At 58.2% G+C, this 230,686-nt stretch carries 205 protein-coding genes, 1 tRNA gene and 2 pseudogenes (2 of these 208 only partly in view); 74 read left to right on the top strand and 134 right to left on the bottom strand.

Annotated elements, in window-relative coordinates:
* The 12 genes from thrS to LG327_RS10130 form a co-directional block, all read right to left on the bottom strand.
* On the bottom strand, positions 1-210 hold the 5' end (the start) of the coding sequence (thrS, locus tag LG327_RS10185) for a threonine--tRNA ligase (RefSeq protein WP_404361703.1). 1,716 nt of this gene lie to the left of the window's left edge; 210 of the gene's 1,926 nt are visible here — the first part of the coding sequence; the start codon lies at positions 208-210; its stop codon lies off the left edge, out of view.
* A gap of 134 nt (positions 211-344) precedes the next feature.
* Positions 345-2,957: a TRAP transporter permease gene (locus LG327_RS10180; protein WP_404361702.1), complete on the bottom strand. Its 2,613-nt coding sequence runs from the start codon at positions 2,955-2,957 to the stop codon at positions 345-347.
* 76 nt (positions 2,958-3,033) lie between these two features.
* Entirely contained in the window at positions 3,034-4,014 is a 981-nt protein-coding gene (locus LG327_RS10175; RefSeq protein ID WP_404361701.1) for a TAXI family TRAP transporter solute-binding subunit, read from the bottom strand.
* Between the two features lie 178 nt (positions 4,015-4,192).
* On the bottom strand, positions 4,193-6,577 hold the full coding sequence (locus LG327_RS10170) for an RND family transporter (protein WP_404361700.1): 2,385 nt from the start codon (positions 6,575-6,577) through the stop codon (positions 4,193-4,195).
* A 46-nt stretch (positions 6,578-6,623) separates the two neighbouring features.
* Entirely contained in the window at positions 6,624-7,769 is a 1,146-nt protein-coding gene (locus LG327_RS10165) for a WD40/YVTN/BNR-like repeat-containing protein (protein ID WP_404361699.1), read from the bottom strand.
* A gap of 145 nt (positions 7,770-7,914) precedes the next feature.
* Positions 7,915-9,303 carry a DUF1329 domain-containing protein gene (locus LG327_RS10160; RefSeq protein WP_404361698.1) on the bottom strand — a complete coding sequence of 463 codons (1,389 nt, stop codon included), beginning with the start codon at positions 9,301-9,303 and terminating at the stop codon, positions 7,915-7,917.
* Positions 9,304-9,529: 226 nt separating this feature from the next.
* The gene (gene pepN, locus LG327_RS10155) at positions 9,530-12,172 is read right to left on the bottom strand and encodes an aminopeptidase N (protein WP_404361697.1); all 2,643 of its coding nucleotides are present in this window, start codon (positions 12,170-12,172) and stop codon (positions 9,530-9,532) included.
* Between the two features lie 45 nt (positions 12,173-12,217).
* Positions 12,218-13,024, bottom strand: coding sequence for a DUF2797 domain-containing protein (locus LG327_RS10150; protein ID WP_404369344.1), 807 nt, complete (start codon positions 13,022-13,024; stop codon positions 12,218-12,220).
* Between the two features lie 48 nt (positions 13,025-13,072).
* Positions 13,073-13,306 carry a YeaC family protein gene (locus LG327_RS10145; protein ID WP_404361696.1) on the bottom strand — a complete coding sequence of 78 codons (234 nt, stop codon included), beginning with the start codon at positions 13,304-13,306 and terminating at the stop codon, positions 13,073-13,075.
* Positions 13,307-13,436: 130 nt separating this feature from the next.
* Positions 13,437-14,282, bottom strand: coding sequence for a rhomboid family intramembrane serine protease (locus LG327_RS10140; protein WP_404369341.1), 846 nt, complete (start codon positions 14,280-14,282; stop codon positions 13,437-13,439).
* A gap of 22 nt (positions 14,283-14,304) precedes the next feature.
* Complete coding sequence (locus tag LG327_RS10135) at positions 14,305-15,315, bottom strand: metallophosphoesterase (protein ID WP_404361695.1); 1,011 nt, start codon at positions 15,313-15,315, stop codon at positions 14,305-14,307.
* Positions 15,316-15,317: 2 nt separating this feature from the next.
* Positions 15,318-16,202, bottom strand: a complete 885-nt coding sequence (locus LG327_RS10130) for an NAD(+) kinase (protein WP_404361694.1) — start codon at positions 16,200-16,202, stop codon at positions 15,318-15,320.
* A 143-nt stretch (positions 16,203-16,345) separates the two neighbouring features.
* Between LG327_RS10130 and LG327_RS10125 the strand changes: the two genes are divergently transcribed.
* Positions 16,346-17,275, top strand: coding sequence for a DUF1853 family protein (locus tag LG327_RS10125; protein WP_404361693.1), 930 nt, complete (start codon positions 16,346-16,348; stop codon positions 17,273-17,275).
* Here LG327_RS10125 and LG327_RS10120 read toward each other — a convergent pair.
* The gene (locus LG327_RS10120; RefSeq protein WP_404361692.1) at positions 17,259-18,518 is read right to left on the bottom strand and encodes a DNA repair protein; all 1,260 of its coding nucleotides are present in this window, start codon (positions 18,516-18,518) and stop codon (positions 17,259-17,261) included. The genes LG327_RS10125 and LG327_RS10120 overlap by 17 nt on opposite strands.
* 255 nt (positions 18,519-18,773) lie before the next feature.
* A complete protein-coding gene (locus LG327_RS10115) occupies positions 18,774-20,846 on the bottom strand; it encodes an FAD-dependent oxidoreductase (RefSeq protein ID WP_404361691.1) in 2,073 nt (690 codons plus the stop codon).
* Positions 20,847-21,012: 166 nt separating this feature from the next.
* On the opposite strand from LG327_RS10115, the gene LG327_RS10110 reads away from it, so the two are divergent.
* On the top strand, positions 21,013-22,080 hold the full coding sequence (locus LG327_RS10110; RefSeq protein ID WP_404361690.1) for an AraC family transcriptional regulator: 1,068 nt from the start codon (positions 21,013-21,015) through the stop codon (positions 22,078-22,080).
* Between the two features lie 101 nt (positions 22,081-22,181).
* Here LG327_RS10110 and LG327_RS10105 read toward each other — a convergent pair.
* Both LG327_RS10105 and LG327_RS10100 read right to left on the bottom strand, forming a co-directional pair.
* A tRNA-Asp gene (locus tag LG327_RS10105) sits at positions 22,182-22,258 on the bottom strand.
* Between the two features lie 132 nt (positions 22,259-22,390).
* Entirely contained in the window at positions 22,391-23,554 is a 1,164-nt protein-coding gene (locus tag LG327_RS10100) for an AraC family transcriptional regulator (RefSeq protein ID WP_404361689.1), read from the bottom strand.
* Between the two features lie 161 nt (positions 23,555-23,715).
* Here LG327_RS10100 and LG327_RS10095 point away from each other — a divergent pair, with 161 nt between their 5' ends.
* Positions 23,716-24,609, top strand: coding sequence for a MaoC family dehydratase (locus tag LG327_RS10095; RefSeq protein WP_404361688.1), 894 nt, complete (start codon positions 23,716-23,718; stop codon positions 24,607-24,609).
* Positions 24,610-24,616: 7 nt separating this feature from the next.
* Here the strand turns inward: LG327_RS10095 and LG327_RS10090 are convergent, their stop codons facing one another.
* From LG327_RS10090 to LG327_RS10075, 4 genes are all read right to left on the bottom strand, one after another.
* Positions 24,617-26,176, bottom strand: coding sequence for a response regulator (locus LG327_RS10090; protein WP_404361687.1), 1,560 nt, complete (start codon positions 26,174-26,176; stop codon positions 24,617-24,619).
* A 44-nt stretch (positions 26,177-26,220) separates the two neighbouring features.
* Positions 26,221-26,847, bottom strand: a complete 627-nt coding sequence (gene fixJ, locus LG327_RS10085) for a response regulator FixJ (protein ID WP_404361686.1) — start codon at positions 26,845-26,847, stop codon at positions 26,221-26,223.
* A 67-nt stretch (positions 26,848-26,914) separates the two neighbouring features.
* Positions 26,915-27,757: a M23 family metallopeptidase gene (locus LG327_RS10080; RefSeq protein WP_404361685.1), complete on the bottom strand. Its 843-nt coding sequence runs from the start codon at positions 27,755-27,757 to the stop codon at positions 26,915-26,917.
* A 38-nt stretch (positions 27,758-27,795) separates the two neighbouring features.
* Complete coding sequence (locus LG327_RS10075) at positions 27,796-30,213, bottom strand: Lon protease family protein (protein ID WP_404361684.1); 2,418 nt, start codon at positions 30,211-30,213, stop codon at positions 27,796-27,798.
* A 357-nt stretch (positions 30,214-30,570) separates the two neighbouring features.
* Between LG327_RS10075 and LG327_RS10070 the strand changes: the two genes are divergently transcribed.
* Positions 30,571-30,948 (top strand): PilZ domain-containing protein, encoded by a 378-nt coding sequence (locus LG327_RS10070; RefSeq protein WP_404361683.1) that lies wholly within the window; start codon positions 30,571-30,573, stop codon positions 30,946-30,948.
* A 62-nt stretch (positions 30,949-31,010) separates the two neighbouring features.
* Here the strand turns inward: LG327_RS10070 and LG327_RS10065 are convergent.
* Positions 31,011-31,253, bottom strand: a pseudogene (locus LG327_RS10065) (flavodoxin family protein); the annotation flags it as partial.
* A gap of 868 nt (positions 31,254-32,121) precedes the next feature.
* Between LG327_RS10065 and LG327_RS10060 the strand changes: the two are divergent.
* Both LG327_RS10060 and LG327_RS10055 read left to right on the top strand, forming a co-directional pair.
* Positions 32,122-33,159: a nucleoside monophosphate kinase gene (locus LG327_RS10060; protein WP_404361682.1), complete on the top strand. Its 1,038-nt coding sequence runs from the start codon at positions 32,122-32,124 to the stop codon at positions 33,157-33,159.
* The gene (locus LG327_RS10055; protein ID WP_404361681.1) at positions 33,156-33,686 is read left to right on the top strand and encodes an NUDIX hydrolase; all 531 of its coding nucleotides are present in this window, start codon (positions 33,156-33,158) and stop codon (positions 33,684-33,686) included. The genes LG327_RS10060 and LG327_RS10055 overlap by 4 nt, the downstream gene beginning before the upstream one ends.
* A 285-nt stretch (positions 33,687-33,971) precedes the next feature.
* Here LG327_RS10055 and LG327_RS10050 read toward each other — a convergent pair whose 3' ends face one another.
* Both LG327_RS10050 and LG327_RS10045 read right to left on the bottom strand, forming a co-directional pair.
* A complete protein-coding gene (locus LG327_RS10050; protein WP_189576310.1) occupies positions 33,972-34,307 on the bottom strand; it encodes a TraR/DksA family transcriptional regulator in 336 nt (111 codons plus the stop codon).
* 27 nt (positions 34,308-34,334) lie between these two features.
* Positions 34,335-35,519: a nitrate/nitrite transporter gene (locus tag LG327_RS10045; protein WP_404361680.1), complete on the bottom strand. Its 1,185-nt coding sequence runs from the start codon at positions 35,517-35,519 to the stop codon at positions 34,335-34,337.
* Positions 35,520-35,745: 226 nt separating this feature from the next.
* On the opposite strand from LG327_RS10045, the gene LG327_RS10040 reads away from it, so the two are divergent.
* The 6 genes from LG327_RS10040 (at position 35,746) to cfa (ending at position 45,030) form a co-directional block, all read left to right on the top strand.
* Positions 35,746-37,383 (top strand): peptide chain release factor 3, encoded by a 1,638-nt coding sequence (locus LG327_RS10040; RefSeq protein ID WP_404361679.1) that lies wholly within the window; start codon positions 35,746-35,748, stop codon positions 37,381-37,383.
* Between the two features lie 18 nt (positions 37,384-37,401).
* Positions 37,402-39,483 carry a HelD family protein gene (locus LG327_RS10035; protein ID WP_404361678.1) on the top strand — a complete coding sequence of 694 codons (2,082 nt, stop codon included), beginning with the start codon at positions 37,402-37,404 and terminating at the stop codon, positions 39,481-39,483.
* 294 nt (positions 39,484-39,777) lie between these two features.
* Positions 39,778-41,283, top strand: a complete 1,506-nt coding sequence (nhaB, locus tag LG327_RS10030; RefSeq protein WP_404361677.1) for a sodium/proton antiporter NhaB — start codon at positions 39,778-39,780, stop codon at positions 41,281-41,283.
* 87 nt (positions 41,284-41,370) lie between these two features.
* On the top strand, positions 41,371-42,858 hold the full coding sequence (locus LG327_RS10025) for a SulP family inorganic anion transporter (RefSeq protein ID WP_404361676.1): 1,488 nt from the start codon (positions 41,371-41,373) through the stop codon (positions 42,856-42,858).
* Between the two features lie 13 nt (positions 42,859-42,871).
* Positions 42,872-43,759: a universal stress protein gene (locus tag LG327_RS10020; RefSeq protein WP_404361675.1), complete on the top strand. Its 888-nt coding sequence runs from the start codon at positions 42,872-42,874 to the stop codon at positions 43,757-43,759.
* A 119-nt stretch (positions 43,760-43,878) separates the two neighbouring features.
* Positions 43,879-45,030 (top strand): cyclopropane fatty acyl phospholipid synthase, encoded by a 1,152-nt coding sequence (gene cfa, locus LG327_RS10015; protein ID WP_404361674.1) that lies wholly within the window; start codon positions 43,879-43,881, stop codon positions 45,028-45,030.
* A gap of 20 nt (positions 45,031-45,050) precedes the next feature.
* Here the strand turns inward: cfa and LG327_RS10010 are convergent, their stop codons facing one another.
* The 4 genes and pseudogenes from LG327_RS10010 to istA all read right to left on the bottom strand — a co-directional run bounded on the left by LG327_RS10010 (position 45,051) and on the right by istA (position 49,272).
* Positions 45,051-45,905, bottom strand: a complete 855-nt coding sequence (locus LG327_RS10010) for a patatin family protein (RefSeq protein ID WP_404361673.1) — start codon at positions 45,903-45,905, stop codon at positions 45,051-45,053.
* 123 nt (positions 45,906-46,028) lie between these two features.
* Positions 46,029-46,506: pseudogene (locus LG327_RS10005) on the bottom strand (arsenic resistance protein); the annotation flags it as partial.
* 521 nt (positions 46,507-47,027) lie between these two features.
* Complete coding sequence (gene istB, locus LG327_RS10000) at positions 47,028-47,783, bottom strand: IS21-like element helper ATPase IstB (protein WP_404361672.1); 756 nt, start codon at positions 47,781-47,783, stop codon at positions 47,028-47,030.
* A complete protein-coding gene (istA, locus tag LG327_RS09995) occupies positions 47,776-49,272 on the bottom strand; it encodes an IS21 family transposase (RefSeq protein ID WP_404361671.1) in 1,497 nt (498 codons plus the stop codon). Before istA ends, istB begins: the two co-directional genes overlap by 8 nt.
* A 78-nt stretch (positions 49,273-49,350) precedes the next feature.
* On the opposite strand from istA, the gene LG327_RS09990 reads away from it, so the two are divergent.
* Together LG327_RS09990 and LG327_RS09985 are read left to right on the top strand one after the other, a co-directional pair.
* Positions 49,351-49,971, top strand: a complete 621-nt coding sequence (locus LG327_RS09990) for a tyrosine-type recombinase/integrase (RefSeq protein WP_404369338.1) — start codon at positions 49,351-49,353, stop codon at positions 49,969-49,971.
* Positions 49,972-50,903: 932 nt separating this feature from the next.
* Entirely contained in the window at positions 50,904-51,794 is an 891-nt protein-coding gene (locus tag LG327_RS09985) for a LysR family transcriptional regulator (RefSeq protein WP_404361670.1), read from the top strand.
* On the opposite strand, the gene LG327_RS09980 is transcribed toward LG327_RS09985, so the two are convergent.
* From LG327_RS09980 to LG327_RS09950, 7 genes are all read right to left on the bottom strand, one after another.
* Complete coding sequence (locus tag LG327_RS09980; RefSeq protein WP_404361669.1) at positions 51,776-52,240, bottom strand: GNAT family N-acetyltransferase; 465 nt, start codon at positions 52,238-52,240, stop codon at positions 51,776-51,778. The two genes, LG327_RS09985 and LG327_RS09980, sit on opposite strands and share 19 nt — an antisense overlap.
* Complete coding sequence (locus LG327_RS09975) at positions 52,237-52,620, bottom strand: hypothetical protein (RefSeq protein ID WP_404361668.1); 384 nt, start codon at positions 52,618-52,620, stop codon at positions 52,237-52,239. Before LG327_RS09975 ends, LG327_RS09980 begins: the two co-directional genes overlap by 4 nt.
* A complete protein-coding gene (locus LG327_RS09970; RefSeq protein ID WP_404361667.1) occupies positions 52,617-53,597 on the bottom strand; it encodes an aspartate-semialdehyde dehydrogenase in 981 nt (326 codons plus the stop codon). The genes LG327_RS09975 and LG327_RS09970 overlap by 4 nt, the downstream gene beginning before the upstream one ends.
* Positions 53,594-54,514 (bottom strand): EamA family transporter RarD, encoded by a 921-nt coding sequence (gene rarD, locus LG327_RS09965; RefSeq protein ID WP_404361666.1) that lies wholly within the window; start codon positions 54,512-54,514, stop codon positions 53,594-53,596. The genes LG327_RS09970 and rarD overlap by 4 nt, the downstream gene beginning before the upstream one ends.
* A gap of 48 nt (positions 54,515-54,562) precedes the next feature.
* Positions 54,563-55,318, bottom strand: a complete 756-nt coding sequence (locus tag LG327_RS09960; RefSeq protein WP_404361665.1) for an iron-containing redox enzyme family protein — start codon at positions 55,316-55,318, stop codon at positions 54,563-54,565.
* Between the two features lie 17 nt (positions 55,319-55,335).
* The gene (locus LG327_RS09955; protein ID WP_404361664.1) at positions 55,336-56,070 is read right to left on the bottom strand and encodes an ArpA protein; all 735 of its coding nucleotides are present in this window, start codon (positions 56,068-56,070) and stop codon (positions 55,336-55,338) included.
* Positions 56,071-56,655: 585 nt separating this feature from the next.
* Complete coding sequence (locus tag LG327_RS09950; RefSeq protein WP_404361663.1) at positions 56,656-57,126, bottom strand: flavodoxin family protein; 471 nt, start codon at positions 57,124-57,126, stop codon at positions 56,656-56,658.
* A 270-nt stretch (positions 57,127-57,396) separates the two neighbouring features.
* Here LG327_RS09950 and LG327_RS09945 point away from each other — a divergent pair, with 270 nt between their 5' ends.
* The gene (locus tag LG327_RS09945; RefSeq protein ID WP_404369335.1) at positions 57,397-57,603 is read left to right on the top strand and encodes an MbcA/ParS/Xre antitoxin family protein; all 207 of its coding nucleotides are present in this window, start codon (positions 57,397-57,399) and stop codon (positions 57,601-57,603) included.
* Between the two features lie 861 nt (positions 57,604-58,464).
* Here the strand turns inward: LG327_RS09945 and LG327_RS09940 are convergent.
* The 3 genes from LG327_RS09940 to LG327_RS09930 all read right to left on the bottom strand — a co-directional run bounded on the left by LG327_RS09940 (position 58,465) and on the right by LG327_RS09930 (position 60,700).
* Entirely contained in the window at positions 58,465-58,848 is a 384-nt protein-coding gene (locus tag LG327_RS09940) for a hypothetical protein (RefSeq protein WP_404361662.1), read from the bottom strand.
* Positions 58,849-58,995: 147 nt separating this feature from the next.
* Entirely contained in the window at positions 58,996-60,048 is a 1,053-nt protein-coding gene (recA, locus tag LG327_RS09935) for a recombinase RecA (protein ID WP_404361661.1), read from the bottom strand.
* Between the two features lie 151 nt (positions 60,049-60,199).
* The gene (locus LG327_RS09930; protein ID WP_404361660.1) at positions 60,200-60,700 is read right to left on the bottom strand and encodes a nicotinamide-nucleotide amidohydrolase family protein; all 501 of its coding nucleotides are present in this window, start codon (positions 60,698-60,700) and stop codon (positions 60,200-60,202) included.
* A 226-nt stretch (positions 60,701-60,926) separates the two neighbouring features.
* Here LG327_RS09930 and mutS point away from each other — a divergent pair, with 226 nt between their 5' ends.
* Complete coding sequence (mutS, locus tag LG327_RS09925) at positions 60,927-63,521, top strand: DNA mismatch repair protein MutS (RefSeq protein ID WP_404361659.1); 2,595 nt, start codon at positions 60,927-60,929, stop codon at positions 63,519-63,521.
* 194 nt (positions 63,522-63,715) lie between these two features.
* Positions 63,716-64,039 (top strand): ferredoxin FdxA, encoded by a 324-nt coding sequence (fdxA, locus tag LG327_RS09920; protein WP_404361658.1) that lies wholly within the window; start codon positions 63,716-63,718, stop codon positions 64,037-64,039.
* A gap of 87 nt (positions 64,040-64,126) precedes the next feature.
* Here fdxA and LG327_RS09915 read toward each other — a convergent pair whose 3' ends face one another.
* From LG327_RS09915 to LG327_RS09905, 3 genes are all read right to left on the bottom strand, one after another.
* Positions 64,127-64,768: a LysE family translocator gene (locus LG327_RS09915; RefSeq protein WP_404361657.1), complete on the bottom strand. Its 642-nt coding sequence runs from the start codon at positions 64,766-64,768 to the stop codon at positions 64,127-64,129.
* Positions 64,769-64,803: 35 nt separating this feature from the next.
* Positions 64,804-65,829: a hypothetical protein gene (locus tag LG327_RS09910; protein WP_404361656.1), complete on the bottom strand. Its 1,026-nt coding sequence runs from the start codon at positions 65,827-65,829 to the stop codon at positions 64,804-64,806.
* A 177-nt stretch (positions 65,830-66,006) separates the two neighbouring features.
* Positions 66,007-66,843, bottom strand: coding sequence for a metal-dependent hydrolase (locus LG327_RS09905; protein ID WP_404369332.1), 837 nt, complete (start codon positions 66,841-66,843; stop codon positions 66,007-66,009).
* A 204-nt stretch (positions 66,844-67,047) separates the two neighbouring features.
* Between LG327_RS09905 and LG327_RS09900 the strand changes: the two genes are divergently transcribed.
* The 10 genes from LG327_RS09900 (at position 67,048) to LG327_RS09855 (ending at position 76,727) form a co-directional block, all read left to right on the top strand.
* Entirely contained in the window at positions 67,048-67,854 is an 807-nt protein-coding gene (locus LG327_RS09900; protein ID WP_404361655.1) for a PhzF family phenazine biosynthesis protein, read from the top strand.
* A gap of 57 nt (positions 67,855-67,911) precedes the next feature.
* Positions 67,912-69,093: an NAD(P)/FAD-dependent oxidoreductase gene (locus LG327_RS09895; protein ID WP_404361654.1), complete on the top strand. Its 1,182-nt coding sequence runs from the start codon at positions 67,912-67,914 to the stop codon at positions 69,091-69,093.
* A 99-nt stretch (positions 69,094-69,192) separates the two neighbouring features.
* Positions 69,193-70,845 carry a serine/threonine-protein kinase gene (locus LG327_RS09890; RefSeq protein ID WP_404361653.1) on the top strand — a complete coding sequence of 551 codons (1,653 nt, stop codon included), beginning with the start codon at positions 69,193-69,195 and terminating at the stop codon, positions 70,843-70,845.
* Entirely contained in the window at positions 70,845-71,603 is a 759-nt protein-coding gene (locus LG327_RS09885) for a PP2C family protein-serine/threonine phosphatase (RefSeq protein ID WP_404361652.1), read from the top strand. Before LG327_RS09890 ends, LG327_RS09885 begins: the two co-directional genes overlap by 1 nt.
* A 23-nt stretch (positions 71,604-71,626) precedes the next feature.
* On the top strand, positions 71,627-71,980 hold the full coding sequence (locus LG327_RS09880; protein WP_404361651.1) for an FHA domain-containing protein: 354 nt from the start codon (positions 71,627-71,629) through the stop codon (positions 71,978-71,980).
* 67 nt (positions 71,981-72,047) lie between these two features.
* Complete coding sequence (gene modA / locus LG327_RS09875; protein ID WP_404361650.1) at positions 72,048-72,743, top strand: molybdate ABC transporter substrate-binding protein; 696 nt, start codon at positions 72,048-72,050, stop codon at positions 72,741-72,743.
* Positions 72,744-72,779: 36 nt separating this feature from the next.
* Positions 72,780-73,457: a molybdate ABC transporter permease subunit gene (gene modB, locus LG327_RS09870; protein ID WP_404361649.1), complete on the top strand. Its 678-nt coding sequence runs from the start codon at positions 72,780-72,782 to the stop codon at positions 73,455-73,457.
* A complete protein-coding gene (gene modC, locus LG327_RS09865) occupies positions 73,454-74,533 on the top strand; it encodes a molybdenum ABC transporter ATP-binding protein (RefSeq protein WP_404361648.1) in 1,080 nt (359 codons plus the stop codon). Before modB ends, modC begins: the two co-directional genes overlap by 4 nt.
* A 73-nt stretch (positions 74,534-74,606) precedes the next feature.
* Positions 74,607-75,884 (top strand): MgtC/SapB family protein, encoded by a 1,278-nt coding sequence (locus LG327_RS09860; protein ID WP_404361647.1) that lies wholly within the window; start codon positions 74,607-74,609, stop codon positions 75,882-75,884.
* A 189-nt stretch (positions 75,885-76,073) separates the two neighbouring features.
* Positions 76,074-76,727, top strand: coding sequence for a NirD/YgiW/YdeI family stress tolerance protein (locus LG327_RS09855; RefSeq protein WP_404361646.1), 654 nt, complete (start codon positions 76,074-76,076; stop codon positions 76,725-76,727).
* 59 nt (positions 76,728-76,786) lie between these two features.
* On the opposite strand, the gene LG327_RS09850 is transcribed toward LG327_RS09855, so the two are convergent.
* Positions 76,787-77,158: a VOC family protein gene (locus tag LG327_RS09850; protein WP_404361645.1), complete on the bottom strand. Its 372-nt coding sequence runs from the start codon at positions 77,156-77,158 to the stop codon at positions 76,787-76,789.
* Positions 77,159-77,232: 74 nt separating this feature from the next.
* Between LG327_RS09850 and thpR the strand changes: the two genes are divergently transcribed.
* The gene (thpR, locus tag LG327_RS09845; protein ID WP_404361644.1) at positions 77,233-77,769 is read left to right on the top strand and encodes an RNA 2',3'-cyclic phosphodiesterase; all 537 of its coding nucleotides are present in this window, start codon (positions 77,233-77,235) and stop codon (positions 77,767-77,769) included.
* Positions 77,770-77,855: 86 nt separating this feature from the next.
* Positions 77,856-78,632 carry a co-chaperone DjlA gene (gene djlA / locus LG327_RS09840; RefSeq protein ID WP_404361643.1) on the top strand — a complete coding sequence of 259 codons (777 nt, stop codon included), beginning with the start codon at positions 77,856-77,858 and terminating at the stop codon, positions 78,630-78,632.
* Between the two features lie 32 nt (positions 78,633-78,664).
* Here djlA and LG327_RS09835 read toward each other — a convergent pair whose 3' ends face one another.
* Genes LG327_RS09835 through LG327_RS09825 form a run of 3 tightly spaced genes read right to left on the bottom strand, consistent with a single transcriptional unit; the run spans position 78,665 to position 80,345 of the window.
* Positions 78,665-78,976 carry an AzlD family protein gene (locus LG327_RS09835; protein ID WP_404361642.1) on the bottom strand — a complete coding sequence of 104 codons (312 nt, stop codon included), beginning with the start codon at positions 78,974-78,976 and terminating at the stop codon, positions 78,665-78,667.
* Positions 78,973-79,683, bottom strand: coding sequence for an AzlC family ABC transporter permease (locus tag LG327_RS09830; RefSeq protein ID WP_404369133.1), 711 nt, complete (start codon positions 79,681-79,683; stop codon positions 78,973-78,975). The genes LG327_RS09835 and LG327_RS09830 overlap by 4 nt, the downstream gene beginning before the upstream one ends.
* 56 nt (positions 79,684-79,739) lie before the next feature.
* Positions 79,740-80,345: a methyltransferase family protein gene (locus LG327_RS09825; RefSeq protein WP_404369131.1), complete on the bottom strand. Its 606-nt coding sequence runs from the start codon at positions 80,343-80,345 to the stop codon at positions 79,740-79,742.
* Between the two features lie 199 nt (positions 80,346-80,544).
* On the opposite strand from LG327_RS09825, the gene LG327_RS09820 reads away from it, so the two are divergent.
* Complete coding sequence (locus tag LG327_RS09820) at positions 80,545-81,969, top strand: amidase (RefSeq protein WP_404369128.1); 1,425 nt, start codon at positions 80,545-80,547, stop codon at positions 81,967-81,969.
* Here LG327_RS09820 and secD read toward each other — a convergent pair.
* The 9 genes from secD to LG327_RS09775 all read right to left on the bottom strand — a co-directional run bounded on the left by secD (position 81,966) and on the right by LG327_RS09775 (position 94,097).
* Positions 81,966-84,488, bottom strand: a complete 2,523-nt coding sequence (gene secD / locus LG327_RS09815; protein WP_404369125.1) for a protein translocase subunit SecD — start codon at positions 84,486-84,488, stop codon at positions 81,966-81,968. The genes LG327_RS09820 and secD overlap by 4 nt on opposite strands.
* Positions 84,489-85,248: 760 nt before the next feature.
* Positions 85,249-85,380 (bottom strand): hypothetical protein, encoded by a 132-nt coding sequence (locus LG327_RS09810; protein WP_404369122.1) that lies wholly within the window; start codon positions 85,378-85,380, stop codon positions 85,249-85,251.
* A 117-nt stretch (positions 85,381-85,497) separates the two neighbouring features.
* Positions 85,498-88,578, bottom strand: a complete 3,081-nt coding sequence (locus tag LG327_RS09805; RefSeq protein ID WP_404369119.1) for an efflux RND transporter permease subunit — start codon at positions 88,576-88,578, stop codon at positions 85,498-85,500.
* 3 nt (positions 88,579-88,581) lie between these two features.
* Positions 88,582-89,664, bottom strand: a complete 1,083-nt coding sequence (locus LG327_RS09800) for an efflux RND transporter periplasmic adaptor subunit (protein ID WP_404369116.1) — start codon at positions 89,662-89,664, stop codon at positions 88,582-88,584.
* Positions 89,661-90,410, bottom strand: a complete 750-nt coding sequence (locus LG327_RS09795; RefSeq protein ID WP_404369329.1) for a TetR/AcrR family transcriptional regulator — start codon at positions 90,408-90,410, stop codon at positions 89,661-89,663. Before LG327_RS09795 ends, LG327_RS09800 begins: the two co-directional genes overlap by 4 nt.
* Before the next feature lie 88 nt (positions 90,411-90,498).
* Positions 90,499-90,957 (bottom strand): lipocalin family protein, encoded by a 459-nt coding sequence (locus LG327_RS09790; protein WP_404369113.1) that lies wholly within the window; start codon positions 90,955-90,957, stop codon positions 90,499-90,501.
* A 98-nt stretch (positions 90,958-91,055) separates the two neighbouring features.
* The gene (locus LG327_RS09785) at positions 91,056-91,595 is read right to left on the bottom strand and encodes a hypothetical protein (RefSeq protein ID WP_404369110.1); all 540 of its coding nucleotides are present in this window, start codon (positions 91,593-91,595) and stop codon (positions 91,056-91,058) included.
* A 263-nt stretch (positions 91,596-91,858) separates the two neighbouring features.
* Positions 91,859-93,001 (bottom strand): proline racemase family protein, encoded by a 1,143-nt coding sequence (locus LG327_RS09780; RefSeq protein ID WP_404369107.1) that lies wholly within the window; start codon positions 92,999-93,001, stop codon positions 91,859-91,861.
* Positions 92,985-94,097: an alcohol dehydrogenase family protein gene (locus LG327_RS09775; RefSeq protein ID WP_404369104.1), complete on the bottom strand. Its 1,113-nt coding sequence runs from the start codon at positions 94,095-94,097 to the stop codon at positions 92,985-92,987. Before LG327_RS09775 ends, LG327_RS09780 begins: the two co-directional genes overlap by 17 nt.
* A 183-nt stretch (positions 94,098-94,280) precedes the next feature.
* Here LG327_RS09775 and LG327_RS09770 point away from each other — a divergent pair, with 183 nt between their 5' ends.
* From LG327_RS09770 to LG327_RS09760, 3 genes are all read left to right on the top strand, one after another.
* Complete coding sequence (locus LG327_RS09770; RefSeq protein WP_404369101.1) at positions 94,281-94,709, top strand: SRPBCC family protein; 429 nt, start codon at positions 94,281-94,283, stop codon at positions 94,707-94,709.
* Positions 94,710-94,734: 25 nt separating this feature from the next.
* Entirely contained in the window at positions 94,735-95,652 is a 918-nt protein-coding gene (locus LG327_RS09765) for a cation diffusion facilitator family transporter (RefSeq protein WP_404369098.1), read from the top strand.
* A 170-nt stretch (positions 95,653-95,822) separates the two neighbouring features.
* Positions 95,823-96,812 (top strand): haloalkane dehalogenase, encoded by a 990-nt coding sequence (locus LG327_RS09760; RefSeq protein WP_404369096.1) that lies wholly within the window; start codon positions 95,823-95,825, stop codon positions 96,810-96,812.
* 8 nt (positions 96,813-96,820) lie between these two features.
* Here the strand turns inward: LG327_RS09760 and LG327_RS09755 are convergent, their stop codons facing one another.
* Positions 96,821-97,342: a shikimate kinase gene (locus tag LG327_RS09755; protein ID WP_404369093.1), complete on the bottom strand. Its 522-nt coding sequence runs from the start codon at positions 97,340-97,342 to the stop codon at positions 96,821-96,823.
* Positions 97,343-97,602: 260 nt separating this feature from the next.
* Here LG327_RS09755 and LG327_RS09750 point away from each other — a divergent pair, with 260 nt between their 5' ends.
* The 3 genes from LG327_RS09750 to LG327_RS09740 all read left to right on the top strand — a co-directional run bounded on the left by LG327_RS09750 (position 97,603) and on the right by LG327_RS09740 (position 99,274).
* Entirely contained in the window at positions 97,603-97,875 is a 273-nt protein-coding gene (locus LG327_RS09750) for a hypothetical protein (protein WP_404369091.1), read from the top strand.
* 13 nt (positions 97,876-97,888) lie between these two features.
* On the top strand, positions 97,889-98,365 hold the full coding sequence (locus LG327_RS09745) for a hypothetical protein (RefSeq protein ID WP_404369088.1): 477 nt from the start codon (positions 97,889-97,891) through the stop codon (positions 98,363-98,365).
* 192 nt (positions 98,366-98,557) lie between these two features.
* Positions 98,558-99,274: a YebC/PmpR family DNA-binding transcriptional regulator gene (locus LG327_RS09740; protein WP_404369086.1), complete on the top strand. Its 717-nt coding sequence runs from the start codon at positions 98,558-98,560 to the stop codon at positions 99,272-99,274.
* A 57-nt stretch (positions 99,275-99,331) separates the two neighbouring features.
* Here LG327_RS09740 and LG327_RS09735 read toward each other — a convergent pair whose 3' ends face one another.
* On the bottom strand, positions 99,332-100,930 hold the full coding sequence (locus LG327_RS09735; RefSeq protein ID WP_404369083.1) for a GMC family oxidoreductase: 1,599 nt from the start codon (positions 100,928-100,930) through the stop codon (positions 99,332-99,334).
* 218 nt (positions 100,931-101,148) lie between these two features.
* Between LG327_RS09735 and LG327_RS09730 the strand changes: the two genes are divergently transcribed.
* Positions 101,149-101,724: an NnrU family protein gene (locus LG327_RS09730; protein WP_404369081.1), complete on the top strand. Its 576-nt coding sequence runs from the start codon at positions 101,149-101,151 to the stop codon at positions 101,722-101,724.
* A 131-nt stretch (positions 101,725-101,855) separates the two neighbouring features.
* Here the strand turns inward: LG327_RS09730 and pntB are convergent, their stop codons facing one another.
* Positions 101,856-103,253, bottom strand: a complete 1,398-nt coding sequence (gene pntB, locus LG327_RS09725; RefSeq protein WP_404369078.1) for a Re/Si-specific NAD(P)(+) transhydrogenase subunit beta — start codon at positions 103,251-103,253, stop codon at positions 101,856-101,858.
* 11 nt (positions 103,254-103,264) lie between these two features.
* Entirely contained in the window at positions 103,265-104,842 is a 1,578-nt protein-coding gene (locus tag LG327_RS09720; protein ID WP_404369071.1) for a Re/Si-specific NAD(P)(+) transhydrogenase subunit alpha, read from the bottom strand.
* A 218-nt stretch (positions 104,843-105,060) separates the two neighbouring features.
* On the opposite strand from LG327_RS09720, the gene LG327_RS09715 reads away from it, so the two are divergent.
* Complete coding sequence (locus tag LG327_RS09715; RefSeq protein WP_404369068.1) at positions 105,061-106,026, top strand: threonine/serine dehydratase; 966 nt, start codon at positions 105,061-105,063, stop codon at positions 106,024-106,026.
* A 56-nt stretch (positions 106,027-106,082) separates the two neighbouring features.
* Here the strand turns inward: LG327_RS09715 and LG327_RS09710 are convergent, their stop codons facing one another.
* Complete coding sequence (locus tag LG327_RS09710; protein WP_404369065.1) at positions 106,083-107,123, bottom strand: sodium:calcium antiporter; 1,041 nt, start codon at positions 107,121-107,123, stop codon at positions 106,083-106,085.
* A gap of 175 nt (positions 107,124-107,298) precedes the next feature.
* Between LG327_RS09710 and LG327_RS09705 the strand changes: the two genes are divergently transcribed.
* Positions 107,299-107,976 carry a glutathione S-transferase family protein gene (locus tag LG327_RS09705; RefSeq protein ID WP_404369062.1) on the top strand — a complete coding sequence of 226 codons (678 nt, stop codon included), beginning with the start codon at positions 107,299-107,301 and terminating at the stop codon, positions 107,974-107,976.
* 65 nt (positions 107,977-108,041) lie between these two features.
* Here LG327_RS09705 and LG327_RS09700 read toward each other — a convergent pair whose 3' ends face one another.
* The 7 genes from LG327_RS09700 to polX all read right to left on the bottom strand — a co-directional run bounded on the left by LG327_RS09700 (position 108,042) and on the right by polX (position 117,398).
* The gene (locus tag LG327_RS09700) at positions 108,042-108,407 is read right to left on the bottom strand and encodes an STAS/SEC14 domain-containing protein (RefSeq protein ID WP_404369059.1); all 366 of its coding nucleotides are present in this window, start codon (positions 108,405-108,407) and stop codon (positions 108,042-108,044) included.
* A 128-nt stretch (positions 108,408-108,535) separates the two neighbouring features.
* Positions 108,536-109,852, bottom strand: coding sequence for a PQQ-dependent sugar dehydrogenase (locus LG327_RS09695; RefSeq protein WP_404369057.1), 1,317 nt, complete (start codon positions 109,850-109,852; stop codon positions 108,536-108,538).
* A 114-nt stretch (positions 109,853-109,966) separates the two neighbouring features.
* Positions 109,967-112,246, bottom strand: a complete 2,280-nt coding sequence (locus LG327_RS09690) for an ATP-dependent DNA helicase (protein WP_404369054.1) — start codon at positions 112,244-112,246, stop codon at positions 109,967-109,969.
* Positions 112,246-113,841 (bottom strand): VRR-NUC domain-containing protein, encoded by a 1,596-nt coding sequence (locus tag LG327_RS09685; protein WP_404369052.1) that lies wholly within the window; start codon positions 113,839-113,841, stop codon positions 112,246-112,248. The genes LG327_RS09690 and LG327_RS09685 overlap by 1 nt, the downstream gene beginning before the upstream one ends.
* Positions 113,842-114,073: 232 nt before the next feature.
* Entirely contained in the window at positions 114,074-114,730 is a 657-nt protein-coding gene (locus LG327_RS09680) for a rhomboid family intramembrane serine protease (RefSeq protein WP_404369049.1), read from the bottom strand.
* Positions 114,731-114,808: 78 nt separating this feature from the next.
* On the bottom strand, positions 114,809-115,567 hold the full coding sequence (locus LG327_RS09675) for a TIGR01458 family HAD-type hydrolase (RefSeq protein ID WP_404369046.1): 759 nt from the start codon (positions 115,565-115,567) through the stop codon (positions 114,809-114,811).
* Positions 115,568-115,685: 118 nt separating this feature from the next.
* Positions 115,686-117,398, bottom strand: coding sequence for a DNA polymerase/3'-5' exonuclease PolX (polX, locus tag LG327_RS09670; RefSeq protein ID WP_404369043.1), 1,713 nt, complete (start codon positions 117,396-117,398; stop codon positions 115,686-115,688).
* 184 nt (positions 117,399-117,582) lie between these two features.
* Here polX and LG327_RS09665 point away from each other — a divergent pair, with 184 nt between their 5' ends.
* Positions 117,583-117,846 carry a YkoF family thiamine/hydroxymethylpyrimidine-binding protein gene (locus LG327_RS09665; protein WP_404369040.1) on the top strand — a complete coding sequence of 88 codons (264 nt, stop codon included), beginning with the start codon at positions 117,583-117,585 and terminating at the stop codon, positions 117,844-117,846.
* 12 nt (positions 117,847-117,858) lie between these two features.
* Here LG327_RS09665 and LG327_RS09660 read toward each other — a convergent pair whose 3' ends face one another.
* From LG327_RS09660 to LG327_RS09650, 3 genes are all read right to left on the bottom strand, one after another.
* Positions 117,859-118,512, bottom strand: a complete 654-nt coding sequence (locus LG327_RS09660; RefSeq protein ID WP_404369037.1) for a class I SAM-dependent methyltransferase — start codon at positions 118,510-118,512, stop codon at positions 117,859-117,861.
* A 19-nt stretch (positions 118,513-118,531) separates the two neighbouring features.
* The gene (locus LG327_RS09655; RefSeq protein ID WP_404369034.1) at positions 118,532-119,041 is read right to left on the bottom strand and encodes a copper chaperone PCu(A)C; all 510 of its coding nucleotides are present in this window, start codon (positions 119,039-119,041) and stop codon (positions 118,532-118,534) included.
* 127 nt (positions 119,042-119,168) lie between these two features.
* Positions 119,169-119,759: a histidine phosphatase family protein gene (locus tag LG327_RS09650; protein WP_404369031.1), complete on the bottom strand. Its 591-nt coding sequence runs from the start codon at positions 119,757-119,759 to the stop codon at positions 119,169-119,171.
* 99 nt (positions 119,760-119,858) lie between these two features.
* Here LG327_RS09650 and LG327_RS09645 point away from each other — a divergent pair, with 99 nt between their 5' ends.
* A complete protein-coding gene (locus LG327_RS09645; RefSeq protein WP_404369028.1) occupies positions 119,859-120,311 on the top strand; it encodes a YaiI/YqxD family protein in 453 nt (150 codons plus the stop codon).
* Between the two features lie 108 nt (positions 120,312-120,419).
* Here LG327_RS09645 and LG327_RS09640 read toward each other — a convergent pair whose 3' ends face one another.
* A complete protein-coding gene (locus LG327_RS09640; protein WP_404369025.1) occupies positions 120,420-120,629 on the bottom strand; it encodes a dodecin in 210 nt (69 codons plus the stop codon).
* A gap of 179 nt (positions 120,630-120,808) precedes the next feature.
* Here LG327_RS09640 and LG327_RS09635 point away from each other — a divergent pair, with 179 nt between their 5' ends.
* Positions 120,809-121,951 carry a PQQ-dependent sugar dehydrogenase gene (locus LG327_RS09635; protein ID WP_404369022.1) on the top strand — a complete coding sequence of 381 codons (1,143 nt, stop codon included), beginning with the start codon at positions 120,809-120,811 and terminating at the stop codon, positions 121,949-121,951.
* A gap of 22 nt (positions 121,952-121,973) precedes the next feature.
* Here LG327_RS09635 and LG327_RS09630 read toward each other — a convergent pair whose 3' ends face one another.
* The 5 genes from LG327_RS09630 to LG327_RS09610 form a co-directional block, all read right to left on the bottom strand.
* Positions 121,974-123,098, bottom strand: a complete 1,125-nt coding sequence (locus LG327_RS09630) for a lipocalin-like domain-containing protein (protein WP_404369019.1) — start codon at positions 123,096-123,098, stop codon at positions 121,974-121,976.
* A complete protein-coding gene (locus LG327_RS09625; protein WP_404369016.1) occupies positions 123,095-125,362 on the bottom strand; it encodes an ABC transporter permease in 2,268 nt (755 codons plus the stop codon). The genes LG327_RS09630 and LG327_RS09625 overlap by 4 nt, the downstream gene beginning before the upstream one ends.
* Positions 125,363-125,366: 4 nt before the next feature.
* The gene (locus tag LG327_RS09620) at positions 125,367-126,023 is read right to left on the bottom strand and encodes an ABC transporter ATP-binding protein (protein ID WP_404369013.1); all 657 of its coding nucleotides are present in this window, start codon (positions 126,021-126,023) and stop codon (positions 125,367-125,369) included.
* 62 nt (positions 126,024-126,085) lie between these two features.
* Complete coding sequence (locus LG327_RS09615; RefSeq protein WP_404369010.1) at positions 126,086-126,499, bottom strand: GFA family protein; 414 nt, start codon at positions 126,497-126,499, stop codon at positions 126,086-126,088.
* A 141-nt stretch (positions 126,500-126,640) separates the two neighbouring features.
* Positions 126,641-127,630 carry a zinc-dependent alcohol dehydrogenase family protein gene (locus tag LG327_RS09610; RefSeq protein WP_404369007.1) on the bottom strand — a complete coding sequence of 330 codons (990 nt, stop codon included), beginning with the start codon at positions 127,628-127,630 and terminating at the stop codon, positions 126,641-126,643.
* Between the two features lie 209 nt (positions 127,631-127,839).
* On the opposite strand from LG327_RS09610, the gene dkgB reads away from it, so the two are divergent.
* Entirely contained in the window at positions 127,840-128,649 is an 810-nt protein-coding gene (gene dkgB, locus LG327_RS09605) for a 2,5-didehydrogluconate reductase DkgB (protein WP_404369005.1), read from the top strand.
* A gap of 34 nt (positions 128,650-128,683) precedes the next feature.
* Here the strand turns inward: dkgB and LG327_RS09600 are convergent, their stop codons facing one another.
* The 3 genes from LG327_RS09600 to LG327_RS09590 form a co-directional block, all read right to left on the bottom strand.
* Complete coding sequence (locus LG327_RS09600; RefSeq protein WP_404369002.1) at positions 128,684-129,343, bottom strand: DUF6064 family protein; 660 nt, start codon at positions 129,341-129,343, stop codon at positions 128,684-128,686.
* A gap of 2 nt (positions 129,344-129,345) precedes the next feature.
* The gene (locus tag LG327_RS09595; RefSeq protein ID WP_404368999.1) at positions 129,346-130,272 is read right to left on the bottom strand and encodes an aldo/keto reductase; all 927 of its coding nucleotides are present in this window, start codon (positions 130,270-130,272) and stop codon (positions 129,346-129,348) included.
* A gap of 187 nt (positions 130,273-130,459) precedes the next feature.
* Positions 130,460-131,230, bottom strand: a complete 771-nt coding sequence (locus tag LG327_RS09590; protein WP_404368996.1) for a glutathione S-transferase N-terminal domain-containing protein — start codon at positions 131,228-131,230, stop codon at positions 130,460-130,462.
* Between the two features lie 248 nt (positions 131,231-131,478).
* Between LG327_RS09590 and dacB the strand changes: the two genes are divergently transcribed.
* A complete protein-coding gene (gene dacB, locus LG327_RS09585; RefSeq protein ID WP_404368993.1) occupies positions 131,479-132,978 on the top strand; it encodes a D-alanyl-D-alanine carboxypeptidase/D-alanyl-D-alanine-endopeptidase in 1,500 nt (499 codons plus the stop codon).
* A gap of 9 nt (positions 132,979-132,987) precedes the next feature.
* Here dacB and LG327_RS09580 read toward each other — a convergent pair whose 3' ends face one another.
* The 5 genes from LG327_RS09580 to LG327_RS09560 all read right to left on the bottom strand — a co-directional run bounded on the left by LG327_RS09580 (position 132,988) and on the right by LG327_RS09560 (position 137,661).
* Complete coding sequence (locus tag LG327_RS09580) at positions 132,988-133,758, bottom strand: SDR family oxidoreductase (protein ID WP_404368991.1); 771 nt, start codon at positions 133,756-133,758, stop codon at positions 132,988-132,990.
* Between the two features lie 65 nt (positions 133,759-133,823).
* Positions 133,824-134,513 (bottom strand): histidine phosphatase family protein, encoded by a 690-nt coding sequence (locus LG327_RS09575; protein WP_404368988.1) that lies wholly within the window; start codon positions 134,511-134,513, stop codon positions 133,824-133,826.
* On the bottom strand, positions 134,513-135,577 hold the full coding sequence (locus LG327_RS09570) for a phosphotransferase family protein (protein ID WP_404368985.1): 1,065 nt from the start codon (positions 135,575-135,577) through the stop codon (positions 134,513-134,515). The genes LG327_RS09575 and LG327_RS09570 overlap by 1 nt, the downstream gene beginning before the upstream one ends.
* Positions 135,578-135,611: 34 nt before the next feature.
* Positions 135,612-136,427 (bottom strand): SDR family oxidoreductase, encoded by an 816-nt coding sequence (locus LG327_RS09565; RefSeq protein WP_404368982.1) that lies wholly within the window; start codon positions 136,425-136,427, stop codon positions 135,612-135,614.
* A 22-nt stretch (positions 136,428-136,449) separates the two neighbouring features.
* Positions 136,450-137,661 carry an acyl-CoA dehydrogenase family protein gene (locus LG327_RS09560; RefSeq protein ID WP_404368978.1) on the bottom strand — a complete coding sequence of 404 codons (1,212 nt, stop codon included), beginning with the start codon at positions 137,659-137,661 and terminating at the stop codon, positions 136,450-136,452.
* Positions 137,662-137,817: 156 nt separating this feature from the next.
* Here LG327_RS09560 and LG327_RS09555 point away from each other — a divergent pair, with 156 nt between their 5' ends.
* Positions 137,818-138,723, top strand: coding sequence for a LysR family transcriptional regulator (locus LG327_RS09555; RefSeq protein WP_404368975.1), 906 nt, complete (start codon positions 137,818-137,820; stop codon positions 138,721-138,723).
* Between the two features lie 3 nt (positions 138,724-138,726).
* On the opposite strand, the gene LG327_RS09550 is transcribed toward LG327_RS09555, so the two are convergent.
* Together LG327_RS09550 and LG327_RS09545 are read right to left on the bottom strand one after the other, a co-directional pair.
* Positions 138,727-139,086, bottom strand: a complete 360-nt coding sequence (locus LG327_RS09550) for a hypothetical protein (RefSeq protein ID WP_404368973.1) — start codon at positions 139,084-139,086, stop codon at positions 138,727-138,729.
* A 27-nt stretch (positions 139,087-139,113) separates the two neighbouring features.
* Positions 139,114-139,884: an EAL domain-containing protein gene (locus tag LG327_RS09545; RefSeq protein ID WP_404368970.1), complete on the bottom strand. Its 771-nt coding sequence runs from the start codon at positions 139,882-139,884 to the stop codon at positions 139,114-139,116.
* Between the two features lie 186 nt (positions 139,885-140,070).
* Between LG327_RS09545 and LG327_RS09540 the strand changes: the two genes are divergently transcribed.
* From LG327_RS09540 to dcm, 3 genes are all read left to right on the top strand, one after another.
* Positions 140,071-141,222: an isocitrate/isopropylmalate dehydrogenase family protein gene (locus tag LG327_RS09540; RefSeq protein WP_404368967.1), complete on the top strand. Its 1,152-nt coding sequence runs from the start codon at positions 140,071-140,073 to the stop codon at positions 141,220-141,222.
* Positions 141,223-141,382: 160 nt separating this feature from the next.
* Positions 141,383-142,033 carry an START domain-containing protein gene (locus LG327_RS09535; protein ID WP_404368965.1) on the top strand — a complete coding sequence of 217 codons (651 nt, stop codon included), beginning with the start codon at positions 141,383-141,385 and terminating at the stop codon, positions 142,031-142,033.
* A 146-nt stretch (positions 142,034-142,179) separates the two neighbouring features.
* Positions 142,180-143,625 carry a DNA (cytosine-5-)-methyltransferase gene (dcm, locus tag LG327_RS09530; protein ID WP_404368962.1) on the top strand — a complete coding sequence of 482 codons (1,446 nt, stop codon included), beginning with the start codon at positions 142,180-142,182 and terminating at the stop codon, positions 143,623-143,625.
* 22 nt (positions 143,626-143,647) lie between these two features.
* Here dcm and LG327_RS09525 read toward each other — a convergent pair whose 3' ends face one another.
* A complete protein-coding gene (locus tag LG327_RS09525) occupies positions 143,648-144,631 on the bottom strand; it encodes a D-2-hydroxyacid dehydrogenase (protein ID WP_404368959.1) in 984 nt (327 codons plus the stop codon).
* 219 nt (positions 144,632-144,850) lie between these two features.
* On the opposite strand from LG327_RS09525, the gene LG327_RS09520 reads away from it, so the two are divergent.
* The 4 genes from LG327_RS09520 to LG327_RS09505 all read left to right on the top strand — a co-directional run bounded on the left by LG327_RS09520 (position 144,851) and on the right by LG327_RS09505 (position 147,615).
* On the top strand, positions 144,851-146,074 hold the full coding sequence (locus LG327_RS09520) for a pyridoxal phosphate-dependent aminotransferase (RefSeq protein ID WP_404368956.1): 1,224 nt from the start codon (positions 144,851-144,853) through the stop codon (positions 146,072-146,074).
* Between the two features lie 42 nt (positions 146,075-146,116).
* Positions 146,117-146,308, top strand: a complete 192-nt coding sequence (locus LG327_RS09515) for a CPXCG motif-containing cysteine-rich protein (protein WP_404368953.1) — start codon at positions 146,117-146,119, stop codon at positions 146,306-146,308.
* Positions 146,309-146,402: 94 nt separating this feature from the next.
* A complete protein-coding gene (locus LG327_RS09510; protein WP_404368950.1) occupies positions 146,403-146,963 on the top strand; it encodes a DUF1439 domain-containing protein in 561 nt (186 codons plus the stop codon).
* A gap of 106 nt (positions 146,964-147,069) precedes the next feature.
* Positions 147,070-147,615 (top strand): DUF1415 domain-containing protein, encoded by a 546-nt coding sequence (locus tag LG327_RS09505; protein WP_404368947.1) that lies wholly within the window; start codon positions 147,070-147,072, stop codon positions 147,613-147,615.
* On the opposite strand, the gene LG327_RS09500 is transcribed toward LG327_RS09505, so the two are convergent.
* The 4 genes from LG327_RS09500 to LG327_RS09485 form a co-directional block, all read right to left on the bottom strand.
* Positions 147,612-148,277 carry a response regulator gene (locus LG327_RS09500; RefSeq protein WP_404368944.1) on the bottom strand — a complete coding sequence of 222 codons (666 nt, stop codon included), beginning with the start codon at positions 148,275-148,277 and terminating at the stop codon, positions 147,612-147,614. The genes LG327_RS09505 and LG327_RS09500 overlap by 4 nt on opposite strands.
* Positions 148,278-148,315: 38 nt before the next feature.
* Positions 148,316-150,265, bottom strand: a complete 1,950-nt coding sequence (gene acs / locus LG327_RS09495) for an acetate--CoA ligase (protein WP_404368941.1) — start codon at positions 150,263-150,265, stop codon at positions 148,316-148,318.
* Positions 150,266-150,593: 328 nt separating this feature from the next.
* Positions 150,594-152,126, bottom strand: a complete 1,533-nt coding sequence (locus LG327_RS09490) for a fatty acyl-CoA reductase (RefSeq protein WP_404368938.1) — start codon at positions 152,124-152,126, stop codon at positions 150,594-150,596.
* Positions 152,127-152,511: 385 nt separating this feature from the next.
* Complete coding sequence (locus LG327_RS09485; protein ID WP_404368936.1) at positions 152,512-153,837, bottom strand: AAA family ATPase; 1,326 nt, start codon at positions 153,835-153,837, stop codon at positions 152,512-152,514.
* A 303-nt stretch (positions 153,838-154,140) separates the two neighbouring features.
* Here LG327_RS09485 and LG327_RS09480 point away from each other — a divergent pair, with 303 nt between their 5' ends.
* The 4 genes from LG327_RS09480 (at position 154,141) to LG327_RS09465 (ending at position 160,275) form a co-directional block, all read left to right on the top strand.
* The gene (locus LG327_RS09480; RefSeq protein ID WP_404368933.1) at positions 154,141-156,111 is read left to right on the top strand and encodes an HDOD domain-containing protein; all 1,971 of its coding nucleotides are present in this window, start codon (positions 154,141-154,143) and stop codon (positions 156,109-156,111) included.
* A gap of 16 nt (positions 156,112-156,127) precedes the next feature.
* Positions 156,128-158,344, top strand: coding sequence for an EAL domain-containing protein (locus LG327_RS09475; protein WP_404368930.1), 2,217 nt, complete (start codon positions 156,128-156,130; stop codon positions 158,342-158,344).
* Positions 158,345-158,562: 218 nt separating this feature from the next.
* Complete coding sequence (locus tag LG327_RS09470) at positions 158,563-159,219, top strand: class I SAM-dependent methyltransferase (RefSeq protein WP_404368927.1); 657 nt, start codon at positions 158,563-158,565, stop codon at positions 159,217-159,219.
* Positions 159,220-159,267: 48 nt separating this feature from the next.
* A complete protein-coding gene (locus LG327_RS09465; RefSeq protein ID WP_404368924.1) occupies positions 159,268-160,275 on the top strand; it encodes a DUF2156 domain-containing protein in 1,008 nt (335 codons plus the stop codon).
* Here the strand turns inward: LG327_RS09465 and murI are convergent.
* Complete coding sequence (gene murI, locus LG327_RS09460) at positions 160,259-161,086, bottom strand: glutamate racemase (RefSeq protein WP_404368922.1); 828 nt, start codon at positions 161,084-161,086, stop codon at positions 160,259-160,261. The two genes, LG327_RS09465 and murI, sit on opposite strands and share 17 nt — an antisense overlap.
* Positions 161,083-161,904, bottom strand: coding sequence for an NAD(+) diphosphatase (nudC, locus tag LG327_RS09455; protein WP_404368920.1), 822 nt, complete (start codon positions 161,902-161,904; stop codon positions 161,083-161,085). Before nudC ends, murI begins: the two co-directional genes overlap by 4 nt.
* 133 nt (positions 161,905-162,037) lie before the next feature.
* On the opposite strand from nudC, the gene plsB reads away from it, so the two are divergent.
* Positions 162,038-164,503 (top strand): glycerol-3-phosphate 1-O-acyltransferase PlsB, encoded by a 2,466-nt coding sequence (gene plsB / locus LG327_RS09450; RefSeq protein ID WP_404368917.1) that lies wholly within the window; start codon positions 162,038-162,040, stop codon positions 164,501-164,503.
* A 6-nt stretch (positions 164,504-164,509) separates the two neighbouring features.
* Here plsB and LG327_RS09445 read toward each other — a convergent pair whose 3' ends face one another.
* The 7 genes from LG327_RS09445 to ppc form a co-directional block, all read right to left on the bottom strand.
* Positions 164,510-165,316 carry a class I SAM-dependent methyltransferase gene (locus LG327_RS09445; protein ID WP_404368914.1) on the bottom strand — a complete coding sequence of 269 codons (807 nt, stop codon included), beginning with the start codon at positions 165,314-165,316 and terminating at the stop codon, positions 164,510-164,512.
* Positions 165,316-165,681, bottom strand: a complete 366-nt coding sequence (locus LG327_RS09440; protein ID WP_404368911.1) for a UDP pyrophosphate phosphatase — start codon at positions 165,679-165,681, stop codon at positions 165,316-165,318. Before LG327_RS09440 ends, LG327_RS09445 begins: the two co-directional genes overlap by 1 nt.
* A gap of 68 nt (positions 165,682-165,749) precedes the next feature.
* Entirely contained in the window at positions 165,750-166,547 is a 798-nt protein-coding gene (locus tag LG327_RS09435) for an undecaprenyl-diphosphate phosphatase (protein WP_404368908.1), read from the bottom strand.
* A 29-nt stretch (positions 166,548-166,576) separates the two neighbouring features.
* Positions 166,577-167,275, bottom strand: a complete 699-nt coding sequence (gene tsaB / locus LG327_RS09430; protein ID WP_404368905.1) for a tRNA (adenosine(37)-N6)-threonylcarbamoyltransferase complex dimerization subunit type 1 TsaB — start codon at positions 167,273-167,275, stop codon at positions 166,577-166,579.
* Positions 167,276-167,291: 16 nt separating this feature from the next.
* On the bottom strand, positions 167,292-167,945 hold the full coding sequence (gene adk, locus LG327_RS09425; RefSeq protein WP_404368902.1) for an adenylate kinase: 654 nt from the start codon (positions 167,943-167,945) through the stop codon (positions 167,292-167,294).
* 214 nt (positions 167,946-168,159) lie between these two features.
* Positions 168,160-169,539: an HDOD domain-containing protein gene (locus LG327_RS09420; RefSeq protein WP_404368899.1), complete on the bottom strand. Its 1,380-nt coding sequence runs from the start codon at positions 169,537-169,539 to the stop codon at positions 168,160-168,162.
* 55 nt (positions 169,540-169,594) lie between these two features.
* The gene (ppc, locus tag LG327_RS09415; protein ID WP_404368896.1) at positions 169,595-172,237 is read right to left on the bottom strand and encodes a phosphoenolpyruvate carboxylase; all 2,643 of its coding nucleotides are present in this window, start codon (positions 172,235-172,237) and stop codon (positions 169,595-169,597) included.
* A 77-nt stretch (positions 172,238-172,314) separates the two neighbouring features.
* Here ppc and LG327_RS09410 point away from each other — a divergent pair, with 77 nt between their 5' ends.
* Positions 172,315-172,551, top strand: coding sequence for a hypothetical protein (locus LG327_RS09410; protein WP_404368893.1), 237 nt, complete (start codon positions 172,315-172,317; stop codon positions 172,549-172,551).
* 48 nt (positions 172,552-172,599) lie between these two features.
* Here LG327_RS09410 and LG327_RS09405 read toward each other — a convergent pair whose 3' ends face one another.
* The 5 genes from LG327_RS09405 to cysM all read right to left on the bottom strand — a co-directional run bounded on the left by LG327_RS09405 (position 172,600) and on the right by cysM (position 178,601).
* The gene (locus LG327_RS09405; protein ID WP_404368890.1) at positions 172,600-172,944 is read right to left on the bottom strand and encodes a pilin assembly protein; all 345 of its coding nucleotides are present in this window, start codon (positions 172,942-172,944) and stop codon (positions 172,600-172,602) included.
* 232 nt (positions 172,945-173,176) lie between these two features.
* The gene (gene mazG, locus LG327_RS09400; protein ID WP_404368887.1) at positions 173,177-174,028 is read right to left on the bottom strand and encodes a nucleoside triphosphate pyrophosphohydrolase; all 852 of its coding nucleotides are present in this window, start codon (positions 174,026-174,028) and stop codon (positions 173,177-173,179) included.
* A 3-nt stretch (positions 174,029-174,031) separates the two neighbouring features.
* On the bottom strand, positions 174,032-176,269 hold the full coding sequence (relA, locus tag LG327_RS09395) for a GTP diphosphokinase (protein WP_404368884.1): 2,238 nt from the start codon (positions 176,267-176,269) through the stop codon (positions 174,032-174,034).
* 66 nt (positions 176,270-176,335) lie between these two features.
* Positions 176,336-177,673 (bottom strand): 23S rRNA (uracil(1939)-C(5))-methyltransferase RlmD, encoded by a 1,338-nt coding sequence (gene rlmD, locus LG327_RS09390; protein WP_404368881.1) that lies wholly within the window; start codon positions 177,671-177,673, stop codon positions 176,336-176,338.
* Positions 177,674-177,707: 34 nt separating this feature from the next.
* The gene (cysM, locus tag LG327_RS09385) at positions 177,708-178,601 is read right to left on the bottom strand and encodes a cysteine synthase CysM (RefSeq protein ID WP_404368878.1); all 894 of its coding nucleotides are present in this window, start codon (positions 178,599-178,601) and stop codon (positions 177,708-177,710) included.
* Positions 178,602-178,881: 280 nt separating this feature from the next.
* Between cysM and LG327_RS09380 the strand changes: the two genes are divergently transcribed.
* Positions 178,882-181,755 (top strand): response regulator, encoded by a 2,874-nt coding sequence (locus tag LG327_RS09380; RefSeq protein ID WP_404368875.1) that lies wholly within the window; start codon positions 178,882-178,884, stop codon positions 181,753-181,755.
* 19 nt (positions 181,756-181,774) lie between these two features.
* Here LG327_RS09380 and pdxJ read toward each other — a convergent pair whose 3' ends face one another.
* From pdxJ to rpoE, 13 genes are all read right to left on the bottom strand, one after another.
* Positions 181,775-182,533: a pyridoxine 5'-phosphate synthase gene (pdxJ, locus tag LG327_RS09375; protein WP_404368872.1), complete on the bottom strand. Its 759-nt coding sequence runs from the start codon at positions 182,531-182,533 to the stop codon at positions 181,775-181,777.
* Entirely contained in the window at positions 182,523-183,257 is a 735-nt protein-coding gene (gene recO, locus LG327_RS09370; protein WP_404368869.1) for a DNA repair protein RecO, read from the bottom strand. The genes pdxJ and recO overlap by 11 nt, the downstream gene beginning before the upstream one ends.
* Position 183,258: 1 nt before the next feature.
* Positions 183,259-184,176, bottom strand: a complete 918-nt coding sequence (gene era / locus LG327_RS09365; RefSeq protein ID WP_404368865.1) for a GTPase Era — start codon at positions 184,174-184,176, stop codon at positions 183,259-183,261.
* Entirely contained in the window at positions 184,176-184,865 is a 690-nt protein-coding gene (rnc, locus tag LG327_RS09360; RefSeq protein WP_404368862.1) for a ribonuclease III, read from the bottom strand. The genes era and rnc overlap by 1 nt, the downstream gene beginning before the upstream one ends.
* Positions 184,862-185,257, bottom strand: coding sequence for a DUF4845 domain-containing protein (locus LG327_RS09355; protein WP_404368859.1), 396 nt, complete (start codon positions 185,255-185,257; stop codon positions 184,862-184,864). The genes rnc and LG327_RS09355 overlap by 4 nt, the downstream gene beginning before the upstream one ends.
* A gap of 58 nt (positions 185,258-185,315) precedes the next feature.
* Complete coding sequence (gene lepB, locus LG327_RS09350) at positions 185,316-186,107, bottom strand: signal peptidase I (RefSeq protein ID WP_404368857.1); 792 nt, start codon at positions 186,105-186,107, stop codon at positions 185,316-185,318.
* Between the two features lie 9 nt (positions 186,108-186,116).
* The gene (lepA, locus tag LG327_RS09345) at positions 186,117-187,919 is read right to left on the bottom strand and encodes a translation elongation factor 4 (RefSeq protein ID WP_404369326.1); all 1,803 of its coding nucleotides are present in this window, start codon (positions 187,917-187,919) and stop codon (positions 186,117-186,119) included.
* A 116-nt stretch (positions 187,920-188,035) separates the two neighbouring features.
* Positions 188,036-190,762: an EAL domain-containing protein gene (locus LG327_RS09340; protein WP_404368854.1), complete on the bottom strand. Its 2,727-nt coding sequence runs from the start codon at positions 190,760-190,762 to the stop codon at positions 188,036-188,038.
* 157 nt (positions 190,763-190,919) lie between these two features.
* Positions 190,920-192,374, bottom strand: coding sequence for a DegQ family serine endoprotease (locus tag LG327_RS09335; RefSeq protein WP_404368852.1), 1,455 nt, complete (start codon positions 192,372-192,374; stop codon positions 190,920-190,922).
* 109 nt (positions 192,375-192,483) lie between these two features.
* Positions 192,484-192,936, bottom strand: coding sequence for a SoxR reducing system RseC family protein (locus LG327_RS09330; protein ID WP_404368849.1), 453 nt, complete (start codon positions 192,934-192,936; stop codon positions 192,484-192,486).
* Complete coding sequence (locus tag LG327_RS09325) at positions 192,926-193,933, bottom strand: MucB/RseB C-terminal domain-containing protein (RefSeq protein WP_404368847.1); 1,008 nt, start codon at positions 193,931-193,933, stop codon at positions 192,926-192,928. Before LG327_RS09325 ends, LG327_RS09330 begins: the two co-directional genes overlap by 11 nt.
* Positions 193,934-193,966: 33 nt before the next feature.
* Entirely contained in the window at positions 193,967-194,539 is a 573-nt protein-coding gene (locus LG327_RS09320) for a sigma-E factor negative regulatory protein (RefSeq protein WP_404368844.1), read from the bottom strand.
* 50 nt (positions 194,540-194,589) lie between these two features.
* Positions 194,590-195,213 carry an RNA polymerase sigma factor RpoE gene (gene rpoE, locus LG327_RS09315; protein ID WP_404368841.1) on the bottom strand — a complete coding sequence of 208 codons (624 nt, stop codon included), beginning with the start codon at positions 195,211-195,213 and terminating at the stop codon, positions 194,590-194,592.
* A 189-nt stretch (positions 195,214-195,402) separates the two neighbouring features.
* Here rpoE and nadB point away from each other — a divergent pair, with 189 nt between their 5' ends.
* The 5 genes from nadB to LG327_RS09290 all read left to right on the top strand — a co-directional run bounded on the left by nadB (position 195,403) and on the right by LG327_RS09290 (position 199,768).
* Positions 195,403-197,004 (top strand): L-aspartate oxidase, encoded by a 1,602-nt coding sequence (gene nadB / locus LG327_RS09310; RefSeq protein ID WP_404369323.1) that lies wholly within the window; start codon positions 195,403-195,405, stop codon positions 197,002-197,004.
* Between the two features lie 61 nt (positions 197,005-197,065).
* Positions 197,066-197,320 (top strand): succinate dehydrogenase assembly factor 2, encoded by a 255-nt coding sequence (locus tag LG327_RS09305; RefSeq protein ID WP_404368838.1) that lies wholly within the window; start codon positions 197,066-197,068, stop codon positions 197,318-197,320.
* Positions 197,304-197,780, top strand: a complete 477-nt coding sequence (locus LG327_RS09300; RefSeq protein ID WP_404368835.1) for a hypothetical protein — start codon at positions 197,304-197,306, stop codon at positions 197,778-197,780. The genes LG327_RS09305 and LG327_RS09300 overlap by 17 nt, the downstream gene beginning before the upstream one ends.
* Before the next feature lie 71 nt (positions 197,781-197,851).
* The gene (locus tag LG327_RS09295) at positions 197,852-198,853 is read left to right on the top strand and encodes a YgfZ/GcvT domain-containing protein (protein WP_404368833.1); all 1,002 of its coding nucleotides are present in this window, start codon (positions 197,852-197,854) and stop codon (positions 198,851-198,853) included.
* Between the two features lie 81 nt (positions 198,854-198,934).
* Positions 198,935-199,768, top strand: coding sequence for an HDOD domain-containing protein (locus LG327_RS09290; protein WP_404368830.1), 834 nt, complete (start codon positions 198,935-198,937; stop codon positions 199,766-199,768).
* A gap of 13 nt (positions 199,769-199,781) precedes the next feature.
* On the opposite strand, the gene ung is transcribed toward LG327_RS09290, so the two are convergent.
* From ung to ffh, 13 genes are all read right to left on the bottom strand, one after another.
* Positions 199,782-200,537, bottom strand: a complete 756-nt coding sequence (ung, locus tag LG327_RS09285) for a uracil-DNA glycosylase (protein ID WP_404368827.1) — start codon at positions 200,535-200,537, stop codon at positions 199,782-199,784.
* Between the two features lie 3 nt (positions 200,538-200,540).
* Positions 200,541-202,052 carry a lysine--tRNA ligase gene (lysS, locus tag LG327_RS09280; RefSeq protein WP_404368824.1) on the bottom strand — a complete coding sequence of 504 codons (1,512 nt, stop codon included), beginning with the start codon at positions 202,050-202,052 and terminating at the stop codon, positions 200,541-200,543.
* Between the two features lie 41 nt (positions 202,053-202,093).
* A protein-coding gene (gene prfB, locus LG327_RS09275) for a peptide chain release factor 2 (RefSeq protein WP_404368821.1) occupies positions 202,094-203,189 on the bottom strand; the annotation gives its coding sequence in 2 pieces (ribosomal slippage) (positions 202,094-203,116 and positions 203,118-203,189; 1,095 coding nt in all).
* A gap of 124 nt (positions 203,190-203,313) precedes the next feature.
* A complete protein-coding gene (gene recJ, locus LG327_RS09270) occupies positions 203,314-205,047 on the bottom strand; it encodes a single-stranded-DNA-specific exonuclease RecJ (protein ID WP_404369321.1) in 1,734 nt (577 codons plus the stop codon).
* Between the two features lie 18 nt (positions 205,048-205,065).
* Positions 205,066-206,466 carry a threonine synthase gene (gene thrC / locus LG327_RS09265; RefSeq protein ID WP_404368818.1) on the bottom strand — a complete coding sequence of 467 codons (1,401 nt, stop codon included), beginning with the start codon at positions 206,464-206,466 and terminating at the stop codon, positions 205,066-205,068.
* Positions 206,467-206,478: 12 nt separating this feature from the next.
* On the bottom strand, positions 206,479-207,780 hold the full coding sequence (locus LG327_RS09260) for a homoserine dehydrogenase (RefSeq protein WP_404368815.1): 1,302 nt from the start codon (positions 207,778-207,780) through the stop codon (positions 206,479-206,481).
* 89 nt (positions 207,781-207,869) lie between these two features.
* Positions 207,870-208,616, bottom strand: a complete 747-nt coding sequence (locus tag LG327_RS09255) for a DsbC family protein (protein ID WP_404368812.1) — start codon at positions 208,614-208,616, stop codon at positions 207,870-207,872.
* 181 nt (positions 208,617-208,797) lie between these two features.
* Positions 208,798-209,715 (bottom strand): site-specific tyrosine recombinase XerD, encoded by a 918-nt coding sequence (gene xerD / locus LG327_RS09250; protein ID WP_404368810.1) that lies wholly within the window; start codon positions 209,713-209,715, stop codon positions 208,798-208,800.
* A gap of 123 nt (positions 209,716-209,838) precedes the next feature.
* Complete coding sequence (gene rplS / locus LG327_RS09245) at positions 209,839-210,195, bottom strand: 50S ribosomal protein L19 (protein WP_404368808.1); 357 nt, start codon at positions 210,193-210,195, stop codon at positions 209,839-209,841.
* A 24-nt stretch (positions 210,196-210,219) separates the two neighbouring features.
* Positions 210,220-210,978: a tRNA (guanosine(37)-N1)-methyltransferase TrmD gene (gene trmD, locus LG327_RS09240; RefSeq protein WP_404368805.1), complete on the bottom strand. Its 759-nt coding sequence runs from the start codon at positions 210,976-210,978 to the stop codon at positions 210,220-210,222.
* A 3-nt stretch (positions 210,979-210,981) separates the two neighbouring features.
* Positions 210,982-211,509 (bottom strand): ribosome maturation factor RimM, encoded by a 528-nt coding sequence (gene rimM, locus LG327_RS09235; RefSeq protein WP_404368803.1) that lies wholly within the window; start codon positions 211,507-211,509, stop codon positions 210,982-210,984.
* A 25-nt stretch (positions 211,510-211,534) separates the two neighbouring features.
* A complete protein-coding gene (gene rpsP / locus LG327_RS09230; RefSeq protein ID WP_404368801.1) occupies positions 211,535-211,777 on the bottom strand; it encodes a 30S ribosomal protein S16 in 243 nt (80 codons plus the stop codon).
* Positions 211,778-211,917: 140 nt separating this feature from the next.
* Complete coding sequence (ffh, locus tag LG327_RS09225; RefSeq protein WP_404368799.1) at positions 211,918-213,297, bottom strand: signal recognition particle protein; 1,380 nt, start codon at positions 213,295-213,297, stop codon at positions 211,918-211,920.
* A gap of 157 nt (positions 213,298-213,454) precedes the next feature.
* Here ffh and LG327_RS09220 point away from each other — a divergent pair, with 157 nt between their 5' ends.
* From LG327_RS09220 to LG327_RS09200, 5 genes are all read left to right on the top strand, one after another.
* Complete coding sequence (locus LG327_RS09220) at positions 213,455-214,261, top strand: inner membrane protein YpjD (RefSeq protein ID WP_404368797.1); 807 nt, start codon at positions 213,455-213,457, stop codon at positions 214,259-214,261.
* Between the two features lie 102 nt (positions 214,262-214,363).
* A complete protein-coding gene (locus LG327_RS09215) occupies positions 214,364-215,647 on the top strand; it encodes an HlyC/CorC family transporter (protein ID WP_404368794.1) in 1,284 nt (427 codons plus the stop codon).
* Positions 215,648-215,788: 141 nt separating this feature from the next.
* Positions 215,789-216,391: a Yip1 family protein gene (locus tag LG327_RS09210; protein WP_404368791.1), complete on the top strand. Its 603-nt coding sequence runs from the start codon at positions 215,789-215,791 to the stop codon at positions 216,389-216,391.
* 237 nt (positions 216,392-216,628) lie between these two features.
* The gene (locus LG327_RS09205) at positions 216,629-218,830 is read left to right on the top strand and encodes a DUF1631 domain-containing protein (protein ID WP_404368788.1); all 2,202 of its coding nucleotides are present in this window, start codon (positions 216,629-216,631) and stop codon (positions 218,828-218,830) included.
* 128 nt (positions 218,831-218,958) lie between these two features.
* Positions 218,959-219,729, top strand: coding sequence for an energy transducer TonB (locus tag LG327_RS09200; protein WP_404368785.1), 771 nt, complete (start codon positions 218,959-218,961; stop codon positions 219,727-219,729).
* Positions 219,730-219,738: 9 nt separating this feature from the next.
* On the opposite strand, the gene grxD is transcribed toward LG327_RS09200, so the two are convergent.
* Positions 219,739-220,065: a Grx4 family monothiol glutaredoxin gene (gene grxD / locus LG327_RS09195; protein WP_404368782.1), complete on the bottom strand. Its 327-nt coding sequence runs from the start codon at positions 220,063-220,065 to the stop codon at positions 219,739-219,741.
* 481 nt (positions 220,066-220,546) lie between these two features.
* Between grxD and LG327_RS09190 the strand changes: the two genes are divergently transcribed.
* The 3 genes from LG327_RS09190 (at position 220,547) to LG327_RS09180 (ending at position 223,838) form a co-directional block, all read left to right on the top strand.
* Positions 220,547-221,782, top strand: a complete 1,236-nt coding sequence (locus tag LG327_RS09190) for an aspartate aminotransferase family protein (RefSeq protein ID WP_404368779.1) — start codon at positions 220,547-220,549, stop codon at positions 221,780-221,782.
* A gap of 63 nt (positions 221,783-221,845) precedes the next feature.
* Positions 221,846-222,760 (top strand): ornithine carbamoyltransferase, encoded by a 915-nt coding sequence (argF, locus tag LG327_RS09185; protein WP_404368776.1) that lies wholly within the window; start codon positions 221,846-221,848, stop codon positions 222,758-222,760.
* A gap of 7 nt (positions 222,761-222,767) precedes the next feature.
* Entirely contained in the window at positions 222,768-223,838 is a 1,071-nt protein-coding gene (locus tag LG327_RS09180; RefSeq protein ID WP_404368773.1) for an ABC transporter ATP-binding protein, read from the top strand.
* Between the two features lie 183 nt (positions 223,839-224,021).
* Here the strand turns inward: LG327_RS09180 and LG327_RS09175 are convergent, their stop codons facing one another.
* Positions 224,022-225,596: an ATP-binding protein gene (locus LG327_RS09175; protein ID WP_404368771.1), complete on the bottom strand. Its 1,575-nt coding sequence runs from the start codon at positions 225,594-225,596 to the stop codon at positions 224,022-224,024.
* Positions 225,597-225,651: 55 nt separating this feature from the next.
* The gene (locus LG327_RS09170; RefSeq protein WP_404368768.1) at positions 225,652-226,380 is read right to left on the bottom strand and encodes a response regulator; all 729 of its coding nucleotides are present in this window, start codon (positions 226,378-226,380) and stop codon (positions 225,652-225,654) included.
* 365 nt (positions 226,381-226,745) lie between these two features.
* On the opposite strand from LG327_RS09170, the gene LG327_RS09165 reads away from it, so the two are divergent.
* The gene (locus tag LG327_RS09165) at positions 226,746-227,513 is read left to right on the top strand and encodes a GNAT family N-acetyltransferase (RefSeq protein ID WP_404368765.1); all 768 of its coding nucleotides are present in this window, start codon (positions 226,746-226,748) and stop codon (positions 227,511-227,513) included.
* Positions 227,514-227,516: 3 nt separating this feature from the next.
* Positions 227,517-228,308 (top strand): lysophospholipid acyltransferase family protein, encoded by a 792-nt coding sequence (locus LG327_RS09160; protein ID WP_404368762.1) that lies wholly within the window; start codon positions 227,517-227,519, stop codon positions 228,306-228,308.
* Here LG327_RS09160 and LG327_RS09155 read toward each other — a convergent pair.
* Both LG327_RS09155 and LG327_RS09150 read right to left on the bottom strand, forming a co-directional pair.
* Complete coding sequence (locus LG327_RS09155) at positions 228,257-228,712, bottom strand: peptidylprolyl isomerase (RefSeq protein WP_404368759.1); 456 nt, start codon at positions 228,710-228,712, stop codon at positions 228,257-228,259. The two genes, LG327_RS09160 and LG327_RS09155, sit on opposite strands and share 52 nt — an antisense overlap.
* Positions 228,712-230,686, bottom strand: partial view of an acetyl-CoA hydrolase/transferase C-terminal domain-containing protein gene (locus LG327_RS09150; protein ID WP_404368756.1) — the 3' portion only. 224 nt of this gene lie beyond the right edge of the window; only the last 1,975 of its 2,199 coding nucleotides appear in the window; its start codon lies beyond the right edge, outside the window — the gene reads right to left on this strand; it ends in the stop codon at positions 228,712-228,714. The genes LG327_RS09155 and LG327_RS09150 overlap by 1 nt, the downstream gene beginning before the upstream one ends.

Here is a 230,686-nt window from a genome sequence, read left to right as displayed (position 1 = left end):
AACGTCCACGCCTTCCTCGTCACGCTCGGTGACAATGGCAAGATCAACGTCTTCGTCAATCCTGTAACTGGTGTCCACCAATTGACCATTCACGCGCCCAGCAAGAGCGGCCTTTGCCAGGCCTGCGCCAATATCTGCGGCAACATCATGTACGGTGACGGGTTCGGCAAAACTGCGGTGACTGCCATCAGGCAGGGTTACAACGGGCATCAGGAACAACTCCAGCAGCGGTGATCCGTACCAAAGACCACATGTTTACAGGCACCGCGTTACAATCGCGGCTTGACAGCCGGCGAGTGTAACAGTTTGGCCCTGAAGTTGTCATCGGCAACATCGGGGAATCGTCAGGCAGGCGCAGTGCCGGAGATGCCCCTGTCTTCATCGGTCCGCCGGCGTAGCTGACTCCAGGCCAGCAGGCCGAGCAGGATCAGTGCCGGTATGAACATCCATTCCTTGACGGGCCGCTCAAGTGGCGCCTGTACCGCATCCACGGTCCAGCCAAACTGCAGCCCTGCCCTCTCGGCGGCGCTGCCGTACTGAACAAACTCCACCATCATGCGCTCGTCATCCGGCGAAAGTTCAAGGCCGGCGGCCTGCAGGCGCTCCTCCGCTGTTTCTCCGGGCGGCAGGTCGACCTTGATGTAGGTGGACACGTCGTCACCGGTCATGCTCATGCCAGATGCCCGCAGCGTCACTGATCCCGCTTCCGGGTTGGTCTCAATGAACTGGACAACCTGGCTGCCGGGGCGCTCTTCGGTCGGAGGGTAGACCATGTCCCACCAGTAACCAGGCCGCAGAAGGGTGAAGGTCACCAGCAACAGGAGAGCAGTTTCCCACTTGTAGCTTCTGGTCAGCCAGTAACCCTGGGTGGCTGCTGAAAATACCAGCATGCCCAGGACCGAACTGGTTATTGTCAGCAGAAGATCGAACCACCCGGTCAGGCCGATCAGCAGGAGCTGGGTATTAAAGATGAACATGAAAGGCAGAATGGCGGTCCGGATATCATAGGTGAAGCCCTGAATACCGGTTCTGATGGGATCCGCACCTGAGATGGCCGCCGCCGCGTAGGCGGCCAGTCCCACGGGCGGCGTGTCGTCCGCCAGAATGCCAAAGTAAAAGACAAACATGTGGACGGCGATCAATGGAACAATAAGCCCGCTCTGAGCACCGAGAGTGACAATCACCGGCGCCATCAGGGTGGATACGACAATATAGTTCGCTGTGGTGGGCAGGCCCATGCCAAGCAGCAGGCTGATCAGGGCGGTAAAAATCAGCATCAGCATCAGGTTGCCGCCGGAAATAAACTCAACAAACTCGGTCATCACCAGGCCGATGCCTGTGAGGGTCACGGTTCCCACCACTATGCCGGCGGTAGCGGTGGCTACACCAATACCCACCATGTTGCGGGCGCCTGTCGCCAGCGAATGTATGAAGTCCTTCCCACCGACCCTGAGCTCGCTCAGCAGCGCTCCCCGCTTGCGGAAAAAAGCCTGCAGCGGGCGCTGGGTGAGCACAATGAAGATCATGAAGATGGTCGCCCAGAAGGCTGACAGCTGGGGCGAGAAGCGCTCAACGGTGAGACACCAGATCAGAACCACTACCGGCAGCAGGTAATGGAGGCCGGTTTTCACTGTGGGGCCAACTGGAGGGAGCTGGGTCATGTCTGTATCAGCAGTATCGACTTCCAGTTCAGGAAATCTTGCGGCATAGGCAACAAGCCCGACATAGACCGCCACCAGGGCAGGCGTAAGAACCCACATGGCCTGCTCGCCGAGCAGGGTCTTGATCCAGCCGATGCCGTAATAAACCGCAAAGGTGAGAACACAGAGCCCAAGTAGCAGCACGACCCAGTTAAGCATCCGCTGGGCCAGCCCGGGCCGCTCCAGCCGCTCCATGCCCATCATCTTGAGCTTGCAGGCTTCCAGGTGAACGATATAGACAAGCGCGATGTAGGAGATCATCGCCGGCAGAATTGCGTGTTTGATAACCTCCAGGTAGGAGATTCCAACATATTCCACCATGAGAAAGGCGGCGGCACCCATGATAGGAGGTGTCAGCTGACCGTTGGTGGAAGCAGCCACTTCAACTGCACCGGCTTTGGTGGCAGGAAAACCGACGCGCTTCATCAGCGGAATGGTGAAGGTTCCAGTGGTGACCACGTTGGCTATGGATGAGCCCGAGATAACACCACTCAAACCGCTGGAAACCACCGCGGCCTTGGCCGGCCCGCCACGCATGTGGCCCAGACAGGCGTATGCAATCTTTATGAAGTAGTTGCCGGCACCGGCCCGTTCCAGCAGGGCGCCAAACAGAACAAACAGGAAAACGAAGCTGGTGGACACCCCGAGGGCAACACCAAAAACACCTTCTGTGCCCAGCCACTGATGGGAAGCCAGCTTGCTCAGGCTCGCTCCCTTGTGGGCAATGACAGCTGGCATATAGGGGCCGGCAAGAGAGTAGAAGATGAACACCCCCGCGACTATAGCCAGCGGCAGGCCGAGGGCCCGTCGTGTAGCCTCAAGCAGGAGCACCAGGCCGCCCAGCGCGACAACCATGTCAAATGTGGTGGGCGCACCCGGCCGTGTAGCGAGTTGATCATAGAAAAGAAACAGATAGCCGGCAGCAAAAGACCCGGCGAGTGCCAGTATCCAGTCGTAGACTGGAATATGCTCGAGATGGTGGCCCCGTTTGACCATGGGAAAGGCCGTGAAGGCCAGGAAAACGGCAAAGGTCAGGTGAATCGACCTGGCCTGAGTAGAGTTGAGAATGCCAAAGTCGAAAATATAAGGTAGCGGAGATGCGATCCAGAGCTGGAACAGGGACCAGCAGACCGGAATAATAAACAGTAGGGTTGCCTCAGGCCCCTTCAGTGCCCGGCCCCCGGTTTCAGTCTGAAGCACCTCGGCAATCTTCTTCTCGTCCGGGGTGTAGTTCTCCGAATTCTCACCAGTCGCCATGATTACTTCCTGTACTTCCGCAATGGATCAAAAAGGGCCGGGGATTGTCCTCGCCCGGCCCTGCCGAATTCTGCGATCAGAGCAGTCCGGCTTCCTTGTAGTACCTTTCAGCACCCGGATGCAGAGGCGCACTGTTGGCATCGGTGACCATTTCTTTCTTCTCGAGATTACCAAACGCCGGGTGCAGGCGTTTGAAACTGTCGAAGTTTTCGAACACTGCCTTTACAACCTGATAAACCACGTCGTCCGGAACATCCGTGGAGCTCACAAATGTGGCGGCCACACCGAAGGTGGTGGTGTCCTCATCGTTGCCCCGGTACATGCCACCCGGAATGGTGGCTACGCGGTAGTAGGGATTTTCCTTGACCAGAGTTTTGGTCGCGTCATTGTTTACATGGACCAGCCTGCTGTCGCAGGAAGTGGTGGCTTCCTTGATGGCGCCTGATGGATGTCCAACGGTGTAGAAAAAGGCGTCGATGTTGCCATCACACAGTGCCTGTGACTGCTCCGAGGCTTTCAGCTCAGCTGCCAGCGAGAACTTGTCCATGGTCCAGCCCATTTCCTCCATCAGCACCTCAGCAGTTGCCCGCTGACCAGACCCGGGGTTGCCCACGGAAACCCGCTTGCCCGCCAGGTCCTTGAAATTCTTCACACCTGAATCTTTGCTCGCCACAACGGTAAACGGCTCGGGATGGAGGGAAAATACCGCCCGCAGCTTTTTGTTGGGGCCGTCATCTGAGAACTCGCTGGTGCCATTGTAGGCATGGTACTGCCAGTCCGATTGCGCAACAGCAAGATCCAGCTCGTCCTGGCGGATGGCATTGAGGTTATAGATGGACCCCCCCGTGCTTTCCACGGAGCAGCGAATGCCGTGATCCTTCCGGTTCATGTTGACCAGACGGCATATAGCGCCACCCGCAGGGTAATAAACACCGGTCACGCCGCCGGTGCCGATGGTGACAAAAGTCTGCTCTTCAGCGTGTACAGCTGTGGCAGAGGTACCGAGACCAATCGCTGCAGCGACGGCCAGAGACGATAATCTGAGTCGATGTGTCATGAAAGATTCCTTTTTCGTCATTATTTTCATTGCCTGCCCTGCAAGACAGGCGCTTACGCCTTTCCCCATTGAACATAGTCCAGAATCGTCAGTAAATAAAGATAGAAATAGGTGGCTAACTGTATGACCGGCCAAAAAAAAGCCCGCTTTCGCGGGCTTTTGAGTTCACTTCAGGGTGTTACTTGCCGGCTCGCGCCTTTGCCAGCATTTTCTCGGGGCGCAGCAGGAACCTGGCCAGCGCCGGGAGCAGCCAGATGGCGCCGATCATGTTCCAGAGGAACATGAAGAACAGCAGGAAGCCCATGTCAGCCTGGAATTTGATCGGAGAGAAAATCCAGGTTACCACACCCAGGCCAAGGGTCACGCCGGTAAACATGACCGCCTTGCCAGTGGAGCGCAGTGTCTCGAAATAGGCTTCCTGGAGCGGCATGCCCTCCAGAAGATACCGTTCCAGCTTGGTGTAGATATAGATGCCGTAGTCCACACCAATACCCACGCCCAGAGCGATAACCGGAAGCGTCGCCACCTTGATGCCAATCCCGGACACGGCCATGATGGCTTCGCACAGAATCGACGTAAGCCCCAGCGGCACAACAATGCACAGGACGGCACGGACTGACCGGAAAGTCAGCAGGCAGAGCACACTCACCACGCCATACACGAACAGAAGCATCATGTTCTTGGCGCCGGAGATGACCTCATTGGTCGCAGCCTCAACACCTGCGTTACCAGCTGCCAGCAGGAAGGTATGCTCTTCGTTGCTGTGATTGCCGGCAAACTCTTCCACACGCTCAACCACCGTTTCCAGGGTCTCGGCCTTGTGGTCTTCCAGGAACACCAGCACTGGCGTCAGGCTGCAGTTGGTGTTGATCAGGCCAGCCGGGGCTTCCCGAATAGAGGCGTTGATGATGGTCTGGTTGCGGGAAATGTCATACCACTTCCAGTTACCTTCGTTCAGCGCCTTGGTCACGATTTTCGAGACATCCGCAAGGGATACCGACGACTGAACACCAGGTGTGTTCTGCAGCTCCCATTGCAGGCGGTCCATGGCCCTGAGAACTTCGTACTGGGTACACTCCTCCACCGGAGTCTTGACCATGACAACAAGCACATCCGCACTGGTGGAATAGTTGTCAATGATGAAAGCATTGTCCTGGTTGTACCGGGAGTCTTTGCGCAACTCGGGAGCACCCTGGTCAAGGTCGCCCACTTTCAGGTCCTGCTTGTAATAGACACCAAGCCCCAGACCCAGAACCGCAATCAGCAGTGAAATAGGAGCCACGCTGGGATGCGCAAAGTAGGACATGATGCGCCACTTGCGATCCTGCTTCTCACCATGGTTCTGGACGTGCCTGACGCCGCCTTTGGTAATGCCGATGTAGGACATGATAAGCGGATGCAGCACAAGGTTGGTGATGATGACAATCGCCACACCCAGGCCCGCAGCCACCGCCAGATCCTTGATAACGTCAATTTCAATGAACAGCAGGGTCAGGAAGCCGAACGCATCGGAAATCAGCGCCAGCATGCCGGGAATATAGAGCGCCCTGAAGGCCAGCCGGGCCGCCATCAATGGATCAAAGCCTTTGGCAGCCTCGATGGCCATGGCGTTCACAATCTGGACACCATGACTGATGCCGATGGCGAAGACCAGGAAGGGTACCAGTACTGAATAGGGGTCCAGGCCATAGCCCAGAAGCCTGAGTGCACCCAGCAGCCAGACCACAGCAATGATTGAGGAGAACACCGGAACCAGGGTGCCGGCAACACAGCGGGAATACCAGAAAAGCAGCAGCGTGGTCAGCAGGATGGTAATGCCTGCAAAGTACGCAATGGAGCTGATGCCTTCGATCAGGTCACCGACTTTTTTGGCAAAGCCCACAATATGGATATCGATGTTGGGGTTTTGTGCTTCGTACTTTTCACGGATTTTCTCTTCCAGCTGTTTGGAAAATTCACCGTAATTGAGTGGCTCACCTGTCTCTGGGTTGGTTTCATACAGGGGAGCATAAACCACCGTGGACTTGAAATTGTCAGCTACCAGCCGGCCAACTTCGCTTGAGCGCAGAATATTCTGACGCAGCTGTTCGAGGCTATCCCTGGACCCGTCGTAACCGTCGGGGATCACCGTGCCACCCTGGAAGCCCTGTTCGGTTACCTCCACCCAGCGCACGTTTGCGGTCCAGAGGGACTTGAGGCCGGATCGATCGACACCGTCAAGGTAGAACACCTCATCGGTAATCAGCTTCAGGGTTTCCATGTATTCCTGGGTGAATATATCGCCCTCTTCAACTTCCACGGCGATGCGAACAAAGTTGCCCAGGTTTTCAAGATCGTCCCGATGCTTGAGCATGTTGACAATGTACGGATGCTCCAGCGGAATCATCCGCTCAAAACTGGCATCCGGCTGGATTTTTGAGGCGTTGTAACCAAGGAAAGCAGTCAACACCAGGAAGGCAATCAGGATAAGCGCCCGATTGTTGAAAATGAGCCGCTCCAGGAACGGTTCAGCCTTTGGCGTTGTTATGTAATGCTCGCCCTTGTCGTGCTTCGGGTTGGACATTCAATGACCCTCTTGTTCTTTCGGTTCGTGCCACATCAGGGCGTGATTAAAGGTTCTTGCCGGTTTCATCAGCGTGAGACACGCCCTGCTCACCGAACAGAATGAGATGGTTCGCCTTGACTGGAACCACGTCCATCACACCTTCACGGTCGTCACGGAAGTAATGCTTGAAGGTCTCGCCACCGGAGGTACTGACCAGCACAGCGCCGCCATTACCAACCAGGATAATCCTGCCGTACTCGTCTGCGACTCCGTCGTTCAGGGTCGCGGTTGAATCGACGGGCACGGTTTTCCAGCTTCGGCCAAGATCTGAGGAAAACACGATGTTGCCCCGCAAACCAAAGGCCATTATTTCATTCACTTTGCCCGTACCGATAACGCCAAAGAAGGACCCGGTATAGGGACTTTCCCGGGTCTCCCAGGTGTCACCCCGGTCAGTGGACACCTGGATGAATCCAGCCTCCCCGACGATGACCAGTCCGCCACCCGTCACCTGGGTGATCGCGTTCAGGTGATAGCCTCGGGGATTAAGAACCTCGCCAGACATGTCCTTCCAGCTTTCGCCGCCGTCTGTGGTCCGGAGGATCATGCCGTAAGCGCCGGTAACGAATCCACGGTCCTCATTCTCAAACCACACGCCAAGAAGCGGATTCACCGGTCCGATCTCCATGTCGGACTGCATGTTTTCAATGGTGAAAAGCAGATCATCCAGCGCCCATTCGAGATCACCCTTTTCCTCTTCGGGAGCTTCGGCGATCTCTTCCTCCATCACTTCGACCTGCTTTTCTTTTGCTTCAATGGACAGTTCCATTGCCCTGATGCCGGTCATCTGAAGAGTCCATGTTTCGCCCGCGTCCGAGGAATGCAACACGGCTCCACTGTGGCCTACGGCCCAGCCGTGAGTTTCGTTGGCAAAGTCAACGGCTGTCAGCGTCACGGAAACGGGGACTTCGGCCTGGGTCCAGGTCCTGCCATCATCATCCGAATAGATGATATGGCCGCGTTCTCCAACCGCAACCATCCGCTCGCCAGCCTCAGCAACATCGTTCAGTAGATATTCGGTTGCCAGCTGGGTGTCACGTGCGGGTATTTCCAGCACATCCCCGACAGCAACTGCCGATGGGGCCGCCGCAACGAGGGACAGTCCCAGGCAAACCGCCCCGATAGTCTTGCGCGTTAACCTTGTAGCCATTCAGATTGCCTTTATGTTGTGTTAATTCAATGTCCGGCCCGGGACCCTGGCCGACTCTATTCCCCTGACAATGCAAATGCCGGCGCCCTTCCGGACGCCAGCATCTGATCTGCGTTAACTGATTCTGTGGGTACTGTTTTTCAGATTACCGGACACTCCTGCGGCGCAGGGAGGCCGGTGAAAAATAACGCTTGTTGGGGACATCATCCGTGAACACCCGGGTCTGGGACTCTTCGTTGTCCAGACCAAGCACGTGGTAACGGCGGGCCTGGAGGTCATGGAAAACCTCGAGGACTGTCCACACGCCCGGGAGTTCGTAGTAGTTCTTGAGCATGCCCATGGTTACCCGCCAGAGCTCACCGCGGCCATCATACTGGTCAACCAGCGCTATGTTCCAGCTATCAGCATCAATATAGAACCTGCGCTTGCCATAAATGTGGCGGGCGTCGTCTTTCAGGGTCGCCTCAACAACATGCACCCTGTGCAGCTCGAAGCGGGTCAGGTCCGGGTTGAGGTGGGACACACCGAGGATTTTTGAATAAGGCAGCCCTTTCTCGCCAATCCTGTAGTTGTTGTAAGGGATATACATTTCCTTCATGCCTTCGTAGCGCCAGTTGTAGCGGTCAAGGGCACCGTTGAAAATATCCGTGTCATCGGCGGTACGAAGGTTGTCCGCAGCAGCAATCGGAGAATCATAACCCAGGTTGGGCGCACGCCGGACCCGGCGCTGGCCGGCATTATAGCCCCAGCCATTCCTGGGATTGATTATCTGGTTCAGGGTTTCATGGACCAGAATGGCGCCACCGGCCAGTCGCGGGGGTGACTGGGTAAATGACAGGTAGTAGAAGATGATGTTATCCAGGTCTTCTTCGCCACCTTCAGGATTGTAAAAGTTGAAGAAGGCTTCCTGCTGGGATGTAACCAGCGAGTAGTCCCCGCCCTGCTGAACCGCAACTTCGCTGGAGCGACGCGTAATGGAGATACCACGCCAGCGGGTCAGATGGTTCCACATGGCCTGCCAGCCCTTCTGCTCGTTGTTGCCGTGCAGAATCGGGAAGGGATAACCGCCAAATGCGCCATCAATACCTGCTCCGGCCCCGACGATTTCCGCGTTTACCGCGTTTTTCCTGGTATTCTGTTCAACAAACTCTGGCACCGCATGGGTGCGTCGGGACTGATAGACCGGCACTTCGAAGCTTGCAGGGTAGGCGTTCAGCATGGCCATCACGCCGTCAGACAGATGATCGCTGTACTGGTCCGCATTGCGGGCGTTGATCGTGAACAGGACCTGGTCATTGGGGAATGGGTTGATATGGTGCTGACCGGAACCTTTGTAACCTGCGGGCGGCTCAGTCAGGCCGCCATCCCATGCCGGGATGGTGCCAGAGTCATTTCCGGCTTTTACGGAACCGAAGGGAGTCAGATCATTTCCCAGCCGTGAGGCTTCACTACCTGAAACAGCGGCAGAGGCTGACGTGCTTACAACCGAGAAGGCAAGCAGACTGCCCAGAAGCCAGTTTTTGTTATATCTCATGTGTTCGAGCCCTACGTGCGTCTGAAAGCCTTTAAGGCTTTAAATTGTTGTCATTTTAAGATTTTATAAGATTAGCTGATAAGCAGACATTGTCTATCGACCGAAAGTGCGATTTTGTATCAGTCTGATACGGCCTGTACGGCGCCGCCTTCCGGCCCTTACCGTCAGAACTTCAAAGCGCTGGTACAGATACCCTGCAGCAGCGCCAATGTCGAGACCTTCCTGCTTAACCTGCCAGACTTTTGTGAACCACCTCATGCACATCCCGGGAAAGGTCCTTTTTGTCCCTTATGGTTTCCAGGGCCGCCTTCATGCTCCCACGGTAGGCAGGCGCGAATTTGCGCCAGCGGGTCAGCGGCGACACCAGGCGGGCAGCAATCTGCGGATTGCTGTCATCCAGACGGCAGATCTGCTCGGCAAGGAACCTGTAACCCGAACCGTCTTCGGCATGAAACCGGACCAGGTTCTGGCCGGCAAAGGCTCCAATTACCGCCCTGACCTTGTTGGGATTTTTCCACTGAAATGCCTCGTGCTCAAGCAGGGACCGGATTTTTGGCAGCTCCCCGGCTTTCGGGCTTGAGGCCTGAATCGAGAACCACTGCTCCACTACCTGCGGATCCTCATGCCACTGCTGATAAAACTCCCCAAGTACCTGCTCGCGGTCCTGTTCGAATCCGGAGTTGACCAGTGCCCGTAAGGCACCGGACTGCTCGGTCATATTGTCCGCTTCAGCGAACTGTTTGCGGGCCAGCAGCCGCCCTTCTTCATCATTGGCCTGAAGCAGCCACGCGAGGGCGGTGTTGCACAGGGCGCGATTGCCGATAGCGTCGGGAGTGAGCTCATAGGGCCCGCTCTGCTGATTGCGGTTATAACAGGCGACCAGGTCATCACGGAGGGTCAGCGCAAGCTCCCCGAGAACCCGCTCACGTGCCCGGCTGATGGCCTGGACATCCGCCTCCCCGCTTAGCTCAATCAGGTAGGCCTCACTGGGCAGGTGCAGCATTTTCGCCACCAGGGCCTGATCCTGTTCCGGATCGGACACCAGAATGCGGTAGGCGGTCAGCAGCCGAGGGTCCACCGGCGTCTCGGCGGGCGCATCGACCAGCGAGGTTATGACATCGATGGCGAGCCGCTGACAGGCATCCCAGCGGTTGAAGCCGTCGGGATCATGGTTCATCAGGAACAGAAGCTGCTCCCGGCTCCAGGGATAATCGACTTTCACCGGTGCCGAAAACCCCCGCAGCAGAGAGGGGACCGGCTGCTCCGTGACTCCCTGAAACTCGAAGGTGTGGCTTTCACCGGTCAGTTCCAGCACCCGTTCAGTGACATTGCTGTCATCACCGGAAAGCCTCAGCGGAATGGACCGGCCATCGCTGCCCAGCAAACCGACGCCAAAGGGAATGTGCTGGGGTTTTTTGTTCGTCTGCCCGGGAGTGTCCGGCACCGATTGACGGATGGTCAGGCGATAGACCTGGTCTCCGGCGTCGTATTCGTCCCTGATGGTGAGTTGGGGAGTCCCCGCCTGCTCATACCAGCGGCGGAACTGGCCAAGATCCCGGCCGCTGGCATCTTCCATTGCCCGGACAAAATCGTCAGTGGTTACTGCCTGGCCGTCGTGGCGGTCAAAGTAGAGGTCGCTTCCCTTGCGAAACAGATCCGGTCCCAGCAGGGTCCGTATCATCCGCACCACTTCCGAACCCTTCTCATAGATAGTGAGCGTGTAGAAGTTGGATATTTCCATGTAGGAATCCGGGCGTACCGGGTGAGCCATGGGTCCGGAATCCTCGGCGAACTGCGCAGTACGCATGAGGGTCGCATCCTCGATGCGTTTGACCGTGGCCGAGCCCACATCGGCGGAATACTGAGAGTCCCGGAACACGGTAAAACCTTCCTTGAGGCTGAGCTGGAACCAGTCCCTGCAGGTCACCCGGTTGCCAGACCAGTTGTGGAAATACTCGTGGGCGACAATGGACTCAATGCGTTCGAACGCGGCATCGGTAGCGGTGTCGGAGCTGGCAAGAACGCAGGAGGAGTTGAAAATGTTGAGCCCCTTATTCTCCATCGCTCCCATGTTGAAGTCATCCACAGCCACGATCATGAAAATATCCAGATCGTATTCCCGCCCATACATCTCTTCGTCCCAGCGCATGGCACGCTTCAGGGATGCCATGGCGTGGTCGCACTTGTTGCTGTTGCGGGGTTCCACGTACATCCGGAGGTCAATATCCCGGCCCGACATGGTGGTGAAGCTGTCCTTCTTTTCCACCAGGTCACCGGCAACCAGTGCAAACAGGTAGCTGGGCTTGGGAAAGGGGTCTTCCCAGGTAACGAAATGCCGGCCGCCCTCAATCTCTCCCCTGTCAACGTCGTTGCCGTTGGAAAGCAGCACCGGGTACGCGGCCCTGTCCGCCTCAACCCGTGTCCGGAAGCGGGCCATTACGTCGGGGCGGTCCGGGAAATAGGTGATACACCGGAAGCCTTCAGCCTCACACTGGGTGCAGAACATGCCGGATGACTTGTACAGGCCTTCAAGACGGGTATTTTTCTGGGGCTCCAGCCAGGTCACCAGGGTCAGTTGAAACTGCTCGGGCACATCGGCGATGACCAGCCTGTCACCCTGGTCCTCGAACTCGCTGCCTGTCAGTTGCCTGCCGTCGAGATCCACCCGCTCCAGAAAGGTCAGCCGGTCACCGTCCAGCTCCAGGGCGGCCTGACTGTCTGTGGACTCGGGGTTACGGCGCATGGTGAGCGTGCTGTGAACCCGGCTTCCCTCTTCGAAGAGCTCAAACCGGAGGTCCACGTGATCCACCAGAAATGCGGGTGGACGGTATTCACTCAGGTAGATTGTCCGTGGCTGGCTGGTGCGCATGAAGTGTCTCCAAAAAGGGTTGCTGAAAAATATACCGGGGCAGGGTCAATCCGCCGGCCCGTGAACCTGCAGGCGAACGTGATAAGCGGTATATTTTCGAATGTTGATGACGCCGGTATCAAACATCAGGTACTGGCCTTTAATGCCCTGCAGTACTCCTTGCACCGACGGTGTCTTGTCAAGATTATGAGTCCGGATTTTCTCCGGCCAGACCTCCACCGGATATCCCAGTGCGAGGCCTTCGTCCTGCGCCTCAGTGATGGCGGACTCGCCATGTTCGGCGCGCAGTTCCGCCAGCTCCGGGGCGATCAGATCGAGCAGGCGGCGGCGTTCCCGGACAAGATCCAGCGGCGCGATATCGCCCTTGAGCATGGTACGCCAGTTGGTTCTGTCCGCCACATGCTGCTTGCAGGCCACTTCCACGAGGCCGGCGAGCTGGCGCGTAGCCACGTTCAGCAGGGGGATGGCTTCCACAGCACCCTGGTCTATCCAGCGGGTAGGCACCTGGGTGCCCCGGGTGATACCCACCTTGAGGCCGGAAGAATTGGCCAGGTAGACAACGTGATCCACCATGCAGTGGGTTTCACCCCATTCGGGTTCCCGGCAGGTCCCCAGATGGTAATGGCATTTTTCCGGACTCATGATGCAGGTATCGCAGGCAGCAAGGCGCCTGAAGCACGGGTAGCAGTAGCCCTGGCTGAAACTCTTGCTGGTGGTCCGGTCACAGTGAATGCACCGGATCACGCCGTCAAAGTCGATCTGTACGACACGGCCGATCAGTTCATTGAGCGGCACCCGGGTGTCACCAATTTTCAGGGTGTAGGATACCGGCGTTCCGGCCACCGCCGGCATTTTTGACAGACGACCGGAAACATCTAGCACTGCAGTCAAGGGAAAACCTCAGTTCAGAATACGGATGGGGGTGGTGTCGGATGTGCGCGGCTGTATGTAACCCACTCTCTGTTCTTTCGGCACGTTGTGGCGATTTTCATAAAAAAGCACGGCTTCCATGCAGATGGCCCGCTGCTCAGGGGAAAGCTTGCGGCCATCCGGCCACTTTCCGAGTTCTATGCCGCGTTTGAGGCTGCTATAGACCGCCGGATCGAGGCGTTCAATTAATTCTTCGTAAGTCATGCAGATTTCCTCCAAAAGAGGTTGACCCATATTAATGATAACGATTATCATTACCAAACCAGATGACAAAGGTCGTTTGCCATTTGGTCTCTCTCATCAGGAGCTTAACCGCTCTTTTAACGCCCCGCCCTCAAGCGGGGCTTTTTTTTGGCGGTGGCACAATCGCCGCCATCAGCAGTCCGGCCAGAAATCCGCCCAGATGGGCCTCATTGGCCATTGGCCCGATCCCCAGCCAGACCGGAAGCGGGGTGAAACCAATCACCATCCAGCCTACCGCAAAAAGAATCAGGGCCGGGGGAAACTGGAACCTGGCCTGGCGCTGCTGACTGAGCCAGCAATAGCCCAGCAGACCATAGACCACGCCGGACAGACCACCAAAAAGCGGACCGGATACCGCAAACTGCAGGCCATTGGAGACCAGGCTGGTAACCAGAAATAGCGCCACCAGCCGGGGCTTTCCATCAAGACACTCCACCTGGCTGCCAAGAAACCAGAGCATCACCGAATTGAAAATGAGGTGGGGCCAGCTGAAATGCAAAAATGCCGGAGTCAACACACGCCACAGTTCACCATCAGCCAGAGTGCTGGAGAATGCTGCCAGTCGCTCGGCAAGGCTGTTCCAGGCATACTGCTGGGGATCAACCAGCATCAGCAGGGTTGTGAGCTGACTCTGGCCAAGACTGGTCGCCCAGGCCACCACCGCTGCAATGATAATGCTGGCAAGGACAATGGGCGCCTGCCCGGCTGACGGTTGCCACCGCCCGCCACCCTGAGCGCCTGACCGATTCACCTTGCTCACGGCATCTCTCACTTCAGGCTTTTCGAGGTACTGGTCAAGGGCATGCAACACCGGCTCTGTGTGCTTGGGGTCCTCCAGCCAGAGAACTTTCTGGCCATCTTCCTCGGAAATACGGTGCCTGACCCCCTGCTGGTTCAGCCACACACTGAAACCGGAGAGGTCGAGGTCGGTATCCATCTGTTTCACACGATACAATGCATCACCTCGTCACGATGTCTTCAGCGTACTGGTCATCATCCCGCTCCTGCCGATCCACGTCGACATAAACGAATTTGTCCCGGGACAATATTTTTTCGCCGTCCATCCGGTAGGCCACCAGCTTGCCGTATTTCACCGCGCTGAAATCGATGCAGGCGACGTTGGGCTTGAGGGGCGCCGGTTCCCCCTCCATCCAGTAATGCCCGACAAATACCGGCTTTTCGCCAGGCGGGTAGCTGAGCAGCTGCTTCCGCTCCGAGGCGCTCAGACGCCGCTGGGCGATGGCTTCCGGCAGGGGGTCAGGCTGAAACACTACATCGGCATAGGTCTCGGGGTCGTCAGCCCAGAATCTGGTGCGGAAAAACTGCCTCGTATAGCCATCGCTGCCGGTAATCGACAGGCCCTCCGGTAGTCGAAGATCAGTCCCCCGCAGCAGATTATCCATCACCTGTCCGGCAAACGAATCAATGACAGAGGAGGCATGCAGGAAGTCCTCATCGATACAGTTGCCGCCCTGTATCTGCTTGAATTTTTCAATCAGCTCCCTGTCCCAGCAGGCATGAACGGCCCGGAAGTCCTTCTCTTCGATGAACAGGGGGATGGTGTAAAACCACTCCAGGAATTCATTCCATTCGTGAGGGTGGTGGGCAAACTGATCCAGGGTTTCCCGTATCAGCCGGTCATGGCGGGAATTATGCTCTCGCAGCCATTTACGGCCGCTACCGGCGCGGGCCAGCGTGCAGTAACACAGCGCGTTGTATTCGTGATTGCCCATGACGATCTGGGCCGCACCATGCTCGACCATGTCGCGAACCAGATGCAGGGCCTCCCGGATACGGGGTCCCCGGTCGATGATGTCCCCGATGAACACAGCCTGGCGGCTGGGATGCTGGTAAACACCGTTTACTTTGCGGTATTCCATTTTCACCAGCAGGCGCTCAAGGGTGTGGGCGCAGCCGTGAATATCGCCAATAATATCAAAGCCCTGAGGGGTCTGTTTTCTGCCTGCCATTCTCAACTCGCTGCTATCTCGCTGGCCCAGCCCAGTTTACCCCGGCAAGTGGCGTAGAAATTGTGGTCAGTGGGGTGAATCAGCTTGATCTTGAAAGGTTTCTTGGTAATACGGATAACGTCTCCGGGCGCGCAGGAAATGTCCAACTGGCCATCACAGCTGACCTGGGGATAGGTTTCATTGGTTTCTCCGATGACCAGTTTGATCTCACTTTTTCCATCCACCACGATGGGCCGGCTGCTCAGGGTATGGGGGAACATGGGCACCAGCACAATGGCATCCAGCTTCGGGTGCATGATGGGGCCGCCGGCCGATAAAGAGTAAGCCGTGGAGCCGGTTGGTGTGGCCACAATCAGACCATCAGACCGCTGGCTGTAAACAAAGTGCCCGTCAATATACAGATCAAAGCCAATCATGCGGGTGGACCTTCCCGGGTGAAGGACCACATCGTTGAGGGCAGTTCCAAAACCCAGTGGCTGCCCCTTGCGTTCGACATGGGCATCCAGCAGGAAACGGTTCTCCACGATGTATTCGCCCTGCAGGACCCTGCCCAGACGCTCTTCAAGGTCTGCCGGTGATATGTCCGTCAGAAAACCGAGACGACCACGATTGACCCCAAGCAGGGGGATCTTTGATTTTGCCAGCTCCCGGGCTGCACCCAGCAGGCTCCCATCACCCCCTACCACGATCACCAGATCACAGATTTCACCCAGCAGTTTCTTGCTCGCCACCTGAAGGCCGTGCCCGGGAAGCATTGTTGCCGTGTCGGATTCCAGAATGACGTGGTAATTCTCATTGACCAGGTAATTGCGCAGCTGTCTCAGGGACTCAACCACCTTGACACTGCCCATCCTGCCAATGACGCCAATATTCCTGAATTGATCCATGGAAATTCCTGTAAATTGAGACCTGATGAAAAGCAGCCATCGGGTCTCCGGCAAATTGATTGGCCCATCTTACCGAATTACGGACGGATTCTGAAAAAGATCCCGGAACAATACACGACATACACAGGACATCGCCCGGTCTCATGCCCATAAACTACTCCCGGACCAGATTCTGGCAGACGCCCGAGGTCAGGCACCTGGCCTGGCTCTGCGAGGCTCCCTCGCTGGTGCAGGCGCCCAATGTATTTCACCTTTCAGGTGAGCTGCCAGGCAATCTCCCGGAAAAACTGCTTGAACTGGACCGCAACCCGGCGCCGCTGCTGCACCTGTTCGGAAAAACGTCTCCGGTACGCCTGGGCCAGTACTTTGAGACGCTCTATGGGTTTCTTCTCACCCACATCCTGGGCTGGGAAGTGCTTCTGCGCAACGCCCCGATACGGGATAAAGCCAGGCGCACCCTCGGCGAACTGGACTTTATCGTACGAAACCCCGCTACCGGCCGGCTCCAGCATCATGAGGTTGCGGTGAAATTCTATCTGGGGGTTGGCGGAGATGCAGAAACGCTCTGGTATGGCCCCAATGCCCACGACCGGCTGGACCTGAAAACCCGACGAATACTCGACCACCAGGCCACCATGACGGATCGGCCGGAAACCAGGCGCCTGCTCGCGGAGTTCGGGTTCGCTGGGGAGATCGACGCTTTTATTCTGATGCCTGGATATCTGTTCTATCCCGACACCCCGGCACCCTCACCGGACATTCCCTGCTGGGTCAATCCAGACCATCAAAAAGGCCGCTGGATCCGCTGGCGGGAGCTTTGCCAGGTGGACACCAGTAGCTGGACCCACCTGCAAAAGCCCCACTGGCTCGGGCCTTATCAGTCCGCAGGGCCGCCCGATACGCAAGCAACCTGCAGCGCGCTGGAGGAGGTCCGCGGGTCGGGAACTCCCCGGCTATTTGCCCGGATGGCCCCGTGGAAAGATGGTGCAGGGTTCGGGGAGATCCAGCGATATTTCGTGGTTCCGGATAGCTGGCCGGGATGGAGCGAGGCTCCCGTCAGGCGGTTTCCCTGACGTCTGACTGATGCTTTTCACAGCGGTCATGCCTGCCGGGACTGAATTCGGCGGGCTGGCTTATCCGTATCAAAGGCTCGGCACAGAGGCTGCCGCCATCCTGCCTGTGATGACACACAGGGTTTTCATAATGCTCAAGCCACTCCCGGTAGGCGCTCTCGCTTACACCGCATTTCTCCGCTGCATAAGCCACAGGGTTGTCAAAATACCGCTCAGTATCACGGTGGGGCAGCGTAATATGACCAACGCCAGCGTGGTAGGCCACAAGAAAAACATTCTCAGTACGCAGCTGATGCATGAGTGAATCCTCAACGGGTTCGCGCCTCTGCAGCTCCCTGTTTTCCTCTTCCAGCTCCTGTATCTGGCCGTTACGCATCTCCAGTTCACGCTGTTTACGCTCCAGTTGCTCGCGCAGAAGAACAAGCTCGGCGTCACTGGTGTGGGCGCCCTGCTCACGGGAATCCGCCTCTTCGCTCAGCTTTTCCTGGATTGAGAGATACTGCTCGTTACGGTCCGAGAGGCGCTTTTTAAGCTGTTCGTTGAGAACCCTCTGGCGCTCGTATTTCTGCTCCAGTTCCGCGAATTCATTGCGCACTGCCTGCATTTCCATCCGGTGTTCCCGCTGAAGCTCAGACAGGGCATCCCGCTGGACACTCTGCAGGGTCTTGATGCGCAGACGCTGCTCCCGGATTGTCTGGGCAAGCCGGCCACGCTGTACCGCCGCTTCCGGATCGTCCGAGGCAGAAACCGATCTGCTCAGTACGGGGATGTCCTCTTCAGGCTCCGGAGTGGCTTTTCTGGGGAATCTCAGGGTGTTCGCTTCAACCGCTTTCCTGATGGCCTGAAAGTGGTTGCTACCCGGTGTCATGTCCGGATCCCACAACTGGTCGGCCAGGGCCGGAACCGGACACTGGCTGCGGCACACGAGGCGGATGGGACCACCGCCCAGATCCGGGCCTTTGGCGCCATCCTGTGCGAGTTTTTCAATGGGCAGATCCCAGTGGCTGTCCGCCCGGCCTTCCTCATCAAAATAGATCCGGAAGAACACCAGCGACTGGATGCGCAGATCACTACTCATCACCACATAGACAGCGCGCACCTCAGAATCGGCAAGGTCCGAGAGACCAACATAACCGTCCAGAAAGGCGCCAAATTCGGTGGCACGCATCTGGCGGGACACCTCGGCGCCCCCCATGAACAGGACTGCAGAAAAGCCCTCGTTCGCCTGACCGGAAAATCCCATTAAAAGCCCCCGTGATCATTACATACCGGACACACGCTCTCCTGGCGAAAAGGTTCCGGTTTTGGACATCTGATTGCATTGTACCCGGGCCGGGGTAAAGAGGTAGGAACAACAGGTTAAAAGTTTTGATTTCGTGACCTTGGCACCGGAAATGCCACGGGAAGTGACACCGAAAATGCCCTGTCATGCCGGCGGCACAACAGGGTATAACTGGTCGTACTTGAGTCAGCGGCGTCGGAAAAACACCGCCATAGCTCAGATTTCCGCAGCCAGGCGGCTTCCCTGGTCGATGGCCCGCTTGGCATCCAGCTCTGCTGCAACATCGGAGCCGCCCACCAGGTGAACATTCATGCCGCTCTGCTCAAGGTCCTCCTGCAGTTCCCTCAGGGGCTCCTGCCCGGCGCAGATGATAATGTTGTCCACCGGCAGAACCTGGTCGACGCCCTCCGCTGAGCCCTTTGGGGTGACAGTGATATGGAGGCCTTCGTCATCAATCTTCCGGTAGGTCACCCCTGGCACCATCTGAACCTGGCGGTGCTTCAGGGAGGTGCGATGAATCCACCCCGTGGTTTTGCCGAGATCCTTGCCCACTTTGGAGGCCTTGCGCTGAAGCAGGTACACCTCACGGGCCGGCTCCGGCAGCTCGGGCTCCACCCCCTTGATGCCACCACGATGCTCAACGCTCAGGTCCACACCCCACTCCCGCATGAAGTGGTCCACATCCAGTGCGGCCGAGGTTCCCTTGTGCACGATAAACTCCGACACATCAAAACCGATACCCCCCGCGCCGATGACCGCAACCCGCCTGCCAACCGGCTTGCGCTCCAGAAGGGCGTCCAGGTAGCCCATGACACTGGGATGGTCGATGCCCTCGATGCCGGGGGTGCGGGGCGCTACGCCTGTGGCGAGGATGACTTCGTCGAACCCGCCCGCTTTCAGGTCCTCGGCGCTGACACGGCTATTGAGCCGGACATCGACTCCGTGCTTGTCCAGCATCACACGGAAGTAACGCAGGGTTTCAAAGAACTCTTCCTTGCCCGGAATACGCTTGGCCACGTTGAACTGGCCACCGATCTCCCCTGAGTCATCAAACAGGGTAACCCTGTGACCACGCTCTGCCGCCACTGACGCGAATGCGAGCCCGGCAGGGCCTGCGCCGACTACCGCAATGTTTTTGGGCGCTTCGGTGGCGGTGTAGTTAAGTTCGGTCTCATGACAGGCACGCGGATTGACCAGGCAGGATGTCAGCTTGCCGCTGAATGTATGGTCCAGGCAGGCCTGATTACAGCCGATGCAGGTGTTAATCTCGTCGGCCCGGTCGGCCGCCGCCTTGTTGACCAGGTCAGCATCCGCCAGAAACGGACGGGCCATGGAGACCATGTCAGCGTCGCCCTCGGCGAGTATCTTCTCTGCCACATCGGGCATGTTGATCCGGTTGGTTGTCACCAGGGGAATACTCACCTCGGACTTCAGCCGGGCGGTCACTTTGGTAAAGGCGCCCCGGGGAACCGAGGTGGCGATGGTGGGCACCCGGGCTTCATGCCAGCCGATACCTGTGTTGATGATGGTGGCTCCGGCTTTTTCGATGGCCTTGGCCAGTTGAACCACTTCTTCCCAGGTGCTGCCGTCCTCAATGAGATCCAGCATCGACAGACGGTAAATGATGATGAATTTCTCGCCCACACGCTCGCGCACCCGGCGCACGATCTCCAGCGGCAGACGGATCCGGTTCTCGTAACTTCCTCCCCACTGATCCGTGCGGTGGTTGGTGTGGGCCACAATGAACTGATTGATGAAGTAGCCTTCGGAACCCATGATCTCGACGCCATCGTAGCTGGCGCGCTGGGCAAGGGCCGCACACTCTACGTAGTCCTGGATCTGCTTTTCAATTCCGGCCTCGTCCAGCGCCTTCGGAGTCAGCGGGTTGATTGGCGCACGGATCACCGAAGGCGCGACCAGATCGGGATGATAGGCATAACGACCGGCGTGGAGGATCTGCATACAGATTTTCCCATCCGCATCATGAACGGCCTTTGTGATCCCCTTGTGCCTGTCGGACTCTTCTTCGGTATTCATCTTGGCGGCGTGCTGAAAGACGGCACCCTCGGGATTGGGAGCAATGCCGCCGGTGACAATAAGGCCGGCCCCGCCCCGGGCCCGCTCGGCGTAGAATGCCGCCAGACGGTCGAAACCGTTTTTGGCCTCTTCCAGACCCGTGTGCATGGAGCCCATCAGGGTGCGATTGCGCAGTCGGGTAAATCCAAGGTCCAGCGGCTCGAGCAGGTGCGGGTATCTGGCTACACCGGGTGCAGTGGCTGTGTCGGTCATTATTGTCTTCCTCATCAGTACATCATGAACTCATCGGGGAGCGCCGCTCCGGATCTTCCGTCGACGGATCCGGTTATACGGGATGGCGTTAAATTAGCCTTCAACCTTGCACAGAACAATATCCTGAAATAACATTTTAATATCCTGAAGCAACTTGTCGGACAATATGCGCGAAGATTTTGACCAGCGAAAACGTAATACCCTGGGGGATATCAGCGTCCTCTACGTCGCCGTTATCGCCCGGGCCATCGAGGCGCAGGGAGTCGACCCTGTACCGCTACTGGCGCAGTTTGGCCTGGATGAGCGGCTGCTGGCGGCCCCGGATGCCCGCATCAGCATTCCCCGGTTCATGCGACTGGGTCAGGCCGCCATCGAACTTACGGGCAACTCTGCCCTGGGACTGGTCATGGGAGAACTGACCCGCCCGATAGATGCCGGCCGTGCAGGCCTCGCCGCCGAGGCTGCCCCGGACTGCGGATCGGCTCTGGGGACCCTCATCGAATTCGATCTGCTTACCAGCCAGAACAGCCGCGGCCAGCCCACCATCAACCTGACTGCCGGCCAGGCTGACTTCTATTCGATACGCCCCTACAATATTTTCAATTACTTTGTGGTGGATTCGGTGCTGGCGGCCTGGACCCGGTTTCTGCGGACCGTGAGCGGGAAGAACAGAGTTCTGGCGAGAGTAACTGTGGAATACCCATCCAGGGGGCTGGATACGGCTTTTGAAGACTGGTTTGGATGCCCGGTAACCTTTGGCGGCGACAATAACCGGTTACATCTTCTGCCGGACATCCCCACCCGACCCTCCGTTTTCAGCCAGCCAGCCATGTACCGACTGCTCCGCGAGGACTGTAGCCGTGCCCTGAAACGCCTGAGGTCCGGATGGGGTATTCAGGACCGGGTGAAAGAAAAACTGGCCTCGCTGCTGGAAGGCGAACCCCCGAGTCTGGAACAGGTGGCGGTGGAACTGGGCATGGCACCCTGGACACTGCAACGCAGGCTGGCGACGGAAAACACCGGGTTCAGGGAGCTGGTGGATGTCACACGGAAGGATCTCGCCCTGGACTATGTGCGGGAGACGCGGCTGACATTTTCAGAAATTGCCTGGCTGCTGGGCTTTTCCGGCCCGGCCGCCTTTCACAAGGCCTACCGTCGATGGTCGGGAATGAGCCCGGGAGAGCACAGGAGCCGCTTCAGCGAGGAACAGCAGACAAAGGGCCTCTACCAATGATTTTACAAAGCGAAAACATAACGTATGAATATTGCGAACAGATGACCGGACTGGTCAGGGGTGAGCAAAACAGGGAGGAAAACTGCGAGAAAGAGAAAAAATGGCGGAGCGGACGGGACTCGAACCCGCGACCCCCGGCGTGACAGGCCGGTATTCTAACCAACTGAACTACCGCTCCGCGCTGTGTTATCGACCAGGCTACTGCAGACTGCTTGGTGACAACGAGGGCGAATTATAAAGAGCCGCGGCTGTATGTCAACGATTTTTCAAAAGATTCGCGAAAGACCCGCCGCAGCGCAGGCCGGCCCCGCTACATCGCGCCTACCGTGACGTCCCGACCCTGGGCAGTCTTGCGGTATTCAATGGGCGTCATACCCGACCAGCGCTTGAAAGCCCGGTAAAAGGTACTGGGCTCGGAGAAGCCCGTCAGATACACAATCTCGTCGATGGACTCATCAGTGGTCGCCAGCAACTGCCGGGCCAGGCGATAGCGGAAATCCGCGAGCACCTGATTGAAGCTGGTCTCAGCTTCGGTCAAACGGGTTCTCAGGGTTCGCGGCTTGATCCCCAGTCGCTGCGCTACCCCGTCCAGGGTCACCTCGCCGCTGTCCAGCAGTTCCGCCACAATGCGCTCCACTTGGCCGACGATATCCTTTCGTTCCAGCCTGGCTATCTGCTCGCTGGCAAAACGCTCGTGCAGGGCCAGCAGTTCAGGCTCGGCATGGGGAGAGGGATGGGACAACAGGCTCGCAGGGAAATAAAGACGGTTTTCCGGTGCGCCGAAGATGACATCGCAGTCCAGCACCTCCCGCACATGTTCCACCCCATGGTCCCGCTGGTGCTCAAACTCAATCCGGGAGCAGTGGAACTGGCCATCGGTAATGGACTTGAAGAAAGTTGAGAGCCCCTGGACGAAGCATTCATTGAAATGCCTCAGACGCCGTACTTCGTCTGAGGCGGTATCCAGCACCATGCAGGCCTGGTCGCCTTCGATCAGGAATTCGGTGTTGGCAGCATCGCTGAGCAGGCGCTGATAATTCAGAGCGCGGCGCAGGCCCTCACCAAAGGTTGGGCTGCTGAGAAACAGGTATTCCAGCACCTGTCCCTTGTACACCGGAGCCACCTGCCCCAGGTGCAGGCCAATATCCCGGTCACCGGAGACATCCTCCACGGCCTGCCAGAAATAAAGCTGGGCACTGTGAGGTGTGCGCAGATGTTCCGTATAAACGTAGTCCTCGTTCACACCCAGGCGGGCGAAAATGGCGGCGGTATCTATACCTCTGGTTTTCATGGCCTGATAAATCAGACGCAACATTACGCCTGCGTCGCGAAGTTCCTGCATATCGCCCCACTTTATAGTTATTGGTTGGGAAACCCCCGACCCTGTGTTGGCCTCCCCGACACGCCCGGCGGCACTCAGGTCAATGCCGCCACTGACCGCCTTTGCCACACTGCTGCTGATTGCGCCAGCCATGTTATCCCAGACCAGACCTGGAACGCACACCCGTACCACATTTCCGGAAGAAGGTATCCGACGCATAGGCGCTGGGCCATTTCCAGGCTCATGCCTTTGGCCCATGATGACTTATATACTAATGGGATTCGGGATCTTCTCAACACAGGAGTTGTAAAAGCATGCAACGCAGCACGTTATACCAGCGGAAGGCTCCTGCCCTTCTGCCTCTTTATGCCCGGGTTCTGCTCCCCAAATCTTCCAGCACGAAAGGTGATGACCATTCCATCCCCGGGCTTTCTGCAGAACTCACAGGGGCTCAAACGGAAATTGCCGATCTCGACCGTTACCGCCAGCTCTGCGGTTTTCCCAATAGAACCGCCATTCCCCTCACCTGGCCCCATATCCTGGCCTTCCCCCTGCACCTGAAACTGCTGACCAGCGCGGAATTTCCCCTGCCCCTGCTGGGCCTGGTGCATCTTCGCAACCGTATCACCCAGCACAGACCCATAGGGCGGGGAGAACTGCTGGATCTTACGGTCAGCCTGGGTAATGACGTGAACACGGAGAAGGGCCTGGAGTTTGATCTGATCACCAGCGCCCACTCGGCAGGCAAAAAAGTCTGGGAGGAGGCCAGCACCACTCTTTTCAGACGTGCCCAGGGCAGCAGTCAGAAAAAATCCGGACCCAGGCCCACCCTGGAGTCATTTCCCAACAGCCTTGAGCTCCATGCCCCGGAGTCGATCGGGCGCAAGTATGGCCGCATTTCCGGAGATCTTAACCCGATCCACATGCACGCCGTGTCAGCCAAAGCCTTCGGATTCCCCCGGGCCATTGCCCACGGCATGTGGAGCAAAGCCTGCTGCCTGGCACTGCTGAGCGAACAGCCGGAATGGCGGGACGGACCGGTCACGGTGGACTGTCAGTTCAAGAGGCCCCTGCTGCTTCCCGGGAGCGCTACCCTGAACTGGCAGCAGCAGAAGGATCGCTGGGATTTTCAGCTACTGGACAGCAAAGGCACTGCGCCCCACCTGACGGGCGCGGTCACCTGGGACCAGGAACCTGGTGTATCTTGACAAAAGTTCAGGAGGCGGAGGCGACGGGGAGTGTAAAAAAGAACCTGGCGCCGCCTTCCTCTGGCCGCTCAAAACCTATGTCTCCTCCCTGGGCCTGGATCAGGGAGCGGCAGAGGGCAAGGCCGATCCCCATGCCCTCCTCCTTCGTGGTGTAGAAGGGCAGGAAAAGCCGCTCCTCGGCATCATCAGGCAGCCCCTCCCCCTCATCCGTCACACTGACCAGCACACAGCCGGCATCCCGCAATTCGGCATTCACTCTGACCGGCGCGTCACGGCCAGCACTGCGGGTGGATTCCAGAGCATTCCGTATCAGATTGAGGGCCACCTGCTGCACCTGCACCGGGTCCGCCAGCACGGATGGCACATTGTCATCCACATGGATCCTGATGTCGCCTTCGTTGCTGCGGACATCCACTTCGGCAAACTGGCGGGTTTCCTCCAGCAGGGACTTCAGGGAAAGCACCTCCTTGCCGGCGGCGGGCTTTTTGACAAAGCGGCGAATTCTGCGGATCACTTCACTGGCACGATGGGACTGGGCTTCGATCTTGGTCAGGGTCTGCCTGATCAGCTCCCGGTCCAGCGGCTCCTCCGTCAGCATTCTCAGGGCAACCCGGGCGTAGTTGGTAATGGCGGTCAAGGGCTGGTTGACCTCATGGGCAAAGCCTGCCGCCATCTCCCCCATGGTGGACATGCGTGATGCATGGGCAAGCTGGTCCCTCTGCTCCTGCACCAGCTCACGGGCATTGTTCAGGGCCTGCTCATTGGCCAGTTCCGAAGTGATATCCCGGAACACCACCACTGCCCCCCTGAGGTCATCATTTTCCAGCTTGGGTGTGGCGCGATATTCCGCGGGAAAGCTCGAACCATCCTGCCGCAGCATCGCGACGTCACGCTGATGCTCGGCTATGCCCTGGCTGCAGGTTGCTTCGACAGGCAGCATGGGTGACATGTCATCCTGCGTCGAGGGTCCGGAGACGTCGAAATGCAGCCGGAAAAAATTTCTGCCTATAAGGTCGTCGATCGGGCAACGGGTAATCAGGGCGGCTTCGGGGTTGGCAAAGACAATCGTGCCCGAGGAATCAAGGCCGTAGATGCCTTCACTTATGGCATTGAGGATCCGGCTCTGGTCGTTTTCAAGCTGGCGATTACGGGCCTGGAGCTGGCGCTCGAGCCGGACCACCCGGGCATGAGTACGGACCCGGGCAATTACCTCCTGGGCCTGGAAGGGCTTTGCAATATAGTCGGCGCCGCCCAGACTGAAGCCTTTTACCTTGGAATCCACATCGTCGAGGGCAGACAGGAAGACAATCGCGCTGTCCGCAGTCGCCGGGTCCGCCTTCAGACGGCTGCACACCTCATAGCCGTCAATGTCCGGCATCATGATGTCCAGCAGAATAACCTCAGGCAGGTGCCGCTGGGCAAGAGTCATGGCCTTCTCGCCATCGTTCGCGATCAGCAGCCTGTAACCCCGGTCTTTCAGGGTTTCATAGAGGACTTTGAGGTTCTGGGCATTATCATCAACCAGAAGCACGGTCGCATCTGGTGCCGTGGTGACAGTTTCAGTCATAAGGTCTTGGCCAGTTCAGGGAATGCCTCATCCTGACGTGCTATTCAGCGGGCGTCGATACGGTCCTTTACGGACAACACCATACGGACCAGGTGAGCCAGAGAGTGAGTTCCCATCTTGTGCATCACCCTTGAGCGGTGAATTTCAACGGTACGCTGACTGATTTCCAGCTCAATGGCGATGACCTTGTTGGCCTGACCGGCGATCATCCGGTCCATGATCTCCGCCTCTCTGGGGGTAAGAGTCTTGATGCGCCGGAGAATCTCCTGTTTCTCGCCCAGGGTCTTGCGCTGCTCCCTGTCCTGCTCCAGGGCGGCTTCGATCTTCTCCAGCAGATCCTCTTCGCGATAGGGCTTCTGGATGAAATCAACTGCGCCTTCCTTCATCGCATCCACCGCCATGGGGACATCACCGTGGCCGGTCACGAAAATGATGGGCAGAATGGAGTGACGCTCGTTCAGCTTTTTCTGCAGCTCCATGCCATCCATGCCGGGCATGCGGATATCCAGCACAATACAGCCCGCCATCTTTTCGGAATAGTCGCTGAGAAAGGCGTTGGCCGTGGGGTAAGTGCGAACCGACTTTTTGGCGGACCTGAGCAGCAGCTCGAGGGAATCCCGGACCGCTTCGTCGTCTTCCACCACATACACGGTCTGCTGAATATCAGTCATCTCACTTTTCTCCATTCATTGGTATTGTTGTGCATCCCTGGCAGGGACAACAACCGGCCAGCTCCCATCAGCGGTCAACCAGTGGGGGCGTTCGGCCCGATTTCGGCGCAGGCGCCACGGTCATGGGGTCCAGCCGGACATCGAACCAGTTAATCCGCCAGTCCAGGTGCGGGCCGGTGGACCGCCCGGAGCTGCCAACGCGGGCAATACGCTGTCCCTTTTTTACGGCCTGCCCTGGCGTCACATCAAACCCTGAAAGGTGCAGAAAAGTGGAGCTGACACCGAACCCATGATCAATAATGAGCGTTCCGCCGGAATAGAACAAATCCGGCGCTGCCATGGTGACCACTCCATCAGCCGGGGCAAGAACCGGCGCTCCCGCCGGGGCGGCAATGTCAATGCCGTAATGGGGCGAACGGGGCTCGCCATTGTAGACCCTCTGGCTGCCGTAGACGCCGCTGATGCGGCCTTCCGCCGGCCAGACGAACTCTCCCAGAAAACCGGTCAGGTCCGAATCCCGGGAACGGGTCCGGCGCACCTCCTCAGCTTCCCGCCGTATTCGTTCAAGGCTTGCTTCCGACGGTGTCACCGTTCGTGACGGCACGCCCTCAATCCGCTGGATATCGTAGCTGCGCTCTGCCAGCACGAGTTCCCGGACTTTCGCGGTGCCATCCGGAAACTCCACCTTCAGCGTCTGCACCAGGTCTTCCGAACGGCCGAAGCCCAGCACGAACCGGCCAGCCTGCGTCAAGCGCAGGGGCTTGTCATTGAGAAACACCTGGCTCCCGGGCTCCACCTGACCCCGGACCAGACTACCCTGGACCAGGTCGCCCTCGAGCTCGATAGCCTGCACGCTGGATACGGCCAGCAGCATCATTGCCAGCCCCAGAATCTGACCTGTTTTCCCCATGATCACTCCTGACTCCATCCCGTATCCCGTTGCACCAATCAGTGGCGCGTTGAAGAGTCTTTGTCTTTCGTTTTGTCCTGATCCTGATGCTCTTCCCGCTCCTGCTCCCGCATCCTGTCGAGCCGCTTCTGAATCACACCGAAAACGCTCTGGGCAGGATAGCGGCCTTTCGCGTCTGCCTTGCCCGCCGGTCTGCCCAGCAGGAGCTCAATGGCCTCCTCAACCCGGCTGATGGCGTATATCGAGAAGGTGTCCCGGCGCACGGCTTCAAGCACCTGGTTTTCCAGCATGAGATTCTGCACATTACTGGCGGGCATAATCACGCCCTGGGTACCAGTGAAGCTGGTGAGGTGACAGGTCTGGAAGAAGCCCTCGATTTTCTCATTCGCGCCGCCGATGGGCTGGACGTCACCAAACTGGTTGACCGACCCGGTGATCGCAAGATCCTGTCGCACCGGAATGCCCGACAGCGCAGACACCATGGCGCAGAGTTCCGCCAGGGAGGCACTGTCTCCATCCACCTCCCCATAATTCTGCTCAAACGTCAGGCTGACAGACAGGTGCATGGGCTCTGTGGCGGCAAAGTGCGAAGCCAGCCAGGAGGTGAGGATCATCACACCCTTGGAATGGATGTTGCCGCCAAGCTTTACGTCCCGCTCTATGTCGATCACGTCGCCATCACCATAATAGCAGCTGGCCGTTATGCGGTTGGACAGGCCAAATTCGAATCCGCCCGTGGACAGAACAGAGAGCGCATTTACCTGGCCGGTGCGGGTTCCCGAGGTAGCAACCAGGGTGGTGCCTTCACGGATGGAGTCGTGGAACTGATCGCGAATCCGGCTGCTGCGATAGCGGGCACTGACCAGAGCCTGCTCCACGTGAGTGGCGCGGACCATGTTGGCGTTGGCCTGCCTGGCCCAGTAGTCCGCCTCCCGCATCAGGTTGGCTATGTCGGCGGCGTGGAGCGACAGTCTGTCCTGGTGCTCCGCCATCCTGGCACTGTGCTCGATGATTCTGGCGACGGCCTTCTGGTCGCAGTGAAGCAGCTTCTTTTCCCGAACGAGGCTGGCGATGAACTTGGCGTAAAGCAGCTGGCTTTCCGATGTCCGCATCATCTCGTTTTCGAAATCCGCTGTTACCCGGAACAGCTCTGCGAACTCAGGGTCATACTCCTGCAGCAGCATCCAGGTTTCCCGGTCGCCAAACAGCACGATCTTGACGTCCAGGGGAATGGCTTCCGGCTCCAGGGAAATGGTCCCGGACAGGGTGAGCTCGCGCTCCAGTGAATTCATCTGCAGCGAATGGGAGCGAAGGGCACGCTTGAGACCGTCCCACACGAATGGCTGTTCCAGGACCTTGTTGGCATCCATCAGCAGGTATCCGCCGTTGGCCTTGTGCAGACTGCCCGGGCGGATCAGGGAGAAATCGGTGAACACGGTGCCCTTGAAGGTCACGCTCTCCACGTAGCCAAACAGGTTGTGATGTGTCGGGTTGTCCTCCACCACCATGGGCACCTCGTTGTCCTTGCGGTGTACCAGAAGATTGATCTGATACCGGCGGGGCATTTTCCGGTCCAGGGAAGCATAGGCGATGGCAGCCTGCTCCTCGTTGTCTTCCAGAAAGATGTCCAGGTTATCCGCAAGGTCATGCCGGACCGCTTTGAGATAGTCGACCACCTCCGGCTCAGCCGAATATTTTTCGATTATTTCTTCAAACTGGGGGCCGGCAATGCCTTCCAGAGTTTCCACGTTGAGCGCCTGCTGCTTGTCAACGTACTCCTGCTCCCACTCCGCCAGCTTGCGCAGGGCCTGACGCAGCCTCTTCTCGAGCTTGTTGATGGTATCCTCGAATCTGGCCCGCTGTTCTTCGGTCAGCTTTTCGAAGGACTCGACCGTGTGTGGCTCGCTCCCCTGCATTGCGACCAGCCGGTAGCCCCCCGGCGTAGTCACCGTCAGGCTGACCTTCTTGCGCTTCGCCTGGGCGGCAACCTTCTCCAGTTCGTCTTCCTGTTTTTTGCCGTACTCGCTCTTGAGCTGCTCAGCACGCTCCAGAAAGCTGTCACTGTCGAAGGTCTGGGGAATCACCTTCATCAGGCGGGACATCAGCCGGTCCATGTCCTGCTTGAGCGCCTGCCCCTTGCCGGTGGGCAGGCGGAGAACCCGGGGCACCCGTGGCTCTTCAAAGTTCGCCACATAACACCAGTCATGGCTCTTGTGGTCGGTATCAGCATGATGTTCAAGGTACCTCAGCATCATGGTCCGCTTGCCCAGGCCGTTCCGGCCCACCGCGTAAACATTGTAACCACCATGGGGCATGGCGAGGGCAAACCGCACAGCTTCCTGGGCCCGGTTCTGGCCGACAATCTCAGCAAGGGGATCCAACTGACGGGTCGTTTTGAACGTAAACTCCTTGAGAACGCAGGCTTTGTATAGCTGGTGCAGGGGCAATGACTTCAAGATGCTGTCCTGTAACGAGGGTGACTGTGTTCAGCCAGATTGGGTTTTGGACGGACATTGTAGAACCTGACACTCCCTGTGTCGCCACCACGCCCGGGTTTTTACAGCTCAAGTTCTGTTCAGCTCCGCCGTTAACCAGAATGCCAGATAGCGTCGAGGCAGCCGCTGAAGCCGGATTGTGCTGAATCACTGGGCGGCCAGTGAGAACCGGATCACATTTCTGGCTGGATCATTTTTCAGACAACCGTTCCACAACTAGACTGTCAGGTCCTGATGTATTGGGCACCTTGCTCCTGTATCCCGGATACGGACGCTCGCGCAACCATCAAGAAAACACTATTTTCTGGATGCTGGTGTATGACGACTGATGACGAAGATCGCAGGATCAAGAACCGGTATGAAGCCCAGTGCCTTGAAGTACAGTTGCGGGAACGGAGTCTTCTGGGTCGGAAGAAACTGCCTACTGCAGTCACCTGCCTGGACATGAACCGCTACGGTATGGCCGTACTGTCACCAAAACCCCTTGAGCCAGGCACGCGGCTGTATATAGATTTCAGCGGCAAATACATCAGCGAATCCCGGGTTGCTGCCCGGGTGGTGGAAAACCGGTCCTTCCAGACAGGCTATCGGGTGGGCATCCAGTTCAGCTATCTGCATGAGAAGAAAGGCTACTCCCGAGCTGTGGATAATGCACTTTCCCGGATCGAGGGGTTTTATAACCGCTTTGCCAGCTGAGGCGCCGACCGCCTGGCACGTAGCCGCCCGCCCCCGATTCCCCTGGCCGGGACACCCGTTTCTCAGAACAGACCCGCATCCAGACTGGCCGCCATGGTCAGCCCCAGTTCCTCGCACCAGGCTTCAAACTCATCACGATATTCACCGCGACAGATCAGCGGGTCCTGAACCAGGCGCCAGCGCAGGCCAGTGGTGATGGATTCGATCGCGCGGTGAGTACCAGTTCCATCAAGACCGGCCCGGATGTAGAAAGCGAAAGGCAGACCCTGGGTTTTTTCCAGGCAGGGGTAGTAGGTCCGGTCAAAGCAGCTTTATACGAATATGAAATATGCGATTCACGTTGCTGAGTGAGTGAGTTAATCTGAGAAACAGTATCTTATAAAGCTTAATCGACAACAGTACACCAACAACAATTTTCTTAGGTTTGCTGTTTGGGCAATTCCCGCCAATCAGCAACATTTTTTGGATCTGTCGCCATCTCCGGATTGCCGCTTTCGAGGGGTTCCACTCCTCTCCCTCTGCTCGCCTTGTCAAAAGGGGTTCTACCCCGTTACTGCGGACACTTCTGAAAAGAGGCACACTATCCGGACATTGGGAACGCTAGGCCCAAGGTGAAATTGCCGGACGTGTACTTTTCTCGAAGCAATCTGTTCTTGACACCATATTTTGGCAGCTACGGCCAGGTTTTGGAGACCTACGCCGCCAGTTTTGGCCCGCGCCCCTGTTCCCACCTAAACATAAGCGAACATTCACGGCTGCTCGTTCGCCCACGCTTCTCTCATCAAAAACACTTCAATATTTATCAAATCGTCTAACTGAAAAGCTGGCTTTTTGGTCTGGCTATGTGCCGCGCAATTTGGTCCGGCTGCGTGTAAATCTGGTAATGCTCTATTTGAATACGGTGAGGATGAGATGGCTCAGGTGATTGAAGAGTTTTACCTCGCCCGTTGAGACGTATAGGTGTGACAGGGAAAGCCTCTAACTATTCTGTTACAATCGCGTTTCTTCTGACGCCACTGCCCCGCCTCGGTATTCCGCAGTTCGTTGCATTTGGCGCACCCCCGGCGCCCACTTTGGTTCCATATCTGGTTCCAATCCCGGTGCTATTCCGTCGAGGTCGCTTTTGCAGGCAAACGCTCCCTCATATGTCGTTTATCGAACATGAGAGTACACATGACCGAAACAACAAAGTTTGAACCCAACACCCTGTTTATCGAAGTATCCGGATCTGGCTTGCCAGAGGTTGACGGCCTTTATGTTCCGTCAGAGGCACCGCCCGCCAAATCCGAATCGGGCGTTGTATCCAGCCCTGGTTACTGGAACGGTAAGATGGCCTGGGATCGGGCCGACGGCAAATCTGCGAGAAGTCCCGCTATTTCCTACTCGAATAGCTATAAATCCTGGCGTATCTGCCGCCTTGACGGTCACCTCGCCTACGAACTGACCTGCGATGACGAATTGCCACCAACGGATCGCGAATGGAACGTTTACAAAATGGGCATAGCCCCTGCCCCCAAAGTCGAAATTTTCCACGTTGATCCCAGGAAACCCTGCCCTGAACCAAATGTGGTTTTCGTGCTTGGTGGCCCGGGTGCCGGCAAAGGCACCATGTGTGAACTGGCGGAAATCCAGTTGGGCTGGACGCACCTTTCTACGGGTGACCTTTTGCGCGCGGAGCAGGAAGCCGGTGGCCCGACAACGGAAATCATCAAGGAATACATCGCCGCGGGTAAACTGGTACCCAACGAAATTGTAGTGCGCCTGCTCAAAGACGCCATGGAGAGAACCACCAGAACTACAGGCAAAAGAAACTTCCTGATCGATGGTTTTCCCCGCTCGCTGTCCAACTTGGAGGCGTGGTACGAAGTCTTTGGCCGCGAAGCAGAACTCCCTACCATGCTGTACTTCGAGTGCCCATTTGAAGTTCTTGAGCAACGCATTCTCGGTCGGGCGCGGTATTCCGGTCGGGCTGATGACAATGTCGACGCCATGAAGCTGAGATTTGATACTTTCAAAGCCGAGACGTTACCAACGGTCGAACTCTTTAAGGGTAAAGGCAAGTGTGTCGAACTCGACACCAGTCAGAATCGCGAAGCGGTGTATGCGCTCCTTCGGGATCAGCTCGCCCAGTACACTGATCAGCAACTGCTGGATCATCCACTTACCGAGAAAGCCGAGATACTGCTTGGCCTGAGGCCCTATCCGGCATGAAGTTACTCCAGGAATTGATCCATCCCGAGTTGACCTCCCGTGAGGGTCGAGTTCTCAGGCGTCATGCTGCCCGCGGCATTGTGCTCCGGGAAGACAGGATTCTGTTGCTATATACCGAGCGCTACAACGATTTCAGCCTGCCCGGCGGCGGAATTGACGAAGGCGAAGAGATTACCGTGGCACTGAAGCGTGAGTTGGAAGAAGAAACGGGTGCCCGCGACGTTGAGGTCAAAGAGCATTATGGTTTCATTGAAGAATACCGTCCGCACTGGAAGCCGGAGTACGACCTGATGCACATGACCTCCCACTTCTTCGTGTGTGACGTGGCTGCGGAACTGGCCGATGTACGGATGGAAAGCTACGAAATTGCGAATGGCATGAAGCCCGTTTGGATCTCCGTATCCGAGGCGATGACCCATAACTGCCGGGTAATGGGGCGCCAGGAGAAGTCCATGGGCCAGTCGATTCAACGAGAAACCTTTATGCTGGAGAAGATCTCGCGGGAGTTGTTACATCAACCTGCGTGAGCGGCTCACAGCGTGAAGGCAAGAATCTCAGGATTACGCGGAGGAACCATTGCTCATTTTTGGACTCGACTCGGAAAAGAATGACCAGGGCCAGTATCTGGTTCACCGTCTCGGTTGTCGGCAATATCCACACAGAGACAAGCTAATCAGACTTGGTCGATACGACAGATGTGAGGAAGCCGTTGCGGCAGCAGAAACTCACAGAACTCCGGTTAACGGGTGCTGGGCCTGCATTCCATTGTGTCACGAACGCTCGGATCATTAGGTCGAATTTTTTGTGAGGGTTTACTGCGCACAATCAATGCAGTAGAGGTTAGTAGGGTCAATTTCCAGCCGTTTGGGGTTGATGGGCTCGCCACACTCCATGCATTCCCCGTACTCATCTCTGTCAATGCGCATCAGGGCGGCTTCGATCATTTTCAGTTGTCGCTCCGCCCGTTCTTTGCCGGCTTTGGCCAGGGCCTGCCCCTGAAGGGCATCCATCCGGGAGAGCCGGCCAACACTTTGCTGGTCCAGGTGCACGGTGTCGCTGGCCTGGTCCCGTGCCTCACTGGTCGACAGCAGTTCTTCACGTAGTTCCAGTAGTCTCTGGCGAAACTTTTCCAGTTCTTCCGGCTTCATCTGCTTACCTCGTGTTGTTCGTGCCTGTCAGCCCCCTTGCTTCGGCGCGACTGCCGTCTGGGCAAGAACTGCGCTAACAAGAACCAATACCGCAAACAGAACGCCAATGCCAGTGGTTGCCACCCCAACGTCCAACAGGACACCCACAAGAATCGGTGAGAGGGCCGTGGAAAATACCATGCTGGCCTGCGCCACGGACCGGATTGCGCCAATGTGACGAACCCCGTAGCGCTCAGGCCAGATAGCGCCGCCTGCTGCGCCAATGAACCCGAGGCTGATACCGCAAAGGGCCAGGTACAGGTTGGGTGTCCAGGCAAATTCCGTCAGGCCCAGCACCAGCATGCTACAGAAAATGGGAATCAGGCCATAGCTGAGTGCCCGCTGCGCACCGATCCGGTCCACTAGTGGGCCACCAAAGAACAGACTAACGATGTGGCCGGCCGCAAACCCGGTAAACGCCAGGCCAACCTGCTCGGTTGTCCACCCTCGAATCTCAGCGAACGCCGACTGGTGAAAGAGTACGGCGGTTATGGTAAACGGCACAATCAATGCCGCTGGCAGAATGAGGTAAAAGCCAGGGTCTCTCAGAACTTGACTGCGGTTGAACGCAAGGTGTTCCTTCGGGGCATCGTATTCGTCTGCATCACCTTGGGATAGGGAGACTGGATGTGCCGCGTGACGGGAAAGGAAGAGCAATAAAGGAAGGAGTATGGCTACCAGAATCCCAGCGGCAACGAACCAGGGAGTTCGCCAGCCGCTGGTCGCGAGGATCAATCCGGCGGAGAGCGGCAGAATGGCTTCGGCAATGGGAAAGCCGCCCGCCGTTAGAGCCATAATCCGGCCACGATTCTTTTCGAAGTACCGGCCAGCCGTGCTTAAGCCGATGTGCCCCAAGAGCCCTTGGCCTCCGAGCCGCGCCAACAGGAAGCCGGGTATGAGTAATAGCCAGTGGGGTGCCACTGCAATGATCATGCACCCGGCTGCCAGAATTGAGACTGCCAGGATGGTAATGCGACTGAGGGACCATCTGTCCGCCAAGGGGCCGAGCTTGAGGAGCAGGATTGCCGAGGCGAGTGTGGCCAGGCTGTAGATAAGTCCGTAGGTACTGTTCTGCAGGGCAAAGGTTTCACGAATGCCACTGCCGAATACCGAGAAGAAGAATGTTTGTCCAAAGCCCGAAGACGCTGTCGCTAATAGCGCAAATACTGCCAATCTCGGGTTTTCTCGCATGAATGTCGGAAAAATCACCAAATAGCCTGCCTGGTTATTGAACGGTTTTTGACCACCGTGGTAGGGTTTGTTAGGCTTAGCCTATGCTACATCATCTTTTCATTGAAATCGCATTATCTCCACTAGCGGGCACCTGTCCGCCCTAGCCCTGTATTGAACCGACCCGTCCTGCCCAATCTGGTTCATTAGTACAGGGGTTTTTTATCTCATGAGCACAAAATCCGTTGCCGCATCGGCGGTGCGTAATTCGACTGACACTCGCTCAGAGGTTCAGCGCCGCCGATCGTTTGCCATTATTTCCCACCCCGACGCGGGTAAGACCACGCTCACCGAAAAGCTGCTGATGTTTGGCGGCGCCATCAAGTCCGCGGGTACCGTCAAAGGCCGCAAGAGTAGCAAGCACGCCACGTCCGACTGGATGGAAGTGGAAAAGCAACGGGGCATTTCCGTGACCAGTGCGGCCATGCAGTTCGAGCATGATGGCTGTGTGATCAACCTGCTGGACACCCCCGGCCACCAGGACTTCTCCGAGGATACCTATCGGGTGCTCACGGCGGTGGATGCCGCGCTTATGGTAATCGATGCGGCCAAGGGTGTGGAATCCCAGACCATCAAACTGCTGGAAGTGTGCCGCTCCCGCAATACGCCGGTGATCACTTTCATCAACAAGATGGACCGGGAGGTGCGCCCGCCGCTTGAGGTAATCGACGAGATCGAAGAGGTGCTGGGCGTCGAATGCTCACCCGTTACCTGGCCTCTGGGCATGGGTAAGGGATTTGCCGGAGTCTACAACGTGCATGATGACCAGTTGGTGCGCTTCGATCCTGGGCAGGATCACGTGCATTCCGAGAGCCAGATCTTCGGGGGTATCCACAACGAAACCCTGAAGGCCGAGTACCCCATTGAGCACGAGGCCTTTCTGGAGGAAATCGAGCTGGTTAACGGTGCCGGCACGCCGTTTGATCTGGACCGGTTTCTGGCCGGTGAGCTGTCCCCGGTCTTTTTTGGCTCGGCGATCAACAACTACGGCGTTCAGGACATCCTGAAGGCTCTGGTGGACTGGGCGCCGGCGCCTCGTCCCCGTGCGGCAGAAACGCGCACCGTGCATCCGGACGAGACCCGGTTCAGTGGCATCGTGTTCAAGATCCAGGCGAACATGGACCCGCAACACCGGGACCGGATCGCGTTCGTCCGGATCTGTTCCGGCCAGTACTTTGACGGTATCGCCATGAAGCACGTGCAGTCCGGCAAGAAGTTCCGCTGCTCCCAGGCCATCACCTTTATGGCCCAGGACCGCAACCGGCTGCAGACAGGCTTTGCCGGCGACATCATCGGTATCCAGAACCACGGTCGCCTGAAAATCGGGGATGTACTCACCGAAGGTGAGAACCTGGAGCTGGGCGGCATACCCTATTTCTCACCGGAGCTGTTCCGGATTCCTCGCCTGAAAGATCCATTGAAGGCCAAGCAGTTGAAGCGTGCCCTGAAGGAGCTGGGCGAGGAAGGCACGATCCAGGTGTTCGAGCGCCTGGACGGCGGCGAGGTAATGCTGGGTGCCGTGGGTATCCTCCAATTCGAGACCGTAGCCCAGCGACTGGAATCCGAGTTCGGGGTGAACGCCACGTTTGAGCCGGTGAACATCCACAAGGCTTTGTGGGTAACTGCGGAAACTGACCAGATGCTAAAAGAATTCGAGCGTGCAAACCATCGACGCCTGGCGCGGGATGCCTCCGGTTCCCTTACGTTTTTAGCGCCCACCCGGCAAGTTCTGGAGCTTGCCCAGGAAAAATGGCCGAGCGTAACCTTCCACACCACTCGCGAATATCGCGGACTTGAGGCTGCCTGAGCGGAGTAAGTGACACCCATGAGCAACATGAACGTTGAATCTTCCATGGCCAAGCTGGAGGAAGCGCGTCAACTGGAATCGGTCCAGTTCCGCCTAGAACGCGCGTTAAAAGAGGCTGATGATCGCCTTCAGGCCTATCAGGAGGATATCCAGTCGCAGAAGGAATACCTCTGGAACAGCCGTGACGAGATGGATCACATCGAAAAGATCTCGACCAGAGACTCAATCCAGCAGTCAGTGACCACCGGTGAGTTCGTTCTCGGCCAGCGCAAGCGGATGGTTAAATTGCGCAAATCCCCCTATTTCGGGCGCTTCGATTTCCACGCTGAAGGTGACGAACTGGCCCGCCCTGTCTACATCGGTGTGCATCATTTTTACGATGAAGTTGACAAAGAACACGTTGTCTTTGACTGGCGCGCTCCCATCGCGTCTCTGTTTTATGACTACGAAACAGGCCCAGCCAACTACGAGGCGCCGGAAGGGAAGATCAATGGTGATATCCAGCTGAAGCGCCAGTTCCGTATCCGTAACGGTCAGATTGAGCTGATGATCGACAGCGCTGTGAATGTGGTAGACGACGTACTCCAGGACGAACTGGGCCGGGCCACCGACGATGGCATGAAGAACATCGTGGCCACCATTCAGCGGGACCAGAATGCCATCATCCGCAACGAGCACGCCAAAACCCTGATTATCCTGGGTGTGGCCGGCTCCGGCAAAACCTCCATCGCCCTGCATCGGATCGCCTTTCTGCTATACCGCTTCAAGGATACGCTGACCTCCGAAGACATTCTGATCATTTCACCCAACAGCGTGTTCGCCGACTATATCTCCAACGTGTTGCCGGAGCTGGGAGAGGAGACCGTGAACGAAATCGGCATGGAAACCCTGGCGAAAGAGCTGCTGAAAGACCAGTACCGGTTCCAGACCTTCTTTGAGCAGACCGCAGAACTGCTGGAGAAAAACGACGAGCAGATGAAGCGGCGGCTCCGCTACAAAGCCACCCCCGATTTCCTGAAACAGCTGGGCCGTTACGCCGATGAGGTGGAAAAGCACCGATTTGCCTCGGAAGATCTCTGGATTGCCCGCCGGCTGGTGCCGGCCTGGCTGCTGGAAGAGACGTTCCGAAAGCACCGGAACCTGGATACCACAGCCCGGGTGGCCCAGGTAGCCAGAGAAATGGAACAGAAAATAGGCATCCAGTACAACTACGACCTGATGCCAGATGAGCGAAAGGAGCTGAAAGCGGCCATCAAGGGCATGGTCAAACAGTCCACTCTTCGGGAAACCTACAAGCGGTTCTTCGAATGGGCGGATCAGCCAGAGATGTTCAGACCTGCAAAAGGCGGCAAGCTGGAATACGCCGATGTGTTTCCGCTGATCTATCTAAAGATGCGGCTTGAGGGAATCCGTTCGCCTTATCGGCGTGTGAAGCATCTGCTGATTGATGAAATGCAGGATTACGCCCCGGTACAGTACGCGGTTATCGCCCGCCTGTTCTCCTGCAAGAAAACCATCCTCGGCGATGCTTACCAGTCGGTGAACCCCTACAGTTCGTCTGCGACCGATGATATCCGCACCGCGTTTCGGGATGCGACTTGCGTGACGCTCAACAAGAGCTACCGCTCCAGTTACGAGATTGCCCGATTCGCCCAGCGCATCTCTCCCAACCCGGACTTGGAAATCATCGAGCGCCATGGTGAAGAGCCGGAAGTGCTCAGGTTCAACACCCGGAAGAAGGAAATCGAGGCAGTCAAGGCCCGAATTGCGGAGTTTGAAAACTCCCGGTTTAACACCCTGGGCATTATCTGCAAGACCCAGAAACAGGCCAGGAAAATGCACAAAGCGCTGGAGGGTGAAAGTGACCGTTTGCAGCTACTCAGCGAAGACAGCCAAAGCTTTGCCCCAGGCGTGATCGTTTGCACGGCACATCTGGCCAAAGGCCTGGAGTTCGACCATGTGGTTTTGCCCGAAGTGAGTGAGGCAAATTACTTCACTGATATGGATCGGAATCTGCTGTATGTGGGCTGTACGCGGGCCATGCATCGGCTGACGTTGACTGCAACTGGCGAGGTTACGAGGCTGCTGGCACCGGTTTAATCCGGTGCCAGCAGCCTCGCGGATTTCTTTAGTGGTCTAAGGGGATTTACCTGGTTAGCTTACTTTTAACCTCCAACTCTGATAGACTTCGCACCCTGAATTAGGCAATACCCCATTTCACCAGACGATACTGAAACCAGACTGTGACGATCCTTCCGCCTTAGCGTTCAAGTTGTACCCCCTCCCTCGATTTATCTGTTGAGCAAGGTTTACACCTCTATTCATCGTGCCGTGTTTGGGTACATGGATTCGTATGTCTCAGCGTTTCGCTAACGGAACTGCGGTTGTCTGGCAATGCCCAAAACGGTTATCTCTGGTTTTACCCATAATTTTCTCGGCAATGCGCCGGTCTGGTACAAGCAAACCATTCTCCTGTTCCTGCTGATTAACCCATTCGTGGTCTTGTTCATAGGGCCGGTTGCGGCAGGCTGGTTACTGGTGGGTGAGTTCATTTTCACCCTGGCTATGGCGCTCAAGTGCTACCCCTTGCTCCCTGGCGGGCTCCTTGCCGTCGAGGCGCTGATCATTGGCCTGGCCACGCCGGAGGCGGTCTACGCGGAGGTGGTGGTTAACCTTCCGGTGATTCTGCTGCTGATGTTTATGGTGGCAGGTATCTACTTCATGAAGCAGCTGTTGCTGGTGGCATTCACCCAGATCCTCGTGGGGGTTCGCTCCAAGTCAGCACTGTCACTGCTGTTCTGTGCGGCCGCGGCTTTGATGTCGGCGTTTCTGGACGCACTGACAGTGACGGCCGTCATCATTACCGTCGCTGTCGGTTTCTACTCGGTTTATCACAAGGTTGCTTCCGGGCGGGGCTATCATCACACGGATCATAATGCTCAGAGTGATGAGCACGTCATAGAGCTGCACCGGGAAGACCTTGTTCAGTTTCGTGCCTTCATGCGCAGTCTGTTGATGCACGGTGCCATCGGCACTGCCCTCGGTGGCGTTGCCACCATGGTGGGTGAACCCCAGAACCTGCTGATTGCGAAAGTCGTTGGTTGGAACTTTGCCGAGTTCTTTCAGAGAATGGCGCCAATCAGCATGCCGGTTCTGGTTGCTGGTTTGGTGACCTGCTGGTTTCTGGAAAAACTGCGCTGGTTTGGTTATGGCGCCCGCCTGCCCAAACCGGTGCGCCAGGTGCTGGAGGAGTTCGCTGACAACGAACGGAAAAAACGCACCAAGGCTGATCAGGCTGCCCTCTGGGTGCAGGCAGCTGCGGCGGTGATTCTGGTTTTCGGGCTGGCCTTTCACATCGCCGAGGTGGGCCTTATTGGCCTGCTGGTGATCATTCTGATTACCTCGTTCACCGGAGTAACCGATGAGCATCAGATCGGCAAAGCCTTTCAGGAAGCCCTGCCGTTTACCTCACTGTTGGTTGTATTCTTTGCCGTAGTCGCCGTCATTCACGAACAACATCTGTTCAAGCCAGTGATCGATTTTGTACTGACTCAGCCGGAAGCACAGCAGCCGGCGATGTTCTTCGTTGCCAACGGATTGTTGTCCATGATCAGTGACAACGTATTCGTTGCCACCGTCTATATCAGCGAAATCAAACAGGCGCTGGATGCGGGCGCGATCAGCCAGGCGCATTTTGAGGATCTGGCCGTGGCCATTAATACGGGCACAAACCTGCCCAGCGTCGCAACACCGAACGGTCAGGCGGCCTTTCTGTTCCTGCTGACATCTGCCATTGCGCCGCTGGTGCGGCTTTCGTACGGCCGCATGGTTGTCATGGCCTTTCCTTACACTCTGGTACTGGGGGGCGTCGGCCTGATGTCCGTTATTCAGTTTCTGTAAACCTCCAATAACAAAATACCCGGGGCATCGGAGTCGGAGTGCCCACGCTGAATCTTTCTTTTAACCTTTTTACCGGACTTTCAAACTATGCTCAGCAATATACGAACGACCTGGTTCTCTAATGTGCGAGGAGATTTGCTAGCCGGCATTGTCGTAGCCCTCGCACTGATTCCGGAGGCGATTGCCTTCTCTATTATTGCCGGCGTCGACCCGAAAGTCGGCCTTTACGCTTCGTTCTGTATTGCCGTCGTTATCGCCTTCGTCGGTGGGCGAGGGGGCATGATTTCCGGCGCGACCGGCGCGATGGCATTGCTGATGGTGCTTCTGGTCAAAGAGCACGGCCTCGAATACCTGTTGGCTGCAACCCTGCTGACTGGTGTGCTGCAAATTGTCGCAGGCTATCTGAAACTGGGTGCCCTGATGCGGTTTGTTTCCCGTTCGGTGGTGACCGGTTTTGTGAATGCGTTGGCGATTCTGATTTTCATGGCACAGCTACCGGAACTGACAAACGTCACCTGGCATGTCTATGCCATGACAGCCGCCGGCCTGGGCATCATCTACCTGTTCCCGTTGATTCCAGTGATCGGCAAGATCCTGCCTTCGCCACTAATCTGTATCGTAGTACTGACCGGTATCGCCATGTATCTGAATATTGATATCCGTACCGTTGGAGACATGGGCCAACTGCCCGATACTCTGCCGATCTTCCTTTGGCCTGAAGTACCGCTGAACGTCGAAACCTTGATGATCATTCTGCCATACGCAGTAGGCCTTACCGTGGTGGGTTTGTTGGAGTCGATGATGACCGCAACTATCGTCGATGATCTTACCGATACAAACAGTGATCGCAATCGAGAGTGTAAAGGCCAGGGCATCGCCAATATCAGTTCCGGTTTGCTTGGTGGTATGGCGGGTTGCGCCATGATTGGTCAGTCCATCATCAACATCAAATCCGGTGGTCGTACACGGCTTTCCAGTCTGGCCGCAGGCGTGTTCCTGCTGTTGATGGTTCTCGTATTGGATAAATGGCTTGTTCAGATCCCCATGGCCGCCCTGGTAGCGGTGATGATCATGGTGGCTGTCGGTACCTTCAGCTGGGGGTCTATCAAAAATCTCAGGGAGCATCCGCTTTCGACCAATATCGTTATGGTGGTGACCGTGGTGGTGGTCGTTGCGACTCATAACCTGGCCTACGGTGTGCTGGCAGGTGTGTTGCTGGCTGCCCTGTTCTTCGCGAACAAGGTGGGCCACTACATGGTAGTTACCTCGGACTACGATGAGGAGACAGACACCCGCCGATACAAGGTGCTTGGCCAGGTTTTCTTCAGCTCTTCCGAGAAATTCATGGCGTCATTCGATTTCAAAGAAGCGACAGACAATGTGGTGATCGACCTCAGTGGCGCGCATTTCTGGGACATCACAGCCGTGGCGGCACTGGATAAAGCAGTGGTCAAGTTCCGCCGGGAAGGTGCCGAAGTTGAAGTCCTTGGTCTTAATGAGGCCAGTGCCACCATCGTGGATCGCTTTGGTGTTCACGACAAACCCGATGCCGTAGAGCGGTTGATGGCCCACTAACGGAGTTGAAACTATGACGATTGAAAAAACCGATACTGAAATTCAGCAACCGCTCCATGTTGTAGCCTGCATCGACGGCTCGAAAGCGGCTCTTGCGGTATGTGACTACTCCGCATGGGCAAGTCGCCGCATGGAAGACCCTTTGCTGCTTTTGCACGTGCTGGATGAAGACAGATACCCGGCGAGAACGGATATGACTGGCAACATCGGGCTTGGGAGCCGGGAACAGCTACAGGAAGAACTGGTCAGCCTTGACGAGAAGCGGAGCAAACTCGCCCTCAAGCACGGTCACCTGTTGCTGGATGAAGCCGAAAAGCGGGTATTGGATGCTGGTATTGAAAAAGTCGTCAAGCGCCAGCGCCACGATGAACTTGCAAGCTCTCTGGTGGACCTGGAGCCGGAGTCCCGGATGTTCGTCATGGGGCTTCATGGCGAAAGCAGCACTGCGGAAGGGCACCATGTGGGCAGCCAGCTGGAAACCGTGATCCGTAGTGTTCATCGGCCAGTCTTCCTGGTTCCGGACGAATTCAGGGCGCCCCGGAGCGCCATGCTCGCATTCGATGGCAGCCCTACAGCGTTCAAGAGTATCGAGCTACTAGCCGGAACTCCGGTTTTCGAGGGAATGCCTGTGCACCTGATGATGGTCGGTTTGGAGACCGGAGAACATTGGGCTCAGCTCCAGCGAGCAAAAGAAGCCCTGGATGCCCGGGGAATGGAGATTCACCTGGCTATTCGCGATGGTGACGTAGAGCAAACTCTACATGCCTATCAGGAAGAACACGACATCGACGTGCTGATTATGGGTGCCTATGGTCACTCCCGCATCCGCCAGTTCCTGGTTGGCAGCACCACCACCAAAATGCTTGAAACTGCGAAAAAACCGCTGGTGATACTCCGCTAGCCAACCAGCCCGATGCCATGAACGATCGCCTGTTGCACCCTGAACGGGAGCTGTGTTTCATCTTGCTTCCTTTGGGTTCACCATTTATTAACACCCTTTGATGGTGGGAACTCACAAAAATGAACGAGACAACGTCCAGAGTTGCCTTCTTTGATCCTGACAACAAAACTCATCAATTCACGGCAGATCTGCTTGCGAAAGCTGACATCAGGATTGCTGGTTCCCGGCCATGGGATATCCGCTTCAATGCCCATGGCGTGCCGGAAGCGGCGATGGCCCAAGGCAATCTTGGATTCGGGGAGGCCTATATGGACGGTGCCTGGGATGCAGGCGAGCTGGACCAGTTCTTTTACAAATTGCTCAGTGCAAAGCTCCCCGACCAGATCAAACCCTCCAAAATCCTTCCCCACATCATCAAGACAAAATACCTGAACCGGCAGACCAGAAAGCGTGCCTGGGAGGTCGGCGAGGCTCATTACGATCTGGGCAACGAGTTCTATGGCGCCATGCTTGACTCCCGGATGACCTATACCTGCGGTTACTGGAAAGATGCCAACAATCTTGAAGAAGCACAGGCTGCCAAGCTGGATCTGATCTGCCGGAAGCTGCAGTTACAGCCAGGAATGCGCCTTCTGGATATCGGTTGTGGCTGGGGCAGTCTTATGGCGTACGCGGCCGAGCATTACGGGGTGGAAGCGGTCGGCGTGACCATTTCAAAAGAGCAGGCCGACTGGGCAACCGCACATTATCCTCATCTTTCTCTGGATTTTCGGCTAATGGATTACCGGGAAGTGGATGAAAAGTTTGACCGGATTGCAAGTGTTGGCATGTTTGAGCACGTCGGGCCCAAGAATTATCGTACGTTTATGGAAGTTGCTCATCGTTGCCTGAACCCTGGAGGATTATTTCTGCTGCACACCATCGGCAGGAATCTCCGGAACGCCTATCCGGACCCCTGGCTCGATAAATACATCTTTCCAAATGGCGAACTTCCTTCTATTGGCCAGGTCGGTGACGCTGTGGACGAACTGTTTGTAGTGGAAGACCTGCATAACTTTGGCGCCGATTACGATAAAACGCTGATGGCATGGCATGAGAACTTTGAGAAGGCCTGGCCCCGGTTCAGGGAGGAACTCGGCGAACGTTTTTATCGGATGTGGCGCTACTATCTGCTTTCCTGTGCCGGGGCTTTCCGGGCACGGGATATCCAGCTTTGGCAGTGGGTGTTGGCAAAAGATGGTGTGGAAGGTGTCTATCCGAGAGTGACCTGAGTCGTTCCGCCTTTGGTGGCTCAATCCTCCTTATTGAGGTGGATCAGCCCAGCCCGGTGGCCATCGTCATAGCCCTGCTCCAGAAGCTCCTGCTTTCGCGTCAGTCGCCCAACAGAAAAATCTGCGGGTGGCGCGATAACCCGGATAGTGCAATCCGACGGAGGATTTTCGATAAAGGAAAGTACCGAGTTGTATTGCTCTGCACGACGAATAGACGCCTCGGCAAGAGCTGGGTAATTGCGAAAGAGACTTCTGGGTACAAACGCAAATTTCGGCGGCTTCTTCCGGTAACCGTGAGGACGCGAGAGTACGACAGTGATGTCACGGGCACCATCGTTATAGGCCTTGATGACCGGAATGGCCTCCGCAAGGCCACCATCGGTCATCGGCTCACCATCGACTTCCGGGTAGTCACGATAGGCGATGGGCAATGAACACGAGGCGGTGAATACCTCGTGCATGTTGTTTTCATCAATTCGGAAATAGCAGGCCTGCCCGGTGTGTGCCGATGTAGTAGTAACCCAGAGCTCGGTGTTCCCCGCCAGATAGTTCTGCAGGTTGAGCGGCACATCAGAAAATGACTGATGCCAAAGCCAGTGCACATCACACAGGTGGCCGCCTTTTGCGAATCTCCCCCAGTCAATAAATTCGGGTTGGCAAGCATGGCCCGTAATTATATTTCGGCTACGCCCGTGATTACCCGCCAGATAGCCAATCAGGTTGGTTGAACCTGCTGACACTCCGTAGGCACGTCCGAAGGGTTGGTAATGATGTTCAAGAAATGCGTCAAGAACACCGGCTGCGAAAATGCCTCGCATGGCGCCGCCTTCAACGACCAAGGCGTTCGAAAGGTTGCTCTCTTCAGATCCGGACATAAGGCTGTTTGTAAAGCTTGCAGTTGGATCATCAGGGTATCACGGTGAACCTTGATAAGGGCAAAAAAGAGGGGCCTGTCGTTGCCAGCCGCCGGGGTCGGCAATGCAGCGGCGCACTTTTCAGACTCTCGCCCAACCGTAGGCGATGAAGAAAATCAGAAAGGCCTGGTTAATCAGCGGAACGGCAATCGACGCTATACGCAGCGGATTCTTCAGAATCACTCCCCCCTGGAAGGCGAACAGCATTACCAGATCATTCAGGGACACCTGCATCAGGGTATAGGCGGCGTCGCCACGGGTCAGGTAACTCCAGACAAACGCCATGGCGGTACAGGGCGCGGCAGCCAGACTAATGGCGCCGGCCAGGTAATCGCTGGCCAGTTGGGGGGCAAGGAACGGCTTGAATACCACCATCAGGAAGAACCAGGCAATGGCGAACATGGTGAAGGGTTTGATCAGCCAGTTCACAATCGTGGTAATGGCCTGTTCCCTGGGTTCCTTCCTTCCTTACGCCCGCCACGGCACTGAAATCGATCTGTGCCATCATGGAAAAACTCATAGCCCAGATCAGAATTGCAATGGGGATGGACACTTGGGCGTACCAATTTGCAGAGTCTGGGACTGATTGGCTCCCCGCCACACTTCATGCTTTTTTCCCACTCATTGTTCTCCGTTCGAGAGCAGCGCCTGACGAAGCTGCAAAAGTAACTGAAAAGCTTTTCCACGCCGTCGGACGGCGACGAAAACAGTCACTCCAAAAAATCTCAAACCTATATCACCTCTGTGACCTAGGGCACTGAACGTGCCTTCTCGCCCAATCCACAGAGGTAATTTCCAATGTTTGAAAGATGCCCCAACTGCCTGTCCGTTCGGATCGGCAAGAACAACTATGGCAAGAAAACGGCTGGCGTGGTCTGGGCAAAACAAGCTGGCCTGGACTGGCAGATTCAGGAAAGCCCTGTTCGCTTTGCGAACAGGTTGGCCAGCAAAAAACAATTTTTTGAACCATACTTAAAGGCCCTTACCCTCCAAAGAGGGCCACGTCATGACATTTCCTAACTATGCAGCGTCAACTATCTTGGCCGGTCCAGCGTCAATTAAGTTGGCCGGTTGACGGTGAACCTATGTTGTCTGCTTCTTAAGTGAGGCTTTCCTCCGGTAGCTTTCCCCCACGCATTGAAGGATGGTGGCGTGATGAACCAGCCGGTCGATGGCTGCGACGGTCATGATGGTGTCTTCGAACAGCTTGTCCCAGTGCTCGAAGTCCTGATTGGAAGTGATGATCAGGCTGTGGCGCTCGTAACGATGAGCGATCAGCTCGAACAACACGCTGCTTTCCTGCTCGGTTTTTCGAACATAGCCCAGGTCGTCGATGATGAGCACAGCGTACTTGTCGAGACGGGCCAGAGCATCGCTAAGACGCAGGGCTTCCTTGGCGCGTTGCAGGCTTTGTACGAGCGCCGTGGCGGCCATGAACTTGACCCGGATGCCAGCGTCGATCAGGCCGTAACCGATGCTGGTGGCCAGGTGGGTTTTGCCGATCCCGCTGGCACCGAACAGCAACAGGTTGTCGCCGCGCTTCACCCAGTCAGGCTGGTTAATCAGCTGGCTGATGTGAGGCCTGGTCACCCCGGTCACCGCGTCGAAGTTAAAGCTGCCCAACTGCTTGCCCGGTGGTAATGCGGCGTCTTTCAGATAGCGCTGTAAGCGCTTGTCTTCCCGTGAGGCAAGCTCCAGAGCACACAGCTCGCTCAGGTACTGTTCCGGACGCCAGTGTTCCGTCACGGCCTTATCCGCCAGGGGTTGCCAGTGATCCTTGATGCTGCCCAGGCGCAGGTGTTTCAGCATCAAGGGTAGTGAGGCCGTCACGTCACTCATGGCAGCCTCCCATGTGCAGCAGCGCCTGGTAGTCACCCAGTGCATGCTGATGAACCACCATCGCCGGCAGAGCCGGTTTGAGGCTCAGGAAGCGGTCTTCGCATTCCAGCAGGCTGGGGAGTTTGCCGCGCTCAATGCCGGCCAGCACGTAACGACCCAGGGCGCTTTCGCGGTCGCTCTTCTTGGCCAGGTGCAACAGTCTCACGATGTAGTGACAGGCCTTGTCGGCACTCAAGGCCTCATCGACGTGCTGCCAGATACGCCGGTAATCGTCGCCGGGTAGCAGGTCATCCCGCCACTGAGCGTGGCGGAAGGCGCGGGGCTTTTTAACCAGGGATTCGATCACATGGTGGTAATTGACGCTGCGCCGCCGTTGCTGTCCCCGGGCGTGGATGCGGGGCAGTGTCAGTGTTTGCACCCCAGCGCACCACAGTTCCAGGCGGGCATCGAACAGGCGTACCGTCAGCCGGCTGCCGATCAGTCGTGATGGCACCGTGTAGGTCACCCGCTTGAGCACGATGGTGCTGGTGCGACTGACCCGCAAGGTGTGCTCAGTGTAGGTGCTGCTGTCATGAACAGGCAGTGGTTGGAGACGTTGCTGCTCTGCCTTGAACGCAGTGCTGACCCGGCGGTTGCGCCGTGCCACCACCGTCTCCACGAAGTTTTCGTAGGCATCACGGGTGGTAAAGTCATGGCTTCCGCGCAGCAGCAGGGCCTGTTTGAGTTGCTGCTTGATATGGTTGTTGGGCGATTCGATGGCACCGTTCTCATGAGCCACGCCCCGGTTGTTGCGGGTAGCCTGAACGTTGTAGTGGTGACAGAACCCGGCAAATCGCTCGGTAAAGTCTTCCTGCTCCTGGCGGTTCTTATAGGCGGCGCTCAGACTGTCCGTGCGTAATTGTCGCGGCACTCCGCCACTGTTCCGGAAGGCTTTTTGCAAGCCATCTGACAGTGCACTGAAGCTCTCCCCACCGTAGATGACCTGGGCGTAGGCCCAGCCGCTGGCAACCAGACGGTAATGGAACAGCTTGTGCGGCAAGGCCTCACCCGCAATGGTCACCGGCTCTTTAACCCAGGTGAAGTCAGCAATGCCCAGTTCTCCAGGCTCGTGGGTCTGAACGAACATGACCGGCTGGGCTGGCCCGTGTAATTGTCGCCAGCGGCCAATACGCCGTTCCAATGTGCGCCGCGCACGGGGATCGAACTGATCTGTATGGTACTCACAGAGGTGGTCAAAAATACCCACTGGCGTGAGGTCGGACGATGACTCCAGCAGCGGCAACACGATGCTGTCCCAGACCTCTGCCAACGGGTCTTTACGGGTACGCCAATTGCGCTCTCGCTTCTGGGGCTGGTGCAATTGCTGATCTATGCGCCGGGCGGAGCGCTCCGAGATGCCCGCCCTGGCCGCAGCGACGGTCTGTGTCTGGCTTTTGCGGTGATGCATGAATAACCTGACCTGTTGATCTGTAATGTGTTTGCCCGACACAGCGACTCCTCCGTTCTGCTGTGTCGGACCCTATCAGATCAACCGGCCAGGATAGTTGTCGCCGGACCGGCCAAGTTAATTGTCGCGCTATATCCTAACAGCAAAGTTCCCTGGAACAAGGGAAAACGCGTTGGCCAGAAACTACCGCTTAAACTCGAACAAATATGGGCGGTCCGCATTCGATTGGAGATCGCGGAAAACGTTCGCGAACTGGCGATGTTCAACATGGCGATCGATAGCAAGCTCCGTTCCTGCGACATGGTTAAGCTATTAGTTCGAGATATTTCCAGAAATGGAGAGGTGTTGGACCGGGCTCAAGTGATTCAGCAGAAAACCAATCAGCCCGTAAGGTTTGAGATCACTAAAAAAACACGAGAGTCAGTCGAGGCGTGGATCAAGTATCGCGGGCTATCGGGCATGGATTACCTCTGGCCGAGCAGGCTCAGGAGATCTGAACACATTACCACTCATCAATACGCCCGTATCGTTAAGAAGTGGATCGGAAGCATTGGACTTGATCCTTCCGTTTATGCCACTCATTCGATGAGACGCAGCAAGGCAACACTGATCTACAAGCAGACCAAAAATCTTCGAGCTGTCCAGTTGCTATTGGGACACACAAATATGTCCAGTACCGTGAGATACCTTGGTGTCGAGGTGGAGGATGCTCTGGAGATAGCTGAGAGTATTGAGATCTGAGTGGCCCCTCGATTCTCGATCGTTGGGTGACACAGCAGCTTTCAGCGCCGGCCGATGGTCATTTTTGGGAGTGGATCAGCCCTTTCAAATGTCTAAACAAAAGCGAACATTCGAGACGCTCCAAATTGATGGCTTTTTTCCCACCAAAAACGGGCGAAATGAAGCGCATTATGATCCTGGCAATCGATCAAATGGACTCACTGTTCCAGCCCGTCGATCACCCAATATATGCGTGTAGATTTCGGTTGTTCTGATATTGCTGTGTTCGAAAATTTTCCTGAGCTGTTCGAATATCAATTCCCGATCTCAACAGCTCCGTTGCAAAGGCATGCCTGAATGAGCGGAACGGCTCATCGGGATGAGTGCCTCTTGATGCGAGCCAGATGCAGGCAATACCAAGGATAAGTAGCGGTGCGCCGAGGGCGCATGATTAAAGCCAGAGCTAGCCCCCTTTTACGAGTGCCATTAATCCAATAACTACATTAACTGTGGTGAAAGTTTTAAATCGTCTTTTTTCCGTAAGTCTCCTTTTGTAAGTTAATTTTGCATTCAACACTCAGAAGGGGCTTCCGCCCTACGAGGACAGTGCCCTCGGGGCGGTGATCCACTGCTGTTCTTAATCAGAGATCCAGATCAGCTACCTGATCGCTCCGCTGGGGAGTGAATCTGCTTGAGCTTGGAAACCCAAACCGAAACAGCCCCAGCTTCCTAGTGTGCACGAATTTTGCCGAGCCAAGAGCTAAGAGGACGTGATTTTTTCTGTTTCCCTGACCCCGATCTCTGTATCCTCACTCAGTTTTTGGCCGCCATAGAGAACTGTGTTAAAAAACGAGGAAGAATTAATGAATTACCATTGTTTTTTGCCATTCACTCCCACTCTCCCTAATATTGAAGGTTCTTTTCGCCCACCTCGTTGAAGGAAGTTGTACTCCATGGATATCGGATCGCTGGAATCTTTCGTCTTGTTTTCCGAACTTGGCTCGTTCGCCAAAGTTGCAGAGAAACGATTTAGAACCAATGCCGCGATAAGCGCACAAATGAAGCGGCTGGAGGAAGAGTTTGAAGTTCAGCTTTTCCGGAGAGACGGACGGAACGTGGTCTTGACTCAGGCCGGCGAGGATTTATTGCCCTTTGCTCAGTATATGCTAGACCTGAATCGTCAGGCGAAAGACCGCTTGCAACAGAACAGCAAACCGCTGACGCTTGTGATTGGCACGCCCAGTGACTACGCCAACGACTTCTTGATGGGGATTCTGAACTATGTCCAGGAGATCGTACCCGACCTCTTGACCAAGCTTGTGATCCGATCGACGGAAGAACTGAAGACGGCGTGGGAGAACGATGAGATTGATATCATGCTGTTCAGCAGTGCGTCGCCGATCGGCGAGGCCTCCGTCATCGGGAAGATCCGAGGAGTCTGGGTAAAATCCCAAGGCGTTACGGTCTCCGGCAACCCCTGGTCCGTCGTGCTTTACGATGACTCGTGCTTGTTTAACCGCCACGCCATTCGTGGATTTAAAGAGGCCGGGATTGACTATCGGTTGGTCTCAACCAGCTCCGATACCAACGTGATCCACCACCTGCTGCACAAAAACAGTGTGATCGCGGCGATGGGGGATGCCTGTTTGACCAGTGGATTAGAGCAGGTAACGTCACCGCAGTTGCCGCCATTGCCTACCGTCTATCTTATGGTTCGCGTGTCCCAGCGGTTTTCCGAAATTGATCAGGACAATTTGGCACAGGCGATGCTGGGCATCTTGGACGACAACATTGCGGCCTACCTGACACCGCGATCGGGGACGACTCAGAGAGAGATGGCGTAATCGATCGCTGCGTCCGACTTGTCGGCGCGAATCTTTTGATAAAAGCGTTGAGCGCCAACATTGGTTTTCAGCGCTTGCCATCGAAGCTCCCGACACGCCAAACCCTTTGCGATAGTTTTCAGCTCATCGATAACCTTCTCTCCCAGACCGCGTCGGCGGGCGCTTCCCTTCAGGTAAATATCGTCGATGAAAAGAATTGGCTGTGCTCTGGAGGAATTGATGCCGGTGTATCCGGTGACGTAGCCGACGATTTCTCCATCGAAATTGATAAACCACGCAAGGCCGGGTTCACCCGAGAGAAAATTCTCTCGGATGTCACTTTCCTTGGCACTGACCGGGTGTGGCAGCTCGATCGTCTTCGCCATTTCCACGAACAGTTCTTTGAGCAGTCCAGCTTTGTCTGGCTGGACAGGGACCAGGCATAACTCTTTAATGGCAACGCTCACGCTGAGACCTCCGAGCCCATAACCGAGCCCAAACGTCGTCGAGAGGGCTTGGCCGCTTCCAGCTGCTCAGCCAATCTCTCTCGCAGAGCGCTTCGGATTTCTGCTGCGTCCTCTCGGTCAAGAATGTAGCAGTGCACCTCTTTCACGTCGTAACAACATTGCTCAATGCTGAACGTCATCTGATAGAAGAGGCATCCCACGATCTGCATTTCCTTGCGAGCCACCAGTGCTTTGAGGCAGTGATGGCGCCCAAATAAGACATCGTCCAGGTGATCGAAGGAGATCAGGTTGCGCGAGTTGCCCTTTTGGCACCGTACCACCAAATTAACGATGGCCTCGATATCAAACGGTGCAACTGTCTTCACATGGAGATTGCTCATCGCTCCAGCTCCCGGGCAATTCTTACCGCATTCCATGCCGCGCCTACCCAGAGGTTGTCCGCAACGACCCATAGCCACAAACCGTTGCGAGCGTCTGGCTCTCGACGGATCCGACCCACGTAGACGTCTTCTTTATTCTCGATGGTCCGAGGGGTAGGGAAGTCCTCCGGATTGGGAGCAACCTTGATTCCCTGCCCCACCAGCGCCGCCTTGACTGCACCCATATCGAACGCTTTGTCGGTCTCAATGTAGGCCGCCACGCTGTGGCCACGGAAAACCGGGACACGCACCGCAGTGCAAGTCACAAACATGTCCGGCTCGCTCAGAATCTTCCGCGTCTCAAACCGAACTTTCTCCTCTTCGAAGGTAAAGCCGTTATCCATGAAGCGGTCAATTTGAGGAATTACGTTATGGGCAATGGGACGGCTGAACGGCGAAGAATCGCCGGCACCCTCTGAGTCCACCAGAGAGGCATGAAGGCCATTAACGCCCTCGTTGCCCGCACCGGAGACGGCCTGATAGGTGGACGCAATAACTTTGCGCACACCAAACCGCTCATGAATCGGCGCCAGTGCACGAACCAGCTGGATCGTCGAGCAGTTCGGGTTGGAAATCAGCTTCTGGCCGGTGTAGGCAGACTGATTAATCTCCGGAACGATCAGAGGCACCGTATCCTGCATCCGGAATGCGCTCGTGTTATCAATCACGATCGCACCCTGAGCAGCGGCTTTGGGCGCCCATTCCCGGCTGACGTTTCCGCCAGCTGAGAAGAAGGCATATTTCACCTGAGAGAAATCAAACTGCTCGATATCAACGACTTCGTAGTCGCCGAACACCGTTTTCAGGACTTTACCTGCAGAGCGCTTGGAGGCGACAAGATGAAGCTGTTCAAACTCGAACCCCATTTTTTTCAGGACTAGCAGGAACTCGGAGCCAACAGCTCCGGTTGCACCTACGATCGCAATCACTGGCTTCATTGTTCACCCGCCGCAAGAGTCTTTCGTGAAAACACTTTCGCCTGATCCAGCAAGTACACAAGGCTGGCTAGGAACACCAGTGCGAAGGTCACTTTGTGGTGCTCTGTGAATTCCTCGCCAAAGAGGAACACCGCGAAGATGAAGTTGCAGGTAGGCGGAATCAGCTGGAAAAACGCCAGTGTAATCATCTCCAGGTTCTGCGCGGCGACGGTGTACCACCACAGCGGCAGGACACTGATCAGGCCAACGATCGCCAGAACCGCCCACTGAGTCGTGGTTGTCTCAGCACCGAAGCTGGGGCCGCCCTGAAACGCCAAGAAGATGAAATAGCCAATGGCAAACGGAAACAGGAATACGCACTCGATCGTCAGTCCCGGCAGAGGCTTGATCGCCACGCCCTTTCGAATGGCTGCGTAGAGCGAGAAGCACATACCAATGATCAGCGCGATCCACGGCGTTTGGCCGTAGCCTGCGATCAGGTTCAGGATTGCCGCCGCCGTCAGGATGATGGCGAACCACTGGACCATATTAGGCCGCTCTTTAAACACCAGGAATCCAAACATCACGGAGAAAATCGGGCTGATGTAATAGCCGAGCGAAGCTTCCAGAACCATATTGTTGGTCACCCCAATGATGTAGGTGAGCCACCAGATTCCTGAGATTGCAGCACTGCTTGCCAAAATCAGCCGGGCCCGCTTGTCCTTCAACAACGCTTTCACGTCATAGAACGAGGCGTTCTTTGCCATCCCCAGAAGAATCAGAACAAACAGAAGCGAGCCGACTATTCGGACAGCCAGAACATCGACCGAATCGATACCTTTAAGAGGGCTGTACCACAGCGGGTAAGAACCCCACAGCAGGGTGGCCATCAAGGCGAAGACCACGCCCACAGAATTATTGGCTTGATTGTTTTGCATATCGGATTTCCTTTGGGTGCGATCGCACGCACCCGTTGATTTTACCTATCAGGCGCACGCCGCTGCCGTTTCTTGCACGCGCAGCTCAACGTTGTCCCAGAACTTTTCCATCAGCTGCAGGTAATGAGCAATGCCAGATTCGAAACGCTCCTTGCCTTCATCGTCGATTACATAGGGACCGAGGATGTTGTAGATGGCATTGCTGTGTCCGATTTCTGCTTCAATGTGCATCTCCCAGAAATGCCGGGTACGGGCGTCATAGCCCTGATTCTTTAGGCCTTCGTTGTAGCGCGAGCACATCGCTGCAGACTGGGTCTCGTCGGCGAATAGAGCGCCAAGCGCACGTTCCAGAGGCAGGCTGTTGTAGATTTCCTTGATGCCCTCGTTCAGTGCCACCGAGGATTCCAGAGGCTCGTAGGCCTCGATGTCCTCGGAGGTGATATCAAGCATGTCCAGGAATTGTGCAAACATGTCACTGTGTGATTTCTGGGTACCTAGTTCATCCGTAGAGTTATGGAGCACCTCGCGAAGCACCGCTTCGTCTCGCGTGATGGTCGAGATGTTCGCCACGTAAAATGGCAGGTACTTGAAATAGGCGTTCGTCTCCAGATACAGCTGCTTTTCCTGTTCCTTGGACAAAGCATTCTCGCCATACCATGCCAGAAATGGGTGATTGACCGAACGGTGAGCCAGGATCTCTTCCACCTTCTGGTCGAGATACGCTTTGACTGACTCAGACACGCCCGATGATCTCTGCATGACTTTGAAGTCGTTCTCTTGGAAGTCTTTTGCTAATACAGTCATTGATTCAATTCCTTTTGTTAAATGAACGCCGCGACCATGGTTTCGTGCTCGACCTGCTCGCGCTTGTCGTTCGCACTCGCCCAGCACGTATTGAGAATAATCCGGGTGACTTCACCTTTCATCGGCGTGACCCGGTGCAGAGTAGTGTCCGACTTCAGGAAATACGCCTGTCCGGTGACGTGGTAATAAGAACGAATGGGGTTATCGACGATGTACTGGTCGATCTGAGGGTTTTGCTTATCCCAGGTGGTGTGAGGGATACACTGCAGGATACCGCCGTGCTCGATCGCCGGTGCTTCCAGAATCCAGATCACGGTGTAGGGGTAGTCGCCCCAGTGCCAGCCGTGGGTGTCGCCTTCCCGCTCCAGCTTGTTGATCAGGAAATGCTCTTCTTCCCAGCAATCCGCCAGCTCGTCACCCGCGATGTTGCCAAGCAATCCACGCAGCGCGGGAGACTTATACAGCGCGTTGATGATGGTGCCGTGATCCCGGATGCCCTGCGCTGTCACATTGCTCATGAAGCGCTTGCTGTATCCGGTTGATGCGACTTTAACGTCACGGCGAATGCTGTGCTCTTCAAGCAGCTGATCAGATTCAGCAATCACTTGGTCGAACAGCTGGGCCGGAATGAGCTCCCCAATATCAAATTTTAGATAGCCATTGCGAGAAAACTCCTCGGCACGCGTTTTCAGCTTCTGTGCCGGGAAAGCATCTCGATGATGTGTCTCAAGCAGACTTTCAAGATTTTCCATTGCTAATCCCTAAATTGCGTTTTTGTGCTTCCTTGTCAGTGTTCAACAAGTGATAGCTACTTTACTGAGCGGCTAACCGCATGAATAACGAAAAATTTTTAGGGATCGCCAAATATTTCTTGCCGATTTGATGCTGATATTTGTGTTTCAGTTCCTCGCCACTCAATGTCCTCAATACAATTGCCAAGCGTGCGAGACGATAATCTGGCGTTCAACCGGATGCCAAACGCGTGGCGCTTTTGGTTCTCTGCGCTGGCGCTTCGGCGCCGGTTACCTCAGCGCTAGGTTATTATCGCCAAATCTGAATGTTCGCTTTGCGACCCGAGCGGCCAATTTGTGGTGTCAATCTCCGGCCATGTTGTGGTTTCAATACCACAATCTTGTGGGTGGTTGAAATGGCGAACGTCCGCTGACCTCATCCTTAGCCCCTCCGCGCTGCATGCAGGCAATATACTGCCCAAGGCACTGAAGTAAGTCGGGTTCGGCACCATTCGGTCCGGATTTATCGGGGCTTTTAAAGTCAATATAAAGCGGTTGAAGCAAGAGCTTGCTCTCTGGCGCTTACCATTTTCCCGACTAACCACCTCAGATAATTCCTGCCTCCAGGCTGGCCGCCATCGACAATCCAAGCTCCTCACATTGGTCAAGGAACTCTTTCTGAAACTCCCCACGGCAGATTAGAGGCTCTTGCACGAGCCGCCATTTTAAGCCAGTCGTTATGCTCTCTATTGCTTTCCGAGTGCCCGTGCCGTCGTGACCCGCTCGAACATAGAAGGCAAAGGGCAGCCCCTCCGTTTTTTCGAGGCACCCATAAAAACACCGGTCAAATACGTCCTTAACCAGGCCTGCCATGTAGCCAAGGTTCTCAGTCGTGCCTATGACGATGGCATCAGCAGAGTTGATATCGTCGGGCTGTGTTTCAAGAGGGGGAAGATACCGCACTTCTACACTGTCTATATCGGGATCAGTGGCGCCTTTGATCAAGGCCTCTAACATTTTCTTCGTATTCTCGGAGGGAGCGTGGGCGACTATGAGTAGCGTCTTTTTTTCAGACATGGCGGTCTCCGAACTAATTTGGGTAAAGGCTTTGGGGTTTTACCCCGTTATGGCTGATCTTCAGCAGTAAGCCGCCCACTGCCCTCTCGAGGGTAAAATCATGCTCCCGCCAATGGGGGGATTTTTAGATCAGCTATGATCTCTGTAAGCAATGGAATGATGAGAGGATAATTGCCCGTGACTCAGAATACAGTAGAGCGATTTCACGCAGCAGCTTCTGCGCTGGAGCTCGATGAGAACGAAATCGACCAGCTCCTGAGCAATTCGACCATGCACCTGGAAGAAACGATTGCTTCTTTGCACCGAATATATAGCAGGCTCAGTCCTAAGGTCGGGCGTGATCGTGATGCGATTCGGCACTGGGTCCACTGCAGCAACAGGCATCTGGGAGGAGAGAGCCCAAAGGATCTTTTGGGGAGCATTGACGGCCTCGAAACTGTAGTCAATTACTTATCGGTACTCGATGGTGGGTCTTGACTGAGCCAAGCCTGAGAAGAGGCCCCTTAAAACCATCACATTATATGAGGCCAGCCATCCCAGCTGCCTTCCGGTTGTTGCAGGCCGGTGAGCGTTCGACGCGATTGAGATGGACGCTATCCTCTCAATCTTTCAGGTCGGCGAATACGCTCCGCCCATTTGAAACGCTGCTAGCTTTAACCCGGGTCGCGAGCGGCTTGAGTTACTCAAGTGAAATCAGATCTGGTACCAACTCCTTCGGAGAGCACTCCAGACAACGGGCAAGCAACACTATTTTCTCAAGTGTAACGTACTGGAATGAAATTCTATCTCTTTTTGCTACTGGCTCACAGGACGGCCGGGAATCGTGTACCACCAGCGCTGCGGCGGGACCATCGGATAAATACTGAAAATAAGGCCAATGGCGTCGGTGGCCAGCCCATAAGCTTATTTGGACGGAAGGAACGCTAACCTGGAGCGAAGCCGGGTGGGCGACGGACTCTCGTAGCCAGGCAGCAGAATAGTGCCCACTAGAGGTGTTGTCGGGCGCGGCTGAAACTTGAGGAAGTTACGTCAGAAAGAAAACAGTATAGCTTGAAGAGCTAGTTGCTCAATGTGATCCGGACGCGCCTATGCCATTGGATTTGATGGAATGGGAGCAAGCCGCGCCCCTTCGTGTAGAGTTGGCTGGTAAGGGCCTTCTCGAAAATTGTCGACAATAAAAATAGAAAGTGGTTCGCCTCATTGGCAGAGTAATCCCCGTAAAATAGCGCCACCGCTAGGAATGGTGGATTACCCACACACCATTGGCACTGAAGCAAACCTCGGGCAGCTCAGTGACACCGCAGTCGACACTCCTGGCATATGCCCGCCCTCAAAACATCAACCATGATGGGCCGCAACAGGACATCCGGATTGGAACGTGAAGTCGAACATGACATATGGGCCACAAATTGTAACTGACGGGAGGCCTACGTTTTTTCTCACCATGATAAAATGATGGCACTGACTTTCAGACACGAGGTTACCGGTGCAAAGAAACACTTTCAGAGCTCCGCTCATGTAACCCAGGTTCTCTGTGGTGCCCAGTATGATGGCGTCGCAGGCCAGCACATCTTCCGGGCCCGCTTCCAGGGGTGGCAGAACCCGGACGTCAACCGCTTCCACGTCAGGATGACGCGCGCCCCGTTCAACCGCCGCCCGTAAGGCGATGGTGTTCGGCGAGGGAGCGTGAGCCACGATCAGTAACTGTTTTGCTTCTGCCATGCTGCGCATCTCCTCCTGACCCGGATATAAGCTGAGCTCTCACAGTGAACCAGGGCTCTGCCCCTGTAATGAAAAAGCCGACCCCCTGCGAGGTCGGCTTTCAGGATGGCATTTAATCCATCCACGCGCTCTTACTGACCGGCTGGATCAGAGCAGTTCGTCTGTCGCTTCCGCCGGCTCTTCAACCGCGGCCTTTTTGACCGGCTTGGGCATCAGCTTTTCGCGGATTTTGGCTTCGACTTCGGTGGCAATTTTCGGATTCTCTTCCAGGAATTTGCAGGCGTTGGCCTTGCCCTGGCCAATCTTGTCGCCATTGTAGGCGTACCAGGCGCCAGCCTTGTCAATAAAGCCTTCCTTCACACCCATGTCCACGACTTCGGCCATGTGATAGATGCCCTTGCCGTACATGATCTGAAACTCTGCCTGCTTGAATGGCGGCGCCACCTTGTTTTTCACTACCTTGACGCGGGTTTCATTCCCGGTCACCTCATCCCCATCCTTGACCGCACCGATGCGACGGATGTCCAGGCGAACGGAGCAGTAGAATTTGAGGGCATTACCACCAGTAGTGGTTTCTGGGCTGCCGAACATGACACCGATCTTCATGCGGATCTGGTTGATGAAGATCATCAGGCAGTTGGCGTGCTTGACGTTACCGGTCAGCTTGCGCAGAGCCTGGGACATCAGCCGGGCCTGAAGGCCGACGTGGGAGTCGCCCATTTCGCCTTCGATTTCCGCTTTCGGAGTCAGGGCGGCCACGGAGTCGACAATGATGACGTCTACGGCGTTGGAGCGCACCAGCATGTCGGCGATTTCCAGCGCCTGTTCGCCGGTGTCCGGCTGGGATACCAGAAGGTCGTCCACGTTGACGCCCAGCTTCTCGGCGTACTGGGGATCAAGAGCGTGTTCGGCGTCGATGAAGGCGCAGGTTTTGCCCTGCTTCTGGGCTTCGGCGATCACCTGCAGCGTCAGGGTTGTCTTGCCGGAGCTCTCCGGGCCGTAGATTTCACAGATCCGGCCGTAAGGCAGGCCGCCAATGCCAAGCGCCACATCAAGACCAAGGGAGCCGGTGGATACAGCCGGCAGCGCTTCCCGGGGCTGGTCGCCCATTTTCATTACAGCGCCCTTGCCGAACTGTCGTTCGATCTGGCTCAGTGCTGCGCCCAATGCCTTCTTGCGGTTGTCTTCTGTGGCTGCCATCGCTACCAAATCCTCTGTCGCCTGCCACCGGCCGGTGGCTGTGATCGAACCTGGTCATGCCAAACTGCTCAGAGCCGGAGGCGAACCAGGTAATTAACTGTATATTTGACCAGTATTAAAACATAACCCGTCGTCCAGACCAACCCCTGTTTCAGGATTCCGTTAAAAAGGCCCGGACGCCCTGCAGGGCAAAGAGTACAGCCTGCCTCCGCACCTGATCCCGGTCTCCGGAAAACACCTCAACCACGGCTTCGGTATCGGCCGGAGAGCGGCCCCAGGCGAACCAGACGGTGCCCACCGGTTTGTCGTCAGAGCCTCCACCCGGCCCCGCTATGCCACTGATAGCGACGGCGACATCTGCCTCGGTGGTGGCGAGAGCGCCAGCGACCATTTCCCGCACCACCGGTTCGCTGACCGCGCCATGGCCGTGCAGGGACTGGTCGGTTACCCCCAGCAGGGCCTGTTTCATTTCATTGCTGTAGGTCACCAGACCACCATGGACCCAGCCAGAGGAGCCGGCCCGGTCGGTCAGAACCTTGGCAACCCAGCCACCTGTGCAACTTTCAGCGGTGACAATCATGCCGCCGACGCGTTGAAGCTCTTCGGCCAGGTAATCGCCTGCATCTGCAAGCTGTTGGTCGGACACTGCCATGGGAACCTCCTGAGAATTTTAGGGGCCAGGCACGGCGAATGCCGCCATTCCGGACCGGAGCTTTCGCAATGCTGCAATCTGGCAGGTGGATCGTCAACAGTCGCTTCATTAACGGGATTTTCACCGGGTGATTTAATCGGTGGCGGGATTCTCTTACAATCCGGCCTTCGTCATTCATCCAATCCAGAGAAGCCGGCCCTGGCCCTCTGCAAAAACCGGATCTCCCATGGCAGTGACACAGTCCGATACCCCCGCCCACACGCCGATGATGCAGCAGTACCTCCGTATCAAGGGGGAACATCCCAGCGAACTGGTGTTTTACCGGATGGGGGATTTTTACGAGCTGTTCTACGACGATGCCAGAAAAGCCGCCGAGCTGATGGACATCACCCTGACCGCCCGGGGGCATTCCGGGGGCAATCCGATACCCATGGCCGGCATTCCCTACCATTCGGCGGAAGGTTACATCGCGCGGCTGGTCCGGGCGGGACAGTCCATTGCCATCTGCGAGCAGATTGGCGACCCGGCCACCAGCAAGGGCCCCGTGGACCGGCAGGTAGTGCGGATTGTCACCCCCGGCACCCTGAGCGATGACGCTTTCCTTGAGGACCGGCGGGACAATCTTCTCGCCGCCATTTTCAGCCACAGGGAACGCTTCGGCTTCGCCTCCCTGGACATTTCCAGCGGCCGTTTCGCGGTTTCCGAGCTGGACAGCCTTGAAGCCCTGCAGGGGGAGCTGCAGCGCCTGCGGCCCGCCGAAATACTGATCAGCGAGGACTTTCCCTATGAAGAGGTTCTCAGTGGCTTTACCGGTATCCGCCGCCAGGGGCCATGGCTGTTTGAAACAGACACCGCCCGCCGGGTAATCACCCAGCAGTTACAGGTGCGGGACCTGAGCGGTTTTGGCTGTGAAGATCTCACTCTGGCGATTTCAGCGGCCGGCTGCCTGCTGCAGTACGCCAAAGATACCCAGCGCACCGCCCTCCCCCACATTCGCAAGCTCAGCCGGGAACGACGTGAGGAAACCGTCATTCTGGACGCTACCAGCCGCCGAAATCTGGAGATTGACACCAACCTGATGGGCGGTACCCAGCACACCCTGGCCTGGGTCATGGACCGGACAGCCACCGCCATGGGCGGCCGGCAGCTGAGGCGCTGGCTTAACCGGCCGCTGCGGGACCTGGATGTGGTCAGGCACCGCCAGCAGGCTGTATCGGCCCTGCTGGACGGATTTCATTTTGAACCGGTTCACGAGCTGTTAAAAGCGGTTGGTGACATCGAACGGGTTCTGGCCCGGGTCGCTCTGCGTTCAGCCAGGCCGCGGGATCTGGCCCGGCTGCGGGATGCCTTTGGTGCCCTGCCGGAGCTGCAGCAGGCTCTGAAGCCAGTGAACTCCCATCATGTGGTCCGGCTGGCCACCACCATTTCAGAATATCCTGCTCTGGAAGACCTGCTCGGGCGGGCAGTTATCGACAACCCGCCAGTGGTGATCCGGGACGGTGGCGTCATCCGGGAGGCTTTTGACGCGGAACTGGATGAGCTTCGAAACATCAGTGAGAACGCCGGCCAGTATCTGCTGGACGTGGAAACCCGGGAGCGTGAGCGAACCGGCATCAGCACCCTGAAAGTGGGCTACAACCGCGTCCATGGCTATTACATAGAGATCAGCCGGGCCCAGTCCGGCCAGGCGCCGGTGGACTACATCCGCAGGCAGACCCTGAAGAATGCCGAGCGGTTTATCACTCCCGAGCTGAAAACCTTTGAAGACAAGGCCCTGAGCGCAAAAAGCCGCTCCCTGGCCCGGGAAAAGGCTCTCTACGATGAAGTGCTGGAGGCGGTGGCCGAGCAGTTGGCACCCCTTCAGGACAGCGCCCAGGCCCTGGCCGAACTGGATGTGCTGAGCAATTTCGCCGAACGGGCCACAAGTCTGCGGTTCAGCGCCCCGGAATTCTCCGAAACATCCGGCTTCGATATCGAGCAGGGCCGGCATCCGGTGGTGGAGCAGTTGCTGGAAGAACCCTATGTTCCCAACGACCTGCTGATTGATGACAAACGCCGGATGCTGGTGATCACCGGCCCGAACATGGGCGGTAAATCCACCTACATGCGGCAGGCAGCCCTGATTGCCCTGCTGGCCTACACCGGCAGCTTTGTACCAGCCAGCCGGGCGCGCCTGGGGCCGGTGGACCGGATTTTCACCAGAATGGGTTCTTCCGATGACATTGCCGGAGGCCGCTCAACCTTCATGGTGGAGATGACGGAAACCGCCAACATTCTCCACAACGCCACGGAACACAGTCTGGTGCTGATGGACGAAGTGGGCCGTGGCACCAGCACCTTCGACGGCCTGTCCCTGGCCTGGGCAACCGCCGAGCATCTGGCCCGGGAAATCCGCTGCTACACCCTGTTTGCCACCCACTATTTCGAGCTGACCCAGCTGGCAGACCAGCTTGAGCACGCGGTCAACGTGCATCTGACTGCCACCGAACACGATGACTCAATCGTCTTTCTGCACAATGTCCACGATGGTCCCGCCAGCCAGAGTTACGGTCTGCAGGTGGCGAAGCTCGCCGGTGTGCCGGCGGGAGTCATCAGCAATGCCCGCCTTCAGCTGAAACAGCTTGAGGGCAGCGCCGCACCTGTTGCTCCGATGAAGACAACGGCAAAAGCGCCTGAACCGGCGGTAATGCAGGGTGACATGTTCGCGACGCTGGAACCCAGTGCAGTGGAGAAGGCCCTGGCGGAGCTGGATCTGGATGACCTGAGCCCCCGTCAGGCCCTTGAGCAGCTGTACAGCCTCAAGGCCAGACTGGACGGGTAATAAACATATAGCGGAGCGGTGCTTGCGACAAGGCGGGCTGCTCCCTACAATATCGCCCATCTTTCATAACGCTCAGTAGAAAGGGACGTTCAGCAGGCAACGCCGTGCCAGAACCGGGTTTGCGGCTTCTTTCACCCGCCGGACTGCATGATTCGCCCGCTGATGAGACTGACTACAAGCCCAGGAACCCGATTATGACTTTTGTCGTTACCGATAACTGCATCAAGTGCAAGTACACCGACTGCGTGGAAGTCTGCCCGGTGGACTGCTTCTACGAAGGCCCGAACTTTCTGGTTATCGACCCGGACGAGTGTATCGACTGCGCCCTGTGCGAGCCCGAATGCCCGGCGGAGGCCATCTTCTCGGAAGACGAATTGCCGGCGGATCAGACCCAGTTCACAGAACTTAACGCCGAACTTGCGGGCAAATGGCCCAATATCGTCGAAAAGAAAGATCCTCTGCCAGATGCCGCAGAATGGGACGGCAAGCCAGACAAGCTGCAGTATCTGGAGCGCTGAACGGCCTCCCGGGAATAACAGGACAATGAAAAAGGGAAGCCTTCGGCTTCCCTTTTTTGTGGCTGGCTTTCGTCGCTGGCACGGTTCTCAGGGCTGGGTGGTAAAAGCCAGTTTCGTGCCGAACCCCACAAAAACACCGCCGGTGAGCGCATGCATCAGCCGCTTGATGCGCCCGTTCACCGTCATGCGGTGGGTTCTGACCACCAGCATCGCAATCCCGCATTGCCAGACCATCGCCATGACAAAATGAATGCCGGCCAGAAAAATGGACTGGGCAAAAGCCGGGCCCGCCGGATCAATGAACTGGGGCAGAAAGGCCATGTAGAAAAGCGCGGTTTTCGGGTTCAGCACATTGGATAACACGCCTTCCCGGAACGAGCGTCCGGGCCGGACTCTGGAAGGGCGATCACCGCTTTTCATCGCGACAGTCGGCATGGGACGGGCCGCCAGGTAGAGACTGCTCAGACCCAGCCAGATCAGATAGCAGGCTCCGGCCCATTTCAGCGCTGAAAAGGCCCAGGCTGTCTGCACCAGGATCAGGGATATACCAATGGCCGACAGGGTGGCATGCACAAAAAGCCCGCAGCAGATGCCCAGGCTGCTTATGGTTCCGTCCCGCAGCCCGCCCCGCCCGGTATTGCGAATAACCAGAAGCGTATCCACCCCTGGCGTCACGGTCAGCAAAAAGGTGGCCAGCAGGTAGGCCCACAACAGATCCAGCGGTGGCATTGCGTCTCCATCAATCGGATCAGAGCAGTATCAGATCACTGCAGAATTTTCTTCACTGCCGCGGAGCGATAAAAGGGTTCCAACCGGCGCCGCAGCATGGCCTCAAGGTAACCCTCCTCCCGGAGCACGTCCACCGCCGGCACCAGCAGTGCATTCACTTCCCCCATGACCAGGTCTTCGGTAACCCCAACATCAGCCAGGAGGTCGGAGACGGGCGCATCACCATATTTGGTGAACAGGTGCTCCACCACAGCCTGGCAACAGCCTCTGAAATAAGGGGTTTTGCGGAATCCCAGCCAGAAGTCGTAGCCGAGCACCACGAATTCCTGCAACTGAACATTTCCCATGCCTTCCTGGAACTCGGCGATGGTGGAATTTTCCAGCTCTACCCATGCGGACATGATGGTGTCGTGAACCTCTTCGTCGGACAGCGCCTTCTGCAGGAACTGCTCGCTGCGAGCAATCAGGCCGGGGAGGCTTTCCGACAGCCAGGTCTTGATCCGGCGCTCGAAGGTTTCATCCAGCCCTGGCACAGCCCTGTTGGCCATCTTCCGGCTGAATTTCATCATTGAGCCCACGCCTGGAACATTTTTCGCTATCAGGTTGTCTTCATAGAGATAGTTTACCAGCCCGTGGTAGACCACATTGGCCACCAGTTCCTGATAGACCGGGTGAGCCATTATCTCAGCGATCAGCCGCTCCCTCTGCGCCCGCATCTCAAGGCCCTGCTCCAGGAAGGCCGTCGCCTGCTCACGGCTGAGAATGTCCTTCAGGCGCGTATCCGACTGCACCGGAGCGTTCATCACCTCCGCAGCCATCTCTCCGGCAAGCTCGGGAATGCCTCCGTCCAGTTCCATATCCACCACAGTGCGCTGGATAACGCCCATTATCTGATCCACCGAGACAAAACGGTTCATCGGGACAGTCTCTGCCCGCTGGAACAGCTCAGCTACCTCCTGGCCGAGAAATTTGCGCAATCTGGTGCCCTTGAGGGAGGCCAGTTCATGTTTTACGTGCTGTTCCAGCAACGCCGATGCAACATCTGTTTTTGTCTCTGCCATTGTCCGGTACCTGACGAATATAGGGGAACCCTGTCCCGATAAGCATCGAGACTATCACGACCTGGTCAAAGGGAAATTATCCCAAAAGGCTGCCAACCGGCGCGTAGCGGCCACTGCGGCGTTCGGGACACTTCCCCGGGAGGTCGTGCTGGAGACCGGAGAAAGTGGGCTGCGCTGCTAAGAGGCCTTGCTGTAGGTCCTGTCCAGTTCCGAAAGGCTGCTTTCAAGGAGCTCCCGGTTATCCTGCTGCCAGGGATGAAAGCCCTTGCGGAAGTACGCAAGGAAGTCCGGCAGACAGTGACGCAGAACCCCCGGCTTGCCCCAGAGAAAGCCAATGCCGCCCATCCAGGTGCGAAGGCTCCAGAGCTTGCCTTCAGTTTTCAGCAGGCTGCAGGTGTTGAGGAAGGTGTACTTGAAGAAGTTGAAGGTCACGAACAGGAACACGAGGCGGCGAAGACGCTCGTCACCCACGCAGTGACGGTAAACATCAAATGCTACCGCCTTGTGCTCGGTTTCCTCGATGGCATGCCAGCGCCAGAGCTCCTTCATTGCAGGAGTAGCGCCCTCCATCCACTGGGGATTGCGCAGAATGGCATTGGCCAGCACGGCGGTGTAGTGCTCAGCACCACAGGTACCCGCCAGCTGGCGACTTGGCGGCAGGCGACCCACCCATTCCATGTGTTTGCGAAAGCGTGCATCCAGCCCGTCTATATCATAGCCCCGGGCCTTGAGCCCTTCGTTGTAATGCTTGTGCTCCCGGCTGTGAAGGGCCTCCTGGCCGATGAAACCACGGATTTCCTCACTGAGTTTGGGGTCATCGATCTGGTCCCTGTACAGACGCACCGCATTGATGAACTGCTGCTCGCCATCCGGAAACTGGAGTGAAAGTGCGTTGAAGAAGGCTGTGCGGAAGGCATCATTGCCATGCCAGAGGGTTTTGAGTTCGTCGGCGATATCAAAGCGGATATGGCGGGGTGCAACGCTCACCCCGTCCGGTGTGGAGCTGAGAGACATGATGGCCTCCTCATTATTGTTGTTGGGCGAAGCCCGGTGGAGCGAAAGTATCTGGTTCAATTTATACTCCAGTGTGGGACAGCTGACCAACCGACAACTGGCTTTAGGGGCCATCTGGACCAGTCATAACAGGCCAACCGTCAGAAGACTCACAGTCCAGGGCCAGCTTCCGCCCCCTTTCGCGCCCAATAACGGAGAACAGCAATGGCAACTTTTTCCCTGTATCAGGTCGATGCTTTTACAGACAGCGTTTTCGGCGGCAATCCTGCGGCCATCGTGCCGCTTGAGCAATGGCTGGACGATGGCCTGATGCAGAAGATCGCAAAGGAGAACAACCTGTCAGAAACAGCGTTTTTTGTGCCGGAACCTGAAGGCGCAGAGTACGACTTCCATATCCGCTGGTTTACCCCCGGCGCAGAGGTTCCCCTGTGCGGCCATGCAACCCTCGCCACCGCCTGGGTTCTTTTCAACAGGCTGGGCTGGAACAGGGACAGCCTGCTGCTGCGCTCAAAAAGCGGGCCACTTGGCATAACCCGCAAAACAGGCGGCTGGCTGGAGCTGGACTTTCCCAACCTGGCCTTTGAAGAGACGGCAACGCCCGAACTGGTCAGAAAAGCCCTCCCCGGGGCTCCGGCTACCGCATTTTTTGTGCCCAGCGACACCAATTACATGCTGGTACTCGACAATGAAGCTGCCGTGCGGGAAGCGGCACCAGACATGGACGCGCTCCGGGCACTCGGCAATCAGGGGCTGATCATCACCGCTGCCGGGGAGAAGAGTGACTTCGTCAGCCGGTACTTTGCCCCGGGCTTTGGCATTGATGAAGATCCGGTTACCGGCTCCATACACTGTGTGCTCACTCCTTACTGGGCAGAAAAGCTCGCCAGGGAAACCCTGGTCGCCCATCAGGTGTCCAGCCGGGGTGGCATTCTGAAATGCACCCTGAATGGTGACCGTGTCGGCATTGCCGGTCAGGTAGCGTTTTACATGGAAGGCAGCATTCAGGTCTGACGGCTGTAGCCTGAGCCCGTATAATGCGGGCCCACACTTACTGGCTGACGGAACCCAATGTCCTCAAGTTACGACATCATCATCATCGGCGCTGGCGCCGCCGGCCTCATGTGCGCAGCAACGGCGGGATACCGGGGGCGCCGGGTGCTGGTGGTGGATCATTCCAACAAGGCCGGCAAAAAAATCCTGATGTCCGGCGGGGGCCGGTGCAACTTCACCAACCTCAACAGCACCCCCGCCAATTTTCTCTCCGACAACCCACACTTCTGCATCTCGGCCCTGAAGCGCTATACACCCCAGGATTTTCTGGAGCTGGTGGAACGCCATGGCATAGAGCACGAGGAAAAGGCCGCGGGCCAGCTCTTCTGCAGGGATAGCAGCAGGGAGATTCTGGACCTGCTGCTGACCGAGTGCGAATGGTCAGGCGCCGAAGTCAGGCTGGAAACCGTCACCACCGAAGTAACAGAAACTCCAGCCGGCTATGCTCTCCAGACCAGCGCGGGAAAACTGAGCTGCGAATCCCTGGTGGTGGCCTGCGGGGGCCTGTCCATTCCCACCATGGGCGCTACCGGCTTTGGCTATGAGCTGGCGCGACAGTTTGGCCTTGAGGTCCTGCCGACCCGCGCAGGACTCGTGCCTTTCACCCTGCATCCCGAGCTGAAAACCCGTCTGGCTCCGCTTTCAGGGGTTAGCTGTCCTGTTGATGTGCAGTGCAATGGAGAGCATTTCCGTGAGCCCATGCTGGTGACCCACAGGGGCCTGAGCGGGCCGGCGATGCTGCAGATATCCAGCTACTGGCGTCCGGGCGACACCCTCGCCATTAACCTGTTGCCGGGACGGAACGCCCAGCAGGATCTGACCGCACTGCGCCACGAAAAACCCCAGTCCACCCTGGGCCATTATCTCAACCAGCAACTGCCAAAGCGGTTCGCACAGGCCTTCGCCGACATGCACAACTGGCACGGGCCACTCCAGGGCTATCGCAATGCTGTCATTGAGCAGATTGCTGAGACCCTGAATCACTGGACCATCAAACCCGCCGGCACGGAAGGTTACCGGACTGCGGAAGTCACCCTGGGCGGCGTTGATACCCGGCAGCTTTCATCGAAAACCATGGCAACCCTGGAACGGTCAAATCTGTTTTTCATTGGCGAGGTGGTGGACGTAACCGGACATCTGGGCGGCCACAACTTCCAGTGGGCCTGGGCATCGGGTGTGGCGGCAGGAGCTGCGGCCTGACTGGCGATCGCTTACAAAAAACCACAAAAGTTTCGGTGCCGTTTTCCCTGCTCTGTTCCTAAACTGTTGAAAATTCCCGGTCAGGCTGTGCATGGAGAAGTGATTATCCGATTCCTGTTTTCCCGGCTTTTCAGCCTGCGCCTGGTGGTGGTCGCATCTGCTGTCCTCCTTGCCCTTGCGCTTCTGCCGGCTGGCCTGGAGCTGCCTTTTACCACCCTGGCTGACCGGGTGCTTTTCGATCTGGTGATGTCATCGCCTGACGCCTCGGTGTCCCTGGCACCCCCGGCTTTTGCGGCCGCGTTGCAGGACAGCGGGATAGCCACTTCGCTTTGGTCCCAGTACGCACCCCCGGCCGCTCTTGCCCTGGCCACTGTTTTTCTGGTGGCTGTTCTACCGAGCCTCAGCACGGCCATGTCCGTACTGGTCGTCCTGATGATGCTTGCCACCATGGTAGTGGCACAGTCGGTGACCCTCCTCTTTCAACAGCAATGGCTGCCCCTTGGCTCGGTGGTGGTTTTTCTGGCTGCAGGTTTTGTCCTGATGCTGTTCTGGTTACAGCCGCACCGGGAAATCCGCGCCCTGCGGGAGAACGTGCGGGACGCGCGCTATCAGCTCGGCAGGCTGCTGCTGCAACAGGGCCAGGCCGACGACGCCCTGGCGGCGCTGGCCGACTGTCCGGTGGACGCGGAGACCCTTGACCTGCAGTACAACATCGGCCTGCACCAGGAGCGAAAACGCCAGTACGATGCGGCTGCCCGCACCTGGCGTCAGATTCTGGCAGGAAAGAACAATTTCCGGGACGTAAAAGAACGGCTGGCCGGGCTGGAGACAGTCAACACGGGGTTCACCGAAATAACGGGAGGTGCTCTGGAGGCCACCCGCACCCTGGTTCTGCCGGACCAGGCTATCAGCAAGCCCGTGCTGGGGCGTTATGAAATTGAACGGGAACTCGGCCGGGGCGCCATGGGCGTGGTCTACCTGGGCAGGGACCCAAAGATAGCCCGCACCGTGGCCATAAAAACGTTCAGCTACAGCCAGTATGAGGGCGCGGAACTGAAAGATCTGAAGGAGAGGTTTTTCCGGGAGGCCGAAGCAGCAGGACGCCTGAACCACCCGGACATAGTGGCTGTTTATGACGTCGGAGAAGAGGCCGACCTAGCGTTTATCGCCATGGATTTTGCCAGTGGCCGGCCTCTCAGTGCCCATGGCAAAGCCGGCACCCTGCTTCCTCTGGCCGTGACACTCAAGGTGATCGCGCGGGTGGCGGAAGCCCTGGACTATGCCCACAGCCAGAAGATAGTTCACCGGGATATCAAACCCGGGAATATCATCTTCAACCGTAAGACCGGAGAACTGAAAATCACCGACTTTGGCATCGCCAGAATTGCCGACGATTCCAGAACCCGCACTGGCAGCGTCATGGGGAGCCCGCTTTACATGTCGCCGGAGCAGCTCAAAGGCCAGAAGGTCACCGGGGCGTCCGACATCTACAGCCTGGGCATTACCCTGTACCGGCTGGTTTCGGGAAACACCCCCTTTCAGGCGGACAACCTGGCCAATCTCACCTTTCAGGTGCTGAACAAACGCCCCAGAAGCGTGCGGGAATACGCCCCGGAGCTGCCGGAGGGCGTGGTGCGAATAATCAACCGGGCCATCCAGCGGGACCCCGCCAAACGTTTCCCCAGTGCTGCCGCCATGGCTGATGCCCTGCAGAAAGTGGCGCTGCGAGAGGAAAACCGGGAGGTTTCCTGATGATGAAGCTGCAAGCTGCAGGCATTACTCATACCGGGGCCCGGCGGAGCACCAACCAGGATGCCATAGCCTGGCAGGTCAGCGCGGACGGCACCCGGGCATTTGCCGCGGTGGCAGATGGCATGGGGGGTTATGAAGGCGGTGAAATTGCCAGCCGCCTGACCATTGAAGCAGTGACTGAACTTCTGGAACCGGCACTGGATGGCTCCGAACCTGGCCTGCGAAACGCCAGCAAACTGCTCCAGCAGGCCATTACAGTGGCTGGGGAGCGTCTTGATGCCGCAAAACATGAGGACCCGGAGCTTGCGAGAATGGGCACTACGGTGGTTCTGGCATGGCTCCAGGGGAGCGAGGCACTGGTTGCGCACCTTGGGGATTCCCGCTGTTACCACCTGTCCGGGGAAGGCCTTGAGCTGAAAACCCGTGACGACACAGTAGTACAGAACATGGTGGACGACGGCTCCATCACCCCGGCGGAGGCGCCAAGAGTGCCTTTTCGCAATGTCCTTACCCGGGCGCTGGGGTCCTCAAAGGACGTGACCGCCACGTTTGGAGAATTCCAGCTGGACCCCGGCGACCGGCTGCTTCTCTGCTCCGACGGCCTGCCCGAGGCAGTGCCCGAAGATGAATGGCTGGACATCATGGCCGGCGGTGAAAGCCTGCAAGACCAGGCCCGGCGGCTGATCGATGCCAGTCTCGATAAGCGGGCGACAGACAATGTGTCGGTCGTCCTTGTGCAGGCCCTGTGGCCTGCCTGACCCTGATAGAACTGGAGCTTCCCATGGCAGTACTCTCCCAGCTGGTGGACAACGTGGTTGTTAACACCTTTGAACTGAACAGCCCCCTGACCCGCATTGGCCGGCGCCCGGAAAACCGGCTCTGCATTGACGAGATTTCCGTAAGCGGTCTTCACGCGGTGATCGAGACGGAAAAAAACAGCTATCTTGAGGGCGCTGTTGACTACTTCATCACTGACGCAGACAGTACCAACGGTACTTTTATCAATGATGTGCGAGTAGAAGGCCGGCAGCGCCTGAACAGCAACGACCTGGTCCGGATTGGCTGGAACATTTTCCGTTTTGTAGACGAGGAAGAGAACGCCCTTGAAAAGACCGCTTACATACTCGCGGAATAGGATATGGCGATGCCTGTTCCTTGCCGCGTTGCTGCTGTCGATGCAGGGGGCGCAGGCGGGGGGAGCGATGGTCGCGGTGGCTGCAAATTTCACCACCGCAGCGCGGGAGCTGGCCCGGGAGTTTGAAGCCCGCACTGACCATACCGTGAAAATGAGCTTTGGCTCCACGGGCAAGCTCTATGCCCAGATTGCAAACGGCGCACCCTACGAGGTCTTTCTTGCCGGTGATACGGAGCGGCCGGCGCTTGCGGTCAAGGCCGGCCTGGCGGACCCGGACAGCCGGTTCACCTATGCCACAGGCAGGCTCGTGCTCTGGAGCCCCCGGAGTCATCTGTTCGAAGACGGCGAATCTTACCTGCGCGAAGCAGACTTCCAGCGGCTGGCAATTGGCAATCCTGCAACCGCGCCTTACGGGCTGGCAGCTTTCCAGGCCCTGAGCCGGCTCAACCTGTGGGCAGATCTCTCGCCAAAGCTGGTAAGGGGAGAGTCCATTGCCCAGACCTTCCAGTTTGTCGCCACGGGCAATGTCGAGACGGGCTTTGTCGCCCTTGCGCAGCTGCAGGAGTGGAGCGGCGAGTCGGGCACGACCTGGGCTGTGCCCGAACATCTGCACGAGCCCATTGCCCAGCAGGCAGTTCTGCTTCACAAGGGTCTGCACAGCCATGCGGCCCGGGCCTGGCTGGAGTTTCTCCGATCGCCGGAAGCCTTGGCCATTATCGAGCAGTACGGTTATGGTGTGGCTCTCGCAACCCCAACACCTTGACCTTCAAATAACCGGACTCAGCGGAGCGACTCATTCATGGATGCCGAGTGGCAGGCCATCTGGTTAACACTCAAACTGGCCAGCGTGACTACGGTGATCCTCCTGGTCATCGGCACACCACTCGCCTGGTGGCTGGCCCGCACCCGGCACTGGCTGCGCCAGCCCATTGCCGCCGTGGTGGCCATGCCACTGGTGCTGCCTCCCACGGTGCTGGGGTTTTATCTGTTGATCCTCATGGGCCCCAACGGCCCGGTCGGAGAGCTCACCCAGAGCCTCGGCCTTGGCACTCTGCCCTTTACCTTCGAAGGCCTGGTGGTGGCCTCGATCATCTATTCGCTGCCTTTCACCGTTCAGCCCCTGCAGACAGCGTTTGAATCCGTCAATAGCCGCATGCTGGAAGTGGCGGCCACCCTGCGGGCCTCATCTTTCGACCGGTTCGTCACCGTTGCCATGCCCCTGGCCCGCTCGGGTTTTCTGACAGCCGCCGTGCTGACCTTTGCCCACACGGTCGGGGAGTTCGGCGTCATTCTGATGATCGGTGGCAACATACCGGGTGAGACGCGGGTGCTGTCGGTAGCCATCTATGACCACGTGGAATCCATGGAATATGCCAGGGCGCACTGGCTGGCGGCGGGGCTTCTGGCATTTTCTTTTGTGGTACTGGTGAGCCTGTATCTGATCAACGGCCGGGCAGCCATCCGGAGAAACCCATGACGGAGACGGCGGGCATCCAGATACAGCTGAGAAAAGTGCTTTCGGACTTCATCCTGGAGGTGGACCAGTCTGTCCCTGGAACCGGGGTAACGGCACTTTTTGGCCCCTCTGGCTGCGGCAAGACAACACTGCTGAGATGTCTTGCCGGGCTGGAAAAGGCCGACGGCCGGCTGACAGTCAACGGAGAAGTATGGCAGGACGGGCAGCGCCGGCTGCCAGTCCATTTGCGTCCGCTGGCCTATGTGTTCCAGGAGACCAGCCTGTTCCCCCACCTGTCGGTGCAACGCAATCTGGATTATGGCTTTCGCCGGATACCAGAGTCCTCCCGACGGGTGACTATGTCACAGGCCGTACACTGGCTTGGCATCGGCCATCTGCTTGGGCGGATGCCGGAAAGGCTCTCCGGAGGCGAGCGCCAGCGGGTCGCCATCGCCCGGGCCCTGCTCACCAGTCCGCGGCTGCTGCTGATGGACGAGCCTCTCTCGGCGCTGGACGTGGCAAGCCGCCGGGAGATACTTCCCTATCTGGGCCGCCTGCACGATGAGTTGTCCATCCCGGTGATCTATGTGACTCATTCACCGGACGAGCTGGCCCGCATCGCGGATCATGTCCTGATTATGGACCAGGGCGGGATTGTAGCCGCAGGCGGCCTGACGGAAATTACCGCCAGACTGGACCTGCCCAATCGCGACGACGAGGACCTTGGGGTCATACTGGACGCAGTGATCGGTGAACGTGACGGCCGGTGGCACCTGTGCCGGGCCGATTTTTCCGGCGGCAGCCTCTGGGTGAGGGATACCGGCGACGCCGTGGGCACCAGAGTCAGGCTGCGGGTACTGGCGCGGGATGTCAGCCTGGCCCTGAGCGCCCATGAAGACCAGAGTATTCTGAACCTGCTTCCTGCCCGGGTTACGGAAATCTGCAGTGAAGATCACGCGGCGAATGCACTGGTGCGACTGGAACTGGATATTGTACCCCTACTGGCAAGGCTCACCCGGCTATCGGTGCACCGGCTGGGCCTGACCCTGGGCCAAACGGTATGGGTGCAGGTCAAATCGGTCGCTGTGCTCGACTAATGTCCTACCAGGCTGTCAGCATCAAGGCACAGACCAACCAAACCACCAGTGGGAACTGGACCCTATGGAAGAAATGAGCAGCCAGTTTATCCAGAACCACCCCCATGCCATTGGACTGCTTGTGGCATTACTTCTGGGCGCCCTGATCGGGCTTGAAAGGGGATGGGAAGCCCGACACCAGGAACCGGGCGATCGTATCGCCGGGATCCGGACCCATGCCCTGATCGGCCTGCTGGGTGGGATTTCCGGCCTGATCTCCGAGACCCTCACTACCTGGGCCTTTCCCCTCATGTTTCTGGGTCTGATCGGCATCTGCCTGGTGGCCTACCGGGTCCGCACCGAGAAATTCAAGGATTTCAGCATCACCGGCATGATCGGGCTGCTGCTCACCTTCTGTTTCGGCGCCATTGCCGTTTCGGTAAGCATTCCCCTTGCTTCTGCCGCAGCCGTCATCACCGCCATTATTCTGGACAACAAGCAGGAGATTCATGGCCTGGTCAACAGGCTGCAATCCCATGAAATGGATGCTGCCCTAAAGCTGCTGCTGATTTCGGTGGTCATGCTGCCCCTTCTTCCCGACCGGAATCTGGGACCTGGGGGCGCGCTCAACCCTTATGAAATCTGGTGGCTGGTGGTTCTCATCGCTTCGGTATCCTTTGTGGGCTACTTTGCTATTCGGGTAGGAGGCACGGAGAAAGGCCTGCTGTTCACCAGCATTTTCGCCGGCATGACCTCATCCACCGCCCTCACGCTGCATTTTGCCCGTCAGTCCCGCCGTGCGCCGGAGCTCAGCCCCATTCTTGGCTCGGGCATTCTGCTTGCCGCCGGCACCATGTTCCCCCGGATTCTGGTCTACTGTCTTCTGATCAGCCCGGCGCTGCTGCCCCAACTTGTCTGGCCGGTAACAGTGATGACGCTCCTGCTGTACGCCCCGGCGCTGGTGATATGGCGGCGTAACCGGAAAAACATCACCTTTGAGCAGCCCCAGCTGGCCAGAAACCCGCTGGAGCTCAAGTCCGCTCTGCTGTTCGGAATTCTGCTGACAGCCATTCTGTTTCTGGGGGAATTCCTCCGGGACTGGCTGGGGGACGCAGGTGTTCTGGTGCTGGCCGCAACCTCGGGCGTTGCGGACGTGGATGCCATCACTCTCTCCCTCACCCGGATGTCCCTTACATCCATCGATGCCCAGACAGCGATTATCGGCATCGTTATTGCCACTTCCGTAAACAATGGGGTCAAGTGCGTCATTGCTGCCGCCATTGGAACCAGGGCGCTGGGCATGAGGATTGCATTGCCGATCATATTGTCGCTGCTCGGGGGCCTGGCCACGGCGGTGTTGATCCAGGGGTGAGCCGGCTCTCCCCGAAGCGAATCTGAAAGTACGAAAAGCAACATTAAAACCAGGTAATGCTCTCCCGGTTGAAATCATGCAGCCAGCTTGCATGTTAATCGATGAGAGCAGATATTTCCTGCAGTAGCTGCCTGCTCGGTAATCCGCAAATCCTTCCCCCGGGGTTCCAATCTGACAGGAGGCATCATAATGCATAAGCACATCCTGACCACCGGCTGTATCGCCACCCTTCTCGCTGCTTCACCGGCTCTGGCCCAGGAAAGCCCTTATCTCAAGCCTGACGGTACCTGGATCAGTCTCAGCGGAACCGTGGCCGAGACCATGGATGAAAGCTTCATCCTGGATTACGGACGGGGCGCAATCACAGTCGAAATGGATGACTGGGCCTGGTATGACGAGCACGGCGATATACTCGAAAATGACAGAGTCACGGTGTACGGGATTGTGGACGACGACACCTTCGAGACTGCAACCATTGACGCAAACAGCGTCTACGTGGAAAACCTGGGCACTTATTTTTACGCCAGTCCTGCGGATGAGGACAGCTATCAGGATATCGATCCCACCCCGGCAGTGCCGATCGTTCCCGGAGATATAACTGTCACAGGAACCATCACAAGTATTGAGGGCCGGGAGTTCACCATCGACTCGGGTCTTCAGCAGATCACCGTGGAAACCATCGAGCTCCCCTACAATCCGCTGGATGACAGGGGCTTTCAGCAGCTGGATCTGGGTGACACGGTAACCGTGACCGGCAACATGGAAAGCGACATCTTCGACCGGATGGAGCTGGTTGCAGAAAGCATCGTCACACTGGACGAGCAGCCGGCGGGCGGGTCCTGATCCGCTGAATGGCTCACCGGAAACACCGAAAGGCCCCTCCGGGGCCTTTTTCCTCACTATCAGCCGAAGTGAAAAAACGCCACCTTGTTGCCATCCGGGTCGCGGATGTAGGCGCCGTAGAACTGATCCGGAATCCGCTGTCCCGGCTCACCATCACAGGTGGCACCCATGGTGAGAGCCTTGTGGTAAAGGCTGTCGACCAGTTCCTTTGAGCCGGGATTGAATGCGACCATATTGCCGTTGCCCGGGTGGTTGGGTTTGCCATCGAACGGAGTACACACAGCCAGCATCGGGGACGCCATGTTCTTCCCGACAAAGGCGATACGGCCCAGGTCCAGAAGAACCCTGGCATCGAGGTCGGAAAGAAGGTCAGCGTAAAAGACTTTCGCCTTCGTCATGTCACTCACACCAATAGTCACGTAACCGATCATGCAGACAACTCCTTGTTATTCAGGGGGGTAGATTGGGAAATCGGTAAAAGGCAGCCAGATACAAGGGAGACATCATGCAACGCCTCTTCATCGGGCTGGAACTGCCGGAACTCATCATGCGACAACTGCTTGCCATGCGGCAAAACATTTCAGGAGCACGATGGCAGACGGCGAACCAGCTCCACCTGACTCTCTGCTTCATTGGCAATGCCAGCGAAGAGACAACCCGGAACATCACCGCAGCTCTGCTGACGCTGGAGTCTCCCGCCTTTGACCTGACGCTGGAAAAGCCGGGCTACTTCGGTCCACAGGACAACCCACGGGCGCTCTGGCTGGGCGTGAATCCCGAAAGCCATGTGGCGGCGCTTCATGATCAGGTTGAGATTCGGCTGATGCAGGTGGGAATCGCCCGGGACGAACGGTCCTTTACTCCCCACGTCACCCTGGCCCGCATGGCAAAGGACAGCGGACCGGCCGACGCCTTTCTCCAGGCCTTCCGGGAATACCGCTCGCCCGCCTTCCGCGTGCAGCACATCAGCCTGTTCAGAAGCACCGTCACCCACGAAGGCTCAACTTACGACGTAGTCCGGCGATTTCCGCTGGAGGGGTAACCCCCGCGCCTGGACCGGAACGGGCATCCGACGCCGAAAACAGGGTATGATGAGCGTCTTCGCCACTCACAGATTGGAATTTCAGAATGTTGTTTGCAGTTATTGTCGGTGGTCTGATCGGCTACCAGTTCGGTCGTTTTCCCGGATTTATCATAGGTGCCATCGTTGGCGTGGCATTGGTCAAGTTCCTCAAAAATCGCATCCGGAAGGGCCTGGAAGGCATTCAGTCCGGCTTTCTGGAATCGGTTTTTGCAGTCATGGGTGCCCTGTGCAAAGCCGATGGTGTAGTGAGTGCCAACGAGATAAAGGCCGCAGAGAGCCTGTTTGACCGTTTCCGTCTCTCCGGCCGGCAGCGGGAAGCCGCCAAGGCAGCCTTTGAGCGCGGCAAAGCCGGGGATTTTGACCTGGATGCGGAGCTCGGAAAATTCCTGCGTGTCAGCCGGGGCCAGCCGGCCCTTCTCCAGATGTTCCTGCAGGTTCAGGTTCAGGCAGTGGCTGCGGACGGAGAAATTCACCCAGCCGAGCATGAGATGCTGGTGAGGGTCGCCCGGGGCCTTGGTCTCCCGGAATCCCAGGTGGACCAGCTGGAGGCCATGCTTCGGGGGGCGTACAGCGGCGCCGGCACAGCAGGCGCATCAACGGGAAAACAGCTGGAAGATGCCTACAGGGTGCTGGGGGTTTCACCGGAGGCCAGCGATGCCGAACTGAAACGCGCCTACCGCAAGCTGATGAGCGAAAACCACCCTGACAAGCTTGCCGGCCGCGGCCTGCCTGAAAGCATGCGGGAAATGGCGGAACAGAAAACCCGGGAAATCAGCAATGCCTACGACGTGATCAAGTCCAGCCGGGAACGGGAAGGCTGAATATCGCTTCACCCCAGTAACTGGTGGGCGGTTCAGATGAAATAGCGGACGGTCGCTGCGGCCAGGATACCCGCACCAATGGCGGGCAGAGGCTTACGGAAAGCCAGCATCAGCAAGGCGGTGGTGCCGAGCGCTGCACGGGCGCCTGGATCCCCATCAAAGGCCATGGGCGTCAGAATGGCGATCAGCACCGAGCTGGCCATGGCATTGATAAAACCCTCAATGCGGGGATTGATGGTCACGAAAGACATCAGGAAAACACCACCAAACCGGGTGGCCAGAGTCACAAGCGCCATGATGAGGATGACTGTCAGCACCCCCCATGTGGTGGTATCGATGGTCATGGCGTCTTTCTCTCCAGCCAGAAAGCTCCCACAACACCCCCCGCCAGAGCCCCTACTACTACGTGGGTGTGAGGTGGCAGCCATCGGTAGGCCGCCATCGCAGCGGAACCTGCGACAAGCCAGGCGACCAGCACCCTGGGTGTCCTGCGACCTCCCAGCGCCATGGCAAGCAGGAAGCAGCCAAGCACCATATCCAGGCCGAGACTTTTCGGCTCCTGCAGCATCCCACCGAAATAAACTCCGATCAAGGTACCAATCAGCCATGCCAGCCAGAGCACCAGGCCGCCCCCCAGAATGACTTCCAGGTTTCGCCGGCCATTCTGATAATCCTGCGCCGCCACGGCCCAGTTGGCGTCGGTGAGCACGAACAGTATGCCGTAGCGCTGGCCAACAGGCAGCTCACGCAACATCGGATAGAGGGAGGCACCCATGAGCAGGTGACGGGAATTGATGGCAAAGACCACCGCCATCAGTGGCAGTATGGCAATCTCGTTCCCCCACATTTCCAGAGTGGCAAACTGGGAGGCCCCGGCAAACACAACCAGGCTCATCAGGGTGGCCTCCAGAGGGGCGAGGCCCTTCTGAACTGCGGCCAGACCAAAGGCAATACCGAACGCCACCACAAAAAGCGCAATGGGAGAGAGACGGAAAAATTCGGAGCGGACTTTACCCGGCTCCAGGCGGTAGCCGGAAGATGTGGAAGACATACCGCAAGCTAATTAAATCAGCCCGGAGTGCGAATAGGTAGATACCGAGGGTGAGGCTACATCCAGCGGCGGGTCTGGCTCGCATAGGCCTGCCAGGCTTCGCCGAAATGAGCTGCAAGAGCCCTCTCCTCGGCCAGGGCCTGACGGATGATTACGACGACACCCACGGCCAGGCAGATTGCCGTAAAGACGCTTGGCAGGGCCAGGAAAAAGCCAAACTGACCCAGCAGGATCGAAAGAAACATGGGATGCCGACGTCTGGCATAGGGGCCACCGGTGATGAGGTGGCTGGGACCGGCTTCGTCAATGCCGGACCGCCAGTCCTGGTGCATGTATGCCTGGATGTAATCGATGAGAAAGAAGGATACCAGCAGGCAGAGCACACCGGCGACCAGGATCGGAGGCTGATAAAGCAGAGGGAAGACCCCCAGGTAGGTATCTATGTCGTACAGGACGCGGACAAGACAGACCACCAGGATGCTGGCCCTGAACAGATTGAATAGCTGCCTGTGCCACCAGCCCCCGGACCCGCGCCTGCCGTAATGGATATGGGAAAACCGCATGCGTTCGTACAACCCCAGACTGCGGCTGGTGTAGTGCAGTCCGATTATGAGGAAATAGATGCCAAGAAAATGTCTTACAAAAAGGTCAACCGAACTCACCGGAAAAATGTGCCTCAGATATCTGATTCGGGATTAAAGAGCTTAACCCCTGATCCAGAACGGGTACAAGCAACAGGACAAATTCCCGATATGACATTCATTGGCTGTGACAACTCCGCTAAAGTGCACAGCCCGGTCACATCAGCCCCACTAAGGGAGTGCCCGGTCTCCAAATCATCACCCTGGAACCCGCAGACACATGACTCCAACCCGACATTCCGGCATCCACGCCTTCACAGATGACGCTCTCGGCTCCCACGACGCGACCGCCCTGGCAGAGCTTATCCGGAAGGGGGAACTGAGTGTCCGTGAGGTGACCAGAGCGGCGATTACCCGGGCGCAGAAAATGGAACCCGCTCTTTGCGGGATCGCCACAGACAATTTCCGGGAGATACTGACCCTCGACAGGCCTCCCGTTAACGGCGTTTTCGCCGGTGTGCCAACCCTGGTGAAGGACAACAGCCATGTGCAGGGACTTCCCACCTGCCATGGCTCACTGGCTGTCAGCCCCCGGCCCCAGCGGGAAAACGGGCTATTTGTCAAACAGTACCTGGCCCAGGGGTTTGTCTGTCTTGGCAAGAGCACCCTGCCAGAATTTGGCTTTAATGCCAGCACGGAACCCGTTCACGCCCGACCAACGGTGAATCCATGGAATCCGGCCTATTCGGCTGGCGCGTCGTCCGGTGGCTCCGCGGCTCTGGTTGCAGCAGGAGTGGTCCCCATAGCCCACGCCAACGACGGTGGCGGCTCCATCCGCATTCCCGCCGCCTGTTGTGGGCTGGTGGGCCTCAAGCCCAGCCGCGGCCGGCTGGTGGACAGCGAGGCGGCCCGTAGCCTGCCGGTGAATGTCATTGGTGAAGGGGTGGTCACGCGGACCGTCCGGGATACCGCCACATTCTTCGCCGGCTCGGAGCGAAGCTATAGCAACCATCGGCTACCGGAAATCGGGGAGGTCAAGGGCCCAGGGGATGCACGCCTGACCATAGGGGTGGTGTTCGATTCCCTCAACGGGCACCAGACCGATGCCGAAACCCGAAGCACAGTCGAGAATACCGCCCGACTGCTGGAATCCCTCGGCCATCGGGTGATGCCTATGCCCATTCCCGTCAGGGACAGTTTCCCGGACGATTTTGCACTCTACTGGGGCATGCTGGCCTTTGCCGTGAAAAGCACCGGCAGGAAAACCCTCGATCCGAGCTTTGACCGGCGCCGGGTCGACGCCCTGACCCATGGCCTCGCCCGGATGTTCCGGAAGAAATTCTACCGCCTGCCCGCGGTTCTCTGGCGCCTCAGGCGTAGCTACCATGATTACAGCCAGGGCATGAAAGGCTACGATGCCGTTCTCACACCAGTACTGGGGCATACCACGCCGGAAATCGGCTACCTGAGCCCCGAAGTACCCTTTGATACCCTGTTTGAGCGTTTGACCAGCTACGCCTGCTTCACGCCGCTGGCTAACGCCACAGGCGCACCCGCCATTTCACTGCCTATGGGCAGGGACCAGCGGTCAATGCCCATAGGAGTGCAGTTGATGGCCAATCACGGCCAGGAGCGGGTGCTGCTTGAGCTCGCGCATGAACTCGAGGCAGCTGCACCCTGGCCGCTGCTGGGCATTGAACGTTAGGGACGATCTTCCCTGAGGAACAGGCTCACCTCGGCGCCCGAATCGAGTTTCGCATTCTCTTCTTTCTGGCGGGCAATGGCACGCCGGCCCAGCATCATAACCACCGGAGCCGCGATATAGATCGACGAGCCAGTACCGACCACTATGCCAAACAGCATGGGGAGGGCAAAGCTCGCCACTGCATCCCCGCCGGCAATGCCCATGGGCAGAATGGCAAGGAAGGTGGTTATGGATGTATAGACAGTTCGGGTCAGGGTGCTGGTAAGACTCTCGTTGATCAGCGTATCCAGGGGCTGATCCCGGTTGAGTCTGAGGTTTTCCCGGATTCGGTCAAACACCACCACCTTGTCGTTGACTGAATAGCCTATCAGCGCAAGAAGTGCCGCCACCGCAGTCAGGTTGAACTCAATGCCGGTGATCACAAAGAAACCCAGAGTCTTGGTGAGATCCAGTGCCAGGGTCAGCATGGCGCCTACCGCAAAGTAACGCTCGAAGCGGAACCAGAGGTAGACAAACATCCCCAGGCCCGCCAGCAGGACCGCCAGGATGCTGGTTTCAATGAACCGGGTGCTTACGCTCGGACCCACCACATCAACCCGGGGAAACTCCGTAGAGGGCTCCATCGCCTGGATGGCAGCGCGGATGCTCTGCGCCGTTACCGCTCCGGCGCCAGCCACGGGTTCAACCGGCAACCGCAGAAGGTAGCTGCCTTCAGCACCAAATGGCTGCACCGTGATCTCTGCAAGTTCATCCGCTGCCAGGGCCGAGCGCAGCTCTTTCAGGGAGAGATCCGGGCCGCCCCGAACCTCCATCAGCAATCCGCCCTGAAAGTCGATCCCCTGGTTCACACCCGGCTGAATCAGCAGACCGATGGACATCACCGACAGCACAATGGAAATGACAAGTCCGCGGCCCCGCACATTCATGAAATGGACGGTGCGTTTCGGCAGCAGCCGGTCCTGCCACCCGGAGGGGAATGCCAGGCGCTCCTGACCCAGGCGGGCAACCCGCCACTCCATCAGCAGTCTGGTTACGGAGATGGACGTAAACATGGAAACCACCAGCCCCACCGCAATCGCCACGGCAAAGCCACGCACAGGCCCGGTACCGAACAGGAACAGCAGACTGACCGCAATCAGGGTGGTGATGTTGGAGTCCAGAATGGTGCTGAATGCCCTCTGGAAGCCGGTATGAAGGGCATAACGGGCGCTGGAGCCTTTCCGGGTCTCTTCCCGGATGCGTTCATTGATCAGGATGTTCGCGTCCACCGCCATGCCGATGCTCAGAATAAGACCTGCGATGCCAGGCAGCGTCAGCGTGGCGCCGATACTGGCAAGCACACCCACGATGAGACCGGCATTCACCACGAGCGCCACGTTGGCGATCATGCCCCACCGGCCGTATACCACCAACATGAACCCCAGCACCAGGGCGGCGCCCAGCAGGCCTGTGGTAACCCCCATCTGGATGGCGTCACTGCCCAGATCCGGGCCGACCGTGCGCTCTTCCACGACTTCCAGGGGAGCTGGCAGAGCACCTGCGCGCAACAGCAGCGCCAGGTCCCGGGCTTCATCAACGGTAAAACCGCCACTGATCTGGCCGGCACCGCCGGTGATCGGGGTGCGTATAACCGGTGCGGTCACCACCTCACCGTCCAGCACAACCGCAAAGGGTGTCCCCACATTGGCACGGGTAATCTCCGCAAAGCGGTCAGCCCCGGACGAGTTCAGACGGAAGTTCACCACAGGTTCACTGGTCAGATCATCAAAACCCAGGGTGGCGTCAGTCAGATCACCACCATCCAGTAACGGTGCCTTGGCGATGCGGTAAAAGCCGTCGCCGTGACTGCCGGGAACCCGCATGCCTGGCTGGCTGCTGTCTTCATCCAGCACCAGATGGAAGGTCAGCCTTGCGGTGCGCCCCAGCAATTCCTTGACCCGGCCTGGGTCTTCCACCCCTGGCAACTGGACCAGAACCCCGCGGTCACCCTGGCGGGAGATCAAGGGCTCCACCACCCCGGTTTCATTCAACCGCCGCCTGACCACTTCCAGGCTTCGCTCGACCGCGTCTTCCGTCAGGGCTTTGGAGAAGGCTCTGGTCGCCTGCAGGCTGATCACGTTCTGCTCGATGTCCACCTCAAGCCAGGCCGGGCTCTGCTCATTTCGCATCGCCAGCACCAGCGCCCGCGCTTCATCAAGACGGTTCTGACTGCGAACGGTTACTTCCATATGCCCACCAGCGTCCACCGCCCGGGAGGTCTGGATGCCGGCTTCCCTCAGGCGCTGCACCAGATCTGCTCCCATCTGCATCAGGCGTTCTGCCGCCAGCACTTCGGTTCCGACGTCCAGCAGAAGATGGGAACCACCCCTGAGGTCCAGCCCCAGAGTGACCCTGTGTCCCTCCCAGACTTCAGGCATCTGGTCGGTGACCGTGCGGGGCATGAGACTTGGCAGGGCAGCCGCCAGGCCAAGAAGGATGACGACGCCAAAAGCCAGCGCCCGGGTGCGAAAGTTCAGCATGGTGTGTCCTCAGGAGCGCCTGCGCACTGCGCGGAACCCCGTCAATCAGGTATTGGTCGGCCTCGGCCGTGTTCTTGTGGGTTCTGAATTAACCAAAGAACACTGATTGGGGAGGTGCGTGGGATTGCGGCAGCCGGGCTCTGTCTGCTCCCCCGGGAAGGGGGATGAATTCCGGGCCGGGGCCGCTGGAGACAGCGCTGTCCGGAAAAACCAGGTGGGACGGGAAACTGTCCTGATCACTGCTGTCGGACCCGTGAGATATGCCAGCTTCACTGTGCCCTGACGCGGGCATGAACGACCGCCTGGAGCCTGAGCCGGGACTGGATGTACCAGGGGTATCCGGGGCAAAAGCAGCCTGTTTTCCTGTATAAGCTTCGCCTGGCATCGACAGCACGGCCAGAAGAGCCAGACACAGCGACAGAAAAATCGGCATGACTGCAGAGCGACAGCGCCGTGCACCGGGCAAGCGGCTGAATTCAGGCAGTATGGCAAGAAGGTGACGCACTGGTGTACCAGAGAACGAGGTAGGCGAATTGCCCCCGGTTAATGGCCAGATTAGCGCCAATTTCACCGACCGTCATCCGTATTTATAGCAGTGGCCGCCCAAGGGCACGGCTGAGCACACCTGATCCATTCAGCTGATGGCAACCGGTGACAATGGAAACTGACCGTGTGGGCTCCCGAACCCGCTTCTCAAGTCTGGTGCTGGTTTCCCGCTGGACCTCGAGAGATTTTTCGTGGGCGAGCCCGAGGTGCTGATCTACTGCACGACGCTGGACCCTGCGGCGAGAAGCCCGACAAGGGTCAGAATGAAAACAATGCCAACGGATAACACCGCGAGCTTGATGCCCTCGTGAGCTTCCGCAACAGGCGGTTCGGGCCGGAATGACATGGTCGTCTCCTTACGTTGTCGCCGGAATGCGTCGGATCAGGTTTCAGCCGACCGCCGCATTCCGGAATGTGGACCTGACAAGCAAGTTAACGCGAATAATTCCCATTTGCAACATATTCACCTGACCCGAACTTCCTGCCCCCCCGGCAATCGCTGCGCCACCCGGTCACCCAGCACGAGCAAAGCTGGCGTCAGCAGCAGAGTAAGCAGCGTGGCAAATGCCAGACCACCGGCAATGGCGCTGGAGAGCTGGGTCCACCACTGGGTTGATGGCGCCCCAAGGCCCAGCGATGGCGTCAGCAGATCCACGTTGATACCCATTACCATCGGCATAAGGCCAAGAATGGTGGTGATGGCGGTCAACAGAACCGGGCGCAACCTCAGACACCCTGTTTCCAGAGCCGCCTCGAATGCCGCTATGCCGTCTCTTCGCATATGATTATAGGTATCGATAAGAACAATGTTGTTGTTAACCACAATACCTGCAAGCGCGATGATTCCCATGCCCACCATCACAATGCCAAAAGACTGGCCGTTCAGAAGCAGCCCCAGCAGCACTCCCGCCGTTGAAAGCACGATTGCGGACAGGATCAGCATGGCCTGATAGATGGAATTGAACTGGGTAACCAGAATCAGCAGCATCAGTGCAATGGCTACCGCAAACGCACTGCCAAGAAATACCGCAGCTTCCCGCTGCTCTTCGTCTTCGCCGGCAAACTTCACGGTCACACCCTCCGGGGGCGCGGGCATCTCATTCCGCAATGCAAGAAGCTGATCAGCCACCTGTGCTCCCGGCGCAAGATCCGCCTTGATGGTAATGGTGCGCTGGCCGTCCACCCGCTGAATGGTTCCGGTTTTGGGGGCCGGCTCCAGAGTCAGGAAATAGGAAAGCGGCACCTGCCCCCGGCTGGTACTGATGGTGAGACGCTCAAACTGATCCAGCTCCCGCCACGACCTGGGGAGCCGGACAGCGATATCCACTTCATCCCGCACATCTTCCGGCCGATAGGTGGCCAGCACCAGGCCATTGGTTACCAGCTTTACCGCACTACCCGCGCTGAGCACATCGGTTCCGAACCGGGCGGCGGCCTCCCGGTCGACGTTCAGTCGCCATTCGATGCCCGGAAGACTACGATCATCCTCCAGGTCCACAAAGCTGCCTGTTTCTTCCATGGCACCCCGGAGCTTTTCCACATAACCATCCAGCGCCCCGCTCTCGCGGCTGCTGACCTTGAGCTCTATGGGCTTGCCGGACCCCGGGCCTTCCTCCTGTTCCCTGAATTCCAGCACCACACCGGGAATATCCGATGTGCGATCCCGGAAGTCTGCGAGGATTTCTCTGGCCGGACGGCGTTCATGCCAGTCTTCGAACTGGAACTGCAGCACCCCCACCACATCCGGTGCCAGCTGGTTACTGGGGTTCACCATGGAGCGGGCGTAAAGCGCCTTCACTTCGGGCATACCGGTAAGCCGGGATTCCACTCTCTGCACCAGCCGGTCCCGTTCGAATACCGACAGATCACCTCTGGCCCGCACCCACACCTGGGCGGAGTCCGGTTCCACACTGGGGAAGAACTCAACACCGTGATTGAACTTTCCATAGGCCACGTATATGAGCCCGGTGGCCAGGATCACTGATAGCAGGGTCAGCCCCGGACGCTTGAGCAGGGCTGTCAGGGTTGCCCGGTAACGCCTGCCGAAGCGGCCCTCGGTGACCGGTTTTGGGGCGCCGCCGCCACCGCTCACCCCGCCCAGGACCGGCAGGAAGATCAGGGCCATGGCCAGAGACGCCAGCAGACACAGAATCACCGTGATCGGCAGGAACTTCATGAACTCCCCTACCGTGCCCGGCCAGAACAGCAGGGGCAGGAACACAGCGAGGGTGGTGGCAGTGGAGGCAATAACTGGCCAGGCCATACGGCTAGCAGCCTCAGCCCAGGCTTTGCGGGGCGGCAGGCCTTCATGGAGGTTCCGGTCCGCCAGCTCGGACACCACAATGGCACCATCAACCAGCATGCCGGCAACCAGAATCAGACTGAACAGCACGACAATGTTGAGGGTGAAGCCCAGACCCCAGATCAGCAGAATCCCCGCAAGGAAAGCCCCGGGGATGGTCAGCCCCACCAGCAGGGCCGAGCGCAGGCCCATGGTGGCAATGATCACGATGATCACCAGCACAATGGCCGTCAGCACATTGTTGAGCAGGTCCCCGAGAATGTTTTCCACTTCCGTGGACTGGTCCATGATGTACTGCACTTCAATACCTTCCGGAAACCTGGGCTCGGCCTCACTGACCAGTGCCTTCACCTGGGCCACGGTTTCAATGATGTTGGCGCCTGTGCGCTTGGACACCTCCAGCACCAGAGCCGGATCCCCGTTGATGCGGGCAAATCCGGTCGGGTCCTTGAAGCCCCGCTGGAGCATGGCGACATCGCCGAAAGTAACCACCGAATCGCCGTCAATCTTGATGGGCATGGACATGACGTCCTCGATGGTCTCGATCACCCCTGGCACTTTCATGGACATGCGGCCGGCGCCAGTATCCAGGCTGCCGGCGGCCACCAGCTGGTTATTCCGGGTGATCAGCATGGCGAGATCGTCGTAGTCTATGCCGTAGCTTTCCAGAACCTGGGGATTGACGACGATTTCCAGCATGTCTTCCCGGTCACCGCCTATCTCCACTTCAAGAACCTGGGGAATGCCTTCAATGGCATCCTGCAGGCGACGGGCCACAGCGATCAGCTCGCGCTCTGACACCGGCCCCGACAATCCGATGGACAATACCGGGAAAAGGGACACGTTGATCTCGTTGACCCGGGGCTCATCCGCTTCGTCAGGAAGCTTGCTGCGGGCTGTGTCCACCTTCTCCCGGACATCCTGAAGCGCCAGGTCGGCATTGAAGCCGGCATCGAATTCCAGCATCACCGAGGCATGGCCTTCCGAAGCGGTGCCACGCATCTCCTTGACCCCCTCCAGTGAGCGGAGCTCCTGCTCCATGGGGCGCACCAGAAGCCGTTCTGCATCTTCCGGGCTAATGCCCTCCAGACTCATGGAGACATAGATCATCGGAATGGTGATATCCGGATTGGCCTCCCTGGGAATGGCCTGGAAGGCTGCTATCCCACCAATCATAAGGAAAAGCAGGGTCAACAGTGTGGTACGGCTGCGATTCAGGGCAGCATAAATAAGTGTGCGCATTGATCAGCTGTCCCTGTTTACAGGCTGGACCTGCTGCCCTGGCGCGACAAAGCCGCCACCCAGGGTGATCAGCCGGACCTCGTCGGGCAGACCGGTTACCCAGGCACCTTCTGTGGTTACGCTGAGCAGGCTGACCGGGGTGAACCTCACCCGGTCTTCGTCGCCCACATGGCGGACACCCAGCCTGCCATCGTCCCCCAGAGTCAGGTAGGCGGGGGACAGGAATATGGCCGGCTGCCCCGGCAAGAGGACCCGCATGGTGGCGCTGCCTCCGGCTATCCTCAGGCCATCCGGGTTTGGCAGCTCGGCCTCAACGTGAAAACTCCGGCTCTGGGCGTCTGCCGCACTTGCAATGAAACTGACGGTGCCAGCGAGAGTACGACCGTCCAGAAGCTCTACACTGACCTTCTGACCCTCCGCGAGCCGGGCAACCGTCTGCTGAGGCGCAGTGCCGCTGACCTTGAGGCGGTCCACCTGAACAATATCCATCAGGGCCTGGCCGGGCTGAACGTACTGGCCAAGCTCCACGGCACGGTGATTGACGACACCATCAAAAGGCACCTCGGGTGTCAGATGGTCAACAGCCAGCCTGGCCTGGATAAGGTCCGCCTTTGCACTGGCCAGTTCACTTTCCAGGCGCAGTTTCTCGGCCCGGGACACCAGGTTGTCAGCCCGCAACCGGTCAGTGGCGGCCAGTTCTGCTTCGATCTGCCGGAGTTTTGCCTGGGCGCGAAGGCTGCTGGCAGTGCGCTCGTCTTCCGATATCCTTAATAGCCTCTCTCCGGTCCTGACAGAGGTGCCCTGGGCAACCGGCAGTTCAACCACGGTGCCGGTGACCTGGGAGTAGATCGTCACCCGGCGCCAGGGCTCAATCTGGCCCTGAATCAGCATCTCTGGCTGGTAAGCTTCAACCCTCAGGGTTTCGGTCTGCACCCGGGGCAGAGTCTGCTGTTTCTGTTGTTCCGGCTCCGGTTTCTCTACAGCAGCCATCTTCATCTCGCCCGTGGCAAGCCAGATCACCAGAGCTATCGCCACCACAAGTGCCAGGCTGATAGAGCCCAGCTTGACGTTTTCCATGACTTTCATTCTTTTTCACCTTGTGAATCCGGGCTGCCCTGCGTCGGAGGCTCTGGTCTTATTGCAGGCGCGCCAACCAGGCCCGCAATCATGAAATCAGCTACGTGATCAAAATAACGGGACATATCAGGCGTGCCGCACCAGCGCCCGAAACCTCCGGCGGCAATCCTGGCCATGACGCCATGGAAGCCGGCCTCTATGCCCCAGTAGACCGCCTCAGTGGACACTGCCGCCATTTCACCTCTGGCAACCGCGGCTTCGATGAACTCGTTAAACAGTGCGCTGTATTCATTTTCCAGCCGGATAAAGCGCGACTGGACTTCCGGATCCAGACGCTCCTGGAACTCGGGGCGCTCACAGTAAAGGCTCAGTTGAACTTCCGTGGGGTTCTGCTGCATGAGATCGAAAGCCATCCGGATAACCGTTCGGAGGGCATGCAGAGGGCTGTCGGCTGGAGGCACTTCCCGGTAACAGGCAAGACAGCGCTCGGAAAATTCCAGGGCAAGGCGGGCGTATATGGATTCCTTGGCGGCAAAGTGTTTGTAAACCGTGCCCTTGCCGATACCGGCGGAGTCCGCGACCTGGGCAACTGTAACCTGCTCCCACCCGCGCGCCCGAAACAGCTCCAGGGCTGCACCCAGAAGCAGCCGCTCGCGCCGGCGAAAAACGTCATCCTGATAATTCATGGGTTTGTTCTGACCTTTACTGTCAGTCACCGGGTTGTGACCGGCGGTCATGGTATGACCTTTGGTCATTTTCTGCAAACACTGACTCCGGAGGAGAGGCAGACGCCTGGAAACAACGCATTTCAGGGAAAGGCCAGCGGCAGTACAGCCACTGCAATCAGTCGTTCGCGGATGGGTGATCCACGAAGATCAACTCACTGGTATCGAAGCCCAGAGCTTCTGACTTTGCGATAAAGGCTTCTACAAGTGCCGGCTCGACCCGGGGCGATCTTGCCAGCAACCAGAGGTAGGATTTGTCCGGGCCGGACACGAACGAATAGTCATAGTTCTCGCCAAGTTCGAAAACAATATAACTGCCGTAAAAAGGGCCGAAGAAGGAAACTTTGAGCCACGCGGTCGTCTCATCCTCCACAAAGTAAGCCTTGCCTGTGGCTTCGGACCATTCCTGATCTTCCCTGGAGTAGCCCCGGTTGACCACCTTCACCCCGCCATCTTCGCGAAGCGTATAGTCAGCCGTCACGCGGCTCAGCCCCTCCTCGAAGGAATGGTCCAGCCTGGCGATCTCATGCCATTTGCCAAGGTAGCGCTCCTTTTCAAAACCTTTAACCGGCTCCACCCCCTGAGGTTTACCTGTACAGGCCGCCAGCACAAAGCAGGCGAGTAAAATGACAGTTACCTTTCCTGGCAGAGGCCGGCTGAACAACAGGTTCATCATCAGGCTGATCGCGGTCTGTTGCGTTTTGACGCAAACGGATTGTTGAATGCGGAGTCCTGACCCTCCAGTTCGGCTTCAGGATGGTGCTTTTTCATCAGTTCCTTCACTTTGGGAATATGTTCTTTCGGCACATCCACCATGACCAGGTGCTTACCGGCCTTGATGTCATCATGAAAGGGCGCAATACGGTAATTTTCCCCCTGAATGCCACCGAAGCCGCCGAGCCAGCCACCGGCCACAGCAAGAAAGACAACCAGAGCAATCCAGGCCGCAGCGGGCAGACCGAGAAAGCCAAAGATCGCCAGAGGCAGCACAAACGCCAGTCCCAGAACCAGCCCCACCAGTGCTCCCCGCTGAACGTAGCGAACAAGATCTGTTCGGTCAGCCACTCCAGCGCTCTGCAATTTGTGGGTGTAAAGGCCAGCTTCATCCCGACTTATGATGTGGAAACGCCAGTCGGAGACGCCTTCCCTGTGCAGGTCGTCGGAAATCTCTTTAGCGCTTTCAATTGAAGATACCAGGTAAAACAGCCTTCTCATTCTGCACCTCCTCTACATGGGTAGAGTGAATAGAATTTGATGTTGTTGTTTGTAATTACTGCCGGCCTGCGTCGCATCGCTGATCAAAAATCTTTTATTTTATATCTCACCTGCATAACCATGTACTTACAGTATAAGGCGTATGGATCACTCCATAACCGGTTGCAGAGAACGTATCGGAATAGATGACAATTGCTTACTTCTGGAGGGAATAACAAGCAGCCGTCTCCGCAAACGTGCAGCAGCCCCCGGATTCAAAGATTTCAACTACTGACGGGAGGAATTTCGTGAGAATTCAGAACGCCCTCCAGATCCCTCACGTCGACCAGCGGGTCATCCAGATCCAGCATCACCTGGGATCTCGCCAGGGTCCAGGCCCGGCCGGTAATTTCGGTATTCAGTGCCCTGTGGTCCCCGACCCTGGCTTCACCAAGCACGGTTCCGATGAAGGAACTCCCCCTGGGAGAGATGGTTTCCAGCCAGTCCCCGTCGCGCACTTCGCCGGCACTGTGCATGAGTGCCAGCCGGGCGGTGGTGCCCGTTCCGGTTGGACTCCGACAGATCACCCCCGGATGCACATAGGTGGCCGAGCGGGACCGGAAACCACCATTTTCACGGCGCTCTACCGGCCCCATCAGATGGACAAACGGCAAGGGTCCTACATGGCCCAGCTCCGGATGTTCCTGTGTCACTGCAGGCCTCGCCGCTTCAACAAACGCCCTGCCAAAAGTGGCCAGGGCGGCCATTTCGTCATTGACCAGACCAAAGCCGAGGGGCGGCGCCTCCACCATCGCAAAGTAGGCACCACTCCACACCAGGTCAAAGCGTACTTTCCCGAAGCCTGGCACCTCGGCAACCATGTCCCTGGCGGCCACAAAGGCGGGTTCACTCCGGGTGGTGATGGATTCAACCCGACCATTGCGGTTGTGGGCGGTCACATGGGAAAGGCCGGCCGGCGACTCCAGCACCAGTTTCTGCTCGCCCTCCTCCATGGGCACTATGCCGTTCTCCAGCACTGCAGCAGCGGTGCAGATGGTATTGGAGCCGGAGTACAGGGGATAGCCCATGGCTTCCATGATGATGTAACCAGCCTGTGCCTTCGGATTATCTGCAGGCACTATGAGGTCGATGGACATGTAAGGGTCGCCGTAGGGCTCAGACAGGAGCCAGCGGCGAAATCCATCCCCATGCTTCTGGATGTAGCGCATCTGCTCAAGGACCGTGCCCCCCGGAAGGTGACTTACACCCCTGGTGACTATCCGGCTGACATCGCCGCCGGACTGCATGTCCACCAGCTCAATCGAACGCAGCCTATGGCCCGGAGGCGTTTCCCCGGTGACCACCGGACGTCTCCGCCGATCGGTTCTGGGGTCTCTGCGGTCATCACTTTCATTCAGATTTGCCATGGGGTGCTCCTGTTTCGTCCCATTTACTGTCAGGAACAACAACCAGCTTGCCAATGAAGCTTTTGGACATGAATGCGGTCTGTGCATTGTGAAAATCTGAAAGCCGGTAGGTGCGGTCCAGCAGGGACCGTATTCTGCCCTCCTCGATATACTGCAGCAGCCGCCGGAATGCGGTCCGGGTACCCTGGGACGAGCCGTGCAGCTCCAGCTGCTTGAGGTACATGGTGCGAAGGTCCAGCTCCACCACCGGTCCGGCAATCGCCCCCGCCGTGGTGTAGCGGCCTTCCATCTTGAGAATCCGCAACAGGTCGTTGAACATCGGCCCCGCCACGAGGTCGGCGACCACGTCAATCGGTTCACCTTTTGTGGCCTCTTCCGTCTTTTTCACCAGGTCCCCTTCGCCCCGGATAATCGTAGCCTCGGCCCCTATGTCCCTGATGGCACTGGCCTTGGCTTCGCTGGTTACCGCATAGGGAATGGCACCACGGGCCCGGGCCAGCTGGATGATGGCTGAACCCACACCTCCCGAGGCCCCTGTAACCAGCACCCGTTCACCCGCGGCGAGGCGGGCGCGGTCCAGCATGTGCTCACCGGTGAGATAGGCGCAGGAAAAAGTCGCCAGTTCGGCATCGTCCATGTCCGTATCCACTGTATAGGCATTGGCGGATGGCACTACCGTGTATTCGGCGTAGCCACCGTCACGGCCATGACCGATGTAATCAATATCGGCAAGGCTGTCATCGCCTTCGGGACGGTTGTAGATGCTGAAGTCCACAATCACCCGCTCACCAATGCGTGATTCGGATACGCCCTCGCCGACAGCGACGATCCTGCCGACTATGTCTGTGCCCTGGATACGGGGAAACTCCAGGGTTGAGCGACCCCTGCGCCAGGTGGATACAGCCTCCGGATCTTCCTCACTTCCGTAAGCCCCTTCCCGGACCCACACATCCGTGTTGTTCATCCCGCAGGCACTGACCTCAAGCAAAACTTCCCCTGGACCGGGTTCAGGCACCGGTACATCTTCTCGATAGACCAGCTTGTCCAGCCCACCGTGACCAGTGAGCTGAACGGCCTTCATGGTTTTTGGAATCATGCTCCCTCCTGCTCTTTCCCTGGAAATAGCTGCTCAACCTCCATCCTAGGTCATTTTTCGATCAGAGTCAGGGGGTGGGGCCTGGGAACGAGCCTGGATCGCCGGAACTGATGACTTTTGTTGCCAACGATAAGACGTTAGTCTGATCCACGGGTTAAATGACGTTTTCACACAGGCTATATCATGGCGACATATAGTATTGAAATTGAGGAAACCTTTGCGGTTTCACGGGAACGGGCCTTCGCCCTCTTCGCAGACCATGAGCGTTTCGGCAAGCTCCTGGGTGTGCCGGTCAAACGGATCACGGACAGTGAGCAGGCAGACCCCAACGGTCTTGGATCGGTACGGCGGATAGGTATTGGGCCTATCGGACTGGAAGAGACCATCATCCGTTTCGAACCGGACTCGGTGATCGAGTACACGGTCACGGGGATGAGCCCGCTGCGCAATCACCTCGGACGCATCCGGTTTTCCGATGCCAACGGGGATCAGACAAGAATCAGCTACACCATCAGTTTTGAAGACATAGTGCCCTTCACCGGTAAACTGGTGCAGAAAGCTCTGGAGCAGGGCATCCGGAAGGGCATCCGGCGGGTTCCCCGGATGGCCTGACGCCCGGGAACGAAAAGGGAGACACATGGCGCATTCCCACGACCACCATGGCCACGGCCATGGTCACAGCCACGGGGTCCGGAACTATAACCGGACCTTTGCTCTGGCCGTCTTTCTGAATATCGGCTTTGTGATCGTCGAAGTAGTATTCGGCGTAATGGCCGACTCGCTTGCGCTGCTCGCCGATGCCGGGCATAACCTGAGTGACGTGCTGGGCCTGGTGCTGGCGTGGGGAGCAAGCTATCTGGCGGAACGTGAAGCCTCACGCTGGCGCACCTATGGCCTGAGAAAATCCACCATTCTTGCTGCCCTGTTCAACGCCCTGATCCTGCTGGCCGCTATAGGAGGCATAACCTGGGAGGCCATCAACCGCCTCGGCAACCCAACTGAAGTTGCCGGCATGACCGTGGCTCTGGTGGCCGGGGCTGGCGTGGTGATCAACGCCGCCACCATGATGCTGTTTATCGCGGATCGCAAGCAGGACCTCAACATCCGGGGTGCTTTCCTGCATATGGCCGCAGACGCGGGCATTTCACTGGGGGTGGTGGTTACGGCCATTATCATCATGCTCACCGGCGCCCAGTGGCTGGATCCAGTGATCAGTCTGGCCATCGCGGCTGCCATTTTCGTTGGCACCTGGTCCCTGTTACGGGACTCGCTGGATCTGGCCATGGATGCCGTGCCCAGAGGCATTGATCCACAGGAGATCCGGGACTACCTGAGGGAGTTACCCGGAATAGAGGAAGCCCACGATCTCCATATCTGGGGGCTGAGCACTACCGAAACCGCCCTCACGGTCCACCTGGTCAAACCGGACAGCCGGCATGACGATGCTCTTATCGAAGAGGTCAGCTGGGTGCTGAAGGAGCGCTTTCGCATTACCCATGTCACCCTCCAGCTGGAGCGAAGCCGCAAGCTGTGCCCCAGTGGAGTGGCTTGCTAGCAGATCTCAGGAACGGCTAAAACGGCCAGACGTCAAAAAGAAATCCTCGCGGCTGTTCAGCAGGATTACCCGAAGCCGTAGATGGGCCAGGCATAATCAGGATGCCTGGCATGCCCGAAAGTACCGGGAGCAAAAGCATATCAATTTTTCAGCTAAAACAGGGAGACTGTATGGAAGCGTTGCGCACACCGGAATCACGCTTTAAACGGATGCTGGACTATCCTTTTGAGCCAAACTATCTGGAAGTGGATGGCCTGCGCATGCACTACGTGGACGAAGGCCCCCATGATGCGAAGCCCGTGCTCATGCTTCACGGTGAACCCTCCTGGTCCTATCTTTACCGGCATATGATCCCCATCTGCGCGGCCGCTGGTCATAGGGTTATCGCGCCAGACCTGATCGGCTTCGGCAAATCAGACAAACCGGCAAAGATCGATGATTACAGCTATCAGAGCCACATGGACTGGCTCAAGTCCGTGATCGAGCAGCTTGATTTGTCCGACATCACCCTGGTCTGCCAGGACTGGGGCTCACTCCTCGGCCTCCGATTGGCTGCTGAAAACCCGGATCGTTTCCGGGCCATAGTGGTGGGCAACGGCATGTTGCCAACTGGCGATCAGGCGGTGCCCAGGGTATTTCAGCTGTGGCGGGGGTTCGCCACCTACAGCCCCTGGTTTCCCATTGCCAGAATAGTCAATGCGGGCAGTTTCAGAACTCTGGGACCGGAGGAGCGCAGGGCCTACGATGCTCCCTTCCCCAACAGCAAATACAAGGCCGGAACCCGGGCCTTCCCCAAGCTGGTTCCAGTGAGCCCGGACAACCCGGCATCGGAAGCCAACAGGGAGGCCTGGAAGGTGCTGGAGAAATGGGAAAAGCCGTTCCTCACGACCTTCAGCAACGGCGATCCCATTATGAGAGGGGGCGACAAATACATGCAGGAGCGGATTCCGGGGGCGAAGGGACAACCTCACGTCACTCTGACCGGGGGACACTTTCTGCAGGAAGACTCCCCTGTCCAGTTCGCGCAGGCCGTCAATGATCTGCTTGAGAGGATGGAAGAAGACAGCAGAAAGAGTGAGGGCAAAAAATCAGCCCCCAAAGCGGGGGCCTCTGCCACCAAAGCTTCTGAAAAGAACGCCGCTGTGAAAAAAGAGACCTGATGTCCCGGCTATGACTCCAGGCGTGCCGCCTGGAGAATCTGCCCGCAGACCTCTTCCTGATTCCGGGCATTGCCGGCAATGGTGATGTCTGCAAACCGTTTATACAACTGATAACGCTCTTCAAACAGTTCAGCGATACTCTGGTCCACGCGCCTGGAGATACCCCGCATGCTGAAATCCCCGATACGCGCCTCAACGGTGGCAAGGCTGACGTCAAGAAACACGATCGTCCCGCTGTTTCCGAGATGGGTCATCGCCCGTTCGCTGTATACCGCACTACCGCCAGTGGCAATGACGTGGTTTTCCAGGTCAATGGCAAGCAGCACCCGCTCTTCGATTTGCCGAAGAACCTCATAGCCATCTGTATCAATGATGCTCTGCAGTGAGCGGCCTTCGGCGGCCTGAATCAGCAGATCCGTGTCAACAAAGCTCATTGCCGCGCGTTTTGCCAGTAACACCCCGACCGTGCTTTTGCCCGAGCCTGGCATGCCGATAAGCACAATGTTGGTTTTGGGGGGGCGAGCGGCCATATTCCGGAAACCTCAGATGATAATTTTCCGCGACTATAGCTGTTTCAGCTTCCGGGGGGCCAGTCGTTTTTGGGCCCTGTCGTATCCGGCGCCAGTATCCGCTGACAGACAGCACAATCAACTATCCGGAGTCTTATTTTCCTGAAACACCATTGAAAAATAGTAATTTAGCCACTAAATATTATAGGTACCGCCTGAAAAACCCTTTTGGGCGGCAATCATGCTAATCACAAACAGGCTTGAACAAAAGGAGATGCCCCATGGCAGACCAGGACGTAGATAAGCTTCGCAGCGAAGTAACCAAGCTGCGTGAGGACATGCGCAGTATCACCGAGACCCTTCAGGAAATTGCAGCTGGCCGTGCCGAACAGGGCTATGACCGGGTCAAGGACGGTGTTGGCCAGGCCCGGGACAGCGCAAGAAAGGCCGGCCATGCCGTCGAATCCCAGATCGAGGACAAACCCTTCAGCAGCGTCCTGCTGACTTTTGTGATTGGTCTGATTACCGGGCTGCTCGTCCAGTCCCGCCGCTGATCCGGGGTTTTCTATGAAAGAAACAGTGATACAGGCACTGTTCTCCATGGCGCTGCTCTGTTTCTCCATGCTGGTGGGCCTGGTCGGCATTGGCTTTCTTGTGGCCGGGCTCTATATGGGCCTGACGCACTGGCTGCAACCGGCAGGCGCGGCGGCAGCCACTGGCCTGATCATGCTGGTGGCGACGCTGATACTGCTGGCCATCTGCAAGGCCCTGGTAACGCCATCGAAACGTCAAGGGGGAAACCCTGAAGCACCGCCGGATGAACTCTCCGGTCTCATGCGCGAAGCTGCAGCGCTCGGCAGCGTAACCCGACAACTGGAACATACGGTGCAGGAGCACAAGCCACTGGTAACAGCGGGCACTTTTGCCGTCGGTTTCTATCTGGGCGTCAATCCAAAAGCCCGCCGGGCCCTGGGTCGCGCTCTTTCAGATGCAGCTTCCCATGGCATTGACAGTGCAAGGCGGGGGCGAGAAGAACGAAGTTAACCTGCATTCCGTTCAGGTTGGCCTGCCAGCATAGCCGGTCTCTGATGAAGCCGATTATGCTGGTCCCCGGCTACCTGCCAGCCTTTTCCCCGCCGCTACATGTAAAATTCGATAGTAGCGAACAGAAATGGATCTGCTGCCGTTTTTATGTGTAAAATTTGGCACCTTTCCGGATACCAATGAGACAGTGCAATGGGCAGAGCCTACCAGAACCGCAAAGATTCCATGGCCAAGACGGCGAACGCGAAAACCAGGGTCTACAGCAAATACGGGCGCGAGATCTACGTGTGCGCGAAGGCGGGGGGTGCCGACCCTGAAGGCAATCTCTCTCTGCGCGGCCTGCTTGATCGTGCCAAGAAGGACCAGGTCCCGGCACACGTTATAGAAAAAGCGCTGGACAAGGCCCAGGGTGGCGGCGGCGAGGAGTTTTCCCCGGCCCGCTACGAGGGTTTTGGGCCTGGCAACTGCATGGTGATCGTGGACTGCCTGACCGACAACCCTAATCGCACCTTCGGTGATGTGCGCCAGTGTTTCACCAAGACCAAATGCAAGATTGGCACCCCTGGCAGTGTCAGCCACATGTTCGATCACTGTGCCATCCTGTCTTTCACTGGTGACGATGAAGACTCGGTGCTGGAAGCGCTGATGACGGCGGATGTGGATGTTACCGATATTGAGCATGAGGAGGGCAAAATAACTGTCTTTGCGCCCAACACCGAATATGCCAAAGCCAGACAGGCTCTGATCGAGGCTTTTGGTGAGATTGATTTCGAGATGGATGAGATTCAGTTCCTGCCTCAGACCTCCACCCAGGTCGAAGGCGACGACATAATCATGTTCGAAAAATTCCTCGATATGCTTAACGATCTGGATGACGTACAGAACGTCTACCACAACGCCGAAGCCTGACGGTTTTCATCGGTCTGACCCTGCGTACAACCTGATACGGACGGTCAGACCGGGGGTTCAAGCGGCGCCGCGAATCATATCCGCGGCCTTTTCCGCAATCATGATGGTCGGTGCATTAGTATTGCCACCGATAATCCTCGGCATGATGGATGCATCCACCACTCGCAGGCCTTCCAGCCCATGAACCCGTAACTCCGGATCAACCACAGCATCATCGCCCGTTCCCATCCGGCAGGTGCCCACAGGATGGTAGACGGTGTCTGACCGCTCACGCAGAATATCCCGGATGTCGTCTTCAGTGCGGACATGATCGGTAAAAATGTCCTTTGTGATAAAACGTCCCAGAGGTGGCGCCTTCATCAGGCGCTCGGTCATCCGGTAGCCTTCCACCATGTCTTCCAGGTCCTCCGGATCACTGAAAAAGGCCGGATCAATCATCGGAGGAGACTCGGGGTCGGCATCCTTCAGCCAGACACTGCCAGCGCTTCGCGGCCGAAGCAGGCAGACGTGACAGGAGAAGCCATGCCCGGAATGAAGAGTTCGGGCATGATTGTCCACCAGCGCAATGACAAAGTGCAGCTGGATATTGGGTGCATCCAGCTCCGGCCGGGTCTTGAGAAAACCTCCACCCTCGGCGAAGTTGGAGGTCACCAGCCCCCGGCGGTCCTTCCGATACCGGCGTATCTGGTTTAACAGATGGGCGCCGCCCTTGAGGGAGAAACCCAGCAGATTGTCGTCCTTCGCCTTGTAGGCAAAAATGAAGTCCGGATGGTCCTGCAGGTTCTTGCCCACACCAGGCAAATGGTGGATCGCGGGGATGCCATGGCTGCTCAGTTCCCCCGTGTCGCCGATGCCAGAGAGCATTAGAATCTGGGGCGACTGCAGGGCACCGGCAGACAACAGAACTTCCTTTCTCGCCCTGAGCTGGTGGGTTTTGCCGTTCTGGCTGTACTCCACTCCTACTGCCCGTTTGCCACTGAACAGAATGCGGCGGGTAAGGGCTCCCGTCTCCACCCTCAGGTTGCTGCGGGTGCCCAGATGAGGCTCCAGATAACCCCGGTAACTGCTCCAGCGTTCCCCGTTTTCCTGAGTTACCTGATACAGGCCGATACCTTCCTGCTCGGGGCCGTTAAAGTCGTCATTTAACGGATAGCCTGCCTCCCGGGCGGCATCAAGGTAGTGTTGCTGAAAAGGGTTGTCACTCCGAAGTCCGCTGACACTGAGAGGCCCTTCCCTGCCATGCCAGTCATTGTCGATGTCGTGATTGCACTCGGAACGCTTGAACCAGGGAAGAACGTCATCGAAGGACCAGCCGGTGTTGCCGAGCTCGGCCCAGTGGTCATAGTCTTTGCGGTGGCCGCGGATATAGGCCATCGCGTTGATTGCTGAAGAGCCCCCGAGAACCTTGCCCCGCGGCTGGTAGCCTCTGCGGCCATTCAGCCCGGGTTGAGGTACAGTTTCGAACCCCCAGTTATTGACCTTTCTTGGCACTGTCAGCACCACGGCCGCTGGTGCGGTAACCAGCCAGTGGCTAGCATTTCCGCTCCCTGCTTCCAGCAGGGTTACTGAGGTATCTGAATCTTCACTCAACCGGCCCGCCAGCACACAGCCAGCCGAGCCACCTCCTATGACGATATAATCCGTTTCAGATGTCATGCTAATCCCGTTCTTATTGTTGATATGAGCAGGCAATCTCACCTGTTTTGCACTCTAACGCCCCCGGCACCATAAAAACAGCGAGCGGTGCCAGCAAAAAGGGACAGTTTTGGAATATCCTGCCAATATCGCCAGGCAGATCACATAAAGGGCTTTGGCAGCGTGGCTGGGGCCGCTACAGTTAATCATTAATCCGAAAACTGACAGGGAGTGTGTTCATGAGTCTGTTAATCGCAGGTGTTGTCCTTTTTTTTGCAGTCCATTCCATATCCATCGTCAATGAGCCCTGGCGTCACCGAATGGTGGAGCAGCACGGAAAGCTACGTTTCAAGGCTGTTTACAGCCTGATTGCACTGGCCGGGCTGGTTCTGATGATCAAGGGTTACGGCATGGCCAGGCTGGACCCCACGATCATCTATACGCCTCCGGCCTGGCTCGGTCACCTGGCAATGATTTTACTTCTACCTGTCTTCCCCCTGCTGGTTGCCACCTATTTTCCGGGCCGTATCAGCCGGGCCGTCAAAAACCCCATGCTGATAGCGGTCAAACTCTGGGCTCTGGGCCATCTGCTAGCCAACGGCGCTCTTGCAGACGTCATACTCTTTGGCTCGTTCCTGGCCTGGGCAGTTGCTGATCGCATATCCCTGAAGTTCCGTTCACCGCAAAGCCACCCTGCCATCCCTGAGGGGTCCGCGAACGACGCGATCGCCGTAATCACCGGTCTGGGCCTGTACCTTGCCTTTGTGCTCTGGCTGCACCAGTGGTTGATCGGGGTTCCCCCCGTTGCGGTCTGACAAAGAGAGAGTTACAGGAGGAGCAAAGAGGCTGGAGAGGTCAGATTGAGAGAAGAAACCCCGGCTCTGAAAAGCCGGGGTCTGGTATCCAGACTGGTGAGCGAATCAGCCAGGCGGGACACCAGGCAGATTCAGGACGCGCGCAGGGCCCCGAGGATTTTGTCGACGCTCTCCCTCGCATCACCAAACAGCATGTAGGTGTTGTCCTTGAAGAACAGCGGGTTCTCCACGCCGGCATAACCGGTGGCCATGCCGCGCTTGAGAACCACAACCTGCCGCGCCTTCCAGACTTCCAGCACAGGCATGCCGGCAATCGGGCTTGCCGGGTCTTCCGCTGCGGCCGGGTTAACCGTGTCGTTGGCACCTATGACCAGCACCACATCGGTTCCAGGCAGATCCTCATTGATCTCGTCCATTTCCAGCACTATGTCGTAGGGCACATGGGCTTCGGCCAGCAAAACGTTCATGTGACCGGGCAGCCGTCCCGCTACCGGGTGGATGCCAAAGCGCACGGTTACGCCCTTCTCACGCAGCAGCTTGGTTATTTCGCTCACGGAGTTCTGTGCCTGGGCAACCGCCATGCCGTAACCCGGCACAATGACCACGGAGTTGGCATTCAGCAGCTCTTCACTCAGCTCGTCCGCAGTGGTTTCATGGACTGTCTGATCACCTTCCGCCGCAGCAGAGCTGCTGCTGGTCTGGCCAAAGCCGCCAAGGATTACGCTGACAAACGAGCGGTTCATCGCCTTGCACATGATGTAGCTCAGGATAGCGCCGCTGCTGCCTACCAGTGCCCCGACCACAATCAGGAGGTCATTGCCCAGCATGAAGCCGATGGAGGCTGCCGCCCATCCCGAGTAGCTGTTGAGCATGGACACTACCACCGGCATGTCGGCGCCGCCGATGGCCATGATCAGGTGCACGCCAAGCACCGCAGCAATCAGGGTCATGATCACCAGGGCTGTCAGACCAATCGCCAGGCTGTCCGTACCCAGAAACCAGGCGCCGAGAAGCACGGAGGCGATAATGGCCACCAGGTTCATCAGATGCCGGCCCGGCAGTGTCAGTGCCTTGGCATCAATCCGGCCATCCAGCTTGCCAGCAGCCACCAGGGAGCCGGTAAAGGTCACGGCACCGATGAAAATACCAAGGAAAACCTCCACCAGGTGGATGGTATGCTCGGTGCCGGTGGTTGCCTTCAGTGGCTCGATATAACCGGAGAAGCCCACCAGAACCGCTGCAAGGCCCACAAAGCTGTGAAGAAGTGCCACAAGCTGCGGCATCTGCGTCATCTGTACCTTGTTGGCAACGGGAATGCCGACACTGGCACCCAGAAGCATCGCAATCACGATGGTGACCATGTCATTGACACCCACGGCAGCCACTGTGGCCACCACGGCAATGATGATACCCACGACACCATAGATGTTACCGCGCCGGGCGGATTCCTGGTGGCTGAGGCCGCCCAGGCTGAGAATAAACAGAATACTGGCCACTACGTAGGCCACGCTTACTAGTCCTGCACTCATGCTGGCCTCTCCTACTTGCGGAACATTTTGAGCATGCGATGGGTTACCCGGAACCCACCCGCTATATTGATGGTTGCGATGAACACCGCCACGAACGACATGATCCCCACCGCCAGATTTTCAGCCTGGGCCAGATGCAACAGAGCGCCTATGACAATGATGCCGCTGATCGCATTGGTTACGCTCATCAGAGGCGTATGCAGGGAGGGTGTCACGTTCCAGATCACCTGCCAGCCGATGAAGCACGCCAGCACGAAAACCGTAAAGTGGCTGAGGAAGCTCTCGGGAGCGTATGCACCCACTCCGTAGAGAGCCGCAACGGTAACCACCAGAAGAACCGCCTTGCCGATCGCCTGGCTGCGGGCCGCTTTCTTTTCTGCAGCTTCTTTTTCGGCCGCGGAAACCTCTTTTTTGGGTTCCGGAGCCTTGGGCTTTGCCGGCGCTTCGGGCTGGGGTGGCGGCCAGGTGACGTCTTTTTCCTTCACCACGGTGACGCCCCGGATGACCGTGTCGTCCATATTCACTTCCGGCTTGCCATCCTTTTCCGGCGTCAGTTCGGACATCAGATGGGCAAGGTTGGTGGAATAGAGATCACTGGAGACCTTTGCCATGCGGCTGGGCAGATCGGTATAGCCGATAAGGGTGACGCCGTGCTTCTCAACCACCTTGCCTGGCTCGGTCAGTTCACAGTTGCCGCCGCGCTCAGCCGCAAGGTCCACAATCACACTGCCCGGTTTCATGGTCTTGACCATGTCCTCGGTGATCAGCCTGGGTGCCGGCTTGCCCGGAATCAGGGCGGTGGTAATGATGATGTCTACTTCTTCGGCCTGTTCTGCAAACAGGGCCATTTCCGCCTTGATGAACTCGTCGCTCATCTGCTTGGCGTAACCGCCGGATCCGCTGCCTTCCTCGTCACCGAAATCCAGCTCAAGGAATTCGGCGCCCATGCTTTCAACCTGCTCTTTGACCTCAAGGCGGGTATCAAAGGCGCGGACGATGGCACCCATGCTGTTGGCCGCGCCAATCGCCGCCAGACCAGCAACACCCGCGCCGATGATCATGACCTTGGCTGGTGGCACCTTGCCTGCAGCTGTGACCTGCCCGGTGAAAAACCGTCCGAAGTGGTTGGCCGCCTCGATAACCGCCCGGTAGCCACCAATGTTGCCCATTGCACTCAGGGCATCCATTTTCTGGGCACGGCTGATGCGGGGCAGGCTGTCGATAGCGAATGTAGTGACCTTTTTGTCCGCCAGTTGCTTGAGCAGATCCGGGTTCTGGGCCGGCCATATAAAGCCGGCCAGGAAAGCGCCCTCCTTCATCAGGTCGATTTCGTGCTTCCCGAGCTCCGGGTTCTCCATGGGCGCACGGACTTTCAGAATGAAATCTGCCTCGCCCCAGAGTGACTCAGCATCTTTGGCGACGGATGCCCCTGCTGAACGGTATGACTCGTCATCGTAGTGGGCAGCATCGCCGGCCCCTGTTTCAACGACGACTTCATAGCCGAGTTTCATCAGCTTTTGCACCGAGGATGGCGTGGCGGCAACTCGCCGCTCCCCCTCGAAGATCTCCTTCGGAATCCCAAGTTTCATGTTCAATAGTTCCTCCTGCAAAGCCTGACCCCACAGAGTCAGACAAAGGTTCCAGCAAGCCTGGAATGATGTCACTCCGTGCCTGCCGGCTCGTGATCCGGGGAACAGCACTTGATTGACGGCTGTTCGGGTCTCATTGTTACACGTAAATACCACGCATGTTAGCCAGCCTGCTGACAGGCCGGACCATCCGGCAACAACTGACCAGAGGACCTGCCATGACCAGATCAGCCCTGCCCGATGAACACATCATTGCATCAGCCGAGCAGCGGATCCGGCCCTGGATTTCTGAAACTCCAGTGCTCCGGGTCCCTGACCTCGACGTTTCATTTGGCCACCCTCTGTGGCTCAAATGTGAAAACCTGCAAAGAACCGGCAGCTTCAAGGCCCGCGGCGCCCTCAACTGGATGCTCACCGCCAGTGAAGCAGAACTGGAGCCTGGCCTGATAACCATCTCGGCCGGCAATCATGCCATTGCCCTGGCCTGGGCTGCGGCGCAGAAGGGGTCCCCCCTCCAGGTGGTCATGCCAAAAGGATCAAGTCCTCTCAAAATACGTCTCACCGAAAGCCTGGGTGCCCGGGTCACGGTCGGCGGTACTATCCAGGAGGCCCTGGCCCATTGCCATGAGCTCCGCGATCAGCAGGGTTTCACTCTCGTGCACCCCTACAACGATGTCCGCATCATGGCGGGCCAGGGAACCCTTGGCCTCGAACTCCTGCGCCAGCAACCTGACATCAAACGGATCCTCTGCCCCATTGGCGGAGGGGGCCTGATCTCCGGCCTGGGCCTCGCCATCAAGGGGAAACGCCCGGATATTGAACTCATTGGCGTCGAGCCGGAAGGCGCAGCAACCATGGCCAATGCCTGGCAACACGAAGATGCCAGTGCCAGCCTGGCAACAGTCGACACCTGGGCGGCCAGCCTGGCACCCGCTGTGGTAGGGGATTATACCTATGAAGCGTCCCGACAGGTAGTGGACCGGATCCTGACTGTTTCCGAAGCGGCTATCCGCGAGGCCACAAAGCGACTGCTCACGGAGGCGAGGCTCTACGTGGAGCCTGGTGCCAGCGTCGGCCTGGCTGTCATTATCGAAGGCGGAATCAACCTGGCAGACGATGTGCCAACTGCCCTGATTGTAACCGGGGGAAATCTGGATCTGGAGCAGGTGGCACACTGTGCTTGAAAGCGACCGCGGTTGAAAGGCCGTTTAACTGCAAGACAGGACCGCCGGTCGGCGGTTTAACCCTCGCTCAGCAGCAGCGTAACCCCGGTAAAGTACAGAACCACGATGGCAACGCTCTCAAAGCCGATGCCGGCAGGGCCTTTTTCCTCCCGGCGCAACAGTCCAATCATCAGAATGGCAGACATGATAAGGGTCAGAGCCACCCACAGCCGGGCATCATCGGCCATGGCATGATAGATCGACCCGGGCCGATAGGCGATATCGGAAGCAGCAGTGAACAGGGTATCGAAAGCGTTACCCCCGATAATGCCGCCCACCGCAAGGGTGAGCGCCCCCCGTCTTACCGCTGCTATGGAAGTCACAAGCTCCGGAATCGAGGTACTGACAGCAGTCAGCAGTACGCCGACAGCGGTCTGACTGAGCCCCGTCTTGATGGCGATATTGTTGGCCGCCGGCTCCAGCAGCCAGCCCGCCATACCAAGCCCCAGCATCAGCAGCACAAACTCCACGCACAGCCTGGGCAGAGCCGGCACGGTGGACAGATCCTCCGGCGTGTCCTCCCGCGTCTCGGCGGTGCGAGAAGGTCGCCACATCGGATAACTACGAGCTCCCCGAACCAGATGAATGCCGTACACGTAGGACATGAGCAGAATGGGCGTTACCGGATGCACACCCCACAGAGTCACATCCGGCAGCAGCGGTGCGAGCATGATCAGACCGAGCAGCGCAATAAGCAGGGCATTCTGCAGCATATTCGGCGCCGAGGCGGCCGCATGCTCCAGGTTGGCCCGACGGTATACCAAGTCTGCCACCACCAGAAACAGGGTCTGGACGGCTATACCACCCAGGGCATTACTCACAGCCAGTTCAGGATTCCCCTTCCATGCTGCAGTGACTGAAAGCACGGAACCTGACAGGGATGTCGAGGCACCCAGTAAAACCGCACCCGCTACCGCTTCTCCAATGCCCGTGCGGTCAGCAAGCTGATCCACCACTCCGGTAATCCGTGTCCCGAGCAGCGCAATTGCCAGAGCGCAGCCGGCAAAAACGGCGATGCTGTCCAGCAGTGACCAGGCGGCGGGCTCGATGATGTCCAAGGGGGCTCCTGTCCAGATATCTCCTCCTTTGACCATACCAAAATGGCTCCTGTGCAGACACCGTGCAACGGCGCCTCCGGAAGAAATCCCGAATAAGGAGCGCCAGCCCCTTGAAATCCAGCCTTTCAGATCGATGTTTCAGGAGAGAGGTTTACTCAAAAAAAGGAGACAGGATATGTACGATCTCTACGCCTGGAAAAGCGCGGAAAGCTACAAGGCATCCATCATGCTGGAAGAGCTGGATGCCAACTACTGCGTCAATCCGGTGGACATCACCAGTGGCGAGCAGAACATCACGGACTTTCGTGCACTCAGCCCCAACGGCGAGGTTCCCGTTCTCGTTGATAACAACAGCGATGTGGATCGGGTCTTCGAGCCGGGGGCCATTCTCTTTTACCTCGCGGAAAAAACCGGCAAGCTGCTGCCCAAAGACGTGATTCCGCGCAATGAAGCCATTGTCTGGACATTTTTCGAGGCCAGCCATCTGCGGCCGATGACAGACCAGATGTTCTATTTTGAAAATGAGGCTCCGGAATCCGTGCCCTTCGCCAAAAAGCGCTACCGCGACGAAGTGCTGCGCCTGCTGGAAGTTCTCAACGGACGCCTCGGATTTCACCCTTATCTCGCGGGCATGGAATACAGCATCGCCGACATTGCGAACTACCCGAGAGCCAAGTATGCCATAACCGCGCTGCGGGAAGGCGAGGACAAAGACGCCATTGAGGCCATGAAGCCTCTTCTGAGCTGGCTTGAGCGGGTCGAGTCCCGTCCTGCGGTCCAGCGCGGCATAGCGGTGCCAACAGAAGACACCATGGCCGATGTGGAAGAGGACAGTCCCTCGTCGCTGCACTGAGGGCTATCCATTTCCTCTGCTGGTAAAGGTCTGAAGGCCGGGAATCACTTATCCCGGCCTGATGGTCATCCCTCCCGGATCCACTTCCTGGCGTCTTTAAGGTCGTCGAACGGAAAGTGACGGACTTCCGCTGACACGAAATGGCCGGCGACCTTTTCCCCAACTTCACCGATGGGGGAATCCGTTACCATCGCCACTTTTTCCACGTCCCGGTGATGCTCCCGGATAAAGCGCAAATGGGTAAGCATGGCACCAAAGGACTCCCAGCCGGGGAACTTGCGCGTGCTGACGATCATGCCTTTGACCTCTCCGGCTTTTTCCAGATAGTCGTCCACCCGCTGGGCGGCATACTCAAAATCTTCCTTTGTCAGGGCGTCTCCCGGACTCAGGGTAACAATGCCAGTGGTGTCATCGATCTCCACGTCGAGCATAAGAACCTCCTTGGAACGAAGTGACACCCTCGCCGGTCCAGGCCGGCGACTTCAGGGTGTAATGTGAAGCTGCCTGAATTTTATTGTGGTGCAGATCTGCGTCGGATGTAAAATCCCCGGGGTCCCGGTCAGTCGCCACCAGCCCGACTGACCCGCCAGATGATGTTGCCCACATCATCTGCCACCAGCAGACCACCGGCATTGTCCACCACCACACCGACCGGGCGGCCAAAGGCTTCCTCTTCTTCGCTCAGAAATCCGGTCAGTACATCCAGAGGTTCCCCTGCTGGCGCACCGTCCCGGAAGGGAATGAAAATAACCTTGTAACCACTGTGAGGCCGACGGTTCCAGGAGCCGTGCTGGCCAACGAACATGCCCTCACTGAACCGCTCCGGCAGGGTGTTGCCCACAGCATTACTCAGCCCGAGGGAGGCCGTGTGGGCGCCGAGGGCGTAATCCGGAATCAGTGCGGTTTTTACCAGTTCCGGCTTCTGGGGTTTCACCCGGGTGTCGAGAATCTGCCCATAGTAGCTCCAGGGCCAGCCGTAGAAGTCGCCGTCTTCCACAGAAGCCATGTAATCCGGCACAAGGTCACTGCCAATCTCGTCCCGTTCGTTGACGGCGGTCCAGAGGACGCCGGTTTTGGGCTCCCACGCCAGACCAACCGGATTTCTCAGGCCGCTAGCAAAAACCCGGATCTCACCGCTGGCCAAATCAATTTCCTGAATGGCCGCCCGGCCCTCTTCAACATCAAGACCGTTCTCTCCCACGTTGCTGTTGGAGCCCACCCCGACATACAGCTTTTCACCATCCGGGCTGGCGATGAGACTCTTCGTCCAGTGGTGGTTGATGGGGCCGGCGGGCAGGTCCGCTACTTTTTCACCCGTCGCAGTAATACTGGCCTGACCTTCCTGGTAGGGAAACCTCACCACGGCATCCGTATTGGCCACGTAAAAATCGTTGCCTATCAGGGCCATGCCAAACGGTGAGTGCAGGTTTTCCAGAAACACTGACTGTCTGTCCGCAACTCCATCTCCGTCCGAGTCCCGCAGAAGCGTAATCCGGTCAGCGCTCTCACCGCCGGCGCCGGCCTTTTCCATGATCCAGCCTGCAATCCAGTTTTTGAAACCGCCTTGTTCTTTTGGGGGCCGATTGGATTCGGCCACCAGCACATCCCCATTAGGCAGGACATACAGCCACCGCGGATGGTCCAGGCCATCGGCAAAGGGAACAACCTTCGTTCCCTCGGTGGCCACAGGCATGGCACCAGAGGGCCAGCCCTTCGCTGGCGCGATATTCACGGTGGGGATCAGGGTCTTGTTGGGCGGTGGCAGAACCGGGTCCGGGCCGAAGCCTGCCTCCACTGGCAGTTTTGCGGTATCACCGCAGCCAGCCAGCAGAAAGACGGCGGATGCAGAAAGAACAATCGAGGGTAAGCGCAGCATGATGAAGATGTTCCCTGTAAGAGTTGCCTCTGTTGTTGAAGGGCCCCATGACACTGTATCCACTGCTGGGGTGCTTCTCTTCACTTAAGCAAATCCAGGCGGGATTTGCATTGTTCAGGTGTCGGGGGATTCCTGGTCAAACCACCATTTTGGCAAAAGCCGGCGCACTTCCGGACGGGTAAAACGGTCATCGATCAGGACGATGGTTCCCTCGTCCGTCGGTGTGCGGATTACCCGGCCTGCGGCCTGAATCACCTTCTCAATTCCGGGGTAAAGGTAAGTGTACTCGTAACCCTCGCCAAAACGCGCCTGTAGCCGCTGGCGCATGGTCTCATTCCGGCTGTCAAAGGGTGGCAGTCCCAGGGTGGCCACAAACGCGCCCACCAGGCGCTCCCCGGGCAGGTCGATACCTTCGGCAAATACGCCTCCCAAAACGGCGAAACCAATGCCCCGTCCGCCACTGGCAAACCCTGCGACAAAGTCGTGCCGCTGTTCCGTGGACATGCCGGGGACCTGGGCCCGGATTTCAATGTCCGGAGCCTCCTCGCGAAACCGCGCAATCACCGAATTCAGGTAGGCAAAGCTGCTGAAATAGGCAATATAATTGCCCGGCCTCGCCCGGTAATGACGGGTCATCAGTTCCACAATCGGTGCCAGCGAGGCTTCGCGGTCCTGCAGCCGCGTGCTGATTCCGGAGGCAAGGTGAACCTGCAACTGGCTGGCCGAGAAGGGACTGTCCACTTCCCGCCAGCAGGTTGTATCAGGCAGGCCCAGCAGATCGCGGTGATAAAGGGGTGGCGTCAGCGTGGCGGAAAAGAGCATGCAACTCTGGGCGCTCTCAAACCGGGGGGCGAGGAAATCAGCCGGTATCAGATTCAGGATCGACAGTTTTGCCCGGCCCCGGCCATGCCGGCTCAGTTCACAGATGGAATGGTCCCCGAAGTGTTCCGCCAGCCGGGTATAACCCAGTGCCTCGAACATCAGCTCCTGAAGCTCCGCATCAGCCGGATGATCAGTGAGATAATCCGTGATGGCGGTCACCAGGCCACTGAGCGCTCCAATGAAATCTCCGGGCGGAAACTCAAGACGCAGGGGCGCTGTCTTCTCTGAAGGTGACAGCGCAGGACGATCCGGGTGGTTGAACAGCGCCTGCCATTGACGGACTACCCGCTGCAGCGGCTGCCGGAGTTCAGGTGGAGCCCGGCGTTTAACGGCCAGCAAACGCTGCTGATTCAGCTCTGCGCTGTACATGGCCCTGGCCCGGTTGACCAGGTTGTGGGCTTCGTCAATCAGCAGGGTGACGCGCCAGTCATTCTGTCGGGTGAGCCCATGCAACAGGGCGCTCTGGTCGAAGTAATGATTTACATCGCCGACGACCAGATCGCACCAGCGGGCCATTTCCTGGCCCAGAAAATAGGGGCAGATCTGATGGCCCAGGGCAACCTCCCTCAGTGTCGGCTGGTCCAGCATGGCGCCTGTATTCACTGCGGCCTGCCGGGCAGCCGGGAGGCGGTCGAAAAATCCCCGGGCCAGGGGGCAGGATTCCCCGTGACAGGCCAGGTCCGGATTTTCACAGGCATGGGCTTTGGCGGCCAGCTCCAGCACACGGATGGGCACAGGCTCCTTCTGGGTCTGGCTTATTCTGGCCATTCCATCCAGTGCCAGCCTGCGGCCGGTGGTGCGGGCGGTCAGAAAGAACAGTCGGTCCACCGACTGACGCGGCATGGCCATAAGGGCGGGAAAGAGGGTACCAAGAGTTTTTCCGAGCCCGGTGGGGGCCTGCAGCATCAGGGTTTCATTACGGCAGACCGCGCGGAACACGGATTCTGCCAGTGGCCGCTGGCCGCCACGGAACTCCCCGAAGGGAAAGCGCAGCTTTGCCAGAGCCTGGTCTCGTGCTTCCCGGTGCTGGTTCTCCTGCGCGGCCCACTCCCGGTAGGCGTCACAGAGAAGCTCCAGCCGCGACCACAAATCGCCGGCGCTGGCTGTCTCTGCAAGACAGGTTTCCCTATCACGCCCGATATCGTAATACACCAGCGCCAGCTCAATGGAGGCCAGCCCTTCCCGGCGGCAGAGTAGCGCGCCATAGGACCGGAGCTGGGCCCAGTGCAGCGCCTGCTGAGCTGGCGATAGCCGGGACAGATCCCCGCGATGAGTCTTGATCTCTTCCAGCCGGGTGCCGGCCGGGTCATAACCATCGGCACGGCCAGCCAGAAAAAGACCACCACACTCCCCTTCCAGCTTCTCTTCCGGCCGGTAACCCGGCCCACGACGTGCCTGAACCTTCTGGTGGCCCTGCCGGCCCTCGTCAGAGGATGGCGATGGGGTATAGCGATGGTCCAGGTCGCCTTCCCTGGCGGCAAATTCGCACAGGGTTCTCACCGCGACCCGCATCAGGGTTCGTCCTGCCAGGTCACGTAGCACACAGCCAGGTCAATGCCCTGCTCCATGCCAAATTCCAGCCACTGGCGCTGATGATCCTGCAGGCGGTCGCCGGGGCCCTTGACCTCAATCAGCCGGTACTCCCGCCGGCCAGGCCGGAACTGGACCAGATCCGGCAATCCGCTGCGATGGGTTTTGAGGTCGTCCAGCATGCGTTCGAAGCAGGCCCTCAGATGCTTTGCCGGAATGCAGTCCAGGGCCATGCCAATCACCTCCCGGGTCAGCAACGACCAGTGCAGAAAGGGGGATGCGGTGCCCTGTTTTTCAGCCCAGGTGGCAAGAATCCTCTCCCGGTACAGTCCGCTGTCGAGGCTCGCGAGGCAGTCTTCGAAGAGCTCTGAGCGCCGGCTGACAAAGTCCTCGCGGTGAAGATCGGCGGGCGCGGCATGAAATGGATGAAAAAAGGCGCCAGGCAGAGGCGCGTATAGAGCTGGCCAGCACAGAAGGGCGAACAGGCCATTGACGAGCATGTTCTCCACATAGAAAACCGGCGCGCCCGGCTCCGAAAGATGCTCAAGAACTGCCCACTCCACCGAACTCGCAGCCGGCTTCGCCAGACACAGATCCAGCCGCGGAATCTGCGGCGGCCGGGAAGAAGTGCCAGACGGCGCGCCGACCTTTTTGCCAAGCCGATGGAGCAGCCGCGCCAGGCCACGGCTCTCCGCTCCGGTGCGGGGATCTTCCACCGCCTCCGTGGCAAGCGCCCAGGCCTGTTCGTATTCACCCCTGCGCTCCATCAGGCGCAACTGGCGGAGCCGGGCTTCGCGATGGCGACTTTCACGCCAGGCCTGCAGGGCAAGATCGGGGTTCCCCGCACGCTCCGCCAACCTGCCAAGTTCAAAAAGCAGGCGCCCACGCCGGCTCTCCAGCCAGGGGTTATCAGTCACGGCGCAGGGAATCTCCGGCCAGACACTCGCGGCCGCCTCACCGCTCTCAAGCCGGTCACGGCAATCCTGAAGGTGCAGGTAGATATCCACCTCGCTCCGATGCTGAAAAGCCCTGGACTGCGGGCTAAAAAGCACGGTTTCGTAATTCTGGTAGCCCAGCTCCGCCAGCACGAATTCAGACCAGTCCTGCCGCAGGTTGCCGAAGAACATGAGCCGCAGGCGCCGGAAAAATCCGCTACAGGTCAGCTCCACCACGCGGTCCGGTGCCTCGGGCCACCAGTTGGCAAGGGTATCGGCCTGCTGGTACCGGTCTGCCAGAGCTTCGTATAAGACCTTTTTGGTCGCCTTGTGGGAAACGCCCCTGTTCTCTAACCGGGCACCAAATGCTTCCAGACACTCGGCTCTGGACAGCAGGCGAAAAAGCGTGTCCAGGGTTAGTAGAGGGTTCGAATCAAGCCATCCTCCCCGCAGGAGGGGACCGGTGGCCTGATCCATCGGGCACTCAAGCTCGGAATACTGCAGCTTTCCGGTCCGGAAGACATCTCCGGTGCGCATAACCAGGCGGGCAAGCAGGGCCTGGGATGGCCAGGGCAATTGCTGAAATGCTCTGATCCGCTCGACCTCATCCGTGAGCAGGAGGTCTGCGTGGTAACCATACACCCAGCTCAGAACTGTTCGGAAGTTGCCCAGATAGTAAAGGGGATCTTCAAGGGAGGCGGCCCGAGGGCGCCAGAAGTTTTCAGGAGCGGACAGAAAGGCCTCCGATAGAGACAGATTCGCAGACAGGGCTCACGGGCGTAAACGGGAAATCCGGAACAGCGGACCGGCAATCGGGGCGGAAAAATACCCGTTTAGCCGGCTGCCAGTTTATCACAAACCATTGGTCAGAAACTCAGGGGGTCCTTGTCTGTTCCCTGAATACCGAAAGATAAATCAGCCCGAAAACCATACCTGCAAGATGGGCAAAATTGGCTACACCCTGCTGGGTTCCGAACACCCCGGCGAACAGCTCAAGAGCACCGAGAAGGACCACGAAATACTTGGCCTTCATGGGAATCGGCGGAATCAGCAACACCACAATCTGATTGGGAAACTTCATCCCGAAAGCCAGAAGAATGGCGAATACGCCACCAGACGCACCCAGAGACGGAGCGGCGGCGCCCAACCCGCTGGAAGAAACCAGCAACTGCACAAAACCTGCACCAACAATGCAGAAGAAATAGTAGAAGGCAAAAGTTCGCGAGCCCCAGGCCCGCTCAAGGGGCCCACCAAACATCCACAGAACAAACATGTTGATGAACAGGTGCAACAACCCGCCATGGAGAAAGGCGTAGGTGACCAGTTGCCAGGGCATGAAACTGCCGGGCTGCACCCCCGGTGGGAGAGGCACGTCCACCGTGGGAGTCAGCGGCCAGAGTGCGAAATGCTGCATGCCCGCGTAGGGAGCGCTGAGCAGCGCCAGAAAGATCAAGCCATTCGCAATCAGCAGGGTTGTGATCACGGGGATTGGACCACGGGCCATGATTTCCTGTTGCTCGTCTTTTTCCATGGAGACCATCCTGAATCGTTAAACCAGTATCCAATACTACGGTTTTACAGCCAAATCAGCCAGGAAAGGGAACTGGCATCAGAGCCAGTGGAACACGACCGAGGCAAAATCGTCGAAGACACCGGCCCCCAGACGCTCCGCCTCCCTGTCATCCTCGGCCCGGTATTTGCCGGTACGCACCAGGGCGGCTTTCAGACCGGCATCCACAGCACCCCCGATATCAGCGCTTACGTCATCGCCGATCATCAGACAGGCCGCAGAATCAATTTCCATGCTGTCGCAGGCGGCCTGAAACATCTGCCGGCCGGGCTTGCCAATAATTGTGGCCTCCACGTCCGCCGCGTACTCCAGGGCCCGGATAAAAGGTCCCGCATCCAGATGCAGACCGCCTTCCTTGCGGAAATAGCGGTTCATTCCCACAGCCAGCAGAGGCGCGTCCTCCATCAGCAGGGAAAACGCCCGATCCAGATTCTGATAATCAAATCGCTCCCCGGCGTCACAGACCACCACGGCATTGGGGTCATCGGTCTGAAGAGCAGAAAACTCGCCGCGGATATCCGGGTGAATGAGCAGCCAGGGGCGAAGATCATGCTCTTTGAGATAGGCAGCTACTGCCTGGGGAGCAGTCATTACTTCGTCTTCGTTTACATCAAAGCCCTGGTCCCGGAGCTGGTCCAATACCGCACTGGCGGGCTTTCTGGAGGTGTTGGTCAGAAACCGGCAGGAGAGTCCAGCCTCGCGAAGCTTTTCCATGGCTTCGCGGGCCCCGGCCACGGTTTTTCCCTCCTCGATCAGTACGCCGGAGATATCGATACACAGTCCTGCAAGGCTGGTCATGGCTTTCCTCCTTTTGCTGGCTGGTTCCACGTTTCAGAACTGCTCACTTTCAGCTCGGACGGGAAGCGTCAGAGCCTTGCAACGCTATGCAGGAACAGGTCATCCCGACGTCCTGGCATCACCGTTTCAGTGCTTTTTTCAGTTCATCGAGAGGGCGGGTATTGAGCAGGTCGGCTTTCTCCATCCAGCCACGCCGTGCCTGGGCAACCCCAAGGTGCATGAATCCAAGATGGTCCGCAGCATGGGCGTCGGTGGATGTCACGCCAAGAACCCCCGCTTCTTTGACCATGCGGGCATAACGACCGGCCAGATCCAGCCGGCTCGGCTGGGAATTAAGCTCCAGGCAGCAGCCCTTATCCGCCGCGGCCTCAACAATGGCTTCAAGGTCTATGGCGAAGGGATCCCGGTCATTGATCAGCCGACCTGTCGGATGCCCCAGGATATTGAAATAGCGATTGTCCATGGCCCGCAACACCCGCTCTGTCTGCTTCTTCTTTGACAGGTCGAATTTGGAGTGAACGGAGCAGACCGTAAGATCCAGCTCCTTCAGCACCTCATCAGGCAGATCCAGGGTGCCATCCTCGAGAATGTCCACCTCAATCCCCTTCAGCACGCGGATGCCTGAAAGGCTGTCGTTGAGCCTGTCGATCTCCTCCATCTGCTTACGCAGCCGTCTGGCATCAAGCCCTTTGGCCATGGTCAGGCGTTTTGAATGGTCGGTAATGGCAACATAGTCATAGCCAAGTCGTTTGGCCTCCCGGGCCATCTCTTCCAGGCTGTGGCGACCATCGGTAGCCTCGGTGTGCATGTGAAGATCGCCCCGGATGTCATCCAGCTCCACCAGCGTTGGCAGGCGGCCTTTCTCTGCCGCCTCGATCTCGCCCCGGTTTTCCCTCAGCTCCGGAGGAATCCAGGGCAGACCAACCTGTTCGAAAACTTCTTCTTCCGTTTTGCCGGCGATCCGTTTCCGGCCACGGAACACCCCGTACTCATTGATCTTCAGCTTGCGCTCCACCCCCATCCTGCGGATGGCCACGTTGTGGTCTTTGGAGCCGGTAAAATAATGCAGCGCAGCGCCGTAACTTTCCTCTTTCACTACCCTCAGATCCACCTGCAGGCCGGATTTCAGATAGACGGTTGAGCGTGTGCTGCCCCTGGAAACCACCTCTGCCACTTCCGGGTGGCTGGTGAAACGCTTCATTACCGGCTTGCTGTCTTTACAGGCCACGAGAATGTCCAGATCCCCTACCGTATCCTTGCGGCGGCGAAAACTGCCGGCAACGGTGATTTTTTTTACTTCATCCAGCTCACGGAGATAGTCAACCAGGGGGCCGGCGACCTGCTCGGCCTCACCGAGACGAGTTCGACGTTCCCGGTCACTGACTTTGTCTATTTCATCAAGAATCTTCTGTTCGGTCTTTTTGCCAAACCCCCTGACCTCCCGGATTTTTCCCTTCTCCGCGGCGCTCCGGAGTTCCTCAAGAGAAGTGATTTTCAACTCATCGTGCAGCAACTTTGTGCGTTTGGGCCCCAACTGCCCCAGCCGCATGAGCTGGTGCAGTCCCTCCGGCAGCTCCTGCTGCAGTTCTTCGAGCTGCGGCAGAGAGCCGGTTTTGACCAGTTCCTCGATCTTGCCGGCCAGGTCGTCCCCGATTCCCTTTATCAGAGAGAGGTCTTCACCTTTCCTGACCATGTCCTCCACACGGCGGGAGGAGCCTTCGACAATATTGGCGGCGTTGCGATAGGCCCGAACCCGGAATTCGTTGGCATTCTGGATTTCAAGCAGATCTGCCAGCTCATGAAACCTGCGGGCAATCTCAGCGTTGTGCATCGAAAAGCCTCCCTGTTTCCTGGTCGGATGTCTGGAGTCAGTTTTATTTTCAGTCTAGCAGCCGGGAAGTGCCCTTAAACAGGCTTATACGCACTGAGCTATCAACATTGGACCGACTCTGGTTTACGCTGTCCTGCAGAACCGAAAGAAAACCGACCCATTACTGTCCAATACCGGAGGCACCATGTACCTTTCTGTCCAACTGAGCTGTTATCCCCTGGCTGACGATTTCAGGTCACCCATCAAGGCAATCATCGAACGCCTGAAAAACACTGGGCTTGAGGTCTACCCCAACCGCATGAGCACGCAGATTTTTGGCGATTACGACCAGGTAATGCAGGTGCTCTCAGACACCATGAAGTGGTCGTTCGAGACGTACGGCAAGGCTGTTTTCGTGGCCAACTTCATCGAGGGAGACCGCCGGCCAGAACACCGGGAGCCTGCCTGAGAAACTGCGGCTTTATAAAGGCTTGCGGAAAAGCGCCACATCCTTCGCCGGGACTTCCATGGTCCAGCAGAACTGACGTGCAACCAGGGCCAGCGTCTCTTCCCGGTAAAAGATAACGTGAGTCGGGTCTCGACGGTAATGCCAGGTGGCAAACCTGTCATCGTCGGTCTGAAAACAGGTCATTACCCCCAGCCATCCTCCGGGTTTCAGAAGCCGGTCAAGGATCGCAAAAGTGGCAGCCGGGTCGTGCAGGTGTTCGACCACCTCGGTGCAGGTGACAAAATCGTATGTTTTGTCCAGTACTGAGGAGCGCGGATAAAACAGGGGATCATAAAGCTCAAGCTGCATGCCAGCCGCTTTCAGCATCTGTGCCAGCACCGGTCCCGGGCCACAGCCAAAATCCAGCCCCCGGCTCCCTGGCCTGAGACGCTCCAGCAGCGGATTGGCCAGTTTACCCAGAAAACGCCGGTACCCCGGATCCTCCGGGCTGTTATCGTGCAGGTCGTAGACGGCTTTTTCAGAAGCGACGTCCAGCCATTGGGCCGGGTCCATCAGGGTTGCCCGGCAGCCAGAACAGCGCCAGTAAGGCACACCTTTTACGGTAGCCAGCAGCCGGAGGCCGGTGCTTCGGCAGAGGGTGCACAGCTCCACGGAACAGTCTGTCATTTAATCCTGGCGGTTAACGTTACTGATGGGCCCCGTGATCCATTCCATCATGGTCGCTGGACTCCCTGTTGTCTGCTTGTCCATCCAGCGGCCGGACATCAAGTTCAACTTCCACGTCGGGGGCGCCGTCAAATGCCAGGGTCAGGGGGATGCGCTCACCTTCCTCAAGGCTGCCGCTGATGTTCTCAAGCATCAGGTGATAACCATTGGGCTTCAACTCCACTGTTTCTCCGGCCGGGATAGCCAGGCCATCCGGCATTGGCTCCATCCCCATCATTTCCATATGCATTCTGCTTTGATGGATGGACACTCTCGCCGCCCGTGGAGTCTTGGCGCCCACCAGAGAAACATCTTCCTGGCCGGCATTGGTAATCGACATGTAGCCGACACCAAAGGTGGCATTTGGAGGCGTTGGCCTGGCCCAGGGGTGCTCGATGGTCAGAGGACCGGAACTGTATTCCTCCGCCAGAGCGACATTTGCGGTTGCAAGAAGGATGGCTGCAAGCAGAGAAAGTGGCTGAAATCTCATGGCGTCTCCGATGTAGTGAATGCGATTGACTGCGAACCTGACCCCAGTCTTGCGTGATCACAAAGGCTGCGCAAGTGCCCGGGCGCCATCCGACCCAAAAACATCTAGTCTTTCTGCGCCTTCCGGATCACGGTTCTGGTGAAACCCTGGCCAGCACCTTCGGGTCCTCCGATAACGGCAGCGCCAGAATGACCCCCTCGTTTGAGGCGGGATAGATTCCGGAAAGTGCCGTAATGTTGACCTGATGGGACACCAGCACTATGGGTGATCCAGCACCAAGGGCATTCACGTTCACGATCGTCTGCCGCGTCTGTTTCTGGCGATCACCCCGGTTCTGAAAAAAGGAATCGAGGGAAGGCATGGCCGTTACCTCACCCAGCCCCATTTCCTCTGCCGTATGGGTGGCCCGACACCAGCGGCTGGAGAATACGCGGGCCTGGTCGATCCCACGGTGAGCCAGGAATGGTTTCCAGAAACGGGCCTGGTCCCGGCCCCGCTCATTCAGGTCACGCTGGGTTGAGCAGTCACCAAGTTCAAAGCCGGGCGGATCGCCGGTGCCCGGTGCCAGCGCATGACGCAGGATCAGCACGGCCCTGCCTTCCCGCAGGGCCTCCCAGGCCTCTTGCTCGCTGGCAGCCAGCGACATTGCTGGCAGAAGGAAAGTCGCCAGGAAGACTGCAATAGCTGCCCGCAAATCAGCAGATATAGACTGAGTCATGTTTTCACTCCTGCCTTAAAGTCGGATAATCAGCGTAACTTACGTTGTGCACTGACGCGCTGCTCACTTCATCCGTTAAAAATTACAGGGAAAACTGCCATGCCAATCTGGGTCGATGCCGACGCCTGCCCGGTCGTCGTGAAAGAAATCCTGTGCCGCGCTGCGGAGCGCTGGCAGATCACCACCACCTTTGTGGCGAATCAGCCCATCCGCGTTCCACCCTCGCCTTTTCTGAAAACCCGCCAGGTCCCCCAGGGATTTGACGTGGCAGACGACGAAATCGTTCAGCAGCTCAGCCCCGGCGACCTGGTGATAACCCAGGACATTCCCCTTGCCGCCGAGGCCATCGAGAAAGGCGCCGATGTCTTCAATCCAAGGGGCCAGGCCTTCACAAAAGAAAACATCCGCCAGCGCCTGGCGATGCGGAACTTCATGGAGGAAATGCGTAACGCCGGCCAGTTCAGCGGTGGTGCCGCAGCTTTCTCTCAAAGCGACCGCAAGGCTTTTGCCGATCAGCTGGACAGATGGCTACAGCGCCATGGGCGGGGGTAAACCCGTTTTCCGGAGGAGACCGGGTTGCCGGAAAAGGCCTTCGTGAGAGGCAAATGACAGAAAACGCTGCCCATGCCAGGCATGGGCAGCCGCACTGAGAGTGGGCTATTAGCTTTCGAGCCGGAAGCCAATCTTCAGCACAACCTGGAAGTGACCGATCCTGCCGTTTTCTATATGGCCGCGCGTTTCCTGCACCTCGAACCACTCCATATTCTTGATGCTCTTGCCGGCTTCGGCAAGGGCATTGGCGATGGCCTCGTCGCTGCTGTTCGGTGAGGAACCAACAATTTCCACCTTCTTGTAAACATGATCGGACATGGTGAACTCCTTTAATTCATATCGTGTTATGGCAGTATGGCATAAAGACCCAAAGGCATTTCAAACCATAGCTGCCCCGACATTCCTGCTTACGCAGGCAGTATCTGAATGGATTTCGAAAACCCGGTCACAACCGTGGAGATGAAACGCACCGATTCAACCACCAAGGGAGATACCAGATGCGCAAGATTCGGCCGCGACCCCATGCCCTTCCTCACCTCGCCATGGCGATAATGCTTTTTGTGCTGCCTCAGACCGGTGGCGCCCAGGACTTCAGTTCGAAACACCATGATTACCGGGTTAGCACGATCGCGGACGGCCTTGAGCACCCCTGGAGCCTGGTTTTCCTGCCCAACGGGGATCAACTGGTGACCGAGCGCGCCGGCAGACTTCGGATCCTGCGGGATGGAGCCCTGGTGTCCAAGCCAGTGACGGGTCTGCCGGAGCTGGTCTCGGCCGGTCAGGGTGGCCTGCTGGATCTTGTCCTTCACCCTGACTTCACCGACAACCAGCTGCTTGTCATGAGCTATGCCCATGAGGATGACGAGGGGCTGATGACCACCAGAGCCGCCAGGGCCAGGTACAGTGACGGCCAGCTGGAAGACGTGGAAGTGATTTTCGAGGCCCTACCCAGGTCCCGCACCACCCGACATTTCGCGGGGCGCATGGTCTTTGACCGGGACAAGTACCTGTATGTCAGTGTGGGTGACCGGGGCGAGATGGACCGGGCCCAGGACACCATGGATGACGCTGGCGGCGTGCACCGCATTACCCTTGACGGCAGCCCGGCGCCAGGCAACCCCTGGCTGGATGACCCGAACGTCAACGACACTTTCTACACCTATGGCAACCGGAACATCCAGGGCATGACAGTACATCCGCAAACCGGCGTTATCTGGAGCCATGAACATGGCCCCAGGGGCGGAGACGAGATCAATATCATCCGCGCGGGAACCAACTACGGCTGGCCGGAAATCACCTACGGCATCGATTACAGTGGCGTGCCCATCACCGATAAAACCCACAAGCCCGGAATGGCCCAGCCCCTGCATTACTGGGACCCATCCATCGCCCCCTCGGGCATGGATTTCTATTACGGAAGCCGCTTTCCCGGCTGGCAGGGAGACCTGTTCATCGGAGCGCTGAAGTCGAGAATGCTTGTGCGTATGCGCATCAATGAAGAGGGAAAAGTGCTGGAAGAGGAAGATCTTCTGACGGATCCTGGCCGCAGGATACGGTCGGTCTATCAGAGCCCGGAGGGTGAAATCTGGCTGCTGACCGACGAGCGCGATGGCAAGGTACTGAAACTGACACCGAGGTAGCGGAGTAAGCGGACTGGTCCGCTTACTTTTGACGCCGGGCATAGCCGGTAAGCTCAAGATAGCCCCGGCCCTGATGAGAGCCGGATACCTCGACCGGGCTTTCCCAGTAGGGGAAAATCCCCCGGTTCCAGAACTGCCCGGGGGCGGCTCTCACCAGAAGATCTACATTCCGCGAAGGAACACGAACCCGCCATTCCACCGGCACCTCCCCCTCCTCTGTCTCCCGCATACCGATCGCCTTCAGCTGAACATCGTCGCCGGCAAGCGCCACTCCCCTCGCTCCTTCGGACACCCAGGTGCCAGCGCGAAATGAGGAGTCATTCTCCCGCAGCTGGAACACCATCAGCTTATCTCCTGATTTCAGATGCAGAGCCATCCAGTCCCAGCCCTGCTGTTCCGACCTGAGAAACTGGCTGCTCCATTCACGATCAAACCAGCCGGTACCCTCAACCGCATGGCTTTCTCCACCCAGCTCTACAGTGCCGGCTATTGCCAGATCCACGTAGCTGAAGTACATGGACCCTTCGCCACTGGCAGATTTGGCGCTGAAACCATTCTGGCCGTGCCTTACCGGCTCCCGCCGGGGCGTCAGGGTCAGATCGTAGGACCAGTCCTCTGCTTCGACCTTCAGCTGCCAGCGTCCGCTCCCCTCGGATGGCACAAGTTCCCAGTCATCAAGCCAGACCCTGAAAGGATCGGCCTGGGCCCCGGCGTGGCCGATGCCACCCCGGCCCAGTTTTTCCCGGAATCTGTGCTCACCCTCAAAGGAAACCGCTCCATGGGCCATCCACACCGCCTCCAGCGGCCATTGGGACGGGGCCGGAGGTTCCTGTTCCGGCGCCCTGGGCTTCAGGGCCTGACGAAACTGGGTCCACTGCAGGCCCAGAGGTTTCCCGCTGGCTGTAGTCAGATTGGCCGTCAGGTACCACCATTCGATCCGGTGCCGGGGATGGGGCCCGAGGTCTTCCGGCAGGCTGATGCGGTCCTGGGGCCCGGGCTGCAGAAACTTTCCTGCCCTCACCGCTCCTTCCCCGCTCTCCGCCCCCAGACCCGCAAAACCGGAGGGCTCCTCAGAGGGGGTACAGCCTCCTGTTCCCGCCAGGATCAGGGCCAGCATGAAGGGGCAAAGACGAAAGCATGTATTCATCGCTCTGCTCCCTCGATCTGGGTGGCCGCGACCGGAGCTGGGGCGAAACCCCTGATCTGACGCCGGACCAGCCAGGCGATGGACAGGCCGATCGCCCCGCAGAGGGCCAGGATTTCCAGCCAGAAAGCCGGATACACCGCCATGGGCAGAGACCAGCCGAATGCCAGGGGGTTGATCCTCGCAACCAGTACCCAGGTGAGAAAAATCCCGGTTGGCAGTGCGGCCAGGGCCACCAGCACCGTCAGCCCGACGGCCTGCCACTGTAATCGGCGATGCAGGCTACGGTCCGACAGGCCCCAGATCTGCAGAAGCTGGTAATACCAGGCGCGAGCCGAAAAGAACACCCAGCCCATCAGAAGCAGTGACAGGCCGGCCAGAACCACGGTCATCAGGCTGATCGCCCGGGTCAGAAAAAACGTCTGTTCGAAAACCCCGGTGGCCAGCTGACGCACCTGGCTGTTGTCACGGATCTGCAGGTTACCGGTTTGCCAGATCCGGCCCAGCTGCTCCCGCAACCCTGGCAGGACGCCCTCCTCCAGTTGCACGGAAATGCTTGCAGAGCGGGGCTGAAAATCCGGAGGGAGAACTTCATGGGGTAGCAGGACTTCACCCACCGGTCTGCCGTAATCTGCGTAGACAGCCACCACCTCCCGGCTCAGCAAGGTGCCACCCAAACCGATACCGATGGTGTCGCCCGCGCCCACATCCTCGCGGAAGGCCAACTGCTCGTTCACCATAACGCCCCCCTCTGTCAGCGCCTTCCATGGACGGGGAACAGATTCAAGGAACTCCCAGGCCTCCAGCAGATCCGACTCCGGGTCGAGGGCGAGAAGATCCGTTTCAGCGCCATCAAGGGTCACACTTCCGCGGACTGACCTGTGCAGAGCCAACACTCCGTCAGCGGATTCCAGATAATCCACTGCTGTCCCGCCGGAGCGGCCTGCCGGGACCTGAATGTAAATATCCCCCTGCAGCCGCTGATCCAGCCAGTTCAGGAAGGTGGATTCAAACGTGGTCACCAGAGCCTGGATGGCGATCACTGTGGCAACGGCGAACTGCAGGGCTACCGCTGGCAGGGCAAGGCGGCGAAGCATCACTGCCATCTCACGGCAGGACCAGAGGGTCAGGGAATCGCGGGCCCGGGCTGCCAGCCACCCCATGAAACCGGAAAGCAGCCTGGGTGTCACCAGACCCACCCCGGCAAGCAGGAGGGCGACCGCCACGAAGACCTGCCACAGCTCCATGCTCCAGACCACTCCGAGCAGCCCCAGCAGAATCAACGACAGCCCCAGCCGCATCAGTGGAAACCGGAGAGTCACTTCGGCCTTTGCCCGTGCCGCCGCCGTCAGGGCATCGAAGGCGCACCAGACCACCACCACAGCCACAGCCAGCATGGCCAGCAGCCAGGACATCCACTGGCTGCCACCGGCATAGAGCCGGACGCTGAACAGATTGACCATGGCGTCGCCGAAACCACTGGCAAACACCTGGGCAAGAAGCTGGCCCAGCATCACTCCCGGAACCGCCGCTAACAGCGCCAGCACGGCCAGCTCACCTATCAGGTAGCGCTGGAGCTGGCCTGCAGGCACACCATAGCGCCGCAGCAGCGCCAAGCTGGCGCGTCGCTGCACCAGGCCGAGGTTGTAGACGCTGCGAACCAGCAGGGCGGTGATCAGCAGCACCAGGACGCAGAGGGCGTTGAGGTTGAGAAGAAAACTGTCTGCCAGCTCGCCAGTGGTTATGCCCCCGGGTACAGGCCGGATTACATAAGACTCAGGCAGCTCTGCATTCTCCGGCGCAACCAGCAGACGGAACTGACTCTCGCCGGTGTCAGCGGACAGGTTGACTGCCTCGGCAATGTCCACAAAAGGCTTTCCGTTCAGCTCCGGAACGTCTGCCAGTTGCGCTCCCTGATCAGAATCCCCTGTCCGCACCCCAGGGAGGCAGCCCATCGACAGAACATCCACGCCGATTACCCGCCCCTGTTCTGCCGGACGCTCCACTTCAAGCCAGGGAGTGACACAAACCCCCCGCCGGCGAAGACGCACGAAATCCTCCACAGTGACCTCAGCTGAGTCCTCCCTGATCACCTGGTAGCGCGCCGCCACGGCCTCCTCACTCTGCTCCATGCTGTGCCTGGCCTGGCGGGTCAGCTCCCAGACTCCTGTCCAGAGCCCCGTGGCGAGCACGATGATCAGTGCCAGAGCCAGCAGCTGCAGGGGATGGCGTCGATAATGACTCAGCAGGGCCGGGAGAAGGGTCATGGCATCAACCGTGACTGTTCAGGGTCAGAGTCCGGCCGCAGCGTTCCGCCAGATCGGGATCATGGGTTGCCAGGATCAGGGGGCAGCCATTCCTGCGCTGAAACCGGAACATGGCGTCAGCGACCCGCTCGGCGGTTTTCCGGTCAAGACTGCCAGTGGGTTCGTCCGCCAGAATCAGTTCCGGCACCATGGCAAACGCCATGGCCAGGGCCGCGCGCTGGCGCTGACCACCAGATACCTGGTCCGGAAAACGGCGATCCAGGCCCTCGAGCCCCAGCTTTTCCAGCCAGTCCGTTACGTCCGGGGATTCACGGCCTGCCAGCTCCGCCCGCAGACGCAGATTCTCTGCGAGGGTAAGCGCAGGCATCAGGTTGGCCTCCTGGAACACCGTGGCGATGGCCGAGCGTCTGAGTGACGCCCACCGGGCATCATCCCGGGGGGACATCTCCTTCCCGAACAGCTCAATGGAACCGGAGGACCAGGGCTCCAGACCGCTGAGAACATTCAGAAGTGTGCTTTTACCGGAACCGGAGGGGCCCATGACTGCCAGGGATTCACCAGCGTTCAGTGACAGACTGAAGTTCTCAAACACGGGGACGTCTTCGCCGGCGGAGCGGAAATGCTTGTGTAACCCCCGGATATTCACAACCTGGTCGTTCACGTGCGCCCCCTGCAAGCTTCCCCTGGCCAACCTTTCCGTGGCGGGTGGCGTTTTACGGCCTGTCAGTGCGGATCATTGCTCCGCTCCAGTTTTTCATACTGGGGGATCTGATCGCTGATTTCGAACCAGTCGGCCTTTGAACCGACGAATACGTGCGCTGCTGGCACCTTGCCCAGTGGCTCGTTGATCAGCCCGACCCGCAGGCGGATGATTCCGGGAATGGCATCCACACGGCTATAGAGAGCGCTGCCGCAGCTGGAGCAGAACGCCCGGTATTTGCCTGGGCGGGACTCGTATTCACGGATAAGGTCGGTGCCTGAAGTCCATTGCCAGTGAATCCGCTGGACGGGCGCACTGGCCGAAAACGCACTGCCCTGGGCCCGTCTGCACTGGCTGCAGTGACACAGGGCGATGGGCCCGAGCGGGCCCTGGTAGGTAAACTGAATGCCACCGCACAGGCACTGACCTGTCAGCATCTTGTGTCTCCGGTCTGAATGAACGGGCGGCGGCCTGGCAGCCAGTTGTGCCTCGGAGCCCTCAGCGACGCCAAGGGGCTCTCAGTGATGTCGCGAAGCCATCAGTGATGCCGCGAAGCCGTCAGTGATGTTGCGAAGCCGTCAGTGATGAAAGGGAACCACAAGAACCTTGCCGTCCCGTTCCCCGGACGCTGCCGCCTTTACCGCCTCTTTGATTTCGGAAACATCATACTCTGCTGCGACCCGGGCCTGAAGTTTGCCGGTGGCAATCAGTCGGGTAAGTTGACCGAAAACCTTCATCTGGTCTTCCTGACTGGCATTCTCGAACCATTTGGCAAGCCAGAAGCCTTTCACCGTCACGCCCCGGAAAACAATGTTCCTGGGGGATACCTGACAGGGCTCGCCGCTCATCATGCCGTAATTCACCAGGGTTCCACCCTCGGTCAGGCAGTCAGCGATATGGTCGGTGGAGGCCCCGCCTACGGCATCAGTGGCGAGCCGCACGTTGCCTTTGCCCGTGGCCTCTTTTACCCGCCTGTGGAGATCAGGCCCATCCACCAGCACCACATCACCCCCTTCGGCCTTTACCGTCTCAATCGCTGATTCCCGGCGCACGATGTTTACGGTTTTGAAGCCCTTCAGCTTCGCCAGCTGAATCAGGTAGCCTCCCACACCCGAGTTGGCGGCATTCTGGATAACCCAGTCACCTTCCTGCAGATCCACGAATTCCGACAGCATCAGCAGAGCCGTGGGCGGATTGATGGTCATCATGGCCAGTTGCTTCGGATCCGCCTCATTGGGCAGGGGCACAAGTTTGCGGGCTTCAGCCACCACGTGGGTCGCCCAGGTGCCTATGCCGACCGGCAGCAGGACCGTCTGTCCAACTTCCGGCCCTTTGGTGTCCGGCCCCAGTTCGGCCACACGGCCAACCCCTTCATTGCCACCAACCGCAGGCAGCGATGGCAGCATGCCGTATTCACCAGTGAGGGTCAGAACATCGGAGGGGTTGATGGGTGAAGCAATCACTTCCACCAGGACTTCCCCCGCTTTCAGCTCCGGCCTGTCGAATTCAACCGGCTGGATATGCTCCTCTGGTACAGGACCGCGCTTTTCATACTGGGCTTTCAACATGATCGGTTTTCTCCCTGGAATTCTCTGAACAATGCACCAGCTTAGCCCCTGATGGCTCACGGCGACAGGGTCAAATCAGCCAGCTCACCGGTGAACAGTGACAGCCACTGGCCGCCTTTGTTTGTCTGGCTCTGCTTGAAGAACTGCGTCTGAAGTCCCAACGTATAGTCATTCCGGACGGGACTAATGACCAGCAGAGGAGAACACACATGGCATTTGATCAGCTTCCCCCAATTGGCATGGGGACCTTCCGCCTCAAGGGCGATGTTGCACGGGATGCTGTCAAAAGCGCGCTATCTCTGGGCTATCGCCATATCGATACCGCCCAGATGTACGAAAATGAAGCCGCCGTGGGGGATGGCCTGACTTCAAGCGGTATTCCCCGCCGCGACGTATTTCTCACCACCAAGATCTGGTTTGACCAGTTGCGTGCCAGCGACCTGATCAACAGCCTCAGGGAAAGCACCGAGCGCCTGAAAACCGATCATGTGGACCTTGCCCTGATCCACTGGCCGTCACCGGGGGACGAGGTGCCGATGAAGGAGTATCTCACGGCGCTCCGGGATGCCCAGCGTGAGGGCCTCACCGACCACATTGGCGTCTCCAACTTCACCTGCGCCCACATGGACCAGGCCAGGGACATACTGGGAGACACACCCATCTTCACCAATCAGGTGGAGGTGCACCCTTTCCTTGCCAACCGCAAGGTGGTGGACCATGCCCGGAAGCTCGGCATCAGGGTTACCGGTTACATGCCGCTGGCCGTGGGCCGGGTTATGGAAGATGAGACCCTCCAGCGCATCGGCCGGAATCATAACGCCACCGCAGCCCAGATAGCCCTTGCCTGGAGTTCTGCCAGAGGCATAGTGCCCATCCCCGCCTCGACCCGGCCGGAGCACCAGAAAGCCAATCTGGATGCCCTGAAGATAGAGCTGAGTGCTGGGGAAATGGATGAGATCAATGCCCTTGACCGCAACGAGCGAGTGGCGAATCCCGATTTTGCTCCGGAGTGGGATTAGCAGGGGGAGGAGCAAGCGAGTCCGGAGTATGGGATCAGTCCCGCAGAAAAACCGCCACAAAGCCCAGGACCAGCCCCGCCAGGGGCACCAGCATGGGTCCGGGGGTGCCCAGCGCATAGAGCGTGACCGCGCTGAACGCACACCACATCAGCGGAATCACCAGCAGCAGCCAGCGTATCCGCCGGGGCACCAGAATCAGCGCGGCAATGCTGACGGCAGCTGTCACATCCGGCGTCATGCCAAACAGAGCCAGGGCAGCCAGCTCCCCGGTGGCGGCGACCGTGAGCCAGGGCAGCCCCAGCAATCCCAGCATCCAGAGCCCGATCAGCCAGGAACCCCGACCCCCGGTCAGTGAAATCCGATCCGGAAGATAAAAGAATCCGGCGACAGCCCCGACGAGCATGGCCTGAGCCACAAAGGCAAAGCCAAACCAGTACACGGGCCAGTTAATGGGCGCATAGAAATTGCCCATGAAACCCAGACCTGTGGCCACCCAGGCAAGAGCCAGCAGCATCATGGCGAGACGCCGTGCCAGCGGGAACCTCTGTGTCAGCAACACCGGAATGGCCAGGCCGGCCGCCAGTGCCAGCAGTTGCAGGGGCCAGGCTGCTTCATTGAATCTTATAAACAGCCGCAGATAAACCTCAGGAGTGAACATCAGCAGATCAGACAGGGCGTAATCGCTGGCCGGCATGATCAGAGTTCCCCCACATAACGCGCCATTTTCTCGCGCTGCCCAGGGTCCGGCAGCCGACCATACTGGGCGCCCATGTTTTCCTTCATATGCTCCACCTGGGTGGTGGCGGGAATGGCGCAGGTAACAGCCGGATGAGAGACGATGAACTTGAGAAAAAATTCCGCCCAGTTGCCGGCGCCTGCTTCGCGAGCCCATGCAGGCAGAGGCTCGGACTGGAACCGGGAAAACAGACGCCCACCCTGGAAGGGCCGGTTGGCAATCACCGCTATGCCTCTTTCCTGTGCCAATGGCAGCAGCCGGTCTTCGGCCCAGCGATCCAGTACATTGTAGGTCAGCTGGACGAAATCGATGGGTTCGCTGGCCATCACCTGCTCGATGTCCGCGAGGCGCCGTCCGTGGGAGGTGGTAATGCCGATGTAGCGGACTTCTCCATCCGCTTTCATGCGCTTGAGAGTTTCCATGTGGGTCTGCCAGTCCACAAGGTTGTGGATCTGTTCCAGATCAAGACGCTCCACACCCCAGAGCCGTTCTGACTCCCGTACCTGCTGTATGCCTTCCTGCTTTCCCCGGGTCCAGATCTTGGTGGCGGCGAATACATCGTCGTGTTTCCCCAGCGCTTCCAGCCCCTTTCCGACAACAGCCTCCGAAGAGCCGTACATGGGGGAGGAGTCGATCACGCTGCCGCCGAGATCGAAAAATGTCTTCAGAACCCGGGTGCGCTGCTCGATAAGTCTCTGGTCGCCGCCCACGTTGAAGGTGCGCCAGGTACCCATGCCAATCACCGGAAGGGACTCCCCGGTTGCGGGGATGGCGTGCGTGATGGGAGAACCTGCGGGCTGCTGCGCCATGAGAGGGGGCACTCTGGCGGCCAGACCAACTGCGGCCAGACCAGCCAGAAAACGCCGACGGCTGAGATTGGTGGACATTTGCGGCTCCTTCCCCGTTCGCAAGATGGATGCTTTCTGCTCAGTATTCACCCAATCTAACAAAACCCGCAGCCAACAAGCACCCCAGTCCACCACCCACAAACGAACCCGGTTGTAATAACGAGTGGGCCTGTTCGCTTACTTCTGCTACTCAGGAGCCGGTGTCGACATTTCGAGAACCTCTGGGCTATACAGCGTATTGCCGATCCAGGTAGCGGAGAATCCGGGCGGATTCAAACAGCTTTTCGCCGGTATTCGGATCCTCCAGATAGGGCACCTGAACCCGCTGGTGCTGCTGGAAGAAGGCATCCCGTTTGCCGCCGGGTATGGGTTTGTAGGGGCCGGGCTTGATCCGCTGCTTTGCCGGCCCCGCTTCGCTCCAGTGTTCCTTGCCCAGGTTATGCAGCGTGTAGGGCAGCTCCAGCTCGCAAAGCCGCTCCCGCACCAGCCGGGAAAAGGGGCTGCCCTCGAAGCTCCACAGGTGCAGGGGCTTTTCCGGCATCAGCGCTGAACGTGCCCGGGTGCCCCGCAGGCCGCTGACCGCCGATGCTGCTGATCCCAGCAGGGACTGGTAAGACCGGGACCGGTAATAGCCAGGAACCGGACGCCCCGCGTACTGGAGAAACAGGTGCTCCACTATGTCTTTCGACTCGTAGAGGGTTACGCCCGTGTTCTGGTCCACCAGCATGGGGAACAGAGCTTTACCTCCGATGGCTTCGGCTTCCGCCCGGAAACGCCGGCCACCCTTCGGGCAGGGGCGGATTTCCGCATCCAGGTGCAGTGCCGTCAGGGCTTCACGCACCCGGCGGCAATAAGGGCAGCCCTCCATGTCGTAAAGGACCAACGGCTTTTCCGGCTGGGGCACCGACCGGACCACGACACATCCTCGCCAGGCGGTCAGGGATGAGGTGGCCAAGGACGCCAGTACATTGAGCTTGAAACGGGCTGCTTTCGACATATTTCCATTCCTGAAAAAAACAAGGTCACATCATAGCGGTAAATGTTTTTCGGGTAAGCCATTGATTCCCAATGAGCACTTACACCCGGTCACAAAAACACTGCATAAACAACGACACTACTGGCACTTTTTAACGTCATGTAGAGTTTTTCCTCATAGTACCTGAGCAAATTATGGGCTATCGTTAATGGATTGATTCACGCCCCGGGTTTGCCTTTATGCTGCACCGTTTCGACTTGACCAGATTAATGGCCCGCTGTTTGATTACCGGTGCGCTTGCCTCCATTTTCTCCCTCTCTGTCAGCCCTGTAATTGCTGAAGAAACTACCGGCCCCAGAACCTGGAGCGGCAGGATGCAGGCCCACGCCAGTGAATCCCTGGCAGACACCAGCGGTCTCAGCGTGGCAGCCATTCCCCTTAATGGACCGGGCATAGAGCAGTTTGTCAACGCAGACACTCCGATGAATCCAGGCTCCATCATGAAAGTGCTGACCACCTACGCGGCGCTGGAAATTCTCGGTCCCACCCATCACTGGGATACCCGGTTTTACACGGATGGGCAGCTTTCCGGCAGCACCCTGGATGGCAACCTCTACGTCAGATTTGGTGGCGACCCCAAGCTGACCATTGAACGACTGTGGAGTGTGATGCGTGAGCTCAGGGGCATGGGCGTAAGCACCATCACCGGTGACCTGGTGCTGGACGGGGAATACTTCCGCCTGCCCGAGGGCCTGCCCCTGTTCGACGACAACGGTGACAATCCCCACGCTCCGTTTCTGGTGGAACCCTCTGCCTGGCTGACCAACCTCAACCTGCTGCATTTCGAAGTGCGGGCAGATGAGCGTGGAACCCAGGCCTGGAGTACACCTGCCCTGGCCAATGTGGTCATCGACAACCGCGTAGTCGCCACTGACGGCGCCAACTGCCCCGCACGCCGTGACTTTAACTGGGAACCGGCGTTCAGTGATGATGGCCGGATCACGGTCCAGGTCACCGGTGAGCTTGCCCGGGGCTGTCGCACCTCCACGTACCTGTCGCTCATGTCCCATCAGCAGTATAGCGCTGCGCTGATCCGCTCCCTGTGGGACGAGATGGGTGGAACCCTCGCCGGCTCCGACCGGTTCGAGCCAACGCCGGACGACGCCAGGCTGATGATGGTCACTACCTCCCCCGATCTGGTCTCCATGGTCAGGGACATCAACAAGTGGAGCAGCAACGTCATGGCGCGCCAGCTGCTGCTGACCATAGGCGCGGAGAATCGCCTGCCGGAAGAGGAAGACGACCGGGTTGCTGGCATCCGGGTGATCTACGAATGGCTGGAAAGCAAGGGAATCAATACTGCCGGCATGGTGATTGATAATGGCGCTGGCCTGTCCCGCTACGAACGGATCACCGCCAGGCAGACAGCCAAAGTATTGCAGAGCGCATGGAACAGCCGTTTCTCCGCTGATCTGCTGTCGTCCCTGCCCCTGATTGCCATGGACGGAACCATGGCGCGCCGGTTGCGCAACACGGCGCTCGAAGGCGAAGGCAGAATCAAGACCGGTTATCTGCAGGACGTGCGATCCATTGCCGGATTCAGCCGGGACAAGACAGAGACCAGCTGGGCTGTGGTCGGCATGGTCAATCACACCCCGGCCTGGAATGGCCAGGCCCTGCTGGACCGGGTTCTCTACTCCCTGTATTACAATCCTCCAGTGGGTACCGCCCTTTCCCGCGGGCCGACAGGCAGCTCCGCCGTTCAGTAACAGGCAGCCTCAGACCGTCAGGTAACCGCCATCCACGTTCACGCAAGTGCCGGTGGTATAGGTAGAGGCATCGGATACCAGATACAGAACAGTGCCGGCCATCTCGTCCGGATCCGCCATGCGGTTCATGGGGATGTGAGTCAGCGCCTGCTTTTTGATGCTCTCATTGGTGGTCAGGGCACTGGCGAACTTTGTGTCGGTCAGGCCTGGCAACAGGGCGTTCACCCGGATTTTCTGCTGTCCCAGTTCCTTGGCGAAGGCCTTGGTCATTGAAATCACCGCAGCCTTGGTCACCGAGTAGATGCCCTGAAAGTGGCCAGGGGCAACGCCGTTCACGGAAGCCACGTTCACAATGGCACCGCCACCGCCCTTCTTCATCAACCGGGCGCCGCGGGCGCACATGAAGAAATAGCCGCGGATGTTCACGTCGACGGTTTTCTGGAAGGCACCCAGATCCGTATCTTCAATGGGGCCGAAATGGGGGTTGGTCGCCGCATTGTTGACCAGGATATCCAGACGCCCGTGGGTGTTTTCGATATGGGACCAGACAGCCTCGATCTGATCCATCTCACCTATATGACAGGCGTAAGCTTCCGCACTTCCTCCGGCATCCCGGATGCTGCTGGCAACCGCCTCGCAACCGTCAATTTTGCGGCTGCTGACGATCACATGGGCGCCATAGCTGGCCAGAGTCCGCGCAACGCTCTCACCGATGCCCCGGCTGGCGCCGGTAATCAGGGCTACGCGGCCGGACAGGTCAAACAGATCTTTATTGCTCATGAACTTCGCTCCTGACAGCCCAGGATTGCCGATAACCCATGAGGCTCGGCGGTTTCCGGGCCGGATTATCTGAAAGTCACCAGGTCCGGATCTTCCGCTTCCAGGTGACTGTAATTGTTGAAAACCGCAAGACTGCGCCGATTGCCGGTATAGAGCACACGGGTCACGCTGGTATTGGCGATCACTTCGTTGAGGCCAAGAGTGCGGGCGTCATCCAGCCCCAGCAGGCTCTGCACCATAACCGCGATGGGGCCACCGGAGGTGGCAACCAGCACATCCGCGCCATCGGCCCAGGTGACGAGTTCATCCAGCGCCGCCAGCACTCGAACCTTGAACCGGCCCCAGGTCTCGGCATAGTCGGCATCATGTTCTTCGCTGGCCCAGCGCTTCACTGCATTTACGAAGGCTTCCTGGAAGGCCCTGGCAGGCTTCGGAAAGCCGGCGAGATCCCGCGCCATCACGGCTCTGTCTGCCCATTCCGGACGGTAGCTCTGGATCACCGCATTGTGGTCGAACTCGTCGAAACCCTCGGCCACCTGCATGGACGGCAGGGTACCGGCAAAACCACCAGACATGGCCTCAACAGTCTCTCTGTGCCTTCGCAGATTGCCACCTATGACGATCCCCGGGGCCACCTTGCCGGACAGCCAGCGACCCAGCACCCGGCCCTGCTCCCAGCCCCTGTCAGACAGCGCGTCGTAGTCGGCCTTGCCGAAACTGGCCTGGCCATGACGGATCAGATAAAGGGTTGCCATTAAAGCTCACTTGCCTCGATCAGGCGCAGACAGCGTTTCTCCAGATACTGGGCGGCGTGACCAAAGGCAGCAAATCGCTTGTCCTTTGTCTGGCCGTGATAGAACCGGTAGTAGATCTGCTGAACGATCGCCGCCAACCGGAACAGACCGTAAATCTCGTAATAATCAAAGCTGTCGATGCTGAAGCCGGTTTTTTCCAGGTAGTATTCCACCACCTCATCACGTGTCAGCATTCCCGGCCGGTGCGTGGGCTGGCGCCGCAGCATCTGGAAAGGTCCTTCGTCATCGGCCTGCACCCAGTAGGCCAGGCTGTTGCCCAGGTCCATGAGGGGGTCGCCAATGGTGGCCATTTCCCAGTCCAGCACTCCGATGACTTCAAACGGGTTGTCCGGATTGAGCACGACGTTGTCAAAGCGGAAATCATTGTGAATGACCCGCTGGGCCACATCCTCGGGCATCTTCTCATCCAGCCAGCTCATTACCGCTTCGAAGTCGCCCACATCGTCCGTTCTGGCCTTGCGGAAACGGTCACTCCAGCCCCGGATCTGGCGCTCAACATAGCCCGGACCCTTGCCAAGATGGTCAAGACCGGCCGCGTCAGGGTCCACCCGGTGCAGATCCACCAGCTTGTCGATCACATTGAGGCATAGCTTGCGGGTATCTTCCCTGCTGAGTTCGAAGTCCTTCGGAAAGTCTGTGCGCAGAATAATGCCTTTAAGCCGCTCCATGACGTAGAAATCACAGCCCAGAACGCTGTGATCATCACAGATGGCAATGATATCCGGCACATAGGGATAGACAGGCTTGAGCGCCTTCATGATGCGGGCTTCCCGCAGCATGTCGTGGGCGGATTTGGGAATTTTGCCGAACGGCGGCCGGCGTAGCACGAACGACCTGTCGTCGTAATCCACCTGGTAGGTCAGGTTGGAAGCGCCGCCGGGATACTGGCGGATCTCCGGCTCGCCTTCCAGGTCCGGAATGGCTTGCTTCATGAAGCGGTCAACCGCCCCGACATCCAGCTCTTCGCCTTCACGGACTTCAACAGGCTGGTCAATCTGCGTCATCGAATTTCTCCTGATTGTTTCCGGTCACCTGTCCTCAGACGGCGCCGCCCATTTTTTTCATCCAGCGTTTGCTCTCCTGGTGCATCAGCCAGTCGAACGCCCAGGGCGCATGGCGCTTGAGTATCCACATGCGGCGCTCCTTCACATGGGGCAGCACCCAGAACTCACCCTCTTGGACGGCCCGGTGTATGTCCTCAGCGACATCATCAGCGGTAATATTCGAGCGTTTCATCAGTTTGCCCACATTCTGCTGGATGCCGGCAATATCAGAGCGCATGGACGCGGTCAGGTTGGTCTGGAAAAAGGCCGGGCACACGCAACTGGTGTGAATGCCAAAGTCCCGGAGTTCCTGGTGCAGGGTTTCAGACAGGGCGATGACCCCGGCCTTGGACACATTGTAGCTGCTCATCAACGGTGCCAGCATCAGGCCCGCCATGGAAGCCACATTCACAAAAGCGCCGGCCCCCTGTTTTTTGAACAGGGGCGTGAAGGCCTTACAGCCACGGACAACGCCCAGCACGTTGATATCCAGAATCCAGTCCCAGTCGGCCATGGTGCTGTCTTCAATGGCGCCCGCCGAAGCCACGCCGGCGTTGTTCACCACCACATCCACCCCGCTCCATTTGCTCTCGAGCTCATCGCGGATCTTTTCCAGATCAGTCAGGCGGCGAACATCGCAGTTGACGTAGTACCCTTCGCCGCCAAGCGCATTGATCTCATGCTCGACCTCAGCCCCTTTCTCGGGGCTGATATCACCGATACATACTCTGGCTCCGTCCCTGGCATACCTCAGGGCAATTGCCCGCCCGAGACCACTGGCGCCGCCGGTGATAAATACTCGCTGAGTCATGCTTTTACTCCATTGAAACGGGTTATCTGGTGTATTTTTTCAGCTCAAGCCGGGCAACCATGGCGCGATGCACCTCGTCCGGACCGTCCGCCAGGCGCAGCACACGGGCGTAGGCAAAGAGCTCGGTCAATGGGAAGTCATCGTCACTGACGCCGCCCCCGCCGTGAATCTGAATAGCCTGGTCCACGATGGTCTGGAGCATCTGTGGAATCACCGCCTTGATCATCGAGACCTCGCTCAGGGCGCCCATGACGCCTTTTGTGTCCAGCAGCCAGGCGCATTTCAGGGTCAGCAGCCTGGCTTGCTCGATGTTCATGCGGGCGTTGGCGATAATGTCCGGGTTGCCTCCCAGTTTGGCAATGGGTCGGCCAAAAGCTTCGCGGCTGATGGCGCGTTTGATCATCAGCTCCAGGGTCCGCTCGGCGGCACCGATGGCTCGCATGCAGTGATGCACCCGCCCCGGCCCAAGCCGGCCCTGAGCAATCTCGAAGCCACGACCCGGCCCGGCAATAATCGCGCTCTTCGGCAGCCGCACGTTGGTAAAGCTCACCTCACCATGGCCATAGGGCTCGTCATAGGCGCCGAACACCGGCAGCATCCGCTCGATCTTTATGCCCGGTGTATCCAGTGGCACCAGCACCATGGAGTGCTGCCTGTGCTTGTGGGCATCAGGATCGGTCAGACCCATGAAAATCGCCACCTTGCAGTCCGGATGGCCGATGCCTGTGCTCCACCACTTGCGCCCATTGAGCACCACTTCGCCGCCCTCAACGATGGCTGTTGCTTCCATGTTGGTGGCATCAGACGAAGCCACACCCGGCTCGGTCATGCAGAAAGCCGAGCGGATTTCCGCACTCATCAGGCGTGGCAGCCACTCGGCCTTCTGCTCTTCCGAGCCGTAGTGGATCAGCACTTCCATGTTGCCCGTATCCGGTGCGTTACAATTGAAGATCTCGGGAGCTATAAAGCTGCGACCAGTCTCTTCCGCAATCAGGGCGTAATCCGAATTCAGCAGGCCACAACCGTGCTTTTCATCCGGAAAAAACATGTTCCACAGACCCTGGGCTCTGGCCTTCTCTTTCAGCTCCCGGATAACCGGCAGCACCACCCAGGGGTTCTCCTGAGCCGCCATCTCCTTCCGATATGCGTCCTCGATCGGAAAGATCTCGTCCTTCATGAAGGCCTTTACGCGCTTGAGATAATCCTGGCCTTTTTCGGAAATGGTAAAGTCCATAACAGGTTCCCCACCGGTTGTGATGTGATTCGGGATTGCCACTATTGCTTCGGGAGTGGATCGATGAAAAACAGTCTAGGGGCGCCCGCGCTATTACGCGACTGAATTGTTTTAATCGTTTATCATTAGTAAAACTTATTGAAGATGAGTACCTGCATGGCTTTAAATCGACTCGACCTCAATCTGCTCCATGTATTCGACACCATCTACCGGGAAGGCAGTCTCACCAGGGCTGCCCGCGCCCTGCACCTTACCCAGCCTGCTGTCAGCCATTCCCTGGCACGGCTGCGGGAGCATTTCAGCGACCCGCTGTTCACCCGTCAGGGCAACCAGATGGTGCCGACGCCCCTCGCGCGGCGTTTTTCCGAATCCATGCGTCCCGGCCTGACCCAGATTCAGAGTGCCGTCAACCAGTTTCACGCTTTTGACCCCGCCAGCCAGCGCAAGACCTATTCCCTCGCGCTGCGGGACATTCTGGAATCCACCTTCCTGCCCCGGCTGATGACCCGCCTGGCAGACTACCCGGACATTGAAATCAGCAGCCAGCGGACAGCGCGGCGGGATATGGAAACCCAGCTTGCTGCCGGCAAGCTGGATTTTGCAGTAGACGTGCTGCTCCCCATCAGTGATCAGACGGCCCATGAGCTTCTGCGAAAGGACCGGCTGGTGGTAATCGCCCGCAAAGACAACCCGGTCACCCGCAAGGACCTGTCCATGCCGGATTATCTGGCCGCGAGGCACGTGCTGGTGTCATCCCGGGCGGAAGGACCGGGTATCGAGGATTTTGAACTTTCCCGGCTCGGGGTCCAGCGCAACATCCGTCTGCGCTGCCAGCACTATTACGCTGCCTGCCGGGTGGTGGAAAGCACCGACTTCCTGCTGACCATGCCGGAAACCTATGCCAGGCTGATCGCCGAATCCCTCGACATCTCCATCAACACACCCCCGGTGGAGCTGCCTGGTATCGACGTGCACCTGTACTGGCACAAGCCCTACAGCAGAGAGCCCGCGCTTATCTGGTTCCGGGAACAGCTTCACGCCGTGGCGTCAGGCAGAGCCTGAACCCTATACGGCCCCGACCGACACCAGCAGCGCTGCCGCTGCCAGGGCCGTGATACCCAAAGCGAGGACGACAATACCCAACCCCCACCAGATGGCTCCGGCATCGGAGACCGGCACATCGCCCCAGGACCGGAGCGTCCTGTAAAACGCCCAGGGGCCAGCCACGAAGGCGCCAACTACAACAAAGAGCAGCCCTATGCTAATGCCAGCAAATGTCCAGGTGGCCAGCACCATGGCGCGGTCTGACAGATTGCCAGCTACCCCCTGACGCTCCAGAAACCTGCGGCAGAACAGCCACAGGAGGCAGAACAGCAGCACCACCAGCAAAATGGCGCCAACCAGGGTTACGACTCGATAGATCACGGAAGCATTTCTCCAGTTATTGCGAACTCAGACTCTGGAAGGAAACCAGGGTTCCGGGAGTGTTTCCCAGCCGGGTCTGGCAAAAAGATAGCCCTGATAGAGCCGGATCCCACGGGATTCCAGCCACCTGAACTCTTCTTCAGTTTCAACGCCTTCGGCAATAATACGGCCTCCCAGCTGATCCATCATGGTGATGATGCCATTGACCACCGCCTGCTTGTTGGGGAACCTGTGAATGTCCCGCACCAGAGCCATGTCCAGTTTGAGAAGACTCGGGGGGCTGGCCATAATGATATTCAGGCGGGAATAGCCCGCACCGAAGTCGTCAATTGCCACCTGGAAGCCCATCTTTTTATAGGCGTCAAAAATGGCAATAAGATGATCCGCCTCTGCCAGTTCCTCGCCTTCCGTGAGTTCGAAGATAAGTTTGCGGGTATCAAAGCCGTAGGTCTGGGCAGCGGCCAGGGTGGTTCGTATGCAGGTTTCTGCCTGGTAAACGGCATTGGGCAGAAAATTGATGCTTAGCAGAGTATCCATACCCAGTTTCGCCGCCAGCTTGACCGCCTTGACCCGGCAGATCTGATCAAACGAATACCGGTTGGTGCTGTTAACCTGGGACAGGATGCTCCAGGCACCCTCGCCGTTAAGCCCCCGCACGAGTGCCTCGTAGGCATAAACTGATTGATCCGATATATCGACAATGGGCTGATAGGCAAACGTAAACCTGAAATCCAGCCCTTCGCCACAGGCACACTGTTCACAGCTGGATTCATCAAACAGGGGTTCAGAAAACTCCACGAATACTCCTTCCACCAGGATAAAAGATGACTGCCATGATATCACGCGGGCAAACGGTCACCCTCACTATATCCGCGTCGGCGACCGGGGCAAAGCTCGCCTGTGACGTCAGGGCTCCAGGGGTCTACACTGACTGCCATAGTCACAGTCAAAGCCATGCACACGCAACGTCAGCAAGGAGCCCCCATGTCCCAGGCCACCCGAATTGCAGTAACAGCCGGTGACGGCATAGGTCCCGAAGTGGTCAAAGAAGCCCTGCGATGCCTGGAGGCACTGCGGGACAGGAACCGGCTTGCACTGGAATGGACGGAGTTTGCCTGGCCTTCCCACGCCTGGCATGAACAGCACGGCGAAGTCATGCCGGACAACGCGCTGGAACAGCTGCGCGCCTACGATGCGATACTTCTGGGCGCCCTCGGCGACCCTGGCCCCCTTGATAATCCCATGCGCCACCTTTTACCCGACAGCGTCTCCCTCGCCCCTCTTCTGCAGATGCGCAAAGGCTTTGATCAGTGGGTCTGTGAGCGGCCCGCCCGATTGCTGCCGGGGGCCAGGCAGTTCCTGGCGGATGAGCGGGCCAGAGACGTGGATATGCTCGTTATCCGGGAAAACAGCGAAGGTGAATATGTCGGTCAGGGGGGACGGTTGAGACAGGGCACACCAGACGAAGTCGCCACCCAGATGGAAGTGTTTACCCGGCGGGCCACCGACCGCATCATCCGCTACGGCTTCGAACAGGCCCGGCGCCGTGCAATAAGCCGGGCGAAGGATGGTGACCCCCGCTCCTTCACCAACCTCGACGGCAGCCTGTGTGAAAGCCAGGTCTGCATCATCACCAAGCGCAATGCCCTGCGCTACTGGGGGGACATGTATTCGGAAGCTTTTGCGGAAATTGCACTGGAATACCCGGATGTCGCCGTACACCATGAACTGGTGGATGCGGCCTGCATGAAATTCGTCCAGAGTCCCTGGCATTTTGATGTGGTGGTAGCCAGCAACCTGCAGGGAGACATACTGACCGATCTCGCAGCCGTCCTGTCCGGCGGCATGGGTGTGGCTCCATCCTGCAACCTGAATCCGGAGGACAGCACCGTGCCCTCGATGTTCGAGCCCACTCACGGCAGCGCTCCGGACATCGCCGGCAAGGGCCTGGCTGACCCCACAGCCATGCTGTTCACCACCGCCCGGATGCTTACCTGGCTGGGCCAGCGAGACCCGGCCCTGCTGCGGGCAGGCGACGAATTGTTCGACGCAGTGGCGGCGGATCTGGCAGAGAATGGATCAAAGCGGCGGGGCACCCGCGAAGTTGGGGACTCGGTGCTGAATCAGCTGAAATAGCCATTGCCGTCAAAATTGCGACGCTCTCCGACCAGAACATAGCGATCGCTCCGCAAGCGTCAATAATTTTACGCAGAATAAGACCTGTTTCCTTGTGTCAGATGCCGGACGGTGATCTTCTTCATCTCACCGGACTATTGCTTCTGAAGGAGACAGGGAAATGGCACGCAGAAAATATTTGAGGGGGTTTGCGCTAGCTCTCACCTTGATGGCTTCCTCAGCCGTCGCTGAGCAGCAAACACCTGGCTGGTATGAAATTGGTGAAAACGACGAAGTCAAAGTCTGGCGTATGGATGTGCCCGGACAGGCCATGCCCGGCTTTCGCGGTGAAACTTTGATCCAGGGTCCCGCGGAGGCTGTCCTGACGCAAGTTGTCGACATCGACAGCCATACCGAATGGATGTACCGCTGCGCTGAAGCCCGCAGCGTAAAAGTCATCGATGAGCACAGTACGATCGCCTACAACCGCACGGATTCACCCTGGCCTGCCGCCGACCGGGACGTGATTGTCCAGACCACTGTTACACGCGACGAAGATGGCAGGGTTCTCCGGATGTCCTTCCGCAATGTAAGCTCCGATGCCGTTCCCCTGCAGGAGGGCGTGGTCCGCATGCCGCGGCTGAAGGGAGCCTACACAATGACCGAAATCTCGCCCAACCAGACCCGGGTGAGCTATCAGGTAGAGGCGGACGTAGGCGGACGCATTCCTGACTGGCTTGCCACACTGATTGCCCGGGACCTTCCTGTGAAAACCCTGTCGAGTCTCCGGGAACGGGTGGAAAACAGCAGCGTTGTGGCGGGCAATCTCTGAACAACACTGAGCCCGGCCGGGTTTGTAAGCCCCACCCCACCGTCACTGCGAGAACACATACAGTGCCCGATCCTCTCCTGGCCACTGCCACCGTTTTGGAATAGACTTGTGACGAAATATCACACGTTTTACCCAGAGCGAAGACCATGACCTCCAGTCCGACCCCCGTCACCTCCGAAAGTTCCGAACCCCGGAAGAGCGCAATCAGCCCAGCTGCGACTTCATCCAGAGAAGACATCGCGCTCCTGGGCAGAGTGCTTGAAATCTATGACCAGAAGCAGGTCGCGGCCTTGCTGAACGAAGCGTGTGGTGGCACCCGTTGCCGGGAAACGGTCAACCGATGGGTTAAAGGGAAAATGCCTCCCCGGCTTTCCCACATGGAATATGAGGCGCTTTCAGCTCTCCTGCCCCAACGTCCCGGCCATTACGGGAACGCCGATTTCACCTTCATAGATCTCTTCGCGGGCATCGGCGGCATCCGGAAAGCGTTTGATGCAGTCGGCGGCGAGTGCCTGTTCACATCCGAATGGAATTCCTTCGCGGTCAGAACCTACAAGGCAAACCACTACTGTGATCCCGCCACCCACTCCTTCAACGATGACATCCGGAAGATCACCAAATCCGATCAACTGAACGTGTCGGACGACGAGGCCTATGCCCATATTGATCAGATGATTCCGGATCATGATGTGCTGCTGGCCGGATTTCCCTGCCAGCCCTTTTCTCTGGCGGGTGTATCCAAGAAGAACTCGCTGGGACGAAAACACGGCTTTGAGTGCGACGCCCAGGGTACCCTGTTTTTTGATGTGGCTCGCATTATCGCAGCAAAAAGACCTCCGGCTTTCCTGCTTGAGAACGTAAAAAACCTCAAAAGCCACGACAAAGGCAGGACCTTCCGCGTCATCTGCGAGGCACTGGACGAACTCGGGTACGAAGTTGCGGATGTATCTGCTCCAAAGGGCCGGGACCCCAAGGTCATTGATGCGGCTCATTTTGTTCCGCAGCACCGGGACCGGATCGTTCTGGTGGGATTCCGAAGGGACCTGAACGTGCACCAGGGCTTCACGCTCAGGAGTATCACTGATTTTCACCCCAGACTTCGAGCCAGCTTCGGAGACATTCTGGATACCCAGGTGGACGACAAATACATACTCACGCCGAAGCTCTGGGAATACCTCTACAAATACGCCGCCAAACACAGAGAGAAGGGTAATGGCTTTGGCTTCGGCCTTACCGGGCCGAACGATACAGCCCGCACACTATCTGCCCGTTATCACAAGGACGGCTCAGAAATTCTGGTGGATCGGGGATTCCGGGAAGATGAAGCCTTTAATGGCGACATCAACCATAAAAACAGACCACGCCGCCTGACACCAGCCGAGTGCGCCCGCCTGATGGGCTTTGACCAGCCAGGCGAAAGCAGTTTTGTGATTCCCGTCTCGGATACCCAGGCCTACCGGCAGTTCGGCAATTCCGTTGCCGTGCCGGTGTTTGAGGCCGTGGCCCGCCTGATGAAAGACCGGATCGTTTTCGGCCGAAAAAAGGTAGCGGGAGAAGGGCAAAACCAGTGGGAGCTTGAGCTGGCCGGCTGATCCTCTGGCTTTTCAGGAAAGGCTAACCTGCCGCATACCCCAGCTTCTTGTCCACTTCATTGAAAACCGCCTGGCCTTTCACCCAGCGGTCAAAATTGGCAAGGAACTGGTCGGTCAGGGCCCGGCGCCAGCCGACGAGATCTCCGGCCATATGGGCGGTCATAATCACATTCTCCATGCTCCAGAGCGGATGTTCCGGTGGCAGGGGTTCTTCTTCGAACACGTCCAGACCGGCACCGGCAATCTGCCCGGATTCCAGGGCCTTGACCAGGTCGTCGGTTTTTACAATGGGACCACGGCCGATATTGATCAACCGTGCGGTGGGTTTCATGGCTTCGAAGGCTTTGGTATCAAACAGGCCTTCGGTGTCTGGTGTCAGTGGGGCCGCTATAACCACATAGTCCGCCAGTCCCAGTTGCTCAAAGAGCTGGTCATTGCCGTGAACGCCTGCAAAATCCGGGTCGCTGTCGCGAGACTTTCTGGCGATGCCATGGGGAGTCATTCCCGCGCCGCGAGTCAGACGGGCGATCTGGCGGCCGATGGACCCGGCTCCCACGATAAGTACCTGCCGGGCCTCAACGGTTTCGGTGTCGCGATGTTTCCACCGGTGCTCCAGTTGCAGCCGGATGGACTGGGGGAAGTCCTTGGCAAACATCAGGATGGTGCAGAGCACGTACTCCGCTATACCCCGGTCGAAGATGCCCCGGGCATTGGTCACCTTCACCGGGCCTTCAACCAGCTCCGGGAACATCAGTGCATCGACCCCGGCGCTGGTGGCGTGTATCCACTCCAGCTTGTCAGCTTCCGGCCAGGCGGCAGCCAGTGCCTCTGTGCGGAAATCCGTCACCATCATTACGTGAGTTCCCGGCAGGGTTTTCCGCAGGCTTTCCTCGTCTGAGGCAAGGCGCACTTCCGCCCTGGCTCGCACGGCATCAAGTCCGGGCGGCTCTGGCTCGTCCGGTGCGGTCAGAACGGTAACGACAATGGGCTCATCGGTGCGGGTCATAATCGCCTCTCCGGGTGACAGGTGGCAGTTTCAGTCGGCTCATAGCAGTCTGGTATCTGACCTCGCGGGGGTCAACCTGACTAGCCTGCTATCTGAAGAACAGTGCAAATCACTTACTGCAGTCTACGACCAAATCGTCATCGGTCCTCCTTGTCCCCCTTCGCTTTAAGCACTAACCTGAAGCGAGGTCAATCGCCATGCGTTCCCAGGAGATCCAAGATGTCAGACAGCACCAGCAGCGCCGCAACCAACGAGCCGCGCAAGGTCAAATACCGGAAGACCAAGGCAAGCTGGAACCCGGCCATGCAGGCCATTCCGGTTCCAGGTATCAGGCGTATGGTCAATCTGGCCGCTACGATGAAGGACGTTATTCACCTGTCCATCGGCCAGCCGGATCTGCCCACGCCCAAACACATCATTGATGCCTATGTAGATGCCCTGAACGCGGGCCAGACCGGCTATACCATGGATGCCGGCCTGCCGGAGCTGATTGTTGCCCTGCGTGACTATTACAACAAACGCTACGACCGCAGGCTCACCAAGGACAACATCCTGATTACCAACGGCGCCACTGAGGCCATGTTCCTGGCCATCGCGGCCACTTCGGCGCCGGGGCGGCAGTTCATCGTCACTGATCCGTCGTTCCTGCTTTATGCCCCGCTGATCCGTATGAACGGCGGAGAAGTGAAGTTCGTTCCCACCCGGATCGAAGATAACCACCAGCTGGACCCGGATGAGGTCATCAAGGCGATGACCCGGCGCACCTACGCCATCATTCTGAATTCCCCAAACAATCCAACCGGGGCGGTCTATCCGAGGAGCACGGTGGAAAAGATTGTCGAGGAATGCGCGTACCGGGGCATTCAGATTTTCAGCGATGAAGTCTACGACCATCTGATTCTGGAAGAAGGGGAATACGCCAGCGTGCTGCGCTGCGCAGTGGATCTGGACAACATCATGTGCATGAGCAGCTTCTCCAAGACCTTCAGCATGGCAGGCCTGCGGGTAGGCTGGGTGATCTCGAGCCAGGCCACCATCAAGTCGCTGCGACGCTATCACATGTTCACTACCTCCGTGGCCAACACTCCTTCCCAGTACGCCGGAGTCGCGGCCCTTACGGGGGACATGCAATGCGTTCGGGACATGGTGTCCATCTACCGGGAGCGCCGGGACAGAATAGTTCAGCTGATTGACGAGACGCCGCATCTGACGGGTTACGTGCCCGGGGGCGCCTTTTTCTCCTTTCCGGATCTTCCCCAGCATGTGGATGGTTCGGATGTCGCCCTTCGGCTTCTGAAGGAAACCGGGGTCTGCGTGGTGCCGGGGGACGCCTTTGGTGAGAGCACGACCAATGCCCTCAGGTTCAGTTTTTCTGCTTCTGTGGAATCCATTGAGAAAGCCTTCGACAGGATCATTCCCTGGATGGCGAAACAGAAGTTCTAGTGTCCCACCTGGCAGAGAACCGGGGCACGGGGAGGTATAACCATGTCCGCACTTGAATTCGCCAGCATTCAGTGTCCCTACTGCGGGGAGACGCTGGATATCAGCGTTGATCCCTCCGTGGAGGACCAGGAATACGTGGAGGACTGCCAGGTATGCTGCCAGCCCATCCTGATTCACGCGGTATTTGATGAGCAGGGCCGGCTTGAGGTCACCGCTGTGGCTGAGAACGGCTAGCTCCACTCAGGTCCTTTCAGGTCTTTAATGAAATCCGCTTGCTACCGGCCATGACCATGTCTCAGGATAGAGCCTGGTTAACAGGAGCAATACCATGTCTCGGCTGTCCGGTTTATTAGCACTGATTTTCACGCTCGCTCTGGGAGGCTGCGCGAGCCTCTCCCCCTATTCGATCAGCGAGGGCCAGCTTGAGAGCCACCTTCAGAACGTCATCCGTGACTTCGACCAGCAACAGCTGAAATCCGGATCGCCCCTGAGCATGTCTCTCACCGATGCGGACGTTACCCTCGGTCCGGACGGACGGGACGTTGCCGTTCTCGACCTCTCCGGCCAGGTGTCACTTAATGTACTCATGACACGCCTGCCCGTGGATATCTTTCTGAAAGTCGAGGGAGCACCAGTATACGACAGCAGCGAAAAGGCGATTTACCTGCGCCGACTCCAACTGCTGGACAGCCGGGTCGAGTCTTCCATGTTCCGGGGCGACCTGAAACCGGCAACCGACACCGTCATGAGGGCGGTGGCTCAGATGCTGGAAACCACCCCCATCTACCGGCTGGACGAAAGTGACATCCGCCAGCGCCTCATGGGCGCGGTGCCCATGGATATCCGGGTGGCACCCGGCCGGCTGGAATTCGTCACTGACAGTCAGTAGCACTGGGCCACATCCAGCCCCGGGCAGGAAAGCGCAACCCGGGTCCATGCGAGGACACAGACCGGACAAAGCATTATGATTAGCTCCTGCAATGAGGAGCCTGAAAATGACAACTGACAAAGCCACCGTTATTAAAGACACCCGCCTTTGGCTGGAGCGTGCAGTCATTGGGCTGAACCTCTGCCCTTTCGCCCGCGCACCCTGGGTCCGCAATCAGGTTCATTTCGAAGTCTCCGCCGCAGAAACACCGGATGCACTGCTTGATGACCTGATACGGGCCCTGCAAGAGCAGGCGGCGGCCGACCCGACTGAAATCGAAACCACCCTTCTGATTCATCCCCGGGTCATGCAGGACTTTCGCGACTTCAACGATTTCCTGGCCCTGGCCGAGCAGGCTCTGGAAGCCCTGAACCTGGTTGGCGTATTGCAGATTGCCAGCTTTCATCCGGATTACCAGTTTGCCGGCACACGCCCGGGAGACGTTGAGAACTGCACAAACCGGTCCCCCTACCCGATAATCCACCTGCTCAGAGAGAGCAGCGTGGAATGGGCGGTGGACACCATGGAGGACACGGATGTCATCTATGAAGCAAACATCGCCAGATTGAGGGAACTGGGAATGAAAGGATGGAAAGCCCTGATGAAAGGTTAACCTCCCGATAGTGAAGTATTGGACGGGTCTATTTCCATCTGCTGAATAGCGATCACCGCCTGGGTCCGGTTGCGCACACCCAGCTTGCGGAATACCGCTGTAATGTGGGCCTTGATGGTGGCCTCGGACACATCCAGATCGTAAGCGATCTGCTTGTTCAGAAGGCCCTCTGCAAGCATCCCCAGCACCCGGAACTGCTGGGGCGTAAGCGAAGCCAGCTTCTCCGAGAAATCCGTGGTATCCCCGTGCATCCGTTCAATCTTGTCTGCTACCCCCGGGGGTAGCCAGACATCACCGCCCAGGACATCCCGGATGGCCTGGGTGATGGTTGGCAGCGGCGCCGATTTCGGAATGAAACCCGACGCCCCATAGTCGATGGACCGCCGCATTACCTGCAGTTCTTCTGAACCCGACACAACCACCACAGGCAACCCGGGGTACTGCCCCCTCATGAACACAAGGCCGGAAAAGCCATGGGCGCCCGGCATGTTCAGATCCAGAAGAACCAGATCTGCATCCGGATGAGCCTCCACCGCCGCCTGCAGCGCCTTGATGCTCTCGACCTCTACGGTTTTGGCATCCGGTACCGCCTGGTTCACCGCCTGCCTCAGGGCAGCCCGAAACAGGGGGTGATCATCAGCGATGATTATCTGTTGTGTCATTACTTTACTTCCTTACAGGTTCTGTGACGGCCCGTCCGTCACTTTTTGTTGGCACGGTTTTCAACCAGATCATCGACCACACCCGGGTCTGCCAGAGTCGACGTATCACCCAGCGCCTCGTGCTCATTGGCGGCGATCTTGCGAAGGATGCGCCGCATGATCTTGCCGGAACGGGTCTTGGGCAGGCCGGGCGCCCACTGGATGACATCCGGCGATGCGATAGGCCCTATCTCCTTACGCACCCACTGGACCAGCTCTTTTCTGAGCTCATCACTGGGCTCCTCGCCATGGACCAGGGTCACATAGACATAGATGCCCTGCCCCTTGACGTCATGGGGATAACCCACCACCGCAGCCTCAGCCACTTTGGGATGGGAGACAAGGGCGCTCTCGACCTCGGCGGTACCAAGGCGATGGCCGGAAACATTGAGTACGTCATCAACCCGTCCGGTTATCCAGTAATAGCCGTCTTCATCACGACGGGCACCGTCACCGGTAAAATACATGCCCTTGTAGGTGCTGAAGTAAGTTTGCTTGAAGCGCTCGTGGTCCCCATAAATGGTGCGCATCTGACCAGGCCAACTGTCCAGGATCACCAGGTTACCCTCAGCAACCCCCTCCTGAATATTGCCATCATTGTCCACAATGGCCGGCTTGACACCAAAGAAGGGTACGGTGGCAGAACCCGGCTTGAGGTCCGTAGCGCCAGGTATTGGGGAAATAAGGATGCCGCCGGTTTCCGTCTGCCACCAGGTATCGACAATCGGGCATTTTTCCTTGCCAATGACCCGGTAATACCACTCCCAGGCTTCCGGATTGATCGGCTCCCCCACGGAACCCAGAAGACGCAGACTGTCCCGGCTGGTGCCATCCATGCAGGACTCACCCTCCGCCATCAGCGCCCGGATGGCCGTGGGCGCAGTGTAAAGGATGTTTACCTTGTGCTTGTCCACCACCTGCCCCATGCGGGACGTATCCGGGTAGTTGGGCACGCCCTCGAACAGTAAGGTGATAGCACCATTGGCCAGCGGCCCGTACAGGATGTAACTGTGACCGGTTACCCAGCCAAAGTCCGCAGTACACCAGTAAACATCGCCTTCCTGATAATCGAAGACGTATTCATGAGTCATGGCAGTGTAAACCAGATAACCCCCGGTCGTGTGAAGCACGCCTTTCGGGGCGCCGGTGGAGCCGGAGGTGTACAGCATGAAGAGGGGATCTTCCGCATTCATGGGCTCAGGCGGACACTCTTCCAGCGCTTCCTTCATGACTTCTTCATAGCGAACATCACGGAGATCGTCCCAGGGAATGTCATTGCCGGTGCGACTGACAACAATGACCTTCTCCACATCTGGAACCTTGCCGCTGGACAGCGCAGCATCCACATTCTTCTTGAGGGGAATCTTGCGACCGCCACGGACCCCTTCATCGGCAGTAATCACATAGCGGGATTTGCCGTTCTCGATACGGGCACCGAGGGCTTCAGGGGAAAAGCCACCAAAGACCACGGAGTGAACTGCACCAATCCGGGCGCAGGCCAGCATGGCAACGGCCGTCTCCACAATCATGGGCATGTAGATAGTGACCACATCGCCCTTTTTTACACCCAGGGATTTGAGCACATTGGCGAATTTCGACGTTTCCCTGTGCAATTCACGATAGGTGACAGACCGGGATACCGAAGGGTCATCCCCTTCGAAGATGATGGCGGTCTGGTCACCGCGTTTTTCAAGGTGCCGGTCCAGGCAGTTAGCCGATGCATTGAGAGTGCCGTCTTCGAACCACTTGATGGAAAGCCTGTCGTAGTCAAAAGTGGTGTTTTTGACTTCCGAGAACGCCTTGATCCATTCAAGCCGCTTGCCGTGCTCCCCCCAGAATGATTCCGGGTCTTCCACGGATTGACGGTACATCTGCTCGTACTTGTCATTATCGATCAGGGCTCGTTTGGCGAACTGTGACGGAACTGGATACAACTGCTTGTGAGTCATTGTTTTTACCCCTCTTTCCACGGGTTTAAATTGTTATTAGCTTTGCTGAAAACAGGATGTGAGGGGGCTGCTGCCCCCCGCCAGAAAGTATCGCTACAGTTCAACACGCGCGGCACAACTCAATGAATTAGACTAACGTCCTAATTACTCGCATGGATCGGAGAATGCCCCTGAATCGGGCAACCAGAGGCCGTCTTTAACCAGCATAGACTCCCGAGCCGGCCTTTGACACAGAGAAGCAGATAAAAACAGCGGCCAACCCTGACCCATTCGTCAGGACGGGCCAGGGCTGATTGCAAACAGTGACCATAAGTGACCGGATGGTTATTCAGGCAGCCTTGCGGGACTTTCGGGTCTTGAGGCGATACAGCTTGCGTTCGCTCAGAGCGAAGCGGTTGAGACCGGTCAGATGGATTTTCCTGAGATAGGTGGCCCAGTCGATCTGGCGGGGGTCAACCGGGAAAAGCGCCTGATCCAGACTACCCATGCGGTCAGACAGGGACATCAGCTTTTCATTGTGAAAGATATAATAGGGCGCTGTATAAAAACCAAAGATAGTGGCAAGGGACCGGGTGGTATCGATGTTCTTCAGCAGCTTGAGCTCTCTGGACTGACCCGCCACTTTCATCACCCTGTCGAGTACCGAAAGCGGAACCCTGGCACCCCCAACGACCGCGTCAAACAGGCCCCGGCCAACTGCAATGAACGGCTTGCTCGGCTTGCGGTAGAACAGATGCTCGTAGGCCGCATGGTTGGTTCTTGCCTCCTCCATGATGTGATCAATGAACTCGCCCACGCGAACCGGGTTTGAAGAACCACTGCAGCACTGATAAACCCGGTGGCGCCCTGGCTCGGCAAGCCCCTCTGCCAGCGACAGAATGATGGCATTGGCTACAAGATCCACTGGAATGACATCAATAATGCCGCTGCGCTTTCCTGGGAAAATCGTCACCTTGCCCCGGGCATAGGCGAGGATGATGGCATCGGCAACCTTGATCCCCTCAATCCAGCCGGGCACCGGTTCTTCCAGAGCACTTTCAATGATGGACGGCCGCAGGATGGTCAGTGACTGGCCCTGCAGGGCCTTCATCAGAAGCTGTTCGCCCATCCATTTGGTGAATGTATAGGTATCACTCCAGCCGTAGTGATTGGCCTCACGGATACCCAGCTCCACCAGCTTCTTCTCGAGGATTTTGCCGGAATACCTGGAACGGACGTCGGCAATCTTGTCCTGCAACAGCGTGGTCAATTCCTCTATATCATAATAGCCCTCACTGCTCCGGGGAATTGAAGCACCCGCCGGGCGGATGACATCTTCGTGCACCTGGCCCCCGTTTTTCCCATTCACGTAACAGGTGGAAATCTGCACTACCGGCAGAGCACCGCCGGCCCTGGCAAAAGCAGCAATGTTTTTCAGACACAGGGTGTTGATTGCCAGCGCCTTGTCCAGCTCTTCCCGGAAATTCACACTGGCCGCGCAATTTATTACCGCGTCCACCTGGTCTGCCAGGGCATCCCAGGACTCCCTGACCATGCCAAAAAAGGGCTCGGTAACCTCCCCGGTGACGCAGAAAAGCTTTTCTTCCAGAAAACTGTCGAAAGCCTCCCCATCGTTCAGCTTGAGCCGCTCAAACACCGAAGAACAGGCCACTTCATTGAGGAAGCGGTCACGCGCATCCGGATGACGGGCATTACCCCGGATCAACAGATGGATGCCACCAATATCAGGCACCGCTCTGATCAGCTTTTCCAGCACCACCTTGCCCAGAAAACCACTGGTCCCGGTGATCAGTACATGCTTGCCCCGGAGTTGACTGAGTACCCGTGATGTGGACTCGTTGGAGGAATGCTGTTTTGCCATTATGTGGAACTCCTTCTCTACGTTTGGACATCCGATTCCTGAATGCCGGCATCCCCAGGGCGCTGTCTGGATGGTCACCGGGCCCGGGAATCCATGAGGCAAGTCTCACCGGGCAGGAAACTGTTGTATGGGTCCGCCTTGACTGGCTTACCCGCTCTGCAATAACCAAGCAATCATCACACCAGCATGACCCACCTTCGGAATTTTCCGGGCCGGAATCCACCACGAAGAGGCGCAGCGCAAGAGCCTGAGGATCTGATGGTGCCATATTGCAGATGACAGACAGGTGACCTACTGCAAAAAAAAGACACAGAAAAAGTCAAAGCCTTGACGCAAGGATACAGGATGAAACAGGGGAAATCGTGGGGGAAGTCCTAAAACTTACTTAATCCGACTGATCCGCCAGAGACTTCAGAAACCGGTCCAGCGAGACATCCCCGGGCTGCTCCCGGATGGCCTGCAGCAGGCGGTCCTGGTCACCGAAGACCAGTTGATCGTAGCGGGGTTTCTGGCTGGCAGCGAGGGGCTGAAAGGCTTCAGGGGGGCTCGCAGCAGGCGCCATCTGGTCGGCCAGCTGACGCAGATGCGCAGCAAAGTGTTCCCGCTGTTTCTGGCCCATGGATTCCCAGTTCAACGCCGCCAGACCAGTCTGGACAATTTCGATCACATCCTCATCCATGGTGCGCCCAAGCAGTGCAAAACAGGCCGTGAACGCTTCATAACGCAGCATATCGGGGTTCGCGGGTTCCGTGAGCAGGGTTTCCAGCTCGTCAACGAGCTGCCGCGCCCGGTCACTCGCGGAAATCATGGCGGAAGCTGCGGGTGCCTGTTCGGGGGGCGAAGGAGGGACTCCAGGAGGCGGCGCGGAGGAGGCGGCATCCCTGGCCTTTCGGGCCACCTGGTGCCAGTAGGCAGCAATTCCCGCCTTGCGGGCCGGCAGCTGGTCAAGACGCACCTTGACCATATCCGCCAGCCCCCGGAACTGGCGGCAGGAAGGATCGGACACCGGAAACAGAGCGACGGGCCGCTGGTTCACCACTGACTGACGCAGGGCCTCGTCCCGGAGGATGGCGCCCAGGTAATGGGGCTGAACATTCAGGTGGCGCTGCAGGGCTGCAGAAAATCGCTGAAAGACCGAGCGGGCCTGACTGGGGCCCTGGGCCATGTTCACCACCACACTCGGGGTGCGGCGATAGCCTCGTCGCTGGAGCACCTTGATAAGGGAAAAAGCGTCCGTCAGGGATGTAGGCTCTGGCGTGACAACCACACAGGCCATGGCAGCGGCAGCAATCATGTGGAGCACCAGCGGCTGAAGGCCGGCCGCAGTGTCGATCAGAACATACTCATAATGACGTTCCAGCTCTCCAAGGGTGCGCAGCAGGTCGATGCTGTCGCCAGCCGACATGTCCATACACTGCTGAACGCCGGAAGCTCCGGGAATAATGTCGAGGTTGGCGGGAGCGGACATGATCACGTCCAGCAGGAGACAGCGCCTTGCGAGAAAGTCTGCCAGAGTCAGCCTGGGGTATTGGCCCAGCATGATGCTGATATTGGCCAGATCCGTGTCTCCATCGAGCAGCAGCACCCGGTGCCCGTTCCTGGACAGGGTCAGTGCAAGATTCAGTGCTATCGAGGTCTTGCCGACGCCGCCCTTGCCCCCGGTTATCGCGAGAATTTTCGGCTGACATGGACGTTGTTGCAAATTCGCCATTACCCGGTCCTGATCTGCCTGGAGGATAATTCAGGGCCCTGACTGCCCATGAAATCGACCCTATTGTAGCCCGAAGCCCTGTCACATATAAGTGAAATCACGACAGGTTTATTTCCCTGCCAGCGCCATACCGGTTAATATTTATCCGGAGTTTGCGTACTGGAACACCTCATTTTTTACAATCTTCTCCAGTTATCAGCAATAACCGGTTGATAATTCACTTTTATTGTCTAAGCTCTGTCTGACTGCCTGGTCAGGCACGACGTCAGACACGACCTGTCGCATTTCAAGACTGGTAAACCCATGCAGATTTTGCACGACATCCAGCTGCCCATTCTCCCCGAGGTAACACTCAGGGTGCTGGGGGCGTGCCAGCAGGAAGACAGTTACCGGAAAATCAGCGACATCATCTGCACGGATACCGCCCTGGTCGCCCGGGTTCTGTCCCTTGCCAACTCTTCTCTTTATGGCCGCCCTGGTGAAATCCGCTCTATCGAGCAGGCGTTACTGAGGCTCGGCACCGACCGTATCCGTACTCTCATCCTGACCGTCGCGCTCCGCCAGCTGCTTTTTGACCTGGGGGCTGACCAGTGGCAACAGCTCAGGGATTTCTGGCGCCATTCCCTGACCACGGCATTGACCGCCAGGGCCCTGGCGACCCTGACCAGATACCCCTCCGCAGATGAGGCCTTCATGTTGGGGATGGTTCACAATGTCGGCGAGCTGATTGCACTCAAGATAGCCCCGGGGGAGTCCCAGCAGGAATACCTCAACGACCAGGCTGAAATTGGCGCCCGGTTCGCGATTGCCTGGGGGCTGGGCCCCATGGCTGCCGATGCCATGCGCTACCAGCAGGAACCTCCAGCCAGCATTCGTGATGCGGCTCATCTGGTGAAGCTGATCAACCTTTCCACCAGGCTGGCCCTGGCGGACGCTTCCGGCGTGGCTGCAGCAGGCACCATCTTTGGGCTGGGCGAGGATCTCACGCGCGAGATATGTGCGCGGATCAATAACGAAGTGGCAACCCTGGCCGAGTCGCTGGGTGTATCCCTGGAGGAAGACTATGACGGCCACAGGGCCAACCAGGCGCTGCAGAAGATGGTTATTCACCACGCCATGACGGAACAGTCCCTGAGCTACCACGGGGAGCACGAATCGACGCAGGCCATGCTGGCGGCCACCGTAAGCAATCTCACCCTGCTCACCGGGCAGCCAGCACTCTTCTTTGCGGCTGGTCCGGAATCACTCAGGTTGATGTCCAGCAGCCAGGGAGACTGCCCTGAAATGTCCGTTTCCTGTGCTCCGGCCCTCAGCGTTCTCACCCGGAGCCATCGTGACACCGCAGCGGTCCATGCCGACCCGGATGAGTTAAGTGTCCTTGACAGACAGATTCTGGGGCTGCTCAATACATCGACCATGCTTGCTATGCCGGTCACCGAGGGGGACAGCTGTTCTGGTGTATTCATGCTTGGGCTGGAGGCTGGAGACAGCACGGCGGCGGAAGAGCTGGCCAGCATGTTCTGTCAGCAGCTTTCCCGGCTTGCTGCACAGCGGAGCAATACCGGGAAAGGAGGTGACAGCATCACCGAAGCCATCCATGCGGAGAACATCCGGCGCCAGATTCATGAGATCAGCAACCCGCTCACCATCATCCGCCAGTACATCTACCAGCTGAGAGCCCGTCTTGAAGACAGGGGTGTCAAGGAGGAGCTGGATGTCATCCGGGACGAACTGGAGCGGGCGGGAAATCTTCTCCTGCAACTGGGTGAAGGCGAAGCGCCAGAGAAAGAGCATCAGAGCCAGGCCATCCTCAATGATGAGATCAAGGCTCTGAACGATCTCTTTGAAGACAGTCTTTTCAGGGATCACAGGGTAACCTGCACTCTGGCACTGTCCAGCGGTGATACCCGCATACTCTCTTCCCGGGCACCGGTCAGGCAGGTTCTTATCAATCTGATTCGCAATGCCATTGAAAGTATGGAAGATGGCGGGAGGATCAACCTGAGTACTGCTACGCCAGTCTGGCAGAACGGTCGCAGGTGGGTGGAGCTGGTGGTCGAGGATAACGGCCCCGGCCTGCCTCAATCAGTGCAGAAACGGCTGTTTCTGCCGGTAAAATCCGACAAGGGAGCGGGGCATAGCGGCCTCGGACTCAGCATTGTCAAACAGCTTGTTGATGACATGGACGGTATCATTGGCTGCCACACCAGCGGCAAAGGGACCAGATTCCGGATCCTCCTGCCTGCGGCATCGGAACACGTTGAAGGCCAATAATAACGGGTAAACCGCGATGAAAACGGACCTTGCCGAACCATCCATGCCAGACCTGTCCAAGGCCAGAATTCTGGTGGCGGATGATGATCCCCGGCTGCTGCTGAGCCTTGTGACACTGCTGGAACAGCGTGGCTACCAGGTGACCGCTGCGCCAGGTGGCCGGGCAGCCTGCCAGAAGCTTGACAGCCAGCAGTTTGACGTAGCGATGCTCGACCTCCGCATGCCGGAAGTGGATGGTTTTGACGTCATGGTCCACGCCGCGAGCGCCCAGCCTGAATGTGCGATTGTCGTGGTCAGTGGGGAAAGCTCCTTTACCAGTGTCAGCCGCGCCCTGCGACGGGGAGCCCAGGACTACATCCGCAAGCCCTACGACCCGGAAGAGCTGCTCAACACACTTCACGCAGTGCTTGGCAAACAGGCCCTGGTGCGGGCCCACGCCGACGTGCAGCAGAGGCTGGAAAAATCCGAGGCCCTGCACCGCTATATTGTCAACAGCTCTCCTGACATAGTGTTCATGCTGGATCAGGATGGCCGTTTCTGTTTTGCCAATAACAAGATCGAAGCACTGCTCGGCTATCGCCGCTCCGAACTCACAGGCAAGTTTTTCGGCTCCATCATCGACAAACAGGATTTGGTCCGGGTCACCTACGCACTCAGGGATGCAGGTGTCACCGCGGACAACCCCCGCACCTTTGAGGTCCGGCTCAAGACCCGCGGCAGCCCCAGAGCCAACCGGTATTTTGAAATTACGGCCTTCCCGGTAGACCACGAGACTCTGCCGCTGGTGGCCGACGCCCATGCCCGCCTTGCAAGCCAGAAAGCCAGGTTCTATGGCACAGCCAGGGACGTTACGGAACGAAAGGAGGCAGAAGCCTTCATCAATTTCCAGGCCTACCATGACCTCCTCACACGCCTTCCCAACCGGGCTCTTTTCCGGGACCGGCTGAACCTCGCCATCACCCAGTCAGAACGCAGTCACCAGAAGCTGGCGGTGATGTTTCTTGATCTGGACCGTTTCAAGATCATCAACGACACGCTCGGCCACGCCATGGGTGACCGTCTTCTGCAATCCGTCACCCACCGTCTTGAGGCCTGCCTCCGCAAAGGAGACACCCTGTCCCGGTTCGGAGGCGATGAGTTCACCCTTCTCCTGCCCGAAATTGACGAGCCTGATGATGCCCGTCATATCGCAAAGAAGCTGATTCAGGCCCTGAAAGCGCCATTCCAGCTGGGGGACCACGAAGTCTTTGTTGGCGTGAGCATTGGTATCGCCCTTTACCCCGAGGCGGGCGGCTCGATGGACCAGCTGATCCAGAATGCAGACATCGCCATGTACCACGTCAAGGCCCGGGGCAAGGACGGTTACCGGTTCTATGCCGATACCATGAGCATCGATACCGCCAATCGACTGAGCCTGGAGCGGGACCTGCGGCAGGCGCTGGAAAACGACGAGCTCCGGGTTTTTTATCAGCCCCAGATGTGCGCCAACAGTGGCCGTATTGTCGGGCTGGAGGCCCTCGTACGCTGGCAGCACCCGGAACGGGGACTTTTATACCCCCGGGATTTCCTGCCCCTCGCGGAGGAAACCAGGCTTATTGTTGATCTCAGTGAGCAGGTGCTCAGCCGGGCATGCCGCCAGGTCAATAAGTGGATCCTGGGTGGTCATGAGAATTTGCGGCTGTCCGTCAACCTGTCTCCCATTCAGGTGGATCACCCACGGTTTGTCGAAAATCTGATGGAGCAGCTGCAACTCCAGAACTTCCCGCCGGGCAATCTGGAAATCGAGATTACTGAAAACGTCATCATGAGTGACCTTGAGCAGATCAGCATCAAGCTGCGGGAGCTTGCCCGGCTGGGCGTCCGGATTGCAATTGACGACTTCGGCACCGGCTACTCTTCCCTCAACTACCTCCACCGGCTGCCGATTCACACCCTCAAGGTGGACCAGTCCTTCGTCCGGGAGATCCGGACCGGAGACGATGGTGCCTGCATCGTCAATGCCATCGTCGCCATGGCTCACGGCCTGAAGCTCGACATTGTGGCGGAAGGGGTGGAAACCGACATTCAGTTGGCCTATCTGAAAGGACTTGGGTGTCACCAGGTTCAGGGTTTTTTTTACGGGCCGGCGCAGCCCGCGGAAGCCATATCGCGCCTGCTGGAAAAAGAGGCAAAGGCACCCTTTGGCCTGGAAGTAACTGAAAAGCTTCGGAAACTCGATAACCGGATTGTCTGACACTAAGAGCCCAAACCATGACGCTGTTTGCAAAGCGTTGCAGTAAGTAACTTTATGTAGCCGGAAATGCGGCCCACTGCACATAATTATTCCCTCCTCTTCTCTAAGCTTTTCCCATACCAACCCGCAGCGACTCCGAAACGTGCAACGCATGGACAGGATGTCGGCCATAAAGAACAACAGGCGGGCCAACATGAACCGGAAAGGCACTGACGAACATGCGCGACAAATACAAGTACATCGGCCCTGTTTATGACTTTCTGAGCAACCTGTACAGCGGGAAAAACATTCACCGCTGCAAGACCGCCATGCTTGACGTGGAATCCATTCAGCCTGGCACCCGTGTGCTTTTCGCCGGTGTCGGCCATGGCCGTGACGCTATCCGGGCCGCGGAGCTGGGCGCGGACGTCACCGTCGTCGACCTGTCCGAAACCATGCTTCGGAAATTTGCGGATGCCCAGCAGGACGAAGCGCCAAACCTGACCATCCGTCGCATTCACAGTGACATCATGATGGTGGAGGAGTTCGAACAATATGACATGGTGGTTGCCAACTTCTTCCTCAATGTATTTGACGAAGACATGATGGTGCGGGTGCTGGAGCATCTGATCCGGCTGGGCAAGCCAGACGCCCGGGTCGTGGTTGGCGACTTCTGCTACCCCTCCGGAAACCTGTTTGCCCGTACATTCAAGAAGCTCTACTGGTACATGGCCGTGTTCACCTTCTGGCTGTTTGCCAACAATGCATTCCACAAGATCTACAACTACCCCGAACACATGCAGCGGCTTGGTCTTGAGGTAAAGGAAAAGAAGCATTTCAAGCTTCTTAACATGAACTGCTACTGGTCGATTCTTGGTCAGAAGCAGGCGCAATGATCGCCTCGAACCAGAGAACAATACCTGAACCCCCGGGGGAGAAGCCGAATGTCTGACCAGATTCTTGCACTTGACCGTTTCGATACCGTCGCCGAAGGTGCCTTCACCTTTCCTGAGCGGGTGGATTACCTCAAGAAGTTCGGCACCCACTCCCAGTCGTTCTCCACCCTCCAGCCGGGCATGAACTACTTTGATCTGCCGGGAGTTGGTTTCATCGGATTTATGCGCAAATGGGGCATGACCTTTGTGTTATCCGATCCGATTTCCGCGCCGGAACACTTCGAGCTGATACTGGAGCGGTTCCACTCCCGCTACCCAAACGCCTCGTACATTCAGGTGTCCAAGCCTGTGGTTGATTTCCTGCATCGGCGTTTCGGCCTTTACGGCACCCAGTTTGGAAGTGAATCCCGCATCAAACTGAGTGAGTGGTCCCTGACCGGCAAAAAAAAGCAGATCATCCGGACGGCGCTGAACCAGGCAGAGAAAAACGGCATCACGGTCAAGGAGAGATTCAGCGACGATAACACCCGTGAGATTTCCGACGCCTGGATCCAGACACGGAAATGCAAAAGCAAGGAGATCCGTTTCCTGATCCGCCCCATGGAGATGAATTATCGGGAGAACGAGCGCCATTTCTATGCCTACCAGGATGACAAGGCGGTGGGCTTCGTCTACTTTGACCCCATCTATCGCAACAACCGGATCATCAGCTACGTGCCCAATATTTCACGGGCCAATGCCGACTTCCGGCAGGGTATTTTCTATACCCTGCTGGCCCATGCCATGGAAGTGTTCCAGAAGGAAGGGGTTCCCTGGCTCGACCTTGGTCTAATCCCGCTGTCCCTCGACCAGGCAACGGAACATCAGGAGAGCAGGCTGTTCAAGAAGATGCTGCACGGGGTCTACAACCGGGGAAACTTTCTTTACAACTTCAAGGGCCTGGAATTTACCAAGTCCCGATTCCGGGGCAGCAGTTTCAAAACCTACTGCTGCCACAGGCGTTCGGTTCCGGCAGTGGAATTCCTCGCCATGTTCAAACTCACACGGCTTCTGTAAAGGCGGGCCAGTTTCCCGCCAGCCGTTCAGACACAAGTCCGAGACCGGCAAGATAGTCCCCGATGCCCGCCGGCACCTCCCCCGTAAAGAGGGCGGTGACAACAGGCGCGGCCCCGGCTTTCTCTCCCCCCTGGCAGAAGCCGGAGGCCTGTAACAGATGCAGGGTTCTCCGGGCGACGGCCTCGCCCGAGTCCACCCAGTGCCGGACCTCGGGCAACTGAGCCTGAAGGGCGGCCAGAATCAGGGGATAATGGGTGCAGCCGAGCACGATCGTGTCCACCCCGGCATCACGGAAGGGCTGAAGCACCCGCTCCAGAGCCTTCCCCGGCAGATCAGACTCTCCTCTTACCCAGGCCTCAATCCAGTGCACAAGATCCGGATGCCCGACACGTTCCAGGGTGCAATCAGATGCAAATTCCGCGATCAGCCCGTCCAGATAGGGCCGCCGGACTGTCGCCGGGGTGGCAAGGAGGCCGATACGCCGGTTCACCGACAGCGCTGCGGCTGGCTTGATGGCCGGCACCACCCCGACCACCGGCACATCAATGGCCTGCCTCAGGAAAGTCAGGGCGACAGTGCTGGCGGTATTACAGGCAATCACCACCACATCAGCGGGCTTGGCCGCCAGGCTTTGACGAATCAGCGCCACACAGCGGGAAACGACCACAGCCTCTGGCTGGTCGCCGTAGGGAAAACAGAGGTTGTCCGCCACATAGGTCAGGCGTGCCGCCGGAATCACTCCGGCAATGCACTGGGCCACGCTGAGCCCGCCCACGCCAGAATCGAATACCAGAATTTCGGGTGGCCTCAACCCGGTCCCTCCCCGCAAGAGATTTCCTGCTCCATGACTCTGATAAGATGTCCGGCAATAGTCGTGGCCGGCGGTACGGGAGGGAGCAAACCAGGCTCGAACCAGTCCGCAGCGGCCAGTTCATCTTCCTGCAGGACCAGGTCTCCCGCAACATAGTCGGCGAAGTATCCCAGCATCAACTGATGGGGGAAAGGCCATGACTGGGAAGTCCTGTACCGGATGTTGTTCACCGTCAGACCTGTTTCTTCCATCACTTCCCGCTTTACTGCCTCTTCCGCGCTTTCTCCCGGCTCCACGAAGCCTGCAATGAGACTGTAATAATATCGCCGGGTGCGGGACGACCTTGCCAGCAAAAAACGGTTTTCGCGGCGGATGACAACGATGACACAGGGTGCCAGCCTGGCATACCAGGGCACCTGGCATTGCCGACACCAGCGGGCCCGCTCTGTCGGGTGGTAATCGGTTGGCTGGCCGCATCGGCCACAGAAGCGATGATCCCGCCACCACTGGAGCACCTGGACAGACGTGCTGATCAGGCCGACGGGGGCATCTTCGGTTTCCAGCAGCGCCTCCCGGAGGGAGACATGACCGGACTCATCGCCGGCTTTCATCCTGGCGAGTTCCACAACATAGACGCTGCGGCCATCGAAGCGGCCGACAAACACCGGGTCACTGTCTGCGGCAAGCAGACCGGCCATCCGGTCCCAGTCATGGAGCCAGCCGGCACCAGGCCGGACAACTGAGCCCTCGCAGAGGGCAAGCACGCCATCTGCGTCATCCGGAGCTTCACCTGACCATCCCGCTGACCACTCTGCCACCTGGCACACCTCGTTGCTGTTTGCTCCGCGAAATGTAACACATCGCTCATTATGTCAGAACCATGCCGCTCCTTTGCGCAGACCCGAAGAGCAAGTACACTTAGCGCCAGTTTGATAACCAGAGTGAACGTCCATGGGTTTATTGCCGGTCATTAACAGTTTTTTTCTGACCATTCTGCGCAAACTGTTGTTCTTGTGGGTCCGCACGGATGTAATAGGCGCAAGCCGTGAAGCTCTGGAGCTCGATCCCCACAGGCCGGTGTGCTACGCGCTTCAGTACAGCTCCCTCTCCAGCAGACTGGTACTGGAAGAAGAAGTGCGCAGGGCCGGCCTGCCTTCTGCCGAGAAGCCCCCGGCCATCAACAACGGCCCGGGACGCTCCTTCTTTTTCCTGTATCAGCGGCCAGGGCGGCTGTTCCGTCAGCGGGAAACCCTGGCGCCAACAGCCCGCATGCAGGAATACGCCCGGCTGTGCCTTGAAGACCCTACCCTGGATATTCAGATAGTTCCTGTCTCTCTGTTCTGGGGACGCTCGCCGGACAAGGCCAAATCCCTGGTCAAGATGCTGCTTTCCGACACCTGGTCGGTAGCGGGACGCCTGCAGAAGCTGCTGATCATCCTGGTTCATGGCCGCAACACTTACGTGCAGTTCAGCAAGCCCCTTTCGCTCTCCGAGGTCGTCGACGAATACCGCGACAACGAACAACGGGCCCTCCGCAAGCTCGCCCGGGTCCTGCGCACCCATTTCCGCCGCGTACGTCAGGCTGTGCTGGGGCCGGATCTGTCCCATCGACGGACCCTGGTGGACAGTCTTGTGCGCACGCCGGCGGTCAAGGACGCCATCCGGGAGGCTGCCCGCAGGGATGACATCCCCCCGGAGAAAGTGCGGGCAAAGGCCCGCAAGTATGCCGACGAGATTGCCGCCAACATGTCCATTGCCACCATCCGGGCACTGGAAGTGGTGCTGAGCTGGCTCTGGAACCGTATTTACAACGGTATTGCCATCAACAACATTGGAGTTGCACAGGATGTCGCGCGGGACAATGCGGTTGTCTACGTGCCCTGCCATCGCTCCCACATCGATTATCTGCTGCTTTCCTACGTGCTCTACCGGAATGGCCTGATGCCTCCCCACATTGCCGCCGGCATCAATCTCAACATGCCCATCGTGGGCCCCATCCTGAGACGTGGTGGCGCCTTTTTCATGCGGCGCAGTTTCAGGGACAATCCCCTTTATGCCACTGTGTTCAATGAGTACATGCATGTGATGTTCTCCCGGGGCTATTCCGTGGAATATTTTGTGGAAGGAGGCCGCAGCCGCACCGGGCGCATGCTTCAGCCGCGCCCCGGAATGCTCTCAATGACAGTAAAGAGCTTCCTGCGGGATCACCGGAAGCCCATTGTCTTCGTGCCTGTCTATATCGGCTATGAGAAGGTCATGGAAGGCCGATCTTACCTGGGGGAGTTGAGGGGGAAGAAAAAACAGAAAGAAAATATCTTTTCGCTGCTTGGCACACTTCGCCGGTTACGGAGCTCCTTCGGCCGGGTGGCACTGAACTTTGGCGAGCCCATTCCCCTCGCCGGCCTGCTGGATGACGTACAGCCCAGCTGGCGCCAGGAAGCCTATGGTTCAGATTACCGGCCTGCCTGGCTGAACCGTGCCGTGGAAACACTGGCTGATGAAGTTGCCACCCGGATTAATGCCTCGGTGGCGGTGAACCCCATTGGCATGACCGCAACCGTTCTGCTCAGCACCGAACGCCTGGCCATGGACGAGGCACAGCTTGGCCGGCTGATGGACCAGTTTGCCGAACTCCTGCGGGCCTACCCCTATGCCAGTACAGTCACGCTGCCTGACGGCGAAGGCAAGGAGTGGATTGATTACTGTGAAGCCATGGGGCTGGTCAGCCGGAATGCCCAGAAGCTGGGAGACATCATCTCCCTGGAAGGCAACAATGCCATCCTGATGACCTATTACCGGAACAACATACAGCACCTGTTTGCCCTGCCCTCGCTGATTGCCTGCCTGTTTGAAAACAACGCCTCCCTGGCCCGCGAGAAAGTGGTATTTCTGGCAAGCGTGGTCTATCCCTACCTGCAGTCAGAGCTGTTCCTCAGGTATGACCCCGAACAGGCAGACCGGGTGATCGGGGAGTGGCTGGATGTACTGGTGGCCCAGGGGCTCCTGCGGGTTGAAGGCCAGCGTCTCTGGCGGCCCGAAGACGGCACGGATGCGATGCTGCGGCTGAGAGTGCTGTCACGCTTTATCATCCAGACCCTGGAGCGCTACCATATTTCCATTGCGGTTCTTCGCAAATACGGTTCCGGCAGGATCACGGCGACCGAACTGGAGGAACAGAGCACTCTGCTGGCAGAGCGGATGGCCATTCTGTTCGGTCTGAATGCACCGGAGTTCTTCGACAAGAGCCTGTTCCGGAACTTCATTGCAAACCTCCAGAAAAGAGAGGTGGTGACTACCGACGATAACGGCCATCTCTGCTATTCGGAAGGGCTGGATGAAGTGGCAGAGGATGCACGCCTGGTACTGAGCGTGGAGAAGCGTCAGGCGATACAGCAGGTAACCATGCTTGGTGTGTAACAGGGTTCAGGCCGGCGGCAGCGCCCGGATTGGATAGATGTCATAGCGGCTGGTCTTGCCTTCCACCCTGGTGGCCGGTTCCCTGTCACCAAGTACCGGTGCCTTGCGGGGCCGCTTGACGACAACCCGGTAAGCCGCGTGCTCGAGGGCGGCAGCCAGAAGAGCCGGGGCATCTTCATCATCACCCACCAGGTGGCGGAAGACCCGCATTTCCTTTTTGACCAGTGCCGACTTGTCCCTGTGCGGAAACATGGGGTCCAGATAGATCACATCGGCGATCTCCCCTTCGGCCTGCTCCAGCCAGCGCAGGCTGTCCCGGCCTATCAGGGTCATCCGCTCCACCACTGGTGCTGTGAGCGGGTTGAGCCTGGCCCGGAGAAGGCCATCTGCCAGTACGGCATGAACAATCGGGGAGCGTTCTATCAGAGTCACGCGGCAACCGAGGCCGGCCAGCACGAAAGCATCCTGACCCAGGCCTGCCGTGGCATCCAGCACATGCAGCGGCCGACGGGTTTTCTTCAGCCCTACTGCACGGGCCACAAGCTGGCCGGTGCCACCACCATGCTCCAGCCTGTAACCGGCCTTGCCAGAACTCAAGTCAGCCCTTACCGGTCCCGGCGCCCCCTTTCCTGTCACCTGAAGGCCCAGACCATCCCGATCTCCATAGAGGAGAATGTCGAAATTTTTTACGTGGCGGGGATCAGCAATTCCAATAAACGGCAGTTGCAGCTGCTGGGCAAGTTCCCTGAGGGGTAGGGACTCAACCAGATCGGAGCAGGCAACCGCGACGGACTCGGTCAAGGGGGCAGGCATCAGACGCGTATGTCGATACCGGTAAGCTCTGTATCAGTACCTTCGCGCTGCCCTGCGACAGAAGCAAAGACGTCCAGGGCACGGGCGCTGGCGAAGGACAGATCCTCGGCGCGGAACCTTTCCAGACGGACATCTTCCGCCGCCTGCCGTGCCTCTACGCGGCGCTCAATCGCCACCGAATCAATAATGTCCGGCTGGCGCGGCTCCCGGCCCGAGCGGGGCTCACCCAGGGACTGGCGGACATTGTCAGGAGTGGCGTTGGGGCCGGTAACCGCTGAATTCCGGGCAACGTCGGACCGCGACCGCGCTGACGAGGCCTCCGATTGTGCCGGAGAAAGCGTATTCGGACCTAATCCACTAACCATGAGTAACCATCCGGAAGGAAAAGCCAGAATCTGAAGTATGTAACGTCACAGAGAAAAATAAAACCCTTCTACCAGAGCACAAACAACAATACGACACCCAGTAACAGTCGGTAAATAACGTAGGGCATGAGCCCTATCCGCTCAAGGAACTGCAGGAAAAGGTGAATACAGACCACTGCGCTGACAAACGACACAGCGGCTCCCAGTGCAATGGACTCCCAGTCCGCCCCTTCGCCAAGGCTGATCAGCTCAAGAATCTTGAGGAGCCCAGCTGCAGTAATGAGGGGGATGGATAGCAGAAATGAAAACCTGGCTGCGGACTCCCTGGTAAAACCCAGAAACAGTGCCGCCGTCATGGTGATGCCGGAACGGGAAGTGCCGGGGATCAGGGCGATGGCCTGGGCGAGCCCGATGATCAGGGCATCCCTGAGCCGCAGGCCGGGCAGTTCCCGCTCCCGCCGCCCGACTGCATCCGACCACCAGAGCACCAGGCCAAAACCTATGGTGGTCGCCGCAATAACCAGGCCTGAGCGCAGCTGGGTGCTGATAATATCGTTCAGCAGGATGCCGGCAAGGCCGGCAGGAATGGTGCCGACGATAATGGCCCAGGCCAGACCGCTGTCCTGCCCCACCCTTCGATGCCAGGTGTCGGTGACCCAGGCCTGCGCCAGGCGTCCCACATCCCGCCGGAAATACCAGACCACCGCAGCCAGGGTGCCCACATGGACCGCAACATCAAAGGCAAGGCCCTGATCAGGCCAGCCAAGCAGTTGTGACGGTAGAATCAGGTGAGCGGAACTGCTGATAGGCAGAAACTCGGTCAGGCCCTGGATTATGGCCAGTACAACGATGTGCCACAGATCCATGGCCTTGCGTTCCCGGAAAGAGTGGTGATTTAACGGCCCGGAAGTTTCTTCCAGGTCACTTCGTCGCGAAGGTAGATGGGCATCGCCTTCTCGGCACTGACGGTTTCGCCTCTGTTCCAGGCCTCCCTCGCAAGCAGCGCCACTTCCCGGGCTCGCGGCACACGGCCCGGATCTGCCCGCTGAATCCTGACGGCAAGCTCCTCCGGCATCCGCTCCTGAAGCAGCCAGCCGGAGCCTGCTCCCACCCAGCGGGCGGGACTGTCCGGCAGGACAAGGTCCCCGGGCGCGCAGACCCGCTCTGGCGCCACCAGCTCGGGAAATCCCTGCCGGGACCGGAAACAGCCCCAGTAAACCTCTCCCATGCGGGCATCGAAGGCGATGGCTACCCCTGCCCCGGGGTCGACCAGTCCGGGCTCAGCCATTACCTGGGCTGCCACGGTCGCCAGCGAGGAAACAGGTATCACCGGAATATCCAGACCGAATGCCAGTCCCTGGACAACGCCAGTGGCGATACGCAGCCCGGTAAAGGAACCAGGGCCACAGGCGAACGCCACCGCATCAAGTGCAGAAGCGGTCAGATTCTGTTCGGCCAGCAGTTCCCGGATCATCGGCATGAGCAGGCGGGTATGTCCCCGGGGCGCGATGCTGAAACGATCCGTCAGCTGGTCATCCAGCAGCAAGGCTGCCGAACAGCCCTCGGAGGAGGTATCCAGTGCCAGAAGATTCACAGATTAAATCCGCTGCTCACCCGAGTTTTTCCAGGATCCGGTTGCGGATATCGTCCAGCGAACCGACGCCTTCCACCCGGACATACTTCGGGGCAGATTCGGGTTCTTCCCTGGCCCACTCCTGGTAATAGCCCACCAGCGGCGCTGTCTGCTGGTGGTAGACCTGAAGACGCTTGCGAACCGTTTCTTCCTTGTCATCCTCACGCTGAACCAGAGGCTCGCCGGTCTCATCATCCTTGCCCGGGACCTTCGGCGGATCGTATTTCACGTGGTAGGTGCGGCCACTGGGTTCATGCACCCGGCGTCCGGAAAGACGCTGCACGATTTCTTCATCATCCACGGCGATCTCAATGACATAGTCTATCTCGATGCCCTGGTTTCTGAGTGCTTCTGCCTGGGGAATGGTTCGGGGAAATCCGTCAAGCAGAAAGCCGTTTCGGCAGTCATCCTGCTTTATGCGCTCTTCAATGAGCGCAATGATGATGTCATCGGAGACCAGACCGCCGCTTTTCATGACTTCCTTCACCTGCTTGCCCAGCTCCGTTCCCGCCTTGACCGCAGACCGCAGCATGTCCCCGGTGGAAATCTGGGGAATATTGTAGCGCTCCGAGATAAACTGGGCCTGAGTGCCCTTGCCCGCGCCTGGCGCGCCTAACATAATGATTCGCATACTGGTTCTGCTCCCGTTTAATGAATTTTTTTAAGAAAGCCGGGGATTGAGCAGCAATCGCACCGCACCTTCCGGGATATTTATTCCCGGCGCAATCCTTTACCGGGCACCCTGAATTTTTCGGATCGGGCATTATACGAAGTCGGGGGCCCAAGAGAAAGTGAACCCAGGTCGCAATGCCGGGGTCCAAAGGTCGAAGAAGGAGCCTCCATCATCAGGAAGTCAGCGATCGGGCCAGTGCATCGAGATCGTCAGATACGTTTTCCACTTCTTCGCGAAGGAGGTTCAGATCAGCCTCATCCAGGCCCAGCCTGGCGGCCGGCACCGAAGGGTCCTGCAGATTGAATTCATCACCAATGCCTTTTTCCTTTAGCAGTTCATTGGCCAACTGCACCATCAGCACCCATGACTCGTGTTCGCCATGGTATTCAACCTGCTGGTGAACACCGGCCGCCTTGACCACGGCATCCGGCAGCTGCCAGAGCCTGTGGAGTATGCCGCCGATGGCGCCGTGCCCAACCAGCATCAGCTCCTGCCCACCTTCGCTGCCAAAGACTTCCTGTTCCAGGGATCGCATGCTGTGCTCGGGGTTGGCTTCCCGAAGGCTGTTCAGCTGCTGGAACTCCACTGGGAACAGGTGACCAATGAGCAGCAGACCAAAGTTGTGGAGCAGACCGCAAAGGTAGGCCAGGCCTTTGTCAGCCTTGCACCGGACCGCTATCTTCTGGCACAGAAAGGCACAGTAAAGGGAATGTCGCCAGAACTCATCCATTCCGAGCATTCCTCCCCGGGGCACGTCAAACGCCCTGACAGATGCTATGCCCAGGGCAATGTGTGCTACCCGGTCAAACCCCAGTACCCGGGTAACAGCATCCTGCACCGACTCGATCTGACCGGGATAATTGAACAGGGCAGAGCGGGCGTAGCGCAGGATCTGGGCCGTGAGACTGGGATCGAATTCGATCAGGTCCGCCAGCTCACGGGCGGATGCCTCTGTGCTGGATGTAAGCCGGAAAATCCTGAGCGCCAGTGCCGGCATTGGGGGAAGGCGATACAGCTTCTGGAGCTGCTCAGCCACTTCATTGAGAGTGACTGCCTTCTGGCCTGGCGGAGAAACCAGATCGGAGCCGTTAAGGACCAGATGAGCCTTTCGCGCGCCCGCCAGCGCCAGCCTCAGCGCCCGGCCCTCCATGGCGATCAGCGAGCGGTCGCTACCCCCGGCCATGACTGCTCTGGGCATCGACATGACCGACTCCTCAACCAGCACCGGGAGCTCCCACGCCCCGCCGATCGGCGGGTGAAAGCCGGGCTGGCAGTCGTCGTAAAGACGGTCCGCCTGGGGTCCGGTGAGAGGCTGAAGCCGCCGGGAGGTCAGTTTCTGGACAGCCTCCAGGTCCAGCCTGGCGTCGAAGGGGTGCACAGCCATGACCACTCCCCTGAGATCGATCAGAAGAGAGGCCCGGATCACCTCTTCCCGGGGAAGACCGGAATGCAGCACAGCAGCCTCGAAATTGCTGCCCGGTGTTACTGAAATCTCGTCAAAGGGGATACCCTTCCGGCTCAGATACAGCTCAAGTCGAGTGGACAGTGCCACACACCTCTCCTTTCTTGATTGTTAAGGGCGCTCCCGCTGTCCCGGGTGTCCGAGCCTAGCCGGTATTGCGCATGCCGGCCGCAATGCCTGCCATGGTCACCTTCAGGGCCCGCTCCACCATTTCCGGCACCTCACCCGAATCGCCAGCCTCCCGGTCTCTTCGTAGCAGTTCCGCCTGGAGATAATGCAAAGGGTCTGTGTAGGGATTCCTTACCCGCATCGAATGGGCAAACACCGGCTCTGCCTCCAGCAGGTTCTGCTGGTTTTTGAGGGTCTTGACCAGTTCCACGCAGCCCGCCAGACGCTTCCGGAGGTTTTCCCCGAGCGGTCGCAGAGAAGGTTCAACCAGAGTTTTATCATAATAACTCGCAATTCGCAGATCCGCCTTCGCAAGGACCATCTCCAGCATGTCGACGTAGGTCCGGAAAAACGGCCAGCGTTCCATCATCTCCTGGAGAAGCGGCAGGCGTCCGGATTCCACCGCTTCGCTGATGGCAACGTCACTTCCCAGCCAACTCGGCAACATCAGGCGCATCTGTGTCCAGGCGAAGATCCAGGGGATGGCCCGAAGGCTTTCAACGCCACCGCCAGTCTTCCTGCGGGCCGGCCGGCTGCCCAGGGCCAGTTTGCCCAGTGCCTGCTCCGGTGTGGCCTGGCGAAAATAGGGCACGAAGTCCGGATCCTCCCGGACGACCTGACGATAGGATTTCAGTGAGCGCTCGGTCAGCCAATCCATAGCCTCCCGCCATTCCGGCTCGGGTCCGGGAGGCGGCGCCAGGGTCGCCTCGATCACCGCCGTCGTGTACAGAGTGAGACTCTGCTCCGCCAGCCGGGGCAGGCCGAACTTGAAGCGGATCATTTCGCCCTGCTCGGTTATCCGGAAGCTGCCGTCGACCGATCCGGGGGGCTGGGAAAGAATCGCGCGGTTGGCGGGACCACCGCCGCGGCCCACCGTGCCACCCCTGCCATGAAAGAGGGTCAGCTGCAGACCGTAACGCCTGGCTGTCCCGGCAAGCTTTTCCTGGGCCTGATACTGGGCCCAGGCAGCCATCATCTGGCCCGCATCCTTTGACGAATCGGAATAACCGATCATGACCTCCTGATGGTCCTGGCAATAGTTTCTGTACCAGTCAATTTCAAACAGGGCAGCCATGCATGCGGGAGCGCCGGATAGATCATCAAGGGTTTCGAACAGCGGTACCACCCGCATGGGCCATGCCATGCCCGCTTCCCGCAACAGGAGGATAACGGCAAGAACATCGGATGGCTTGCTGGCCATGGATATCACATAGGAGCCCAGAGCTTCCGGAGTCTGGGCGGCAATCACCTCACAGGTAGCCAACACCTCCCGCACCTCGTCAGAGGGCTGCCAGCTTTTCGGAACCAGGGGCCGCCGTCCGTTGAGTTCCCGTACCAGAAACTCCTGGCGTTCTTCTTCTGTCCAGGCCAGATAGTCCCCGAGATCCAGATAGCTTACTATTTCGGCCACGGCCTCGGCATGGCGGCTGGCCTCCTGCCTGATGTCCAGACGGATCAGGGGCAGGCCAAAAGCGTGGGCGCGGCGGAGGGTGTCCAGAAGCGGACCGTTGGCCACGGTTTCCAGACCACAGTCCAGAAGGGAGTGATAGCAGAGTTCAAGGGGATCCGTCAGATCAACATTTTCAAACAGTATCCCGGTGACATCTGCCGGACCTCCGTTGATCTCCGCCTCGGCCCAGTCCCGGGTCTTCAGAAGCCGATCCCGGAGTTCACCCAATACCTCGCGGTAAGGCTCGCGACAGTCGCCCACGTGGGATCTGAGAGCCTCATTGGCCTGCCACATAGACAGCTCCGCACGCAGGGCCTGGATGTCCCGGAGATAGAGGTCAGCAGCCATCCAGCGGCCCAGCAGAAACACACGGCGGGTAACCTCATGAGTCACATTGGGGTTACCGTCCCTGTCTCCGCCCATCCAGGAGGCAATGTGAATCGGTGCGGCGTCCACTGGCAAGCCCTGCCCTGTAGCGCTGACCAGGGACTGGTCGAGGCTGCGCAGAAACCGCGGCAGAGCCTGCCAGAGACTGTTCTCAATGACGGCAAAACCCCACTTGGCCTCATCCACGGCGGTCGGCCGCTCGTGTCTGATTTCATCGGTGTGCCAGGCTTCGGTTATCAACTGGCGCAGGCGGGTGATAATGTCATCCCTCTCGGTGGCCAGAAGGTCGTCATGGTCCAGCTGAAACAGGCAATCGGAGATTTCATCATACTTCATGATGAGCGTGCGCCTCGCCACCTCGGTGGGATGGGCGGTCAGCACGAACTCGATGCTGAGGTTGCGAACTCTCCGGTGCAGTTCATCCTGCGCCACGCCTCCTGCCTTCAGCCGCTCGAACACGTCGCCCAGTGACTCCACCATGAGATCAGACGGGTGATTCCGTTTACGGCGAATGCCGTGGTACTGTTCGGCAAGATTGGCAAGATTGAGAAACTGGTTGAAAGCCCGGGTAACGGGTAACAGCTGGTCGTCGCGCAGGCGACTGAGGAGTTGGACAAGCCGCTGACCGGAGCCGCTCTCCTGGCGCCTGTCGGCCTTGGCCGCTGCCCGGATCTGTTCAATCAGATCGAAGCATTCCTCACCTGGATACCGCCTGATGCTCTGACCCAGCAATTCGCCCAGCAGGCGCACATTCTCACGGAGATCGGGATGCAACTCTGTCACGTGAAGTCCTTTTAGATTGACGAAGACCAACGCTTGTTACGATACTAAGGAAGCTCTGAACAAGTCCAGGAGACAGCATGAAAGTAACAGACTTGCCCAAGCACTGGGAAAAGAAGAAAGAACCGGTCGAGCGCACCCACGACTACAATCTCCGCCTCCCCCTGGAAGACGCGGCAAGAATTGCGGCCCTCGCGGAACTTTATCCGGACCGTTCGGAGAGCGACATCCTGAATGACATGGTGGCGGCAGCACTGGACGATCTCGTGCGGCAAAGCCCGCTCAGGGACAAGCTTACGGACCGGGAGGGAAAATAATCTGGAGCGGGCGGGAAGAGCACCTTCCCGCCCGCTCTGTCAGCGGACTCAGGCGGCGGAGACTACCTGCCGGGCCTTGAGGCGCTGGATATGCTTCTGGCTCAGGCTTACGAAGCGCGGCGTCATGCCCTTGTCCTCGTAGATTTCGAAACCGTCCTCGTCAAAGGCAACAACCCTGGAGCCCTGCTCATAGGGAAAGCCGGTTTCAATCTCGTCCAGCGCGGCGGAAACCAGGTCACGGATCAGATCCTGAGAAGACTTCATCGGGTAAAGAGCCGCCAGCTTTTCCAGTCGCTGGTGATGCTGGTCGGACAGCGCCAGCTGATAGGCATCCCGCGTCAGGCGACCACGTGCGTGTTTATCCCAATATTTCACCAGATCCCTGATCTTCATATTCTGAAAACTCCCGCGTTCTGAGCCGGGTGGTACCCGGCGTGTGAGTGTGAGCGGCTTGTGGCCGCTTACCATCACTGTATGACCACATCTGTTGAATGAAGTGTAGCCGAAACAAATAACCTTAGATCTTATATATGGTTACGGATTGTACTTATCAACAGCATGCGTGTTTCAGCCTGCGACTTTTAATTACCGGGACGCTTCGGCGCGACGGCCATTGGGCGAGACTCTAGCGGTTCTTTTCGACACCTTTGACGGACTGCCAGATCTGATCGAGCGCCTCAAGGCTTTCCGATTCCATTGTGCGACCCTCTTTTTCGAGGCACTCTTCAACCGCCCTGAAGCGGGACTCAAACTTGTGACTGGTGCGGCGCAGGGCCTGATCAGGATTCACTTTCATGAAACGTGCCAGATTGACGCAGACAAACAGCAGGTCCCCCAGCTCGTCTTCCACTGCATCCCGCCCCGCCGGGTCGGTACCGGCATTCTCCCAGGCTTCCCGCAACTCATCGATTTCCTCATGGAGCTTGTCGAATACCGGCTCCACATCCGGCCAGTCAAAGCCATGATTTGAAGCCCGGCGCTGGAGTTTTTCTGCCCGCACCATGGACGGCAGCGTTCGGGCAATTCCGTCGAGACGGGCCGGCGGCACGGCGGGAGCATCCGGGCCGGAGCCAGTGGCTCGCTCCTCAGCCTTGATACGCTCCCAGCTGGCACGGATCTCATCCTCTCCCGGCCGGCGGGCAGGATCAATCCGGCTCTCCAGGGTGCCTTCGGGGAACACATGGGGATGGCGGCGAATCAACTTCCGGACCAGATTGTCCACCACCTCTTCAAAGTCGAAATGGCCATCTTCCCGACCCAGCTGGCTATAAAAGATCACCTGAAAAAGGAGATCACCCAGCTCGTCCCTGAGGTTGTGATAGTCAGCTCTTTCAATGGCGTCAGCCACCTCGTGGGCTTCTTCAAGGGTATGAGGGACAATGCTTCGCCAGGTCTGTTTCAGATCCCAGGGGCAACCAGTGTCCGGATCCCGGAGTCGCGCCATCAGGGTTTTCAGGTCCTCAATCGAATAGCTCATGACTCATTTCCGCTTGCGGCGGACCTCCATGATGTTGCGCAGATTCCTGATCTGGGCCAGCAGTTTTGCCAGCTGGTCAAGACTGGAAATCTCCAGTGTGACCGTCATGGTTGCCGTATTGTCATCTGCGTTTGATCGTGTATTCAGGGCCAGAACATTGCTGCGGGAACCTGTCAGGACCTGGGTGATGTCCCTGAGGAGGCCGGGCCGGTCATAGGCCTCGATTTCTATGTCCACCGGATAAACGGCCTCGGGCCGGCCGCCCCAGTTCACCTCGATTATGCGGTTCGGCTCATGCTCTCCAAGATGAAGGAAAGTCACGCAATCCTGACGGTGAACCGTCACCCCCCGTCCCACGGTGATGTAGCCTCCGATCTCATCGCCGGGCAGAGGCTTGCAGCACTTCGCCACCTGGGTCTTGAGCTTGCCAACACCGAGGATCTGAATGTCGGATTCGGTATCATAGGGCGTGCTGCGGTTACCCTTCAGCTTGAGCTCCGGATCGCGCGGGCGGGGCTCGATCATCTGCTGGGCCGCGTTGGCAACCTGGGTTGATCTCAGATCGCCCGCACCCACTGCGGCAAACATGTCTTCCGCATTGCGGTAGTTAACCTTGACCGCCAACTCATTGAGGTCCAGCTCGTGAATGGACAGGCGCCTGAATTCATCTTCCAGAATGGCACGGCCGTCAATGACGTTACGGTCGCGGTTCTGTTCCTTGAACCAGTGGGTCACCTTGGCCCTGGCCCGGGACGTCTGGATATAGCCGAGACTGGGGTTCAGCCAGTCCCGGCTTGGCGCCGGATTGTTTGAGGTCAGTATGGAAACCTGATCCCCGGTCTTCAGGGGCCAGGTCAGGGGCACAATCCGGCCATTCAGCCGTGCGCCCCGGCAGGCATGGCCAACCTCGGTATGTACCCGGTAGGCAAAATCCACCGGCGTTGCACCCTGGGGAAGGTCCACCACGTGCCCTTCGGGGGTGAACACATACACACGGTCGGGAGTGAAATCATTCTTGAGCTGATCCCTCAAACCGGACAGGTCCCCCAGGTCTTCCTGCCATTCCAGCACCTGGCGCAGCCAGTTGATCTTGGCGTCATAGCCGGTTGACCGGTTGCCCTTATCCATCCCCTTGTACAGCCAGTGCGCACAGACTCCCAGTTCGGCTTCTTCGTGCATCTTGTGGGTACGGATCTGGACTTCCACCACCTTGCCCTCGGGGCCGACTACGGCAGTATGAAGCGACTGGTAGCCATTTTCCTTGGGATTGGCAATGTAATCGTCAAACTCATTGGGAATGTGACGCCATAAGCTGTGAGCGATGCCCAGCGCCGCGTAACAGTCGCGGATCTCGGGCACCAGAATCCGCACCGCCCGCACATCGTAGACCTGGGAAAAGTCTATGCCCTTGCGGCGCATCTTTCGCCAGATGCTGTAAATGTGCTTGGCACGCCCTGCCAGTTCACCAGTGATTCCAGAGGCCTTGAGTTCATGATCCAGCGTGGTGAGGACACGCTGGATGTAACGCTCCCGGTCCAGGCGCTTTTCGTCCAGCAACTTGGCAATTTTCTTGTAGGCAGTCTCATGCAGGTAGCGGAACGACAGGTCTTCCAGCTCCCACTTGATATGGCCGATGCCCAGCCGGTGCGCCAGGGGTGCATAGATATCAAACACCTCCCGCGCCACCCGCATGCGTTTGTCGGGGGCAACATCTTTGACGGCACGAATGGCACAGGTACGCTCTGCCAGCTTTATGAGAGCCACCCGGACATCGTCGATCATGGTGACCAGCATCTTTCGGACGTTGTCCAGCTGACCCTCACTCTGACCCAGCACACTGCCCTTGAGCGGGTGATGGATTGCCGATATGGCAGCCATCTGCTGGACGCCATCGATCAGTCTGGCAACCTCATCGCCAAACTCGAGACGAATCTCATCCAGGGAGACACGCTCTTCGCGGACGGCACGGTAAAGAATGGCCGCAACCAGGCTGGCCTGATCCAGATGCAGCTCGACCAGCACCTGGGCCATTTCAATGCCCGTGCGGAAACTGCTGGCGCCAGGGGCCCACAGGCGATCCTGGCGAAAGGCCTGAAGATCTATCTCGGCGCTTTTTTCACAGGCACGACGAAACTGATCAACATCTTCCAGGGTGGTCTGCGACTGGATCTTCTGAACCCAGCGCTCGATATCAATGTGACCATCTCCGGTCAACGCGTAGTCTTCGCGAACTTTTACCATGCCATTTCCGTTGTTGATGGTTGTGCTGCGCTGACAACCAGACCGCGCATCTGTTTCACCGGATTTTCAGCCTTTGCCCCGCTCAAACAGGGCAATCGATTCCACGTGAGTGGTGTGGGGAAACATGTCCATGACCCCGGCCCGCACCAGACGATAACCATTGCTCACCAATACCCCGGCATCCCTGGCGAGGGTGGCGGGATTACAGGACACGTACACGATTCGCCGGGCGCCAAAAGCCGCCAGGTAATGACAGATTTCCTCTGCCCCGGAACGTGGCGGATCGATCAGTATTCTGTCGAAGCCTTCCTTCGCCCAGGGCTCAGAGGTGAAATCCCCCTGCAGGTTGGCAGCGTGGAAAGACACATTGTCCAGACCATTCAGATCGGCATTCTCGCGTCCCCGCACGACCATGGATTCATCGCCTTCCACTCCCACGACCTGTTTCGCCTGTCGGGCCAGCGGCAGGGTAAAATTGCCCAGTCCACAGAACAGGTCCAGCACCCGGTCCCCTGGCTGCACGTCCAGCCACTCAAGCGCTCTTTTTACCATCTTCTGGTTAATGTCCGCATTGACCTGGGTAAAGTCCATGGGATGAAATTTCAGAGTGAGGTCAAAATCGGGAAGACGGTAGCTCAGCCGCTCTTCGCCCTGCTCCGGCCAGATCCTGTGAACCGTCTCCGGCCCCTTGGGCTGAAGATAGATATGCAGGTCCCGGCTTTTGCCATACTCCACAAGGGAGCCGTAGTCGCTGGCGCTGAGAGGATCCATGTTCCGGAACACCAGAGCTGCCGCATCATCGCCACAGGCAATCTCAATCTGGGGAATCGAGTTGTGAGCCTCCAGGGTATACAGCAGCTCACGGAGCTCCGTGATGCGGTCGCCGATCCGGGGGTCGAGCACCTCACAGCGGGTGATATCAGCCAGAAAACTGTTGCGCTTTTCCCGGAAACCCACCAGCACCGAATCCCGCTTGGGCACGAACCGCACCCCCAGCCTGGCCTTTCGCCGATAGGCCAGCGCGGGGGACCGCATGGGGGCCTCCCACTGCTCGGGAGCAATTCCGCCAAAATGGGCGAAATGCTCTCGCAGCGTCTTTTCCTTGAACTCTATCTGGGTATCGCCTGCCATGTGCTGCAGGCTGCAGCCTCCGCACAGATCGGCAAAATCGCATGGAGGGGTAACCCGGTCCGGTGCGGCCTCCAGCACTTCCAGTGTCCGCAGCTCATCAAATTTGCTGCGGCTGCCCACCACCTTTGCAGTGACTGTCTCGCCGGGAAGCGCGCCGTCCACAAACTGGATCTTGCCCTCGCGATAGGCGATGCCCCGGCCGTCATGACTCAGCTTCTCGACAACACACTGAACCGGTTCGGACGGCAGGCTTTTCCTGCGTCGTTTGCTCATAGTCTGATTCCATCAATAATCGGTCGGCCCCGGCTCAGGCTGCCGGGAAAACACCGGTGGAGAGGTAGCGATCGCCGCGATCACAGATAATGGCTGCAATAACAGCGTTTTCAACCTGAGCCGACAGTTGCAGGGCAGCCGCAATGGACCCGCCGGATGACACCCCGCAAAAAATGCCCTCCTGACGGGCCAGTGCCCGCATAGTGTCCTCTGCTTCCTGCTGGCCAATATCCAGCACCTGGTCAACACGGCTGGAGTCATAGATTTTCGGCAGATAGGCTTCCGGCCAGCGCCGGATTCCAGGTATCGATGCTCCCTCTTTGGGCTGCAGGCCGATTATCTGGATATCCGGGTTGCGCTCCTTGAGGTAGCGGGAAACCCCCATGATGGTGCCGGTGGTACCCATGGAGCTGACAAAATGCGTAACCCGGCCCTGAGTCTGCTCCCAGATTTCCGGGCCGGTGGTCCGGTAATGGGCCAGGGGGTTATCCTGGTTGCCGAACTGGTCCAGAACAAAGCCCTCCCCGTCAGCCTGCATACGGGCTGCCAGATCCCGGGCCCCTTCCATGCTCTGCTCCCTGGTGACCGTTATGATCTCAGCGCCGTAGGCCCGCATGGAAGCCCGGCGCTCCTCGCTCATGTTGGCCGGCATGATAAGTACCATGCGATAACCCTTGATGGCCGCGGCCATGGCAAGCGCTATGCCGGTATTGCCGCTGGTGGCTTCAATCAGTGTATCGCCGGGCTTGATGTCTCCCCTGAGCTCTGCCTCCTGGATCATGCTGATCGCCGGCCGGTCCTTGACCGAGCCGGCCGGATTGTTGCCCTCCAGTTTGGCAAGAATGACATTGCTGGTCTGTCCCGGAAGGCGCTGCAGGCGCACCAGCGGGGTGTGGCCGACATAATCCTCGATGGTGGGGAAATGCATAACGGTCTCTGCTCCTGGCAACTGGCAGTTGAGAGTGGCGGATCACCTTTCCGGGAAGTTCCCTGTGGTACAATTAACGCTGCATCATACCCGTAACCCCGGGGCACGCCCAATACAGCTTATGGCTATGGACATGACGAGGGGCTATAACGTTCAATCGGGTGATGCAGTTCCGGCTTTCCGTAGCCGGCCATGGCCTAATCACTATTATAAGAGCAAAGCCCCTGGAACAGGAGACTGTTCGGGGCCACTTCCGGACTGACGAACTCAGGAAAACGTCATGCGTCGCTGGGGTATTCGGAGAAAAGTGCTGGTGGCAACCCTCGTTCCCACCCTTCTCACCACTGTGATGCTGGGACTGTTCTTCACCTTCAGCTGGGTATCCAATATCGAGCAGTTGCTGCGGGACCGGGGCGATTCCCTCTCCCGCCAGCTGGCAGCCGCCGCCGAATACGGGATGTTTACGGCCAACCGGAGTCTGCTGAGCAGCCTGTCCAGATCCCTGCTGGAAGAAAAGGATGTCCGCTCCCTGAGTTTCTTTGACGCCAATCGTGAGCACCTGCTCCATACCGGGCCGCGACTGGAACAGCCATTCGATGCCTCAAATCTGGATCCGACACAGACCACGCGGATGACTCGTGAGGGCAGCACCATTTTCATGCAGCCGGTGTTTCTGCGGGATCTGATGCTTGAAAGCCTGATGGGACTGGAATCCCGCAACATGGCTGCCAGCTCCAGTGCGCCCATCGGCTGGGTGACCCTGGAGATGTCACATCTGCGAACAGACAAGGAAACCTACAAGGCACTGCTGATCAGCCTGCTCCTTGTGCTGGGAGGCACCGGCCTTAATGTGCTGATTGCCCTGCGGATGAGTCGCTCCTTTACCGATCCGGTGTTCGAGCTCAACAGCGCGGTGGCGAAGCTGAAAGAGGGCAAACTTGATACCCGTGTGCATACCCGGGCCGGGCCGGAATTCGAACAGCTGGAATCCGGCCTGAACGCCATGGCGGAAGAACTGGGTAATGCCCAGGCCGAGATGCAGCAGAGTATTGACCAGGCCACTGAGGACCTCCGGGAAACCCTGGAAACCATTGAGATACAGAACATCGAACTCGACTTCGCCCGCAAGGAAGCCCTCGAAGCCAGCCGCATCAAATCGGAATTTCTGGCCAACATGTCCCATGAAATCCGGACCCCGCTTAACGGCATCATCGGCTTCACCGAACTTCTGCTCAAGAGTTCGCTGCCCAGACAGCAGCGGGACCATCTGAACACCATTCGCAAGTCGTCGGAAATCCTGCTGACCATCATTAACGATATCCTGGATTTTTCCAAGATCGAGGCGGGCAAACTGATCCTGGACCGGGTTCCCTTCCAACTCCGTGATATCGTAGAGGAGGTCATGGTCATGCTGGCACCGGCAGCCCATGGCAAGAATCTGGATCTCGTACCTCTGGTCTACCGGGATGTTCCAGACAACATCATTGGCGATCCCCTGCGGGTGAAGCAGGTCATCACCAACCTGGTCAACAACGCCATCAAGTTTACCCAGACTGGAGAAGTGGTTCTCCGGGCCAGCCTGGAAGAAGAAAATCCGGATTCCAGCCGGGTCACCCTGCGCCTGAGCATTTCCGATTCAGGTGTGGGCCTGTCCCGGGCCCAGCAGCAGTCGCTGTTCAATGCCTTCAGTCAGGCCGACGCCTCCACCGCAAGACAATACGGCGGCACCGGCCTGGGGCTTGTGATTTCCAGGCGTCTGGTTGAGGAGATGGGCGGAAAGATCGGTCTGGAGAGCGAGCTTGGCAAGGGCTCCACTTTCTGGTTCACCCTCGACTGCGAACTCGCCTCGGGCAATGAAATTCTGCAGTCCAGGGAAGCCCTTGCGGGCGAGCGGGTGGTTTACCTGGAACACCAGAAAACCACAGGGCTGGCGATGGAGCATCTGCTCAGTGACTGGGGCGTGACGGTTGACCGGGTGTCAACGCCCGCCGAGTTACTGGAGCATGTGAAAACCGCCCAGAAAAACCAGTCCGGCTATGCCATCGCCATCATTGGCATCACCCGCCATCTGCTCAACTCAAGCCAGTATCGGGAACTGCTCCACAAGCTGGAAGTCGACCGGGACTGCCGCACCCTGCTGCTGACACCGACACTGGAAAGTCACGATATGGGGCTGGCCAGCCTGGCCAGCGGACATGTCGCCAAGCCCCTCTGCCGGCATGCCCTATACGATGAAATGCTGATGCTGGTGCATGGCATCAGCAGTGGTCAGCCGACCGGGACCCTCCCCCGACCCGGCCAGATACCGCGGGGTGGCGCTGCTCCCCGTATTCTGGCGGTGGATGACAACGAGGCCAATCTCAAGCTGGTTCTTACCCTGCTACAGGACTTCCGTGTCCAGGCTGAGGGTGCGGCCAGCGGGTTTGAGGCCCTCAGCAAAGTCCGTGAGCGGGCCTTTGACCTGGTGTTCATGGACCTTCAGATGCCGGGGATGGACGGCGTTGAAACCACCGAGCGGATCCGGAATCTGGATGAGCGGAACCATGAAACCCCAGTCATCGCCCTTACGGCACACGCCCTCGCCGACGAACAGGAACGTCTGATGCGACAGGGATTCAATGGCTATCTTGCCAAGCCCATTAACAGCCGTCAGCTTACTGACACTATCCTGGAGTTCACCGGCTTCAGCTGCGAGACTGCGGCTGGTGACATCCCGGAGCTGCCGGATACCCGCCGCGGATTGCGGCCATCAGCCCGGCAACAGCAGCAGGCCTGCGTCAACGTGGAGGAAGGGGTCCGCCTGGCGGCCGGCAAGGTGGATCTGGCGGAAGAGCTCTTCAGCATGCTTCTGGAACAGTTGCACGCCGACATGGCGGAGATAGAGCGCCTGTGGCAGACGGGTGAGATGGACGGTCTGCTCGACCGGGTTCACAAGCTGCACGGGGCGACCCGGTACTGTGGAGTGCCGGAACTGAGAAAAGCGGCTGAACGCCTTGAAACCGGCCTCAAGCGCTCGACGCCGGACACCGAGGCACTGAAGAACCGGATACTGACTGCCATGGAGCGGCTGGAGATCTGGAGCGAGCAGACGGACTGGCAGCGCCTGTTCCGGGAACACAATCACCCGGCCCGCAACGAAGATGCCACACCCTGAGCCCTGAAACCTGTGGCTCCTAATGTCCCGTCTGGTTGCTGCTGGTAAAGCGCGCCTGATCCAGAATCGACCGCATATCCCGCACAGCCTCTTTCAGGCCGGTAAAGACTGCACGGGCGATAATGGCATGGCCGATGTTGAGTTCACTGATCCCCGGAATGGCCGCGACACGCTCCGTATTGTGATAATGAAGGCCGTGACCTGCGTTGACTACCAGGCCTTTGCGGCGCGCATAGGCCACCGCATCCGCAATCTGCCGGAAGGCTGCCTCGAGCGCTTCGGGGGTTCCCGCTTCGGCGTACTCTCCTGTGTGAAGCTCAATCACCGGCGCCCCGCAGCGCACTGCAGCATCAATCTGTGACCTGCTGGGGTCAATAAACAGCGATACCTCTGCACCCATCCGTGCCAGGCGCTCACAGGCCCGGGCAATCCGGCTTTCCTGGCCTTCGACGTCCAGCCCTCCTTCTGTAGTCAGTTCTTCCCGCTTCTCCGGTACCAGGCATACACACTGGGGGCGAACCTGTTCGGCAAATGCCAGCATGGCATCTGTCACCGCCATTTCCAGGTTCATTTTCGTATTCAGCATCTCCCGCAGCATCAGGACGTCACGGTCCTGGATATGACGGCGATCCTCTCGCGGGTGCAGGGTGATGCCGTCGGCACCAGCTTCCTCCGCCAGCAGTGCAGCCTGGACTGGATCCGGATAACGGGTCCCGCGTGCCTGCCTGAGGGTGGCAACGTGATCGATATTCACGCCCAGCAATACTCTAGGATTCATGATGATCTCCTCGGCCATGACTGAACAGGGACCGGCTATTGAGTGGCCGACCCTGCAGAAGGTGGTCTGTCAGCGTGCGCATTACCCGCTTGGCAACCCGCCGGCACTCCCGGCTGTCCAGATTGCCCCGCGCCAGTTCCGCCAGCACGGCTCCGGGCAATCCGGTCAGCCGGATACCAGTAGCCGCAGATGACACTATGCCCTGCTCCGGATCATATCCATAGAAAGATCCGGCTTCGACTTCCTGACCTGTATCCGTAGTCAGCAGCCAGTCAAAGCCCAATCCCATGGCCTCTGCCAGATTTCCCTCGAAGCGACGAAGAACAGGCTCCACATCCTCCGTGTCAGCAAGGGCATTGACGGTCTCAATGTAAGCAGCAAACAGCTCGGGATGTGGGTCGCCAGGGGGCAGGATGCGCTGCAGAAGCTCATTGACATAGAGTCCGCTGTAAAGGGAATCGGTATGCCGCAGAGCGGGGCCCGGCCGGACTTCTGTCTGGGTCAGTGTTTTCAGATCGCCCCGGCCCTGCCAGTCCAGCAGCAGCGGCTGGAACGGCTGCAATTGAGCCTTGAGTGGGCTTCTGGGGGCATTGCCACCGCGCGCCATGACGCTTATCCGGCCGGCGCCGAGGGTAAACAGGTCCACCAGCAGACTGGTTTCCCGGTAGGGTCGGCGATGCAGCACATAGGCAGGTTCCTGGTGGACCGCGCCTTTTACAGCCATATCAGAAGTCGTTCATGCCCAGGCTTTTCAGGGCCCTGTCACTGTCTGCCCAGCCCCGCTTGACCTTGACCCAGAGCCGCAGCATCACCTTGTTGTCAAAGAGTTTTTCCATGTCCACCCGGGCATCCTGGCCGATGCTGCGCAGCCGGTCGCCATGGTCTCCAATGACAATCTTTTTCTGCCCCTCCCGTTCCACCAGAATCAGTGCGGAAATATGCAGGGTCTTGCCATCGTGACGGAACTCCTCGATCTCCACGGCTACCGAATAGGGCAGCTCGGCACCCAGTTGCCGGGTGATTTTCTCCCGCACCATTTCGGCGGCCAGAAAGCGCTCACTGCGATCAGTGATCTGGTCATCGGGGTAAAAATGCACGCTCTGCGGCAGAAACCGGGCGACGGCTTTCTCAAGGGGCTCCAGATTGACCCCCTTGAGGGCCGAAAGCGGAATGACTTCCGCAAACTGACGTTTCTTCGACACCATGTCCAGGTGTGGCAGGAGAGTATCGCGGTTGTCGATCTTGTCCACCTTGTTGATGGCCAGGATCACGGGACTTTCGAGGTTCTCAAGCTTCTTCAAAACCATTTCATCGGCGGTGGTCCAGTTGGTCTGGTCCACCACGAATATCACCACGTCCACACCTTTGAGAGCCGAGGTTGCGGCACGGTTCATATACCGGTTGAGCGCCCTCGGCTCTTCTTCGTGCATGCCCGGGGTGTCCACATAGACCGCCTGCGTCATGCCCTCGGTCTTGATGCCAAGAACCTGGTGCCTGGTGGTCTGGGGCTTGCGGGATGTGATGCTCAGTTTCTGACCAAGTATATGGTTCAGCAAAGTGGACTTGCCCACATTGGGGCGCCCGACAATGGCGACAAAGCCGCAGCGGCTGTCGGGGTTTTCCGGACGCGTTATATCATTCATCAAACACTCTCCACGCCCAGGGCTTTCAGGGCACTCTGGGCGGCCTTCTGTTCTGCGATGCGCCGGCTATTGCCGACGCCTGTGGTTTTTCTTCCCAGTGACGACAATGCACAGACCACGTGGAAAATCTGCGCATGAGCCTCACCCTCAACCGAGATCACATCATACTGGGGCAAAGGAAGCTGCCGGGACTGAAGGTATTCCTGCAAGCGGGTCTTGGGATCTTTCTGGGTATCCTGCAGATCAAGCCGCTGAAGCCGTTCTTCGAACCAGCGCAACACCTGGGCGCGGCAGGTTTCAAAATCGCTGTCCAGGTAGATGGCGCCAATGACTGACTCTACCGCATCCGCCAGAATCGACTCCCGACGAAAACCTCCACTCTTGAGCTCCCCGGAACCCAGTCGGAGATACTGACCGAGTTCGAATTCACGTCCGATTTCAGCCAGAGTCACGCCCTTGACCATGCGGGCACGCAGTCGGCTCAGCTGCCCTTCCCTGGCTCGCTCAAAGGAGCTGTAGAGATACTCGGCAATCACCATGTTGACAATGGAGTCGCCCAGGAATTCCAGGCGCTCATTATTCTGATTGCCAAAGCTGCGATGAGTCAGAGCCAGCATCAGGCGTTCCGGATCATTGAACTGGTAGCCAATCCGACGCTGAAGCTGATCAAGGTCCGGGATGCCTGTCACTGGCCGGCAATCTCGAACTTGTGATCGAAATGGACAACGGCGTCGATATTGCTGAACAGGTTTTCCCTCACCTCATATTCGATAGCGATGTGCAACCGCCCCCCCTCCTGCCTGACGGCGATGGTTTTGGGATCAAAATCCCGCACGCCATTTCTGTTCAGGCCGTCGCTTATGATTCTGCGGATTTGCGCCTGCGTCTTGTCCGTCACGCTCTTCTGATTTTCCAGCCCCTCGACCACCTCCTGTATGGTGAGGTCATCGACATAAATGGGCACCAAAGTGGCTCCGACAGTTAGCAGCCCGCCCAGCAGGATAAGGGCGACCAGAATACCCAGGACCGACACTCCGCGCTGGGAGGCTCTGCCTGCCAGGACTCGGCTGTTATTTTTCATCTGACTCTTTTCCTATGTGTTGATCAGTTCCGCCTGCCGTTCGCTGGAGCGCGCGGCGTTATTCAATCACGCCAACCCGGCCAAAGCTGGGCAGACTGGTCAGCGACTCCCAGTGCATCCAGATCGCAAACGCCTTGCCTACTACCAGATCATCAGGAACCGTGCCCCAGAAACGGCTGTCGTTACTGTTGTCACGGTTGTCACCCATTACGAAGTATTCGCCTTCCGGGACTGTCCACTCACCCTCGCCAGCACCGCCGCGACGGCCCATGGTGATAAAGATCTCATGCTCCAGATCTCCCAGAAACTCCCGATAGAGTTCGACCGGCGGGAGGCTCGCGAGAAACTCTGTGGGCACTTTTTTATCGTTAATATACAGGGTCTTGTTACGATACCGAATGTGGTCTCCCGGCAGACCCACCACCCGCTTGATATAATTGGTTTTGCCGTCCTCAGGGAACTTGAAAACCATTACATCGCCACGCTGGGGGTCGTCGACTTCCAGCACCTTGGTCCCGAGCACCGGCAGGCGCAGACCATAGGCATATTTGTTGACCAGTATGAAGTCCCCCACTTCCAGGGTCGGCAACATGGAGCCGGAGGGTATCTGGAAGGGCTCCACCAGAAAGGAGCGCAGCACCAGAACCACCAGCAGGACCGGGAAAAATGACCGGCTAAGATCCACAAGGTAAGGCTCTTTTGGCTCTTCCAGGTCGGAATCGGCGGTGACAGCCCCACCCTCCGCAGCACGCGCCAGGCGACTTGATCTCAGAAACAACCGGTCGCCAAGCCAGATAATGCCTGTGGCAAAGGTCAGCACCACCAGAATCAGGGGAAAATCGATATCCATCAAAGCGTCCTAGTTATCCACTTTCAGTACGGCAAGGAACGCTTCCTGAGGCACCTCGACATTGCCCAGCTGCTTCATGCGTTTTTTACCTGCTTTCTGCTTCTGCAGCAGCTTTTTCTTGCGGCTGACGTCGCCGCCGTAGCATTTGGCCGTGACGTTCTTGCGCAGTGCCTTGACCGTCACCCGTGAGACCACCTGGTTGCCTATGGCGGCCTGGATGGCGATATCGAACATCTGACGGGGAATCAGCTCTTTCATCTTCTCCACCAGCGCACGGCCACGGTGATGCGCCTGCTCCCTGTGTACGATCAGCGCCAGCGCATCAACCCGTTCCTGGTTGATCAGCACGTCCAGCCTCACCAGGTTGGCGGTCTGAAAGCGTTTGAAGTGATAATCCAGGGAAGCAAAGCCACGGCTGGCTGACTTGATGCGGTCAAAGAAGTCCAGCACCACTTCCGCCATGGGCAGCTCGTAGGTCAGCTGGACCTGGTTGGCCAGGAACATCATGTTCTGCTGCACACCCCGCTTCTCTTCGCACAGAGCGATGACGTTACCCAGGTGCTCCTGGGGCACCAGGATGTTGGCCTCAACGATCGGCTCCCGCATTTCCTCGATGGAACCCACATCCGGCAGCTTGGAGGGGCTGTCCACCGTCATGATCTCACCCTGTTTGGTGACAACCTCATAGATAACGGTGGGCGCCGTGGTGATCAGATCAATATCGTATTCCCGCTCCAGGCGCTCCTGGATGATTTCCATGTGAAGCATGCCGAGGAAGCCACAACGGAATCCAAAACCCAGGGCATCCGAGGTTTCCGGCTCAAAAAACAGGGAGGCATCATTCAGGGTGAGCTTCTCCAGCGCATCCCGGAAATCGTTGTAGTCGTCGGCCAGCACAGGGAAAAGGCCGGCATAGACCTGCGGCTTGACCTTTTTGAAACCGGGCAGCATGGGTGTGGCTTCAGCAAACTTGTGATGAACGATGGTGTCGCCCACCGGGGCACCATGAATGTCCTTGATCCCGGCAATCACAAAACCCACTTCCCCGGTGCCGAGAACGTCTGTCTCTGTCGGCTTCGGCGCGAAAACACCCACCTTGTCGGCATTCCAGGCGCGGCCGGTCGACTTGATCACAATCTTGTCGCCCTTTCGCAGACTCCCCTGCTTCACCCGGACCAGGGAAACCACCCCCAGGTAATTGTCGAACCACGAGTCGATGATCAGCGCCTGGAGCGGGCCGTCCACGTCTCCTGTCGGGGGCGGCACACGCCGGATAAGATCTTCCAGCACGTCTTCCACGCCCATGCCGCTCTTGGCGCTGCACCGAATGGCGGCGGTGGCCTCGATTCCGATGATGTCCTCGATCTCCTGGGCCACGCGATCGGGTTCGGCCTGGGGCAGATCCATCTTGTTCAGTACCGGCACCACCTCCAGACCCTGCTCAATAGCGGTGTAACAGTTGGCCACCGACTGGGCTTCTACGCCCTGCCCGGCATCCACCACCAGCAGGGCGCCCTCACAGGCGTACAGGGAGCGGGAAACCTCATAGGAAAAGTCCACGTGACCGGGGGTATCGATCATATTGAGCTTGTAATCGTGACCATCACGTGACCTGTAGGTCAGGGTCACGCTCTGGGCCTTGATGGTGATGCCCCGCTCGCGCTCAAGATCCATGGAGTCCAGCACCTGCTCGGACATGTCCCGGTCAGACAGCCCCCCACAGAGCTGGATGAAGCGATCTGCCAGGGTCGATTTTCCGTGGTCGATATGGGCAATAATGGAAAAGTTGCGGATGCGGCTCAGTTCGGTCACAGACAATGGGTACTCGCGTAGGACAAGAGACTATTCCAGACAGGCCGCTGGTGCGGCAAATCAGGCATACAGTTGAACAGGCTGATTTTACCGGTTGTGGCCCATTATTGCCATGATCAAGAGATCAATGCCCTCTCGTACTGCCTGACAAGAAAGCCAATCAGGGCATCTTCATCAAGCGGATAGCTGAAAAGATTTCCCTGAAACTGGGAGCAGCCGGCCGCCCGGAGAAAGTTCAGCTGGTGAGTGGTTTCGACACCCTCGGCGATAACCGTCAGGTGCAGCTTGTGGGCCAGCGCGATCACAGCTGAGGCAACATCGGTCGCACTGCTGTTGTAGGGAATATCGCGGATAAAGCAGTGATCAATCTTGACCGCATCCAGCGGCAACTGCTGCAGGGCCACCATCGAGCAGGCACCTGAGCCAAAATCATCCACCACCAGCCAAACACCCAGATCGTGCAGTGCCCCCAGCACTTCCTGCAGCATCTGGGGATCCCGACTGAGGAGCGCGGCCGGCATCTCCACCTCGAGGCGATCCGGCGCAACACCGGTTTCGGTAATCACCCGGCGGAACATGTCGAGAAACAGGGGATCAATCAGCTGTCTGATGGAAAAATTCACCGCCACCCGAAGCGCTTCAAACCCTGCCCGTTCCAGCGCCTGAATCTGGATACAGGCCTGACGCAGAGCCATTTCGCCAAGCCCGACGATCAGTCCGGACTCCTCCGCCAGAGCAATGAACTGCTGCGCGGGAACCAGACCCTTCACCGGATGCTGCCACCTCAGAAAAGCCTCCACCCCGACAACCCGGTCTTCCCGAATGTCGAATTTGGGCTGATAGTGCAGCACGAAACGGCCAGCCTCCATGGCTTCCGCCAGTTCCTCATGCTGGAGAAGACGCTTTGCTGCCTGGATATTCATCACCGGAGTGAAAAACTGGAAATTGTTTCTGCCCCGTTCCTTGGCCTGATACATGGCCAGGTCGGCGTATTTCATAAGCACGCCTGGGTCTTCGCTGTCGGTGGGAACCATGGCTATCCCGATACTGACAGTCACCCCGACATCATGCTCATTGAGTCGTATCCGGTGGCGCAGACGCCGCAGGATGGTCTCAGCAACGCCGGCTACCGCTTCAGGGCCGGCGACGCTGGACAGTAAAACCACAAACTCATCACCCCCGAACCTTGCGACCGAATCCTCCTCACGGACACAGCCGGTCAGCCAGCGGGAGATATGCTGTAAGAGGGTATCACCGGCATCATGGCCCAGGGTGTCATTGATCCGCTTGAAGCCGTCGAGGTCGAGGAACATCAGTGCTGCCGCTTCCCCCGTACGGCGGCTTCTCCGCACCGTGTGCGCCAGACGGTCCCGGAACAGCTGCCGGTTGGCAAGCCCGGTGAGCGGGTCATAGAATGCCAGCCTGTGAAGCTGGGCCTGAGCCGCCTTGAGCTCCGTGAGATCCCGCAGGCTGAGAACCACTCCGTGGACGCCGGGTTCGTCAAGCATGGCGGCAAGGCTTCCCTCCATGTCCCGCCATTCACCACCGAGATCGCGGACCCGGGCATGAATCACCGGAAGGCGCCGCCCCGGGCTCTCCAGGGCCTGTTCAAAACTGGCCTGGAGCTGGGGCCAGTCATCACCGTGAACCATGGACTCCAGATCCAGCTCCTGAAGCCGGTCAGGCGAGAATCCCAGTATCGGCTCACTGGATGGACTGGCATAGACAGGCGCTCCGTCGCGGCCCAGCACGAGGGTCAGATTACTGGCGCCCTCGGTAATCGCCCGGTAGCGACCCTCGCTGGCCTGTGCCAGCAGACGGGCACGAATAAGCGAGAGTGCAAAGGCAAAAAGCAGAAAACTCACTACAAGGCCGGCAACCATCACGATCAGCGGACGGGAATCCGAGGCGAGATAATCAAAAGCCGGGGTGGAGCGGGTCTGTAACAGCCAGGACCTCCCCCCGTGCTGGAGCTCCTGGCTCATTTCAAATGTGTATTGATCGTCGAGAGAGCCAAGATTGGAACCATACATGAGTCCGCTGCGCTCGACCTCGACACCATCGTAAATCCGCACGTCGAGAAACGGTGCAATCAGACCGACAATCCCGTCCACCAGGTTGTTCATCCGGAAGGCACTGAAAACGAACCCCTCCAGCGAATTGCGCCGCTCAGTGAGATCGCCCGAAATCTGCGACCCCTGATAAACCGGCAGATACATCAGAAATCCTGCCTGTTCATCGTCAACGTTTTCCTGCACCAGCACCACCTTGCCAGTCATGGCAGGGTTTCCCGTGTCCCGGGCCCGCTCCATGGCAAGCCGGTGAACGGCATCACCAAAGGCATCAAATCCGAACGCCCGCTGGTTCCGCTGGGTCGCAGGTTCAAGAAAAGTGACAGGGAAGTATTCGCTGCGTTCGCCGAGCGGTGAGACCAGATAATCCTTCAGCCCCTCGGCGCGAAGTTTTTCGACATGGGCAGAAATGCCCGCGGCTGTTACCCGTGGGATATAACCAATGCCCTGGATACCAGGGTAATACCGGTCAATATCGACCCGGCCTACATAAAGCCGCCAGTCCTCGCGGCTGACGTACTCTGCCAGGGCAAACAGGGCTGCGCTGCCGGCCAGGACCTGTTCATAGTTCAGCAGGCGCTGCTCAACAGCTGTTTTGAGCTGGAGGGACTGGGTTTCAAAAGAGGCCCTGGTACGATCAGTCACCAGGCGAGTAGTAAAATGCCAGAGCCCGGCAGTGACCACCAGACCGACAAGCAAAAGAACCCAGGCCAGCCGGGCATTGCGAAACCGGAAAAGCTGCCGGCGGGACACGTCTTTATTATTCATCATTTACTGTTCACCGGTTCCATTTTTATCTCAGGGGCCAATCCATGGTCCTGACTTTTTAGAGGCCGAGTATAGCAGAAAACCCGCTGGTCGCCTGTGCGGCAACCAGCGGGTTCAGTGTGTCACACGTCGCGGCTGGGCCGGCCAGGCCCAGCCTCTGTCAAGGCTTCATGACCAGGTATATGGCACGGCCCTGGCGGACCACCCGCACGGAAACGGGCTCGTTTTCCGGCAGCTGTTCCACCACTCGGCGGAACTCGTCCACGGAGCTGATTTCCTGACGGTTAAGCTCTGTGATGACGTCGTTTGGACGAATGCCTGCATTCAGCGCCGGACCGGCGGCAACATTCGCCACCAGAACACCATGGTCAATACCCATGGACTTCATGATCTCGGCTGGCAGCGGCCGCACCGTCATGCCCAGCTTCCCGCCTTCAGTGTCGGGTCCCTGTGGCGCAGCTGGCTGGCCGCTCTCATCATCGCCAGGCAGGCGACCTATTTTTACGTCCACATCAATCCATTTACCCTGACGCAGAACCTCGAGCGTGGCAGTCTCACCCACTGGCGTGCGGCCCACCATCGGAGGCAGATCAGAAGACAGGTTAACCTGACTGCCGTTGTATTCCAGAATGATATCACCGGACTTCAGCCCGGCATCCTCGGCTGGAGAATCCGGCACCACTTCAGCCACCAGGGCACCTCGGGGACGGCTCAGGCCGAAAGATTCCGCAAGGTCCCGGTTGACCTCCTGAATGAGTACGCCCAGCCAGCCCCGGGAAACTGCGCCCTTGTCACGAATCTGTTGGAATACGTTCATGGCCTGATCAATGGGGACGGCAAAGGAGACCCCCATAAAACCGCCGGAACGGGTGTAGATCTGGGAATTAACCCCTATGACCTCGCCATCAAGGTTGAATAGCGGGCCCCCGGAATTGCCCGGATTGATAGCCACGTCCGTCTGAATGAAGGGCACATAGTTTTCACTGGGCAGCGCACGTCCAACCGCACTGATGATTCCGGCGGTTACCGTGTAGTCAAATCCGAAGGGTGATCCGATGGCAAATACCCACTGGCCCGGCTGCAGCTTTTCCGATTCGCCAATGCGCACCACTGGCAGATCATCTTCATCCTCAATCTTGAGCACAGCCATGTCTGAACGGGGGTCTGTTCCCACCAGTTTGGCGGGAATTTCCCGGCGGTCGCTGAGGCGAACGATGATTTCATCGGCACCTTCGACAACGTGATTGTTGGTCAGCACGTATCCATCAGTGGAAACGATGAAACCGGAGCCCATTGATCTGACCGGGCTCTGGCCGCCGGGGCCACCCCGGCCGAAAGGGGAATGGGGGCCGCGGAAAAACTCCTGAAAGAACTCCGGAAGCTGCTCCAGCTGGCGCTCGTCAAAGGGCATGTTACTGGCCTGCCCCGACTGTTTCTGGGTAGTACTTATGTTGACCACGGCCGCGGAATTTTCCTTGACCAGCCCTGTGAAATCAGGCAGATCCGCTGCCCGGGTGGACACGGAAAAAAGTGTCATGAAGGCGAGCAAAGTGAAGCCAGCCAGCCAGGCCGGCCAGGTTTTTTCTTCCCTGCGAATAGCAACAGAAACGGACATTCAGTGTTCCTCCTGGGTTGATCTAAACGGGTTTGATCTAAACAGCCTTGATCAGAACAGAAGATTCCAGCATAGCGTCTATGTTGTGATTGCGGCCGGTTTTTTCAACTTAACCGGTGGTTGGATGATCGACCGCCGCATCGATCCGGATCAGCTCGGGAGCATAAGAGGCTCCGAGTCTTTTCTGCACACTTCTGGCAATCAGAAAGCCCAGCCCGAGACCCATGCCTGCCCCCGCAACAGCCAGGGCATCAGACTCGCTGGAGATCTGCTGGCCGAGGATAGCGCCTGAAACCATCAGCACCAGCGGCAGGGCGTAGACCAGCAGAGAAGCCCGCAGTAGAGCTGACTCCCCAATGGCAACTGTCACCTCGTCGCCAACAGCAGCGTCCAGCAAGTTATTGACGGCAATCTGGTTGGCCCGCCCTGCCGACATGCCGGCCAGCACTTTCTGTCCGCAGGCTGCCCTGGCACTGCAGCTCTGACAGGCACTCTGGCGGATCGTCTGGACCCAGACCCTGTCCGCTTTCACTGCGATCACCCGCCCGCGCTCAGTGATCACTGGCGTTACCCGCCACACGCGCAGGGTCCACGTCGACCGACTCAGCCACCCGCATGGCGGTGGCGGGGGGAATTTCCCCCACAACAGTAATCAGGAAGGCATGATCATCCGAGCTGACGTGGCGCATGTAGGCAGTGGTTGCGCCAATCCGGGATGCACCAGGGGGCAGCGGCTGTGCGCCAGTGGATTCAACGAACACCGAAAATGCCGCAAGGCCATCGGAAAAGGCCACTGCCTGACGCTTCGCAGAACGGGGCTTGGCGGCGGGAACAAAGCCATCAGGCTTCCAGTTGAGAGTCCAGCCCTCAAGGCGCGCAGCCCTGGCTGAGTCACCCGGAGTCAGACTCCAGCGTTCGACTTCCGGACCGGTGGACTGAAGCTCAAATTCGCTGTCAGGGAGGGATTCCCGGATCTCCAGGCTGGTGAACTGGAACTGCTCAAGAACCCTGCCGGCGGCATCCTGAACATGACTTTTAACCAGCAGGGCTGTGTCCTGTTCAAGCCATACACGATAGCTGTACCTATGGGCATCGGACGCATCAAGAGCGATCTGAACCGTGTCGTGCCCTGCAACCCGGTCAGTGCCACGCATTGACACGGCATACCAGCGGCTGTCAGGCATCAGTTTACGGGAAAATGGCTCGGCAAAGGGGGCGGAGGGTATAAACTGGTCAAGCTGCACCTGGCCATGGTCAGGCAGCACACAGAAAATGCGATTCCCCTTGCGCAAAATTTCGCCGCTGGCCCCGTCCTGCTGGACCAGCCGCTCCTCCACCTGTCCATCATGATAACGGTGGGCCACCTGCATGGAACTGACCTGCTCTCCCCGGCTGTAGACGAACACGCCCCGATAGGTGGTCTGGTCCATGGCCGGACCCATACGCTGCAACCAGCCACCGGCAGTTTCAGGCTGGCCTGCCTGGGCCACGGGCGGACCTGCCAGCAGGATGGCCATAAGGATCAGGCCGTGCAGATACTGAATGGTGCATTCTCTCATGTTGGCCACTGTCTCCCTGAAGATGGTGCGATCTCAGTAGCCCGGGCCAGAGGGCCCGGCGACGCTGACAAGACGGGCATAACCCACGGAGCCACCCCCGGCGCCAATGCTGTTGTGCTGGGCGTGTTCCAGCAGATAGCGGCTGAGATGCTCCCTCTGCGCCTCATCCAGGCCCTGCAGCGCCACCTCAGGGACATCTGCGGACTGGGAGGATATTGCCGCGGGGGCTCCAGCCATCACCGGTACTGATTCTTCAGACGTCTGCCAGCCAGCCCCCGCGCCAAATCCCACCGCAAGCGCCATCGCAACGGTCGCAACCACAGACCAGCTCCTCCGGGGCCAGGTCTGTGCGGCCGCCGCCGAAATGTTGCGGGAGGGTGCCGGGGGCACAGAGGCACGTGTCCCGTCCAGGGAGTCCCGTACCCGGTGGCTGATATCCACCGAAGAAGGGGTCGTGCCATGCATCAGCTCACGGACCTGCTGCCAGCGCTGCCACTGGCCTCGCACTTCCTCATGATCTCCATGGGATAAAAGCCGACGTACCGATAGCTCGTCAGCCTGATCATCCATCATGGCCGACAGGGTTTCTTTCAGACGTTCGTCCATCGCTCAAAACCTCTTTCCCAAAGCATGCACCATGACAGCGGGCTCATCTGTCAGGATCTTGCGTTGCCATTGTCCAGGAGAGGACCCAACTGCCGGTCCACTGAGTCCCTGGCTCTGAATATTCTTGAACGCACTGTCCCAATCGGACAGTCGAGGATTGTGGCAATATCCTCGTAACTCAGGCCATCGTATTCACGCAACAGGAAAGCGGATCGCAGTTCCTCCGGCAGAGCGGCCAGGGCCTCCTGCAATGCCGCCTGCAGCTGGTCGCGCTGAAGCAGCCGCTCCGGCGTCGCGTTATCACGCAACCGCCCGCCATCCTCAAAATTTTCGGCGTCAAATGAATCGGCAGAACCCTGGGGACGGCGACTGCGGGCCTCAAGAAAATTCTTGGCAGTGTTGACGGCAATACGGTATAGCCAGGTGTAAAATGCGCTATCGCCACGAAACCGGTCGATCGCCCGATAGGCCTTGACGAAGGTTTCCTGGGTCAGGTCCATCACTTCCTGGCTGTCGTATACGTATCTGCTTATTATGGCCGCCACCCGCGACTGATACTTGATCACGAGCAGATCGAACGCGGCTTTTTCGCCACGCTGCACCTTCCGGACCAGCTGCAGGTCCGTCTGGCTTTCGTCGCCTACTTCAGGTCGCTGTTCGGATTTCACAGTCATGAATAAGGTGCCAGGCCTCAAACGTATGGCGGCCTCTCGACCGGACATGTCAGTGTTCGCAAATGTCATCATGCTGTCTTTCCGGTTGCCCAGCGCCGACGCAGGTTCTGCACCCCGTCGGCCAAATAGACAGCAGACACAAAGTTTAGTTCAATACACATCCACATTATGACCCGCGACTACAACCAGATGCCACAGTCCTACGAATACGATGTTCTTGTCATAGGCAGCGGCGCTGCCGGTCTCACGGTTGCTCTGAATCTCCCGGAGCATCTCAGTGTGGCGGTGATCAGTAAAGGCAGAATCTCCAGCGGCGCCACTCTCTGGGCCCAGGGCGGGATTGCCGCCGTGCTGGACAGCGACGACTCGCTGGAAAATCATGTCCGTGACACTCTGGCGGCGGGGGGCGGCCTCTGCCACGAGGATGCGGTGCGCTTCACGGTGGAACACGGGCGCGAGAGCATCGAATGGCTGATTGACAGCGGCGTCGACTTCACCCGCGACGAAAACGCCCAGCTTCACCTGACCCGGGAAGGCGGCCACAGCCACCGCCGCATCATCCACGCCGCGGACGCCACCGGCCACGCAGTCTCCAGCACGCTGGTGGAACAGGCAGCGGCCAGGCCCAACATTCATCTTCTGGAGTCACGGGTAGCGGTGGATCTGATCACCCATCGCAAGCTTTCCCTGCCGGGCAACCGCTGCGTTGGTGCCTATGTGCTGAACCTGAACGATCACGTGGAGCTATTCCGGGCCCGCTTTGTGGTAATTGCCACGGGTGGAGCCAGCAAGGCCTACAGGTACACCAGCAACCCGGATGGCGCCTCCGGCGACGGCATTGCCATGGCGTGGCGAGCGGGCTGCCGGGCCGCCAACATGGAATTCAACCAGTTCCATCCCACCTGCCTGTACCATCCCCACGCCAAGTCATTCCTCATCACCGAGGCCCTTCGCGGGGAGGGTGGCACTCTGCTGCTGCCCGACGGTTCCCGCTTCATGGACAGATTTGACTCCCGCGCCGAGCTGGCACCCAGGGACATAGTTGCCCGCGCCATCGACCATGAGATGAAGCGGCTTGGTGCCGATCATCTGTACCTGGATATCAGCCACAAACCAGCCAGCTTCATCCAGAGCCACTTCCCCACGATTTACGAGAAGTGCCTGGAGTTCGGAATCGACATCTGCCGCGAGCCCATTCCAGTGGTTCCTGCCGCCCACTACACCTGTGGCGGTATCATCACCGACAACCGGGCCAGGAGCGATATCAACCAGCTCTACGTGGTGGGGGAAGCCGCCTTTACCGGCCTCCATGGAGCCAACCGCATGGCCAGCAACTCCCTGCTGGAGTGCCTCGTCTATGGCCGGGCCGCCGCCAGGGATATCGCCAGCCGTGCATCGGAAGTGCCACCACCGCCACCTGCGCCGGAATGGGATGAGTCCCAGGTAAGGGATTCCGATGAAGATGTAGTCATCTCCCACAATTGGGATGAACTTCGCCACTTCATGTGGGACTATGTTGGCATTGTGAGGACCACAAAGCGCCTGCAGCGGGCAAAGCACCGGGTGGACCTTTTGAGCCGGGAAATTGGCGAGTTCTACAGCAACTACCGGGTATCCAGCGACCTGCTGGAACTCCGCAATCTGGTTACCGTTGCGGATCTGATTATCTGCTCTGCTCTCCAGCGCAGGGAGAGCCGGGGGTTGCATTACACCCTGGATTTTCCCGGCCTGCAGCACGAAGCCAGAGACACCCTACTGACCCCGACCAGTTTCCGGACACAGGCTCCCTGAGCAGATGCCGGAAACTGATGGCGGTGGCGACCCCAACCAGTAAAGCCCAGGTATAATCGCTATGGAAGACAGAACCGAATTCAATCGTCTATGGTGGCACAGCCGGCGGGGCATGCTGGAGCTCGACGTGCTGCTGCTGCCGTTTCTGGAACAGGAATATCGCTCGCTGTCCCCGGAAGATCAGGAGCTTTACCGGAAGCTGCTGAGTTGCGAAGACGCGGACATGTGGCAATGGTTCATGCAGAGGAGCCGCCCGGACGACCCCGAGTTGCAGCGTATCGTCGACATGATCATCAATCGTGTCCAGCCGGATTGACGTCCGACTTGCGGCCTCGCTGCCGGCAGGCCTGATCGCCGCATCGCCCTGGCTGATGCTGGCGCTGGCCGCCGGAACCCTGGGTCTTGCCGGCAATCCCTGGCTTCTGGTGTTCTGTCCGCCAGCAGTTCTGGGCGCAGCCTGGCAGGTAAAAGCCAGCGGTCTGTTGCAGTCACCGGATTCGGTGGTCAGGCTGACCGTGGAGGAAGGACAACTCCGTGTTTATCTGGCGGACGGCCGCAGCCTTCCGGCCAGCCCGACGTCCGACAGCCGCCTGTTTGGAGAGCTGGCGCTCCTCAGACTCACGCTGGGCCGCTCAACCCTGAAGCCTCCGCTGGTGGTCCTTTTCAGCTCCAGTGATACCAGACGGGCTTTTGGCAATGTCCCTGCAGACAGTTTTCGGCGCCTCCGGGTCTGGCTGAGACTGGCGTCTCCGGCCAGGACGGTCACGTCGGACTGACCGCTGCTGGCAACGTCAGGCGCCGGGCGTGCCTGAGACCCAACACATTCTCACAAACCAGGGAGATCACCATGGCCGCACCCGCTCCGACCAGCAAGGCACGGCAGCCGCTGCCAGAGCAGCTCTGGATCCCGCTCAGGGGACAGGTAATCGCCAGGATTTCCGGCCCGGGAACCGACAGATTTCTCCAGGGCCAGTTCAGCCAGGATCTGAAATCTGTCACCTTAGACAACTCTCCCCGAGCTGCGGCGTGCAATCCGAAGGGTCGCGCCTACGCACTGGTCCGCATGGTCCGCCATGGCGAAGATGTGCTCGTGAACCTGCCCACGGCCCTTGCGGACGAAACCCTGAGCCATCTCCGGAAATACCTGATGCTGTTCCGGGGAACCACCATGACGCTGGAGCCGGAAGCGAGAGTGACAGGCCTGCTGGGAGACACCCTGGCTAATGATCTGCTGCCGGATGCGGCCTCAACCCTTACAGAGCCGGGCGTCACTGCCAGCATTGGCGCCCACCGGCTGATCAGAACCCAGGATACAGCCGAGGGCCTTTCCCGTTTCGAGTTCTGGCAGATGGAAGAGATGGCCGGCGGGCAGGCAGAAGCTTTCGAACCTGACACCAGGGGCAATGAAGCAGACTGGGAGGCCTCTGAAATCGCCGCGGGGGTCCCATGGCTGACCCCGGAAACCCGGGAGAGCTACGTGCCCCAGGTGCTTAACTGGCAGCATCTCGACGGCATCCACTTCAAAAAGGGCTGCTACACTGGTCAGGAGGTCATTGCCCGAATGCATTTTCTGGGGCAACTCAAAAAAAGCCTGTTCCGCCTGGAGAGCAGGCAGGCCGCGGACCTCCCCTCGCCGGGAGCGGGTATCATGGGGGAAGACCGGCAGGCAGGCGAGGTCGTCAATGCGGTGATGCACACTGACGGAACCCTGCAGATGCTGGCTGTGCTGCGCCACGACGCAGCCAGGGGCGAGCTGTTTCTGGCCGGAGGGGAAGTGCCGCTTTTTCCGCTTCCGCTGCCCTACTCCGTTACCGAGCGGGAAAAAGGCGAGCCTGCCTCAGATACATAAGTTGACAGGCAGACGCGACAGATTTTGCTATAAATACAGACCGAAAACCGTTCATTTACTGCCTGCGGGTTCTGACCAACTATGCCGACAATTGCTGACACCATTAAAGCCGACCTCATTCTTGCTATCGACAACGATAAAATGGTGCTCCCTACCCTGCCCGAAGCGGCGCTTCAGGTGCGTGAGATCGCGGAGTCCGAGGATTCCGCCATAATCGACCTGGTCAAGGTCATCAGCACGGATACTGCGCTCTCCGCGCGCCTTATCCGGGTGTGCAACAGCCCCCTGTTCCGTGGTTCGCGCCAGATCGAGAATCTGAACATGGCGGTAAGCCGCCTGGGCATGGCCTACACCAGCAACCTGGCCATGGGTCTGGCGATGGAGCAGATGTTCCAGGCCACCTCGGACATGATCGACAAGCGCCTGCGCGCGACCTGGCAGAAAAGCACTGAAGTGGCAGGCATCTGCCATGTGCTTGCCCAGCACTACACCCGCCTCAAACCGGACCAGGCAACTCTGGCCGGGCTTGTACACCTTATCGGTGTATTGCCGATTCTGCGCTATGTGGAAGACCAGGATACCCAGATCAGCAGCATCATGCTGGACAACGTAATTGACGAACTGCATCCGCTGATTGGTGCCCGCATTCTGAAGAAGTGGGACTTTCCAGCGGAACTGCAACAGGTCCCGCTGGAATACGCGCGTTTCCAGCGCGAGGTTCCGGCTGTGGATTACGCTGATCTGGTGATGGTTGCCAACCTTCAGCTGGTGGCTGGCACCGAGCATCCATGGACCGAACTGGACTGGAAGACTGTTTCGGCCTTTGACCGCCTGGGGCTGGATCCGGAAATTGACATGAGCGAGGAAGAGGACCTGAATCAGCAGATGGAAGCTGCCATGGCCATGCTCAAATAACCTGGCAACCCACTTACTCCTGTGTCGCCCGGTGCCTGCCTTCGCGGTATCGATCCAGCAACTCGGCCCTCGGGGGCAGTTGCCATTCCACCTGGGGCAGCCCCTCGGCCTCCAGCCAGGCGTTGGCCCGGGAGAAGTGCCGGCAGCCGAAAAAACCGCGGTAGGCACTCAGGGGTGAAGGGTGCGGTCCTTCAAGAACATGATGCCGTTTGCGATCAACTGCCCGCCCCTTTTTCCTCGCGTAGCTGCCCCACAGGAGAAACACCACGCCTTCGCGCTCCCGGTTGACTGTCTCGATCACCCGGTCAGTGAAAGTCTCCCAGCCCTTGCCCTGATGCGCCCCGGCTTTTCCCTCCTCTACCGTAAGAACGCTGTTCAGCAACAGCACGCCCCGGTCTGCCCAGGGCTGCAGGCAGCCATGATCAGGGCGCTCAAAGCCCACATCATCTTCCAGTTCCCGGAATATATTTACCAGTGAAGGTGGCGGCGCCACCCCCGGGCGCACACTGAAGCACAGGCCGTGCGCCTGGCCGGGGCCATGGTAGGGATCCTGACCCAGGATCACCACGGCAACCCGGTCCAGCGGGGTGCTGTTGAGGGCCTTGAAGACCAGCTTGCGGGGTGGGTAGATCACCTTGCCACCCTCCTCCTCCGCAGCAAGAAACTCCGCCAGCGTGCGCATATAGGGTTCACTGAACTCGCCCCCCAGATGCCGGCCCCATCCGGTACCGGCTCTGAGCAGCTCGGCCAGGCGATCCGCAGGATGCATCTTTTAGCGGTGCTCGGGCCGCATTGCCGGGAACAGAATGACGTCCCGGATGGAGGCTGAATCCGTCAGCAGCATGGCCAGGCGATCAATACCGATGCCTTCTCCGGCCGTGGGCGGAAGCCCGAATTCCAGAGCGGTGACGTAATCCTCGTCATAGAACATGGCTTCGTCGTCACCCGCTTCCTTTTCCGCGACCTGCTCCCGGAAACGCTCAGCCTGGTCTTCCGCGTCGTTGAGCTCGGAGAAGCCATTGGCGATTTCCCGCCCGCCGACGAAGAACTCAAACCGCTCGGTGACGAACGGATTGCTGTCCTTGCGCCTGGCCAGGGGAGACACTTCCGTCGGATATTCGGTGATAAACGTGGGCTGGACAAGCCGGTGCTCCACGGTCTTGTCAAAGATCTCCACCTGTATCCGGCCGAGGCCCCAGCCCTCCTTGATGGCGATACCCAGATCACGGGCAATCTGCCTGGCACCATTGTCGTCAGTGACCTGGGCTTCCGACATGTCCGGATTGAACTTCAGAATCGACTCCACCACGGTCAGGCGCGCAAAAGGCTGCCCGAAGTCGTATTCAACAGTTTCAACTTCGCCATCGGAACGGGGACGGGTATTGACCACCATGGTGGTGCCGAGAACGCTCTGTGCGGTTTCCCTGAGCATCGCCTCCGTGAGATCCATGAGGTCGTTGTAGTCCGCATAAGCCTGGTAAAATTCAAGCATGGTGAATTCCGGATTATGCCGGGTCGAGAGGCCTTCATTCCGGAAATTCCGGTTGATTTCAAAGACCCGTTCAAAACCGCCAACCACCAGCCGCTTGAGGTACAGCTCCGGGGCTATCCGCAGATACATGTCGATGTCCAGCGCATTGTGATGGGTCACGAAGGGGCGTGCAGTGGCCCCTCCGGGAATCACCTGCAGCATCGGCGTTTCCACTTCCATGAAATCCCGCTGGATGAAGAAATTGCGGATGCAGTTGATGATTTTGGAACGGGCATGGAACACCCGCCGGGTATCCTCGTTCATCATCAGATCGACATAGCGCTGGCGGTAGCGGGCCTCGGTATCCGTCAGGCCCTTGTGCTTTTCCGGCAGGGGCCGCAGGGATTTGGTCAGCAGAACGTATTGGTCCATGGACACGTACAGGTCGCCCTTCCCGGACTTGCAGAGAATTCCCCGCACGCCAACAATGTCCCCGAGGTCCCAGTGCTTCGTGTCCTTCTGCACATCCTTCGACGCGTAGATCTGGATACGGCCGCTCATGTCCTGAATCACCTTGAACGCCTTGCGGTCCAGCATCAGCCGACCGGCGACAGCCACGGTTATGGCCAGCGACTGCAGTTCTTCCTTTGATTTATCCCCATATTCCGCCTGCAGGCCCGCAGCAGTGCTGTCCCGACGGAAGTCGTTGGGAAAGGCATTGCCCTGGCCCCGCAGGGTGGCCAGTTTGGCCCGGCGCTCGGAAATCAGGCGGTTTTCATCCTGCTGGACGGCATTCGGCGTCTGGTCAGTCATGTTCTCTCACTACCCGTTGGAGTCGGTTGGAAGGTGCCGTATCAAAGGGCCATTTTCAGGCTGGCTTCGATGAACCTGTCGATATCGCCGTCCAGCACGGCTTGGGTATTGCTGGTTTCCACCCTGGTTCGGAGATCTTTTATGCGGCTGTCGTCCAGCACGTAGGAGCGGATCTGGCTGCCCCAGCCGATGTCGGACTTGGAGTCTTCCAGTTCCTGCTTCTCAGCGTTGCGTTTCTGCATCTCAAGCTCATAAAGCTTCGCCTTCAGCTGCTTCATGGCGTAGTCCTTGTTCTGATGCTGGCTTCGCCCCGACTGACAGGCCACAACCGTTCCAGTAGGGTTGTGGGTCAGGCGCACCGCGGATTCGGTCCGGTTAACGTGCTGACCTCCGGCGCCAGAGGCGCGATACACATCCACCCGAAGGTCGGCCGGATTTATCTCGATCTCAAAGCTGTCGTCCACTTCCGGTGCCACAAACACTGAGGAAAAAGAAGTGTGGCGGCGATTGCCGGAGTCAAAGGGCGATTTGCGCACCAGCCGGTGGACACCTGTCTCGGTTCTGAGCCAGCCGTAGGCGTAATCACCCTGGACGTGGATCGTGGCGCTCTTGATACCGGCCACCTCACCGTCCTGGATCTCGACGATCTCGGTCCTGAAACCCCGACGCTCCGCCCAGCGCAGATACATCCGCAGCAGCATGTTGGCCCAGTCCTGGGCTTCGGTGCCGCCGGAACCCGCCTGGATGTCCACATAGGCGTTGTTGGAATCCATCTCGCCGGAAAACATGCGCCGGAACTCCAGTTTCTCGAGCTCTTTATTGAGGCTTTCCAGATCCGCCACTATCTCGTCGGCAGTGGCCTGGTCCTCCTCTTCGGCGGCTATGTCCAGCAGGCCCTCGGCATCGTCAAGCCCGGAAGTCAGGTTGTCGATGGTCCTGACGATCAGCTCCAGATCGGCGCGCTCCTTGCCCAGCGCCTGGGCCCGCTCAGGATCTTCCCATACCTTTGGATCTTCCAGCTCACGCTCCACCTCAACCAGCCGCTCACTGCGCTGATCGTAGTCAAAGATACCCCCTAAGCGCATCGGTGCGCTCTCGCAGGTCTTTAATCGTCAATACAATCGGATTGATTTCCATGAAAAGCTTCTCGCACTCTCAAAAAAGGTGGCATGTGGCCGGATGCAGGGACACATGGTGAGGATCTGCCGCGGCATTTTACAGACATTGGCGACGTAAATCAGCCGTTGTACCTGTCGCCGCGTCAGGCGGGTTCCAGGTAGTCGATCAACAACTGCAGGCTGGTGCGGCCACGGAAGGTGTTGGCATCCGGTTTGTAGACTACCCGGGCCCCGGTGCGGGTGAAATCCGGAACGGCCGGGCCCGTGTTAAAGGCGATCGCATCAATGATCTCCCCGCCTTCCGTCGGTCGGAGCACCAGCTTGAGGTGATTTTCCCCCACGATCCTCTGGCGGATGACCTCGAAGGTTCCGTCAAACAGGGGTTCCGGGAAATGCTGCCCCCAGGGGCCGGCTCTGCGCAAAAGCGCAGCTGTTTCCAGTGTCAGTTCCGCGGCAGAAAGCGGGCCATCGGTGACAATGGCGGCCTCCAGATCTTCAGCGGTGACCGCAGCGCGAACAGCTTCGTCGAAGGCTACTGAAAAGCGCTCCAGGCTGTCCGGAGCGATGGTCATACCGGCGGCCATGGCGTGGCCTCCATACTTTTTCAGAAGGCCCGGATGACGGGCATCCACCACGGTCAGCACATCCCGGATATGCAGGCCTGGAATGGAGCGGGCCGAACCCTTGAGCTCCAGTCCGTCCTCGCCAGGAGCAAAGGCAATCACGGGTCGGTGGGTCTGCTCCCGCAGGCGCGCAGCCAGTATTCCAATGACCCCCTGATGCCAGTCCGGATCGTAGAGGGCCAACCCCCAGGGCAGACCTTCGGTGTCCAGGGACAGAGACGCCAGCAGTTCCTGGGCCTGCGCCTTCATGCCAGTTTCGATACTCCGCCGCTCCCGGTTAAGGCTGTCCAGGGAGACCGCAAGCCGACGGGCTTCGTCAGGGCTGTCCGCCAGCAGGCAGGCAATGCCCACGCTCATGTCATCAAGACGGCCAGCAGCATTGAGTCTTGGCCCCACTGCGAAGCCCAGATCTGCGGCGCTGATTTCACGGTGGTCCCGGCCCGCCACTTCCAGCAGCGCCAGAATGCCAGGCCTTGCCTCCCCCTGGCGGATCCGACGCAGGCCCTGCTCCACAAAAATGCGGTTATTGTGATCCAGCGGCACCACATCAGCCACGGTTCCCAGCGCCACCAGATCCAGCAGCACACCCAGGTTGGGCTGCTGCGCCTCGGTCATCTGCCCGGTCTCCCGGAGATGCCGCCGCAGAGCCGTCAGCACATAAAACATTACACCGACACCGGCCGCATTCTTGCTGAGAAAGGGGCAGTCGGGCTGATTGGGATTAACGATGGCATCCGCATCCGGCAGGGTTTCCCCTGGCAGGTGGTGATCGGTGACCAAAACGCGGACGCCCAGATCGCGGGCAGCCCGCACGCCGTCTATGGCAGATATGCCGTTATCAACAGTAATGAGCAGATCCGGCAGGCAGCCTTCTTCCTGCAGGCGGGTAATAATCCCCGGGGTGAGACCGTAGCCGTCGGCGAAACGGCTGGGCACCCGGAAATCCACGTCAGCCAGCCCCATCATGGAAAGCCCGAGCATGGCGACAGCCGTGCTGGTCGCTCCGTCTGCATCAAAGTCCCCAAGAATCATCACTTTCTGCTGCCGGGCAATCGCCTCGGCCATGAGTTCCACTGCCCGACCAATGCCACGCAGCTCAAGGGGTGATGCAAGATGTCTGAGGGTATAGCTGAGCTGGTCTTCCGACGTCACCCCCCGGGCGGCATAGAGCCGCCGGAGAATGTCGGGGAGCTGGCTTCCCCAGGAAATCCCGTTTACGGGAAGTGGACGGCGCAGGATCTTTTTTGGAGTCATCATCCCGGGTACAGGCGATCAGGCATGTTTCCAGTGTTCCATGATGAAGTCCTGGACAGCCCCGAGATCATGATCCAGCACTGTGAAACGTTCTTCCCGCTCGAACAGATCGCTCAGATGCAGTGGCAACTCCGGGCTCGCCGATACGCCGGAGCGCTCAACGGCCTCAGGAAACTTGGCTGGATGGGCCGTACCCAGGGTAACCATGGGCGTGCTGCGGTCCCGTCGGCATTCCCTTGCGGCCCGCACCCCGATTGCCGTATGGGGGTCCAGCAGATATTCATTCTGCTCGAAGATCTCGCGGATCGTGGAAAGGGTGGACTCATCATCCACGGCCGCGCTGTCGAACAGCTTGCGCATATGCTTCCAGCGATAGTCTTCGATGCTCACCGGCCCTTTACGGGCGCTTTCGAGCAGTGACTTGACCGCGGCACCGTCGCGACCATGCAGGTCGAACAGCAGGCGCTCAAAATTGCTGGAGACCATGATGTCCATGCTCGGCGACAGGGTATGTTCCAACTGCTGCTGCTCGTAGCGGTTGCCGCTGAGGAAGCGGTGCAGTATGTCGTTGCGATTGGTGGCGATCACCAGCTGGCTGATGGGCAGCCCCATTTGACGGGCAAGATAGCCGGCAAAAATATCGCCAAAATTGCCTGTGGGCACAGAAAAGGCCAGGCTGCGGTCAGGCCCGCCCAGCGCCAGGGAGGCATGAAAGTAATACACGATCTGGGCCATGATTCTGGCCCAGTTGATGGAGTTCACAGCCACCAGCTGGGTCTTGCCGCCCAGGAACGACTGGTCGCTAAAGCTGGCTTTGACCATCTGCTGGCAGTCATCAAAGTTGCCGCGAACGGCAATATTGTGAATATTGTCGCCTTTGACCGTGGTCATCTGGCGGCGCTGCACTTCGGACACCCGCTCATGGGGATGGAGAATGAAAATGTCCACATGCTCGCAGCGCCGGCAGCCTTCAATGGCGGCCGAGCCGGTGTCACCGGAGGTCGCCCCCATGATCACCACGTGCTGCCTGCGCTTCTCCAGCACATAATCCAGCAGCCGGCCCAGCAGCTGCAGAGCGAAATCCTTGAACGCCAGGGTCGGCCCGCGGAACAGCTCCATCACCCATTCGTTGCTGTTCAGCTGCACCAGCGGCGCTACTGCTCCGTGAGCGAACACCCGGTAGGTGTCATCCAGCATGGTCCGGAAGTCATCCGCCGGCACAGCATCTTCCACGAAGGGATACATGACGTTGAAGGCCAGTTCGCTGTAGGAAAGACCCCGCCAGCTGCGGATTTCCTCCAGACTGAAGTGCGGCAGCGACTCCGGCACATAGAGACCACCGTCGGGCGCCAGCCCGGTCAGCAGGACATCCTCAAAACCCAGCGCCGGCGCCTGGCCGCGCGTACTGATGTATCTCACCTTGCGTTCCTGTTAACTGAAGTTTTCGGCACGGATGCGAACAACTGGGGCTTCAATATCAGTCAGGGCTTCCAGGTCTTCGATTGCGCGGTTGATCTGACGTTCCTGCACCGTATGGGTGAGGATGATGACCGGGATCCTTCCATCCATCAGTTCAGATTCTTTCTGCATGATGGACTCGATATTGATGCCATGCTCACTCAGGATGGACGCCACCTTTGCCAACACGCCCGGCCGGTCCAGCGCCTGAATACGCAGGTAATAGGCAGACTGGATGTCTTCCATGGGCAGAACAGACAGGTCCTCCATGGCATCGGTATTGAAGCCGAGATAGGGCACACGCTGACCGCTCTGGCATATCACGGAGCGGGCCACATCCACCAGATCGGCGATGACCGCCGATGCCGTGGCTTCGTCGCCGGCGCCGGGTCCGTAGTACATGGTCTGACCTACAGCATCACCATCCACTACAATCGCGTTGAGCACACCGTCCACTTGGGCGATCAGGTGACTGCGCGGAACCAGGGTGGGATGCACACGAAGCTCCATCCCATCGTCCCGCCGGCGCGCAATCCCCAGGTGTTTGATCCGGTACCCGAGCAGTTCTGCGTGAGTAATGTCATAGGGGGTAATCTTTGAAATGCCTTCGGTATAGGCATGGTCGAACTGTAACGGCACGCCAAAACCCGCAGAGGCCAGGATGGTCAGCTTGTGGGCCGCGTCGATTCCCTCGACATCAAACGTGGGGTCGGCTTCCGCATAGCCCAGCGCCTGAGCTTCCCGGAGAACCTCCTCGAATTCCCGTCCGGCGCGCATCTCAGTCAGGATATAGTTACCTGTGCCATTGATGATGCCGGCGATCCAGTCGATACGGTTGGCAGCCAGGCCCTCGCGGATGGCCTTGATAACAGGAATGCCACCAGCGACACCCGCTTCATAGGCGACGATCACGCCTTTCTCTTCGGCAGCGGCAAAAATCTCATTGCCGTGAACTGCAATCAGGGCCTTGTTGGCGGTAACTACATGCTTGCCATTACGGATGGCGGTTAGCACGAGCTCCTTTGCTGTGTCATAACCGCCTATGAGCTCAACAAGGATATCGATATCCGGGTCATTGGCCACATCAAACACGTCCCGACTGAAAGGAATATCCCCCAGCTCGAATTCGTCTTTCGGGGTGCGCGTGGCCACGCGGGCAACGCGAATCCCGCAGCCGGCACGCCCGGCAATCAGTTTGGCGTTTCGTGCCAGTACCCGGAAAGTACCACCACCTACTGTTCCCAATCCGCAGATTCCGACCCTGACCTCTTTCAAACTAACGCCCCTGTTCCTGTTGAATGGCTATGGGGCGGCATAATATACCGTTTGGCCCCGTAAAAAAATCTCTGCGCCGGCGCCCGGGATCAGAGCAGTCCAAGCCCGCGTGCCAGCTCGTCCGCTGGCACATAACCCCGAACCATCTTGCCATCTTCCAGCACGATGGCGGGTGTTCCGGTTACGCCGACCCGGCTGCCAAGTTCAAACTGGGCCCTGACCGGAGTTTCGCAGGTCTTCTGATCGACGTTACGGCCCTGCTTGGCAGCATCCATGGCCGCCCGGGAATCCTCTGCACACCAGACGGATTCATATTTTGAGAATGATGGAGTGTTCGGACCCGAGCGGGGAAAGGCATAATAGTGGACAGTAATGCCAAGTTCGTTGAGCCGACCAATTTCATTGTGGAATTTGCGGCAGTAGGGACAGTCGATATCGGTAAAAACGGCTATTTCGGTTTTCTCATCGCCTTTGGCGGGATAGCTGATCAGGCCCTTTTCACCAAATTCATCCAGTACATCGGCACGTGCCGCGGCACGCCCGGATTCGGTGACGTTGGAAATTCCCGAATCTGTCAGCTGCAGCAGGTCGCCGGTGAGAAGATATTCTCCGCCTTCGGTAGCGTAAATCACTTCTCCCCCGCTAGTGACCACTTCATACAGGCCCGGCGCAGGGGCCGGACGAACACTGGCAATTGTCAGGCGTGGTACCTGTTTTTCAATCCGCTCACGGACGGCGTCTTCAGCGTCATCTGCCATCACGGGAGTGGCCAGAAAGACAGCCGGCACCAGGGCAAGCGTCAAAGCAAGGCGGCAAAACAGTTTCTGGAAGGTCATATTCAGTCCCGTAGTGTAATTCCGGTGTCCCGGGTTAGCGAGGATGCTGTCTGGCGGTGGCGTGAACCGCACACCACACCAGAAACCTCCGACACCCGCTTGCCCGGGAAGTTCAGTGTAACAACAAGATGGCGCCAGCGCGCCCCCGTCCAACACTGTTTGTGACCCGCGTCCGGAGCCTTCAGCCCCGCGGATGATGACTTTGATGGAGCGACTGCAATCGCTGGCGGGCCACATGGGTATAGATCTGCGTAGTCGAGAGATCCGAGTGCCCGAGCAGCATCTGGACTACCCGTAAATCAGCCCCGTGATTCAGCAGATGGGTAGCGAACGCGTGTCGCAGAGTATGCGGAGAAAGCTTTCTCTGTATCCCTGCCCGCGCCGCATAATGCCTGATCCGGTACCAGAAGGCCTGGCGGCTCATGGCCTCGGGCCGGCTACCGGGAAACAGCGCATCGGATGCTCGGCCCCGAAGCATTTCACCGCGCCCCTCACGAAGATATCGCAAAAGCCAGTCCACGGCCTCCTCCCCAAGCGGAACCAGCCGTTCCCTGTTGCCCTTGCCCACCACCCGCACCACGCCCTGGCGCAGGTTGACCTGATCAACACGGAGCGAGACCAGTTCGGAAACTCTCAGACCGCAGGCGTAGAGTATTTCCAGCATGGCCCTGTCCCGCAGCTCAAGAGCCAGCCCGGGATCTGGTTCCCGCAGGAGAGTCTCAACATCTTCCTCCGACAGTGTATCCGGAAGGCGCCTGGGCAGCCTGGGACTGTCAATTCGCAGGGTCGGATCCTCAGCGATCACGCCTTCCCGCAAAAGGTAACGGTAGAAGCGCCTGAGGCCGGACAGTCGCCTTGCGGCCGTTGACGCCTTGCGGCCCTCAGCCATGCCCCGGGATATCCAGGCCAGCAGATCGCCCCGAGTGACCTCCTTGAGCAGCATGTCCCCCGGCCTTGAGCGAAGCCAGCGGGAAAGCTGGATCAGATCACTCCGGTAGGCCTGCCGGGTTTTTTCACCCAGACCATCTTCCAGCCACAGGGTATCCAGAAAACGGACAATCAGGTCGCCGTCTCCGGGCCTCAGGTCAGACTCCCTCACTGGCGCACTCCGGAGTCCGTTACGACTGTCACCACAACCAGAAAAGGCAGCCAATGGCTGCCTTTTCTGCACTCATGCATGCATCCCGGAAATCGGGGATGGTCGCTGCCAGGAAGCAACGGCTCAGCCCAGCTTTTCCTTGATCCGTGCGGCCTTGCCCGACAGCTCGCGGAGGTAGTAGAGCTTGGCCTGACGAACATCGCCCCGACGCTTCAGCAGTACGCTGTCGATCAGCGTGCTGTAGGTCTGGAAAGTACGCTCAACGCCCACGCCGTACGAAACCTTGCGTACAGTGAATGACGAGTTCACGCCACGGTTGCGCTTACCAATGACCACGCCTTCAAAGGCCTGCAGACGCTCACGCTCGCCTTCCTTGACGCGGACCTGGACAACCACTGTATCCCCTGGGCCGAAAGCCGGGATTTCCTTGGCCGTCTGCTCGTCTTCAATCTGACTGATGATGTTGTTCTTGCCGCTCATCGTATGCTCCTGATACTCAATCTTTTAATGCCCTGATGTTTCAGAGGCACCCGGTTCATTCAAAAGTTCTTCCAGCAGCTCACGCTCTTCGTCCGTAAACACCCGCTGCTCCAGCAGGTCGGGGCGTCGCTCCCGGGTTCGCCTCAGCGCCTGCTTGAGACGCCAACGCCGGATCTGATCATGATGACCACCTAACAATACATCCGGCACCGCCTGGCCATCGTAAACTTCGGGCCGGGTATAGTGCGGACAGTCCAGCAAACCATCGGCAAATGAATCCTGCTCTGCCGACTGCGCATGACCCAGCGCTCCGGGGATGAGGCGTGTAACCGCATCAATGACAGCCATGGCTGCCAGTTCGCCACCTGAAAGGACAAAATCCCCCAGGGACACTTCCCGGTCGATCTCGGTTGCAATCAGACGTTCATCAACGCCCTCATAGCGACCGGAAACCAGGATCAGCCGTTCTTCCGCAGCCAGCGATTGCACCAGCGTCTGATTCAGCCTCTCTCCCTGGGGAGAAAGATAGACAACGCAGGCCCTGCCCGGGGCCGCCTGCCTCGCTGCGTGAATGGCATCCCGCAGGGGCTGGATTTTCATTAGCATTCCCGGACCACCACCGTAGGGGCGGTCATCCACCGTACGGTGGCGATCCCGGGTGAAATCCCTCGGATTCCAGCTCTGAAAGGTCAGCAATCCATCCCGGACAGCCCTGCCGGTGACACCCACTTCAGTGACCGCGGGAAACATCTCGGGAAACAGGGTGACCGCGCCGATCCACACCTGTCAGAACTCCACATCCCAGTCCACCACAATCAGGCCTTCCGACAGCTTTACTGATCTGACCACCTGGTCCGGCAGATACGGAATCAGGCGTTCACGCTGATCAATCGACGTCTCAGTGGACTGAACCACAAGCACGTCGTTGGAGCCGGTCTCAATCATGTGATTGACTCTGCCGAGATCTTCACCTTCGGCTGTTTCAACCTTCAGTCCTTCCAGCTGATGCCAGTAGAACTCTCCTTCCGGCAGTTGCGGAAGATCTTCTGTGGGCACAACGATGTCTGCTCCGCCGTAAGTCATGGCAGCGTTGCGATCATCGACGCCCTTTAACTTGACCACAATGCCCGGGCCGTGCCTGCGCCCTTCTTCGAGCTTTACCGGTATGCGTTTGCCGTCAAGAACGGCAGTCCAGTTCCGGTAATTCAGGATGCCTTCCAGCGGGTCGGTGTAAGAATACACCTTTACCCAGCCCTTGATCCCAAACACCGCGGTTATCCGGCCTACCACAGTTTCCTGCGAACGCTGCGTCATGCCTGCACCCCGGCGCGGATCAAGCTTACTCTGCAGTGCTTTTCAGCAACTGGGCAACACGGTCACTGGTCTGTGCACCCTGGCCCAGCCAGAAATCAACGCGATCACGCTCAACGCGCAGACGCTCTTCCTGGCCACGGGCGACCGGGTTGAAAAATCCAACGCGTTCAATGAACCGACCGTCGCGTGCTTTGCGGCTGTCGGTGACTGTCAGATGGTAGAACGGGCGCTTCTTGGAGCCACCACGAGCCAAACGGATTGTTACCATTTCGACCAATATCCTGTCTGTTGTACGAACGTTGTACGATTCCCATGCGCCAGTGTGTCGCGCGAGAAGTCTCATACTCGAAAGGGGCGCTATTCTATGCTAAAACCCTGCCAAAGAAAACAGCGAATCTGCTGCGACTTTTACATACCGCCAAATGGCGGCTTGCCGCCGCCCGGGGGCATCATCCCCTGCATTCCCCGCATCATGTTGGCCATTCCGCCTTTTTTACTGAACTTCTTCATCATCTTCTGCATCTGCTTGTGCTGCTTGAGCAGACGGTTGACGTCCTGGATCTGGGTCCCGGAGCCGTTGGCGATGCGCCGCTTGCGGGCGTTGTTGATCACGTCGGGATACCGTCGCTCCTTGGGCGTCATTGAACAGATAATAGCTTCCAGCTGTCCCATGCTCTTGTCATTGACCTGCTGCTGGGCGGCCTGGGCCATCTGACCCATGCCTGGCAGCTTGTCCATCAGCCCGCCGATGCCGCCCATGTTTTTCATCTGCTGGAGCTGGTCCCGGAAATCCTCCAGGTCGAAACTCTTGCCCTTCTTGATCTTGCGGGTGAGCTTCTCCGCCTTCTTTTTATCGATATTGCGCTCGGCATCTTCGATAAGCGACAGCACATCGCCCATACCCAGAATGCGGGAAGCGACCCGGTCCGGATGGAAAGGCTCAAGGGCGTCCACCTTCTCGCCCACACCGAGGAACTTGATCGGTTTGCCGGTGATGTACCGCACTGACAGTGCGGCCCCCCCTCTGGCATCGCCATCAGTCTTGGTGAGTACGACACCGGTCAGCGGCAGCGCATCGTTAAATGCCTTGGCAGTATTGGCAGCATCCTGACCCGTCATGGCATCAACTACGAACAGCGTCTCAGTGGGATTCACCGCCTTATGAAGGCGGCCGATTTCACCCATCATCTGCTCATCAACGTGGAGCCGGCCCGCGGTATCCAGAATCACTACATCGATGTGTTTTCTGCGCGCCGCATCCATTGCGCCTTCCGCAATGGCCACCGGGTCCTGGTCAGCGCTGCTGGGGTGGAAATTGACCCCCACTTCGCCGGCCAGGGTTTCCAGCTGTCGGATGGCCGCCGGCCGATAAATATCGGCACTGACCACCAGAACCGATTTTTTCTGGCGTTCCTTGAGAAATCTGGCGAGCTTGGCCACCGTGGTGGTCTTGCCCGCGCCCTGCAGGCCCGCCATCATGATGACGACAGGAGGCCGGGCAGCAAGGTTCAGGCTTTCATTACCGGACCCCATCACCCGCTCAAGCTCTTCCTGCACCACTTTGACGAACACCTGGCCGGGGCTGAGGCTGCGCATTACCTCCTGGCCGATGGCGCGTTCACGCACACCCTCAATGAAGGCCTTGACCACCGGAAGCGCAACATCCGCCTCCAGCAATGCCATGCGGACTTCCCGCAGGGTATCCTTTATATTGTCATCAGTGAGCCGGGCCTGGCCTGAGATCTTTCTCAGACTGCCGGACAGTCGATCGGTCAGGTTTTCAAACATGGCTTTATTCAGCACTCCCTGATAGTGAGGGAACCGGTTGATTCCGGTTGCACAATCGCGACATTATACCCCAGACTGTGGCGCTGAAACGACCGGCCCGGCCAATTCAGCAGGCGCCGCACACTTCCTTAACCTGCAATCTGACCAAAAGGATGTCATGGGCACCCTGATTCTCGCAGTGACCACACTCTTTATCTACAGCCTCGGAACCGCGCTTCAGGCCCTCAGTTTTCGCGGCAGGGTCCACCTTAATGCCGGCATTGTCACGCTGGTGGGCAGCCTGGCGCTCATCAGCCATGGAGCACTGATCTGGGAAACAGTCAGATCGCAGGGTGCCTTTAATCTGGGCTTTTTTCAAAGTTCCGTGCTGATTTCCTGGCTCATAGTGGCCCTTCTGCTGGCCCTTAACCTGCGCAAGCCGGTACAGAGCCTTTTTCTCGCCGTTTATCCAATGGCCGCCCTTACTGTACTGGTCGCCCTGGTGTTTCATGCCCCAGCAAGGCTCGTGCCCCAGGATAACTACGGCATGCTGGCTCATATAGCACTCTCGGTGACAGCATACAGCCTGTTCACTCTGGCTGCTTTTCAGGCGCTGTTGCTGTACGTCCAGAACTGGCAGCTAAAGCACAACTACAACAGCCTGCTGGTTCGCAACCTGCCGCCCCTGCAGACCATGGAATCCCTGTTATTTGAGATGGTCTGGGCCGGCGTCATTCTTCTTGTGCTGGCAATCATCACGGGAGCCGTCTCCGTGGACGACCTCTTTGCCCAGCACCTTGCCCACAAAACCCTGTTTTCCCTGATCTCCCTCGCCGTGTTTGTAGCCCTGCTGGTAGGTCGCTACACCCAGGGCTGGCGAGGCATAACCGCCAGCCGCTGGACCCTGGCCGGCTGCCTGCTGCTGATGCTGGGATTTTTCGGAAGCAAGTTTGTTCTGGAACTGGTTTTCCGCCAGGGCGCGTGAAGAAAGGATCTGCAATCCGCCGACCATTCCCATGAGTGTGTTGACACCAGGGGCTCACAACCCTATTTTCGCTACTTACCGGTAACAAAAGGACCCGTCTTCTTGAACGAGGCATCGCTTACAGTGCTGTTCAGCATACTGGCTGCACTTATCGTTCTCTCTGCTTTCTTTTCCAGCTCAGAGACCGGGATGATGTCCCTGAACCGGTACCGCCTCAAACACCTGGCGAAGACCGGCCACAAAGGGGCCAAACGTGCCAACAGTCTGCTCAAAAGAACAGACCAGCTGATTGGCGTGATTCTCATTGGTAACAACTTCGTCAATATCCTGGCCTCCGCGATCGCCACTGTTATCGCCATCCGTATATGGGGCGACGCAGGAATCGCCATCGCTACGGTGGGCCTGACCATTGTAATTCTGATTTTCGCCGAAGTAACTCCGAAGACCCTGGCTGCCCTGTTTCCTGAAAAGATCGCGTTTCCGGCGAGTCTTGTTCTGGGCCCCCTGTTGAAAATTCTTTATCCGGTCGTCTGGCTAGTCAACCTGTTCACCGGCATGATCCTCAAGATGATTGGTGCCTCACCGAACGATATCGCCAACGACCATCTGAGCCGCGAGGAATTGCGCACGCTGGTCAACGAAGCCGGCGCACTGATCCCAAGCAAGCACAAGGATATGCTGATCAGCATCCTTGACCTTGAAAAAGTAACCGTCAACGACATCATGGTGCCGCGCAACGAGGTCATCGGCATCGACCTGGAAGATGACATGGACGGCATTCTCCGTCAGCTCCGGAGCAGCCAGCACACCCGCCTGCCAGTATTCAAGGGCGACATCAACAACATCCAGGGCATGCTTCACCTGCGCAACACCTCCAAATTGCTGATGCAGGAAGACATTAACAAGGCCATGATCCTTCAGCTTTGCCGGGAACCCTATTTCATTCCGGAAAGCACGCCTCTGAACACCCAGCTCATCAACTTCCAGAAGGCCAAGAGGCGTATAGGAATAGTGGTTGATGAGTACGGCGACGTGCTTGGCATTGCCACCCTGGAAGACATACTTGAAGAGATTGTCGGAGAATTCACTACCGATTACGCGGCTACCAGCCCTGACGTCATTCCTCAGGACGACGGCACCTTCATCATTGATGGAACAGCCTCGGTGCGGACAATCAACAAGAGCCTGGGTTGGAAATTGCCTATCGACGGCCCGAAAACCCTCAACGGACTCATCACCGAAACCCTGGAAAGCATCCCTGAAACCAATGTCTGCCTGAAAGTAAACGGACATCGGGTGGAGGTGCTGCAAATCAAGGACAATGTGGTGAAGGCCGCGATCGTCCATCCTGCAGTCCGTCGCAAGAATCGCCAGCCCCCAGCCTGAGCCCGGCTCCGGCCATATACGATTAAGTTATAGCCTGCGAATTACTAACAAGATCAAAGTCAATCCCCGCGCTTGACCTTCCTCAATTTAATATCAACACTGAGCCTGAGAAATACCATAATAACAACCGGAGTTTTGTCCATGAGCCTCAGCCACACGGTCGGCCTGATTGCCCATCCAAACCGCGAATGGGAGTCCATCCGCAATGATTCTGAATCCACCAGCATGCTCTATCTCGGGCACGTACTTCTTCTTGCCCTGATTCCCGCAGGAGCCGCTTACTATGGAGCAACCCAGGTTGGATGGCAGATAGGTGACGGCCAGGTCATCCGGCTTACCCAGAGCAGCGGACTGCAACTGTGCGCGCTCTTCTATGCCGCCATGCTGGCCGGCACTTACATGATCGGGCGATTCATAGATTTCTTTGCGCAAACTTATGACGTGAAGGAAGAGAAGCCCAGAGGCGTCATTCTGGCAGCCTACACTGCGACACCAATTTTTCTTCTCGGGGTCATTGGCGCCTACCCCAATGTATGGCTGAACATGCTTGTGGGGCTGATTGCCGTAGCTTACTCTGTCTATCTGCTATACGAAGGCCTGCCAATCCTGATGAAGATACCGGCGGACCGCGGCTTCATGTTTGCATCCTCCGTTCTGACGGTGGGCCTGGTCATGTTTGTGGGCCTGCTCGCCATGAGTGTGGTTATCTGGAGCGTGGGCATCGGGCCTGTTTACACGAGTTAGAATGCGGTCTTGACCGGCGAGGGCCGGAGTGCGTCAGGGCAGCCAATGCCCTGCCCCTCCTCAGGGGCCAGAATGGCCGGATCTGCAGACTGACAAGGGAAAAACTGCCTCGTTAGCATTTGTTCATGTTTCGCATGGGCATTTTGCGGTAACTTACAATACTAACCAGAAAATAATAATCTGGAAAACTCAAAAGGCTCGGTCATGTATCCGGTTGAGGCGTAACAGGGGTCGTCCATGAAAAAAAGGTCCGGCATACATTTTCTCCACGAGTCAAAGGGGCTTGGAGCAGTGGCCAACCTGCCTCCGGAAATTGTCCGCATTCGTGACACAGTAGTGGCCGGCCTTGGGGATCTGCTGCAGGGGGCGTTTGACGCCGTTGATGATTCATTGTTTGAACTTGCAAACAACGCCCGCAGCAACAATGAGCAAAATCGCTATTTCGAAGCCATGCGGGAAATCCGCATCAAGCGCAAGGGCATCGAAAAGCATTTTCAGTCAGCGGTTTCCCGCCTGTTTATTGAGCCCCCACTGGGCACTGGCGCTTCCCCCTTCGACCCGGCGAATCAACAGACCAGCGACAGCCTTTCTCTCGTTCATAATGACGATCTTGAGGAACAGGTTGCCTTTAATGCAATGGTGGCCAAGTCCCGGGCGCATTTCCAGGGCCCTCTTATCCAGTTGCAGGCAAGATTCAGCCTTGTTTACGGCGATGCCAGCGAAAGTAATCCCGTTAATCCCCTGTCTCCCGAGCATCTTTGTGGCGCTTTTGTTGAGGCAGCCCAGGCGCTCGAAATCCAGATCCGGGAAAGGCTGATCGTCCTCAAACAGTTCGACCGGTACGTGGTTTCCAACCTTGGCATGCTGCTGGACGAAGCGAATCGCATTCTTGCCCAGGCTGGCATTATTCCCAATTTTCGGCACCAGGGGAAAACAGCAGAGGCCCAGCGCAAGGCCGTCCCCCCAACCACCAGCCCGCAAACGCCGGAACCCGGTCAGCAGCCAGAAACCCCGGGCGGCCTCCGTGACGAAGCCCTGTTTGGCCAGATTCGTGAAATGCTCGCCCAGCAAAGGGCCAGCGGGGGAAATCCTGCGCCCCGCTCCAGCGATCCCACGCTGCACCTGGTAGGTGGGACCGAACTGGCCCAGATGCTTGCGAAATTACCCCGGGATCAGACCACACACTCCGACAACCTCAGCGCCGGCGAACCGGTAGTCATTGATCTGCACAGGATTGTCGAGCACCTGCTGCGGGAGACAAAAACCGGCGATGGAAAAAAACCGGCACTCGCTGAAGTAGACGAGGATGTAATCAACCTCGTTTCAATGCTGTTTGAATTCATTCTGAATGATTACAACCTGTCCGCGCCCATACAGGTACTGATCAGCCGGTTACAGATCCCCATTCTCAAAGTGGTCATTCGTGACCGCTCATTCTTCAGCAAGTCCAGCCACCCCGCCCGCAAGCTGCTCAACACGCTCGCCCGCGCTGGCATAGGCTGGAGCGAAAGCGACGAGAAAGCCCGGGACAAGCTTTACGAGCAGGTTCACACGATTGTTCAGCGGATTCTGGAAGAGTTCGATGGAGACATAGTTCTGTTCGAGCAACTGGGGGAGGAGTTTGACCAGTTTCTTGCGAAGGAGAATCGGAAGGCGTCTCTGGTGGAACAACGCACCCGCGAGGCCGAACGGGGAAGAATCAAGTCGCACAAGGCACAGGAAACCGTCGACCGGCTGCTGAATGAGCGGCTTGCACGGCATCGTGTCCCGGATTCAATAAGGGAAATTCTCTTCAACGGCTGGAGCCGTGTCATGTTCCTGGCCTATCTCCGGGATGACGTGGAACATCGGTGGAACCAGACCCTCCGGGTGGTAGATGACCTGATCTGGTGCCTCCATCCCCACATGGAAGATACTGAACGGGACCAGTGGGTCCGGGTTGTGCCCGGCCTTCTCAAGGCTCTGCGGGCCGGCCTCGAGGAGGTTTCCTACAACTCCACCAGACTCGATGAAATGATGGCAGAGCTCAAGCACGAGCTGACCGAGGCCTTTCGCGCCCAGACACAGACCGAAATCCGGGATGCCCAGGTCGAGGCGGCAAAAGACGAGGGAGAGGCGCTCCCGCCTCAAACGAACCAGGAGCCCGGGGACGCCGTCACGGCCGAATACCTTGCGCAGGTCGACGCCATCGATATTGGTCACTGGGTTGAATTCAAACTGGTTAATGGCACAAGCTTCCGCTGCAAACTTTCAGCGGTCATCGAAGAAGCGGACTGCCTTGTGTTCGTCAACCGGATGGGGCTGAAAGTCATAGAAAAAACCCGTAATGAACTGGCAGTCGAAATGCGGCGAGGCCGGCTGGCAACCCTGGAGCAGGGAGCACTGATTGACAGGGCATTAAACGCCGTTATAGGCAGCTTGCGGCGAAAAACGGCCTGATAGCTAATCCCAGCTTTCGTGTTGCAGCACCCATGTTGAATATCCCGCATAACCCGGCTTTCCTGGCGCTGGCAGCTAGAATAAGCTGCCCCTCCGCGTCCTTCGGAAAACAGGCAACCTGAGGCACCATGCTGGAATTCAGCAGTCAACCAAGGCTTCCTTCCAGCTACCGGCTTGTGCTTGCCATATCACTGGCTCTATTCGCCCATTCTCTGATCGGTGCCGGTGTCGTCCTGCTACTGCCCGACCCTTCCAGGCCAGATCAAGTCAAACTTGAGATCACTCTGATTGCCCCTGGAAACAGGGCGTCGCAGGCAAACCAGCCAGCCAGCCGGACTTCGCAACTGCCCATATCCAGACAGATCCGGCCTGAAGAGGTCCGGACAACAGCACCGAGCCATGCTTCAGCGCAAGAGCCTGAAAAGCGTGAAATCCCCTCGAAAAAACCTGGTGAGCCGCAGCCTGAAAAACCGACTGCGACACGAGCGGTGAAAGCGCAAGCGGCAGAATCGGCAGGTCCGGGCAGGCCATCCCCCATCGAAGGCAGGGAAACAGCAGAAGTAAGCCAGATTGCCAAACTGGATCACCCAACAGCGCTGCCCTATATCCAGCAACTGGCCACAAAAATTGCCGCCGAGATGGCCCACAGTGGAGTTGCTCTGCCAAAAGGCGCAGATCGTTTCAGGGCTGAAACAGTGAAACTGGACCTCCGGCTACTCGGAAATGGCGCCCTCGTGAATGCGGAAATCGTGGAAAGTTCGGGAAATGAGAGGCTGGACCAGTCGTACCTCAGGGCCGCGCTGCGCGCGAGCCCCTTTGCACGCCCCCCGGATTCGGACCGGTCCGGGGGATTCCGCTATCAGGTAAAACTGATTTACGAGCCGGGCGACTCAGGCTGAGCCTCCGGTTCAGGCTTCTGTCTTGCTGGCCGCCCCTTTCACCATCTCGGCAAGCTCACCACTCTCGGACAGCTCAACAACGATGTCGCAGCCGCCAACCAGCTCGCCACCGATGTAAAGCTGAGGATACGTGGGCCAGTTCGAGTAGGCTTTAAGACCTTCACGCAACTCCTGATTATCCAGGATATTGACGAACGCAAAACGCTCACCACAGGCCATGAGTGCCTGTACGGTCTTGGCGGAAAAGCCACACTGGGGGGCTTGGGGAGACCCTTTCATGTAGATGATAACGGGATTGGCTTCAAGCTGGTCCCTGATGGTTTCGTTAATATCCATAATCATGTCACCTCTGAATCAAACGGTATTAAAAGCGCTGCTCCTGTCAGGCCTGCCGCTCATTCCGGCCCTGCCCAAAACACTTTTCTGGCTGACTTCTGTCATTGACTCCATTGTACACATCCCGGCAAAGCTGCACCAAACACCTGAGTGGAATTGGAGCTCTCCGGCACTGGCCACGTGGCCGCCGGGCGGCGCCAGCCCTGGCCGGACGCCGGATGATTGTCATTATAAGGGTTACCCGCTAGACTTGAAAACTTGCCTGAATAGCAGGCTCTCCCAGCAGTTTCAGTCACGCTATCCTGTCGGTGCGGATTCCCGCAATGCCGGCCTGTTGTCGTTTCCGGAATCTGGCGGGGACTGCCGCCCTTTTCCGGACCGTCAACATCCGGGCTTACATATACATTCCGGGCTTACTTAAAGGGACCTTCAGTTCCGGCTCACTGAAGACCCGGAACACACGGTGCCACGGAGACCCATCATGGCGGACCAACCGCTGTTAAACACGTACGGACGTCTGCCGATCATTTTCGATCACGGCAAAGGCCCCTGGCTGTTCGATACCGAAGGGCACCATTATTTCGACACATTTTCCGGGATTGCCGTGTGCGGGCTGGGTCATGCCCATCCTGCCATCACCCGGGCAATCCGCGAGCAGTCAGAAAAGCTGCTGCACTGCTCCAACCTTTTTCACACAGAAGTCCAGCATCAGCTTGCCAGCCAGCTGTGCGACATGTCGGGCATGGACGGCGTTTTTCTGGCCAATTCCGGGGCCGAAGCCAACGAGGCAGCCATCAAACTGGCCCGGCTTTATGGTCACAATCGGGGCATCGAAGGGCCAGTCATCGCGGTGATGGAGAGGGCTTTTCATGGCCGCACTCTGGCCACCCTCACTGCCACCGGTAACCGCAAAGTCCAGGCGGGTTTTGAGCCGCTGGTCCGCGGGTTTATCCGGGTGCCATTCAACGATATCGCCGCTCTGGAAGCGGTTGCCGCCTCCAATGCCAGTGTTGTGGCGGTTCTTCTGGAACCGGTCCAGGGGGAAGGCGGAGTCAGGATGGCCGATGGCCAGTGGCTGAAAGATGTACGCACTGTCTGCGACCAGCACCAGTGGCTCATGATGCTGGACGAGGTCCAGACAGGCAACGGTCGCACTGGCCACCTTTTTGCCTACCAGCATTTTGGTGTAACCCCTGATGTCGTTACTACCGCCAAGGGCCTGGGTAATGGATTCCCCATCGGGGCCTGCCTGGCCCGGGGCGAAGCCGCACAGACCTTCCACCCCGGCCATCATGGCTCTACATTTGGCGGCAATGCACTGGCGTGCGCGGTGGCGCTGGAAGTGCTCGCAACCCTGCGCCGGGATGGGCTGATGGAACGGGCAGAGGAACTGGGTGCCCGCATCGTCGGACAGCTGGAAAATGAGTTCAGCGGCGCCGATTACATTCGCGATATCCGGGGCATTGGTCTGATGATCGGGATTGAAATGACATCCGATTGTCCTGAACTTGTGCCACTCGCCAAGACCCAGGGACTGCTGCTGAACATCACCTCGGAACGGGTCATTCGCCTCCTTCCGCCGCTGACCCTGACGGACGCGGAAGCCGATTTCATGGTTGAGCAGGTGGTACGGATCATCAAACTTCATGCCGGAGACGATCGCAAACGCCCACGAGCTGCATCCTTTGCGGAAGGCGGCGGGGATACCCGACACTGAGCCGCCTATCCGGCCTGTCCAGATTTCATTACCAACTGTCTATTCGCATTTAAGGGCAAAGCCATGCCAACAAGACATTTCCTGACCCTCAACGACCTTTCGGCGGTCGAACTGGACCTTCTCCTGGATCATGCCAGCAAACTGAAGCGCAGCTGGCGCGCGGGAGAGGTCCGGGACACACTCAAAAATCGTGTACTGGCGATGATCTTTGAAAAATCCTCTACCCGCACGAGAGTTTCCTTCGAGGCCGGCATGACACAGCTCGGCGGAGCGGCGCTTTTCCTGTCGCCGAGGGACACGCAGCTGGGCCGGGGAGAACCGGTGGAAGACTCATCCAGGGTCATTTCCAGCATGGCGGATGCAGTCATGATCCGGACGTTTGATCACCAGACCGTAACCCGTTTTGCCTCCGTCTCGCGGGCGCCCGTCATCAATGCGCTGACAGACGACTATCATCCCTGTCAGCTGCTGGCCGACATGCAGACGTACCGTGAACACCGGGGCAGCATCAAGGGCGCCACGGTGACCTGGGTTGGCGACGGCAACAACATGTGCAACTCCTACATCAATGCTGCCCAGCTCTTTGATTTTCAGCTCCGGGTCGCCTGCCCGGAGGGTTACGAACCCGATGCCCGGCTGGTGTCCGAGGCTGGCGACCGGGTCAGGATTGTCCCGGATCCGGAAGAGGCAGCCCGGGGATCCGACCTGCTGGTCACCGATGTCTGGGCCTCAATGGGACAGGAAAACGAGCAGGCCGCCAGGGCCCGCACCTTCGCCGGCTATCAGATAAGCCCTGCCCTGATGTCACTCGCCAGCAGAGATGCACTCTTCATGCATTGTCTGCCAGCTCACCGCGGCGAGGAAATTTCCGAGGACATGCTTGAGCACCCGGGCTCCGTCGTCTGGGACGAAGCGGAAAACCGGCTCCACGCCCAGAAAGCACTGCTTGAGTTTCTCATTCTCGGCCAACTGGACTGACTCCAGCATGACAACACCCAATTCATCAGTGGCGCCCTGGCTTCTTGAGGTCAAAAACCTTTCCTGTGGCTACGGAGATGTGTCCGTCGTAAAGAATGTGACATTTGCCCTGGGCCAGGGCGACATAGGATGCCTGCTTGGCCCAAGCGGCTGTGGCAAAAGCACCATGCTCAGGGCGCTCGCCGGCTTTCTTCCCATCACTGAGGGTGAAATCCTTCTCGAGTCCACACCCATCAGTCTTCCCGGGCGCACCATGCCGCCGGAGAAGCGCAGAATCGGCATGGTTTTTCAGGACTACGCCCTGTTTCCTCATCTGACCGTTGCCAACAATGTCGGATTTGGCCTGCGCCACCAACCACAGGCCGACCGTCGCCAGAAGGTCGGCGAATTACTAAAACTGGTTCACCTCCAGGACCTCGCCAATCAGTACCCCCACGAACTGTCGGGAGGCCAGCAGCAGAGAGTAGCCCTCGCTCGCGCACTGGCACCGGAGCCCACACTGATACTGCTTGATGAACCTTTCTCCAATCTGGATGCCGACCTGCGTCGCCGCCTCAGTCTGGATGTCAGGGACATTCTGAAAACCCTCGGAATCAGCGCCATTCTGGTCACTCATGACCAGCAGGAAGCTTTTGCCATGTGTGACCAGGTAGCTGTTCTGAAAGACGGCAAAATTCAGCAGTGGGACGTTCCCTACAATCTCTACCACGAGCCGGCAAACCGTTTTGTGGCAGGGTTTGTAGGCCAGGGCGGCTTCATCCCCGGCATTGCCCGCGGACACGATGCCATCATATCGGAGCTTGGTGTAATCGAGGGCAATCGGGCCTACACCTGGCCGGAGGGAACTCTGGTGGATGTTCTGATCCGTCCGGACGACATTGTCCATGATCCGGATTCAGACCTCAGGCCCAAGGTAGTGGAAAAGACCTTTGCGGGCACTTCGACCCTTTATCGCTTCCGGGTATCAGAAGACACTGAATTCGAGGCGCTGTTCCGGAGCCATCTGGACTTTCACCTGGGCGAACATGTCCCTGTGCGGGTGGAAGCGGATCACCTGATTGCCTTTCCCCGGGCATAAAACCGGGCACAAAAAAAGGGCCGGAAAACCGGCCCCTAAATGACGAATGAAACAAGGAAAGTTCGTAAGAACTACAACCTCAAAAGTCATCCCTTACGTGTCCAATTATTATCGAAGCAGCGGCCCCCATCAGTGGTGATTGTGTAGCTGCTTTGTTACTTTTCGTGAGCCGGGATGGCGGACTCAGAGAATATCCTCGTCAGGCTTCCGTCGCGGCCAGACCAGGCTGAAACGGGCTCCCCCCAGCTTGTCACTGCGATTCACAAAAGCCTGGCCACCGTGCCAATAGAGAATCCGGCGAACAATGGACAGCCCCAGCCCATAACCTCCTGATGTGCGCGTGCGGCTGTCATCGAGGCGGGCAAAAGCGGTGAAAACCTTTTCCCAGTCTTCCTCCGGAATGCCCGGGCCGTCGTCTTCCACATCCAGCCGGCAGGTCTGCTCATCAAACTGGCAATGGACACGTACCTGCCCCGCAGCGTAGCGGGCTGCATTGCCCACGAGGTTCTGGATTGCCCGGTGCAGGTAGCGGGGTTCCACATCGGACTGGGACCAGCGCTCTGACTGCTCCGGAATGTCCGCATCTATTGTCACTCCGGTGTGAATCATCCGCTGCTCTTCCACTACCTGACGCACGATATCGGTTACTGACTGCTCCTGGAGAGAGAACACCGGCCCCCCCTGCTCCAGTCTGGCATAGGTCAGAATCTCGTCGATGAGTTCATCCAGTTCCTGAATGTCGCCGTCTATTCCATCCAGCTGTTTCTGCAGTGCCTGTGGGTCTTCGCAGTCTTCAATCATCTGGACCCCAAACCGGATTCTGGCCACAGGGGTCCGGAGCTCATGGGATACGGCATGAATCATTTCCCGCTGAACACCCACCAGGCGCTGGATATGGTCGGCCATGCTGTTGAATGCCGCGGCAAGTCGTGTTGCCACCGTCCGGTCCGAGGCCTCCACCCGGGCATCCATTTCACCCCTGGCAATGCGAAGGGCAACCGACTCGACTGCGCGAAGATTGTGGTCCACGCCCCTGAGCAGAAGCAGCAGCGCCAGAGCCAGCAGGCCGGTAACAAGGCTTATCAGAAGCAGCACCACGGGCCAGGCCCAAGGGTCAAAGGGAGGCGGCATGACCACCTCGACCAGCGTACCGTCCGAAAGGCGCAGCAGAACCTGCCCGGTGTCCCGGGCATCTTCCTGGTAGAGCGCGATGCCTCGTTCCAGAACACGGCCGAGAACATCAGGCTCGGGAACGCGATCAGGTTCCGCTACCGCCGAAATGCCCACGCCCAGGGCCGTAGCGAGCTTTGCCAGTGCAGGTTCCCGCTCGGAGGGCAGCACGGCATTCAGGTGTGAGAGCGCAATCAGCGCCGTTGATTCCGAAACATCCCGGTAGATATCACGAAACCGGATAACAAGAATGCCACCTGAACCGTCAGCCACCAGAACTCTTGGCCCAAGACTGGTGTTCAGGGTGACCACCTGCCCATAGCCGAGGCGTTCCCGTACAACTGGTTGAAGAGACAGCGAGGCCGGGGTTACGACCCGGAAATCGTAGAGAGGGGCAAGCCAGTGGTAGGCCGATTCCGGATCCGGCACAGAAGCCAGCCAGCGCATCAGAGGTTCGGGAAACTGCTCCTGCCACGCCTGCAGGCGGACGGAATTCATCCCTGCAAAAATGAGAGCGCACAACATGGATACAAAGAGAATAAGGCCAGCAAGACAGGCGAAAAGCTTCAGGAAGAACTTCAGGGGCATGGGGCCCACCCTGGAGACGGACGCCTGCTCCGGGCAGGCGCCTGCAGATGAAAACTCAGGCTTCTTTCACAAAAAGGTAGCCCTTGCTGCGAACAGTCTTGATTCTTCGCGGATGTACCGGATCATCGCCGATTTTCGGCCGGATTCTCGAAACCCGCACATCAATGGACCTGTCCTGACCATCGTACTCAATGCCCCGCAGAGCGGTGAAGATCTCTTCACGGCTCAGAACCCGGCCGGCACTGCTGGCCAACAGCCACAGCAGGTCAAATTCTGCGCTGGTCAGATCAATACTCTGATCATTGAGCCAGGCTTCCCGCATGGACCTGTCTACAATCAGGTCACTGAACTGCAGCCGCACTGGCTCGTCCTTGCTGCCGGCTTCGGCAGCAGCGGCGGCCGTATCGGACGAGCGCCGCAGAAGGGCCCGGATCCGGGCCAGCAGGACCCGCGGCTTGACGGGTTTGCCAACGTAATCGTCAGCGCCCATCTCAAGCCCCAGCACCTGATCAAGATCGTCAGTGCGGGCGGTCAGCATGATGATTGGCCCGGAATAATGGGGCCGGACCCGGCGGCAGATGGAAAGGCCATCTTCCCCCGGCAACATGAGGTCAAGCACAACCAGGTCCGGCTGCTCGGTTTTGATCCGCTCCACCGCCTGACCACCATGGGATTCCAGAGTAACCGTGAGACCGTTGCTCTCAAGGTACTCCCGCGTCAATTCTGCCAGTCTCTCATCGTCTTCAACGATGAGAATACGCCAACCCTCGTTTGTCTGTTCCACGCAGCTCGTCTCTAATCTTGTTTTTATGCCGTTACAGGAGACCGTCTGAACCGGTCCACCTGACCCATGATTATGTCCGGGACTTGCAGTTCCATCATTACCCGGTCTGGTTCTTTATCAGCTTCTTCACAGAAACATCTGATAATACTGTTCTTCCAAGGGACAATACAGGCAACGCCCTGTAACAGCAATTATACATGCTGTTCAGAAAAATACCTGGAACCGGCGCCTGGTTACATACCGTGACAAGGTTCACGATGCCGGTTTTTATCAGGGCGCTGTCACCGGCTGGTCATCACTTCTTCATTCCGGTGTCACAACCGATTCATAGGCTTGGGGGCAAATGGACAAAGAGAGACGCAGCCATGAACGCACAGACCGCCGCCATTGCACGCCCGGCCCGCCGCCTGACCACTCTGATCAGCCGTGATCCAGCGCAGATCAAAGCCGCTCAACGCCTGCGGTATGAGCTATTCTCCGAGGAGTACGGATCAGATCTCGGAACTGAAACACCCGGCCTGGACGCTGACCGGTTCGACCAGTACTGCGATCACCTACTGGTCACGGATGCCCGAACAGGGCAACTGGTGGCTACAACCCGCGTGCTTCATCAGGACTCGACCAGATATCTGGGCGGTTTTTACTCCGAGGGGGAATTTGACCTCGCCAATCTCTGGAAACATCCGGGCACCTTTGCCGAACTCGGCCGGACCTGCGTGCACCCCGAATACCGGAATGGTGCCACCATAAGTCTTCTCTGGGCCAGACTCGCAGAGTACCTGGTCATCGCAAAGGTCGATTACCTGATTGGATGCGCGAGCATCAGCATGGCCGATGGCGGGCTGAAAGCCTGGCGGATCGCCAGCCATCTGCAGCAGAGCTATCTGACAGAGGTGTCTTACCGGGTATTCCCCCGTCGCGAACTTCCACACCTGACACATACACTACAGAATGACCGTCCGGTTGACGTGCCTGCCCTGATAAGGGCTTACATGCGGCTTGGCGCGCGGGTCTGCGGGGAACCCTGCTGGGATCCGGAATTCCGCTGCGCGGACCTTCTGGTGATGCTGGAGGTAGGCCAACTGGCCGACCGCTACAGCCGACACTTCATGCGGCAGGAAAGGCAGGGCTGAGCGGTGCAGACAGTCCGACTGGCCAGCAGGCTGACCCTGTTTGTTCTGTTCCTTCTGCTCACTGCGCTGATTGCCCTGTGGGCAGGGGCTCTGGAAAAGCTGAAGGGTACGAAACTCGACCGGACGCGCCGGGCCAGGTTCTGTTTTAATGGAGCGGCCCGCTGTCTTGGTTTGCGCATACGACGTGAGGGCCGGATTGCCGAGGCCCCGGTGCTCTTTGTCAGCAACCATGTGTCCTGGTCCGACATTCCGGTACTGGGCGGCCTGGCGCCCCTGAGGTTCCTGTCCAAGGCGGAAGTGAGGGGCTGGCCATTCATCGGCTGGCTTGCAGGCCAGGCCGGGACACTGTTTATCCAGCGAGGCGGCGGACGGTCCGGACAGAGCCGGGAAGAAATTGCCCTGGCACTGGAGCAGCGCCAGTCGGTACTCATCTTTCCGGAGGGCACTACTACCGACGGATCAGACGTGCGCCCGTTTCATCAACGCCTTCTGTACGCAGCTGCAATGGCAGACGTCATGATCCAGCCCGTCAGCATCGGCTACCACCGGCAGGGTAAGCCAGACCATCTTGCCCCCTTCGTCGGGGATGATGACTTCCGGTCCCACCTTCTGCGCCTGCTGCGGCAGCCGGCAGCCGAGGTATCAGTGGTCTTTCATCCCTCAGTGCCGGTAGCACGGGGGACAGACATGGCAAGTCTTACCAACCATCTGCATGAGACCGTAGCGGCAGGCGTACGCCGTATTCACTGGGGTGGAGCTGATTCCATTTCGTCGTCGGTCGCTTCTCTGACCTGAACGATTTCCAGTTCAAAATACAGGGTGAACCCGGCCAGAGGGTGATTGGCATCGACGCTCACAAGATTGCCATCAATCCCCACGACCTTGACCACCTGGGCCTGCTCGCCCGTGTTGGTCTGGAATTTCATACCCACCTGGAGGTTTTCGACCCCCTCAAAAGCGGACCGGGGAACCTTGCGGACAAATTCCGGGTTGTGTTCCCCATATGCCATCTCCGGGGGCACAGTAACCTCAAGGCAATCACCGGGGCCGCGGCCCCGGACAGCTTCCTGAATGCCCTTTATTACTCCCGTCGCGCCCTCCATGAAGGTCAGTGGCTCGCCGCCTTCAGAGGTGTCGATGACGTCACCGGAGCGGTTTTTGAGGCGGTAGTGAACTGTGTATACAGCCGGTCTTTGCATTACCTGGAATGGCTCCCTGATTCGGATGGTTCGCCGATCCGGCGCAGCCCGTGAACCAGCAGGCGCTGGTCAAGCCGTTCCCTCAAGCGGGTCGGACTGTCCAGAGACATGCGGTGTAACAGGGGCTGCAGGGCCGGGTCGTCGGTTCTGGTGCGGATTGCATGCCAGAGGGTCACCAGTTTACCACGACGGGTAGCGGTTGCAGACTTCAGACTGCGCAGCGCCTTGCCAAGTACCAGTTCCTCATCGGTAAAATCGCAACCGAACGGAAACGGCGGAAAGGTTCCCTGATCCAGTTCGCCCAGAGCCGCCTTGACAGCCTCCGGCGTGTTATTGCACCAATCCTCGGGAAGTCTGAACTCCCGGGCTACCTTTCCGACTTTCTGGGCCTGCTGTAGCAGTTCCTGCTGGAAGCGGGAATCCGCTATGCGGATCAGGCCCAGATAAACGTCCTCGTCGCACCGGCCCCGCAGATCGGCTATGCCATATTCGGTGATCACGATATCCCGCAGATGCCGGGGAATGGTGCAATGACCGTAACTGAATACGATGTTGGAAACTGCCTGGCCCTTTGAGCTCCGGGTGCTACGCAGGGTAAGTATTGAACGGGCTTGCGGCAACTCATGGGCCATGGCGACGAAGTTATACTGCCCTCCAACACCACTGACCACCCGGCCATCGTCAAGGCCATCCGAGACAGCGGCCCCGTTGAGGGTCACCATCATGGCGGAATTAATGAACCGGCTGTGGCCACGCTGTGCCGACTTCAACTCCTGGTTGCCGAAACGGTGGTCATAGAGATGATTGATGAAGTTGACACTGGTCATGCAGATGCGATTGCGCTCCGCCGGCCCAAGATCACGCAGCATCTGATAGAAATCATTGGGTCCAAGATAAAAGCCACCATGCATTACCACCCCGCCCTTAAGCCTGTTGCCAAGAGCGACTGCTGCAAGTTTCCTCCGGCACTCCGGATCATCCAGATCCGGTTCCAGACTGTGGTCACTGACCACCAGTCGGCCGCCACGGATGGTTGCGGCCGGATCAACAATCCCATAGTCCTGCAGCCAGTGTATGTCCCGCGCCCGCAGCGGTGAGTCAATCAGTTCGTGCTGCCGCAATACATCCAGGGTTTCAATTGAAACGTCTGGGCCAATCAGGCCTTCGTTGACAAGCTGCTGCAGGCCGGCGTGATCGTATACTTCGCGGGTGAGAACTCCGGCTTTCAACAGGTGCATAAATCCATCCACCATCATTTCACTGCAACCGTACAGGCCCTTCTCAAAAACGCCTGTACCGCCGCACTGCTCCGCCACCGGAAAACGCTCCGCCACTTTCAGCGCCTGATGGAGACTCCGCCATCGCTCATTCTGCTGATGCCTCAGGATCGTGCTGTGAACAAAGGCTGCGCCCAGTGAACCAATACCCACCTGCAGGGTCCCCCCCTCCCTTAGCAGGGTACTGGCATAAAACCCGATCAGGTGGTCTGGCGCACTGATTGACATGTGGGGCACCGGGAAGAGGGGGTAGTCGGTCGACGGGCGCTCCAGAATAATATCGAAATCACTGGCAGGCACCCGCGCATCACGGCCCATAAATGGCATGTTCCGGTTGGTTTCCGCCACCAGCGCCACAGCCTTTCCCTGCTGCCGCAGTGCCGAAAGCTCCAGAAGCAGATCCAGAGTCAGGTCGGGATTGCAGCTCAGGCTCAGGCTGTCGTCTTCACTGCTCCGCGGCGACACCAGTTGGCCTACCACATTGACCCCAAGCGCCATGAGATCCCGGACGGCGTGGGTGTAATTGGTGCAGACGTAGTGGCGCTGCTGGGCGGTATTGTTCAGAAAGCTCCCCGCCTTGAAGAAAAACTCTGAAACCCTGACGTTGTCGGGCAGTCTGCCCCGGACCACGTCGGCAGCATAGGCCAGTTCCGGAATGTCGCCGTAGAGACGTTTGGCGAATGGCTCCATGAACCGC

This window comes from Marinobacter sp. (assembly GCF_044799475.1).
In the GTDB taxonomy this organism is placed as follows: domain Bacteria; phylum Pseudomonadota; class Gammaproteobacteria; order Pseudomonadales; family Oleiphilaceae; genus Marinobacter.
This window is presented reverse-complemented; position numbering and strand designations above follow the sequence as displayed.

Coding starts and splice junctions, on each gene's coding strand:
- LG327_RS09210 (WP_404368791.1), top strand. CDS start 215,789: ATGAGCCTCAGCCACACGGTCGGCCTGATTGCCCATCCAAACCGCGAA.
- LG327_RS10010 (WP_404361673.1), bottom strand. CDS start 45,905: ATGTCCGGATCTGAAGAGAGCAACCTTTCGAACGCCTTGGTCGTTGAA.
- LG327_RS09355 (WP_404368859.1), bottom strand. CDS start 185,257: ATGAAAAATAACAGCCGAGTCCTGGCAGGCAGAGCCTCCCAGCGCGGA.
- recO (WP_404368869.1), bottom strand. CDS start 183,257: ATGGCTGTAAAAGGCGCGGTCCACCAGGAACCTGCCTATGTGCTGCAT.
- LG327_RS09470 (WP_404368927.1), top strand. CDS start 158,563: ATGCGCGACAAATACAAGTACATCGGCCCTGTTTATGACTTTCTGAGC.
- LG327_RS09220 (WP_404368797.1), top strand. CDS start 213,455: ATGGGCACCCTGATTCTCGCAGTGACCACACTCTTTATCTACAGCCTC.
- LG327_RS09440 (WP_404368911.1), bottom strand. CDS start 165,681: ATGGTTAGTGGATTAGGTCCGAATACGCTTTCTCCGGCACAATCGGAG.
- LG327_RS10110 (WP_404361690.1), top strand. CDS start 21,013: ATGCGCGAAGATTTTGACCAGCGAAAACGTAATACCCTGGGGGATATC.
- LG327_RS09905 (WP_404369332.1), bottom strand. CDS start 66,843: ATGTCTCTCAGCTCCACACCGGACGGGGTGAGCGTTGCACCCCGCCAT.
- lysS (WP_404368824.1), bottom strand. CDS start 202,052: ATGACTGACCAGACGCCGAATGCCGTCCAGCAGGATGAAAACCGCCTG.
- LG327_RS10135 (WP_404361695.1), bottom strand. CDS start 15,315: ATGGCAGGCAGAAAACAGACCCCTCAGGGCTTTGATATTATTGGCGAT.
- LG327_RS09750 (WP_404369091.1), top strand. CDS start 97,603: ATGGCAGACCAGGACGTAGATAAGCTTCGCAGCGAAGTAACCAAGCTG.
- LG327_RS09820 (WP_404369128.1), top strand. CDS start 80,545: ATGACTCCAACCCGACATTCCGGCATCCACGCCTTCACAGATGACGCT.
- LG327_RS09645 (WP_404369028.1), top strand. CDS start 119,859: ATGCCAATCTGGGTCGATGCCGACGCCTGCCCGGTCGTCGTGAAAGAA.
- LG327_RS09955 (WP_404361664.1), bottom strand. CDS start 56,070: ATGGAAAATCTTGAAAGTCTGCTTGAGACACATCATCGAGATGCTTTC.
- LG327_RS09830 (WP_404369133.1), bottom strand. CDS start 79,683: ATGTCTTCCACATCTTCCGGCTACCGCCTGGAGCCGGGTAAAGTCCGC.
- LG327_RS09560 (WP_404368978.1), bottom strand. CDS start 137,661: ATGGACTTTACCATTTCCGAAAAAGGCCAGGATTATCTCAAGCGCGTA.
- LG327_RS09690 (WP_404369054.1), bottom strand. CDS start 112,246: ATGCGGGTCGCGGTGAGAACCCTGTGCGAATTTGCCGCCAGGGAAGGC.
- LG327_RS09660 (WP_404369037.1), bottom strand. CDS start 118,512: ATGACAGACTGTTCCGTGGAGCTGTGCACCCTCTGCCGAAGCACCGGC.
- LG327_RS10090 (WP_404361687.1), bottom strand. CDS start 26,176: ATGACTGAAACTGTCACCACGGCACCAGATGCGACCGTGCTTCTGGTT.
- LG327_RS09695 (WP_404369057.1), bottom strand. CDS start 109,852: ATGCTGCGCTTACCCTCGATTGTTCTTTCTGCATCCGCCGTCTTTCTG.
- pntB (WP_404369078.1), bottom strand. CDS start 103,253: ATGAGTGCAGGACTAGTAAGCGTGGCCTACGTAGTGGCCAGTATTCTG.
- LG327_RS10180 (WP_404361702.1), bottom strand. CDS start 2,957: ATGGCGACTGGTGAGAATTCGGAGAACTACACCCCGGACGAGAAGAAG.
- LG327_RS09475 (WP_404368930.1), top strand. CDS start 156,128: ATGAAAACGGACCTTGCCGAACCATCCATGCCAGACCTGTCCAAGGCC.
- LG327_RS10120 (WP_404361692.1), bottom strand. CDS start 18,518: ATGGGATTTTCCGGTCAGGCGAACGAGGGCTTTTCTGCAGTCCTGTTC.
- LG327_RS09765 (WP_404369098.1), top strand. CDS start 94,735: ATGGCGCATTCCCACGACCACCATGGCCACGGCCATGGTCACAGCCAC.
- LG327_RS09480 (WP_404368933.1), top strand. CDS start 154,141: ATGCAGATTTTGCACGACATCCAGCTGCCCATTCTCCCCGAGGTAACA.
- LG327_RS09800 (WP_404369116.1), bottom strand. CDS start 89,664: ATGAAAGTCATGGAAAACGTCAAGCTGGGCTCTATCAGCCTGGCACTT.
- LG327_RS10070 (WP_404361683.1), top strand. CDS start 30,571: ATGACGACTGATGACGAAGATCGCAGGATCAAGAACCGGTATGAAGCC.
- mutS (WP_404361659.1), top strand. CDS start 60,927: ATGGCAGTGACACAGTCCGATACCCCCGCCCACACGCCGATGATGCAG.
- LG327_RS09810 (WP_404369122.1), bottom strand. CDS start 85,380: ATGTCATTCCGGCCCGAACCGCCTGTTGCGGAAGCTCACGAGGGCATC.
- LG327_RS09700 (WP_404369059.1), bottom strand. CDS start 108,407: ATGCTCGACGTGGAGATCGATGACACCACTGGCATTGTTACCCTGAGT.
- LG327_RS09940 (WP_404361662.1), bottom strand. CDS start 58,848: ATGGCAGAAGCAAAACAGTTACTGATCGTGGCTCACGCTCCCTCGCCG.
- LG327_RS09190 (WP_404368779.1), top strand. CDS start 220,547: ATGGCGGACCAACCGCTGTTAAACACGTACGGACGTCTGCCGATCATT.
- rpoE (WP_404368841.1), bottom strand. CDS start 195,213: ATGACTGTGAAATCCGAACAGCGACCTGAAGTAGGCGACGAAAGCCAG.
- LG327_RS10025 (WP_404361676.1), top strand. CDS start 41,371: ATGCTCAGCAATATACGAACGACCTGGTTCTCTAATGTGCGAGGAGAT.
- rlmD (WP_404368881.1), bottom strand. CDS start 177,673: ATGAGCAAACGACGCAGGAAAAGCCTGCCGTCCGAACCGGTTCAGTGT.
- LG327_RS09295 (WP_404368833.1), top strand. CDS start 197,852: ATGGCCGCACCCGCTCCGACCAGCAAGGCACGGCAGCCGCTGCCAGAG.
- LG327_RS09945 (WP_404369335.1), top strand. CDS start 57,397: ATGCACCTGGAAGAAACGATTGCTTCTTTGCACCGAATATATAGCAGG.
- LG327_RS09860 (WP_404361647.1), top strand. CDS start 74,607: ATGAGCAGCCAGTTTATCCAGAACCACCCCCATGCCATTGGACTGCTT.
- LG327_RS10055 (WP_404361681.1), top strand. CDS start 33,156: ATGAAGTTACTCCAGGAATTGATCCATCCCGAGTTGACCTCCCGTGAG.
- LG327_RS09340 (WP_404368854.1), bottom strand. CDS start 190,762: ATGATGAATAATAAAGACGTGTCCCGCCGGCAGCTTTTCCGGTTTCGC.
- LG327_RS10125 (WP_404361693.1), top strand. CDS start 16,346: ATGCCCATAAACTACTCCCGGACCAGATTCTGGCAGACGCCCGAGGTC.
- LG327_RS10095 (WP_404361688.1), top strand. CDS start 23,716: ATGCAACGCAGCACGTTATACCAGCGGAAGGCTCCTGCCCTTCTGCCT.
- LG327_RS10115 (WP_404361691.1), bottom strand. CDS start 20,846: ATGACCGACACAGCCACTGCACCCGGTGTAGCCAGATACCCGCACCTG.
- dcm (WP_404368962.1), top strand. CDS start 142,180: ATGACCTCCAGTCCGACCCCCGTCACCTCCGAAAGTTCCGAACCCCGG.
- LG327_RS10175 (WP_404361701.1), bottom strand. CDS start 4,014: ATGACACATCGACTCAGATTATCGTCTCTGGCCGTCGCTGCAGCGATT.
- LG327_RS10130 (WP_404361694.1), bottom strand. CDS start 16,202: ATGGATCAATTCAGGAATATTGGCGTCATTGGCAGGATGGGCAGTGTC.
- adk (WP_404368902.1), bottom strand. CDS start 167,945: ATGCGAATCATTATGTTAGGCGCGCCAGGCGCGGGCAAGGGCACTCAG.
- LG327_RS09805 (WP_404369119.1), bottom strand. CDS start 88,578: ATGCGCACACTTATTTATGCTGCCCTGAATCGCAGCCGTACCACACTG.
- LG327_RS09835 (WP_404361642.1), bottom strand. CDS start 78,976: ATGACCATCGATACCACCACATGGGGGGTGCTGACAGTCATCCTCATC.
- LG327_RS09575 (WP_404368988.1), bottom strand. CDS start 134,513: ATGGCAACCCTTTATCTGATCCGTCATGGCCAGGCCAGTTTCGGCAAG.
- LG327_RS10160 (WP_404361698.1), bottom strand. CDS start 9,303: ATGAGATATAACAAAAACTGGCTTCTGGGCAGTCTGCTTGCCTTCTCG.
- LG327_RS09570 (WP_404368985.1), bottom strand. CDS start 135,577: ATGACGCAGATTGACCAGCCTGTTGAAGTCCGTGAAGGCGAAGAGCTG.
- LG327_RS10060 (WP_404361682.1), top strand. CDS start 32,122: ATGACCGAAACAACAAAGTTTGAACCCAACACCCTGTTTATCGAAGTA.
- LG327_RS09780 (WP_404369107.1), bottom strand. CDS start 93,001: ATGGCAAATCTGAATGAAAGTGATGACCGCAGAGACCCCAGAACCGAT.
- LG327_RS10035 (WP_404361678.1), top strand. CDS start 37,402: ATGAGCAACATGAACGTTGAATCTTCCATGGCCAAGCTGGAGGAAGCG.
- rplS (WP_404368808.1), bottom strand. CDS start 210,195: ATGAGCGGCAAGAACAACATCATCAGTCAGATTGAAGACGAGCAGACG.
- djlA (WP_404361643.1), top strand. CDS start 77,856: ATGTTGTTTGCAGTTATTGTCGGTGGTCTGATCGGCTACCAGTTCGGT.
- LG327_RS09325 (WP_404368847.1), bottom strand. CDS start 193,933: ATGAGAGAATGCACCATTCAGTATCTGCACGGCCTGATCCTTATGGCC.
- recA (WP_404361661.1), bottom strand. CDS start 60,048: ATGGCAGCCACAGAAGACAACCGCAAGAAGGCATTGGGCGCAGCACTG.
- LG327_RS09590 (WP_404368996.1), bottom strand. CDS start 131,230: ATGTCGAAAGCAGCCCGTTTCAAGCTCAATGTACTGGCGTCCTTGGCC.
- LG327_RS09180 (WP_404368773.1), top strand. CDS start 222,768: ATGACAACACCCAATTCATCAGTGGCGCCCTGGCTTCTTGAGGTCAAA.
- LG327_RS09975 (WP_404361668.1), bottom strand. CDS start 52,620: ATGAGCAATCTCCATGTGAAGACAGTTGCACCGTTTGATATCGAGGCC.
- cysM (WP_404368878.1), bottom strand. CDS start 178,601: ATGCATTTCCCCACCATCGAGGATTATGTCGGCCACACCCCGCTGGTG.
- dkgB (WP_404369005.1), top strand. CDS start 127,840: ATGGCATTTGATCAGCTTCCCCCAATTGGCATGGGGACCTTCCGCCTC.
- LG327_RS09745 (WP_404369088.1), top strand. CDS start 97,889: ATGAAAGAAACAGTGATACAGGCACTGTTCTCCATGGCGCTGCTCTGT.
- fdxA (WP_404361658.1), top strand. CDS start 63,716: ATGACTTTTGTCGTTACCGATAACTGCATCAAGTGCAAGTACACCGAC.
- LG327_RS09565 (WP_404368982.1), bottom strand. CDS start 136,427: ATGACTCAGCGAGTATTTATCACCGGCGGCGCCAGTGGTCTCGGGCGG.
- LG327_RS10165 (WP_404361699.1), bottom strand. CDS start 7,769: ATGGCTACAAGGTTAACGCGCAAGACTATCGGGGCGGTTTGCCTGGGA.
- LG327_RS09715 (WP_404369068.1), top strand. CDS start 105,061: ATGACCAGATCAGCCCTGCCCGATGAACACATCATTGCATCAGCCGAG.
- pdxJ (WP_404368872.1), bottom strand. CDS start 182,533: ATGAATCCTAGAGTATTGCTGGGCGTGAATATCGATCACGTTGCCACC.
- LG327_RS09580 (WP_404368991.1), bottom strand. CDS start 133,758: ATGAGCAATAAAGATCTGTTTGACCTGTCCGGCCGCGTAGCCCTGATT.
- LG327_RS10050 (WP_189576310.1), bottom strand. CDS start 34,307: ATGAAGCCGGAAGAACTGGAAAAGTTTCGCCAGAGACTACTGGAACTA.
- LG327_RS09485 (WP_404368936.1), bottom strand. CDS start 153,837: ATGGCGAATTTGCAACAACGTCCATGTCAGCCGAAAATTCTCGCGATA.
- LG327_RS10170 (WP_404361700.1), bottom strand. CDS start 6,577: ATGTCCAACCCGAAGCACGACAAGGGCGAGCATTACATAACAACGCCA.
- LG327_RS09410 (WP_404368893.1), top strand. CDS start 172,315: ATGAAAGTAACAGACTTGCCCAAGCACTGGGAAAAGAAGAAAGAACCG.
- ung (WP_404368827.1), bottom strand. CDS start 200,537: ATGCATCCTGCGGATCGCCTGGCCGAGCTGCTCAGAGCCGGTACCGGA.
- LG327_RS09255 (WP_404368812.1), bottom strand. CDS start 208,616: ATGACCTTCCAGAAACTGTTTTGCCGCCTTGCTTTGACGCTTGCCCTG.
- LG327_RS09730 (WP_404369081.1), top strand. CDS start 101,149: ATGAGTCTGTTAATCGCAGGTGTTGTCCTTTTTTTTGCAGTCCATTCC.
- LG327_RS09915 (WP_404361657.1), bottom strand. CDS start 64,768: ATGCCACCGCTGGATCTGTTGTGGGCCTACCTGCTGGCCACCTTTTTG.
- LG327_RS09380 (WP_404368875.1), top strand. CDS start 178,882: ATGCGTCGCTGGGGTATTCGGAGAAAAGTGCTGGTGGCAACCCTCGTT.
- mazG (WP_404368887.1), bottom strand. CDS start 174,028: ATGAGCTATTCGATTGAGGACCTGAAAACCCTGATGGCGCGACTCCGG.
- LG327_RS10150 (WP_404369344.1), bottom strand. CDS start 13,024: ATGCCGGCGGTGGCCGGAACGCCGGTATCCTACACCCTGAAAATTGGT.
- LG327_RS09205 (WP_404368788.1), top strand. CDS start 216,629: ATGAAAAAAAGGTCCGGCATACATTTTCTCCACGAGTCAAAGGGGCTT.
- modA (WP_404361650.1), top strand. CDS start 72,048: ATGGTCGCGGTGGCTGCAAATTTCACCACCGCAGCGCGGGAGCTGGCC.
- LG327_RS09505 (WP_404368947.1), top strand. CDS start 147,070: ATGACAACTGACAAAGCCACCGTTATTAAAGACACCCGCCTTTGGCTG.
- plsB (WP_404368917.1), top strand. CDS start 162,038: ATGGGTTTATTGCCGGTCATTAACAGTTTTTTTCTGACCATTCTGCGC.
- grxD (WP_404368782.1), bottom strand. CDS start 220,065: ATGGATATTAACGAAACCATCAGGGACCAGCTTGAAGCCAATCCCGTT.
- LG327_RS10140 (WP_404369341.1), bottom strand. CDS start 14,282: ATGGATACCGACCTCGACCTCTCCGGTTTCAGTGTGTGGCTGAACCAG.
- fixJ (WP_404361686.1), bottom strand. CDS start 26,847: ATGACTGATATTCAGCAGACCGTGTATGTGGTGGAAGACGACGAAGCG.
- LG327_RS09885 (WP_404361652.1), top strand. CDS start 70,845: ATGATGAAGCTGCAAGCTGCAGGCATTACTCATACCGGGGCCCGGCGG.
- ffh (WP_404368799.1), bottom strand. CDS start 213,297: ATGTTTGAAAACCTGACCGATCGACTGTCCGGCAGTCTGAGAAAGATC.
- LG327_RS09720 (WP_404369071.1), bottom strand. CDS start 104,842: ATGAAACTTGGGATTCCGAAGGAGATCTTCGAGGGGGAGCGGCGAGTT.
- LG327_RS09320 (WP_404368844.1), bottom strand. CDS start 194,539: ATGGACGAACGTCTGAAAGAAACCCTGTCGGCCATGATGGATGATCAG.
- LG327_RS09465 (WP_404368924.1), top strand. CDS start 159,268: ATGTCTGACCAGATTCTTGCACTTGACCGTTTCGATACCGTCGCCGAA.
- rarD (WP_404361666.1), bottom strand. CDS start 54,514: ATGCAAAACAATCAAGCCAATAATTCTGTGGGCGTGGTCTTCGCCTTG.
- LG327_RS09950 (WP_404361663.1), bottom strand. CDS start 57,126: ATGTCTGAAAAAAAGACGCTACTCATAGTCGCCCACGCTCCCTCCGAG.
- LG327_RS09610 (WP_404369007.1), bottom strand. CDS start 127,630: ATGTTGAAAGCCCAGTATGAAAAGCGCGGTCCTGTACCAGAGGAGCAT.
- LG327_RS09895 (WP_404361654.1), top strand. CDS start 67,912: ATGTCCTCAAGTTACGACATCATCATCATCGGCGCTGGCGCCGCCGGC.
- cfa (WP_404361674.1), top strand. CDS start 43,879: ATGAACGAGACAACGTCCAGAGTTGCCTTCTTTGATCCTGACAACAAA.
- LG327_RS09910 (WP_404361656.1), bottom strand. CDS start 65,829: ATGGCAGAGACAAAAACAGATGTTGCATCGGCGTTGCTGGAACAGCAC.
- LG327_RS09490 (WP_404368938.1), bottom strand. CDS start 152,126: ATGGCAAAACAGCATTCCTCCAACGAGTCCACATCACGGGTACTCAGT.
- LG327_RS09705 (WP_404369062.1), top strand. CDS start 107,299: ATGTACGATCTCTACGCCTGGAAAAGCGCGGAAAGCTACAAGGCATCC.
- LG327_RS09335 (WP_404368852.1), bottom strand. CDS start 192,374: ATGTCCGTTTCTGTTGCTATTCGCAGGGAAGAAAAAACCTGGCCGGCC.
- LG327_RS09740 (WP_404369086.1), top strand. CDS start 98,558: ATGGGCAGAGCCTACCAGAACCGCAAAGATTCCATGGCCAAGACGGCG.
- LG327_RS09555 (WP_404368975.1), top strand. CDS start 137,818: ATGGCTTTAAATCGACTCGACCTCAATCTGCTCCATGTATTCGACACC.
- modC (WP_404361648.1), top strand. CDS start 73,454: ATGACGGAGACGGCGGGCATCCAGATACAGCTGAGAAAAGTGCTTTCG.
- LG327_RS10040 (WP_404361679.1), top strand. CDS start 35,746: ATGAGCACAAAATCCGTTGCCGCATCGGCGGTGCGTAATTCGACTGAC.
- LG327_RS09680 (WP_404369049.1), bottom strand. CDS start 114,730: ATGGAAAAAGACGAGCAACAGGAAATCATGGCCCGTGGTCCAATCCCC.
- LG327_RS09600 (WP_404369002.1), bottom strand. CDS start 129,343: ATGCCGGCCAGCGATTACGCCCTGTCTGATCTGCTGATGTTCACTCCT.
- LG327_RS09435 (WP_404368908.1), bottom strand. CDS start 166,547: ATGGATCTGTGGCACATCGTTGTACTGGCCATAATCCAGGGCCTGACC.
- recJ (WP_404369321.1), bottom strand. CDS start 205,047: ATGACTCCAAAAAAGATCCTGCGCCGTCCACTTCCCGTAAACGGGATT.
- LG327_RS09735 (WP_404369083.1), bottom strand. CDS start 100,930: ATGACATCTGAAACGGATTATATCGTCATAGGAGGTGGCTCGGCTGGC.
- nhaB (WP_404361677.1), top strand. CDS start 39,778: ATGCCCAAAACGGTTATCTCTGGTTTTACCCATAATTTTCTCGGCAAT.
- LG327_RS09760 (WP_404369096.1), top strand. CDS start 95,823: ATGGAAGCGTTGCGCACACCGGAATCACGCTTTAAACGGATGCTGGAC.
- LG327_RS09200 (WP_404368785.1), top strand. CDS start 218,959: ATGCTGGAATTCAGCAGTCAACCAAGGCTTCCTTCCAGCTACCGGCTT.
- LG327_RS09165 (WP_404368765.1), top strand. CDS start 226,746: ATGAACGCACAGACCGCCGCCATTGCACGCCCGGCCCGCCGCCTGACC.
- istB (WP_404361672.1), bottom strand. CDS start 47,783: ATGAGTGACGTGACGGCCTCACTACCCTTGATGCTGAAACACCTGCGC.
- LG327_RS09675 (WP_404369046.1), bottom strand. CDS start 115,567: ATGACCAGCCTTGCAGGACTGTGTATCGATATCTCCGGCGTACTGATC.
- LG327_RS09155 (WP_404368759.1), bottom strand. CDS start 228,712: ATGCAAAGACCGGCTGTATACACAGTTCACTACCGCCTCAAAAACCGC.
- secD (WP_404369125.1), bottom strand. CDS start 84,488: ATGCTGAACTTTCGCACCCGGGCGCTGGCTTTTGGCGTCGTCATCCTT.
- LG327_RS09985 (WP_404361670.1), top strand. CDS start 50,904: ATGGATATCGGATCGCTGGAATCTTTCGTCTTGTTTTCCGAACTTGGC.
- modB (WP_404361649.1), top strand. CDS start 72,780: ATGGATGCCGAGTGGCAGGCCATCTGGTTAACACTCAAACTGGCCAGC.
- dacB (WP_404368993.1), top strand. CDS start 131,479: ATGGCCCGCTGTTTGATTACCGGTGCGCTTGCCTCCATTTTCTCCCTC.
- LG327_RS09930 (WP_404361660.1), bottom strand. CDS start 60,700: ATGGCAGTGTCCGACCAACAGCTTGCAGATGCAGGCGATTACCTGGCC.
- LG327_RS09655 (WP_404369034.1), bottom strand. CDS start 119,041: ATGAGATTTCAGCCACTTTCTCTGCTTGCAGCCATCCTTCTTGCAACC.
- LG327_RS09305 (WP_404368838.1), top strand. CDS start 197,066: ATGGAAGACAGAACCGAATTCAATCGTCTATGGTGGCACAGCCGGCGG.
- LG327_RS09500 (WP_404368944.1), bottom strand. CDS start 148,277: ATGACACAACAGATAATCATCGCTGATGATCACCCCCTGTTTCGGGCT.
- LG327_RS09970 (WP_404361667.1), bottom strand. CDS start 53,597: ATGAAGCCAGTGATTGCGATCGTAGGTGCAACCGGAGCTGTTGGCTCC.
- rimM (WP_404368803.1), bottom strand. CDS start 211,509: ATGACGCAGCGTTCGCAGGAAACTGTGGTAGGCCGGATAACCGCGGTG.
- LG327_RS09595 (WP_404368999.1), bottom strand. CDS start 130,272: ATGTCCACCAATCTCAGCCGTCGGCGTTTTCTGGCTGGTCTGGCCGCA.
- LG327_RS09290 (WP_404368830.1), top strand. CDS start 198,935: ATGCCGACAATTGCTGACACCATTAAAGCCGACCTCATTCTTGCTATC.
- LG327_RS09850 (WP_404361645.1), bottom strand. CDS start 77,158: ATGATCGGTTACGTGACTATTGGTGTGAGTGACATGACGAAGGCGAAA.
- LG327_RS09650 (WP_404369031.1), bottom strand. CDS start 119,759: ATGACTCAGTCTATATCTGCTGATTTGCGGGCAGCTATTGCAGTCTTC.
- LG327_RS10020 (WP_404361675.1), top strand. CDS start 42,872: ATGACGATTGAAAAAACCGATACTGAAATTCAGCAACCGCTCCATGTT.
- acs (WP_404368941.1), bottom strand. CDS start 150,265: ATGACTCACAAGCAGTTGTATCCAGTTCCGTCACAGTTCGCCAAACGA.
- LG327_RS09515 (WP_404368953.1), top strand. CDS start 146,117: ATGTCCGCACTTGAATTCGCCAGCATTCAGTGTCCCTACTGCGGGGAG.
- rpsP (WP_404368801.1), bottom strand. CDS start 211,777: ATGGTAACAATCCGTTTGGCTCGTGGTGGCTCCAAGAAGCGCCCGTTC.
- polX (WP_404369043.1), bottom strand. CDS start 117,398: ATGCACAACGCTGAGATTGCCCGCAGGTTTCATGAGCTGGCAGATCTG.
- LG327_RS09445 (WP_404368914.1), bottom strand. CDS start 165,316: ATGCCTGCCCCCTTGACCGAGTCCGTCGCGGTTGCCTGCTCCGATCTG.
- LG327_RS09175 (WP_404368771.1), bottom strand. CDS start 225,596: ATGCCCCTGAAGTTCTTCCTGAAGCTTTTCGCCTGTCTTGCTGGCCTT.
- LG327_RS09665 (WP_404369040.1), top strand. CDS start 117,583: ATGTACCTTTCTGTCCAACTGAGCTGTTATCCCCTGGCTGACGATTTC.
- pepN (WP_404361697.1), bottom strand. CDS start 12,172: ATGCGCACCAGCCAGCCACGGACAATCTACCTGAGTGAATACCGTCCA.
- nadB (WP_404369323.1), top strand. CDS start 195,403: ATGCCACAGTCCTACGAATACGATGTTCTTGTCATAGGCAGCGGCGCT.
- LG327_RS09520 (WP_404368956.1), top strand. CDS start 144,851: ATGTCAGACAGCACCAGCAGCGCCGCAACCAACGAGCCGCGCAAGGTC.
- LG327_RS09900 (WP_404361655.1), top strand. CDS start 67,048: ATGGCAACTTTTTCCCTGTATCAGGTCGATGCTTTTACAGACAGCGTT.
- LG327_RS09525 (WP_404368959.1), bottom strand. CDS start 144,631: ATGACCCGCACCGATGAGCCCATTGTCGTTACCGTTCTGACCGCACCG.
- LG327_RS09625 (WP_404369016.1), bottom strand. CDS start 125,362: ATGACCCTTCTCCCGGCCCTGCTGAGTCATTATCGACGCCATCCCCTG.
- LG327_RS09795 (WP_404369329.1), bottom strand. CDS start 90,410: ATGACCAAAGGTCATACCATGACCGCCGGTCACAACCCGGTGACTGAC.
- LG327_RS09630 (WP_404369019.1), bottom strand. CDS start 123,098: ATGAATACATGCTTTCGTCTTTGCCCCTTCATGCTGGCCCTGATCCTG.
- LG327_RS09405 (WP_404368890.1), bottom strand. CDS start 172,944: ATGAAGATCAGGGATCTGGTGAAATATTGGGATAAACACGCACGTGGT.
- argF (WP_404368776.1), top strand. CDS start 221,846: ATGCCAACAAGACATTTCCTGACCCTCAACGACCTTTCGGCGGTCGAA.
- LG327_RS10100 (WP_404361689.1), bottom strand. CDS start 23,554: ATGGCTGGCGCAATCAGCAGCAGTGTGGCAAAGGCGGTCAGTGGCGGC.
- LG327_RS09880 (WP_404361651.1), top strand. CDS start 71,627: ATGGCAGTACTCTCCCAGCTGGTGGACAACGTGGTTGTTAACACCTTT.
- LG327_RS09785 (WP_404369110.1), bottom strand. CDS start 91,595: ATGAGAAGGCTGTTTTACCTGGTATCTTCAATTGAAAGCGCTAAAGAG.
- lepB (WP_404368857.1), bottom strand. CDS start 186,107: ATGGATATCGATTTTCCCCTGATTCTGGTGGTGCTGACCTTTGCCACA.
- era (WP_404368865.1), bottom strand. CDS start 184,176: ATGAATGATATAACGCGTCCGGAAAACCCCGACAGCCGCTGCGGCTTT.
- LG327_RS09775 (WP_404369104.1), bottom strand. CDS start 94,097: ATGATTCCAAAAACCATGAAGGCCGTTCAGCTCACTGGTCACGGTGGG.
- LG327_RS09635 (WP_404369022.1), top strand. CDS start 120,809: ATGCGCAAGATTCGGCCGCGACCCCATGCCCTTCCTCACCTCGCCATG.
- LG327_RS09855 (WP_404361646.1), top strand. CDS start 76,074: ATGCATAAGCACATCCTGACCACCGGCTGTATCGCCACCCTTCTCGCT.
- LG327_RS09615 (WP_404369010.1), bottom strand. CDS start 126,499: ATGCTGACAGGTCAGTGCCTGTGCGGTGGCATTCAGTTTACCTACCAG.
- LG327_RS09640 (WP_404369025.1), bottom strand. CDS start 120,629: ATGTCCGATCATGTTTACAAGAAGGTGGAAATTGTTGGTTCCTCACCG.
- LG327_RS09770 (WP_404369101.1), top strand. CDS start 94,281: ATGGCGACATATAGTATTGAAATTGAGGAAACCTTTGCGGTTTCACGG.
- LG327_RS10080 (WP_404361685.1), bottom strand. CDS start 27,757: ATGGGGAAAACAGGTCAGATTCTGGGGCTGGCAATGATGCTGCTGGCC.
- LG327_RS10145 (WP_404361696.1), bottom strand. CDS start 13,306: ATGACTTACGAAGAATTAATTGAACGCCTCGATCCGGCGGTCTATAGC.
- LG327_RS09540 (WP_404368967.1), top strand. CDS start 140,071: ATGTCCCAGGCCACCCGAATTGCAGTAACAGCCGGTGACGGCATAGGT.
- LG327_RS09755 (WP_404369093.1), bottom strand. CDS start 97,342: ATGGCCGCTCGCCCCCCCAAAACCAACATTGTGCTTATCGGCATGCCA.
- relA (WP_404368884.1), bottom strand. CDS start 176,269: ATGGTAAAAGTTCGCGAAGACTACGCGTTGACCGGAGATGGTCACATT.
- thpR (WP_404361644.1), top strand. CDS start 77,233: ATGCAACGCCTCTTCATCGGGCTGGAACTGCCGGAACTCATCATGCGA.
- LG327_RS09960 (WP_404361665.1), bottom strand. CDS start 55,318: ATGACTGTATTAGCAAAAGACTTCCAAGAGAACGACTTCAAAGTCATG.
- LG327_RS09510 (WP_404368950.1), top strand. CDS start 146,403: ATGTCTCGGCTGTCCGGTTTATTAGCACTGATTTTCACGCTCGCTCTG.
- LG327_RS09535 (WP_404368965.1), top strand. CDS start 141,383: ATGGCACGCAGAAAATATTTGAGGGGGTTTGCGCTAGCTCTCACCTTG.